Source organism: Methylocystis rosea, assembly GCF_003855495.1.
Taxonomy (GTDB): Bacteria; Pseudomonadota; Alphaproteobacteria; order Rhizobiales; family Beijerinckiaceae; genus Methylocystis; species Methylocystis rosea_A.
Genome location: NZ_CP034086.1, coordinates 57,672 through 288,357, shown reverse-complemented (window position 1 = coordinate 288,357; position 230,686 = coordinate 57,672). Strand labels below are relative to the sequence as shown.

General features: G+C 63.2%; 203 protein-coding genes, 5 tRNA genes and 2 pseudogenes (1 of these 210 running past the window's edge). 102 read left to right on the top strand and 108 right to left on the bottom strand.

Annotated features, from left to right (window positions below; translation table 11 throughout):
- From EHO51_RS01270 to EHO51_RS01210, 14 genes are all read left to right on the top strand, one after another.
- On the top strand, positions 1–159 hold the 3' portion of the coding sequence (locus EHO51_RS01270) for a rcc01693 family protein (protein ID WP_432431918.1). Its footprint begins 81 nt before the window's first position; the window shows 159 of its 240 coding nt (coding positions 82–240); its start codon lies beyond the left edge, outside the window; it ends in the stop codon at positions 157–159.
- Positions 156–749 (top strand): phage tail tape measure protein, encoded by a 594-nt coding sequence (locus EHO51_RS01265; RefSeq protein ID WP_124737366.1) that lies wholly within the window; start codon positions 156–158, stop codon positions 747–749. Before EHO51_RS01270 ends, EHO51_RS01265 begins: the two co-directional genes overlap by 4 nt.
- A gap of 15 nt (positions 750–764) precedes the next feature.
- Complete coding sequence (locus EHO51_RS01260) at positions 765–1,403, top strand: DUF2460 domain-containing protein (protein ID WP_124737365.1); 639 nt, start codon at positions 765–767, stop codon at positions 1,401–1,403.
- A gap of 127 nt (positions 1,404–1,530) precedes the next feature.
- Complete coding sequence (locus EHO51_RS01255; protein WP_124737364.1) at positions 1,531–2,421, top strand: DUF2163 domain-containing protein; 891 nt, start codon at positions 1,531–1,533, stop codon at positions 2,419–2,421.
- The gene (locus tag EHO51_RS01250; RefSeq protein ID WP_124737363.1) at positions 2,418–2,849 is read left to right on the top strand and encodes an NlpC/P60 family protein; all 432 of its coding nucleotides are present in this window, start codon (positions 2,418–2,420) and stop codon (positions 2,847–2,849) included. Before EHO51_RS01255 ends, EHO51_RS01250 begins: the two co-directional genes overlap by 4 nt.
- Positions 2,850–2,983: 134 nt before the next feature.
- Positions 2,984–6,862, top strand: a complete 3,879-nt coding sequence (locus tag EHO51_RS01245) for a baseplate multidomain protein megatron (protein ID WP_124737362.1) — start codon at positions 2,984–2,986, stop codon at positions 6,860–6,862.
- Positions 6,863–6,870: 8 nt separating this feature from the next.
- Positions 6,871–8,466 (top strand): DUF2793 domain-containing protein, encoded by a 1,596-nt coding sequence (locus EHO51_RS01240; protein WP_124737361.1) that lies wholly within the window; start codon positions 6,871–6,873, stop codon positions 8,464–8,466.
- A 169-nt stretch (positions 8,467–8,635) separates the two neighbouring features.
- Entirely contained in the window at positions 8,636–9,247 is a 612-nt protein-coding gene (locus tag EHO51_RS01235) for an N-acetylmuramoyl-L-alanine amidase (RefSeq protein WP_124737360.1), read from the top strand.
- A 45-nt stretch (positions 9,248–9,292) separates the two neighbouring features.
- On the top strand, positions 9,293–9,469 hold the full coding sequence (locus tag EHO51_RS20405; protein ID WP_164479320.1) for a hypothetical protein: 177 nt from the start codon (positions 9,293–9,295) through the stop codon (positions 9,467–9,469).
- A gap of 1 nt (position 9,470) precedes the next feature.
- Positions 9,471–9,692 carry a hypothetical protein gene (locus EHO51_RS01230; RefSeq protein WP_124737359.1) on the top strand — a complete coding sequence of 74 codons (222 nt, stop codon included), beginning with the start codon at positions 9,471–9,473 and terminating at the stop codon, positions 9,690–9,692.
- Positions 9,679–9,873: a hypothetical protein gene (locus EHO51_RS01225; protein WP_124739988.1), complete on the top strand. Its 195-nt coding sequence runs from the start codon at positions 9,679–9,681 to the stop codon at positions 9,871–9,873. The genes EHO51_RS01230 and EHO51_RS01225 overlap by 14 nt, the downstream gene beginning before the upstream one ends.
- 75 nt (positions 9,874–9,948) lie before the next feature.
- Positions 9,949–10,317, top strand: a complete 369-nt coding sequence (locus EHO51_RS01220; protein WP_124737358.1) for a PepSY domain-containing protein — start codon at positions 9,949–9,951, stop codon at positions 10,315–10,317.
- Between the two features lie 22 nt (positions 10,318–10,339).
- Positions 10,340–11,023: a response regulator transcription factor gene (locus tag EHO51_RS01215; protein ID WP_124737357.1), complete on the top strand. Its 684-nt coding sequence runs from the start codon at positions 10,340–10,342 to the stop codon at positions 11,021–11,023.
- Between the two features lie 4 nt (positions 11,024–11,027).
- Positions 11,028–12,404 (top strand): ATP-binding protein, encoded by a 1,377-nt coding sequence (locus EHO51_RS01210; RefSeq protein WP_018407138.1) that lies wholly within the window; start codon positions 11,028–11,030, stop codon positions 12,402–12,404.
- A gap of 76 nt (positions 12,405–12,480) precedes the next feature.
- On the opposite strand, the gene EHO51_RS01205 is transcribed toward EHO51_RS01210, so the two are convergent.
- Positions 12,481–12,876: a DUF3126 family protein gene (locus tag EHO51_RS01205; RefSeq protein ID WP_124737356.1), complete on the bottom strand. Its 396-nt coding sequence runs from the start codon at positions 12,874–12,876 to the stop codon at positions 12,481–12,483.
- Positions 12,877–12,998: 122 nt separating this feature from the next.
- Entirely contained in the window at positions 12,999–13,514 is a 516-nt protein-coding gene (locus EHO51_RS01200) for a hypothetical protein (protein ID WP_124737355.1), read from the bottom strand.
- Positions 13,515–13,750: 236 nt separating this feature from the next.
- Between EHO51_RS01200 and EHO51_RS01195 the strand changes: the two genes are divergently transcribed.
- The 8 genes from EHO51_RS01195 (at position 13,751) to EHO51_RS01160 (ending at position 20,184) form a co-directional block, all read left to right on the top strand.
- Entirely contained in the window at positions 13,751–14,332 is a 582-nt protein-coding gene (locus EHO51_RS01195) for a DNA-3-methyladenine glycosylase I (RefSeq protein ID WP_245434695.1), read from the top strand.
- Positions 14,333–14,336: 4 nt separating this feature from the next.
- Positions 14,337–14,969: an HD domain-containing protein gene (locus EHO51_RS01190; RefSeq protein WP_124737353.1), complete on the top strand. Its 633-nt coding sequence runs from the start codon at positions 14,337–14,339 to the stop codon at positions 14,967–14,969.
- 21 nt (positions 14,970–14,990) lie between these two features.
- Positions 14,991–15,515, top strand: a complete 525-nt coding sequence (locus tag EHO51_RS01185; RefSeq protein WP_124737352.1) for a tyrosine phosphatase family protein — start codon at positions 14,991–14,993, stop codon at positions 15,513–15,515.
- A complete protein-coding gene (locus EHO51_RS01180; protein ID WP_029648146.1) occupies positions 15,475–16,503 on the top strand; it encodes an NUDIX hydrolase in 1,029 nt (342 codons plus the stop codon). Before EHO51_RS01185 ends, EHO51_RS01180 begins: the two co-directional genes overlap by 41 nt.
- A gap of 84 nt (positions 16,504–16,587) precedes the next feature.
- Positions 16,588–17,355, top strand: a complete 768-nt coding sequence (locus tag EHO51_RS01175; RefSeq protein ID WP_164479319.1) for a hypothetical protein — start codon at positions 16,588–16,590, stop codon at positions 17,353–17,355.
- A gap of 128 nt (positions 17,356–17,483) precedes the next feature.
- On the top strand, positions 17,484–17,873 hold the full coding sequence (locus EHO51_RS01170; RefSeq protein WP_164479318.1) for a hypothetical protein: 390 nt from the start codon (positions 17,484–17,486) through the stop codon (positions 17,871–17,873).
- A 223-nt stretch (positions 17,874–18,096) separates the two neighbouring features.
- A complete protein-coding gene (locus tag EHO51_RS01165; RefSeq protein ID WP_164479317.1) occupies positions 18,097–18,420 on the top strand; it encodes a response regulator in 324 nt (107 codons plus the stop codon).
- 339 nt (positions 18,421–18,759) lie between these two features.
- Positions 18,760–20,184: a DUF882 domain-containing protein gene (locus EHO51_RS01160; RefSeq protein ID WP_245434694.1), complete on the top strand. Its 1,425-nt coding sequence runs from the start codon at positions 18,760–18,762 to the stop codon at positions 20,182–20,184.
- A gap of 143 nt (positions 20,185–20,327) precedes the next feature.
- On the opposite strand, the gene EHO51_RS21180 is transcribed toward EHO51_RS01160, so the two are convergent.
- Both EHO51_RS21180 and mdh read right to left on the bottom strand, forming a co-directional pair.
- Positions 20,328–20,453: a hypothetical protein gene (locus tag EHO51_RS21180; RefSeq protein ID WP_281024502.1), complete on the bottom strand. Its 126-nt coding sequence runs from the start codon at positions 20,451–20,453 to the stop codon at positions 20,328–20,330.
- Positions 20,454–20,637: 184 nt separating this feature from the next.
- A complete protein-coding gene (mdh, locus tag EHO51_RS01155) occupies positions 20,638–21,600 on the bottom strand; it encodes a malate dehydrogenase (RefSeq protein ID WP_026222759.1) in 963 nt (320 codons plus the stop codon).
- Positions 21,601–21,841: 241 nt separating this feature from the next.
- On the opposite strand from mdh, the gene EHO51_RS01150 reads away from it, so the two are divergent.
- From EHO51_RS01150 to EHO51_RS01140, 3 genes are all read left to right on the top strand, one after another.
- Entirely contained in the window at positions 21,842–22,393 is a 552-nt protein-coding gene (locus EHO51_RS01150) for a hypothetical protein (protein ID WP_124737348.1), read from the top strand.
- Positions 22,394–22,503: 110 nt separating this feature from the next.
- A tRNA-Lys gene (locus EHO51_RS01145) sits at positions 22,504–22,579 on the top strand.
- Positions 22,580–23,101: 522 nt separating this feature from the next.
- Positions 23,102–24,136, top strand: a complete 1,035-nt coding sequence (locus EHO51_RS01140; protein ID WP_124737347.1) for an AI-2E family transporter — start codon at positions 23,102–23,104, stop codon at positions 24,134–24,136.
- Positions 24,137–24,684: 548 nt separating this feature from the next.
- Here EHO51_RS01140 and EHO51_RS01135 read toward each other — a convergent pair.
- Positions 24,685–25,236 (bottom strand): HD domain-containing protein, encoded by a 552-nt coding sequence (locus EHO51_RS01135; RefSeq protein ID WP_245434693.1) that lies wholly within the window; start codon positions 25,234–25,236, stop codon positions 24,685–24,687.
- A 1,074-nt stretch (positions 25,237–26,310) separates the two neighbouring features.
- On the bottom strand, positions 26,311–27,330 hold the full coding sequence (locus tag EHO51_RS01130; RefSeq protein WP_124737345.1) for a patatin-like phospholipase family protein: 1,020 nt from the start codon (positions 27,328–27,330) through the stop codon (positions 26,311–26,313).
- A gap of 226 nt (positions 27,331–27,556) precedes the next feature.
- Here EHO51_RS01130 and EHO51_RS01125 point away from each other — a divergent pair, with 226 nt between their 5' ends.
- Positions 27,557–29,158, top strand: a complete 1,602-nt coding sequence (locus EHO51_RS01125; RefSeq protein ID WP_245434916.1) for an alpha/beta hydrolase — start codon at positions 27,557–27,559, stop codon at positions 29,156–29,158.
- A gap of 25 nt (positions 29,159–29,183) precedes the next feature.
- Here the strand turns inward: EHO51_RS01125 and EHO51_RS01120 are convergent, their stop codons facing one another.
- Both EHO51_RS01120 and EHO51_RS01115 read right to left on the bottom strand, forming a co-directional pair.
- Positions 29,184–29,513 (bottom strand): hypothetical protein, encoded by a 330-nt coding sequence (locus EHO51_RS01120; RefSeq protein WP_124737343.1) that lies wholly within the window; start codon positions 29,511–29,513, stop codon positions 29,184–29,186.
- A 151-nt stretch (positions 29,514–29,664) separates the two neighbouring features.
- Entirely contained in the window at positions 29,665–30,711 is a 1,047-nt protein-coding gene (locus tag EHO51_RS01115) for an AI-2E family transporter (protein WP_124737342.1), read from the bottom strand.
- A gap of 1,084 nt (positions 30,712–31,795) precedes the next feature.
- Between EHO51_RS01115 and EHO51_RS01110 the strand changes: the two genes are divergently transcribed.
- Positions 31,796–32,821, top strand: a complete 1,026-nt coding sequence (locus tag EHO51_RS01110; protein WP_124737341.1) for an adenylate/guanylate cyclase domain-containing protein — start codon at positions 31,796–31,798, stop codon at positions 32,819–32,821.
- 287 nt (positions 32,822–33,108) lie between these two features.
- Complete coding sequence (locus EHO51_RS01105; RefSeq protein ID WP_245434692.1) at positions 33,109–34,089, top strand: hypothetical protein; 981 nt, start codon at positions 33,109–33,111, stop codon at positions 34,087–34,089.
- An 84-nt stretch (positions 34,090–34,173) separates the two neighbouring features.
- On the opposite strand, the gene EHO51_RS01100 is transcribed toward EHO51_RS01105, so the two are convergent.
- Complete coding sequence (locus EHO51_RS01100; RefSeq protein ID WP_245434691.1) at positions 34,174–37,335, bottom strand: bacteriophage N4 adsorption protein A; 3,162 nt, start codon at positions 37,333–37,335, stop codon at positions 34,174–34,176.
- Positions 37,336–37,838: 503 nt separating this feature from the next.
- Here EHO51_RS01100 and wecB point away from each other — a divergent pair.
- From wecB to EHO51_RS01085, 3 genes are all read left to right on the top strand, one after another.
- On the top strand, positions 37,839–38,915 hold the full coding sequence (wecB, locus tag EHO51_RS01095; protein WP_245434690.1) for a non-hydrolyzing UDP-N-acetylglucosamine 2-epimerase: 1,077 nt from the start codon (positions 37,839–37,841) through the stop codon (positions 38,913–38,915).
- 112 nt (positions 38,916–39,027) lie between these two features.
- Complete coding sequence (locus EHO51_RS01090; protein ID WP_124737339.1) at positions 39,028–40,485, top strand: glycosyl transferase family protein; 1,458 nt, start codon at positions 39,028–39,030, stop codon at positions 40,483–40,485.
- 178 nt (positions 40,486–40,663) lie between these two features.
- Complete coding sequence (locus tag EHO51_RS01085; RefSeq protein WP_164479316.1) at positions 40,664–42,535, top strand: CHASE3 domain-containing protein; 1,872 nt, start codon at positions 40,664–40,666, stop codon at positions 42,533–42,535.
- A gap of 77 nt (positions 42,536–42,612) precedes the next feature.
- Here the strand turns inward: EHO51_RS01085 and EHO51_RS01080 are convergent, their stop codons facing one another.
- The 4 genes from EHO51_RS01080 to EHO51_RS01065 form a co-directional block, all read right to left on the bottom strand.
- Positions 42,613–44,139, bottom strand: a complete 1,527-nt coding sequence (locus EHO51_RS01080) for an amidase (protein ID WP_245434689.1) — start codon at positions 44,137–44,139, stop codon at positions 42,613–42,615.
- Between the two features lie 99 nt (positions 44,140–44,238).
- Complete coding sequence (locus EHO51_RS01075) at positions 44,239–45,669, bottom strand: SagB/ThcOx family dehydrogenase (protein ID WP_124737337.1); 1,431 nt, start codon at positions 45,667–45,669, stop codon at positions 44,239–44,241.
- 1 nt (position 45,670) lies between these two features.
- Positions 45,671–47,938, bottom strand: a complete 2,268-nt coding sequence (locus EHO51_RS01070) for a TOMM precursor leader peptide-binding protein (protein ID WP_124737336.1) — start codon at positions 47,936–47,938, stop codon at positions 45,671–45,673.
- Between the two features lie 212 nt (positions 47,939–48,150).
- The gene (locus tag EHO51_RS01065) at positions 48,151–48,609 is read right to left on the bottom strand and encodes a hypothetical protein (RefSeq protein ID WP_124737335.1); all 459 of its coding nucleotides are present in this window, start codon (positions 48,607–48,609) and stop codon (positions 48,151–48,153) included.
- Between the two features lie 351 nt (positions 48,610–48,960).
- On the opposite strand from EHO51_RS01065, the gene nikR reads away from it, so the two are divergent.
- The 6 genes from nikR to EHO51_RS01025 all read left to right on the top strand — a co-directional run bounded on the left by nikR (position 48,961) and on the right by EHO51_RS01025 (position 57,499).
- On the top strand, positions 48,961–49,428 hold the full coding sequence (gene nikR / locus EHO51_RS01060; RefSeq protein ID WP_124737334.1) for a nickel-responsive transcriptional regulator NikR: 468 nt from the start codon (positions 48,961–48,963) through the stop codon (positions 49,426–49,428).
- A 124-nt stretch (positions 49,429–49,552) separates the two neighbouring features.
- Positions 49,553–51,976: a TonB-dependent receptor gene (locus EHO51_RS01055; protein WP_124737333.1), complete on the top strand. Its 2,424-nt coding sequence runs from the start codon at positions 49,553–49,555 to the stop codon at positions 51,974–51,976.
- A gap of 170 nt (positions 51,977–52,146) precedes the next feature.
- Positions 52,147–54,051 (top strand): DNA primase, encoded by a 1,905-nt coding sequence (gene dnaG, locus EHO51_RS01045; protein WP_124737332.1) that lies wholly within the window; start codon positions 52,147–52,149, stop codon positions 54,049–54,051.
- 225 nt (positions 54,052–54,276) lie between these two features.
- Complete coding sequence (gene rpoD, locus EHO51_RS01040; RefSeq protein WP_124737331.1) at positions 54,277–56,292, top strand: RNA polymerase sigma factor RpoD; 2,016 nt, start codon at positions 54,277–54,279, stop codon at positions 56,290–56,292.
- Positions 56,293–56,318: 26 nt separating this feature from the next.
- Positions 56,319–56,558, top strand: coding sequence for a DUF1902 domain-containing protein (locus EHO51_RS01035; protein WP_124737330.1), 240 nt, complete (start codon positions 56,319–56,321; stop codon positions 56,556–56,558).
- A gap of 323 nt (positions 56,559–56,881) precedes the next feature.
- Positions 56,882–57,499, top strand: coding sequence for a Uma2 family endonuclease (locus tag EHO51_RS01025; RefSeq protein WP_124737329.1), 618 nt, complete (start codon positions 56,882–56,884; stop codon positions 57,497–57,499).
- A 40-nt stretch (positions 57,500–57,539) separates the two neighbouring features.
- Here EHO51_RS01025 and EHO51_RS01020 read toward each other — a convergent pair whose 3' ends face one another.
- From EHO51_RS01020 to EHO51_RS01000, 5 genes are read right to left on the bottom strand one after another with little or no spacing between them, the layout of a single operon-like run.
- Complete coding sequence (locus tag EHO51_RS01020) at positions 57,540–57,746, bottom strand: type II toxin-antitoxin system HicB family antitoxin (protein WP_014891039.1); 207 nt, start codon at positions 57,744–57,746, stop codon at positions 57,540–57,542.
- Entirely contained in the window at positions 57,746–57,940 is a 195-nt protein-coding gene (locus EHO51_RS01015; protein WP_014891040.1) for a type II toxin-antitoxin system HicA family toxin, read from the bottom strand. The genes EHO51_RS01020 and EHO51_RS01015 overlap by 1 nt, the downstream gene beginning before the upstream one ends.
- A gap of 33 nt (positions 57,941–57,973) precedes the next feature.
- Complete coding sequence (locus tag EHO51_RS01010) at positions 57,974–59,284, bottom strand: MFS transporter (protein WP_124737328.1); 1,311 nt, start codon at positions 59,282–59,284, stop codon at positions 57,974–57,976.
- A gap of 7 nt (positions 59,285–59,291) precedes the next feature.
- On the bottom strand, positions 59,292–60,008 hold the full coding sequence (locus tag EHO51_RS01005; RefSeq protein ID WP_124737327.1) for a DUF1345 domain-containing protein: 717 nt from the start codon (positions 60,006–60,008) through the stop codon (positions 59,292–59,294).
- Between the two features lie 12 nt (positions 60,009–60,020).
- A complete protein-coding gene (locus tag EHO51_RS01000; RefSeq protein WP_124737326.1) occupies positions 60,021–60,953 on the bottom strand; it encodes a polyprenyl synthetase family protein in 933 nt (310 codons plus the stop codon).
- 337 nt (positions 60,954–61,290) lie between these two features.
- Here EHO51_RS01000 and EHO51_RS00995 point away from each other — a divergent pair, with 337 nt between their 5' ends.
- Together EHO51_RS00995 and EHO51_RS00990 are read left to right on the top strand one after the other, a co-directional pair.
- A complete protein-coding gene (locus tag EHO51_RS00995) occupies positions 61,291–61,581 on the top strand; it encodes a hypothetical protein (protein ID WP_124737325.1) in 291 nt (96 codons plus the stop codon).
- 497 nt (positions 61,582–62,078) lie between these two features.
- Positions 62,079–62,297 carry a hypothetical protein gene (locus EHO51_RS00990; RefSeq protein ID WP_245434688.1) on the top strand — a complete coding sequence of 73 codons (219 nt, stop codon included), beginning with the start codon at positions 62,079–62,081 and terminating at the stop codon, positions 62,295–62,297.
- Between the two features lie 159 nt (positions 62,298–62,456).
- Here EHO51_RS00990 and EHO51_RS00985 read toward each other — a convergent pair.
- Positions 62,457–62,531 (bottom strand) — tRNA-Thr (locus EHO51_RS00985).
- Positions 62,532–63,020: 489 nt separating this feature from the next.
- Here EHO51_RS00985 and EHO51_RS00980 point away from each other — a divergent pair.
- Positions 63,021–63,398 (top strand): transposase, encoded by a 378-nt coding sequence (locus EHO51_RS00980; RefSeq protein ID WP_164479315.1) that lies wholly within the window; start codon positions 63,021–63,023, stop codon positions 63,396–63,398.
- Between the two features lie 5 nt (positions 63,399–63,403).
- Here EHO51_RS00980 and EHO51_RS00975 read toward each other — a convergent pair whose 3' ends face one another.
- The 3 genes from EHO51_RS00975 to EHO51_RS00965 all read right to left on the bottom strand — a co-directional run bounded on the left by EHO51_RS00975 (position 63,404) and on the right by EHO51_RS00965 (position 66,726).
- Complete coding sequence (locus tag EHO51_RS00975) at positions 63,404–64,240, bottom strand: transglutaminase family protein (protein WP_124737322.1); 837 nt, start codon at positions 64,238–64,240, stop codon at positions 63,404–63,406.
- A 10-nt stretch (positions 64,241–64,250) separates the two neighbouring features.
- The gene (locus tag EHO51_RS00970; protein WP_124737321.1) at positions 64,251–65,198 is read right to left on the bottom strand and encodes an alpha-E domain-containing protein; all 948 of its coding nucleotides are present in this window, start codon (positions 65,196–65,198) and stop codon (positions 64,251–64,253) included.
- A gap of 67 nt (positions 65,199–65,265) precedes the next feature.
- On the bottom strand, positions 65,266–66,726 hold the full coding sequence (locus tag EHO51_RS00965) for a circularly permuted type 2 ATP-grasp protein (RefSeq protein ID WP_124737320.1): 1,461 nt from the start codon (positions 66,724–66,726) through the stop codon (positions 65,266–65,268).
- Between the two features lie 384 nt (positions 66,727–67,110).
- Here EHO51_RS00965 and EHO51_RS00960 point away from each other — a divergent pair, with 384 nt between their 5' ends.
- A complete protein-coding gene (locus EHO51_RS00960) occupies positions 67,111–69,135 on the top strand; it encodes a carbohydrate porin (protein ID WP_245434914.1) in 2,025 nt (674 codons plus the stop codon).
- A 220-nt stretch (positions 69,136–69,355) separates the two neighbouring features.
- On the opposite strand, the gene EHO51_RS00955 is transcribed toward EHO51_RS00960, so the two are convergent.
- Genes EHO51_RS00955 through EHO51_RS00945 form a run of 3 tightly spaced genes read right to left on the bottom strand, consistent with a single transcriptional unit; the run spans position 69,356 to position 71,649 of the window.
- The gene (locus EHO51_RS00955; RefSeq protein WP_124737318.1) at positions 69,356–69,637 is read right to left on the bottom strand and encodes a hypothetical protein; all 282 of its coding nucleotides are present in this window, start codon (positions 69,635–69,637) and stop codon (positions 69,356–69,358) included.
- On the bottom strand, positions 69,634–70,110 hold the full coding sequence (locus tag EHO51_RS00950) for a glutathione peroxidase (RefSeq protein WP_124737317.1): 477 nt from the start codon (positions 70,108–70,110) through the stop codon (positions 69,634–69,636). The genes EHO51_RS00955 and EHO51_RS00950 overlap by 4 nt, the downstream gene beginning before the upstream one ends.
- Before the next feature lie 36 nt (positions 70,111–70,146).
- A complete protein-coding gene (locus EHO51_RS00945) occupies positions 70,147–71,649 on the bottom strand; it encodes a sigma-54-dependent transcriptional regulator (protein WP_124737316.1) in 1,503 nt (500 codons plus the stop codon).
- Between the two features lie 280 nt (positions 71,650–71,929).
- Here EHO51_RS00945 and rdgB point away from each other — a divergent pair, with 280 nt between their 5' ends.
- The 4 genes from rdgB (at position 71,930) to EHO51_RS00925 (ending at position 74,984) form a co-directional block, all read left to right on the top strand.
- The gene (gene rdgB / locus EHO51_RS00940; RefSeq protein ID WP_124737315.1) at positions 71,930–72,559 is read left to right on the top strand and encodes an RdgB/HAM1 family non-canonical purine NTP pyrophosphatase; all 630 of its coding nucleotides are present in this window, start codon (positions 71,930–71,932) and stop codon (positions 72,557–72,559) included.
- Positions 72,560–72,677: 118 nt separating this feature from the next.
- On the top strand, positions 72,678–74,195 hold the full coding sequence (gene adh / locus EHO51_RS00935; protein WP_124737314.1) for an aldehyde dehydrogenase: 1,518 nt from the start codon (positions 72,678–72,680) through the stop codon (positions 74,193–74,195).
- 128 nt (positions 74,196–74,323) lie between these two features.
- Positions 74,324–74,722, top strand: coding sequence for a DUF779 domain-containing protein (locus tag EHO51_RS00930; RefSeq protein WP_124737313.1), 399 nt, complete (start codon positions 74,324–74,326; stop codon positions 74,720–74,722).
- Positions 74,723–74,899: 177 nt separating this feature from the next.
- Positions 74,900–74,984 (top strand) — tRNA-Tyr (locus tag EHO51_RS00925).
- 48 nt (positions 74,985–75,032) lie between these two features.
- Here the strand turns inward: EHO51_RS00925 and clcA are convergent.
- Positions 75,033–76,352, bottom strand: coding sequence for a H(+)/Cl(-) exchange transporter ClcA (gene clcA / locus EHO51_RS00920; RefSeq protein ID WP_124737312.1), 1,320 nt, complete (start codon positions 76,350–76,352; stop codon positions 75,033–75,035).
- Positions 76,353–76,532: 180 nt separating this feature from the next.
- Between clcA and EHO51_RS00915 the strand changes: the two genes are divergently transcribed.
- Entirely contained in the window at positions 76,533–77,630 is a 1,098-nt protein-coding gene (locus EHO51_RS00915; RefSeq protein WP_124737311.1) for a HupE/UreJ family protein, read from the top strand.
- A gap of 2 nt (positions 77,631–77,632) precedes the next feature.
- On the opposite strand, the gene EHO51_RS00910 is transcribed toward EHO51_RS00915, so the two are convergent.
- From EHO51_RS00910 to ald, 3 genes are all read right to left on the bottom strand, one after another.
- On the bottom strand, positions 77,633–78,415 hold the full coding sequence (locus tag EHO51_RS00910) for a hypothetical protein (protein WP_124737310.1): 783 nt from the start codon (positions 78,413–78,415) through the stop codon (positions 77,633–77,635).
- Between the two features lie 68 nt (positions 78,416–78,483).
- Positions 78,484–80,508 carry a class I poly(R)-hydroxyalkanoic acid synthase gene (gene phaC, locus EHO51_RS00905; RefSeq protein WP_124737309.1) on the bottom strand — a complete coding sequence of 675 codons (2,025 nt, stop codon included), beginning with the start codon at positions 80,506–80,508 and terminating at the stop codon, positions 78,484–78,486.
- 244 nt (positions 80,509–80,752) lie between these two features.
- Positions 80,753–81,883: an alanine dehydrogenase gene (ald, locus tag EHO51_RS00900; RefSeq protein WP_124737308.1), complete on the bottom strand. Its 1,131-nt coding sequence runs from the start codon at positions 81,881–81,883 to the stop codon at positions 80,753–80,755.
- A gap of 124 nt (positions 81,884–82,007) precedes the next feature.
- Between ald and EHO51_RS00895 the strand changes: the two genes are divergently transcribed.
- The 3 genes from EHO51_RS00895 to EHO51_RS00885 all read left to right on the top strand — a co-directional run bounded on the left by EHO51_RS00895 (position 82,008) and on the right by EHO51_RS00885 (position 84,402).
- Positions 82,008–82,409, top strand: a complete 402-nt coding sequence (locus EHO51_RS00895) for a DUF3775 domain-containing protein (RefSeq protein ID WP_124737307.1) — start codon at positions 82,008–82,010, stop codon at positions 82,407–82,409.
- A 98-nt stretch (positions 82,410–82,507) separates the two neighbouring features.
- Positions 82,508–82,846, top strand: a complete 339-nt coding sequence (smbP, locus tag EHO51_RS00890) for a small metal-binding protein SmbP (RefSeq protein WP_124737306.1) — start codon at positions 82,508–82,510, stop codon at positions 82,844–82,846.
- Positions 82,847–82,995: 149 nt separating this feature from the next.
- Positions 82,996–84,402, top strand: a complete 1,407-nt coding sequence (locus tag EHO51_RS00885; protein WP_124737305.1) for an amino acid permease — start codon at positions 82,996–82,998, stop codon at positions 84,400–84,402.
- 54 nt (positions 84,403–84,456) lie between these two features.
- Here EHO51_RS00885 and EHO51_RS00880 read toward each other — a convergent pair whose 3' ends face one another.
- The 10 genes from EHO51_RS00880 to dnaK all read right to left on the bottom strand — a co-directional run bounded on the left by EHO51_RS00880 (position 84,457) and on the right by dnaK (position 94,066).
- Positions 84,457–84,762, bottom strand: a complete 306-nt coding sequence (locus tag EHO51_RS00880) for a hypothetical protein (protein ID WP_124737304.1) — start codon at positions 84,760–84,762, stop codon at positions 84,457–84,459.
- A 141-nt stretch (positions 84,763–84,903) separates the two neighbouring features.
- A complete protein-coding gene (gene hpnE / locus EHO51_RS00875; RefSeq protein WP_124737303.1) occupies positions 84,904–86,151 on the bottom strand; it encodes a hydroxysqualene dehydroxylase HpnE in 1,248 nt (415 codons plus the stop codon).
- Entirely contained in the window at positions 86,148–87,023 is an 876-nt protein-coding gene (gene hpnD, locus EHO51_RS00870; protein WP_029649081.1) for a presqualene diphosphate synthase HpnD, read from the bottom strand. Before hpnD ends, hpnE begins: the two co-directional genes overlap by 4 nt.
- The gene (hpnC, locus tag EHO51_RS00865) at positions 87,020–87,922 is read right to left on the bottom strand and encodes a squalene synthase HpnC (protein ID WP_124737302.1); all 903 of its coding nucleotides are present in this window, start codon (positions 87,920–87,922) and stop codon (positions 87,020–87,022) included. Before hpnC ends, hpnD begins: the two co-directional genes overlap by 4 nt.
- A 37-nt stretch (positions 87,923–87,959) precedes the next feature.
- Entirely contained in the window at positions 87,960–89,177 is a 1,218-nt protein-coding gene (locus tag EHO51_RS00860) for a glycosyltransferase (RefSeq protein ID WP_124737301.1), read from the bottom strand.
- Positions 89,178–89,253: 76 nt separating this feature from the next.
- Positions 89,254–89,463 (bottom strand): ChaB family protein, encoded by a 210-nt coding sequence (locus EHO51_RS00855; RefSeq protein WP_124737300.1) that lies wholly within the window; start codon positions 89,461–89,463, stop codon positions 89,254–89,256.
- A gap of 14 nt (positions 89,464–89,477) precedes the next feature.
- Complete coding sequence (gene pyrF / locus EHO51_RS00850) at positions 89,478–90,170, bottom strand: orotidine-5'-phosphate decarboxylase (protein WP_124737299.1); 693 nt, start codon at positions 90,168–90,170, stop codon at positions 89,478–89,480.
- A complete protein-coding gene (locus tag EHO51_RS00845) occupies positions 90,167–90,799 on the bottom strand; it encodes a class I SAM-dependent methyltransferase (RefSeq protein WP_124737298.1) in 633 nt (210 codons plus the stop codon). The genes pyrF and EHO51_RS00845 overlap by 4 nt, the downstream gene beginning before the upstream one ends.
- A 133-nt stretch (positions 90,800–90,932) precedes the next feature.
- The gene (dnaJ, locus tag EHO51_RS00840; RefSeq protein WP_124737297.1) at positions 90,933–92,045 is read right to left on the bottom strand and encodes a molecular chaperone DnaJ; all 1,113 of its coding nucleotides are present in this window, start codon (positions 92,043–92,045) and stop codon (positions 90,933–90,935) included.
- Positions 92,046–92,167: 122 nt separating this feature from the next.
- Positions 92,168–94,066, bottom strand: coding sequence for a molecular chaperone DnaK (gene dnaK / locus EHO51_RS00835; RefSeq protein ID WP_124737296.1), 1,899 nt, complete (start codon positions 94,064–94,066; stop codon positions 92,168–92,170).
- Positions 94,067–94,425: 359 nt separating this feature from the next.
- Between dnaK and EHO51_RS00830 the strand changes: the two genes are divergently transcribed.
- The 7 genes from EHO51_RS00830 (at position 94,426) to EHO51_RS00800 (ending at position 103,655) form a co-directional block, all read left to right on the top strand.
- Positions 94,426–95,523: an efflux RND transporter periplasmic adaptor subunit gene (locus EHO51_RS00830; RefSeq protein ID WP_124737295.1), complete on the top strand. Its 1,098-nt coding sequence runs from the start codon at positions 94,426–94,428 to the stop codon at positions 95,521–95,523.
- Between the two features lie 10 nt (positions 95,524–95,533).
- Positions 95,534–98,662 (top strand): efflux RND transporter permease subunit, encoded by a 3,129-nt coding sequence (locus EHO51_RS00825; protein ID WP_124737294.1) that lies wholly within the window; start codon positions 95,534–95,536, stop codon positions 98,660–98,662.
- On the top strand, positions 98,659–99,297 hold the full coding sequence (locus EHO51_RS00820; RefSeq protein WP_124737293.1) for a TetR/AcrR family transcriptional regulator: 639 nt from the start codon (positions 98,659–98,661) through the stop codon (positions 99,295–99,297). Before EHO51_RS00825 ends, EHO51_RS00820 begins: the two co-directional genes overlap by 4 nt.
- Before the next feature lie 112 nt (positions 99,298–99,409).
- Complete coding sequence (locus tag EHO51_RS00815; RefSeq protein ID WP_124737292.1) at positions 99,410–100,234, top strand: carbon-nitrogen hydrolase family protein; 825 nt, start codon at positions 99,410–99,412, stop codon at positions 100,232–100,234.
- Positions 100,235–100,445: 211 nt separating this feature from the next.
- Positions 100,446–100,778 (top strand): integration host factor subunit alpha, encoded by a 333-nt coding sequence (locus EHO51_RS00810; protein WP_124737291.1) that lies wholly within the window; start codon positions 100,446–100,448, stop codon positions 100,776–100,778.
- Between the two features lie 82 nt (positions 100,779–100,860).
- A complete protein-coding gene (locus tag EHO51_RS00805) occupies positions 100,861–102,960 on the top strand; it encodes an ABC transporter ATP-binding protein/permease (RefSeq protein WP_124737290.1) in 2,100 nt (699 codons plus the stop codon).
- Positions 102,957–103,655, top strand: a complete 699-nt coding sequence (locus EHO51_RS00800) for an RlmE family RNA methyltransferase (RefSeq protein WP_124737289.1) — start codon at positions 102,957–102,959, stop codon at positions 103,653–103,655. Before EHO51_RS00805 ends, EHO51_RS00800 begins: the two co-directional genes overlap by 4 nt.
- Positions 103,656–103,664: 9 nt before the next feature.
- Here EHO51_RS00800 and EHO51_RS00795 read toward each other — a convergent pair whose 3' ends face one another.
- The 4 genes from EHO51_RS00795 to map all read right to left on the bottom strand — a co-directional run bounded on the left by EHO51_RS00795 (position 103,665) and on the right by map (position 107,773).
- The gene (locus tag EHO51_RS00795; protein WP_124737288.1) at positions 103,665–104,687 is read right to left on the bottom strand and encodes an adenosine deaminase; all 1,023 of its coding nucleotides are present in this window, start codon (positions 104,685–104,687) and stop codon (positions 103,665–103,667) included.
- Positions 104,688–104,764: 77 nt separating this feature from the next.
- Complete coding sequence (locus EHO51_RS00790) at positions 104,765–106,153, bottom strand: DHA2 family efflux MFS transporter permease subunit (protein WP_124737287.1); 1,389 nt, start codon at positions 106,151–106,153, stop codon at positions 104,765–104,767.
- A gap of 61 nt (positions 106,154–106,214) precedes the next feature.
- Positions 106,215–106,940 carry a RadC family protein gene (gene radC, locus EHO51_RS00785; RefSeq protein WP_124737286.1) on the bottom strand — a complete coding sequence of 242 codons (726 nt, stop codon included), beginning with the start codon at positions 106,938–106,940 and terminating at the stop codon, positions 106,215–106,217.
- Positions 106,937–107,773, bottom strand: coding sequence for a type I methionyl aminopeptidase (gene map, locus EHO51_RS00780; RefSeq protein ID WP_124737285.1), 837 nt, complete (start codon positions 107,771–107,773; stop codon positions 106,937–106,939). Before map ends, radC begins: the two co-directional genes overlap by 4 nt.
- Positions 107,774–108,024: 251 nt before the next feature.
- On the opposite strand from map, the gene EHO51_RS00775 reads away from it, so the two are divergent.
- The 5 genes from EHO51_RS00775 (at position 108,025) to EHO51_RS00755 (ending at position 111,074) form a co-directional block, all read left to right on the top strand.
- A complete protein-coding gene (locus EHO51_RS00775) occupies positions 108,025–109,113 on the top strand; it encodes an OpgC family protein (RefSeq protein ID WP_124737284.1) in 1,089 nt (362 codons plus the stop codon).
- A gap of 58 nt (positions 109,114–109,171) precedes the next feature.
- Positions 109,172–109,933, top strand: a complete 762-nt coding sequence (locus EHO51_RS00770) for a competence/damage-inducible protein A (protein WP_124737283.1) — start codon at positions 109,172–109,174, stop codon at positions 109,931–109,933.
- Positions 109,934–109,959: 26 nt separating this feature from the next.
- Complete coding sequence (gene gpt, locus EHO51_RS00765; RefSeq protein ID WP_124737282.1) at positions 109,960–110,481, top strand: xanthine phosphoribosyltransferase; 522 nt, start codon at positions 109,960–109,962, stop codon at positions 110,479–110,481.
- Between the two features lie 45 nt (positions 110,482–110,526).
- A tRNA-Leu gene (locus EHO51_RS00760) sits at positions 110,527–110,615 on the top strand.
- Between the two features lie 114 nt (positions 110,616–110,729).
- Complete coding sequence (locus EHO51_RS00755) at positions 110,730–111,074, top strand: Rieske (2Fe-2S) protein (protein ID WP_124737281.1); 345 nt, start codon at positions 110,730–110,732, stop codon at positions 111,072–111,074.
- Between the two features lie 101 nt (positions 111,075–111,175).
- Here EHO51_RS00755 and EHO51_RS00750 read toward each other — a convergent pair whose 3' ends face one another.
- The 3 genes from EHO51_RS00750 to EHO51_RS00740 form a co-directional block, all read right to left on the bottom strand.
- Positions 111,176–111,817 (bottom strand): hypothetical protein, encoded by a 642-nt coding sequence (locus EHO51_RS00750; protein ID WP_124737280.1) that lies wholly within the window; start codon positions 111,815–111,817, stop codon positions 111,176–111,178.
- Positions 111,818–111,938: 121 nt separating this feature from the next.
- The gene (locus tag EHO51_RS00745; RefSeq protein WP_124737279.1) at positions 111,939–112,691 is read right to left on the bottom strand and encodes a hypothetical protein; all 753 of its coding nucleotides are present in this window, start codon (positions 112,689–112,691) and stop codon (positions 111,939–111,941) included.
- A gap of 10 nt (positions 112,692–112,701) precedes the next feature.
- Positions 112,702–113,073: a Rieske (2Fe-2S) protein gene (locus tag EHO51_RS00740; protein WP_018407047.1), complete on the bottom strand. Its 372-nt coding sequence runs from the start codon at positions 113,071–113,073 to the stop codon at positions 112,702–112,704.
- A gap of 163 nt (positions 113,074–113,236) precedes the next feature.
- Between EHO51_RS00740 and EHO51_RS00735 the strand changes: the two genes are divergently transcribed.
- The 3 genes from EHO51_RS00735 to EHO51_RS00725 are packed head-to-tail and all read left to right on the top strand — an operon-like array spanning position 113,237 to position 116,300.
- Complete coding sequence (locus EHO51_RS00735) at positions 113,237–113,527, top strand: helix-turn-helix domain-containing protein (RefSeq protein WP_124737278.1); 291 nt, start codon at positions 113,237–113,239, stop codon at positions 113,525–113,527.
- Between the two features lie 22 nt (positions 113,528–113,549).
- Positions 113,550–115,523 (top strand): squalene--hopene cyclase, encoded by a 1,974-nt coding sequence (shc, locus tag EHO51_RS00730; protein ID WP_124737277.1) that lies wholly within the window; start codon positions 113,550–113,552, stop codon positions 115,521–115,523.
- A gap of 45 nt (positions 115,524–115,568) precedes the next feature.
- Entirely contained in the window at positions 115,569–116,300 is a 732-nt protein-coding gene (locus EHO51_RS00725) for a phosphorylase (protein WP_124737276.1), read from the top strand.
- Here EHO51_RS00725 and hpnH read toward each other — a convergent pair.
- Positions 116,241–117,392 carry an adenosyl-hopene transferase HpnH gene (hpnH, locus tag EHO51_RS00720; protein WP_124737275.1) on the bottom strand — a complete coding sequence of 384 codons (1,152 nt, stop codon included), beginning with the start codon at positions 117,390–117,392 and terminating at the stop codon, positions 116,241–116,243. The two genes, EHO51_RS00725 and hpnH, sit on opposite strands and share 60 nt — an antisense overlap.
- A 322-nt stretch (positions 117,393–117,714) precedes the next feature.
- Here hpnH and EHO51_RS00715 point away from each other — a divergent pair, with 322 nt between their 5' ends.
- The gene (locus tag EHO51_RS00715; RefSeq protein ID WP_124737274.1) at positions 117,715–119,922 is read left to right on the top strand and encodes a hypothetical protein; all 2,208 of its coding nucleotides are present in this window, start codon (positions 117,715–117,717) and stop codon (positions 119,920–119,922) included.
- Between the two features lie 110 nt (positions 119,923–120,032).
- Here the strand turns inward: EHO51_RS00715 and EHO51_RS00710 are convergent, their stop codons facing one another.
- Together EHO51_RS00710 and EHO51_RS00705 are read right to left on the bottom strand one after the other, a co-directional pair.
- The gene (locus EHO51_RS00710) at positions 120,033–120,854 is read right to left on the bottom strand and encodes a hypothetical protein (protein ID WP_124737273.1); all 822 of its coding nucleotides are present in this window, start codon (positions 120,852–120,854) and stop codon (positions 120,033–120,035) included.
- A gap of 189 nt (positions 120,855–121,043) precedes the next feature.
- The gene (locus tag EHO51_RS00705; protein WP_124737272.1) at positions 121,044–122,021 is read right to left on the bottom strand and encodes a hypothetical protein; all 978 of its coding nucleotides are present in this window, start codon (positions 122,019–122,021) and stop codon (positions 121,044–121,046) included.
- A 102-nt stretch (positions 122,022–122,123) separates the two neighbouring features.
- Between EHO51_RS00705 and EHO51_RS00700 the strand changes: the two genes are divergently transcribed.
- The 4 genes from EHO51_RS00700 (at position 122,124) to EHO51_RS00685 (ending at position 126,443) form a co-directional block, all read left to right on the top strand.
- Complete coding sequence (locus tag EHO51_RS00700; protein WP_124737271.1) at positions 122,124–123,053, top strand: 50S ribosomal protein L11 methyltransferase; 930 nt, start codon at positions 122,124–122,126, stop codon at positions 123,051–123,053.
- Between the two features lie 154 nt (positions 123,054–123,207).
- Entirely contained in the window at positions 123,208–125,022 is a 1,815-nt protein-coding gene (locus EHO51_RS00695) for an aminopeptidase P family protein (RefSeq protein ID WP_124737270.1), read from the top strand.
- Positions 125,023–125,089: 67 nt separating this feature from the next.
- On the top strand, positions 125,090–125,608 hold the full coding sequence (locus tag EHO51_RS00690) for a hypothetical protein (RefSeq protein ID WP_124737269.1): 519 nt from the start codon (positions 125,090–125,092) through the stop codon (positions 125,606–125,608).
- Between the two features lie 223 nt (positions 125,609–125,831).
- The gene (locus tag EHO51_RS00685; RefSeq protein ID WP_124737268.1) at positions 125,832–126,443 is read left to right on the top strand and encodes a phosphatase PAP2 family protein; all 612 of its coding nucleotides are present in this window, start codon (positions 125,832–125,834) and stop codon (positions 126,441–126,443) included.
- Between the two features lie 39 nt (positions 126,444–126,482).
- On the opposite strand, the gene EHO51_RS00680 is transcribed toward EHO51_RS00685, so the two are convergent.
- On the bottom strand, positions 126,483–127,100 hold the full coding sequence (locus EHO51_RS00680; RefSeq protein ID WP_124737267.1) for a GNAT family N-acetyltransferase: 618 nt from the start codon (positions 127,098–127,100) through the stop codon (positions 126,483–126,485).
- A 220-nt stretch (positions 127,101–127,320) separates the two neighbouring features.
- Positions 127,321–128,466, bottom strand: a complete 1,146-nt coding sequence (locus EHO51_RS00675; RefSeq protein WP_124737266.1) for a type III PLP-dependent enzyme — start codon at positions 128,464–128,466, stop codon at positions 127,321–127,323.
- Between the two features lie 650 nt (positions 128,467–129,116).
- On the opposite strand from EHO51_RS00675, the gene EHO51_RS00670 reads away from it, so the two are divergent.
- On the top strand, positions 129,117–130,685 hold the full coding sequence (locus tag EHO51_RS00670) for a glucan biosynthesis protein (RefSeq protein WP_124737265.1): 1,569 nt from the start codon (positions 129,117–129,119) through the stop codon (positions 130,683–130,685).
- A gap of 3 nt (positions 130,686–130,688) precedes the next feature.
- Here EHO51_RS00670 and EHO51_RS00665 read toward each other — a convergent pair whose 3' ends face one another.
- Positions 130,689–131,492, bottom strand: a complete 804-nt coding sequence (locus tag EHO51_RS00665) for a creatininase family protein (protein ID WP_245434687.1) — start codon at positions 131,490–131,492, stop codon at positions 130,689–130,691.
- Positions 131,493–131,561: 69 nt separating this feature from the next.
- A complete protein-coding gene (locus tag EHO51_RS00660; RefSeq protein ID WP_124737263.1) occupies positions 131,562–132,746 on the bottom strand; it encodes a hypothetical protein in 1,185 nt (394 codons plus the stop codon).
- 167 nt (positions 132,747–132,913) lie between these two features.
- Here EHO51_RS00660 and EHO51_RS00655 point away from each other — a divergent pair, with 167 nt between their 5' ends.
- Positions 132,914–133,384: a DUF411 domain-containing protein gene (locus EHO51_RS00655; protein ID WP_245434686.1), complete on the top strand. Its 471-nt coding sequence runs from the start codon at positions 132,914–132,916 to the stop codon at positions 133,382–133,384.
- Here the strand turns inward: EHO51_RS00655 and EHO51_RS00650 are convergent.
- Entirely contained in the window at positions 133,312–134,688 is a 1,377-nt protein-coding gene (locus EHO51_RS00650; RefSeq protein ID WP_245434685.1) for a TIGR03862 family flavoprotein, read from the bottom strand. The genes EHO51_RS00655 and EHO51_RS00650 overlap by 73 nt on opposite strands.
- A 76-nt stretch (positions 134,689–134,764) precedes the next feature.
- Here EHO51_RS00650 and EHO51_RS00645 point away from each other — a divergent pair, with 76 nt between their 5' ends.
- Positions 134,765–135,787: an RluA family pseudouridine synthase gene (locus tag EHO51_RS00645; protein ID WP_124737261.1), complete on the top strand. Its 1,023-nt coding sequence runs from the start codon at positions 134,765–134,767 to the stop codon at positions 135,785–135,787.
- 292 nt (positions 135,788–136,079) lie between these two features.
- Positions 136,080–137,093, top strand: a complete 1,014-nt coding sequence (locus EHO51_RS00640; protein WP_124737260.1) for a ribonuclease T2 family protein — start codon at positions 136,080–136,082, stop codon at positions 137,091–137,093.
- A gap of 180 nt (positions 137,094–137,273) precedes the next feature.
- Here the strand turns inward: EHO51_RS00640 and typA are convergent, their stop codons facing one another.
- The 3 genes from typA to epmA all read right to left on the bottom strand — a co-directional run bounded on the left by typA (position 137,274) and on the right by epmA (position 141,920).
- Entirely contained in the window at positions 137,274–139,094 is a 1,821-nt protein-coding gene (gene typA, locus EHO51_RS00635) for a translational GTPase TypA (RefSeq protein WP_124737259.1), read from the bottom strand.
- Positions 139,095–139,268: 174 nt separating this feature from the next.
- A complete protein-coding gene (locus EHO51_RS00630) occupies positions 139,269–140,855 on the bottom strand; it encodes a hypothetical protein (RefSeq protein WP_124737258.1) in 1,587 nt (528 codons plus the stop codon).
- Between the two features lie 21 nt (positions 140,856–140,876).
- Entirely contained in the window at positions 140,877–141,920 is a 1,044-nt protein-coding gene (gene epmA, locus EHO51_RS00625; RefSeq protein ID WP_124737257.1) for an EF-P lysine aminoacylase EpmA, read from the bottom strand.
- 95 nt (positions 141,921–142,015) lie between these two features.
- Between epmA and efp the strand changes: the two genes are divergently transcribed.
- Positions 142,016–142,585, top strand: a complete 570-nt coding sequence (gene efp, locus EHO51_RS00620; RefSeq protein ID WP_029651659.1) for an elongation factor P — start codon at positions 142,016–142,018, stop codon at positions 142,583–142,585.
- 122 nt (positions 142,586–142,707) lie between these two features.
- On the opposite strand, the gene EHO51_RS00615 is transcribed toward efp, so the two are convergent.
- Both EHO51_RS00615 and EHO51_RS00610 read right to left on the bottom strand, forming a co-directional pair.
- Entirely contained in the window at positions 142,708–143,115 is a 408-nt protein-coding gene (locus EHO51_RS00615) for a very short patch repair endonuclease (protein WP_124737256.1), read from the bottom strand.
- Positions 143,116–143,266: 151 nt separating this feature from the next.
- Positions 143,267–144,412: a DNA cytosine methyltransferase gene (locus tag EHO51_RS00610; protein ID WP_124737255.1), complete on the bottom strand. Its 1,146-nt coding sequence runs from the start codon at positions 144,410–144,412 to the stop codon at positions 143,267–143,269.
- Between the two features lie 224 nt (positions 144,413–144,636).
- Here EHO51_RS00610 and EHO51_RS00605 point away from each other — a divergent pair, with 224 nt between their 5' ends.
- Positions 144,637–144,945 (top strand): hypothetical protein, encoded by a 309-nt coding sequence (locus EHO51_RS00605; protein ID WP_109025772.1) that lies wholly within the window; start codon positions 144,637–144,639, stop codon positions 144,943–144,945.
- A gap of 28 nt (positions 144,946–144,973) precedes the next feature.
- Here the strand turns inward: EHO51_RS00605 and EHO51_RS00600 are convergent, their stop codons facing one another.
- From EHO51_RS00600 to EHO51_RS00515, 18 genes are all read right to left on the bottom strand, one after another.
- Positions 144,974–146,644, bottom strand: coding sequence for a ribonuclease J (locus EHO51_RS00600; RefSeq protein ID WP_124737254.1), 1,671 nt, complete (start codon positions 146,642–146,644; stop codon positions 144,974–144,976).
- The gene (locus EHO51_RS00595) at positions 146,641–147,429 is read right to left on the bottom strand and encodes a biotin--[acetyl-CoA-carboxylase] ligase (protein ID WP_245434684.1); all 789 of its coding nucleotides are present in this window, start codon (positions 147,427–147,429) and stop codon (positions 146,641–146,643) included. Before EHO51_RS00595 ends, EHO51_RS00600 begins: the two co-directional genes overlap by 4 nt.
- A gap of 30 nt (positions 147,430–147,459) precedes the next feature.
- Complete coding sequence (nuoN, locus tag EHO51_RS00590; protein ID WP_124737252.1) at positions 147,460–148,893, bottom strand: NADH-quinone oxidoreductase subunit NuoN; 1,434 nt, start codon at positions 148,891–148,893, stop codon at positions 147,460–147,462.
- Positions 148,894–148,906: 13 nt separating this feature from the next.
- Entirely contained in the window at positions 148,907–150,415 is a 1,509-nt protein-coding gene (locus tag EHO51_RS00585; protein WP_124737251.1) for an NADH-quinone oxidoreductase subunit M, read from the bottom strand.
- Entirely contained in the window at positions 150,415–152,457 is a 2,043-nt protein-coding gene (gene nuoL, locus EHO51_RS00580) for an NADH-quinone oxidoreductase subunit L (protein WP_124737250.1), read from the bottom strand. The genes EHO51_RS00585 and nuoL overlap by 1 nt, the downstream gene beginning before the upstream one ends.
- A gap of 8 nt (positions 152,458–152,465) precedes the next feature.
- The gene (gene nuoK / locus EHO51_RS00575; protein ID WP_018407012.1) at positions 152,466–152,777 is read right to left on the bottom strand and encodes an NADH-quinone oxidoreductase subunit NuoK; all 312 of its coding nucleotides are present in this window, start codon (positions 152,775–152,777) and stop codon (positions 152,466–152,468) included.
- A gap of 11 nt (positions 152,778–152,788) precedes the next feature.
- Positions 152,789–153,391: an NADH-quinone oxidoreductase subunit J gene (locus tag EHO51_RS00570; RefSeq protein WP_029648971.1), complete on the bottom strand. Its 603-nt coding sequence runs from the start codon at positions 153,389–153,391 to the stop codon at positions 152,789–152,791.
- Between the two features lie 68 nt (positions 153,392–153,459).
- On the bottom strand, positions 153,460–153,948 hold the full coding sequence (nuoI, locus tag EHO51_RS00565) for an NADH-quinone oxidoreductase subunit NuoI (protein WP_018407010.1): 489 nt from the start codon (positions 153,946–153,948) through the stop codon (positions 153,460–153,462).
- A gap of 7 nt (positions 153,949–153,955) precedes the next feature.
- Positions 153,956–155,005, bottom strand: coding sequence for an NADH-quinone oxidoreductase subunit NuoH (gene nuoH / locus EHO51_RS00560; RefSeq protein WP_370646324.1), 1,050 nt, complete (start codon positions 155,003–155,005; stop codon positions 153,956–153,958).
- Positions 155,006–155,016: 11 nt separating this feature from the next.
- Positions 155,017–157,077, bottom strand: a complete 2,061-nt coding sequence (gene nuoG / locus EHO51_RS00555; protein WP_124737249.1) for an NADH-quinone oxidoreductase subunit NuoG — start codon at positions 157,075–157,077, stop codon at positions 155,017–155,019.
- A gap of 34 nt (positions 157,078–157,111) precedes the next feature.
- Positions 157,112–158,416 carry an NADH-quinone oxidoreductase subunit NuoF gene (gene nuoF, locus EHO51_RS00550; protein ID WP_018407007.1) on the bottom strand — a complete coding sequence of 435 codons (1,305 nt, stop codon included), beginning with the start codon at positions 158,414–158,416 and terminating at the stop codon, positions 157,112–157,114.
- A gap of 20 nt (positions 158,417–158,436) precedes the next feature.
- The gene (gene nuoE, locus EHO51_RS00545) at positions 158,437–159,051 is read right to left on the bottom strand and encodes an NADH-quinone oxidoreductase subunit NuoE (RefSeq protein WP_124737248.1); all 615 of its coding nucleotides are present in this window, start codon (positions 159,049–159,051) and stop codon (positions 158,437–158,439) included.
- Positions 159,051–160,271: an NADH-quinone oxidoreductase subunit D gene (locus EHO51_RS00540; RefSeq protein ID WP_124737247.1), complete on the bottom strand. Its 1,221-nt coding sequence runs from the start codon at positions 160,269–160,271 to the stop codon at positions 159,051–159,053. Before EHO51_RS00540 ends, nuoE begins: the two co-directional genes overlap by 1 nt.
- A gap of 10 nt (positions 160,272–160,281) precedes the next feature.
- The gene (locus EHO51_RS00535) at positions 160,282–160,884 is read right to left on the bottom strand and encodes an NADH-quinone oxidoreductase subunit C (RefSeq protein ID WP_124737246.1); all 603 of its coding nucleotides are present in this window, start codon (positions 160,882–160,884) and stop codon (positions 160,282–160,284) included.
- Positions 160,885–161,044: 160 nt separating this feature from the next.
- Positions 161,045–161,635 (bottom strand): NuoB/complex I 20 kDa subunit family protein, encoded by a 591-nt coding sequence (locus EHO51_RS00530; RefSeq protein WP_018407003.1) that lies wholly within the window; start codon positions 161,633–161,635, stop codon positions 161,045–161,047.
- On the bottom strand, positions 161,626–161,988 hold the full coding sequence (locus EHO51_RS00525) for an NADH-quinone oxidoreductase subunit A (protein ID WP_014891230.1): 363 nt from the start codon (positions 161,986–161,988) through the stop codon (positions 161,626–161,628). The genes EHO51_RS00530 and EHO51_RS00525 overlap by 10 nt, the downstream gene beginning before the upstream one ends.
- 184 nt (positions 161,989–162,172) lie before the next feature.
- On the bottom strand, positions 162,173–162,985 hold the full coding sequence (locus tag EHO51_RS00520) for an ATP12 family chaperone protein (RefSeq protein ID WP_124737245.1): 813 nt from the start codon (positions 162,983–162,985) through the stop codon (positions 162,173–162,175).
- 59 nt (positions 162,986–163,044) lie between these two features.
- Positions 163,045–164,118, bottom strand: coding sequence for an RluA family pseudouridine synthase (locus EHO51_RS00515; RefSeq protein WP_205788984.1), 1,074 nt, complete (start codon positions 164,116–164,118; stop codon positions 163,045–163,047).
- A gap of 173 nt (positions 164,119–164,291) precedes the next feature.
- Here EHO51_RS00515 and EHO51_RS00510 point away from each other — a divergent pair, with 173 nt between their 5' ends.
- From EHO51_RS00510 to EHO51_RS00500, 3 genes are all read left to right on the top strand, one after another.
- The gene (locus tag EHO51_RS00510) at positions 164,292–165,128 is read left to right on the top strand and encodes a hypothetical protein (RefSeq protein WP_124737244.1); all 837 of its coding nucleotides are present in this window, start codon (positions 164,292–164,294) and stop codon (positions 165,126–165,128) included.
- A gap of 47 nt (positions 165,129–165,175) precedes the next feature.
- Positions 165,176–165,778: a MotA/TolQ/ExbB proton channel family protein gene (locus EHO51_RS00505; protein WP_245434683.1), complete on the top strand. Its 603-nt coding sequence runs from the start codon at positions 165,176–165,178 to the stop codon at positions 165,776–165,778.
- Positions 165,779–165,971: 193 nt separating this feature from the next.
- Complete coding sequence (locus EHO51_RS00500; RefSeq protein WP_124737242.1) at positions 165,972–167,750, top strand: sodium:solute symporter; 1,779 nt, start codon at positions 165,972–165,974, stop codon at positions 167,748–167,750.
- On the opposite strand, the gene EHO51_RS00495 is transcribed toward EHO51_RS00500, so the two are convergent.
- The 3 genes from EHO51_RS00495 to EHO51_RS20770 form a co-directional block, all read right to left on the bottom strand.
- Positions 167,747–168,334 carry a hypothetical protein gene (locus tag EHO51_RS00495; protein ID WP_124737241.1) on the bottom strand — a complete coding sequence of 196 codons (588 nt, stop codon included), beginning with the start codon at positions 168,332–168,334 and terminating at the stop codon, positions 167,747–167,749. The genes EHO51_RS00500 and EHO51_RS00495 overlap by 4 nt on opposite strands.
- Before the next feature lie 91 nt (positions 168,335–168,425).
- A complete protein-coding gene (locus EHO51_RS20775; RefSeq protein ID WP_245434682.1) occupies positions 168,426–168,821 on the bottom strand; it encodes a sterol desaturase family protein in 396 nt (131 codons plus the stop codon).
- Positions 168,822–168,866: 45 nt separating this feature from the next.
- Entirely contained in the window at positions 168,867–169,235 is a 369-nt protein-coding gene (locus EHO51_RS20770; RefSeq protein WP_245434681.1) for a sterol desaturase family protein, read from the bottom strand.
- 218 nt (positions 169,236–169,453) lie between these two features.
- Between EHO51_RS20770 and EHO51_RS00485 the strand changes: the two genes are divergently transcribed.
- The 5 genes from EHO51_RS00485 to EHO51_RS00465 all read left to right on the top strand — a co-directional run bounded on the left by EHO51_RS00485 (position 169,454) and on the right by EHO51_RS00465 (position 174,426).
- Positions 169,454–169,981 (top strand): SRPBCC family protein, encoded by a 528-nt coding sequence (locus tag EHO51_RS00485; RefSeq protein WP_124737240.1) that lies wholly within the window; start codon positions 169,454–169,456, stop codon positions 169,979–169,981.
- 12 nt (positions 169,982–169,993) lie between these two features.
- Positions 169,994–170,446 carry a PAS domain-containing protein gene (locus EHO51_RS00480; protein ID WP_124737239.1) on the top strand — a complete coding sequence of 151 codons (453 nt, stop codon included), beginning with the start codon at positions 169,994–169,996 and terminating at the stop codon, positions 170,444–170,446.
- Positions 170,447–170,593: 147 nt separating this feature from the next.
- Positions 170,594–170,863, top strand: coding sequence for a 30S ribosomal protein S15 (gene rpsO, locus EHO51_RS00475; protein WP_029648958.1), 270 nt, complete (start codon positions 170,594–170,596; stop codon positions 170,861–170,863).
- Positions 170,864–171,059: 196 nt separating this feature from the next.
- Positions 171,060–173,210, top strand: coding sequence for a polyribonucleotide nucleotidyltransferase (gene pnp, locus EHO51_RS00470; RefSeq protein WP_124737238.1), 2,151 nt, complete (start codon positions 171,060–171,062; stop codon positions 173,208–173,210).
- Between the two features lie 142 nt (positions 173,211–173,352).
- Positions 173,353–174,426 carry an AI-2E family transporter gene (locus EHO51_RS00465; RefSeq protein ID WP_124737237.1) on the top strand — a complete coding sequence of 358 codons (1,074 nt, stop codon included), beginning with the start codon at positions 173,353–173,355 and terminating at the stop codon, positions 174,424–174,426.
- A gap of 56 nt (positions 174,427–174,482) precedes the next feature.
- Here EHO51_RS00465 and addA read toward each other — a convergent pair whose 3' ends face one another.
- From addA to EHO51_RS00425, 8 genes are all read right to left on the bottom strand, one after another.
- The gene (addA, locus tag EHO51_RS00460) at positions 174,483–177,893 is read right to left on the bottom strand and encodes a double-strand break repair helicase AddA (protein WP_245434680.1); all 3,411 of its coding nucleotides are present in this window, start codon (positions 177,891–177,893) and stop codon (positions 174,483–174,485) included.
- Positions 177,890–180,997 (bottom strand): double-strand break repair protein AddB, encoded by a 3,108-nt coding sequence (addB, locus tag EHO51_RS00455; protein ID WP_124737236.1) that lies wholly within the window; start codon positions 180,995–180,997, stop codon positions 177,890–177,892. The genes addA and addB overlap by 4 nt, the downstream gene beginning before the upstream one ends.
- A gap of 5 nt (positions 180,998–181,002) precedes the next feature.
- Positions 181,003–181,695 carry a nucleotidyltransferase family protein gene (locus EHO51_RS00450; RefSeq protein WP_124737235.1) on the bottom strand — a complete coding sequence of 231 codons (693 nt, stop codon included), beginning with the start codon at positions 181,693–181,695 and terminating at the stop codon, positions 181,003–181,005.
- 34 nt (positions 181,696–181,729) lie between these two features.
- Complete coding sequence (tsaE, locus tag EHO51_RS00445) at positions 181,730–183,280, bottom strand: tRNA (adenosine(37)-N6)-threonylcarbamoyltransferase complex ATPase subunit type 1 TsaE (RefSeq protein WP_124737234.1); 1,551 nt, start codon at positions 183,278–183,280, stop codon at positions 181,730–181,732.
- Entirely contained in the window at positions 183,277–185,781 is a 2,505-nt protein-coding gene (locus tag EHO51_RS00440; RefSeq protein WP_124737233.1) for a PAS domain-containing sensor histidine kinase, read from the bottom strand. Before EHO51_RS00440 ends, tsaE begins: the two co-directional genes overlap by 4 nt.
- A 573-nt stretch (positions 185,782–186,354) precedes the next feature.
- Positions 186,355–187,764 (bottom strand): adenosylhomocysteinase, encoded by a 1,410-nt coding sequence (ahcY, locus tag EHO51_RS00435; RefSeq protein WP_029648949.1) that lies wholly within the window; start codon positions 187,762–187,764, stop codon positions 186,355–186,357.
- A 359-nt stretch (positions 187,765–188,123) separates the two neighbouring features.
- Positions 188,124–188,951, bottom strand: a complete 828-nt coding sequence (locus tag EHO51_RS00430; RefSeq protein WP_124737232.1) for a transglutaminase-like domain-containing protein — start codon at positions 188,949–188,951, stop codon at positions 188,124–188,126.
- A 51-nt stretch (positions 188,952–189,002) separates the two neighbouring features.
- Positions 189,003–189,902: a transglutaminase family protein gene (locus EHO51_RS00425; RefSeq protein WP_164479314.1), complete on the bottom strand. Its 900-nt coding sequence runs from the start codon at positions 189,900–189,902 to the stop codon at positions 189,003–189,005.
- Between the two features lie 121 nt (positions 189,903–190,023).
- Between EHO51_RS00425 and EHO51_RS00420 the strand changes: the two genes are divergently transcribed.
- Entirely contained in the window at positions 190,024–190,821 is a 798-nt protein-coding gene (locus EHO51_RS00420; RefSeq protein ID WP_124737230.1) for an N-formylglutamate amidohydrolase, read from the top strand.
- Between the two features lie 38 nt (positions 190,822–190,859).
- Here EHO51_RS00420 and EHO51_RS00415 read toward each other — a convergent pair whose 3' ends face one another.
- Positions 190,860–191,570 carry a L,D-transpeptidase gene (locus tag EHO51_RS00415; RefSeq protein WP_124737229.1) on the bottom strand — a complete coding sequence of 237 codons (711 nt, stop codon included), beginning with the start codon at positions 191,568–191,570 and terminating at the stop codon, positions 190,860–190,862.
- A gap of 285 nt (positions 191,571–191,855) precedes the next feature.
- Complete coding sequence (locus EHO51_RS00410) at positions 191,856–193,001, bottom strand: histidine kinase dimerization/phosphoacceptor domain -containing protein (RefSeq protein ID WP_245434679.1); 1,146 nt, start codon at positions 192,999–193,001, stop codon at positions 191,856–191,858.
- Between the two features lie 188 nt (positions 193,002–193,189).
- On the opposite strand from EHO51_RS00410, the gene EHO51_RS00405 reads away from it, so the two are divergent.
- Together EHO51_RS00405 and EHO51_RS00400 are read left to right on the top strand one after the other, a co-directional pair.
- Entirely contained in the window at positions 193,190–193,693 is a 504-nt protein-coding gene (locus EHO51_RS00405) for a TerB family tellurite resistance protein (RefSeq protein ID WP_124737228.1), read from the top strand.
- Entirely contained in the window at positions 193,690–194,475 is a 786-nt protein-coding gene (locus EHO51_RS00400) for an SDR family NAD(P)-dependent oxidoreductase (protein ID WP_124737227.1), read from the top strand. Before EHO51_RS00405 ends, EHO51_RS00400 begins: the two co-directional genes overlap by 4 nt.
- Before the next feature lie 65 nt (positions 194,476–194,540).
- Here EHO51_RS00400 and EHO51_RS00395 read toward each other — a convergent pair whose 3' ends face one another.
- The 4 genes from EHO51_RS00395 to mgtE form a co-directional block, all read right to left on the bottom strand.
- The gene (locus tag EHO51_RS00395; protein ID WP_245434678.1) at positions 194,541–195,308 is read right to left on the bottom strand and encodes a DUF4239 domain-containing protein; all 768 of its coding nucleotides are present in this window, start codon (positions 195,306–195,308) and stop codon (positions 194,541–194,543) included.
- A gap of 158 nt (positions 195,309–195,466) precedes the next feature.
- Positions 195,467–195,655 carry a 50S ribosomal protein L32 gene (rpmF, locus tag EHO51_RS00390; RefSeq protein WP_014891260.1) on the bottom strand — a complete coding sequence of 63 codons (189 nt, stop codon included), beginning with the start codon at positions 195,653–195,655 and terminating at the stop codon, positions 195,467–195,469.
- A gap of 139 nt (positions 195,656–195,794) precedes the next feature.
- Positions 195,795–196,802: a glycoside hydrolase family 25 protein gene (locus EHO51_RS00385; RefSeq protein ID WP_109025803.1), complete on the bottom strand. Its 1,008-nt coding sequence runs from the start codon at positions 196,800–196,802 to the stop codon at positions 195,795–195,797.
- A 52-nt stretch (positions 196,803–196,854) separates the two neighbouring features.
- Positions 196,855–198,267: a magnesium transporter gene (mgtE, locus tag EHO51_RS00380; protein ID WP_124737226.1), complete on the bottom strand. Its 1,413-nt coding sequence runs from the start codon at positions 198,265–198,267 to the stop codon at positions 196,855–196,857.
- A gap of 20 nt (positions 198,268–198,287) precedes the next feature.
- Between mgtE and EHO51_RS00375 the strand changes: the two genes are divergently transcribed.
- Positions 198,288–199,304, top strand: a complete 1,017-nt coding sequence (locus tag EHO51_RS00375) for a polysaccharide deacetylase family protein (protein ID WP_124739978.1) — start codon at positions 198,288–198,290, stop codon at positions 199,302–199,304.
- 47 nt (positions 199,305–199,351) lie between these two features.
- Here EHO51_RS00375 and EHO51_RS00370 read toward each other — a convergent pair whose 3' ends face one another.
- From EHO51_RS00370 to EHO51_RS00360, 3 genes are all read right to left on the bottom strand, one after another.
- Positions 199,352–200,305 (bottom strand): hypothetical protein, encoded by a 954-nt coding sequence (locus tag EHO51_RS00370; RefSeq protein WP_245434677.1) that lies wholly within the window; start codon positions 200,303–200,305, stop codon positions 199,352–199,354.
- A gap of 138 nt (positions 200,306–200,443) precedes the next feature.
- Positions 200,444–200,528: transfer RNA gene (locus EHO51_RS00365), tRNA-Leu, on the bottom strand.
- Positions 200,529–200,700: 172 nt separating this feature from the next.
- Complete coding sequence (locus EHO51_RS00360) at positions 200,701–200,913, bottom strand: hypothetical protein (RefSeq protein WP_124737225.1); 213 nt, start codon at positions 200,911–200,913, stop codon at positions 200,701–200,703.
- Positions 200,914–201,162: 249 nt separating this feature from the next.
- On the opposite strand from EHO51_RS00360, the gene lipB reads away from it, so the two are divergent.
- Positions 201,163–201,900, top strand: a complete 738-nt coding sequence (gene lipB, locus EHO51_RS00355) for a lipoyl(octanoyl) transferase LipB (RefSeq protein WP_164479313.1) — start codon at positions 201,163–201,165, stop codon at positions 201,898–201,900.
- Here the strand turns inward: lipB and bioB are convergent.
- Positions 201,897–202,880 carry a biotin synthase BioB gene (bioB, locus tag EHO51_RS00350; protein WP_124737223.1) on the bottom strand — a complete coding sequence of 328 codons (984 nt, stop codon included), beginning with the start codon at positions 202,878–202,880 and terminating at the stop codon, positions 201,897–201,899. The genes lipB and bioB overlap by 4 nt on opposite strands.
- The gene (locus EHO51_RS00345) at positions 202,877–203,413 is read right to left on the bottom strand and encodes a PTS sugar transporter subunit IIA (RefSeq protein ID WP_124737222.1); all 537 of its coding nucleotides are present in this window, start codon (positions 203,411–203,413) and stop codon (positions 202,877–202,879) included. Before EHO51_RS00345 ends, bioB begins: the two co-directional genes overlap by 4 nt.
- 185 nt (positions 203,414–203,598) lie before the next feature.
- On the opposite strand from EHO51_RS00345, the gene EHO51_RS00340 reads away from it, so the two are divergent.
- On the top strand, positions 203,599–203,886 hold the full coding sequence (locus EHO51_RS00340) for a hypothetical protein (protein ID WP_124737221.1): 288 nt from the start codon (positions 203,599–203,601) through the stop codon (positions 203,884–203,886).
- A gap of 119 nt (positions 203,887–204,005) precedes the next feature.
- On the top strand, positions 204,006–206,816 hold the full coding sequence (ppc, locus tag EHO51_RS00335; RefSeq protein ID WP_124737220.1) for a phosphoenolpyruvate carboxylase: 2,811 nt from the start codon (positions 204,006–204,008) through the stop codon (positions 206,814–206,816).
- A 47-nt stretch (positions 206,817–206,863) separates the two neighbouring features.
- Here ppc and EHO51_RS00330 read toward each other — a convergent pair whose 3' ends face one another.
- A complete protein-coding gene (locus tag EHO51_RS00330) occupies positions 206,864–207,832 on the bottom strand; it encodes an alpha/beta fold hydrolase (protein ID WP_124737219.1) in 969 nt (322 codons plus the stop codon).
- A 392-nt stretch (positions 207,833–208,224) separates the two neighbouring features.
- On the opposite strand from EHO51_RS00330, the gene EHO51_RS00325 reads away from it, so the two are divergent.
- Positions 208,225–208,563: a rhodanese-like domain-containing protein gene (locus tag EHO51_RS00325; protein ID WP_124737218.1), complete on the top strand. Its 339-nt coding sequence runs from the start codon at positions 208,225–208,227 to the stop codon at positions 208,561–208,563.
- Positions 208,564–208,590: 27 nt separating this feature from the next.
- Here EHO51_RS00325 and coxB read toward each other — a convergent pair whose 3' ends face one another.
- Both coxB and EHO51_RS00315 read right to left on the bottom strand, forming a co-directional pair.
- Positions 208,591–209,568: a cytochrome c oxidase subunit II gene (gene coxB, locus EHO51_RS00320; protein WP_164479434.1), complete on the bottom strand. Its 978-nt coding sequence runs from the start codon at positions 209,566–209,568 to the stop codon at positions 208,591–208,593.
- Positions 209,569–209,578: 10 nt separating this feature from the next.
- Complete coding sequence (locus EHO51_RS00315) at positions 209,579–210,733, bottom strand: c-type cytochrome (protein ID WP_164479312.1); 1,155 nt, start codon at positions 210,731–210,733, stop codon at positions 209,579–209,581.
- Between the two features lie 374 nt (positions 210,734–211,107).
- Here EHO51_RS00315 and EHO51_RS00310 point away from each other — a divergent pair, with 374 nt between their 5' ends.
- From EHO51_RS00310 to EHO51_RS00295, 4 genes are read left to right on the top strand one after another with little or no spacing between them, the layout of a single operon-like run.
- The gene (locus tag EHO51_RS00310) at positions 211,108–211,887 is read left to right on the top strand and encodes a class I SAM-dependent methyltransferase (protein WP_245434676.1); all 780 of its coding nucleotides are present in this window, start codon (positions 211,108–211,110) and stop codon (positions 211,885–211,887) included.
- Positions 211,888–211,919: 32 nt separating this feature from the next.
- On the top strand, positions 211,920–212,597 hold the full coding sequence (locus tag EHO51_RS00305) for a transaldolase family protein (protein WP_124737216.1): 678 nt from the start codon (positions 211,920–211,922) through the stop codon (positions 212,595–212,597).
- 44 nt (positions 212,598–212,641) lie between these two features.
- Complete coding sequence (locus EHO51_RS00300; RefSeq protein WP_245434675.1) at positions 212,642–213,061, top strand: sorbitol dehydrogenase family protein; 420 nt, start codon at positions 212,642–212,644, stop codon at positions 213,059–213,061.
- Positions 213,062–213,069: 8 nt separating this feature from the next.
- Positions 213,070–214,683, top strand: a complete 1,614-nt coding sequence (locus EHO51_RS00295) for a GMC family oxidoreductase (protein ID WP_124737214.1) — start codon at positions 213,070–213,072, stop codon at positions 214,681–214,683.
- Positions 214,684–214,704: 21 nt separating this feature from the next.
- On the opposite strand, the gene EHO51_RS00290 is transcribed toward EHO51_RS00295, so the two are convergent.
- Complete coding sequence (locus EHO51_RS00290; RefSeq protein ID WP_124737213.1) at positions 214,705–215,814, bottom strand: glycerol dehydrogenase; 1,110 nt, start codon at positions 215,812–215,814, stop codon at positions 214,705–214,707.
- Between the two features lie 432 nt (positions 215,815–216,246).
- On the opposite strand from EHO51_RS00290, the gene EHO51_RS00285 reads away from it, so the two are divergent.
- Complete coding sequence (locus EHO51_RS00285) at positions 216,247–216,897, top strand: FABP family protein (protein ID WP_124739974.1); 651 nt, start codon at positions 216,247–216,249, stop codon at positions 216,895–216,897.
- Between the two features lie 299 nt (positions 216,898–217,196).
- Complete coding sequence (locus EHO51_RS00280; protein ID WP_124737212.1) at positions 217,197–217,568, top strand: hypothetical protein; 372 nt, start codon at positions 217,197–217,199, stop codon at positions 217,566–217,568.
- A 50-nt stretch (positions 217,569–217,618) separates the two neighbouring features.
- Here EHO51_RS00280 and EHO51_RS21300 read toward each other — a convergent pair.
- Positions 217,619–217,873, bottom strand: a pseudogene (locus tag EHO51_RS21300) (OmpA family protein); the annotation flags it as partial.
- Between the two features lie 510 nt (positions 217,874–218,383).
- Positions 218,384–220,924: pseudogene (locus EHO51_RS00275) on the bottom strand (cation-translocating P-type ATPase); the annotation flags it as partial.
- A gap of 617 nt (positions 220,925–221,541) precedes the next feature.
- Here EHO51_RS00275 and EHO51_RS00270 point away from each other — a divergent pair.
- The 4 genes from EHO51_RS00270 to EHO51_RS21365 are packed head-to-tail and all read left to right on the top strand — an operon-like array spanning position 221,542 to position 224,540.
- A complete protein-coding gene (locus tag EHO51_RS00270; RefSeq protein ID WP_124737210.1) occupies positions 221,542–221,856 on the top strand; it encodes a hypothetical protein in 315 nt (104 codons plus the stop codon).
- 1 nt (position 221,857) lies between these two features.
- A complete protein-coding gene (locus EHO51_RS00265) occupies positions 221,858–223,408 on the top strand; it encodes an ATPase domain-containing protein (RefSeq protein WP_205788983.1) in 1,551 nt (516 codons plus the stop codon).
- 32 nt (positions 223,409–223,440) lie between these two features.
- Positions 223,441–224,343 carry a PAS domain-containing sensor histidine kinase gene (locus tag EHO51_RS00260; protein WP_164479311.1) on the top strand — a complete coding sequence of 301 codons (903 nt, stop codon included), beginning with the start codon at positions 223,441–223,443 and terminating at the stop codon, positions 224,341–224,343.
- A complete protein-coding gene (locus EHO51_RS21365; RefSeq protein ID WP_432431917.1) occupies positions 224,298–224,540 on the top strand; it encodes an ATP-binding protein in 243 nt (80 codons plus the stop codon). The genes EHO51_RS00260 and EHO51_RS21365 overlap by 46 nt, the downstream gene beginning before the upstream one ends.
- Before the next feature lie 994 nt (positions 224,541–225,534).
- Here EHO51_RS21365 and EHO51_RS00255 read toward each other — a convergent pair.
- A complete protein-coding gene (locus EHO51_RS00255; protein WP_124737207.1) occupies positions 225,535–226,086 on the bottom strand; it encodes a cytochrome b in 552 nt (183 codons plus the stop codon).
- A 600-nt stretch (positions 226,087–226,686) separates the two neighbouring features.
- On the opposite strand from EHO51_RS00255, the gene EHO51_RS00250 reads away from it, so the two are divergent.
- Positions 226,687–226,953, top strand: coding sequence for a hypothetical protein (locus EHO51_RS00250; RefSeq protein WP_245434674.1), 267 nt, complete (start codon positions 226,687–226,689; stop codon positions 226,951–226,953).
- Positions 226,954–227,134: 181 nt separating this feature from the next.
- On the opposite strand, the gene EHO51_RS00245 is transcribed toward EHO51_RS00250, so the two are convergent.
- Both EHO51_RS00245 and mgtA read right to left on the bottom strand, forming a co-directional pair.
- Positions 227,135–227,647, bottom strand: a complete 513-nt coding sequence (locus tag EHO51_RS00245; protein WP_109025833.1) for a L,D-transpeptidase — start codon at positions 227,645–227,647, stop codon at positions 227,135–227,137.
- A 146-nt stretch (positions 227,648–227,793) separates the two neighbouring features.
- Complete coding sequence (gene mgtA, locus EHO51_RS00240; protein WP_124737206.1) at positions 227,794–230,556, bottom strand: magnesium-translocating P-type ATPase; 2,763 nt, start codon at positions 230,554–230,556, stop codon at positions 227,794–227,796.
- Positions 230,557–230,686 lie beyond the last annotated feature (130 nt).

Sequence of the window (230,686 nt, the reverse complement as noted above, 5' to 3'; positions counted from 1 at the left end):
GGCGTCCTGCGGCTACCGTCGCGCGACTTTTGGTCGATGACGCCGCGCGAACTTTTTTGCGCGGTCGAGGGCGTCTATGGCGCCGCGCCGCGCGCGCCGTCACGCGCCGTGCTTGACGAACTTATGCGCCGCTTTCCCGATTGCGGAGAATCGACATGACGATGAGTTTCGACCCCTTTCCGGACCCGTTCAATGAACCCGGGGCAAGTGAGCGCCTGGCGGCGCCTGATCTGCGCGCGACAAAGCTGTTGCTGGATCAGATCAACGTCTCGGCGGGAAATGTCACGAAGACGCTTCACCTGGGTTTCGGGTCAGCGGCGGCGAGCGGCCGCAGCTTCAACGACGTGCTCTCGACGATCGCACAGTCGCTGACGCGCATGGCCTTGCGCACCGGAACCAAGGCGCTCGCCGAAGGACTGGTGAGCGGATTGAGCGGCATGTTCTCCGGCGCCTTCGGCGGCGCCGGGACCGTCGCGCCTTTCGCGCAGGGCGGGGTCGTCGCTAGTCCAACCTATTTTGCGAGCGGCGGCGCGATGGGGCTGATGGGCGAGCGCGGCGCCGAGGCGATCATGCCGCTGGCGCGCGGCGCGGATGGCCGGCTCGGCGTCGTCGCGCAAGGCGCCGGCGCGCGTCCGGTGTCGGTCACGGTCAACATCGCTGCGCAGGATGTCGAGAGCTTCCGCCGTTCGGAGGCGCAAATCACGGGCGCCCTGGCGCGGGCTGTCGCGCGCGGCCAGCGCAACCTCTAAGCAGGCGCAGCCGGCATGAGCGACTTTCATGAGATCCGCTTTCCACTCGATGTCTCGCTGGGCGGGCGCGGCGGACCTGAGCGGCGCACAGAGATCGTGACGCTCGGCTCCAATCGCGAGGCGCGCAACGCCCGCTGGGCGCATTCGCGGCGCCGCTATGAAGCTGGCTACGGCGTCAAGAGTCTCTCGCAACTTTCGCAGATCATCGAATTCTTCGAAGAGCGGCGCGGCCGGCTTTATGGCTTTCGGTGGCGTGATCGCGCCGATTGCGCCTCCTGCGCGCCTAGCGCGACTCCGAGCCCAACGGATCAAACGCTCGGGACGGGCGACGGCGCGCGCGCTACATTTCAGCTTGTGAAGACTTACGGCGGCGCATTTTCTCCCTATACGCGCGACATCGTAAAGCCCGTCGCCGGAACAGTGCGGGTCGCGGCCGATGGCGTCGAGAAGTTGACGCCGGATGTGAGCGTCGACGCTGCGACAGGGATCGTGACCTTCGCGCCGGGCGCCATTCCCTCGGCGGGAGCGGTCGTCACGGCTGGCTTTCTCTTCGACGTGCCTGTGCGCTTCGATACGGACTTTCTCGAAATCGACATGCACGCCTTCGAGGCCGGCGCGATTCCAAATATTCCGATCGTCGAAATCGTGCCCTAGCCGTCGAACCGCCATTGCGCGCGAGGCGAAGCCGACGAAGCAATCCGCAGATCGCGGACCGTGCTCTGGATTGCTTCGCCTTCGGCTCCAATGACGCTGAAAGATCATACAAGAGTGGAATCCATCCATGCTCTCGCTCTCTCCTTCGATGCAGGCGAAGCTCGATCAGCGCGCCACCACCTTCTGCCATTGTTGGCGCGTCGCGCGCAACGATTCGACAGTATTGGGGTTCACCGATCATGATCGCGATCTGGCTTTTAATGACGTGACCTTTCGCGCAAACACCGGTCTCTCAGCGTCGCAACTCGAATCAAGCGTCGGCTTTGCGCCGGGAACGGGCGAGGCGGCCGGCGTCTTGAGCGACGAGAGCCTCACCGAGAGCGATCTACTGAACGGGCTTTATGACGGCGCATCGGTCGAAACATGGCTCGTCGATTGGACGAACGTTACTGATCGCGCTTTGCTGGATGTCGCGACGATCGGCGAGATACGCCGCGGCGAGACCGCCTTCGCCGCGGAGCTGCGCTCGAGCGCGCACCTTTTCGATCAGCAGCAGGGCCGCGCGTTCCAACGCAGTTGTTCGGCTGATCTCGGCGACGCGCGCTGCGGTCTTGACGTCATGGCGCCTGGTTTTCACGCGACGGGCGTCGTCGCCGCCTTCGTCGGCGGCGCAATCGACATCGATCTTTCGGAAACATTCGACAGCGGCTTTTTCACCGGCGGCGCGCTGACCTTTACGAGCGGCGCGAATGAGAACGCTCGCCTGACTGTTAAATCGCATCGGCAGGAAAATCTGCGCGCGAGCGTGACGCTATGGACGCCGCCGGGCGGCGTGATTGTCGCCGGAGACGCGGTTCTGATGACGGCGGGCTGCGACAAGTCGCCGACGAGCTGCCGCGCCAAGTTCGATAACATCGTCAACTTCCGCGGGTTTCCGCATATGCCGGGCAATGATCGCGTCATCGCCTATCCGAGTTCGCTTGCGCCGGCGATGGACGGCGGGAGTTTTTTTAAATGACCCGCGCCGACATTGTCGCGGCGGCGCGGCGCTGGCGTGGCACGCCTTACGTGCATCAAGCTTCGCTCATCCATGTCGGCTGCGACTGCCTCGGGCTCGTGCGCGGCGTCTGGCGCGACATCATCGGCGACGAGCCGGAGGGGGCGCCCGCATATACGCCCGATTGGGCCGAAGCCTCGGGGGCCGAGACATTGCTTGACGCCGCGCAGCGGCATTTCGGGGCGATCGCTCCAAACGAATTTCGTGAAGGCGACGTTCTGCTGTTTCGCTTTCGCGAACATCTCCCGGCGAAACATCTGGGCATCGCAATATCGTCGACGCATATGATTCATGCCCATGCCGGCGCCTGCGTCGCGGAGGTCGCGATCGGCCCGCATTGGCGCAAGAAGCTTGTCGCCGCCTTCGCCTTTCCGGGCGTGACTGACTGAATTCTTCCAATTTGTCATTTCCGGCAGGCCGAAGGCCTGACCGGGCAAGAGCCGCTCACGCGAGGCTCTGCAATGGTCTGGATTCCCGATCGCGCGCGATGCGCGCGTCGGGAATGACATTCGGCGAGACGCTCATGGCCACTCTTGTTCTGCAGACGGTCGGCTCTGTCGCCGGCGGCGCGATCGGCGGACCTGTTGGATCCTCTATCGGCCGCGTGCTCGGCGGCTTTGGCGGCTCCTTTGTCGACGCCGCGCTGCAACCGCATGCATCGCCGCGCTATTCGATCGGTCCGCGGCTGAAATCGATGGACGGGATCACCTCAACGGAAGGCGCCGGCGTGCCGCGAATCTATGGCCGCGCGCGCATCGGCGGACAGATGATCTGGGCGACGCGCTTTCTCGAACGCGTCAATGTATCTTTTGCGCAGACCCAGCATCAGGGCAAAGGCGGCGGCGGCGGCGGCTTCAACGTTCAGTTCACCTATGCCTATTCGGCGAATTTTGCGATCGGCCTATGCGAAGGGCCTGTCGCCTTCGTGCGACGCATCTGGGCCGACGGCTCAGAACTCGACATGACGACGCTGCCGATCCGTATCTATCCCGGGACTGAAGATCAGGAGCCTGATCAGCTGATCGTCGCCAAAGAAGGGGCGGAGAGCGCGCCCGCTTATCGCGGCCTTGCCTATATTGTTTTCGAGGATCTGGCGCTCGCGCCCTTCGGCAATCGCATTCCGCAATTTACGTTCGAAGTCGTGAAGCCCGTCGAAGGACTCGGCGCGATGATCCGCGCCGTCGACCTCATTCCCGGCGCGACGGAGGCCGGCTATCACCCTGCCCTCAAGCTCAACTTCTACTCGCCCGGCGCCACGGCGGCAGAAAATCGCCATCAGCTGACAGCCGCGACGGACTGGACCGCGTCGCTCGACGCCCTGCAGGCGCTTTGCCCCAATCTCGAAAGCGTCGCGCTCGTCGTCGCCTGGTTCGGCGACGATCTTCGCGCCGAACATTGCACGATCGCGCCGCGCGTCGACGCCACATTCAAGACCATCGGCCAGTTCAACTTCATTCTCGGCGGCTTGTGGCCGCCGGACTGGTCGGTCGCCGGGCTGACGCGCTCCACCGCGCGGCTCGTGTCGCAAATCGAGGGACGCTCGGCCTATGGCGGAACGCCGAGCGACGCTTCGGTCGTCGCCGCTATCGCCGACCTCAAGGCGCGCGGCCTCGCGGTGACCTTCTATCCCTTCGTGATGATGGACGTGCCGCCGGGCAATACGCTGTCCAATCCTTACACGAGCGCCGTCGAACAGCCGGCGTTTCCCTGGCGCGGACGCATCACCTGCGATCCTGCGCCGGGCCGGCCCGGTTCGCCTGATACGACCGCGACTGCAGCGGCGCAAGTCGACGCCTTCTTTACGCGCTATCGCGCGTTCATTCTGCATTACGCCAATCTTTGCGTCGCGGCCGGCGGCGTCCACGCCTTCCTCATCGGCTCCGAGCTGATCGGCCTGACGCGCGTGCGCTCGGCGCCAGGCGCATATCCCGCCGTCGCGGCGCTGATGACTCTTGCGGCTGATGCAAAGGCGATCCTTGGCGCGCAAACGAAAATCTCTTACGCCGCCGACTGGACGGAATATGGCGCGCATGTTCCTGCAAGCGGAGAAGCGCGCTTCCCGCTCGATCCGCTGTGGGCGTCAAGCGCCGTCGATTTCGTCGGCGTCGACGTCTATTGGCCGCTCTCCGACTGGCGCGACGGCGACGCCCATCTCGACGCGCAGGAAGCGGCGAGCATTTATGATCTCGACTATCTCAAGTCTCGCGTCGCCTCGGGCGAGGCTTATGATTGGCATTACGCCGACGCAAATGCGCGCCTCGCGCAAGATCGCACGCCGATCAGCGACGGGCTCGGCAAGCCTTGGATCTTCCGCCAGAAGGATTTTCTGTCGTGGTGGTCGCAACCGCATTACGAGCGCGTCGGCGGCGCTGAGCTGGGGGAGCCGACGGCATGGGTTCCGCAGTCGAAGCCGATCTGGATCGTCGAGACGGGATGTCCGGCGGTCGACCGCGGCGCCAATGCGCCGAATGTTTTTCCCGACCCGCGTTCGAGCGATGGCGGCCTGCCCTATTTCTCGCGCAATGGCCGCGACGATCTCATGCAGGCGCGATTCATCGAGGCGATGATCGCGCATTTCGATCCGGCGACGCCCGGCGGCGCGGCGCGCAACCCGACTTCCGACCTCTACACCGGGCCGATGGTTGATCCGGCGCGCCTGCACATATGGTGCTGGGATGCGCGCCCCTTTCCGGCCTTTCCGACGCAGACCGACGCATGGAGCGACGCCGCCAATTGGGAGACGGGCCATTGGTTGAACGGACGCCTCGAAGGCGCGCCGCTCGACCGCCTCCTGCCGGCGCTCGCCGGCGCCGTCTCCGCGCTTGAAATTGTCACGCAGCGGCCAGACGTCGCCGGCTTTCTTGACGGCTATGTGCTGGAGCGGCCGATGTCGCCGCGCGAGGCGATCGATCCTCTTGCCGCGCTCTTCGGCTTCGACGCCGTGGCGAGCGGCGGCGCCTTGCGCTTCGTCGACCGGCGCGGGAAACCGGTGCGCGAAATTGACGAAGACGATCTCGTCGCCGGCAAAACCGCCTCGCTCGTCACGCTGGCGCGGGCGCAGGAAAGCGAACTGCCGCAGGAGATCGCGCTTTCCTTCTCCGATTCCGAAAACGACTTTCAAATGGCGCGAGTCTTATCCCGCAGACTCGAGGGCCGCTCGGCGCGCCAGAGCGAAGCGCAAGCCGCGGTGATGACGAATCGCGCCAATGCGCAGTCGCTTGCGGAGAGCTGGCTGCAAGACGTGTGGATCGGACGCGAAACCGCCGAATTTTCGCTACGGCCTGGCCTTCTCGCCTTGCAGCCCGGCGATCTGGTGCGGCTCGGCGCAGCCGGCGGCGGCCGGCTGTTTCAAATTCAACGCATCACGGACGGCGCCGCGCGACAGATAAGCGCGCGCGCGGCCGACGCTTCTGTCTATGACGCGGCCGCGCCGCTGCTTGGACGCGCGAATGTCGTTTCGCCTAAGATCGTCGGACCGCCGAGAGTCGAAATTCTCGACCTTGCGCTCTGGCGCGACGAAGAAGCGCTCTCCTATGTCGCGGCCTTCGCCGATCCCTGGCCCGGTCCGCTCGCAATCTGGAGGATGACCTTTCAGGGCGGCTATGAGCAGATCGCCATCATCGACAAGCGCGCAACCATCGGCGAGACGCTCGACGTCCTGCCCTCGGGTCCAGTCGGACGCTTCGACAATGGAAGCAGCGTCACTGTCAGGATCGGCGCCGGACAGCTTTCGTCGGTCGGAGATCTCGCCGCGCTCGCCGGACGTTCGGCGATGGCGATACGCGTCGACGGCGACTGCGAGATTTTCGCTTTCGCGCATGCCGAGCTGATTGGCGAAAAGACATATCGACTGTCGCGGCTCCTTCGCGGCCTCGGCGGCGAAGAACATCTCGCCAAGCGTGATGCGCCGGCCGGCGCGACCGTCGTGCTGCTCAATGACGCCCTCGCGCCGCTCGCGCGCAAGGTCGCCGAAATTGGCGCGCCGATGACCTATCGCATCGGCCCGGCGGATCGCGACTATGCGGAGCCGATCTTTGTTCAGCCAACGGTCGCCGCGACAAACAAGGCGTTGCACCCCTACGCGCCGACGAAAGCGCGCGCGCGGCGCACGCCGGCCGGCGTCCTCATCGAGTTCGTTCGGCGCGGACGCATCGACTCCGACGCCTGGGAGACGCTCGATATTCCGCTCGCCGAAGCGAGCGAATCCTATGAAGCCGATGTCTCGCTGCCGGCGAGCGGAACGCGCACGCTCACCGCCGCCGCAGCGTCGATGCTTTATCCCGCCGCCGACGAACTCGCCGATTTCGGCGCGCCGCAAAGCGAACTGACGCTGTCGCTTTATCAGATGAGCGCGACGGTCGGACGCGGTTTCCCGCTGACGACGATGCTTTCCGTCCAATAGGAAAAACGATGACGCAAACCACGCATCTTGCGTTGCCTTTCATCGAGGCGGCGCAAGCGCAAAAACACGTCACGCATAATGAAGCTCTGGCGCTGATCGACGCGCTGACGCAGCTTGCGGTCTCTGCGCGAAACGTGACGTCGCCGCCCGCGACGCCGGCCGAAGGCGATCGCGTGCTCATCGGCGCCGGCGCGACAGACGCCTTCGCCGGCAAGAGCGATCAGATCGCGACATTCCTCGCGGGCGGCTGGACCTTCCTTTCCGCGCAAGCCGGCTGGCGCGCTTATGTCGAAGCGGAATCGCTTCTGCTGCTCTATGACGGCGCGGGATGGATCGACTGCGGGCTGTCCTTGCGCCAGCTGCAAGATCTTGCGCTGCTCGGGATCGGCGCGACCGCCGACGGCGCCAATCCGCTGCTCGCCAAACTCAATGCGACGCTCTTCACCGCGAAAAGCGTCGGCGAAGGCGGCTCCGGCGATCTGCGCTTTGCGCTCAACAAGGAGAGCGCGGCGAAAACCGTCTCGCAGCTTTATCAATCCAACTATTCGGCGCGCGCCGAAACAGGATTGACCGGGGACGACAATTTCCACGTCAAAGTCTCGCCCGACGGCGCGGCATGGAAAGAGTCGATCGTCGTCGACAGCGCCACGGGCGAAGTCGCCTTTCCGAGCGGGGGGCCGACGAAGGTCCGCGTTTTCGCGTCGAGCGGCTCCTATACGCCGACGCCCGGGCTGCGTTTTGCCGAAGTGCTGCTCTTTGGCGCCGGCGGCGGCGGCGGCTCCGGGGCGCGAACGGCCTCTGGCGCCGCAGCTTCCGGCGGCGCTGGCGGCGGCGGCGGCGGGCTGGCGCGCGCACGATTCACCGCAGCCCAGATCGGCGCCTCGAAAGCGGTCGCGATCGGCGCCGGCGGCACCGGCGGCGCCGCGCAGACGACGAACTCCACGAACGGAAACGCTGGTTCCGCCGGCGGCGTCACCACGTTCGGAACGCTGCTCCACGCAGGCGCCGGGGGCGGCGGCGCGGGCGGACAGATCGGCGGCGCCTCGGGCGGCGGCGGCGCGGGCAGTCAAGCTTCGTCAGGCCTCCCAGGTTCCGGCGGAACTGGCGGCGTTGGCTCCTTTGGCGTGGGCTCGGGCGGCTCGGGGGCGGTCGGCGCCGCCGGGTCGCACGTTTTCGGCGGCGGCGGCGGCGGCGGCTGCAACGCCGCTGGCTCGACGGCGGCCACTGGAGGCTCATGCCTTTACAACGGCCCCTCCGGGGGCGGAGCCGGCGGCGGGATCACCGCAGCCAACGCCGTCGCGAACGGCGGGGCGGGCGGCGCCGTTTATGTCGCCGGATTACCCGTCATCGGCGCGGCGGGGATAGCCGCCGGCGTCGTCAATGGCGGCGTAGGCGGCTCATGGGTCGCGAGCGCCGGGCCTTTTGAACAAGGCGGCGGCGGTGGGGGCGGCGGCGCGTCCAGCCTCACCGGACCTGGCGCGGGCGGCGCCGGCGGTCTTGCTGGCGGAGGCGGCGGAGGCGGCGGCTCGGTTCAGAACGGCGCAAATTCCGGCGCTGGCGGCAGTGGCGGAGACGGCTACGCCCTCATCTTTGAATTTTTCTGATCGAAGCGAACAGCCCGCGCCGCGCTGGCGCGTCTGAACGCTGACGAAGGAAGCCGCATTGGTTCTTCCCGCTCATCTTGAGCGACGAAGCGCTGCACATCGGCCCAAACCTCGCGCGCTTTCTAAAAGCGCTTTTCAGAATCCATTCGACCAATGAAGGAGTCGGCTCATGGCCTTCGCCGTGAAGAATCACGTCCTGCATTGCGACGGCAAGCCCGTCGCTCAAAAGCCGACGCCGAATGTCGGTGGCGTTTTGAAGCCCTCGCTGCTGATCATGCATTACACCGCCGCTCAGTCGGCGAAGGGGGCCATTTCCTGGCTGTGCAATCCGAATGCGAAAGCCTCCGCCCATCTCGTCATCGATCTCGACGGCGCGGTGACGCAGCTCGCGCCGTTCAATCGCGTCGCATGGCACGCGGGCAAAAGCGTTTGGAGGCGGCGCTCGAACTGCAACGGATTTTCGATCGGCATAGAGCTCACGAACGCCGGACCGTTGACGAAGCTCGCCAACGGGAAATTCTCCGACGGATACGGAAAAAATGTGCCGGCGAGCCAGGTGGCGATGCTCGCGCACAAACTCGACAACGGCGGGGAAAAGCCCTGGATGATCTATCCCGCCGTTCAGATCTCCGTCGCCGTCGATATCGCCAAGGCGCTCTGCCAGACCTACGGCATCAATGACATCGCCGGTCATGACGATATTGCGCCGACGCGCAAGCGCGATCCGGGTCCCGCCTTCGCTATGGAATCGTTCATCTCGCGAGTCCTCGGCCGCAAGTGAAACCGCGCCGGCGGCCTCCGGCACTAAAAAAAAAAGGAGTTCCCAATGCAAGGCTATCGCACTTATGTCGCCGCTGGTCTCGTCGCGCTGTTTGGCGCGCTCGCCTCGACCGACTGGATCGCCTTTCTCAACGATCCGAAGGCCGGCGCCATCGCCATTGGTTCGGCGGCGTTGATGGCGATCATGCGCAGCATCACCTCGACGCCGCAGGGAACAGCCTGACATGCCCAAGCTCATCGCGCTGGGTCTCGTCGCGGTCGCCGGCGTCGTCGCCTATGCGGTTGGGCGCGCAATGTTGGCGCGACTTGTCGCCGGCGGCGCCGCTAAGGAGAAAGCTCGGCGCGCCGAATCCGATCTGCGCGCCGCCAAGCGCCAGGCCGAAATCATGGTTGAGCGCAGGAGCGTTGAAGATGTTTCGCAAGATCTCGATCATGGTCGCTTTTAGCCTGGCTCTTTCGGCATGCCAGTCGACGGGCGGCGGCTGTCCGCCGCTCGTCGCCTATTCGCTCGAAGAACAGAAGATTGCGGCGAAGCAGTTGCGCGCCTTGCCCCAAAACGCGCCTCTCGCCGCCATGATCGTCGACTACAAGAAAATGCGGGACGCCTGCCGCGCCTCGGAGAGCTGAGGCGCGCGGCCGCATTTTTTGACTATTCATTGCGCATTCAGGGCATTCGGCCGACTATGCGCCGGGGAGAGGCGCATGCGGGCCGCCGGAGCTTGTTGGAGACGGACGCTCACCGTCGCCGCTCTCGCGGCGACGGCCGATTTCCTTTGGGCCGCCGCCAGCCGCGCCGAAGACGCTCCCGCACGGCTGCAATGCTTCACCATGGCGCAGGCGCGCAGCCAAATGGAAGCGCAGAAGCTCGCCGATCCTTTCCGGTGCATGCGAGATATCGCCCTGCGGCTGCAGGCCGAGCCGCTCGGCGCGCGGCTGTGCCAATTGGGCGAAGGACTTATCTATGAGATCAGCCTGCTGCGCCGGGACGGCCACATCGTCAAGATTCTTGTCGACGCGTTCAGCGGCCGGCCTCATTCTAGCTCTATAGGCGCTGGCTCTATAGACAATTGAGTCTCGCACGCAGGAGGATGCATTGCGTCTGCTCGTCGTTGAAGACGACAAGGATTTGAACCGCCAGATCGTTCGTGCGCTCGAGCAGTCGGGCTATGCGGTGGACCGCGCCTTCGATGGCGAGGAAGGTTGCCACCTCGGCGAAACGGAGCCCTACGACGCCGTCGTCCTCGACATCGGTCTGCCGAAGAAGGACGGCGTGACCATTCTCGAAGAATGGCGCGCGGCGGGACGCGACATGCCGGTGCTGATCCTCACCGCGCGCGACCGTTGGAGCGACAAGGTGCAAGGCTTCGACGCCGGCGCCGATGATTATGTTGCAAAACCATTCCACATGGAGGAGGTGCTGGCGCGCATCCGCGCGCTGCTGCGCCGCGCGACGGGCCACGCGACGAATGAAATCGTCTGCGGCGCGGTGCGGCTCGACACCAAGGCCGGCCGCGTCGTCGTGGACGGCGCGCCCGTGAAGCTCACTTCGCACGAATACCGGCTGCTCGCCTATCTGATGCATCACAGCGGACGAGTCGTCGCCCGCAGCGAAATCATCGAGCATTTATACGATCAGGACTTTGATCGCGACTCGAACACGATCGAAGTCTTCGTCGGCAGGTTGCGCAAAAAGCTTGGCGTCGATCTGATCCAGACCGTGCGCGGTCTGGGCTACATGGCGGCCGCGCCGGCAAAGGACGCCGGCTATAAGCGCTAGGCGCATGCCCCTTTCCTTCGTCTCCATTCGCTCCATCGCCGCGCGTCTGTTTCTGACTGCGGCGGCGATGAGTTCGGTCGTGCTGATCGTCGCCAGCATTCTTCTTACCGCCTACTACCGCAGCGAAGCGGAAGAGGTTTTCGAACGTCGCCTCGACGTTTACCTGCGCGCCATCGTCGCGGACGTGTCCGAGTCGGGACAGGAAGGACGCACCGGCCCTGGTCAGCTCGGCGACCCGCAATTCGAATTGCCGGGCTCGGGGTGGTACTGGCAGATCACGCGTCTCGACGACAAGTCTCATGACATCAAGGCGTCGCGCTCGCTCTTCGCCAACACGTTGCCCAAGCTCTCAGATCTTGGCGTCGCAGCGGAGGTCGGCGGCTTTCGCCGCGGCTACGGGCCGGGCCCGGACGGGCGCAGGCTGCGCATCGTCGAGCGCGTCATCGACGTCGGCGACGTCGGCATCTATCTCGTGCAGGTCGCAGGCAGCGGCGAAGAGATGGAAGAGCAAATCGCCCGCTTTCGATTCGCGCTGATCGTCGCTTTCGCGGCGCTCGCGATTGCGCTCGCCATCGGCGCCGCCTTTCAGGTCCGCTTCGGCTTGCGGCCTTTGAGGCAATTGCAGCGCGAACTCGCATCGATCCGCGGCGGCGAACGGGAGCGCATCATCGACGCCTACCCGAGCGAAGTCGCGCCGCTCGCCGAAGAGCTTAATCTGCTGATCAGCGCCAATCGCGACATTCTCGAACGCGCGCGCACGCAGGTCGGCAATCTCGCCCATGCGCTGAAAACGCCGCTCTCCGTCATCGTCAATGAAGCCGATTCCGCGCCAGGGCAACTCGCCGGGAAAGTTCAAGAACAGGCGCAGATCATGCGCGATCAGATCTCCTTCTATCTCGACCGGGCGCGGGCTGCGGCGCGCGGCGGCGCGCTCGGCGCCGCGACGCAGATTGCGCCGTCGATCGAGGCCTTGCTGCGCGCCTTTAGCAAAATCTATGGCGACAAGGGCGTGATCTTTTCTGGCGGCGCCGATCCGCGTCTGCGCTTTCTTGGCGAGCGCCAGGACCTCGAGGAAATGATCGGCAATCTCCTCGACAACGCCGGCAAATGGGCGAAGAGCAGGGTGACAATCGACGTCTGCGTCGAAGGCGCGTCGCGGCCGACGCTGCGCGTCACCATCGACGACGACGGGCCGGGACTTGCTTCGCATTTGCGCGCGGCGGCGACGCAGCGTGGGCGGCGTCTCGACGAAACCAAGCCTGGATCAGGTCTCGGCCTGTCGATTGTCGTCGATCTCGCCGCCGCCTATGGCGGCTCGCTGCAGCTCAACGACAGCCCCAGCGGCGGTTTGCACGCAGAGCTTCGATTGCCGGGGTTTTGAACTGCGTGGGTCCGCCCCTAAGCAAGGCCCCGGACCGATCAGCGATCGAAGGGGCCGCCCCGATTCGGGCAGCGCGTCACTCTTCTTCGAGATCGAAATCGAGAATCGCGACTTGCAGCGTGAAGCTCGACAGCTTCGGATCGTCAGCGGAGATGACGCCGAGAAATTCGCCGTCGGCGTTGAGTTCGACGGAATCCATTTTGCGCCCGCGCGCCACGATCGACAGGCGATCGTTTTCGAAGAGCTTGCGCAAATAGGACTGCAGCACTTCGCGTCCAACGGGAATTTTCATCTCGAAGGCGAAGGAACGATCGCCGTCTTCGTCGTCGACCGAGATCGAAGCGATCCTTCGCTCGCCAAGATGCACGGCGGCGTCGTCCGGATTCTTCGGATCCGCTGTGACGCGAACGCCCTCATTGCCGAGCGCACGGCGCAGGAACGCCTGCAGTTTTCGCAACTCGGTTTTATCCAAACGCCCGCCCTCGTTCAGCGATCAGCTTCATTCCCTCTGCCACGACGCCTTTCGCCGAGCAAGAGCGCAAGAAAAACGCCCGGCGGAGAGCCGCCGGGCGACGACAAAAAGCGCGAAGAGCGTTATTCGCCTGCGGCTTTCAGCCTCTTGTTGCATTCGCTCCAATATTTTGGCCAGGTGATTTTTGAACCGGCCTTTTTGAGCTCAGCCTTTTTCGCCTTCCATTCCTCGCTGCATTTCTTCTGGCGCTCGCGCGTCGCGGTTTTCGGGTCCGTCGCGGGTTTGGGGCTCGGGGTCACTTCGGTCGCGGCGGGCGGAGGAGTCGGCTCGACAGGCTTGGTTTCGGTCACCGGCGGCGGCGGCGTAGGCTTCGACTCCGCGGCGGCTGGCGGCGGCGTCTCGGGCTTCGCCTCGGCAGGCTTGGTCTGTTCGGCGAGCCGGCCGCGACAGGCTTTCAAAAATTCCTGCCAGCTCTGGCCGCCGAGTTCGTTGGCGGCCTTAGCCGCCTGGTATTGCGACCCGCATTCCTTCAATACATTGGCCTGCGCATACGCGTCCCCTGAGCTCGCGGCGAGGGCGACGGCGACGGCCAGAGCGCCGCCGGCCGCAGCGTAAGAAACAGCGATACGGATCCCCATATAAATTCTCCATTGATGGACGGCGCGAACTGAGCCGCAACAACTGCGACGGCGCAATAGAAGCAGGACGCGCGCCATCTGCGCCCGCCGGGGCCGACGATAGTCCCAACTTGGTTGTGAACGCAATCCGAACGCGCGATAAAGCCCGAACACGCGGCGTTTTTTCGTCCGCTTTCTAAAGGTGAGTCTTGGCAAGCGTTCGGGAACAGCCGGCAAGTTGGCGCGAACTCGCGGTCGTGTCCCATCTCGACGGGCTGAAACGTTGTCCGTGGCCCGGCGTCGATCCGCTTTACCTCGACTATCACGACAACGAGTGGGGGAGGCCCGAGCGGGACGGCCGGGCGCTCTTCGAAAAGCTGACGCTCGACGGCTTTCAGGCTGGCCTCTCGTGGATCACCATTCTGCGCAAACGTGAGGCGTTTCGCGCCGCCTTCGACGGCTTCGATCCAGCAAAGATCGCGAGATTTGATCAGAACCGCGTCGCGGCGCTGATGGGCAATGATGCTATCGTGCGCAACCGCGCAAAAATCGAAGGCGCCGTGCTCTCGGCGCAGGCGTGGCTGGAGATTCAGGCGACGACCGGCTTTTCGGATTATCTGTGGGGTTTCGTGGACGGACGACCAATCGTCAATCACTGGACGCGCATGAGCGACGTGCCGACGCAAACCCCGCTTTCCGAACGCCTCTCCAAAGATCTCAAGGCGCGCGGCTTCAAATTCTGCGGACCGACGATCGTCTACGCTTTCATGCAGGCGGTCGGCATGGTGGACGATCATCTGACGGGCTGCCATCGCCACGCAGGCGGCGAGGGCGGCTGACGCGATGCGCTCCCCTCCAGCAAAAAATCGCGGGCGGCCGACGCCCGGCGAAGCGCCCCGCGCTTGGCAGCGCATGTTGTCCGGACGCCGGCTCGATCTGCTCGACCCTTCGCCGCTCGACGTGGAGATCGAAGATATCGCGCATGGGCTCGCGCGCGTCGCGCGATGGAACGGTCAGACGATCGGCGCGCATATTTTTTCGGTCGCGCAACACAGCATGCTCGTGGAAAAAGTCGCAAGCGCGCTCGACCCCGCGATCGGCCGAACCGAGCGGCTTTACATGTTGCTGCATGACGCCCCGGAATATGTGATCGGCGATATGATCTCCCCCTTCAAGGCGGCGATCGGCGACGCATACAAAAGCGTCGAGCACCGCATATTGGGCGCGATTCTCCTGCGTTTCTCTCTGCCGCCGACGCCCGCTCCCGCACTGCGGCGCCTGTGCAAAGAGGCCGATCGCGCCGCCGCTTTTTTTGAGGCCGTGCAGCTTGCGGGCTTTACACGGGGCGAAGCCGAGCGCATCTTCGGCCGCCCGGCGATCCCGCCGCAGCCCTTCATTGACGAACTCGCCCCGGCTCCCATCGAGGAGACGCAGGCGCGTTTTCTCGCTCGGTTTCGGGCGGTCGACGAAAGTTGAAGAAGAACGTCGGGGAGAGAAATGCCGAATGGGCGCCTGTACGTCTGTTCCCTGACTAAGGTGGTCGACACGGTGCGCGATAGCGGCGCACGCTCGCTTGTCACCATTCTTACCGCCGGGGCGTCGCTTGTTCGGCCTTGCGAAATCTCCCGCGAGCGCCATTTGCGCATCGCTGTCTCCGACATCGACGCGCCGCGGGGGGGACACATCCTCCCGGGCGAGGAACATATCAATCGGCTGCTTGCTTTCCTTGAGGAATGGGACCGCTCCGCGCCGCTCGTCATACACTGTTACGCTGGGGTGAGCCGATCGCCCGCAGCGGCCTTTGTCGCGGCCTGTGCTTTAGCGCCGCGTCGCAGCGAAATGGAGATCGCGCGCGAACTGCGCCGCGTCTCGCCGACCGCGACCCCGAACAGACGGATGGTCGCGCTCGCCGACGAAAGGCTCGGGCGGAACGGGCGAATGTCCGCCGCGATCGCCGCGATCGGACGCGGGACCGACTGCTATGAGGGAGCGCCCTTCGCCCTGGAATTCGCCGACGCCTAGCCGAGCCGCCGAAGAGCTCGCGCCCCTTTCCCCGCCCGTCGAAATCGGCCTGACCGCCGCAATCGTCGCCGTTCGAGACGACGAGCCCTTGATCCTGACGACGCGCGCGGACGGGCCGGCCAGCATCGCCGCCCTTCCCTCCGGACCTTTCGATCCGATCCGCCATCGCACCTTCGAAATCGGCCTGCGCGAATGGGTCGCCGAGCAGACCGGCGCGCCGCTGGGCTATGTCGAGCAGCTCTATACATTCGGCGATCGCGGACGCCACGCCCGCGCCGGCGACCGCGATCCGCACGTCGTCTCGGTCGGCTATTTGGCGTTGACGCGCATCCGCGACGACGCCGATCGGCGCGCAAGCGTCTGGCGGAGCTGGCATGATTTCTTTCCCTGGGAGGATTGGCGCAAAGGTCCGCCCGTGGTGCTCGAGGAAACGATCGCGCCGGGATTGACGGACTGGGTGGCCGAGGCGCCGGACGCCGTCTCCTCCTCGGGCGTCTCGCGCCGGGTGCGGGTCAATCTTCTCTTCGGCGGCAAGGGACGCGCATTCAATGAGGAGAACGTCCTTGAGCGCTACGAGCTTCTTTACGAGGCCGGGCTTCTCGAGGAGGCGCTGCGCGATGGTCGCGAATCGGCGGAAAAACGGGCGCCGCTGACGCCGCTCGGCACTCCGATGCGCCATGACCACCGCCGCATTCTCGCCACAGCCATGGGCAGACTGCGCGCCAAAATGAAATATCGTCCGGTGATCTTCGAGTTGATGGCGTCCGAGTTCACGCTGACCGAGCTGCAGCGGACAGTAGAAGCTATCGCTGGCCGACATCTGCATAAGCAGAACTTCCGCCGTCTGGTGGAATCAACGGCCATTGTCGAGCCGACGGGGGAAATGTCCTTAAAGACAGGCGGGCGCCCGGCGGCTCTATTCCATTTTCGCCGCAATGTTCTGCAAGAAAGGCCCGCGCCAGGGCTTCGCGTCGGCATTCGAGGCTGATGTCGCTCCTTTAAGGCGATGTTCACCGCGACATGGTGAATGTTCGCTGAAGCGAAGCCGCAATGCGTAGAGTAGAGGTGCGTCTTGGGCTATTTGTCGCCGCCCCCCATGCCGGCGCCGGTCGTCGTCTACAAGGACGTCGGCGGCCTGGTCAGCGATTATGAAGCGCTCACCGAACGATATCGCCGCGAGAATCGCGAGGTCAGGCTGCATGAATGCCGCTCGGCCTGCACGCTGGCGCTGAGCCTGCCCAACGTCTGCGTCTATCCGGATGCAAAGGTCAAATTTCATCAGGCCTATAACGCCATCAACCGGGAGGTCGACGTCGGCGTCTCATCCCGGCTGTTTGCCTCCTACCCGACCGCCGTGCAGGCGCGTCTTGGCTATCTGACCCGAGAATATCGCGTATTGACCGGGATGGAGCTGATCGCTCTTGGCATGCGCAATTGCGAGGGCGGCCCGACCATGATCGCAAGCCGCAAGCAGCGCGCGCCTTCGACCAGCGTCGCCAGCGCACGGCCCGATGGGCAGTCCGGCGGGAGCCTCGCCGCCTTTGGCGACATCGCGCAGAAGGTGCAGTCCGCAGTCGCCACCGCCCTTGCGAGCACAGGCGGCCGGACCGATCCGATCCATGTCGCCGTCGCCGACCGTCAACAGTTGACGGGGTTGGCGCGCGGCGGCGAAGAGGCGAATGCGCTACCTGAGCCCGCGCCGCTGCCGCCGCGCCGGCCGGCGTCCGAGGCCTTCGCGGCCGAGGATCGGGCGCCGATGTCTCCCGCCTATCTGCAACTCATCAGCGGAGCGCAGCCCATCCTGGGGCCGCGGCTCGTGCGCACAGTGGCCTCGAACTGAGCGGCGACAACCTAGGCTGAGGCCTAGCGTAGCTGTGTGATCGGCATTCCGGATGTCGTGCTTGGCAAAGGCGGCATGATTTCAGCGGCCGCAAAAAGCGGACGTTCATACGACGCGTTCACCGCGGCATGCAGATCAATCATTGCGATTCGCTGCGGGCTTACGGCGAATTCCTGCAGCGTGACCATCAGGAGTCGGCGCGACTGTTCGCGATCCTCTTGATCAATGTAACGAGTTTCTTCCGTGACGCCGAAGCTTTCGACGCTTTGGAAAAAATCGTTGTTCCGCGTTTTTTTAGCTACGGCGCCGTTAGTCTGAAAGAGGTGGTGCGCCGGCGCTCGCGCCCTATTTCTCCGAGGGCAGCCAGCTGCTTGCCTTTCGAGACCATCGATCACGCTGCCGCCCAAGACTGCAAGCGTTGGCAGACCTTGGATGAACTCCCGACCAATGCCGTCGCTATCGAACAGTCCGGGGCATGTTTCGGTCGATCGGTCTTTGGTGGCGGCGCCGGACGATAGAGCGTCGACGCTGACGCTCAGGTGGCGCGAGGTTGGGCCCCGCGCGGCGGACCAAAGAAAGGGGCTTTGGTCTGACGCTCATTGAACGCGAAGTGAGTTACGGGGCGAGACCGAGTTTTCGGGAACGTTCATAATTCCCTTGAACAGAGGCCGAATAGCGGCGTGGGAGATCATGGCGAGTTCAACGATAACCGGAAAGCGCGTCCTCATTGTCGAGGATGAATTGATCATCTCGATGATGCTCGAATGCGAATTGAACGACAGCGGTTGTGAAGTCATCGGCCCCACGCCCTCCGTTGAAGCCGCATTGCGGCTCATCGACGAGGAGCGTCTGGACTGCGCCCTGCTCGATTACCAACTTGGTGACGAGACCAGCGGAAGAATTGCTTCCGTGCTGGCCGAGCGAAATATCCCGTTTTTGCTGATGACGGGACATTGCGCGGGCGACCTGCCGCTTGAACTGCGAGACAAGACTCTCCTGCGGAAGCCGGTGACGGGCAAAGCTCTACGGGCGGCTCTCGAAGCCATCCTAAATATTGCTGCGTGAACTGTGCGGCGAAGCTCGAGCAATTTTTCGCCACGATGTTGCCCTAGCCTCTAAATTGGTGGGGAATCAGGGCGGTAACGACGCCGAGGGGCAAAGCCGTCTAACTGCGGATTCCGCATCGAATTTTTTCGCCCGCCTCGCGCCATCGGCGCGAAGGCGCTTTCCGGCCGAACGGCCAGAAGGCTTGTTAGTTTCACGGGCACGTCGGTTCAGGCGCGCTTCAAGCGGGACGGGAAGCAGCTATTGACGACGCCTCGCTCCAGCGCGCGCCTGATTTCCGCTCCGCTTTCGACAGTTCTAGGCCTTGTGGTCTTTTGTCTGGCGACGCTCGCGCCAAAGATGACCGAAACCGCGGTCGCCAATGGCGACACAAGAACCATTCATCTCTACCACGCCCATACGCATGAATCGATTTCGGCGACGTATCTCGTCAACGGGCAATATGACGCCCAAGTCCTTCAGCAGTTGAACTGGTTCCTGCGCGACTGGCGTCGCGACGAGCCGACCAATATGGACCCTCGCCTCTTCGACGTCGTGTGGGAGGCCTATCGCCATGCGGGCGCCGGCGATCAGGTCGTGCATGTCGTCTCCGCCTATCGCTCTCCAGAGACAAACGCCATGCTGCGCGCCCGGTCGCGCGCCGTCGCCAAATATTCGCAGCACATGCTGGGCAAGGCGATGGACACCACCATGCCGGGAATGCCGATGTCGCAAATTCGCGAAATCGGCATGCGCATGCAGCGCGGCGGCGTCGGCTATTATCCGACGGCGGGCACGCCTTTCGTCCATCTCGACGTCGGCAATGTGCGGGCCTGGCCGCGCATGAACTACGACGAGCTCGTGCGGCTCTTCCCCGACGGCAAGACTGTGCATTTGCCGACCAACGGCCAGCCGCTCGCGCGCTATGAAGAGGCGCGCGCCGAGATCGAGGCGCGCGGCGACGGCGCTTACGTCGTTGCGCCTCGCCGCACGTTTGGCGGCTTCTTCGCCATGCTGTTTGGCGGCGGCGCTGGGGGTGGCGAAGAAGACGATGCGGAGGTCACCGCGCCGGCGCCCAGCACCCGCAAGCAATGGGCTTCGCTCGCGCCGCGGCAGACGCGCGGGACAAGCGGCGAAATGGAAGAGCAAAGCGCGGCTGCCGCCCCGACCGACGCCTATCGCTACGGCGCGAAAGAGCTTTCGCGGGCGGAGTCCGATTTGCCGCGTGGCGAGACGACCCTATCAGCGCCGGGCGCAGAAGCGCCGGAGCAAGAGCCGCCCGCCGCGAAGCTTCCGACAGTTAGAGCGCCGCTGCCGCCGCAGCGTCCGGCCTCGCTCGCCGCCCGCGCGGATGGGCGGACGGCGCATGACAGGTCAGCCGAACTGCAAAGCGCGGTCGATTTTCAGGACGCCGACGGCGCTGAACGCCGTTCGGGCACAATGCCGGCAGCTGATGCGCCGCCACGCCGTTCAAAGCTCGCGTCTGCGCCCCTGCCCCCCATTCGGCCGGGGATCCCCCATGCGAAGGCGACGAGCGCGATCGCGCGGCTGGTCGACTCGCCCAAGAATGAGACGAGAAAGTCGAGAGCGGCGGCCCGGCACGAGTCGCTCGCCTATGCGCCTGAGCCGCCGCAGGGCGCTGAGCCGTCGGACGCCGCCACAGCGGAAAAAAATGCGAACTCGGTCCCCGATGAAGCAACTGCTCGCGGCGCAACCCCACTCCTCGGCTCATCGACCGGCCTTCGAGCAGCCGCCCGCTCCCGCGGACGCAGTCACTTGAAATAGGATGTCTCAGCCGGCCAGGACGTGGAGACCCGCGCGCGGTGAGACTGACGCATGGGGGAAGTTTTTTCGAAGCTTTTTAGAATTGCGCTGTACGAGCCACGCTGTCGTATCAAACCTATAGATCAAGGCTCGACGTTAAAAACTCAGGGCAAAAGAGCAACGGCGTTTATCGCCGCGACGCCGATAAGGATTGCCGCCCGCGCTGCAAAGTAAAGCGTGCCGGCGATGGCGAGTATTTTAATAAAGCCAAAAGCGTCAGGGTCGAACATGGCTTCGCGTCCACTGGAGCAAGCCTGAACCTCTCAGTGAGAATCAGTCTTCAGACAGTCTAACCCCTAACTTGCAAAGAATGTTCCTACGGTCGCGCCCAAGCGCCAGGGGCCGGGAGTCGCCGTCCCAGCTTGCGCCGCAAGCAAGTTGCCGCCTGGATCGGCGGGCGCGGTCAGAGAAGCGTCAGGCGAAAGCCGGGTCGAGCGCCTTGGCGGCTTCCAGCAGCGTCCGAACCGAGGCGACGGATTTTTCAAACATCGCCCGCTCGGCAGCGTCGAGCTTGATCTCCATCACCCTCTCGACGCCATTCGCGCCGATGACCACGGGAACGCCGACATAGAGTCCGTTCACGCCATACTGGCCGGTGAGATAGGCGGCGCAGGGCATCACCCGCCGCTTATCCTTGAGGTAGCTCTCGGCCATGGCGATCGCCGCGGTCGCCGGCGCATAATAGGCGGAGCCGGTCTTGAGAAGCCCGACGATCTCGCCGCCGCCCTTGCGCGTGCGCTCGACGATCGCGTCGATGCGCGCCTGCGTGGTCCATCCCATGGCCACGAGATCCGGCAAAGGCACGCCGGCCACCGTCGAATAGCGCACGGACGGCACCATGTCGTCGCCATGGCCGCCCAGAACGAAGGCGCTCACGTCTTCGACCGAAACATTGAGCTCCTCGGCCAGGAAATAGCGAAAGCGCGAAGAATCAAGCATGCCCGCCATGCCGACGATGCGCTGCGTCGGCAGGCCGGACGCCTTCTGCAGCGCCCACACCATGACGTCGAGCGGATTGGTGATGCAGATGACAAAGGCGTTCGGCGCATAGCGCTTGATGCCCGCGCCGACCTTGGCGATGACGCCGAGATTGACCGACAGAAGATCGTCGCGGCTCATCCCCGGCTGGCGCGGCACGCCGGCCGTAACGATGACGACGTCCGCCCCCTCGATCGCCGAATAGTCGGAGCCGCCGGTGAGTTTAGCGTCGAACCCCGCGACGGGAGACGACTGGGCGATGTCGAGCGCCTTGCCTTGCGGCACGCCGTCGACGATGTCGAAAAGAACGATGTCGCCTAGTTCCTTGAGGCCGGCGAGATGGGCAAGCGTTCCGCCGATATTGCCGGCGCCGATCAAAGCGATTTTTCTTCGCGACATAATCAAACTCGTTCTTTGCTTCTGGGAAACAGCTACCGCGCTTTTGCGGCGGTGGGAAGACTTCTCGGCGCTTGTCGTAAGCAGAGCCTTACAAGGAGACGCGGAGTCTCCGCGACCCAACAGCGCGCCCCGCGGTTTCCTGGCGCGGGCGAATGTCGCAGGGATTGCGGGCCGTCGCGGCGCTCCTTACCTGCGAAGCTCGAGGGGAGCGCGCGCGAACCGCTTGTTGGAAGGGCGACCTATGAAAAACCAGTTTTTGCTGAAACGCCTGTGCGCGGCCACGCTCGCGGCGAGCGCCTTTTGCTTTGCTCCAGCCGCGGCGCAGGCGGCGGATCCGGACGAATCCGAGCTTCTGGAGCATTTCGAGAAGGTCGACGTCTGGCACGCTCCGGTCGATTATAGCGTCCGCTACAACAACCAGGACGTGATCGTCACCCGCGAGATGGTGGCGCAGCCTGCCCCTCAGGGGGAGCTCTGCTATATCCGCTTCGATCTCATTAAGGGCGAGGGCGATTACGGCTACGGCTTCAAGCCGGGCGCGCCGCGCGACGCGCATTGGGGCTTCAATGTGCTGAAAAGAGGCACGGTTGTCGACCAGTTGGCCTCGCAGCTCAAGATGCACGTCATTTATTTTTACACGCAAGGGCCGAAGACCGAGGCGGCCAAGGCCGTTTGCGCGCGCAAACAGGCCGCGCCTACGCCCGCCGCGGGCAACGCCCACAAGGGCCCGTGGGCTGATCTCGTGACGAAAGCACGTCTGATCCACGGATGGCCGGCGGCGCACGCGCCCTAATCCGGCGCAGAAAATGCGGGCGGGCGCGCGTAACGCTGGACAGCGGCGAGCGGGTTTGATATTCGCACCGCTCGTTCGAAGCAGCGTCGCGCTCGCGGCGCTCGACGGACGGGCGCATAGCTCAGTTGGTAGAGCAGCTGACTCTTAATCAGCGGGTCCAAGGTTCGAGCCCTTGTGCGCCCACCACTTATCACTTGAAACGTATAGTCTATTTGGCATGCCGATCCTGCGCCAGTTATTGGCGTGGGGCTGGAATACACGCGCATAGTGGCAACTCACGCCCTATGATCGAGGCGCTGCTGAAACGCCGCTCAATATTGGTGCGTGAACCGCAGATGATCTTGCCGGAAACCATTAGGCGGCGCCGCGCCAAAAACAGAGCCGCCAAGAACAGAGTCATTAGATTTTCGAGGTGAGCGCCGCGCCATGACGACGATTTCGGTCGCCGCATGCGCTATCCGCTCAAAAAGTTCAGCAAGAGCGGCAAACGCGTTGTTGAGGCGCGAATTCCTCTTCTTCAGCCGCCTCTTCGGGAGCAAGCAACTGTTTGCGCGCACTTAACTGCGTCACCTTCCGATCATCAAAAATTGCTCTAAGGTTTTCAAATTCGCACAACCGGCTCGAGTCGTAGCCCGTGACCAAGAGTGTAACTCTTTGTCTAACGCGCGCGGTCGATTAATATCTTGGTCGTAGCAGAGCGGGTCCCAGATGAAGATCAATTTTCTGACCAAGAGCATCGATCAGAACGACTTCGCCTCTCGAACAGCCGTGGTGGCTATGATCGCGGCGGCGACCGGGGCCGTCGTATTCGTTCTTTGGCAGCTGACGGATCTTCTCCCGGCGGTTTTCGCGACGATTCTCATCGCGCTCGCTTGGCGTGGCGTCGCCGGGCGGGTCTCCAGCCTTCTTGGCCTTTCGCAGGGCGTGTCGCTCGCGTTGGTCGCGCTTGGCACGCTCGCTTCCATCGTTGTGGCGTTGATGCTGTTCGGCGGTCAGCTCGTGCGTCAATATGACGAGGTCGCTCTCGACATTCCCGCTGCGATCGCCATGCTCGAGCGCTTGGTGGAAGAGCACCCGTGGGGACGTTTCGTCGAAAAATTTGTGGTGCACGTCGACTTTTCCAAAATGACGACCCCGGTCGCCCAGCAATTTGGCGCTTTCCTCGGTTCTGTCGGCAATGGCCTTGCCTATGGGATATTCACGATCATTGGCGCCGCATATCTTGCCGCCGATCCAGGGAGGTACGCCGCTGGCGTAATCGCCTTGACGCCTGCGTCGCGGCGCACCGACATGGCGCTGTTTTTGGACCGGTCAGGCGCCGTCTTGCGGCAGTGGCTTTTCATCCAACTCTATGTCGTCGCCATGAACGCGCTCTTCGCAGGGGCGGCTCTCTGGGCCTTTGGCGTCCCAGCGCCGCTGGCGCTCGCGACAATCAGCGGCGCGCTAGCGTTCGTCCCCTATTTCGGCTCGATCATCGCAATGATTATCGGGGTGCTGGTCGCGTTGCCGCACGGACTGGACAACGCCGCCCTTGCGGCGCTTGCGATCGGATCCGCGAGTTTCATCGAAGGCTATCTGATCACGCCCTATCTACAGAGCCGTTCACTTATGGTGCCGCCGGTCGTGCTGCTATTCTGCATGCTTGCCTTCGCCTCGCTGTTCGGGACGATGGGCGTGGTGTTGGCGGTGCCGGCGACGGTCGTTCTGTCCGTCGCCTATGGCGTCTTCGCCGAAAATCGATAGAAGGACGGGCTTTTTTGCTGTCGGCGCCTGCCCAGCAGTGCGCATGCAAAGTCGGCCGACAATGTCGCGCGCGTCGCTCACGACTCGGAGCGACGCGCGTCTTACTCCAATAACTATTTTTTCTCTTCGGGAATCGTTTGCGTGGGACCAGTGCGTCGCACGCGGGCGACGCGCCTATGACGGCGTGACCCTCGCGTTGAACTTCGGGGCCGTGACACACGCGGCTGGTGATGGAAGGTCGTAAATTGCCGCTCGTTTGACTCCAGCGCCTCCGCATCGGAGGACGCGAGCGTCGCTGCGGGGATCACAGCGGCTGCAGAAAATAGCGCTACGATGAATGAGCGGCGCGACAGTTTCCTGTCTTCTGAAATCTCGACATCCATTTCACCCTCCCAATTTTTTGTTTTGACATCCGCAATCCTGATCAGAATCATGATCGTCGTCAAGCTGCGTCACTTTGACATGTCTTTATGATGTCAGCCCCGCCGCGCTCGCTCGCAAACCTGAAAGGCTGTTCCGCAAGAGCAATTGTCAAAGCATGAGTCAGGTCACGGACATTGCGGCGCACCGACGGCGCCCATTGAGGGATTGTTCAGGCAACGCCTTATGTTGGCCAACGCCGCCGCCCGCCACATTTTTATGGTCTCCGGCCGCCGGAATAGCTTGTCCTCATGCGACAGAAGATTCCTGAGAAAGGCCGCCTGCCCCGCATTGAAGACCTCCTTTGGAATCCAGCTGAATTCAAAACGTATGTCTTGAAAGTTTGCAGCGAACTGCTCCCATGGCAGGGCAAGCGGACTGAGGTCCAGATCGACGAACAGGTCCAGATCTCGCGAAAATCCTCGATAACGCTCTTCGCTGGCCTTGGCTTCGAGGTGATTGGTCGTCGCCATAATCATTTCGTGAACAGCCTCGACGTCAGCTGAATTCATAAGCGTATAACTTTGAAACAGCTCAGCGCTATCTTGAACGTTTAAAAAATCCGCCCGTCGCGTTTGGCCTGCGCCGCGTGTTCGATAGACGACGTCGTGCCAGAAAATAGCTGTCGCGATGAGCTCGGGCCGCGCTGCAAGCGCGGCAAGTTCGTCAAACGCTTGCAAGAGGTCGCTGATATGGCGCCAACTATGGTAGGCGCGCGCGAGATCGCCGTAGGCGGCGTCGAGCCTGTCCCAGGCGGCAGCCTTATGACTCGCCTCAAGTGGGACCCAATAGCGACTTCTGATCTGAGATGCATTCATGTTTAGGCTGGGGCGGTTCTGATTGGTTAAAACATGGATGATTATTTCGTAGCCGGAGCAGGAAGGCGACAGGATTTTTCGAGCCGTAACGGCGCTCTGCCGGCTTCCGCATTTTTGTTAACCACGCGACGGCTTGCTTGATTCTCAAAGAGCGCTCGAGAAGATTGCGCGTCTAATCGCCACATGAAGGTCGCGTGCGGCGCCGCGAAGTTCACCGGCTCATCGAGCGTTGCTTGCGCCAATTATCTGAAAAGACATGCGTCCTTCGTCTTGCCGCTCTGTTCGCGCGGGCGGCGCCGAGGATCGAGAGAGTGCGTTTGCATACAGGAAGCTTGACTTCCCCGTTGTATCGACAAGTATCAAAAGTCTTGAAGGCTAAGCAAGTTGCTCAAAAAAAGGGGAGTTTCCACAATGCGCCGGAACCTGAAAACGCATTTGTTTGCGGTTGCTTGTGCTTCGGTTTTATTTGCGTCAAGCCCTTCGGGCTCGGCGGTTTTGTCGACGACGGCGGATCTCAACGTCGATGGCGCGTCGGCCTCCCATTTCGTGCAGAAAGCCACCATGCACGCTCCGGCAAACAAGAGATGCATTAAATGGACCCGGACATGGAATCCGCGGCACGGAATCGCGCGACGCCGATGTGTTCAGTGGCGCTAAAAACGCCGGTTGCTCGCATGGTCTGAATTGTTAGCGACAGACGAATTTCGATTGTCGAGAAATAGGCGATCGAAACGATCGTGGACAGACAAAAGGGGCCCGAATCGGGCCCCTTCCCTGTAAGCGCAACACTCTAAAAGGCGACTCGCATGATGCTGCCTGGCGGCGAAATGATCGCTTGGCTGATTTTGTGCACGCCCCTGCGCACATCTCGCCGTGCGAGATCGCTGCAAAGCGCACACGACAGATCCGCGGTCCGGCGCCGGCAGAGCCCATGGGTCAGACCTCCTCCAATAACTCATCAAGGTCGAGAGTCGAACGTGCGCCGACGTCGCGCTCATGCCGCTCAAGGAAGGCTTGCGCCGAGCGGCGTCCCTCGTCGCGCAGCATGCAAAGAAAATCCCATTCGGCGATAAGCTTCGAAGACGCGCTCAGCTCCGTCATCATCTCGCTCGAGATCCGATGCATGCGCATGCCAGCCCAGCGTGAGCCCTCTCTGTCGCCGGGATTGGCGGCGCGGCGCAGCAAGGCGATCATGCGGAGCTCCTTGAGCAAAACCGAGTTGAACGACACTTCGTTGAGCCGATTTAGTATCTCCGTCGCCGACCGCGGCGTGCCCTTGCGTTCGATAGGATTGATCTGGACAAGGATTGTGTCCATCGATTCACATTCGCGAACCAGCGGCGTGATCGTTGGATTGCCCGAATAGCCGCCGTCCCAATAGGCTTCCCCGTCAATCTCGACGGCCTGAAACATGGTTGGCAGGCACGCCGAGGCCAGAAGCGCGTCCGGCGTCACGTCCGCGTTTGTGAACACGCGGCCGCGGCCGCTCGAGACGCTTGTCGCGGTGACGAAAAGCTTTATCCGCGCACGCGCAAGCCGCTCGAAATCGACGGTTTCGGCGAGAATCTCCCGCAGCGGATTGACGCCCTTCGGATTGAGGTCATAGGGCGAAAATAGGCGCGACATGATATCGGTCGCGACAAAGAAAGGGGAAGCATCCAGCGTCCAGCGCCCCATCAACACGTCGACAAGATTACGCTGCAATGGACTGAGCCGCGCCGCCTGCGAAACGCGCCGCCAGAAAAGTTCGAGCGCCGCGCGCGCGCCGTCCGCCCCGCCCTCAACATGGCCGCTGATGAGCGTCGCCGCATTCATAGCTCCAGCGGACGTGCCCGAAATGCCCTCGATCTGGAGCCAGGGCTCCTCCAGCAGACGGTCGAGAACGCCCCACGTATAGGCGCCATGCGCGCCGCCGCCCTGTAAGGCGAGATCCACGAGAATCACGTCGCGCGTCATATTCGCGGGCCTCCACTTCTGCGTCAGTCAGACCTCGCAAGTCGAGGTCCAATCAGACCGGCTCCGCGCTTCATCGGCAAGCGCTGTCCAGAGAGTCCGATCGATTTATCCGCTGGGTTCCAGTCGAAATAAATTATAGTCTGTGTGGGAAGCCTCGATTGGGCAAGCAGCTTTTGCGCGGAGTCGATTGTATAAGTCGGCGCGATCGTGAAAGCGGGGATGAATGATGCTAGGCATGGCGCTGAAATTGGCCAAATGGTTTTTGGCGTTGCTGAGCCTTTTCGTCGTTACGTTTTTCGCGGTGCGAATTTACAACTCTCAGCGTGGACTGCCGCTTGATGTCTGGCACACTTACGTGCCGCAAGAGTTGAGCAAGACAGAAATCGACGACGCCGATTGGGAGTCCTATCTCGAGGCGGAGGCGAAAATATTCGCTTCCCTGCGCACCAACGTCAGCCAGCAGTTGACGCCAGAGGAGCAAGTTCCCTTCAATCGCTACTTCGAGGGCAGTCCGGTCTACCCGGGACATTTTGCCCGGGATTGGAACCGGTCCTATCTGCTCGAACCCGCAGGACCGCCGATCGGCGCCGTCGTTCTCCTGCATGGATTGACGGACTCGCCATATAGTTTGCGCCATATTGCATCCCGCTACCGTGATCGCGGCTTCGCTGTGGTTGCGATCAGACTGCCTGCGCATGGCACAGTTCCCGCGGCTTTGACCGACGTGGAGTGGCAGACATGGCTGGCCGCGACGCGTCTTGCCGTGAGAGAGGCGCGGCGGCGCGCGCCTGAGCCGGCGCCTCTGCATGTCGTCGGGTTCTCGAACGGCGGATCGCTCGCGGTCAAATATACGCTCGACGCCATCGAGGATAAGCGTCTTGCTCGGGTCGACCGTCTGATCCTGATTTCGCCGATGGTCGGAATTACAAGGTTCGCGCGTTTTGCCGGACTGGCCGGACTGCCGGCGATGTTGCCCGCCTTCGCCAAGGCGGCTTGGCTCAGCGTGCTGCCTGAGTTCAATCCATTTAAATATAATTCCTTTCCGGTGAATGGGGCGCGCCAATCCTATCGCCTGACGGATGCGCTTGGAACGCAGATGTCGCTGGCGCGTCGAGAGGGTCGATTGACCGCGCTGCCGCCAGTCCTGACGTTCCAATCCGTCATGGATTTCACTGTCAGCACCCACGCCGTGCTTTCGGGGCTTTACGATCATCTGCCGGCGAACGGCAGCGAACTCGTCCTGTTCGACCTGAATCGCAACGTCAAATTCGGTCCGCTGCTGCGCGCCTCCGCGGAGTCCGCGCTCTCCCGCATCGTGCCGCCTCGCGTCAGGGATTACCGCCTAACGGTTGTGACGAACGCCGGCGAAGGCACCGAGGATGCGGTCGAACGCGTCGTTGAGGCCGGCGCCACGGCCGAGCGGACCCAAGCGCTGGGGCTACAGTATCCGAAAGGCGTGTATTCGCTCTCGCATGTCGCATTGCCCTTCCCGCTCAGCGACTCCCTCTATGGCCTGACGCCGGATCAAACAGAGGACTTTGGCGTCCACTTGGGTTCGCTGGCGCCGCGCGGCGAGCGCGGGACGCTGATCGTCAGTCTGGACGCGCTGCTGCGCATGTCGTCAAACCCATTCTTTACCTATATGGCGCAGCGCATCGACGAGCATCTTCCGGCCCGGCCAGACGGCGACGCAACCGAGCAAGGCGGAGCGCCCGTCCAATCGCCGCCACAGGCCGCCCCGCCGCCGCGTCGCCTCCCCAGCGCAGCGCCCGACACGCCTGCGCCGGCCAGCAGCGACCGGCCCGCAAAAAAGCGCTCGCATCGTTGAAGCAGCGGGGTCCGCAAGCGTAATCCTAGGACCGCCTCACGCGCCTCAGGAATAGACGCCCCAGCAGTCCGATGAGATAGCCGCCGATCGTGATCGCCAAATAGACGACGATCACGAAGGCCCAGCGGTCGCTCGCAGAGGCCACTCTGCGGAATACATCCGTCAGGTAGTTTAGATCGATGAACCTGTTTGCGAACAGCCCGCAAGCCACGGCGAGAATTGGCGCGATCCACCACGGAGCCCTGAAATAGCCGAGCAATATGGCGAGCAAAAATACGATCAACCCGAAGATATGCAAAAACTCTAGGAAAATCGCTTGGGAAAGCAAGCCCATGAATCGGATCAGCCAAAGCATCTGACGCCTCTTAGCGCGAATTCAGTTTATCTTATCCGAATTCGGCCGCAGCAGCCATCTCGTTTCAGGCGCGCGCGGCCGAAACCTACAGCGCGCGTCAACGCGGCGGGCGAGAGACTTTTCAAGCGAAGCGCCAAAGCGCCCGCGCGGCTCACGCCGTTTGCCGGGTCGAAGCCCCGCGCCGCCCGCCCGACAAAATCTCCGCCACCCATTGGGTCGACGGGAATTGTTCGAAAATCGTCAGAGCTGCGATCGAAAGCGGGACGCCGAGAAACGCTCCAAGCGCGCCCCACAGGAAAGTCCACAGAACAATCGAAAAAAGCACGATCGGAGGGGAGATCGAGAGAGCCGATCCCGAAAACACCGGCTCCAGATAGCTCCCAATGATGAACTGGATGACTGACACGCCCAAAAAAACGAGCAAGGGCGCTTCAAAGGTTCCGAACTGAACGAAGGCGAAAAGCGGCAGAAGCGCCGTGACGATGAAGGAGCCGATGTAGGGCAGGTAGTTTAGCGCAAAGGCCAGCACGCCCCATGCGCCGGCCATTTCCAGATTCATGAATTGAGCAAATCCCCATACCGCGAGACCTGTCGCGATGCTGGCGATCGTCCGAACGAACATATAGGTGCGAAATTTTTCGCCGATCTTCCTGCCGCTTTCAAGCAGGCGCCGGCTTGTCTCCTGATTTTCCAGCGCTGCAATTCGGGACTGAAAGGCATCGGTTTCCGCTAGTCCCAAAATCACATAGACGAGCACGATGACGGCGAAGGCGAGAACTGTGTTCACTCTCACGGCAAGTATGTGAAGGAGTCTGATAAGCGACGCGGTGTTGAAATGTTCCGCAAAGAGCGTGAAGACGAAAATGTCGTGCTCTTCGAGCCACGCCGTCGATGTCGTCGCCGTTTCCTGGATGCGGTCGAGATTCTGTCTGACCCATTCCAGCACCTCATGCCCGCCCCAAGCGATCAGAGAAAAGAGCGCCAGGATCACGGCGGCGGTCATCGCGACCGTCACGCTCAAAGCGATGGCCTTCCCCAATCTCGCCTGTATGGCCTTCTGCAGGGGCCAAGCAATTGCGATAATGAAGACGGCAAAGGCCACGGGCTCAAGGACCGCCTGCCCGAACTTGCAGGCGGCGAGGACGATAAAGAGGATCACGACAACGGAAGTCACGCTCGTGATGCGACTTTTTTCCATAGTGATCCTCTTGCCATCGGACGCGTGGTCGGTCGTCAAAGATAAGACGGCGAGCGTTTGGGCGTGGCTGCTCTGACGGTCAAGTTTATGAGCCGGTCAGTTGGCGTTGCAAGCGGCCATTTGGAATGGCGCGCGACTGATCGCTGCGCGGGGCCATTCGCGGCCGCGCTCGCATATGACTGTTTTGATGATGACCCGAGGCCGGCGCGGGCTCGTCAACCCCGCCACCCAGCGCCGACGTCAAAGCCGGCGCGCAGCGATCGCTAGGGCTCTGCTCGGAAAGAACGAGTAGAGCCCGGAAAAGTAACCTCTCTCGCGATCTTCCTCGCCGTGAATTGGGCTCTACAATTTCAAGGGGCTTAGGGAGGGCAACGCCAAAACGGCAATTTTGGAGATTTGCCATGAGGACGACCTTTCCCCGAACATGTGCGCTCGCGCTTATTTTTTCTGTGACTGTCTCGGCTGCGATTGCGGCGCCGGTTGGCGCCGTTGTCTCTGCGTGCGATCGGATGCACGATGCAGGGCAAACCTGCAATTACGGCATCAAAGGCAATTCTCTCGTCGGATGCACAAACGACGTCGTCTTCGAATGTCCCGCCGACGGAAGCCGCCAATGCACCGGCTCGAAAAACACGAGCGGGAAATGCAACGAAGACGGTACGGCCGCGCGGGTCTCTACGCTGAAGGGCAATGATCTCTTGGACTCGCTTCATGCGAAAGATCTTCACCAATCCAAGTAGGGATTCTGTCGACCAGGGAGTCCCTCGATAAGGGACTCCCTCAATTAGAGAAAAACGCTCCGCGCGTGCATCCGGGCTCGGGGCGTTCTCTCCTCTCCTGAGACTCAAAATTGATAGCGCTCGAGCTCGACCCGAGCGATGCAGCGCAAGCGCAGCGGATGGCGCTCGCCCTAGATCTGCGCCGAAATTTTAAATCGCGTCAGGCGCGCCTTGCGGCAAATGGCCAAGGAACTTCGGCACTTGCGTCGAGTGCGCGTCGAAGATCGGTCCAGAATTGCGCGGACCAATTTGCGCGTGCGATAACGGCGGCGATCGGCGCCCCCAGCTCGGATTGAAAGAAGCTCATGGATCATTCGCGCAATCCCGGATCCCCGCTCCCGCTGAGGCTGGCTAGAGTCTTACTCGGGCTGCTGAACGTCGCCCTGCTCATCGCGCTTGTGCTCGTCCTGCTCCCGCTCGTCACGCCTTATTTCAAGCATGCGGGTTCATACCGCTGGATCGAATATGTCGAAGTCTTCGACGCGCGGATGATCCGGCGGGTCAAGTCGGTAATCCCGACCAACTTCAAGGGCTATGAGCTGGCGCGTTGGTTTATCGTCGGCGGACTGCTCTTCGGGCGCATGTGGGTCGACGCGCTGCGGCGCAAGGTCTCGACCGCGATCTACCGTGCGACGCTGCAGCGTGACTTCGAGGCGCTGCAGTCCTCCGCGCCGGCCGACGCGCGGGTGCTTGCGCCGGTCAAGGAAAAAATGAAGACGATGGACGCGCGCAACCCAAAGAGCCGCGCGGAGTTGCTCAAGGTCATGGGCGACGCCAAACGTCAGTTGGAGTCGATGGGCCGCGACCTTGCCTTTCTTTCCATTGACGTCGTCGACTCGACCAAGATGAAGCTCGGCGAGGACAAGACATTTATCGAGCACGATTTTCGTGAATACAAGGATCTCGTCGACAGCAAGCTCCGCAGCAACGGCTCGCTGAAGGCGGCTTGGACGCCCGACGGCGTCATGGCCTGCTTTCCCTCGATCGACGCAGCGCTGAAAGCCGCCAAGGAAGTGATCAGCGGTCTCGACGCGTTCAACGCCAATGTGAAGATGATCAAGTCGAATTTCACCGTTCGGTGCGGCATCAACGCCGGGCACGTTTATTACGACGAGCACACGCCGATGGAGGAAATGAGCGACCGCGTCATCGATATCGCCGGCCATATGCAAAAATACGCGCTGCCAGGGACGATCGCCTGCGCGAAGCAGATCATCGAGCCGGTGCAGCAGCGCGGAGGCTTCAACGATGCCGGCAAGGTGGTGGACGGTTACGAGGTCTACCAATGGACCCCGGCAAGCCGTCTGCAGGACGAGCGCGCGGCTTCCTGACGCAGCCTCAAAGCGCGCGCGAGGATTTTCACGCGCTAAATGATCGCTTGATGCGACATAACGAGTAGCGAAATCGAGCCGCTTCCATCAGGCACATGCGCTAAAACGCCTATGGCCTGCTCGCTCACCCTTACTTAAGCTTAGCTGTGGAATCCTCATCGCCGATTGGCAAAGTTGAGTAAGTTGCGGTCTCGGAGCGTTGCGTTTGCTAGTGGGTGCCATCCGTGGCTTGGCTTGAAATGAAATGGGCCTTTTTGCTGAGATCTATCGCCTTGGCGTCGATCTCATTGGCCGACGCCGCGGCCGAGGATGCGTCGAAGCGCCCGGAGGCGGCTGGGAACGCTCCCATTGCAGCGCTGTCGGCGAAGCCGACGATGATCAATCCAGGTCAGTCGGCGACCCTTGCGTTTTCCGCAACGAACGCCGACGTTTGCACGAGTTCGAGCCGCCCGCGCGATCCAAATTTTGTCGTTCGCGACCTGTCGGGCAATGTTCTCGTGCGGCCCGCCCGCACGACGATTTATACGATAAAGTGCAAGAAAGGCGCGGCGTCCACGTCGCATCGCGCTGTCGTGACGGTAACGCCGGAACGCATCATCCTGTCGGAGATTTTCGACAGCGCGGTTCCTCACGCGCCTGAAACCCGAATCGAAGATGGCGAGCTTCTCGCTCACAATTGGAAGTCCGTTTATCACGGCTATGGCTCTAATGCTGTCGCCCGCCTGTTCGATGGCCAGGCGCTGGCGATACGCCCGAAGGAGTCAAACTCTGGGAACGAAACGCATGCCGGGCTGATTAGTGGACCGCATCCGTCTTGGCCCGTCGACGTCAAGGGCAATTTGAGCGTCGAGGCCTCGCTGCACACAGAGAAGCAGTTGCGTCGGAACAGTGCGCCAAATCCGTGGGAAGTGGGCTGGCTTTTGTGGGATTACGTCGACAAAACCCATTTCTACTACTTCATCCCGAAGCCGAACGGCTGGGAGCTCGGCAAAGCGGATCCTGCTTATCCCGGCGACCAGCGCTTCTTGGCGTCGGGAAACCGACCGATTTATCCGATCGGAAATCGATATGTCGTCAAGATTGTTCAGGCCGTCACCCCGACGTCGACGACGATTTCGGCATTCGTCGACGGCGTTCTCTTGACCACCTTCACTGACCGAGAGAGGCCCTATTCGAATGGGCTTGTCGGGTTCTATTCCGAGGACGCCGCAGCGTATTTCCATTCGGTCGTCGTGACGATTCCTCGCGCCGTAGCGACCTCGAAATAGTGATGTTGCCGCAAAGTCGAGTTCTGGGCGGGGGCTCCGTCGCGTTGTCCCGGCGTCAGCGGCGCGCCTCGGACATGCATGCTTTCAAAAGGAAATTCCGATTGTCGCGTTGAGACCGCCTTGACGTCGACTCTCCCCGAAGGGGAACAAATAGCCAATTTGTGCAGTCAAGATGCCGTCAAAGGCGCGATAGAAGTCTCCGCCCAGCCATGTGCGCGCGACAAGCGCCGGACCTGCCCCAAAGGCAAATCGGCGGGTGTCCGCGCTATCATATGTCGCCATGCCCATTGCAGCCGCTCCGAGCACGACGCGCGAGTCAGCGTCCCAATAGGAATAGCCAAGCAAACCCACCGCGTTCTGCAGATACCGGCGCTCGCCAGCCCTGTAGGTGCCGTAGGTCGCAAAGCTCGTCAGCGGCTGCCATGTCGTCTCATGGGGATAGCTTAGATCCGTCGGTTCGATCGCGCCGGCCGCTCCCGCGCTTGGGGCGCTCGAATACGCGAATCCGCCGTAGCCATAGCCCCATGACAAGGCCAGCTGATTGAAGGGTGCGTTTCGCGTGAAATAGTGCTGCCACTCAGCGCTCACCGAGAAATTTATGCCGTCGAACGGACGCAAGCGCAAACCGAGCCGCGAATAGCTCTCGGTGAAGCGCGTCTGGTCCTGGGACCAAAAGCCGCCGATCAAACCCTCGAGGCCAAATATGTACGGCAGGTGGCGACCATCGAACCGGATGACCGTTTCGAAGCTCGGCTGAAGCTGATGCCCGCCCCAGCGTCTTGGACGATCGGCGATGCTGTTGAACACCACATTGGTGCGAATGCTCGCATCCGACTCGACAACCTGCGTTCTGATCACATCTCGATCGCGGGGCGGCCGGGCGCTGAGTGAGGGATCGCTCGACCAGCGGTCGAGCGCTTCCCGAAAGAACTGCGACTCTTTTGAGCGATCGACATAGACGCTCGCATAGCCCGCGTTCAGCAACACTTCGCCGCTGCGCTCGACCGCGAGGCTATTCTCAAAGGCCGCGACGGCGGCGGCATATTCCTTTTGACGCGCATAAAACTGGCCAAGCGTCGACCATCCGGCGGCGTAGCCGGGATGCGTATGCGCGAAGTTGACGAGCTCGTCGCGCGCGCGCGTCAGATCTCCCTGTGTTTCATACGCAGACGACCTGGCGATGGCGATTTCGAGTTCGACCGCCACCCTTTGCGCCGGAGGCAAATCACCCCGATCAAGCGCTTTCACAAAGTCCGCAAATGCGCCGGCGCCGTCTCCGAGAGTCTTCCGAAGATACGCCCTTTGCGCATAGGCTTGGCCCGTGGCTTTGCCGCGTGCAATGAGCGCGTTTGACGCCCGTAGCGCCTCGTCCATGTGGCCAAGCCCTGCGAGGGCGGCGATCGTCACGCGAAAAACCGCCTCGTCGGCTCGGGGGAAAGCCTCGGCCGCCCGGCCATAACGTAAGGCGCTCACCCAATCGCGAGCGGCCAGAGCCTTGAAGGCCTTTTCGGCGACGAGCGTGTAGCGCGCCTCATCGAGCGCCCGCGCGACATTGAGCTTCTGATCGGCCGGAAGTTCGTATTTCAAGGCCTGCTCGAAGTCTGCGGCGGCGCCGCTCACATCACCGGCCTGACGACGCATGAACCCGCGCTGCGCGAGAACCCCCGGGCTTTGCGGCACAGACGCTAGGTATCGATTCGCTTCCGCAAGCGCCTCAGCTTTGCGCCCTTGGCGAAGGAGCGCCGTCAAGAGGAGAAGAACAGGCTCCTCCGCTTTGGGATCGAGACTATGCGCCTCTCTTGCCGCGCGCACCGCCTCGTCCGGCCGCCCCACTTTTAGCGCGTCATAGCCGCTGTTGAGCGCTTGCTGCAGGGGCGTCGCCTCCGCGCCGACCGCCGAACCGCCCGGCTCGTTGGCGCGTTCCGCCTCCGCAAGCGCCAGTTTCAGCCTCTTGGATTGCGCGGGCTCGAGAGCCGGCTGAGCGAGCGCAGCCCGGAAGTCCGCAATGGCGCCGGGCAGGTCTCCAGCCGCGCGGCGGCTGTATCCGCGCTGCGCGAGCAATGTCGCACTCGGCGTATTGTCCTTGATGAACGCATCCGCTTCTTTGACCGCTGCTGCAGCCTGCCGGGATTTGCTCAACGCCGACATGAGCGCAAGTAGCGGCGCTTCGTCGTTTGGATATTTGGCGCGAAGGACGCGCGCCGCCTTCACCGCACGAGCGTAGTCGCGTTTCGCGATCGCCGCGTAAACCTGCGCGAGTTCGGCTTGCACAATGCTGTCCTGCTCAGCCTTCGTGGCTTCTGCGAGCGCATTGCGTAATGTTAATGTTTCGCTTGGCTCAATGTCGGGCGCGGCGAGCGCGGCTTCGAAATCCGCCGCTGCGCCTTTCAAGTCTTTCATGGCGCGACGCAAATATCCGCGCTGGGCGAGAAGACGCCCGCTCGCCTGATTTTGCGAGATATAGCGATTCAGCTCGTCGAGAGCCGCTTGAGCCCGCCCCTGCCGGCTATAGGCTTCGGCGATCAGTCGGACGGGAGATTCAGCTTTTTCATCCAATTTGCGCGCCGCTCGCGCATTTTCTATGGCTTCATTCAGCCGAGACCCGTTGAAGTCCTTATATGCGGCGCTCATTGCAAGATCGAAGAGCGCGACATTGACTGCGGCGGCCTCCTCTTGGGTCAACGCGCCGCTGTCTCGTGCGCTGCGCAGATCCGCCTCGGCGCCGGCGACGTCCATGAGTCGTTTGCGCAGATGACCGCGCAGGGCGATCAGCGCCATCGAATGCTTATGGCTGGCGACAAAGGCGTTGATGACGTCGACCGCCTCGCCAATTCGTCCCGATTTATTTAGAATGTCGGCCAGCAGGCGGACGGGCATCTCGTAATCGGGCGCCAGGCTTCGTGCGCGCTGCGCGTATTTGAGGGCGCCGTCGTAATCGCCCTTCGCCAGACGCGCGAACGCCAGGGCAAGCTCTTGGTAGCCGGGCTGGCCTGGCCGCAGCTCCTCGCGGACGGCGTCATTGTCTCCAGCACGAGCAGCGAGGGGCGTCGTGGGCGCGAGCGCCAGCGCCAAAAAAAGGATTGTTGCGTAAGGCCTTCGGAAAACGCGCCGCACGATGCGCTCCATCTGCGTTGGCAAAAGCCGAGATTCCGACATCAGAATCTTCGAACGCGCGTCACGCGAATCAGGAACGAAACATCTTGTTTTTGCTAACCTACAACCGCAAATGAAGCAAAATCCCGTCATCGGGCGCCTCGGATTCTAGAGGCAATCGCTTGCGCATCGTCGCGCATTCATATGTTTTGCATAGCGCGCTAGAAAACTTAAGTCCAATTCTATACTTAGGCTTAAGCGTGGCAAAGAGTTTACATTCAGACGCCCGACATCGCCGAACACACAGGAGCAAAGACGAAATGCAACTTATGGTGTTAATCCTCGTATTGTTTACATTAATATCCCTCGCCGGCTTCGTCGGCTCGCTTTTTTTCGGCGCGACAGGAGCCACCATATTGATGGTGCTAGGTTTAGCCATCTCCTTTGTCGGAATAGCTTTTTTTATAGGCCGCTAAATATGTCGAAATATTCATTCGACAGCCCAAAACTTCTCAATTATACGGGGAAATAATTTAGCGTCGCTGAGAAGAGCTGAGATGAACGAATTGACGAGCATCAAGAAAAGCGAACTTCGGCTAAGTAAATCCAAACTTTGCTGTTTATGCATCGTGGGGACGCGGCCCGAAGCTATCAAGATGGGTCCTGTCATCGCCGAACTCGAACGTTCGGATTGGGCCTATCCCTATGTGGTGACGACCGGCCAGCACGCTGACGTCGTCGAAGGAGCGCTCAAGGATTTTGGAGTGGTTCCTTCCCGCCGGATGGAATTCGAACGTCGAAACGGCTCGCTCAATGAGCTGTTCGGCAAGGTGATCGCCGAGATGGATCGCGTGATCGACGAAGTTCAACCTGACTGCGTCATCGCCCAGGGCGACACGACGTCGGTTGCGGTCGTCTCGCTCGCCGCGTTTCACAAGAACGTGCCCTTCATGCACGTAGAGGCGGGGCTCCGAACTGGAAAACTCAACGATCCCTATCCGGAAGAACTCAACAGACGAATCGCCGGACTGACCGCGGCCATGCATTTCGCGCCGACCTCGACGTCGCTCAACAATCTCTTGCGTGAAGGCGTCGTTCCTGGCGACTGTCTCGCCACGGGCAATACAGGCATTGACGCCCTGCTGCAGACGGCGGCGCACAAATCGCCTGCCCCGAAGGGGTTTCCGAAATTGCCGAGAGTCATTCTCGCGACGGCGCACCGGCGGGAAAGCTTCGGGGCGCCGATTGAAAGCGCGCTACGGGGCATAAGGGCGGCGGTCGACCGGCATGATGACCTCGGGGTGTTTTTCGTCAGCCATCCCAATCCGAACGCTCATGAGCCGGCGCGCCGGATTCTTGGCGGCCATCCGCGCATCGTGGTTACGGATGCGATCGGCTACGCCGATATGGTCGCCGCGCTGAAGAGATGCTGGCTCGTCGTCACCGACAGCGGCGGCCTCCAGGAGGAAGCGCCTGCGCTGGGCAAGCCCGTCCTCGTGCTGAGGAATACCACCGAACGGCCGGAGGCGGTTCGCGCCGGAGCGGTTCGCGTCGTCGGCACAAACTCCGCCGCGGTGTCGAGCGCGATCTCTCAGCTGTGCGACGATCCAGCGCTATACGCACGCATGTCGGTCCCGGTTTTCCCTTATGGCGACGGCCAGGCGGCGAAGCGGATTGTCGCCGCGATGCGCGCACGACTGGTGCGCTCAGTTCCCGCATTGTCGGCGGCCTAGGCCGCTTCAGCGCTTCGCCATGCCGCCCACAACGCGGCATGGCGCACAACAAGAGGTCCGGCGCGCGCTCGACCTGCCGAACACGCGAGGCTGAAGAGCTTAGGGACGACGGATGTTTGACCTGACGGACGCCACGGTCGCCTATGTCGATGCGCTGGTGGGACTGTTCTTTGTTTTTGGCGTCGCAATTATTCTTTATAGCCTCGACGATGTGTTCGTGGACATTGTCTATTGGGTTATGAGAATTTCAGGAACGATCCGCGCCGAACGCTCTCAGCTTTCTGAACAAGCGCTGCGTGAACAGCCGCAACGCCCCCTCGCGGTCATGGTGCCGGCCTGGCGCGAAGAGGCTGTCATTTACGAAATGTTGAAGACCAACGCCGCCCATTCCGCGACGACGGTTTTTTTTGTAGGCGCCTATCCGAATGATGCGGCGACTCAGCGGGAAGTGCTCAGGGCGGCGGCGGAACTCCCAGAGAATATCCGTCTCGTGATCGGTCCGCATAACGGACCGACGACGAAAGCCGATTGCCTCAATGCGATCATCGCGCAAATCGGCGAATTTGAGAAAACCGCAAACATAAAGTTTGAAGGCTATGTGCTCCACGACAGCGAGGATGTCATCCATCCGCTCGAATTTCCGTTGTTCAGCGCGCTGATCGCCACCTTCGATTTCATCCAGATCCCCGTATATTCCTTTCGGCGCTCGCTCCTTCAAATGACGGCTGGCACCTACATGGATGAGTTCGCGGAGTTTCATAATAAGGATCTGTTTGTCCGGCAGCGTCTTACAGGCATAGTTCCGTGCGCCGGCGTCGCCGCCTGCTTCAGCCGGAGAGCGATCGAAGCTCTGAAGTCCTGGCGTCGGGGCGAGGTGTTCGACCCCATCGCTTTGACGGAGGACTACGACGTCGCCTTCGCCATGAAGTCGCTTGGCCTGAAAGCCGCGTTCGCTCTCAATGAGGCCCCCTATACGCTCGATATTCCGCGGGGCGCCGATCAGGTGCAACGGATCGCGGAGCCGCTTGCGATCGCGACGAGAGAAAATTTTCCGAGCGACTACCGAGCCGCCTACCGCCAGCGCGCACGCTGGCTTCTGGGAATCGGGTTCCAGGGAGCCTCAAAGCTCGGCTGGGGAAACACGCTGGCCGAGAGAATCTTTTTTCTACGCGATCGCAAGGGCATCCTGTCCGGCATCATCGCCGTCGTGGCTTATTTCCTGGCTTTCAACGCTATCGCGATCCTTGTCCTTGGAACATTGAGCGAAGAATGGCGCATCGCCGGCTATGCAATGCTCGACCCTACACTGCGGGTGGTGTTCTTCGTCAATATCCTGTTGCTCATCAACCGGCTCGTTCAGCGGATGATCTTTACGAGGTCGATCTATGGGTTCGGTCAAGGGTTGATGGCGGCGCCGAGGGTCGTTTTCTCGAACCTCATTAATTTCTCCGCGGGGTTGCGCGCACTCTATATTTACGTATGGCGCCATAAAGCGCGTGGGGAACCGCTGAGTTGGGACAAGACGAGCCACACCATTCCCGCTCATAATGTTGAAGCGGCTCAAACATGAATTGAAGCGTCTGGAGCGCACGGCTTCGATCGGGGCCGTGATAAGCCAGTCCCCTTTTTTCAAACATAACGATTACGCATAATGCGGAAAGGACGACGCACGGGCCGGGTTGGGCATTTTGACAATGACTGCTCTTGTGTAAGTTAATGGCGTCGCCTGTTTGGCGAGGTCCTGGGAAATGACAGTAACGGTTACGCTTCCGAAAAAGGCCGTGTCATGGGCCATCTTCGGATGCCTTGTCGCGGCGATCGGCGGCGCCGCCATCTCGCTTCAAAAACAGGTGGCGGCGCAAACATGGGTCGAGCACACGCTCTATGTGCGCACGGCGCTTCTGCAAACCCTCTCCACCCTTCAGGACGCGGAAACAGGCCAGCGGGGCTTCTTGCTGACCGGCGACGAAACGTTTTTGGAGCCCTTCCGTAACGCTGAACGAACGATTGGCGAGCGCTGGGCGACGTTGGAGCGGAATGTTTCAGACAATGAAATGCAGAAGCAGCGACTAGATCGCTTGCGTTCGGTCGCGGCAGAAAGACTAGGTTCGTTACGCAAGCGCATTCAGGAACGCCAAGTCGCGCCGGATGCGCCTTTGACCGATGGTCTTAAGATCGGCAAACGGCTCATGAACGAGGCGCGCAGCGTCATTGCCGAAATGCTCGCCGAAGAAGAGCGCCTTTTGACGACGAGAAACGCCGAAATGCGCTGGACGGTGACGTTGACGCAGATTGGCGTTGCAGGCGCTCTCCTGTCAGCGGCTCTCCTGGGTTGGGCGACCCTCAAAGACCGACAGAGGCAGGTCGCCGAACTTCAGACGGCCAATGTCGCGCTTCGAATTGCGCTCAAGCAGGCCGCCGAGGAAAGCGAACAGCGGGAACGCGTGGAAAGCCAACTCAGGCAAGCGCAGAAAATGCAAGCAGTCGGGCAGCTTACGGGCGGCTTGGCGCATGACTTCAACAATATGCTTGCCGTCATCGTCGGATGCCTCAACCTCCTGAAGCGCAAGATGGCGCGCGGCGAGATCGACAAGGATAGCTTGATCGACAAGGCCATGGAATGCGTCGATCGCGCGGCAGCCTTAACTCATCGCCTGCTCGCCTTTTCGCGTCAGCAGCCGCTCGCGCCCCAGACCGTGGACGCCAATAAGTTGGTGGGCGGGATGGCGGAGATGATCCGGCGCACCCTTGGCGAATCCATCAACGTCGAGACGGTTCTCGCGAGCGGGGTCTGGCGGATCCACGTCGACCCCAACCAACTTGAGAGCGCGATATTGAATCTGGCGGTTAACGCCCGCGATGCGATGAACGACGAAGGCAAGGTGACGATCGAGACCTCGAACGCTTACATCGACGACAACTACGCGCGGGAACACGCCGAAGTGAAGGAGGGTCAATACGTATTGGTCGCCGTCAGCGATTCCGGAACCGGCATGCCGCCGGAAATTATCGCCAAAGCCTTTGAGCCATTCTTCACCACCAAAGGCCCTGGCAAAGGAACGGGGCTCGGCCTCAGTCAAGTGTTCGGTTTCGTCAAGCAGTCAGGCGGACACATCAAAATCTATTCGGAGATTGGCCAGGGCACGACGGTCAAGATCTATCTGCCACGCTTCGTTGGCGAGGGAGAAGTCGCCGGTCCAAGGCGTGAGCCGAGCGCTGCCGGGATGGCTTTCCGAGGTTCACCGCAGACGCTCATCCTCGTCGTCGAAGACGAGGATCGGATGCGGAGCGTCGCCGTCGCGATGGTCCAGGATTTGGGGTACAGCGTGCTCGCTGCGGCGAGCGCCGTCGAGGCGCTTGCGCTTATAAACGCCAATCCTGATATCGATCTGCTATTCACCGACATTGTCATGCCGGACATGAACGGTCGCGCGCTCGCGGAAGAGGCGCTGCGCCGTCGCCCCGACCTGAAGATTGTGTTTACAACGGGCTTCTCGCGGAACGCCGTGATTCACAACGGCGTGCTCGATCGCGGCGTAAATTTCCTGCCAAAGCCATTCTCGATCGAGCAGTTGGCGCAGAAGGTCAGCGCTGTTCTTGGCGTTATGGAGACTACCTGAAGCCGCTCGCCGACACCGGCGATGCGCCAGTTGGGAACGAAGCGCGCCGATGACGGCGTTACGGACGCGCTCATCACCTACGCATAGTCCGGCGGAGGCGCGAAACCGCCGAACTCCCGCTCAAGGAGTTCGGCGAAGCCGATCGTGGTGCGATCTTCGAGGTAAGGTCCTATGATCTGCACGCCGATCGGCAAACCGGTCTCGGTTCGATCGATCGGCGCCACGGTCGCCGGGAGGCCGGCGGTCGTGGCAAGCTCCGCCCACACGATTTGCGCATCGAGGTAGGCGTAGGTGCGGCCGTCGATCTCGATGCGTCGCGACTCGATCGACGAATGATCGTGCGGAAAAGCGGGCGTCGGCATCGCCGGGCAGAGCACGACGTCCCACTCACGAAAGAGTTCTCGCCATCGCTCCTGAAGTTCGCTCCGCGCCCCGTCGGCCGCGAGCCAATCCCGATGGCTGATGACCGCGCCGCGCGTACGTTCGGCCGCGAGGCTCCGGTTCCGGGGCGACAGCGCTGCGGCCGCGCCGCGAAGCCTGGCATAGACGCTGGGTCGCAAATCCGCGCCCCAAAATGCGGACAACAGCCGAACATAGAGGCGCGCCGATTCGGCAAGGTCGGGCAGCAAAGGACTGGCGTGCGCGAGTTTCGCCCCCGCACGGACGAGCCGCTCCGACAATCGACCGAGCGCCGCCCGCACCACGTTCGCGGTCCGGCCAAGCGGATGCGTGTCGATGACGAGAACGCGAAAGCCCTTGAGGTTATCGTGCCGCGCGGAGGGCAAAGCCAGTCGGTAGCCGGCGCCGGCGCGCTCCTCGTCCGGTCCGGCGATCACATCGAGCGCAAGCGCGAGATCCGCAGCGCTTCTCGCCATTGGACCGATGACTCCGAGATCGCAAGGGCGCGGCAAAGGCGGGGCGCCCGGCGGGGTCAGTCCGCGATTAGGCACAAGGCCAGAGGTCGGCTTGTGAGCATAGACGCCGCAATAATGCGCTGGCGCGCGCAACGAACCGCCACGGTCCGAGCCGATCGACAGCGGCCCGAAACCGCAAGCAAGCGCCGCCGCCGAGCCGCCCGAGGATCCTCCTGGCGTGAGCCGAAGACTCCAAGGATTATTGGTTGTGCCGTAGATGTCATTGTAGGTCTGCCAATCGCTCAGCATCAGCGGAACATTGGTCTTGCCGAGGATGACAGCGCCCGCATTCTTTAAGCGAGCGACGACCAAGGCGTCTTCTTGCGGCATGAAGCGCTTGAACTGCGGGTCGCCCCAGGTCGTCGGCAGTCCGGCAATATTGAAAGATTCTTTCACCGTCATCGGGACGCCAAGCAATGCGCCCGCTCCCCCGCGAGACAGCGCGACATCGGCCGCCTTGGCCGCCTCGCGCGCGCGTTCGAAGTCTCGGGCAACGACGGCATTGACGCGCCGGTCCGCCGTCTCGATGCGCGCAATCGCGCGATCTGCGAGCTCCAGCGCGGAAATCTTTCGCGCCCGCAAAGCGGCGAAGAGGTCTTTGATCGTGCAGTAGTCCCACTCCGATGCGGGAAGGGGACGGGTGTTCTGAGCCAGCGCCCCGAGCGACCATGGGGCGGTCGCGGCCGCCATGGCGGATGTCCCTGCCCCGATCAAAACATCTCGTCGTGCTGCGCCAGTCATTGGACGATTCCTGACCGCCGATCTGTCAGTCGCGCTGGCGACGCGCCGTCAATCGGCGAGCGGCGTTGAATCGCTCTGAACGCCGCGTCCGATCGCGATCTGGCCGACTGACCCTTCAACGTGAAACGCGAGGCCCGTCATCTTCGCAAAGAGGTCGATATCTCCGACGCCGACGGCGCAGGCGCCGATCTCCATCTCCGTGGCCATCAGATAGAGCGTCTGCATCAGCACGCCGACGTGTTTCAGAACGAGCGCATAGGCGAAGCCGCTGTATTTCCAGGACACGCGGCTGAACCGCGCCGACATTGTCATGAGGACTTGCGGGACCGCCGGCGCGCCCATGGCGAATTGCGCATCCTCCAGCATGGCCGTGAGCCAATGCGCGTTCGTCTCGATCAAAACAAGAGCGTGCTGGTTGGCGTCGTAATGATAGAAGCCGCGCGCCAGACCCTCACATCTGTCGACGGCGAGATAGAGCTCCAATTCGTAGCTCGCGCCACCCGATGGATAGGGGCGAGGGGCGACCTCGGACTCATCCTCGTCTTCGTCAGTCTTTCGCTTTCGCGATATGATTCGTGCGGCGCCGTCGAGGAGCCGCGCCACCTCCGTCAGCGTGATCGGACGCTGCTCATCGAAGACGCGAATCGAGCGTCGGCGCCGCAGCAATGTCGCAAAAGCCGAAGGCGGCGCCGTCTCAAGCGTCTTCAGGTCGATCGCCGGCCCCGGCCAGCTCGGCCGTACCGCGGGCGGCAGCGCTGCGAGATGGGCGTGGGCATAGATCCCGCCGGAAGGATTAGCGTGACGCCCGTTCGTGCTGCGGGCGTGGAACAGCAGATCATGGAAGTCCCACAAGACGAGATCCTCGTCGCCCTCGGCCGCGCGCAGCGCTTTGTCGGCGCCCGGACCGGGCGTGAACAGGATTTCGCCGTCGAGGAGCAGCGCCAGCAGCTCGACACCGGGAAAGTCGGCCGAGTCGCGAAGCTCTCTCACCGTACGCGCCTCCGACAGATGCGCGATCATTGCTGCAACGCTGGGATCGCACAGTCGGAAGAGCGCGCATGCGCGCGGCGATTCGAGCACCATGTCGGCGCCGCGCCGCCGCATATAGGCGAAGCGCGACAACGTCAGAGCGCAATCCTCGTCGATTTCGATCATCCGTGGCGCATAATCGCGCATCTGCGGCTCGACGACGATGAGATCGGGACCGCTCGGCGCGCGCGCCAGGCGATATTCCACCAGTCCGTAAAGCGCGAGTCTTCGGACGAGTTCGCTCATCTCGTCGTCCGGCTCGCCATCGAACGCCACGCCCGTGTCGAAGTCGGCGGCGCGCTCTGTGACATCGGCGCCAAACTTTCCGAACTCCACGCTCCGACCATCGAAAAGGGCCGTGAGCCCACCCGCGGCGTTGCGCTCGAGCGTGACGCCAGGATTGAGTCGCGCGAAGAGCCGCGCCGGCGGTTGGGACGTATCGCTAGGCAAATTAGGTGCGGGGGAACAAAGGGTTGACATCGGCTTCGCGCACCGGCCGCTTGCGCAGACCCAGCGCGATGGGCACGTCGTAGAGACGGCCGGGGCCGAAGCGGCGATAGAAATGCCGCAGTCCCGGAACGATCACCCGAACCACCGGCACATCAATATCCGGACGCGTCTGATCGAGGACGAGGAAATCGTGCCCAGCCCGCGCGGCGAGCTTGACGCAGGCCAGCACCTGGTCGCGGCCGTCGAGTTGGGCGAAATTCTTGAACCGCGACCGCCCGAACGACGCCTTGCCCTGCGGCCGCATATAGGCGTGCTTGCGCAGCGGCAGAGGGTCGCCGCCATAATCGTCGTCGGGCCCGAGCTCGGGGCGGCCGCCGAGGCTGTCGATGGCAAGAAACTGGTTGAGTTCGGTCATGGCCCGCAGCGTCGCGATCCTTGGATCGAAATGCGCGCCCGCCGCGACTTCGATATACTCCCGTCCGTCCTCGGTCCAATGAGCGACGGCGACGACGACTGGAATGCCGAGATCGCTCGTTACGTCCAGCGCCCAGACGTCTCGCCCCATTCTGGCGAACACCGCGCGCAGATCGCGCACATAGCTGTCGCCGAGCTTGTCGAGATCGATCTCCGGACGACGCAAACGGTTGTACCACCAGATCGCATATGCGTCCCGCTCAATCAGTTCGAGGAAACCCTGAATAATGGCTTCCTCGATCGTATTGCCCGCCGCGCAACCGTTCGAATCAGCGCTGATCTGATTCGCGCTGTCGGACTCGTGGAAGAAATAAAGAAGGCCGGTGGGAACGTATTTGAAACATTCGTCGCGCAGCGACCACACGGGCGACCATTCCGTCTCGGCGGCGGGATCGAAGCGCTGTGCGCCCTCGCCGCAGCCGCCGCTTTTCGCGCCCTGCTCATATTGCGCGTCGCTATAGAGCAGGATGTCGTCGGGCAGGATCGCCTCGCCGGCCGGGAAATCCGCGAATCGTCGGACGGTCCTGATCTCGTCGCCCTGGAAAATCCCGCAGTAGCGCTCGATCGCCTCCATCAGCGCGCTGGCTTCGCCCTGTTCGGCGACGCTGCCCTTGCCATAGCTGTCTCCGCTCAGCCCGGCCTGAAGGGCGTCGACGGTTTCGGGGCGCGGCGAAAAATTATGTCTGGCGATGAAGCTCGCGTCGAGCGGCTGTTGGCTCTGGATCCGATCAAGATGCGATACGACGCCGGTCAGCGGGCTCACATGCTTGCGATTGCGGGCAAGTGTGTCGCTCGGCGCGACCGATCTGTAGCCTCCGCTCGTCACGACGCTCGCGCTGCCGGCATGCAGCGGGATGGGCGTGGGCGTTCGCGCGGGATCGCGCAGCTCGGGGTCGCCGCAGCTTGGGCATTGCGGCCGAGCCGGCACATAATGCCGTGCGACGGTCGAGCCCAGCATGTCCAGGCTCACGATGTGCTGGCGCAGATCGGTGCGGAAGCCGCTGGCGATCGCCTTGGCGATCTCCGCGGCGGCGATGCCAGCGCCGCTCAGGCCGAGTGGATTGGCGCCAAGCGGCGAGACAGCGACGCAGCGCGCCTCCTTGCGGCCAAGGAAAGCCTTGACCTGTCGATTCCAGTTCATGCGATCGGCGAGGCATCTCCAACAGGCGCTCTTGCCCGGGCTGAAGATCGGGCCGACCAGCGGGAAAACACCGGAAGGCTGCACCAGCAGCCAGTCCTGCTTCGCCTCGAGCCGCCGGCGGTTGAACTCCGCGAGCTGACCTTCAAGATAATCGCCGACCAAGGCGATGGTCAGATCGCCCCCGCGCTTCACGACCTTAACGCCGAAAACGCCCAGCGCCTTCTCCAGCTCCCGCGCGCCGCTGATCCCGAGCGCTTCGATCTGAACGGAGACCTTTTGCAGATTTTTCTCGGCGACTTCCGGCTGTAAGCCGAGACTCGCCCAATAGCCCGCCGCAACGCCATCGGATGCGCCCGCTGGGACGACGAAGCGGCGATCGAGCAGGCGCTTGAACGCCTCGTCTATTGAATCAACGGGAAACTCTGCGGAGAGCGCCTGGCGTATGGCGTCGGCGTCCTCTCCCGCGCCGATACGCTCGGCCAGCGCGCAATAGAGCGCGCCACGGAGGAAAAACTTTCTGTCCTCCGAATAAAGGCAGACAGCGTCAGGCGGCAGGACATAGACAGAAAAATTTGGCGCGAATCGAAGGGCGTTGACTAACCGCTCTTGTGAAACCGGCTTCGGCGCAAGCGGTTTAGATACGTCAATTGTCATTTGGCTGTCGCGCGCCCCCCGTCTCGTCGCGCCCAGGAGCGACGAGATTTTGTTCGATTCAGGAATCCGAGAGACGAACGTAGACCCACAGACCTGCGCGGAACACTATAAATGTTCCGCACGATCTTACTGCACGCCTCGGCCCACGTCCTCGGGCCGAAGCGCCGACGGCCTATCGGAACCGACTCAGCCGTCAAATGTGCAGTAGTGCGTCACCCGCAACCACGGCAGCCACAGCCGCGACAGCCGCAGCCCCGACATCCGCGGCAGCCACAGCCCCTACAACCGCGGCATCCGCCCCACCACCAAGCGACCTGCTCGGTCTTGACGGCCGGGACTTCTTCGCGATCGAAAAGGCGGAACGAATTCAGCCCCACGTCGAACACTTCCTGTTCGCGCAGATCGATCGTGCGCGTCCGGCCCGTCGTGGGAGCCGTCGAAGCGTCAGCAGGAGAACTGTCGACGCAGGCAGCGCCCGCGAGCGACAAAGATACACCCATCACGCCGAGGGCTTTCTTGCCTCGACGTTTGTTCTGTGGATTGTCCGATGAGCGCGCCATAGAGTCCTCCCAAAAAATCTCAAAAACCGCACGGATGCAGACAATAGCGCCCATCGCGCGCTGGTCAATACTCATCCGATAAAAGGCGAGCCCAAATGTCTCGACGATCATCGATGGGATGAAGCCAGCTACGCATACGCCCGCCAAAGCCTTCCCGCGCATCTACAGATCACATGGTTAACGTCAGGGACCGGCTCGCCGGAATATTTGGCTCAAGCGATCCGCGTAGCGATTCTTCGGGAGCGCGCGACACGGTGGCCAAACGCATGCGAGGCCACGCCCTGGAGAAACATGTTAGCCGCAGAAACCCAACGCGTCGGCGCTTCAGCTAACGGCCGACTTCAAATCGCGACGGCTATTGGCGGCCAATGCGCCTTAGCGTAATGAAATAGTGGTCGCGCTTGCCCGACTTTTTGTTGGGTTGGACCGCATGGCGGAGGCGCGAACAGCCGGAGCCCTCATATGCAGCGCGTAACGATAACGATCGACGAAGAGCTGATGAGCGCGCTCGATCAGTATATGGAGGCAGGCGGCCATCGAAATCGCTCCGAGGCCGTTCGCGATCTCGTCCGCGCCGGGCTGCTGAAAACGCCAGAAGCCGATGACAACGCCCGCCCCTGCATGGCGGCGCTCGTTTACGTCTACGACCATGAGACGCGGCAGCTGTCGAAAAAACTGATGCATGACCATCACTCTCATGCCGACATGTCGATCGCGACGCTGCACGTGCACATCGATGAAGCGACCTGTCTCGAAGTGTCGCTGCTTAAGGGCCAGAAGACGGATGTCGAGCACTTCGCCGGCCATGTGATCGGCGAGCGCGGCGTTCGATACGGGCAGCTCGTCGTCTTGCCGGCGGATCTCGAGCAGGGCGAAACGCCCCACGTCGATCGCCACACGACCGGCCGCCACCCGCACCATTCCAGCTAGAGCGCTTCGTCTGTGATAAATCGGCAACGCTTTCGGCAAATTGCATTGAGCCAATTGACCCAACGCATCGCGTAAGACAATTTTCAAAAAAAATCACAATAACGCGTATGTTGGGTGACGCCGAATGAACCGCAGAAACGCCGCTTCCGTATCCGCTTTCGCCATCGCGATTTCGCTTATTGGCGCTGAGGCGCAGGCGCAATTCACCGCGCTCCCAACGATCAATGTCGGCGGTCAGCGCCCGGCGGCCAGCACCGCTGCGAGGCCATCGCGACCGAGTGGGCAAGCGACGCGCGGCCCAGTTCGTCAAACGCCAGCCATTCAGGATCCCACGGTGTCGGTCGGGCAAAAACCGCCGCCGCTCACGGCGTCGAGCGACAAGTTCTACACCGGCGCGGAAGTGACGGCTTATCCCTATTCGCGTCCAAGCGAGTCGCTTGAAATCGTGCCCGGCTTGATCGTCTCGCAGCACTCAGGCGAGGGCAAAGCCAACCAATATTTCCTGCGCGGCTTCAACCTCGATCACGGAACCGATCTCGCGCTCTATCTCGACGGCATGCCGCTGAACATGCGCACGCACGGCCACGGGCAAGGCTACGCCGACACAAATTTCCTCATGCCCGAGCTGTTGTCGTCGATTCTAGTGCACAAAGGGCCCTACGCGGCCGAAGACGGAGATTTCTCTTCGGCCGGCTCGATCTACATCCAATACATCGATAAAATCGACAAAGGCTATTTCTCCGGAACAGGCGGCAGTTTCGGCTATGGCCGCGGTTTCGCGATCCAGCCCTATAAAGATATCTATGGCGGCGACGCCTACGGCGCCGTTGAAATGAATGTTTACAACGGTCCCTGGGAGCGCGGCGACGAAGTAAAGAAGATCAACGGCGTATTGCGCTGGACGCGCGGCACGCAGAGCGACGGATTGTCTCTGACCGCAATGGCCTACGCCAACCGCTGGTATTCGACCGATCAGATTCCCATGCGCGCCGTGAATTCCGGCCTGCTGTCGCTATGGGGCACGACGGACCCGACCGACGGCGGCGACACGACTCGTTTTTCGCTCTCTGGACGATGGAGCCAGACAGAGGGCAATCACTATTCGCGCGTCGAAGCCTATGCGATCCGCTCGACTCTGGAGCTCTACAACAACTTCACTTACTACCTCGCGCATCCTGACGTCGGAGATCAGTTCCGCCAGTTCGACCGGCGCACGATCGTCGGCGTCAACGCTCAGCATGGGATCGCCTGGAACTCCTTCGGCCTTCCCGTCCAGACCCGCTTCGGGCTTCAGGGTCGCTATGACGACATCCGTCTGGGCCTGCAGGAAAGCTTCCGCCGCAACATCTACGATTCGATCCGAAACGATTATGTCGGAGAGGGCAGCATCGGCTTCTGGACCGATACGACGGTGAGTTGGACGCCATGGCTGCGAACGGTGGCAGGCGCGCGCGTCGACCTTTATTCAGCCGCCACCAACTCGATTCAAACGCTGGCCGACGCTCCCAAAGTCTTGAACAGCGCCGGGCTGCCGGTTTTTCTATGGACCGGTCCCTTTAACAATGGTCAGAAAGACGCGTCTATCTTCAGTCCTAAGGCCTCGATCATTCTCGGTCCCTGGTATGCGACCGAGATGTTCCTGAATTTCGGAGAGGGATTCCATTCCACCGACGCGCGCGGCACCGTGCAGAGCTTCGCGAGCGCGGAAATCGGCGGCATCGAGGGTCTCGACCTCGACAGCTTCTCCGTCGTCGGGCGCATTCCGCTGCTCGTGAAGTCGCGCGGCGCGGAAATCGGCTGGCGCACCAAATTCATCGAGGGACTCGACTCAAGCGTGAGCCTGTTCTGGCTTAATCTCGATTCCGAAAATCAATATGTCGGCGACGCCGGCACGACGGAATTCGGCCGCCCGAGCCGCCGCTACGGCATCGAAATCGCCAATCACTATCATCCGGTGTCCTGGATCAGCTTCGACGGCAATGTGGCCATCGTGAATACGCGCTTCCGCGGCGTCGATCAAAATGCGTGGCTCAGCTATGCCGAACTGACGACGGCGGAGACGCTGCCTTACGGAACCTTCCTTGGCAACGCCCCTGGCAACTATCTCTTCAACGCCCCCGCGATCGTGGCGATGGGCGGGCTCGAAATCGGCGAGGCCACCGGTTGGTTCGCCGGCATGAAATACCGCTATTTCGGCGCGCGGCCGCTAACGCCGGATGGCTATTTCACCTCGCCCGCCACTGGCACCCTCAACGCGCGGCTCGGCTATCGCTGGGCGGACGGCTGGCGCATCCAGCTCGACGCCTTCAACATCTTCAATTCGCGCTCCGACCAGATCACCTACGCCTATGGGTCGCTGCTGCCGAGCGACGCCCTCTATCAGCAATGCGTCAACGGCCTCGCCCCCGGCGCGGTTTGCGGGGTCGGCGTCATGGACCGCCACTTCAAGCCGGTCGAGCCGCCGGCGGTGCGCCTGACATTCGGCGGTCCAATCAGCTTTGAGTCGCTGCCCGACTTCACAGCGCCGCTGCGGGTCGTGTCGGACTAGCAGCGCTCAACCCGCCTTGCGCTGCTTCACATAGCTGCGCAGCACGGCATTGATGCGCCGCTGATAGCCCGGGCCTTGCGCCGTATATTCGGCGAGCGGATCAGCTGTGAATCATGGGCATCGCGGTGAATTTGTTCCCTGCCGAGAAGGAGTAGTGCTAGGGACACCCTATGCGCTTTTCCCCTTCCTTCCTCGATGAGATACGGGCGCGCCTGCCCGTCTCCGAGGTCGTGCGCCAGAGGGTCAAGCTCAGGAAGGAAGGCAGAGAGTGGCGGGGCCTTTCGCCCTTCAACGCCGAAAAGACCCCCTCCTTTTACGTCAACGACCAGAAGATGCGCTGGTTCGACTTCTCTGCGGGGAAGAACGGCAACATCTTCGATTTTGTCATGGAGACGGAGGGGCTCTCCTTCCCCGAGGCGGTGGAGAGACTGGCGGCCCTCGCGGGGCTGCCCCTGCCCGTCGAGACCAAAGAGCAGCAAGAACAGGACCGACGGCGCGCGACGCTGGGCGAGGCGCTGGAGGCGGCGGCGGTTTTTTTCGAAAAGCAGCTCGCCGGCGCCGCAGGGCGCGAGGCGCGCGCCTATCTCGACCGCAGACAGATTTCCTTGGCCGCGCGCGAAAAATTCCGCCTGGGTTTTGCGCCGCCCGAGCGGCATGCGCTGCGCGATCACCTCGCCGCCAAGGGCGCAAGCGTCGAAACGATGATCGAGGCGGGCCTCCTCGTTCACGGCGAGGATATCGCCGTTCCCTACGATCGGTTCCGCAATCGGGTGATGTTTCCGATCTGCGACCGCGCCGGACGGGTCATCGCCTTTGGCGGACGCGCCCTGGAGGCGGACGCCCAGGCGAAATATCTCAACTCCCCCGAGACGCCGCTCTTTCACAAGGGCGCGACGCTCTACAATCTGCACAACGCCCGCAAGACGGCGCATGAGGCCGGCGCGGTGATCGCCGTCGAGGGCTATGTCGACGTTATCGCGCTGGCCGCCGCGGGCTTCCCCAACGCGGTCGCCCCCCTGGGCACTGCGCTGACGCCGGAGCAATGCGCCCTGCTCTGGCGCCTGGCCGAGGAGCCGATCCTCTGCTTCGACGGCGACAAGGCCGGATTGAAAGCGGCCTTTCGGGCGGTGGATACGGCGCTGCCGCTGATTGGCCCCGGGCGCTCGCTGCGATTCGTCCTTCTGCCGGACGGCCAGGACCCTGACGAACTGCTGCGCTCAAGCGGGTCGGAGGCGCTGGCGGAAGCGTTGAACCACCCGCTGCCGCTCGTCGATCTCCTGTGGATGCGCGAGACCGATGCGGCGACGTTGGATACGCCCGAGCGGCGCGCCGCGCTCGAGCGGCGGCTGCGCGAGATCGTTGGTCAGATCGGCGATGACGACCTGCGACGTCACTACCTCCAGGAGCTGGCGCAGCGGCTTGACCGCCTCTTCAGTCGCGACCGACGCGCCCCATTTCGACGCCCGGACGGCGCGCGGCGAGGCGCGAGCGGTCGCCGGCGCGCTTCCGACGAGGGCGCCTTAACCATTGGTCCAGGCCTGGCGAATTCGCCGCTGTTTCGCGGCGTCAAGTCCGCGATTGCGCCGCGCGAGGCGCTTATCCTGCTGATTCTCATTAATCATCCAGATCTCATCGACTCCCGCGCGGAGGATCTGGCCACGCTTGATCTTGAGTCCGCCGACGCGCGCGACTTGCGCGACGCGCTCCTGCGGTTCGCGGAGAGCAACGCGAGCGATAAACTTGAGCTTCACCCGTTTTTGGCGGCGCTCGGACTTGCGCGGACGGTCGCCCGGCTCGAGGCGATGGCCGCCCATTCGACGCTGTGGAGCGTGCGCCCTGAGGCCGCGGCCGCGGACGCCGGCGAGAGCCTGCGACAGGCTTTCGCCTTGCATCGCAGATCATTGGCGTTAAATAGAGAGTTGCGCGCGGTGCAAGCGCTGCTGGCCGACAACCCAAACGAGCGGGATCACGCGCGGCTGAAGGATATTCAGACCCAGTTGTCTGCGCTAGATGGCGCAGAAGCAGCGGTGGAAGGTTACGGATCACTTTCCGGCCGGCCGTCGCGCAACTTATGAATTCGCATGGGTTGGCGCCGTGGCGAGGACTCTTGGCGAAGAGGGGACGGAAAGCGCGCCGCTAGGGGGCGGGGCGATGGTTTTTCCGCGGTCGGTCGGGCTTTTTTGGTCCGCTTGCCGCGCCTTGGCTTAGAGAGGGCCGGCCTCTCTGGCTTATTTTAGAAAACTTGCGCCTTGCCTGGTTCGGGGAAAGCCGATCCGGGGCGAGGCGTTTGGAGCTTGTGGATGGCGAAGAAAGACGAAAATAAGGTCGAGAACGAAACCGTAGCGGCGACGGAGGCTTCCGACGGACCGCTTCTCGATCTCAACGACGCCGCCGTCAAGCGGATGATTAAGCTCGCGAAAAAACGCGGCTTTGTCACCTATGCCGAGCTGAACGCGGTGCTGCCGTCCGAGGAAGTGTCGTCGGATCAGATCGAGGACGTCTACGCGATGCTCTCGGAAATGGGCATCACCGTCTCTGAGGGCGACGACCCGGACGACGTCGAGGCCGAAGAACAAAGCCCCGAGGAAGAAGAACCGGAAGGCGGCGAGCTCGTCGAGACCCCTCGCGCGACCGCCGTGGCGACGCGCACGTCGGAGCCCGCCGATCGCACCGACGACCCCGTGCGCATGTATCTGCGCGAGATGGGCTCGGTCGAACTTCTGTCGCGAGAAGGCGAAATCGCCATCGCCAAGCGCATCGAGGCCGGGCGCGAAGCGATGATCGCCGGGCTCTGCGAGAGCCCGCTGACCTTCCAGGCCATCATCATTTGGCGCGAGGAATTGGAAGCCGGCAAGGTCCTGCTGCGCGACATCATCGATCTTGAGGCGACCTACGCCGGCCCCGAGGGCAAGGCGACGAAGACCGCTGAGCCGGCGTCCGCCGCCGACCTGGCGCCGGCGACCGCGCCGCGGACCCCGCCCGCCGGGCTGCAGGAGGACGTCCCGCCCGCCGAAGAGTCTTTCGAGGAAGAAGACGACATGGAGAACTCCGTGTCGCTCTCGGCGATGGAATTGGAACTGAAGCCGAAGGTTCTCGAAACCTTCGCGCGCATCGCCGACGCCTATAAGAAGCTGCGCCGGCTCCAGGACCAGAACGTCGAGAACAAGCTCAAGAACGAGACCCTGACGCCCGCTCAGGAGCGCAAATATAAGACGCTCAAGAAGGAAATCGTCGCCGACGTCAAATCGCTTTCGCTGAACCAGAACCGCATCGAGGCGCTGGTCGAGCAGCTCTACGACATTAATAAGCGACTCATCGGCTATGAGACGAAGCTCCTGCGGCTCGCCGACAGCCACGGCGTGATGCGCGAAGACTTCATCGACAAGTTCCACGGCTCGGAGCTCGACCCCAAATGGGTCATGCGCGTCGCCAAGCTCGGCTCCAAGGGCTGGAGGGAGTTCGTCGCCGCGGACAAGGATCGCATCAAGGATCTGCGCGGCGACATTCATGCGCTTGCGACCGAGACGGGGCTGGAAATCTCCGAGTTCCGCAAGATCGTGCATATGGTGCAAAAGGGCGAGCGCGAAGCCCGGCAGGCGAAAAAGGAAATGGTCGAGGCGAATCTGCGTCTCGTGATCTCCATCGCCAAGAAATACACCAATCGCGGCCTGCAATTCCTCGACCTCATCCAGGAAGGCAACATCGGCCTGATGAAGGCCGTCGATAAATTCGAGTATCGCCGCGGCTATAAATTCTCGACCTATGCGACATGGTGGATTCGTCAGGCGATCACCCGCTCGATCGCCGACCAGGCGCGCACCATCCGCATTCCGGTGCATATGATCGAGACGATCAACAAGATCGTGCGGACCTCGCGCCAGATGCTGCATGAGATCGGACGCGAGCCGACGCCCGAGGAGCTTTCCGAGAAGCTCGCCATGCCGCTCGAGAAAGTGCGCAAGGTGCTCAAGATCGCCAAGGAGCCGATCAGCCTGGAGACGCCGATCGGCGACGAGGAAGATTCGCATCTTGGGGATTTCATCGAGGACAAAAACGCCGTGCTGCCGATCGAGGCGGCGATCCAGTCGAATCTGCGCGAGACGACGACGCGAGTCTTGTCGTCGCTGACCCCGCGCGAAGAACGCGTGCTGCGCATGCGCTTTGGCATCGGCATGAACACCGACCACACGCTCGAAGAAGTCGGCCAGCAGTTCTCGGTGACGCGCGAGCGCATCCGTCAGATCGAGGCGAAGGCGCTGCGGAAGCTGAAGCACCCGTCAAGGAGCCGGAAGCTGCGGAGCTTCTTGGATAACTGACGCGACGCGCGGCGGAGAAACGAGGAATGAAAAAAAAACCGGTCATTTTCACAATTTCCGCCGCATGGGATGACGCGGCTTCGGTCTGGAGCGGCCATTGCGATGAAATTCCGGCGGCGGCTGACGCTCCAACGCTCGACGAACTCTTCGCGAAGATATCGGCCATGACGCTCGACCTGCTGGCGGACAACCACCTCGGCGTCGACCCGGCATCGGTGTATTTGCAGATTTCCGCGCTGCGCGAGGTCGAACAGGCGGTCGCGTGATGGCGCCGCAGTTCGATCGTCCCTTGCGCGAATTATTGCGCGCCGCAGGTTGCATCATGGTGCGCCAATCCCGTCACTGGACGCAATTTCGCCGTTCCCATCGGAATTCCCAGCCGCCACACCGCTAATGCCATTTTGCGTCAGGCGGGACTGAAAAAAGCGTTTTGAACGATCACGCCGCAGTGTTCATTTCATACGGAAGCGATTGCGCAGACCAAGGCCGAACCTGCCTGCTTCAGGATGCTTAGGGCTCTGGTGGGAAGGCTTGCCTGCCACAATCGTTCGGTTTCACGGAATTCCACGGGAGTGCTATCGTAGCCTCCATGAACTCGCATCTCCGCCCGAGCGATCTCCCACTCTCGACCCAGGCCGCCGAAGGCATGCCTCGGCGCTGCTGGACCGTCGCGGAAATCGAGGAAATGGTCCGAGTCGGCATCATCGACGAAGACGAACACTTCGAACTCATCGGCGGGGAGGTCGTGCCCCTGTCGCCCAAGGGGGCTCGGCATGAGTGGATTAAGATTGAGCTGAATCGATTTTTGCAACGTGTTGCGCCAGCCCATCTGACCATTGCGCCAGAAACGACGCTGCGACTTGACGCCCGCACGTTCGTCGAGCCCGACTTCTGCGTCTTCCCTCGCGATCTCGACCTTAAGGCGCTCGACGGCCCCGCTGTCTTGCTTGCGCTCGAAGTCGCGGATTCGAGTCTCAATTACGACAAGGGCCGCAAGATCGGCATTTATGCGGCATATGGCGTTCGTGAAGTCTGGGTCGTCGACGCCATTCGCGCCACGATCCGGATTCATCGCCGGTTGGGCGCCAGCGGCTACGCCGAGATCGTGGAGCTTCCGTCAAGCGAGCTTGCGACGCCGATGCTCGCGCCCGAACTTGCCGTGCGCCTGTCGGACCTCGGCATAGGACCAGCGGCGGAGCCGGTCTAGAATTCGTTCAAAGGTCATGCGCTCACGAGCAGACCATGGTTTACGCCTCGACATATTCCGCAACGGCGCTAGGCGGTGGCACGGGTAAACCGTCGGATTCCAGTCCCTCAATATGGAATCGGATCGCTTCTCGGAGTTCCTGCTCCACGTCGGAGATGGTCGCTCCTGTCGCGATGCAGCCCGGCAAGTCCGGCACATAGGCCGAATAATTATCGCCCGCCTTTTCGATCACGACTGCGTAACGCATCACTGTTTCTCCTTCAGACCTGCCTGTTTAAGAATGCTGTTCAGCGTTCCCGGAGAAATATCGTCTGAAAGCTTGCCCGCGACGGTTGCGCGACCCGCCTTGGTCGGGTGTTTGAACTGGCGATGGCTACCTCTTGTGGCGGCCAAAAACCAGCCGTCCTCCTCCAGCAAACGGATCACGTCCTTTACTTTCATAAGGCTGAAAGGCCCGTGTATCCGAACATCATATTATATCTCTTCCCGCTCGATCCGCGAATTCCTCTTCGTATCCGGCATCGTCGCGTAGACGATGAGCGAAATGAAGATCGCGGCGCTCGCATAGTAGAAGAACCAGCTCTCATGGCCTTGCGCCTTGAACCAGAGCGCCACATATTCCGCCGAGCCGCCAAAAACGGAAACTGTAGCTGCATAAGGCAAAGCGACGCCGGTGACGCGGATCGCCGCCGGAAAGAGTTCGGCCTTCACCACGGCGTTGATCGAGGTGTAAAGCGCGACGATCAACCAAGCGCAGCAAATCAGAATAAAGGCTGTCCATGGATCGCGCATCGTCTGAATGGCTGACAAGAGCGGCGCGGTGAAGATCGTTCCCAGCACGCCGAAGGCGATGAGCATCGGTCGCCGGCCGACGCGATCCGACAAGGCGCCGTAGATCGGTTGCAGACAGAGCGCGAAGAGAAGCGAGCCGGCCGCAATCCACGTCGTCTGCGCATCGCTCAATCCGACGGACAGCTTCAAGAATTTCTGCATGTAGGTCGTATAGACATAGAAGGCGATCGTGCCGCCGAGCGTCAGTCCAACGACCGTCGCCGTCTCGCGCTTATGCGCGAGCAGCGCGCTGAGCGATCCGCGCCGCCGCTCGGCGCGCGACGCCTTGAAGGCGGGCGTTTCCGCAAGATCCCGGCGCATATAGAGCGCCACGATGGCGAGCAGCGCGCCGAAGGCGAAAGGGATGCGCCAGCCCCAGTCGCGCAGCGCCTGAGCGTCGAGCACGACATTCTGCAAGATGAGCAGCACGCAAAGCGCCAGCAATTGGCCGGCGATCATCGTCACATATTGAAAGCTCGAATAGAAACCGCGCCGCTCGGGATGCGCCATCTCGGCAAGATAGGTCGCGCTCGATCCATATTCGCCGCCAAGACTGACGCCCTGAACGAGGCGCGCGAGGAGCAGCGTCGCCGGCGCGCCGACGCCGATCGTCGCATAGGTCGGCGCGAGCGCGATGAGGAGCGAACCCAGACACATCAGCAGCACCGAGAGCATCAGCGCGGCGCGCCGGCCGCGCCCGTCCCCGATGCGCCCGAACACATAGGCGCCGATCGGCCGCATCAAAAATCCAAGCGCAAAAACGCCGGAAGCCGACATCATCTGCGCGAGGGGGTCTTCGCCAGGAAAGAATGAATCGGCGAAATAAAGAGAAAAGGCCGAATAGACGTAAAAGTCGTACCATTCGACGAGATTGCCGACCGAGCCGATCAAAATCGCGCGCAGTCGCGCGGCTTCAGTCTTGATGGTGTCTATCGCCGCCGCATCTTCCTTCATATGTCCTTCAGACCAACTGGCTGGCGACGTTCACCATGAGCGCGAGAATGGTGGTGTTGTAGAAAAAGGCCACGATGCCATGCGTCGCCACCATCAGTCTCATCTGCGACGAGCAGGTTTCAATGTCGGCCGTCTGAAAGGCGACGCCGATGACATAGGAAAAATACAGGAAGTCGATGTATTGCGGCATCCTGGTGTTGGGAAAATGCAGTCCGCCGCGCGCCGTCGGCGGCTCGTCCGGATCATGCTCCTCCTCGAAATAAAATTCATGCGCATAATGGAAGGCGAATGTCAGGTGCAGGAACAGCCAGGAATTCAGCACCGTGATGATGGTGAGCGCGATGGCTGCGCCCTTCTCCCAGCCTTCCATTGACTTCACCGAACCAAGCTCGACGACGACGGCTCCGAAAGAGGCTGTGGCGATCGCGGTCGTGAGCAACAGCATGACGAAGCGGCCTTCGTCGAGAATCTGGGCGCGCTCGCGAATGGTGTCGTGCGTGGCGCCGACGATGAGCAGGTAGACGAGAACGAAATAGCACAGCGCTACGGCGTTCCATGCGACGAGCGCGCGTGCGACCGGCTGCATCGCCTGCGGCAGAAGCAATCCGACGATGACGCCGAGCGCGAGACTGAGAAAGAGCTGCGGGCGCGCGCGAACAATACGAAATGGCGCCAGGATCGCCGAGGCGCGCCGACGGGTCTTGGACAGTCCTAGTCGGGACATCGGCGCGATTCCTCAGTTGCGCCGCGCGGCGACGAAACGTGCGGCCTCCGTGAGAATGTCGGTTCCCTCGCCCAGTCCTGTCTCGCGCAGCGCCGCCGTCGCTTCGGCGACCAGCGCGTCGCGCCTCACGCGCGCGGCGTCGAGACCGAGAAGACCGACAAGAGTCGCCTTGCCGCGTTCGGCGTCCTTGCCGGCGCGCTTGCCGAGCGCGGCGCTATCGCCCTCTGCGTCGAGAATGTCGTCGGCGATCTGAAAAGCCGCGCCCAGCGCTTCGCCATAGCGCGTCAGCGCGCCCGCCTGCGACACGGAAGCGCCGCCGAGAATGCCTCCGGCGTCGACGGCGAAGCGCAACAGAGCGCCCGTCTTCATCGCCTGCATCCGCAAGGTTTCCTCGAGCGTGAGCGGCGTCGCCGCGGTTTCCGCGGCAAGGTCGAGCGCCTGTCCGCCGACCATGCCGCCAAGCCCCGCCGCGCGCGCCAAGGCGAGCACCAGCGCCGCGCGCACGCCAGCGTCCGGGTGCGTCTTCGGATCGGCGACGACGTCGAACGCGTAGGTCAACAGCCCGTCGCCCGCGAGGATCGCCGTCGCCTCGTCGAAGGCCTTGTGAGTCGTCGGCCGGCCGCGGCGCAGATCGTCATCGTCCATCGCCGGAAGATCGTCATGCGCGAGCGAATAGCAATGAATCATTTCAAGCGCGCAGGCGGTGCGCAGCGCCGCTTCGCCGACGACGCCGAAGAGTCGCGCGGATTCGATGACGAGAAAGGGCCGCAGCCGCTTGCCGCCGCCGAGCGAAGAATAGCGCATCGCCTCGAGAAGGCGCGCGGGGCGGGCGATCTCGCCGGGAAGCGGCGCAGGCGCGAGTAGCGCGTCGAGCGCAGTTTCAGTGGCGTCGGCGGCGGCGTCGAGACGGCGGCGAAATTCCTCCGCGCATGCGGCTGCATCCATGAGAGCGATGTCCTTCAAAGCAAACAACAATGGCTGCTAGCAAATTTACGGTCCAATCCCAAGGGCGCCGTTCGCGCTCCTTTATGGCGAAAACTCGTCGCGTATCGGGCTTTTCCTAAGCGGCGAACGCCTGAAACTCGAGCGATGTTGTATTTTTGCGACAGTCATTGCAGACGGCATTTAATAAACTCCGCCCGACGCCAATGCGGCTGGCGGCTTACCCAAGCGGCCGTCGGCCGCGGCGTCGTACAGACTCTCGCGGCGCGCATACAATCGATTGGTCCGGCGCCGCTCCGCCTGGATGCGGACGATCCAGCGTCACCCTGAGGAGAAACGCATGAAGAAAGTTCTGCTGCTGACGACCGCCCTGGCGGCGGCCGCGCCGCTTACGGCGTGCAATACTCCCGGTGAACGCGCAGCAGGCGGCGCCGTGATCGGCGGACTTGGCGGCGCGGGCATTGGCGCGCTTGCGTCCGGCGGACGCGCCGGGGGCACCCTCGCCGGCGCGGCGATCGGCGCGGCCAGCGGCGCCGTCGTCGGCGCGGCGACCGCTCCGCCGCCACGCTGCGCGCGCTGGGGCTGGGACTATTACGGCAACCGCGTCTGCGTCGCTTTCTATAACTACTAAGCGCACGCAATTTTTTTAAAACCGCAGGCCCCGTCGCCTGCGGTTTTTCTTTTCTTTTCCGCCTACGCGATCGCCGCGCTGTGGGGCAACGCTTCTTGATCTTGGAGGTGAGACCGCTAATTTGAAGCGAGCGGCGCTGCCTGGAGAGAGTTCATGCCGGAAGGTTTAACGAGACTGATGATTCTAGGGGCGATCGGTTTCTTTCTCGGCGCTGCGATCGTCAGCTATTACTCCGGCTGAAACCTTCAGTCGCAGCAAGTCGCGGGTGCAGGACCGGTTTCCGTCGCCCTGGCGACGCGCTTGCTGAATCGACTCTGGCCTGTCTCGAAGCCGCTACCGGGCGCGCTCGCCCGAGCACGAATTGGCGTCTGATGAGCGGCCGAGCGCCGCGCTTTTCCCACGCGTAGGCCGCGCGGACGCAGGACTTGCGCGCTAATAGTTGGTTAACCATGTTGATCTAAATGAGTGCGGACGAGGCGCAATCAGGAGACGTAGCGATGGCGATGAGCAACAGGACCAAGATTGGTGTCGTTCTGGCGGTGGGGGTTCTCGCCGGCCTCTCGTCGGGGTTGCTGTCCCTGCTGCTTTTGGCGGTGGCGGGCTTCCTGATCGCCTGGGGCCAGAACCCCAAAGCCGTTGAGGACTTTTTCGAAACCCTTCCCTTTAGAGACTACAGCTCAAAAGCCTTCTCTCGCTTGAACTCGATCCTCTCTTAGGATCTCCGGCCACGGGAGGCGCCTCGCGTCGCCGTCTATCCGCTCGACAACATCGAAAAAGCCCGCCGGACCCTCTGGCGGGCTTTTTTCTGCGCGCAAGATCGGCCTTTTACGCGCCCGCCCGCATGTCACGTCGAACTGAGAGACAAATTATTGAGCTGGTGCTGCAAGAGAGGATTGAACTCTCGACCTCTCCCTTACCAAGGGAGTGCTCTACCACTGAGCTACTGCAGCGCTTGATCGCCCGAAACGCATGAAATCGCGTCCGACGCGTTCGGCGCCTGTGTGCCACAGGGACGCGCAAGTCGCAAGCGCGCGCGCGTCCAGCCCAGGGCTTCGAACTCGAGATAATTTCGCCTCACTCTCAGCCGTCATGCCCGGCCTTGTGCCGGGCATCCACGCCGGTCAACCGCGAAACGCTTCGCGCGGAGACGGTACTTCCGCCTCATATCCTCACATTTGCCTCGTGTCGTCGCGTGGATGGCCGCGACAAGCGCGGCCATGACGCAGTGAGATGACCCCCTCGTTAACCTGGATTCGGAGCCCTGGCGTCCAGTCTCATGCGGCGGCTGAACGCAAATCTTCGCCGGACGACCCCGCGCCGAAATAGGTTGTGCTGTTTAAAATTACAACCTAGGATAGAAATATCGATCGATCATCCCGGCCCTTCACATCGAAGCGTCCGGCGGGTCGACGTCGCAACGCGCCGCGACGGAGGATCTATTGATTGAGCAGTATCTGTCGGACGAACATTGGCAGGCCGTCGCTCCCGTCCTTCCCGGAAAACAAGGCGACCCAGGCTGTAGGGGCCGCGACAATCGGCTTTTTCTCGAAGCGGTGTTCTGGATCGTTCGCACCGGCGCGCCCTGGCGCAGCCTGCCGCCGCGGTTCGGCAAATGGTACACGGCTTATACGCGCTACCATCGCTGGGACAGGAAGGGCGTCTGGCCGCGCGTCGTGGCCGCGCTCAACGCATGCGATTTCCAATATGACGAAGACGGGCTGCGCTTCACGCCGTGCGATGAAATCGGCTTAGCCGAGCGCGCGCGAAGCGACGCCGACGCGCGCCAGAGCGCGGCCAGTCAATTGATCGGAGTCTGAGACAGCTACTGCGATTGCGACTGCGACTGGCTGAAGGCCGCCGCCCGCGCGACGCGCACTTTGACGTCCAGCGTTTCGCCGCCGCCGCCGGAGTGCGAGCCGCGGATCGGCGCCGCGCCCAGATAGTCGAGCGCTATCGCGACGCGCACATGATTTTCCTGCGGCGAGACGCCATGCGTCGGATCGAAGGCCACCCAGCCGAGATCCTCGACATAGGCCTCGGCCCATGCGTGGCCGGCGACCTGATCCTCGCCATCGCTGCCGAGGAAATAGCCGCTCACATAGCGCGCCGGCGCGCCGATCCCGCGCGCGCAGGCGATGAAGAGATGCGAATAGTCCTGACAGACGCCCTTGCGATGCTCGAAACATTCCGCCGCCGTCGTGCCCGAATGCGTCGCGGCGGCGTCGAATGTGAGTGATTCGTGAATCGCGCCAAGGAGCGCATGGAGCTTCGAGAGCGTTCCGCTTTCCTTCGACGTCGTTTCGCGCGCGAAATCGCAGATCGCCACGTTGGGGGACGTCAGCGGCGTGTCGCGCATGAATAGGACCGGCGGAAAGCGCTCGACCGCGCCCGATACGACTCCGGCGATGTCGAAGGTCGTCACCTCCCCTTCCACCACTGTGGAAATCGACTCAAGCGGCCCGTCCACGGAGAAGCGGTGCAGCGTATTGCCGAACGCGTCTTCCGACTGCACCAGTCGGCAATCGCGATCGACGTCGATGCGCCAGTCGACGACATGCTGCCCGTCGTGACTGCGTGGCGTCAGGCGAAGATGCTGCACGGCCGTTCGCGGCGGCTCCGCATAGCGATAGGTCGTTTCATGCCGTATGCGGATGCGCATCAGATTTCGCTCAAAAGAGATATTGCTCGGAGATGAGCGCGGCCAGTCGGTTGTTTTCAGAGATGAAGGATTGCACGAATTCGTGCAGCCCGCCCTGGAAGACGCTCTCCATATTCAATTTTTCGAGCTTGCCGTAGACGCCGCGGGCGTGACGCTGCGACACGCCCTGGCGCCCGTGGGCGCGGGCAAGATTGTCGAGATTGCGCACGATCGACTCATAGCAGGAAATCAGCGAACGCGGCATCTCCGGACGGAGGATCAACAGATCGGCGACGAGCCAAGGCTTCATGCTCGTGCGATAGACCCAATGATAGGCGGTATGCGCAGACACGGCGCGCAGAATGGCCGACCATTGGAAATAGTCGAGGGAACCGCCGACGATCTCCTTCTCGGGCAGCAGCACATGATATTTGACGTCGAGCAAACGCGCCGTGTTGTCGGCGCGTTCGATGAAAAGCCCGACGCGCGAGAACCAATAGGCGTCGTTGCGCAGCATGGTGCGATAGGCGCCGCCGTCATAGGTCAGCGACGTCTGCTTGATGACCTCGAGAAAGCGCGCCAGCTCCTCGGCGCAAGGGACGACGCCGCGCGACTCTAGCGCGCGCATTTCCAGATAGGCGTCGTTGATCGACTCCCACATTTCGATGGTCAACGCCGTGCGCACGGCGCGGGCGTTGGCGCGCGCCTGCTCCAGGCAGTTGCGGATCGATCCCGGATTTTCCGGCGCGAAGGTGAGAAACTCGATGACGTTGGCTTCATCGACGGGGCGTCCGGAGGCATCGAACGATAGCGACGCGCCCGACGACAGCAGCACGCTTTCCCACTCGGTTTCGTCGCCGCCATAGGCCTTGGGCAGCGCGGCGAGGCGCCGCGACGCCTGGATGGCGCGCGCCAGGAAGTCGGCGCGCTCCATGTAGCGGGCGAGCCAGTACAGATTGTCGGCGGTGCGGGAAAGCATCAGCACGTCCGTTTATGAGTCGCTTTGGAGATCATCGATGTTCATCGCGGCGTTTGCGAGCGTCTTCTCACGCTTGCCCCATCGCCTCTTCGGCGCTCCACGCGTCGTCGATCACCCAGGTGTCCTTGGTGCCGCCGCCCTGGCTCGAATTCACGACGAGCGATTTCTCCGTCATCGCGACCCGGGTCAAACCGCCCGGCACGACGCGGGCGCCATTGGCTCCCTGCAGCACGAAGGGCCGAAGATCGACGTGGCGTGGGGCGACGCCTGACGCCATAGCAATGGGGCATGTCGAGAGCGCCAGCGTCGGCTGAGCGATGAAAATCTCCGGATGCGCCTTAAGCTTTGCGCGAAACTCCTCGATCTGCGCCCTCGTCGCATGCGGTCCCACAAGCATGCCGTAGCCGCCGGAGCCGTTCACTTCCTTGACGACGAGTTCATCGAGATGATCGAGGACGTAGGTCAGCGCTTCCGTTTCGCGGCAGCGGAAGGTCTGAACATTCTGCAGGAGCGGCGCTTCGCCCAGATAAAACTGAATAATGTCAGGCATGTAGGTGTACATCGCCTTGTCGTCGGCGGCGCCGGCGCCGACTGCATTCGCCAGCGTCACATTGCCTGATTGATAGGCGCCCATCAGCCCGGCGACGCCGAGCGCCGAATCCGGCCGGAAGCACAGCGGGTCGAGAAAGTCGTCGTCGATGCGCCGATAAATGACGTCGACGCGGCGCGGGCCCTCGGTCGTGCGCATATAGACGACGTCGTCGCGAACGAAGAGATCGCGGCCCTCGACAAGCTCGACGCCGAGCTTATCGGCGAGAAACGAATGTTCGTAGAAGGCTGAATTGTACTGGCCGGGCGTCATCAAGACGATCGTCGGATCGCCGTTGGCGCGCTGCGGCGCGACCGAGCGCAAAGTCGCAAGCAGCTCGTCGGGATAGTTTTCGATGGGCGCGACGCGATGCAGCGCGAAAAGCTCGGGAAAAAGCCGCATCATCACTTCGCGGTTCTCGAGCATATAAGAAACCCCAGACGGCGTCCGAGCATTGTCCTCTAGAACGAAAAAGCCCTGATCGTCGGTGCGCACGATGTCGACGCCAGCGATATGCACGTAAATATCGAAGGGCACGCGACGGCCCGCCATCTCGGGGCAATAGGCCGGGTTGCGATAGACGATATCCGCAGGAACGATTCCAGCCCTCAAGATCTCGCCGGCGCCGTAGATGTCGGCAAGAAACGCGTTGAGCGCGGTGACGCGCTGGATCAGACCTTTTTCAAGCGTCGTCCATTCGCTGCGCGAGAGTATGCGCGGCAGGATATCGAAGGGAATGAGGCGCTCGGTCGCCTCCTGCGCGCCATAGACCGCGAAGGTGATGCCGATGCGACGAAAAAGCAGCTCCGCCTGTTCGCGCCGCGAGGCCAGGAGCTCGGGCGGGGTTTCGGCGAGCCATTGCGAAAGCTTGCGATAAGGGGCGCGGGTGCGGCCGTCCGCTCCAGCCAGTTCATCGAACTGCGTTATGCGTGAGTCCATTGCAAGAACTCCCTCTTGGCGGCCCGCCTTTGTATGCGCGGCTGGCGGCCGTTTTTTACAGTTCAAAGCAAGGACTGCGCCAATAGTCGCTGCGAAAATCTGTCACAGAGTTTTACTATTTGGCCAAAGGATGATTCGCGCTGCGCTTGGTTCTGGCGCAGCCTTATCGCTATCCAACGGAGACGCCGCCGGCAAGGTTCTTAACAGCGCATGCGCAGGCCTCGATCCAGCCCGAAATCGAGCGTCGCCGCCCCTCGACATGGAGCGCCGACGAGCGCCGCCGCGCGCCTGTCTTTTGTCGTCGCTCTTAGCTTTGCATTTTGCGCGTTGCATGGGAACGCGGCGCGCTGCGAAGACCGGCCGCCGGTGTTCAGCTGGGTCGGCATGTATATGGGTACGAGCCTCGGCGGCGCCGTTCCTCTGCACGCAGGCGAGCGGCTGCAGGCGGCGAGCGGCTTCGGTGCGCCCGCCTTCGATCTTTATCCGAGTGGCGTGACGCGCCCAGGCGTCACCGTCGGCGTGCAGGTCGGATATAATTGGCAGCGCGGCCCCTTCGTCTGGGGTTTCGAAACCGATCTCAGCCTTCTCGACGGCAGGCGCGGGCCGACCGGCGCATATTTGACTTCGCCCGCCTATCCGGCGCCGCCGGTCTTCACGCTCTCATCTAATTCCAGCGCGAATTTCTTCGCGAGCATTCGCGGGCGCGTCGGCTACGCATGGGACCGCTCGCTCTTTTATCTCACGGGCGGCGTCGCGGCGGGCGGCGCGAGAGGTCCGGCGACCTTGACGCTCGGCGCGGGCGGACCCGACGCGATTTTCTACGCGCCCTGGTCGCAATCCTCGCGGATGAAATATGCGATCGGCGCCGGCTTCGAATACGCCTTCGCCGACAATTGGTCGGCGCGCGCCGAATATCTCTTCCTCAATCAGTCGCTGAACACACAGGTCTTCGACAATGGGGCCGGCTATTCCTATGCGTCGCGCATGCGCAATGAGAACCATCTGCTGCGATTCGGTCTGAATTACCATTTCGGCGCGAAGAGCGAGATTTTAGGCGAATTGCACTACGGCCAGCACGCGCATGACGGCCAGAATTCGGGCAATGGCGGGAACGCCAGCGATCCGGACGCCCCTGAACGCTACAGCGTGCATGCGCAGACGACGAATGTCGTCCAGGCCTATCCTCGGTTTCGCGCGCTCTATGACGGCCCCAACAGCTTTCCTTCCGGCGGCAAGGCCAATGTCGGCTCGACCACCAATCTTTTCCTTGGCCTGCGCTTGTGGGACGGCGGCGCCGTCTACCTCAACCCTGAGATAGACGCCGGCTACGGGCTCGCCAATTCGGTCGGCGCGGCGTCTTATGTCAACGCCGCGGTCGCCAAGGTCGGCCGCGCGGCGCCCTATATGCGCTTCCAGCGTTACTTCCTGCGTCAGATCATCGGATTGAACGAAGACGGCGAAAGAGAAAGAGATCCGGACCAAGGCTCACGCAGCGAGGTGCTTGAGTCGACGCAAAACCAGATCTCGGGCAAGGTCGACAAGAATCGCATCGTCGTTACGCTCGGGAAATTCGCCGTTGGCGACGTGTTCGACGACAACGTCTACGCACACGACCCAACGACCGGCTTTCTCAACTTCGCGTTCAACACGATGGGCGCCTTCGACTACGCGGCCGACGCCTGGGGCTACACCTACGGCCTCGCGGCAGAGTGGAAGCAGGACTGGTGGACGGCGCGCGGCGGCGTGTTTCAGCTCTCGACGACGCCGAACAGTTTCGACATTGAGCCGCAACTGTTTCGACAGTTCATGGGCGTCGCGGAATTCGAGGCGCGATATGATCTTTTCGAACAGCCCGGCGCGATCAAATTTCTCGTCTATGGCGACAACGGCTATCTGAGCAAAATCGATGACGTCATCCGATACGCCTATCTCGCTGGCGACTTCCCGCCGCGAGTCGACACCGCGCGAGGGCGCGCCGTGAAAACCGGCGGCGGGATAAACGTCAAGCAGCAGGTCGCGCCGCATCTTGGGTTCTTCCTGCGCGCCAGCATGGCCGACGGGCGCTATGAGACGGTCGATTACACGGATATCGACCGCTCCGTCGCATTCGGCTTCGTCGCCGGCGGCGCGCTCTGGGGATGCGACGACGACGAGATCGGCGTCGCCGGCGCCTTCAGCGGACTACACGGTTCGCGCGTGCGCTACTTCGAACTTGGCGGAACCAGCGTCTATATCGGCGACGGCGCGCTCTCCTACGCCGGCGAGAAGAATATGGAGGCCTATTACAAGATCGGCTTCGGCAAGAATATCGATGCGACCTTCGATTATCAGCTGCTGGTCAATCCCGCGCATAACAGCGCGCGCGGTCCGGTCAATGTCTTTGGGCTGCGTTTGCGCGCGGCGTTTTGAGAATTCGCTTCGCTCGCAATGACGGTCTCAACCCAGCGAACAGTGCTACCGGAACCCCTTCGAACGGCTTGGCTGTCATTCCCGACGCGCGCGTAGCGCGCGATCGGGAATCCAGAGCAAGACCAGTTTCTGGATCGGCTCTGGATTCCCGGTCAGGCCTTCGGCCTGCCGGGAATGACACGGCCCAAGCGAACGGATCAGCCGGAATCCGCATGACGCTTCAAGCAAGATATTCCGGCAGCTTTTGCTCGAACTCCGGGAAATAGCGAGCAATGACGCTCATGTCGAAGCGCGCGAGGATGCTCTCCTTTGCTTCGCGGTCCAGGAGGAATCGGAAGGCGGCGTCTATACATTTTTGCGCCTCGGCGCCGCCGCCGAGGCGCAGCAGATCCTTTCGCGACAGCGTGACGCGATGCTGGGTTTCGCCTCCCTGATCGCGCAGCTTCACCTCGAAGACGAGTGGATCGCCGTCTTCGATCATGCGCGCGTCGATGGCGGTCACAACAGCGCCTCAACGTCCTTGGCGATCTGCTCGGGCGTGTCGGTCGGCGCGTAACGCTTCACGACGTGTCCCTTGCTGTCGACTAGAAATTTCGTGAAGTTCCACTTGATCGCTTCGGAGCCCAGAATTCCCGGCGCCTCGCGCTTGAGGAGGCGATAGAGCGGATGGGCGTTATCGCCATTGACGTCGACCTTGGCGAACAGGGGAAAGGTGACGTCGTAATTCGCCGAACAGAAGGACGCGATCTCCTTCTCGGAGCCCGGCTCCTGCGCGCCAAACTGATTGCAGGGAAAGCCCAAGACGACAAATCCCCGATCGGCGAACTTGCGGTACAGCGCTTCGAGCCCGGCGTATTGCGGCGTGAAGCCGCACCGGCTCGCGACATTGACGACCAGCATGGCCTTGCCGGCGTAATCGGCCAGCTTCTTCGGCTGGCCGTCGATGGTTGTCGCTTCGATGTCGAACAGCGTCATGAAATCCTCGCACTGACGGAAGTTTGCGCGCCGCGACTAAGCGACCAGCGTTCCCGATGGCTCGGAGTCGCTTGCTGACGCTTCCTCCCGGCCGTATTCCTTCATCTTCCGATAGAGCGTCGAGCGGCCGATCCCGAGCCGTCGCGCAATTTCCGACATCTGGCCGCGGTAATGCGTCAAGGCGAAGCGGATCGTCGCGGTCTCGATGTCCTCGAGCGTGCGCATTTCGCCGTTCGATCCAATCAGCGACATCGCATTCGGATCGCGGATCTCGACGCGGACGATCTCGCGTTCGCGCGGCGACGTCCCGGGCGCGCCCGGCGCGGGCGCGGGCGGCACGCGCACTTCATAGCCTTCGACATGGGCGGCGATCTGCGGAAATTCGGCGACCGTCAGTTCGTCGCCGTCGGCGAGCACGACAGCGCGAAAGACGGCGTTCTCCAACTGGCGGACGTTGCCCGGCCAGTCGTAGCTCGTCAGCAGCGACAGCGCTTCCGACGTCACGCCGCGGATGTTGCGGCCTTCCTCGGCGGCGAAACGCGCCGCAAAGCGCCTGGCGAGATCGGCGACATCCTCGCGGCGACCGCGCAGCGGCGGAATGTTGATCGGGAAGACGTTGAGCCGATAGAAAAGGTCCTCGCGAAACAGGCCGCGTTTGACGAGATCGATGAGGTTTTGATTGGTCGCCGAGATCAGTCGAATATCGACCCGGATCGCGCGCTTCGCGCCGACGGGATCGATTTCGCCTTCCTGCAGCGCGCGCAGCAACTTCACCTGAATGTCGAGCGGCAGTTCGCCGATCTCGTCGAGAAACAGCGTCCCGCCGTTCGCTTCAAGGAATTTGCCGCTGTGCTTCTCCGTGGCGCCGGTGAAGGCGCCCTTCTCATGCCCAAAGAGAATTGATTCGACGAGATTGGCCGGCAGCGCGCCGCAGTTGACGGTGACGAAGGGCTTGCCTTTGCGATCCGACGCGCCCTGGATGGCGCGCGCCACGATCTCCTTGCCGACGCCCGACTCGCCTTCGAGAAGCACCGGAATCGAGGAATGCGCCGCGCGCTGGCCGAGCCGGATGACGCGCTCCATGTCGTCGCTGCGCGAGACGAGGTCTTTGAAGGTCAGCGCGCCCTGCGCCCGGCGGCTGATGCGGCGCACTTCGTCGGCGAGCGCATCGGCGGAGAGCGCGTTCTTGATCGAAATTTGCAGGCGTTCCGCGCCGACCGGCTTGACCACGAAGTCATGGGCGCCGGCGCGCATCGCCGAGATGACCGCCTCGATCGACCCATGCGCGGTCTGCACGATCACCGGCGTCGCGAGTTTCATGTCGCGCATGCGGGTGAGCACGCCCATGCCGTCGAGGTCGGGCATGACGAGGTCCAGAATGAGCAGCGCTACGGACTTGGCGCCAGGCTGCGTCAGTCGGGCAATCGCCTGTTCGCCGCTTTCGACAGTCTCGGCCTCGTAACCAAATCGCCGCGTCATAGCTTCCAGCAGACGACGTTGAACGGGATCGTCGTCGGCAATGAGAATGGTCGAGGTCATTTCGTCCCTTGCATTCCGGGATAATCGAGCGGCGAAGTCGCCGCGTCGGCATTGGCGCGTCCCGGAACCGCCTCGGCGGCTCCTCAATCGTTGCCAAGCATAGTAAAGGCGGGGTTAACCGCGCCAAGACGTAACTTTGTAGCGCCTTCCGTCCCGTCGACCAAGACCCCCAGAGGGCGATCGTGGCGATTTGGCGGCGAATCGCTGCAAGTTAAGGAGATATCAGCGCTATGGCGACGCCCGCCGGCGCGCCAGGCGCCGCGCGGCGGGAGGAAATCTGATGGATCCGCGCAAAATCGCCGGCAAGCTCGTCATCGCCACGCATAATCCCGGGAAACTTTGGGAACTCAGGCAATTGCTCGAGCCGCATGGCGTCGAGGCGGTTTCCGCGGGAGAACTCGGCCTCGAGGAGCCCGAGGAGACCGAACAGACCTTCGCCGGCAACGCGCTTTTAAAGGCCCGCGCCGCCGCCGTGGCGTCGGGGTTTCCCGCCTTTGCCGATGACTCAGGTCTTTGCGTCGACGCGCTCGACGGCGCCCCCGGCGTCTATTCGGCGCGCTGGGCGGGAGAGGACCGCGACTTCAAATCCGCCTGCCTCCGCGTCGAGCGCGAACTCGAGGCGCGCGGCGCCGCGCCGCCCTATCGCGCGCATTTCGCCTGCGCGCTCGCTATCGTCTGGCCCGACGGGCATATCGAGCAGTTCGAGGGCCGTGTGGACGGCGTTCTGGTCTTCCCGCCCAAGGGCGAGAAGGGCTTCGGCTATGATCCGATCTTTCGGCCCGACGGGCTCGACAAGACCTTCGGCGAGATGATGTCGGCGGAAAAACATGCCCTGCCCGGCGACGGCTCGCAGGCGCTGTCGCATCGCGCCCGCGCCTTTCAGGCGCTGGCGAAGGCGTGTCTCGACTAAGACAACCGGCTCGGGCGCTTAACGTCAGGCGCTTGGCGTCAGGCCCTTGGCGTAACGCCGCGCTCCAACTACCTTCTCAAAGAAAAAGCCGCCGCTGCGGCAACGCGAGGAACGCCCCATGACCAAGCATGAAACTTTCGCCGCGCTCAAACCGCCGTTCAAGCCGCGCTACGGCAATTTCATCAATGGCGCATGGGCGGACGCCAAGTCCGGCCGCGTCTTCGACAATGTCTCGCCGATCATCGGCCAGAAGATTTGCGAAATCGCGCGCTCCGACAAGGATGACGTCGAGGCCGCGCTCGACGCCGCCCATGCCGCCAAAGACGCCTGGGGCCGGACGAGCGTGGCGGAACGCGCCATCATCCTCAACCGCATCGCCGACGTGATGGAGGCCAATCTCGGTCTCCTCGCCGCCGCCGAAACCTGGGACAATGGCAAGCCGATACGCGAGACGAGCGCCGCCGACATTCCGCTCGCGATCGATCACTTCCGCTATTTCGCCGGCGCCATACGCGCCCAGGAAGGCGGCATCTCGGAAATCGACCACGACACCATCGCCTATCATTTCCATGAGCCGCTCGGCGTCGTCGGCCAGATCATCCCCTGGAACTTCCCGATTCTGATGGCCGTTTGGAAGCTTGCGCCGGCGCTCGCCGCCGGCAATTGCGTCGTCATCAAGCCGGCCGAGCAGACGCCCGCGAGCATTCTCGTCTGGGCGGAGCTTATCGGCGACCTTCTTCCCAAGGGCGTGCTCAACATCGTCAACGGCTTTGGGCTCGAGGCCGGCAAACCACTCGCCTCGTCGAATCGCATCGCCAAGATCGCCTTTACCGGCGAGACGACGACCGGCCGGCTGATCATGCAATACGCCAGTCAAAACCTCATACCGGTGACGCTGGAGCTTGGCGGCAAGTCGCCCAACATCTTCTTCGAGGACGTCGCCCGCGAGGATGACGACTACCTCGACAAGGCGATCGAGGGCTTCGTCATGTTCGCGCTCAATCAGGGCGAGGTCTGCACCTGTCCGAGCCGCGCGCTGGTGCATGAGAAGATCTATGACCGCTTCATGGCGCGCGCCTTAAAACGCGTCGGCGAGATCAAGCAGGGCAATCCGCTCGACCCCGAAACCATGATCGGCGCGCAGGCCTCTTCCGAGCAGCTCGAAAAGATCCTGAGCTATATCGATATCGGCAAGCAGGAGGGCGCGAAGGTGCTCGCCGGCGGCGAACGCAACGCGCTCGCAGGCGAACTCGCCGGCGGCTTCTACGTGAAGCCGACCGTGCTCGAAGGCCATAATCGGATGCGCGTGTTCCAGGAGGAGATTTTTGGGCCCGTCGTGTCGGTGACGACCTTCAAGGACGACGACGAGGCCTTGGCCATCGCCAATGATACGCTCTACGGCCTTGGCGCCGGCGTGTGGAGCCGCGAGGCCAATCGCTGCTACCGCTTCGGCCGCGCCATTCAGGCGGGGCGCGTCTGGGTCAACTGCTACCACGCCTATCCGGCGCACGCCGCTTTCGGCGGCTACAAACAGTCGGGCATCGGCCGCGAGAACCACAGGATGATGCTCGATCACTATCAGCAGACGAAGAACATGCTGGTGAGTTACAGCGAGAAGAAGCTGGGGTTCTTTTAGCCCCCTCCCCAACCCTCCCCCGCTTCGCGGGAGAGGGAGCGAAACTCGCCCTTCGCCGGAGAAACGCGGAACGCCGATCGCTAGCGTCCCCTCTCCCGCTTTAGCGGGGGAGGGACAGGGAGGGGGTAGTGATCACGACAGTCAAACCCGCAAGAGTCATCGCCACACAGGCGGCGCTTGATCTCATCGCCAGGCTGCGCGGCGAACATGGCGCGGTCCTCTTCCACCAGTCGGGCGGCTGCTGCGACGGCTCGGCGCCGATGTGCTATCCGCAAGGCGAATTTCTCGTCGGCGACGGCGACGTTCTGCTCGGTGAGATCGGCGGCGCGCCCTTCTACATCGGCGCGGCGCAATTCGATTACTGGAAACACACGCAGCTCGTCATCGACGTCGTGCCGGGGCAAGGCGGCATGTTCTCGCTCGACAATGGCACGGGGCTGCGGTTCCTGACGCGGTCGCGGCTTTTCTCCGACGCGGAGCTGGCGCAGCTGACCGCCGGCGCGGCGGCCGCCAATTCGCCAGCTTGAGCGCCTGCATTCGCGGCGCATGGCCTCTGCGCAAGTTCTGACGCAAATGCGCGCTCGAGCGGGGCTCAGCGTCGCCCCCAGCCCGCCGGGGAGTTTAAGGTTGACACTGCGCCGCAGGGGCCGCATATGCCGCTGCATCGGCCGCTTCATCGCGGCCGCGTCTCCTTGCGAGACGATGGGGGAATGTCCCGAGCGGCAAAGGGGGCGGACTGTAAATCCGCTGGCTAAGCCTTCGTAGGTTCGAGTCCTACTTCCCCCACCATCTCCAAGCATGGAAATTCTCTTGCAGCTTCGATTCCTGCCGCTTCGATCAGCGCAGGAAGCGCAGGCGCTCGCGCAAGGCGTCGTAAAGAGGCGCGTCGCTCATCAGCGTAGGGATGAGCATGGCCGTAAAACAAGCCGCCAGCATCGGCAGGAGCAGGAGCGCGCTGCCTGTCATTTCCGTCGCGAGCACGAGTCCGGTCAGCGGCGCCCGCACCACGCCCGTAAAGAACGCGGCCATTCCAACCACCGCGAAGGCCTCTGGCTGAATGGGAAGGTCCGGGAACGCCAATCCGCAACCGGCGCCAAAGAGCAGTCCCAATTGCGCGCCCAGCGTCAGCAGCGGCGCGAAAAGACCGCCTGGCGTTCCCGCCGAATAGGACAAGGCGCCGAACCAGAACCTCAGTTGAAAGAGGAACGGCAAGACGAAGAGGCCGGGCGCCCCAAGCAGCGCATTCTGGGTGAGATTATCGCCCCCGCCGACGCATTCCGGTCCGAACCAGGCGAGAACGCCCGCCGCGGCGCCGATCGCGGCGGCGCAGGTCTCCGCCGGCAGGCCGCGCACGAGGTCGACCGCGGCCAGCGTCGCCAGCACCGCCTTATTATAGGCGATGGCTACGGCTCCGCACACGACGCCAAGCATGAAGAACAACGGGCCGATCTCCGGCGCGGGATACGCCAGCGCCGGCAGTTGAAAATCCGGCGCGTCGCCCAGAATAAGATGCGCGACGGCGATTGCGGTCGAGGACGCCGCCAGCGCGGCGATCGCTATCCGATGCTCGAATTTTTGGACGAGCTCTTCCAGGACGAAAACCGCTCCGGCCATCGGCGCGTTGAAGGCGGTCGCGAGGCCTGCGCCCGCGCCTGCCGCCAGCAGAACGCGGCAATCCGGCCAATCTCGGCGGAAGGCGCCGCCGAAGAGATGGCCAAGCACCGCGCCCATCTGCACGCTCGGGCCTTCTCGGCCGAGCGCAAGGCCCGAGCCGATCGCCAGCCATCCGCCGACGAATTTCACCGGCAGGAGGACAAAGGGCGACGGCGCCGCGTCACCGCGCAAGACCGCCTCGACATGCGGAATCCCGCTCCCCGACGCGTGTGGCGAATACCGCCGCACCAGCCAAGCGGCGATGACGGCCGCCGACGCGCAGCCGCCGACGAGCAGAATAAAGCCCGCGATTGAGTGGCTATGCGCCCAATCGATTACGGCTGCGCGAAAAACATCGGCCCGCTGCAGCGCAAGTCGGAAAAGCGCGCAGACGAGACCCGCGACAGCGCCGACCAGCAGCGCCAACGTCGCGAGAACTGCGAGATTGCCCTCTGAAGACGTCAAGGCCGCCGAGCGGGCCTCATAGAGGTCGCGATGAAGCATGTCGCAGCGGCTCGGTCGGTGGGGGCTGGGGGCCAAGGCGAAGCCATAGCACGATTGCGGTCGGAAACACGCTCCCGCAGCGCCGGCGCGCCGTAACCGGCCTATGCTCCCGCTTGCGCTGTCTTGTCCAGCGCAGCGGCGTTTGGCATGTTGCGCCCGCCATGAAATGGGGGAGCGCGTATGACCGGGGTTTTCAGGATAGTCGCCGCCGTAGTCTTGTTTTGCGTCGGCCTCGCGGCTCCGGCGATGGCCCATACGCCCGATATTTCGACAGGCAAAATCCTTCCCAAGGACAATCGAACCTATACCGTCGAGGTCGGCTTTCTCGCCACCGATCTTGAGCGCATGTTTCAGGACACGATGAGCGAACGCAGCAGCGTCGACCTCTCGGCGCCCGGCGCGCTCGAAGCCGAAATCGGCAAATTTGTCCAAAAACGCGTCGCGATGCGCGATGCGACAGGGCGCGCCTGCATCGCCAATGTCGAAAAATCCGGCGAAGACCCCACCAACCAGGACAGCGCGCTGATCGTCGTGCGCTTCGACTGCGGCGCAACGACGGGCGCGCTCTTCTATGACGCGACGAAGCTCCTCGCCGCGCAGGGCGCAAAGGGAAAGCACCTCGTCACGCTCGAGGGGAGCGAAAACGCCGGCCAGACCATGCTCTACCCCGACGATCCCCCGCTCGATCTGTCGAAGCCGATGGAGACCACCGCACAACTGATGTGGAAGTTTCTCAAAGCCGGCGTCGAACATATCGTCACCGGCTACGATCATTTGTGCTTCCTGTTCGCCCTCATTCTCTGGGCCACTCGCGTCTGGCCGGTCGTCAAGATCGTCACCGCCTTCACCATTTCGCATTCGATCACGCTGTCGCTGGCGGCGCTCAATATCTTCACGCTGCCCTCGACCTTGGTCGAAGCGCTGATCGCCGCCTCGATCGTTTTTGTCGCGGTGGAGAATTATTTCTCGCGCGACGTCGACAACCGCTGGCGCAACACTTTCTTGTTCGGCTTCATCCATGGCTTCGGCTTCGCCTCGGCGCTGACCGAGATGGGCGTGCCGCAAGGCGGGGTCGTGCCGGCGCTCGCCGCTTTCAACATCGGCGTCGAACTCGGCCAGATCGCCATCGTCTTCGCGGTCATGCCGATCCTGTTCCTGATCGACAAACAGACAGGCGGCAAGCGCAGCGAAAAGCTCGTCTACGTGGCCTCGGCGCTGATTGCGATTGCGGGCGTCTACTGGTTCTTGGAGCGGATCGGGGTTCTTCCCGGAGTTTGACGTCACGAGCACTCGATGAAGCCGGCGTCGCGCTTTTCGAGTCTGGGACACCAGGAGCCGAGATTGACGACATAAGCGTCGCGCGCAGTCTCGCTCAACGACCGGATCGTCGGCAGCGCCGCGGTGGCCGCCTCTAGCGCGTTGAACTCGATGACGCTGCGATAGCGCCCGCGCTTCAGGCAAATATAAGCGTTGTCGAATCCTTGCGCGGTCGCTCGCTTTACTTCGGCGCGCGCGGCGTCCTCCGTGACATCGGAGCCGAAAATCACGATCCAACGCGAGTCGCCGCGCGCCGTTAGCTCCTTCGCCGAAAAGATCGCGGCCGAGTTCTGCGACAATGCCTTATCGGCCTGTGCTTGAAAATCGGCAGCCCGTTTCAGCGCTTCGCCGTTCTGCGCAAGGATGGCGCGGACGCCCTCGTCCACCAGCGAAGGACTCTCGGCCGCATAAGGTCCCGACCTTCCTCCGAGCCCGCGCGAAAGCTGGCGCTGTCGTAGTTCCTCATTCTGAGCCGCCAGAATTTTGAGCTTTTCGTCAGATGTTTTGAGCTTTTGCGCAAGTTCGCTTTGCACGACTTGCGATTCCTGTAGATCTACGGCGACCTTCGCAAGAGCCGTCTTGCCCTTGAAGCCCCACAGGTCGAATTCAGCGACTCCGATGCCCGTCAACGCGCGATGCACGACCTGCGGAAAGACGAAAAAAGAAACGACGATGAAGACCAGCGCGAGACTCTTGAGCAGCTCGAAGATTGATCGCCAAAGTTCGACAGTGTCTTTTGTGGACATGCCGACGCTCCCTGTTCAAAATCGAATCGCAACCCTACAAAAAATGCATTCGTTCAAAAGAAGCAGGCTTAGCCCCGCACCCGCACATATTCGCCGGGCGCGTCGCAGATGATCTTGAGCTTGCCGCCGCCGGGCTGGCGCGCGGGGACTTTCTTGGGCGCCTGCGCGGTCACCCAGCCCAGCCAGTGCGGCCACCAGGAGCCCTTGGTCTCCTTGGCTTTCTTGATCCATTCCTCGAAAGAGCCCTTCGCGGGACCGCCCGTCCAATATTGATATTTGTCTTTAGAGGGCGGGTTGATGATTCCCGCGATATGGCCCGAGCCGCCGAGCACGAAGGTCACGTCGCCGCCGAAGAATCTCGCGCCGCGGAACACGGATTGCGCCGGCGCGATATGATCCTCCCTCGTCGCGATCTCAAAGACCGGCGCCTTCACCTGACGCAAATTGAGCCGAACGTCGTCGATGACCATCTCGCCGCGGGCGAGACGATTTTCTAGATAGCAGCTGCGCAGGTAGAAGGAGTGATTGGCCCGCGGAATGCGCGTCGAATCGGAATTCCAATACAAGAGATCGAAAGCGGCGGGCTCGACGCCCTTCATGTAATTGTTGACGACATAATTCCAGATGAGTTCGTTCGGCCGCAGCATATTGAAGGCGTTGGCCATCTTGTAGCCTTCGAGATAGCCGGTGCGCGCCATGCTTTCGTCGAGCGCCGCGAGCCGCGCCTCGTCGACGAAGATCTGTAGATCGCCAGCGTCGGAAAAATCGACCTGCGTTGCAAACAGGGTGACGCTGTCGATGCGATCGTCGCCGGTCGCCGCCATATAGGCGAGCGTCAGGGCGAGCAGCGTGCCGCCAACGCAATAGCCCGCCGCCGTGACCTTGCGTTCGCCCGTCGCCTTCTCGATCACGTCGAGCGCGGTCAGCACGCCCTCGTGCATATAGGCCTCGAACCCCTTTTCGGCCTTCGTCTCGTCGGGATTGACCCAGGAGATGATGAAGACCGTGAAGCCCTGCTCGACGGCCCAGCGCACGAAACTTTTCTCGGGGTTGAGATCGAGCACATAAAATTTGTTGATCCAGGGCGGCGTAATGAGCAGCGGCCGCGCATAAACTTCCGCCGTCGTGGGCTCATATTGAATGAGCTCCATCACGTCATTGCGCCAGATCACCTTGCCGGGCGTATTCGCCATATCGACGCCCAGTTCGAATTTCTGGTCCGCGCTCTGACGGATCTTCAGCACGCCGCCGCCCGCGGAAATGTCTTCCGCGAGCATCTTCAAGCCGCGGACAAGATTCTCGCCCTTGGCGTCCATTGTGGCGCGCAACAGTTCCGGATTGGTCGGCACGAAGTTCGATGGCGAGATCGCGCTCGAAATCAGCCGCGTATAAAAGACCGCCCTGGCCTTTGTCTGCGGGTCGAGACCCTCGGCGCTCTCGACCATGTCGCCCGCCCAGCGCGACGCGAGCAGATAGGACTGCCGCAGCCAGTCGAAGAAGGGGTTCTCGTTCCATTCGGGCCCGGAGAAGCGCTTGTCGGAGCGGTCCGAAGGAACGATCGGGGCGACATCCTCGCCGGTGTAGCGGCGAAGCGTCTGCCGCCAGATTTCGCTCAAGCCCTTGTAAAGATCGGCCTGGGCGACGGCAGCGCGCTCGGGCTTCGACAGCCAATATTCGGCGACGGCGCCCAAAGTCTTGGTGGCGTCGGCGACATTGGCGGCGAGTTCGCTGCGCGCTTCATCGGGATTGACGCCGCCAATCGCCGCGGCCAGCGCCTTGCGGCCCTGGTCCACGAGCTGCGCCATATTGTCGGCGATCGCTTCGATGTCGAGCTGGACGAATTTCTCGAGATTGGGATGCGGCGGGGGCGCGCCTGCGCCATTAGGCGGCGCGGGCGCGGGCGCAGGCGCGGCCTTTTGCTTCGGAGCGCTGGGCGCGGAAGGCTTTTTCGCCGGAGTGTTTTTCTTAGCCTTGTTTTTCCCCTTGTGTGAGGGCTTCACCGGCGTTTCGGACTTGCCGAGCGCGGAGACCTTTTCCGCCGTGGCCCCTCGTTTCCGGTTGGCGGCGGGATCCTGGTCCTGGTTCGCGCTCATGCCCTAAACCTGCTGTTTTCGAATGATGGGGCGCGCCGCTCCGCAACGCCGCGTCGCTCTGGTCTAACAATTGCGCGCTGATGAGAAAAGCTCTGCCGGCCTGGCGCGAAACGACGCGCCCGGCGACATAAGCTCGAATTATTACAAAGCAATGCCGAATTGCTCCCCTGAGCAACCGCTCTCCAGGGTCGATTGTGCGAAAAGGTCGCACGGACCCGAATGGCTGACGTCATTCAGCAGGATGCTATGCGGCGCCGGCGCTGTCCAGCGCCATGAGCTGCGGCGACAGCGGCAGGCCATGCGCGGCGGCGACGGGCGGCGACAGTATCCGGCCGGCGGAAATTTCCAGACCCGCGCGAAGATGCGGGTCGTCCTCGATGGCGCGACGCCAGCCCTTGTTGGCGAGCGCCAGCACGAAGGGCAATGTGGCGTTATTGAGCGCGAACGTCGCCGTGCGCGGCGCGACTCCGGGCATGTTGGTGACGCAATAATGCACGACCCCGTCAACGACATAGGTCGGGTCCGAATGGCTCGTCGGCCGTGACGTCTCGCAGCAGCCCCCCTGATCGATCGCGACATCGACGATCACGGCGCCGCGCTTCATCGTCGACAGCATGTCCCGCGTGATCAGGATCGGCGCCCTCGCGCCTGGCGCGAGCGCCGCGCAGATGACGAGATCGGCGCGCTTCACCGATTCGGCGATCGCGGCGCGGGTCGAATAAATGGTGCGCGCCGCGAAACCGAAACGCGTTTCGAGACGCCGCAGCGCGTCGGGGTTGCGGTCGGCGACAAGCACGCTCGCGCCCATGCCGAGCGCAATCGCCGTCGCCTGCGCGCCGACGCTGCCCGCGCCGAGAACCAGGACGTCGGCAGGCGGCACGCCGGGCGCGCCCGCGAGCAAAACGCCGCGGCCGCCCGCCTGCTTTTCCAGAAAATGCGCGCCGATTTGCGGGGCGAGCCGGCCGGCGATTTCGGACATCGGCGCGAGCAGCGGCAATCCGCCGCCCGGCGCCGTGACCGTCTCATAGGCGATGCAATGGGCGCCGCTCGCCATGAGTTCGCGCGTGAGTTCACCGTCCGCGGCGAGATGGAAATAGGTGAAGAGCACATGGTCCGGCCGCAAGTAAGCAATCTCGCGCCGATGCGGCTCCTTCACCTTGACGATCAATTGCGCGGCGGCAAAGAGCGCTTCAGGACCATCGACGAGCTTTGCGCCCGCGGCGGCGTAGTCTGCGTCAGATAGATCCGCGCCCTCCCCCGCGCCGCGCTCGATGAAGACTTCATGTCCCGCATGGGCGAGTTCGGCGACCGAAGACGGCGTCAAGCCCACCCGATATTCGTTGTCTTTGGTTTCTTTGGGCGCGCCGACACGCATTTCCGGCTCCAAAATACGGCGTCGACTCGGGTAAACATCTCGCCTGTGGGGAATATATGCAAAGGGCGACCTTTCAATACAAGGGCGAAGGTCAAGCGAGTTTCAAAACGGCGGAGTGCAACAAATGCCGACCATCAATACGGACAAAGTCTGTTTCGTCGTCGTCAAAGCGCGTGAGCTTGAAAGCGAAGACGAGGGAATCGATGCGGACGCCTCAAACGCCACGGATGACGGTTTCGTCAGCGTGTTGACCGAGGACGCGTTCTCCACCACGCGCGATGAGGTGGCCTCCTTTATCGAAGCCATGGATATCGACGAGCAGGTTGAACTCGTTGCGCTGATGTGGGTGGGCCGCGGCGATTTCGCCGCGAACGAATGGAACGAGGCTGTCGCGCAAGCGCGGGCCCGGCACGAAGGCGCGACATCGGCCTATCTGCTCGGCGTGCCGCTGCTCGCCTCGTTTCTTGAAGGCGGCCTGGCGGAATTCGGCGAGAGTTGCGAGCTTTTTGCCGCCGACCGGCAATGATGGCTCCCGCGACGTCGAGAATGCCGGACAGGACCTCGATACTAGAGCGAATGCGACCATATTAACGGTCATGCGGCGAAGCATTGAGGAGATCCCCCATGAATCGCAGGATTTTTGCTGCGGCCCTGGCTCTGTCCATCGCGGCCTTTTTCGCCCCCCGATTAGCCTACGCCGAAGATCATCTGGGTGAAGCCATCACCCACACCAAACAGGCGATCAGCGAAGGCAAGCAGGGAAAGGCCGAGGCGCTGACGATGCACGCGGAAGAAGCCCTAAAGCACGCCAAGGCGTCCGAGGCCGAGAAGCCGAACGAGCACACCAAACAGGGCGTTTCGCATCTTGATATGGCCATCGACCACGGCAAGCAGAAGCATGCCGACGTCGCGACGAAACACGCCGAAGAGGCGCTGACGCATCTTGAGGCCGCCAAGAAATAGGTCGCCAAGAAATAGGCTGCCTGACAAAACGAGAGAGCGGCCGTTGGCCGCTCTTTTTTTTGCGGCTGCGCATGGCCCGGCCGCAATGACAGCGTCGCCTGGATCGCCTATGGACGTCATGGCGGACACGCCCGCCGACGAGCCATTTGATGAAGCTTTCCTCCTCGCTGCTGCGCGCCAAATCCATCGAATCGCTGCAAGCCGAAGCCGACCGGCCGGGCGGATTCCGTCGCGTGCTCGGGGTCTGGCAGCTCACCGGCATCGGCCTTGGCGGGCTCATCGGCGTCGGCATTTTCGTGCTGACCGGCGTGGTGGCGGCGACTCAGGCCGGCCCCGGCGTCGCCCTCTCCTTTCTAATCGCCGGCGTGGCGAGCGCCGCGGCGGCGTTCTCCTATGCCGAATTCGCGGGCATGATTCCCGTCGCCGGCAGCGCCTACACATATGCCTACGCCGTGCTGGGCGAACTCGCCGCCTGGATCATCGGCTGGGACCTTCTGCTCGAATACGCGCTCGTCGTCGCCGTGGTGGCGATCGGCTGGTCGGCCTATTTGCAGGCGCTGCTCGCGCAATTCGGCCTCGCGCTTCCCGACTGGGCGAGCGGCGCGCCGGGGACCGGGCCCGGCCGCGCCGTCGATCTTTTCGCCGCGCTCGGCGCGCTTGGCGTCGCCTTCCTGTTGACGCTGCGCGTGGAGCTTGGCGCGCGCTTCAACACCGCGATGGTGGTCGTCAAGATCGCCGCGGCGCTGTTGGTGATCGTCGCCGGCCTTCCCTATGTGCGCGTCGAGAACTGGACGCCCTTCATGCCCTTCGGCTTTTCCGGCGTGGCGCAGGGCGCGGCGGTCGTGTTCTTCGCCGTGTTCGGCTATGACACGCTGACGACCGCGGCCGAAGAGGCGCGCGCCCCACAGCGCGACGTGCCGCGCGCCGTTCTCCTGTCGCTCGCCGTGGCGCTGACGCTCTATATCGCCATGTCGCTCGTGCTCACCGGAATCGTGCGCTACGACACGCTCGACAATCCGGCGCCGGTCGCGACCGCCTTCACGTCGCTCGGCCTGCCCTGGATCGCTTTCGTCGTCTCGCTCGCGGCGGTGGCGGGGATCGCCAGCGTCATGCTGGCCTTTCTGCTCGCCTGCGCCCGCATCTGGTTCGCCATGAGCCGCGACGGACTGCTGCCGGCCTGGTTCGCGAAACTGCATCCGCGCTTTCACACGCCCTATCGGCCGACGCTGATCGCCGGCGCGCTGACCGCGCTCGTCGCCGCGCTCTATCCGATCAAGGAAGTGGCGGAGCTGGTGAACATCGGCACGCTCTCCGCCTTCGTCGTCATCTGTTCGGCGATCATCGTGCTGCGGCGCACCCGGCCCGACGTGCCGCGCAGCTTTCGCGCCCCTTTCGTCCCCTTCACGCCGCTCGTCGGCATCGGCTTCTCGATCTGGCTGCTGTCGCGCCTGCCGGCGGTGGCCTGGGAGCGCTTCGCGATCTGGATGGCGATCGGCCTCGCCATCTATTTTCTCTACAGCCGCCGCCACAGCCGGCTGGCGGGGAACGCTGAATGATGATGGCGCCAGCGGTCCCGTTCAGCGGCCTCTTTGTTTTCGGCGCATGGGGCATCAATGGTGCGGATAGAGCCGATGATGCGGTGGATGATAGGGATTGAGATGCCTGCGGTGATAGTACGGGCAAGGGTAGCGCCAATGTCGGATGCCGCGCGTGTGATGCGTCGGCGTGGTGGTTACAAAGCATCCGCCGCGGTGATGCCCGGGAGCCGCGCCGTGCCAACCAGCTTCATGCATCAGCGCGACCTGCCGCGCCACGGCTGGCGACGGCGCCATCATACTGGCGAGCCCGCAAGTGGCGGCGACGATCGCACAAATGACGATGCCCTTGGATTTGTTCTCGGTCTTGGCCTTGGACATTCGACTCTCCGGTCCACGATCAGCGCAGGAGCACACGCGCGCGCCAACTCGCCAGATAGATCGCCAAAGAAACAAAGCTAGAAGCCGTCGGAGCGAAATAGGAGGCAAGCGCGCTTCCTCACCATGCACGAAGGGTCCCGTTCAATCGGCCATCGTCGCCAACGCCGCCGCTCTATCCCCTGATCGTATCGAACCTTCGATCGTCGCCGGCAGGCCCGTATGCGTCCAGTCGCCGGCAAGCCACAGATTGTCCCAGCGCGTCTTCGCATCGGGCCGGCGCTTCTCCTGCGCCGGCGTCGCGGCGAAGGTGGCGCGCTTCTCCTTGACGATCTGCCAGGGCGGCGGCGCCGCCGGCAGGCCCGTCGCGGCGGACACCTCCGCCCAGATTTTTTCCGCAAGCGCGTCGCGCGACTCGTCGATCAGGCGGTCGGCGCCGCTGATCGTCACCGACAGGCGATCGTCGAAGGCGAAGAGCCATTCGGTGAGCGTGCCGATCATGCCGAGAAGCAACGGTTGATCCAGCGGCGGCGCGATCTTGAAATGCGCATTGAGGATCGCGCGAAAATCGTCGGGCGCGACGAGACCGGGGAGAAGCTCCTGCGCGATCCATGGCGGCGTGGCGAGCACCACCGCGTCGCCTTTTTCCAGCGTCACTTCCGCGTCGCCGAAACGCAGCGCGGCGACGCGTGACCCCTCAAAAGCGATGTCGCGCAGGCGCGCGCCGAAGCGCGGCTCGACGCCTTTGGCGCGAAGCGTGCGCAGCGCCGGCTCGATGAAGGCGTCGCCGAGGCCGCCTTTGGCGACCATTGGGCGGCAGGCGTCGCCGCCCGCCGCGAGCGTCTCGCGCAGCACGGCGCCCGCGAGCGTGGCGGACGCCTCTTCAGGCTCGGTGTTCAAAGCGGAAAGCAGAACCGGGCGCCAAAGCTTCTCCCACAGCGGGCCGCAGCAACGCATGGTGTCGCCGATGGTCGCGCCATCCTTCGCGAAGAGAAGCTTGCCGGCGCCAAGATAGTCGAGCGGCCCCGTGCCGGGAACGCGGCGGTCGGCGACAAACACCCACCAGGGAATGCGCGAGGCGTTCGGGCGCAGCGTCCAGCGCTCGGCCGTGCGCGCATCGAGAAAGTCGAAGGCGCATTCGCTGGGACCGATGAGCGCGTCGCTCGCGCCGATGCGCTTCGCATAGTCGCGCGCCGCCGTGTTGCCGGAGAGCAGCAGATGATTGCCGTTGTCGATCGTCAGGCCGAGCGACGCGTCGAAATAGGAGCGGCAGCGGCCGCCCGCCATGCGCGCGGCTTCGTAAAGCGCGACGCGCCGTCCGGCGTCGGCAAGGCGCAGCGCGCAGGCGAGCCCCGCGAGGCCCGCGCCGACGACGTGAACCGTTTCGCTCACGTGAAGGCGTGTCGCAGGAAGGCGCTGACGAGCTTGAGACGCGACGCCCGCACCGGCGCGCGCGGCGCCGAAAAGCCGCGCGCCGCGAGATTGTCGAGGATCGAACGATAGCCGGCGGCCATGAGATAGGGCGCTTTCACCGCGCGCTTGGGCAGGCCCGCCATCACCAGATCGGCCTGGTCATAATGTTCGCGGGCGCGGCTGAGGACCGGCGCGCATACCTCTTCGAGCGAGGGATGCGACAGCACGGCGTGCGGCGCGAAGCTCATGACCCCCGCGGACTCAAGCGCCTGGCGCGGCAAATAGAGCCGTCCCCGCGCGGCGTCCTCGTCAAGGTCGCGCAAAATGTTGGTGAGCTGCAATGCGCGCCCGAGGTGGTAGGCGAGCAGTTTGGGACCCGTCGGCAAATCGCATTCGGCGCCCGGCTCCTCCTCCGCGAGACCGAAAGCGCGCACGGACAGCCGTCCCACGGCGCTCGCGACCCGGTCGCAATAGAGCTCAAGCTTTTCCCAGTCGGGCGCGCAGATATCCTCCTCGACGTCCATGGCCATGCCCTCGATCACCGACTCGAAATCGGCGCGCTCCAGCCGGAAACGTCGGACGGGTTCGGAGAGAAAGCTGACGCGCGCGCGGATGCGGCCGGCGTAAAGCTCATCGAGGTCGGCGCGCCACTGGTCGAGCGCGGCGCGGCGCACGGCGCGGTCGCCCTCGTCGTCGGCTATGTCGTCAACGGCGCGACAGAAGGCGTAAATGGCGAACATCGCGTCGCGCCGCGGCGGCTCGAGGATGCGCATCGCGAGATAGAAGGAGCTTCTGGTCGCGATGGCGCGCGTGCGCAGCGTCGTGGAATCGGCAAGCGCGTCCATAGTCATTGGCGCGCCCCTGGGCGCGTGCTCGGGACGGCCGCGGAATCTGCGCGACGCGGACGCGAAACGCGGCGAAGAAGCGCGCCAAGCGCGCCCGCCGCGCCTTTGAGCGCAAAGCTGAACTTGCCGTCGTGAACCTTGTCGCGAAGCGGGTCGGCGTCCGCGAGGCGCCCAACGAGCTGTTCGGCCAGCGTCTGGATGGCGCCAATCTCCATGGCGAGTCGCGTATCGTCGATCAGATCGGCGAAGGGACGCGACTGCGCGAGCAGACGCCCGGTCTTCTCGTTGAGGTCGCGGATCGTCGCCAGGAGCGGCGGCGGCGCGCTTTCCTGCGCGAGCATCTCGACGGTCGCGCCATGCGCCGCGAGCGCGTCCTGCGGCAGATAGACCCGGTCGAGGTTGCGGTAGTCCTTGCCGCAATCCTGCAGGTGATTGATGATTTGCAGCGCCGCGCAGAGCGCGTCATTGGCCGGCCAGACCCGGCCGGGGTTCTCGCCGTGGAGATCGCAGACGAAGCGTCCGACGGGCATGGCTGAGTAGCGGCAGTAATCGATGAGATCGTCCCAGTCGCGATAACGCGATTGCGTCACGTCGCGCTTGAAGGCGAGGATCAGATCGCGCGCATGCTGCGGATCGAGACGCCGCTCCCGGCAGGTCTCGCGCAGGCGACGCGCCACCTCCGCATCCTCTTTCGCCTCTCCGATCAGGGCGGCGTCAAGCGCGTCCAGCAGATCGAGCTTCTCTTGCGCGGAAAGCGTCGGGTGGTCGGCGATGTCGTCGGCGGCGCGAACGAAATCATAGAAGGCGAGGATCGGCGCGCGATGCCGCGGCGCAATCAGAAAGGAGGCGACAGGGAAATTCTCGTCGCGATGGGTCTTTCCCGAACTCGTCTGCGCAATGTCCATATGACGCCGTCTTGCCGCTCCACGGCGCTGGCGCGCCCTATACCTCGATGTGGCGGTTCGCCTCGATCTCGCCGGGCGTTTCGAAGCGCTGCGCCGACTTTTGCGCGCGCGGCGCCTGGTAGCGGCCTTTCCATTCGCCGCCGCGGCCGCTGAGGTGCCGCCAAGCCGATTCAACCGTAAACCACGTATAGCATGCCGCGACGCCTGGCAAAGCAAAGGCGCGCCACCGCGACAGGCCGTAAAAGCGCAGCGTCGGCATATAGGCCTGCGCCATCAGGAGCCAGGAGACGAGCGCCGTCTCGCGCGCCGGCGATTCGCCAAACAGCGCCAGACAGGGCGGCGCGAGATAGGCGGCGGCCATGCCGATAAGCGCGCCCGCAAGACGCCAGGGGGAATAGCTGAGCTGCGCGTAGGCGGAGCGCACGACCATTCGGGAGATATCGGCAAGGCGCGGATAGGCGCGCAGGCTGTGGACGTCTTCGGTCAGACCCAGCCAGATTGGACCTTGCGCCTTCATCAGCGCGCCGAGCGCGCAATCGTCGATCAGCGCGCCGCGAATGGCCCGCAGGCCGCCGGCGGTCGCGAGCGCCTCCGGACGCAGCAGCATGACTCCTCCCGCGGCGCCCGCCGCCGGGTGATCCGGATCATTGATGTGGCGGAACGGGTAAAGCTTCTGGAAATAGAAAATGAAGGCGGGGACGAACCAGCGCTCCGCGAGGCTTTCGCAGCGAAGCTTGACCATGAGCGAGGTCAGGACGGCGCCGCGGGCCTTCGCGCCCGAGGCGAGGCGGGCGAGCACATGCGGCGAAAATTCGATGTCCGCGTCGCAAAACAGCACGAAGTCCGGGTCGATCGGCAAGCTCCGCACGTGATCGAAGCCGCGTTGCATCGCCGCGAGCTTTCCCGTCCAGCCCGCATCGGGTCCGCGCGAGGAGAGAATCGTCAGGCGGCTCGATGCGCCACGGGCGGCCGCGCAACGGCGAGCCGCCTCGGCGGTGCCGTCGTCGCTCTCGTCATCAACCAGAACAATGTCGAAGCGGCCATGGAACTGTTGCGCGAACAGCGAAGCCAGGCTTTTCTCGATGACGTCGGCTTCGTTTCGAGCCGGAACGATCGCCACGACATGGGTCGCCGGGACGGCGCCGTGACCGCCCAGGTCCCGGTCATGTTCGGTCAGCCGCCAAAACCCGCCGCGAAGCGCGATCAGATAGAGCCAAACGAACAGCCCGAGGGCGGAGATGACAATCGCGAGCATGGGCGAATCGGGGTAAGGATCCGACGAAGACCCGTTTTTATCACTCACGCTCTAGGCAGGCCAGCGCGCCTTCCCCCTATCCTCGCCTCGCCCAGCCCGCCTCGGTCTTGACGTAGCTTCGCTTGACCGCGGCCCAGGCGATGCGGTGCGCCGCCTCCTCCTGCCGCGGGTCGCCGCGATGGGCGTCGAAGGCGTGGTTGAAGGCTTCGCGATAAATGTCCTGCGCGTGCTCCGGAAGGATGTGCTGCAGATTTTCGGGCAGGTCGGCGTTGCTATGGTAGGGCATGCGACCGACCTCGATCAGGCGCCGGGGATCTCGCCCACCACCGCTTGCGCCGCCGCTGCGGGATCCGCTGCGCGGGTGATCGGCCGGCCGACGACGATATAGTCGGCGGAGGCTGCGACCGCCTGCCGCGGCGTCATAACGCGCTTCTGATCGCCGACGTCGGCGCCCTGCGGCCGCACTCCTGGCGTCACCAGCAGCATGCTGGGGCCCACAAGCGGCCTTATGGCGGCAAGCTCCATCGGCGACAGGATGAGGCCGTCGACGCCCTTTTCCTTGGCTTGTCGGGCGCGGCGCGCGACGAGCTCGCCGACGCCGCAGGCATAGCCTGCTTCGTTCAGATCCGCGTCGTCATAGGAGGTCATCACCGTCACGGCGAGGAGCTTGAGCGCGCCGTCCGAGGCGCCCGCGCGGGCCGCCGCCATCGTCTGAGGAAAGGCGTGGATGGTGAGAAAGTCGACGCCGAGCCGGGCGATCTGGCGGGTCGCGCGCTCCACGGTGACGCCGATGTCATGAAGCTTCAAATCAAGAAATACGCGCTTGCCCGCCGCCTTCAATTCACGGGCGAAGCCGAAGCCGCCCGGCGCATAGGCGAGCTCCATCCCGACCTTGAAGAAGGAGACTGTCTCGCCCAGAGCCGCGACCATCGCCCGCGCATCGTCGACGCTTTCGACGTCCAGCGCGACGATCAGCCGGTCTTGCGGCTTCACGCCTTACGCTTTCCGGCGAAGCCGGCGTAACCCGCCTTGCGATAGCGCCAGACGCGCGCGGGCGGAATGTTGAGCACGACCGGCGGCGATCCCTTGCCGACATAGGCGCCGTTGACGCCATTGGCGTGCATGGGCATCGGCGATTTTGTCAGGCCATAAGTGAACTGGATGAAGAGCCCCTCGTCGCCCATCAGTTCGAAGGCCTGGTTCAACAGCTCGACCCGATCGCGCTCCGGCCGCACCAGGAGCGGCAGGCTGGAGACGACGGTGGCGATCTTCCCAGGCACCTTGCCGTCGAGAGTCGCCTTGAGGCCATAGGCGTCGCCTTGCACGATGTTGACGCCAGGAAAGCGTTCCGAGAGCAGACGGCAGAACCGGCTCTCATATTCGACGAGGACGAGGCGCTCGGGCGCGATGCCGCGGGCGAGCAGCGCCTGAGTCACCGGCCCGGTGCCGGGACCGAGTTCGACGATATGGCCCTCTCGATCCAGTTCGACGAAGCCGGCCATCGTCTTGGCGAGCGCGCGTCCGGACGGCGAAACGGCGCCGATGAGGCGCGGATTTTCGATCCATTGACGGATGAAGCGCGCGTTATCGACGAGCCTCGCGCGCCCACTGGCTTTCTGCATTTTGTGCGGCAACGGAGCCCCTCCCGACCGGCGCGATGAAACGCGCAAACGGCCCCCGCGATCGGAGGGCCGTTGGGCCGATGATAGGAGAGGCGCGCGTCAAAAACAACGCGGCGTCATCGAACTCTGCCGCCTAACCGCCGAACAGATCCTTCATCCGCGCGAAAAAGCCGGTCTCCTCGGGATGCGTGTCGTGCGAGGACTCCTCCTCGAATTCGGCGAGGAGCTCCTTTTGCCGCTTGGTCAGCTTTTGCGGCGTCTCGACGCTGATCTGCACATGCAGGTCGCCTTGCTCGCGCCCGCGCAGAACCGGCATGCCCTTGCCTTTGGCTTTGAGCTGGCGTCCGGACTGCGCACCCTCGGGAATTTTGAGCTTCACCTCGGAGCCGTCGAGCGCATGGACCTTGATCTCGCCGCCGAGCGCCGCACGCACCATCGAGATCGGCACGCGGCAATAGAGATCCGCCCCATCGCGCTGGAAGAACGGATGAGGCTTCACCGACAGGAAGATATAGAGGTCGCCGGGCGGACCGCCGCGCAGGCCCGCCTCGCCTTCGCCGGCGAGCCTGATGCGCGTGCCGTCCTCAACGCCCGGCGGCACATTGACGGACAGCGAGCGTTCGATCGTCTTGCGCCCGGCGCCAGCGCAAGCGGGGCAGGGATTATCGATGGTCTCGCCGCGCCCCTGGCAGGTTGGACAGGTGCGCTCGATCGCGAAAAAACCCTGCTGGGCGCGCACGCGTCCCATGCCGCCGCAGGTCGCGCAGGTCTTCGGTTTGGAGCCTTTTTTCGCGCCTGTTCCCGCGCAGGCCTCGCAGGTCGCCGAGGTCGGGATTTGCAGCGAGGCGGCCTTGCCGTGATAGGCCTCGTCGAGGGTGATCTCCATGTTGTAGCGCAGATCCGAGCCCCGCTCGCGGCCGCCCGAGCGGCTGCGCCGCCCCATCACATCGCCGAACAGATCCTCGAAAATGTCCGCCATGGAGGCGCCGAAGCCTTCGCCTCCGCCGAAGCCGCCGCCCTGTTCAAAGGCGGCATGGCCGAAACGGTCATAGGCCGCGCGCTTCTGCTGGTCGCACAGACACTGATAGGCTTCGTTCAATTCCTTGAAACGCGCTTCCGCCTGCTTATCGCCAGGGTGCCGATCGGGATGGCACTGCATCGCCGCCTTGCGGAAGGCGATCTTCAATTCGACTTCCGTGACCGTGCGGCTGACGCCCAGAACTTCATAATAGTCGCGTTTGGACATGCTTGATTTCTGATGGTGCGCGGCGGGCCTGGCCGCGATCACATGAACGCAAGGGAACCCGGCGTATTCGCGCCGGGTTCCCGTTTCGCTACCGCATCGAAGCGGCTATGGCCAGTCCCGGCTTACTTCTTGTCGTCGCCGACGTCCTTGAACTCCGCGTCGATCACGTCGTCCTTGGGCGCCTCCTCGGACGCGCCCGTCCCTGAGGCGTCCGCCTGCTGCGCCTTATACATCGCCTCGCCGAGCTTCATCGAGGCCTGACTCAATTCGTTGGTCCTGGCCTTGATCGCGTCCGCGTCGTCGCCCTCGACGGCGCTCTTTAGCGCGGCGATGGCGGCTTCGATGGCGCTCTTGTCCGCGGCCGAAACCTTGTCGCCAAATTCGGCGACGGATTTCTCGGCAGCGTGAACCGCGGCCTCGCCGTGGTTTTTGGCGTCGACGAGTTCGCGGCGGATTTTGTCCTCCGCGGCGTGCTCCTCGGCGTCCTTGACCATTTTATCGATGTCGGAGTCGCTGAGGCCGCCAGAGGCCTGGATGCGGATCTGCTGTTCCTTGTTCGTCGCCTTGTCTTTCGCCGTGACGTTGACGATGCCGTTCGCGTCGATGTCGAAGGTCACTTCCACTTGCGGCATGCCGCGCGGCGCCGGCGGAATGCCGACGAGGTCGAACTGGCCGAGCAGCTTGTTGTTCGCGGCCATCTCGCGTTCGCCCTGGAAGACCCGGATGGTGACGGCGGTCTGATTGTCTTCGGCCGTCGAGAACACCTGGCTCTTCTTGGTCGGGATCGTCGTGTTTCGGTCGATGAGGCGCGTGAACACGCCGCCGAGCGTCTCGATGCCCAGCGACAGCGGCGTCACGTCGAGCAGCAGCACGTCCTTCACGTCGCCCTGCAGCACGCCCGCCTGCACCGCGGCGCCGATGGCGACGACTTCGTCAGGGTTGACGCCCTTGTGGGGCTCCTTGCCGAAGAACTGCTTCACGACCTCCTGCACTTTGGGCATACGGGTCATGCCGCCCACAAGCACCACTTCGCCGATGTCGGCCGCCGACAGGCCGGCGTCCTTCAACGCCTTCCGGCAGGGCTCCACCGTGCGCTGAATAAGATCGTCGACGAGGGCTTCGAATTTCGCGCGCGTGAGCTTCAGCGTCAGATGCTTGGGGCCCGTAGCGTCGGCGGTGATGTAGGGCAGATTGATTTCGGTCTGCGTCGCCGACGAGAGTTCGATCTTGGCCTTTTCGGCGGCCTCCTTGAGGCGCTGGAGAGCGAGCTTGTCCTTCGTGAGGTCGATGCCCTGCTCTTTCTTGAATTCGCTCGCGAGATATTCGACGAGACGCATGTCGAAGTCTTCGCCGCCAAGGAACGTGTCGCCGTTCGTCGACTTCACCTCGAAGACGCCGTCGCCGATCTCCAGGATCGACACGTCGAAGGTGCCGCCGCCGAGGTCATAAACGGCGATCGTGCCCGACTGCTTCTTGTCGAGGCCATAAGCGAGCGCCGCCGCCGTGGGCTCGTTGATGATGCGCAGCACTTCAAGGCCGGCGATCTTGCCGGCGTCCTTGGTGGCCTGGCGCTGAGCGTCGTTGAAGTAGGCGGGGACGGTGATGACGGCCTGGGTGACCGTCTGGCCGAGAAAGGCCTCGGCCGTCTCCTTCATCTTTTGCAGAATGAAGGCGGAAATCTGCGAGGGCGAATATTGTTTGCCCGAAGCCTCGACCCAGGCGTCGCCATTATTCGCCTTGACGATCTTATAGGGGACGAGACCCATGTCCTTCTTGGTCATCGGGTCATCGTAGGTGCGGCCGATCAGCCGCTTGATGGCGAAGAAGGTCTTGTCGGGATTCGTCACCGCCTGACGTTTGGCGGGTTGGCCGACGAGGCGCTCGCCGTCTTCGGTAAAGGCGACAATCGAAGGCGTCGTCCGAGCGCCTTCGGCGTTTTCAATCACCTTGGGGCTCGACCCTTCCATGACGGCCACGCAGGAATTGGTCGTGCCGAGGTCGATGCCGATAATTTTGCCCATATCGTTTCCTTTCGCTGGTGAACGCCGGACCCCGAAGCGGTCCGGTTCAAAAGGCGAAGGACGGCGGCTCGCCATGAGCCCGCCGCGCGATCCTTCACGCTTAGCTCTCCCAAGATTGTGTTGCGCTCACCCGGCCGCAAGAGCAGGCCGCATATAGAAGAATCATTTCCGTGCGACAAGGCGTCCGGGCTGCGCTGCGGCGCGTCCAGCCATGGACCAGGCCGGTTTAGCCAGCGCCTGGAACAAGATTTCGCTTCAACAAAATTTCTCTTGCCGGTTGACCAATCGCTGACGACTGACGATTATTAAAAATCGTCAGAAGAACCAAACGCGGCTCTGGCGTCAATGGACGGAGTTCAATGTTCAGCTATCGCTCGAGGCTTTATGCGCTCGCCGCAGTTCTCACCACGGCGCTCGCCGGCTGTGACGGCAAGGGCGAACGGTCGGCCGAAGAAAGCGAGCGCTCCGAGCGGCCGGTGCTCGTCGCGCCGGCGCGCTACGCCGCGCAGTCTCAATCGCGCGAATTTGTCGCCACCATTCGTCCCCGGGTCGAGTCCGACCAAGGTTTTCGCATCGGCGGGAAGGTGGTCAAACGCTTTGTCGAAGTTGGCCAGCGGGTCAAGGCTGGCGACCCGATCGCGGCGCTAGACGAGCAGGATCTGCGGCTGCAGAAGGAGCAGTCCGACGCCGAATTCGCCGCGGCGCGGGTGGCGCAAACTCAGGCCGTCGCCGATGAAAAGCGCGCCGCCGAACTGCGCGCCAAGGGCTGGACCGCCCAGGCGGCGCTCGATCGCGCGCGCTCGGGCGGCGAGGAAGCGCGCGGGCGGTTCCGACGGGCCGAACGCGCGGTCGAACTCTCCCGCCACGCGCTGGAATACGCCATGCTGCGCGCCGGCGCGGACGGCGTCGTCACGCAAACGCTCGTCGATGCCGGGCAAGTGGTCGCGGCGGGGCAGCCTGCGGTGCGCATCGCCCATGCTGGCGAACTGGAAGCCGCCGTCTCCTTGCCGGAGGCGTTCGCCGCAGCCGCTGGAAAGGGCGAGGCGACCTTGACGCTCTGGTCGAAGCCCGGCGCGGTCTATCGCGCCAAGCTGCGCGAACTGAGCCCCGCCGCCGATCCGGTCACGCGCACTTTCTCGGCGCGCTTCTCTATCCTCAATCCGGACGCCGCCGTCGCGCTCGGAATGAGCGCGACGCTGCACATTTCCGCTTCGGATGCGCAGCCCGTCGTCAGCGTGCCGCTCTCGGCGATCTACAATCAGGGCTCCGGACCCTCGCTCTGGAAAGTGGACGGCGAGGGGAACTTGCAGCTCATTCCCGTCACCTTGGTGCGCCTCGAAGCCGACGCCGCGCTTGTCGCTGGCGGCGTCAAGGACGGCGACAACATCGTCGTTCTCGGCGTCCACAAGCTCGATCCCAATACAAAAGTCCGCGTGATCTCGCGGCAATCGCTTTGAGGGTCTGGCCATGGCTGGCGTAAACCTTTCGCGCTGGGCCGTCCAACGGCCGACGCTGATGCTGTTTCTGATGATCGCGATCAGTCTGACCGGCGTCTATTCTTACATGCGGCTGGGACGCGCCGAGGATCCGTCATTCACCATCAAGGTCGCCGTGGTGACGGCCTCATGGCCAGGCGCGACGGCTACCGAGATACGCGATCAGGTCGCGGATCTGATGGAGAAGAAGCTTCAGGAGCTGCCGTTCCTCGACAAGATCGAGAGCTACACCAAGCCCGGCTTTCTGGCGATGCAGGTGACCTTCAAGGACACGACTCCGCCAAAGGACGTGCCGCAGCTCTTCTATCAGTTACGCAAAAAGCTCGACGACATCGCGCCGACGCTGCCCGCCGGCGTGCGCGGCCCGCAAGTGAACGACGAATATGGCGACGTCGACACGGTGATGTATGCGGTGACCGGCGACGGCGCCGACTATCATGTCCTCGACAAGGTGGTCCAGACGCTGCGCCAACGACTGCTCGCCGTGCAGGACGCGATCAAAGTCGACGTCTATGGCGATCAGGGACGCCGCATCTTTGTCGAATTCAGCGAGGCGAAGCTCGCGAGCCTGGCGATCCAGCCTCAGGCCGTCTTCGATTCGCTCTCCAAGCAGAACGCCATCAATGGCGCCGGCGTGTTCGAGACCTCGTCGAACCGCGTGCGGGTTCAGGTGACGAGCGATCTCAAGGGCGCCGACGCGATCGCCGCGATTCCGATCGAAGCGAATGGCAAGGTGATCCGCCTCGGCGACATCGCCAATGTCTACGCCGGCTTCGAAGACCCGCCGAGTTTTCTCGCGCGCTTCAAGGGCCAGCCGGCGATCGTCGTCGGCGTCGTTATGGGAAAGGGCGCCAACGTACTCAAATTTGGCGAGAACGTTGGCGCAGCGGTCCAGGAGATACGCGACAAAACGCCGGTCGGGGTCGATATCGATCAGATCGCCGATCAGCCGAAGGTCGTCGAGGAGGCGATCGGCGAATTCACGCGTTCGTTCCTCGAGGCTCTGGTGATCGTGCTCGGCGTGAGCTTTCTCTCGCTCGGCTTCCGCACCGGCATCGTCGTCGCGCTCTCCGTGCCTTTGGTGCTCGCCATCGTTTTTATCTTCATGGGGCCGCTCGGCATCGATCTCCAGCGCATCTCGCTTGGCGCGCTGATCATTGCGCTCGGCCTTCTTGTCGATGACGCGATCATCGCGGTCGAGATGATGATGGTGAAGATGGAGCAGGGCTTCAATCGGATCAAAGCTGCGACCTTCGCCTGGGAGTCGACGGCCTTTCCGATGCTCACGGGGACGCTCGTGACCGCCGCGGGCTTCCTGCCGGTCGGCTTCGCCAATTCCGGAGTCGGCGAATATACGGGTTCGATGTTCTGGGTGTTGCTCCTCGCGCTGATCGCGTCATGGTTTGTCGCGGTGATGTTTACGCCCTATCTCGGCGTGAAGCTGCTTCCCGATTTCGCCAAGCTGCATCCGCATCGCGATCCGGACGAGATCTATCGGACGCCCTTTTATCGCTGGCTGCGCGCCGTCGTCACTTGGGCGGTCGACTATCGCGGCGTGGTGATCGCCGGCGTGGTCGGCGTTTTCGCGCTCGCCGTCTTCGGCTTCTTCGTCGTGCCGAAGCAGTTCTTCCCCTATGCAGAGCGCCTGGAGCTCTTCCTCCAGTTGCGACTTCCCGAAGGCTCGTCCATCGGCGCTTCGCTCGAGGCCGCGAAACAGGCTGAGGCGCTCCTCAAGGACGATCCGGATGCCGCCCTCTACACGAGCTATGTCGGACAGGGGCCGCCTCGGTTCTGGCTCGGCCTCAATCCGCAGCTCCCGAATGAAGCCTATTCCGAGATCGTCATCGTCGCCAAGGACATCGCGGCGCGCGAGCGATTGAAGAAGAAGCTGGAGACCGCCATCGCCAACGGCGCTTTGCCGCAGGCGCGCGCGCGCGTCGATCGCTTCTATTACGGGCCGCCGGTGGGATTTCCCGTGCAGTTTCGCGTGGTCGGCTCCGATCCGGCGACCGTCCGCGCCATCGCCTATCAAGTGCGCGACGTGATGCGCGGCGACGAGGGCGTCGACGATCCGCATCTCAACTGGAACGAGCAGACGCCGCGCGTGCGGCTGGTCATCGACCAGGATCGCGCGCGGCTCCTCGGGCTGACGCCGCAGGATGTGTCGAACAGGCTGCGTCTGGCGATTTCCGGCGTGACGATCACGACATTGCGCGACGGGATCGATCAGGTCGAAGTGGTCGCGCGCGCCATTCCTCAGGAGCGCGGCGATCTCTCGAGGATCGGCGACATGGTGATCTATGCGCGCGACGGCAAGGCGGTGACGGTCTCGCAGGTCGCGAAGATCGTCTACGACCACGAAGAGCCGATATTTTGGCGGCGCAATCGCGACATGAGCATCACGGTGCGCTCCGGCGTCAAGGACGGCGTGCAGGCGCCGGATGCGACGATGCGCATCTGGCCGCAGCTTGCTCAGATTCGCGAGCATCTTCCCCCGGGCTATCGCATCGAGATCGGCGGCGCGATCGAGGAATCGAAAAAGGGCAACGCGTCGATCTTTGCGGTTTTTCCGCTCGTCGGCCTTGTCATGCTGACCATCGTGATGTTCCAGCTGCAGAACTTCACGCGCGTCGCGCTCGTGATGGTGAGCGCGCCGCTCGGCGTCATCGGCGCCTCGCTCGCGCTCAATGTCGCTCACGCGCCGTTCGGCTTCGTCGCGCTGCTCGGCCTCATCGCGCTCTCGGGCATGGACATGCGCAATTCGATCATTCTCGTCGATCAGGTGCGACAAGATCTCGAACGCGGGGAAAAATATCGAGAGGCAATCATCGGCGCGACGATTCGGCGCGTGCGTCCCGTCGCGCTGACGGCGCTCGCTGCGATTCTCGCCATGATTCCATTGTCGGGCTCCGCCTTCTGGGGGCCGATGGCGCTGACCATCATGGGCGGGCTTTTTGTCGCCACGTTTCTCACCGTTCTGTTCCTGCCGGCGCTTTACGCGACATGGTTCCGCCGTCATCTTGGCGAGGGATTGGCCGAAGCCAAGGGCGCGCGGGCCCAGACTCTAGCCGACGGGCTTGCGAGGGGAGCGGCCGAATGAGCGTGATGGGGGCTAGCGCGCAGAACGCGCGCGAGACCGAGCAGCGCGCGAGAATCATCGCCACCGCAGAGCGGCTCTTCCGCGAGATCGGCTTCCAAAAGACCACGGTCGCCGATATCGCCCGCGAATTGCGGATGTCGCCGGCGAACGTCTATCGCTTCTTTGGCGCCAAATCGGAAATCAACGCCGCTGTCGCGCGCCATCTGATGAACGAAGTCGAGCAGTCGGCGCAGAGCATCGCGCATGGGCCAGGCTCGGCGGAGCAGCGGCTGCGCGCGCTCGTCCTGTCCAATGAGGCGATGAACGCCGAGCGCTACGTCGCCGACCGCAAACTGCACGACATGGTGGAAGCGGCGCTCGATGAGAATTGGCCGATCATCTCGGATCACATCGACCGTATCGACGCCGCGCTCGAGGACGTCATTCGCTCCGGCATGGAGAGCGGAGATTTTGCTAAGGGCGATGCGCAGCTCGCGGCGCGGCTGGTGCATGCCGCCTGTATTCGCTACTGCCACCCGCGGCTGATGGTGGAATGCGCCGATCGCCCAACGCCGACCAGCGCGCAAATGGTCGAATTTTGCATTGCAGCGTTGCGCGCCGGCTTTTGCCCCAACCGATCGACGACGTTGCGCTAAGCGCGATTCGACCTATACCTTCGGCGCCAGCGACGTATAATGAATGAGCGGCGCTATTCGTTAGGATGCGACTTTGGGTCGCGGGAGCAACAGCGAAACAATCGGGCGGTCGATGAAGGTTACTCTGGTTCAGATGAATTCCGTTGGCGATAAGGCCTTGAACCTCGCCAACGCCCGCGCTTTGATCGAGCGCGCCGTGGTTCAGGAGCGTCCCGACTGGATTTGTCTGCCTGAGGTCTTCGATTTCATCGGCGGCTCGCGCGCCGAGAAGATGGCGGCCGCCGAGGAGCTTCCGGGCGGCCCCGCTTATGAAATGTGCCAGACGCTCGCGCGCGAGCACAAGGTCTTCATCCACGCCGGGTCCATTCTTGAAAAAGCGCCTGGCGAGGAGCGGTTGCACAACACCAGCGTCGCCTTCAACCGCGAGGGCGAGGAGGTGGCGCGCTACCGCAAGATCCACATGTTCGACATCACGGCGCCGGACGGCGCCAAATATCACGAGAGCGCCGCGTTTAAGCCGGGCGACTCCGTCGTCACCTATGATTGCGAGGGCGTCACCGTCGGCTGCGCGATCTGCTACGACCTTCGCTTTTCATATCTCTTCCAGGCGCTCGCGGATAAGGGCGCGGATATCGTCGCGCTGCCGGCGGCGTTCACGCTGGTCACCGGCAAGGACCACTGGGAAGTGCTGTGCCGCGCGCGCGCGATCGAAATGCAGGCCTATCTCTGCGCGCCGGCGCAGACGGGCGCGCATAAGGCCGGGCATGAGACGCGCTTTACGTACGGCAATTCTCTGATCGCCGACCCGTGGGGCCAAGTCGTCGCGAAGGCTTCCGAGGGGCCGGGCCTCGTATCGTCCTATGTGGACGTCGACCGCATTCGTAAAATACGCGCCATGATCCCGGTGGCGCAGCACAAGGTGAAATTGGCCGTTTGAGGGTTCCGCGATCGCCTGCCCGCAGGTCAGAGTTCGATCGTTTGGTCGGGACGTAGAACACGTGATCGCCCTTGCATATCGGTCGTTTATGCGTACTATGCGGCCACGGGCGCAGCGCCCATTTATTGCCATGTTGCCATTGCCAGAAGCTTCGAGGGGGAGTTGTGTTCAGCCCAGTCCCGACAGAACGATCATTGGGCGCTCTTTTCGCATGGTAAGGAGAACCGCTCCAGGCAGCACCTTAACGCGGGCGGCGCTGCGAGAGGCCGTGTATGGCTGCTGTCCATCGTTGTCCCGCGCCGAAGCTCGCAAGATCTTGGACGCGACTTTTGACGAGATCAGCGAAGCTTTGCTGCGCGGCGAATCCGTAAAATTGCGTTCTTTCGGGACGTTTAACGTTCGCGCCAAGCGTGAGCGCATCGGGCGCAATCCCAAAACCGGCGTCGAGGCCACGATAACATCGCGCCGTGTGTTGACCTTTAAGGCCTCGCCCGTGCTTGTCGCGCATGTCAATGGCGACGCGGTCATTCCTGAAGAGGACTGACTCCTCTATCATGGGGCTAGACGGCAATCGCCGGCGACACGGTCGCGGCGAGCCGAGCGGCTTCTCATATCCAAGGTGAAAGATGCAGAAATTGAGCGTGGCGGTCGCGATCTTCGCGGCGCTTACTGCGCTGGTCGGCGCCCATAAGGGCGACTCCAGCCTATTCGTTCTCGTCGCCGCGACGGCGCTCTGCGCCTATACGACATGGCGCGCCGCCGACATGTCGAGCTTCCTGAAAATCTTCGCGTACATCTTCTCAACCGAGACGATCGTGTTCGGGCTCATCGGCCTGGCGCAGGCGGAAGGCCTGTGGCCCGAGTCTTTGAAAGACTATGCGCCGCCCGAAACCATGCCGCTCACCGTGGCGGTGTTCTCGATCCTCGTTTACGCGATCTCGCACATTCCAGTCGTGCAGGAGATGACGCGCATCGCCGATCTCTACTTCAGTTCGCGCGACCGTGGCGAAGGGCGCGTCTGGCCATTCCAACCCTTTGCGGCGCGAGAGAGCGCGATCGCCATCGCCATGGTGGTCGTCTTGGTGCTGCTCAATCAGGGCCAGGTCGGCATCACCGTGCGCCTGTCCTTCTTCAATCGCGACTGGTTCAACGCCATTCAGGAGAAAAACGCCGGGGAATTCTGGCGGCAGCTTCTTTACGTGTTCACGCCATGGGCGTTCGTTTACGTCGCCTCGGTGATCATCGAATTCGTTCTGCAGTCGATGCTGATCATCCGCTGGCGTCGCTGGCTGACGGAGCACTATATCGAGCGCTGGCTCGGCGCGCATACGCATTACGGCATGGCGCTCGCCGGGAGCGGCGCTGACAATCCGGACCAGCGCATCGCCGAGGACGTCAATCGCTTCATCAGCGGCGGGGAGGAAGGCTATGGCGTCTACTCCTATTCAATTCTGCTGATCGCCACCTTGAGCTCGCTTGTCTCCTTCGCCTATGTGCTGTGGGATTTGTCGGGCAATTATCCGCTGCCCGGAACTGACATTTATATTCCCGGTTTCCTGTTCTGGGTTGTGCTGCTCTATGCGTTGGTGGGAACGCTGGTGACGCATCTTATCGGCCGCTCTCTTACCGGGCTCTACTTCGATCGGCAGAGACGCGAGGCGGATTTCCGCTTTTCCCTGGCGCGAATGCGCGAATACAGCGAGCAGATCGCCCTGCTTGGCGGCGAGCCCGCCGAGCGCGGTTCGCTGCTGCGGCGGTTCGCCGGCATTATCGTCAACTATCTGGCGATCGTACAGAAGCGCAAGCAGCTGATGGCGTTCACCTCCACCTACGGACAGTTGTCGCCGATCATTCCTTACGTGATCACGGCGCCATTCTATTTCGCCGGGCGCATTACGCTCGGCGTCATGACGCAGACGGCGAGCGCCTTCGGGCGGGTGGAGAGCGCGCTGACCTTCTTCATCAACTATTACACCTCTCTCGCCAATTTTAAGTCCGTGCTCGACCGGCTGACGTCCTTTGACCACGCGATCGATACGGCCCCCCGGCAGACGTCTGCGACGCAAATTATCTCTCCGACGGACGGCGCCGATATTCGCCTGCGCGGGCTGACGCTTGCCTTGCCCGATGGACGCCAAATCGTAACGGTCGACGATCTGACGCTCGCCGCCGGCCAACCGGCGCTGCTCACCGGCCCGTCGGGTTCCGGCAAGTCGACGCTGTTTCGCGCCATCGCCGGCATCTGGCCTTACGCTTCGGGCGAGGTGCTGACTCCGCGCGGCGCGAAGGTCATGCTCGCGCCGCAGCGGCCCTACATCCCCATGGGCGCGCTGGCCGAAGCGATCGTCTATCCGGGCCACGTCGACGACTACTCGCGCGCTGAAGTGCAGGAGGCGCTGCGCGCGGCGCGGCTTGCGCCTTTCGTCGAGCGCCTCGACGAGGAAAACAACTGGGGTCAGCGGCTTTCAGGCGGCGAGCAGCAGCGCGTCGCGATCGCGCGCGCGCTGCTCGCCAAGCCGGATTGGCTTTTCCTCGACGAAGCCACGTCGGCGCTCGACGAGCGGCTCGAAGAAGACATCTACGCCATGCTGCGCGAGCGGCTGCCCGGTACGACGATCGTCTCAATCGGCCATCGGTCGACTCTGCACGCCTTCCACGATCGAGACATCGTCATGGAGCCGGCGCCCGGCGGCGTCTTCAGCCCGCGCGACAAGGTGCACGCGTGACGAAAGAGTCGGGACGCGAAGGCGGGCGATCGCTCAAGACGCGGGTCAAGACCGCGCGCAAGCGGTCGCTCTCCTCGACGCTCTGGCTGGAGCGCCAGCTCAATGATCCTTACGTCGCGCGCGCCAAGCGCGAGGGCTATCGCTCACGCGCCGCCTATAAGCTCATCGAGATGGATGATCGCTATCATCTCTTTAAGCCGGGCGGCCGCATCGTCGATCTCGGCGCCGCTCCAGGCGGCTGGTCGCAGGTCGCCGCCGCGCATGTGAAGGCGAAAGAGGGGAAGGGCAAAGTCGTCGCGGTCGATCTGCTCGACATGGAGCCGGTCGACGGCGTCGAATTCGCGGTGAAGGATTTCAACGATCCCGATGCGCCGGAATTCATCAAGAACATGCTCGGCGGCGACGCCGACGGCGTGATGTCAGATATGGCCGCCAACGCCACTGGGCATCGGGCGACCGATCATCTGCGCATCGTGGCTCTTGCCGAGCTTGCCGCTGATTTCGCGTGCGACGTGTTGGCGGAGGGCGGCTTCTTCATCGCCAAAGTGCTGCAGGGCGGAACCGAAGGCCAGCTGCTCACGCGCCTCAAGCGCGATTTCGCGACGGTGCGGCACGTCAAGCCGGCGGCGAGCCGCGCCGGTTCGGCCGAACTCTACGTGCTGGCGACAGGCTTTCGCGGGCGACGCGGCGACTAGGCGATGCGCTTAAGCGCCATGCGCTTGCGCATAGGCGTCGACCTCGGCGATCCTCTCTTGCTTTTCATCGTCAGAAAGAAATGACGCGGAGAAACTGTTTTTCGCGAGCTGCGTCAGCTCGGCTGTTCCTAATGTGAAAGCCTGCTGAATCGCGCGGTAGTTCTCGTTCACATAGCCGCCAAAATAGGCCGGATCGTCCGAATTGACGGTCACGACGACGCCGGCCTCGAAGAGCCGCTGAATCGGATGCGCGCGCATATCGGGATAGACGCAGAGGCGTATATTCGACAGCGGACAGACGGTCAGCGGAACCCGCTCCCGCGCGAGCCGCTGAACCAAAGCCGCGTCATCGATCGCGTGAACGCCGTGATCGATGCGCTCGACCTTCAAGCGATCCAGAGCTTCGGCGACATAGGCGGCGGGGCCCTCTTCGCCCGCATGGGCCACGGCGCGCAGACCGAGCGAACGGGCGCGCTCATAGACCTCAGTAAACTTGCCCGGCGGATTTCCGGCTTCCGCGGAATCCAGTCCGACCCCGGTGATGCGATCGAGCCAGGGACGCGCCGCTTCGAGCGTGGCCATGGCGTCAGCCTCGTCGAGATCGCGCAGGAAGCACATGAGGAGGCGCGACGTCGGCCCGCCCTCGCGCGCGGCGTCGTTCAGAGCTGCGCTCAATCCCTCCACGACCGGGCCGAAGGGAACGCTGCGACGCATATGCGCCTGCGGATCGAAAAAGATTTCGACGTGGCGGACGTTCTCATCGCGGGCGCGGGCAAGATAGGCGCGCGCCAGATCGTAGAAGTCTCGCTCGGTCAAGAGCGCCTGCGTCGCCTGATAATAAAGATCGAGAAAATCCTCGAGGTTTTGAAAATCGTATAAGCGGCGCATCGCCTCGACCGAAGCGTACGGGAGCTTGACGCCATTGCGCTCGGCGAGCGCGAAGGCCGTTTCGGGTTCGAGCGTCCCCTCGATATGAAGGTGAAGCTCCGCCTTCGGGAGCCCGGCGATGAAGTCTTGGGCTGCGCTCGACATAAGGTCCTCGTTTCAGTCGATCTGGCGCTCGCGATCCTCATCGACAAGAGCTCTTCGTCCGCCGATCAGCCGTGAGATTACACGCGTTTTCGGCGCCCGGTCAGGTCGTCGCCCGCATTGCGCGCGAGCGGCAGGAAGCTCATCACCGAAAGCGTCGAGATCAGCGCCACGACAATGAAGGCCGGCGTGAAATCCGCCGCCTGCAGCGCGCCGCCGCCGCGCAACGCGCGCGTCGCCTCCAGCGCCGCAGCGCCAATCGCGACGCCGGTCGACAGCGATAATTGCTGCGCGACGGAGGCGAAACTCGTGGCGCGGCTCATGGCGTCCTGATCGACGTCGGCGTAGGCGATGGCGTTGAGCGCCGTAAACTCCAGCGAGCGGAAGAAGCCGCCAACGAGCAGCACGCCCATGATGACCAAGTGCGGCGTCGCCGCCGAAAAACTGGCGTTGAAGGCGAGAAAGCCGGCGGAGATAAGCGCATTGACGATCAGCACCCGCCGAAAGCCGAAAATCCGCAGGATCGGCTGCGCGGTCGTTTTCATCGCCATCGCGCCGGCCGCTGAAACGAAGGTCAGAAGTCCCGCTTCATAGGCGGAGAGTCCGAAGCCCGCTTGCAGCAGCAGGGGCAGCAGGAAAGGCGTGGCGCCAAGTCCGATGCGAAACAGAAAGCCGCCGAAGACCGCCGCGCGAAATGTCGGGATCTGCAAGAGATCGAGGTCGACGATTGGATAGGGCGTGCGTTTGGCGTGGCGCGTATAAGCGAAGAGCGCCCCTGCCCCGAGCGCGACGATGAAAACCACGACCGGCGCCGGCGCGAATCCGCGCCCCGCGATTGTAAAGCCGAAGACGAGGCAGGAGAGGCCGACGCCTGAAAGGATCGCGCCGGCGATGTCGAGCGGCGGCGTCCATTCTTCGCGCATGTCTGGAATAAAGCGCGTGACCAGCATGACGCCGAGCGCGCCGATCGGGATATTGATCCAGAAGATGTAGCGCCAGTGAAAATAGGTCGCGATGAAGCCGCCGATCGGCGGGCCGATCATCGGGCCGATGAGCGCCGGAATGGTGAGATAGGCCATGGCGCGCACAAGTTCGTGGCGCGGCGCGGTGCGCAGCAGCACGAGTCGTCCGACCGGCGTCATCATCGCGCCGCCGAGGCCTTGCACGATCCGAAACGTCACGATCGCGCCGAGCGAATTGGACAGGCCGCAGAGAATGGAGCCGAAGGTGAAGACGATGATCGCCGCGCGAAAGACGCGCCGCGCGCCAAAGCGATCCGCCGCCCAGCCCGAAAGCGGAATAAAGACCGCGAGCGATAGAAGATAGGACGTCAGCGCGAGTTTCAGCGCCACGGGATCTTCGTGCAGATCGGCGGCCATCGCCGGCAACGCCGTGGCGAGCACGGTGCCGTCGAGCTGCTCCATGAAGAGCGCGGTGGCGATGATCAGCGGCGTGACGAAATAGGACAATAGGCTCAGCCCGCTTGTGAAAGTGTCGCGTCAATCCTGACGTCTGTGCACGGACTTCGCGTCAAATGAGCTTCAGCCCTCTGAAGCTCGCATGGCCATGACGGCCAACAATGAGGTGATCGTGGACCGTGATGCCGAACGGCTGCGCGATGGCGGCGATGTCCTTCGTCATGCGTATGTCCGCGGCCGACGGCGTCGGATCTCCGGATGGATGATTATGGGCCAGGATGAGCGCGCTCGAGCCAAGCTCCAGCGCACGTCTGACGATTTCGCGCGGATAGACGGGCGTATGGTCGATGGTGCCGACGCCCTGCACCTCGTCGGCGATCAGCGCGTTGCGCTTGTCGAGGAACAGGATGCGAAACTCCTCCCGCTCGGCGAAAGCCATCGCCGTCCGGCAATAGTCGAGCACCTCCATGAATGAGGAAAGCACAGGACGCTTCTGCAAGGCGCCGCGCGCCAGGCGTTTCGCCGCAGCCTCGACAAGCTTGATTTCGACGATCGCCGCTTCGCTGAGGCCGCCGACTTCGCGAAGCCTCTCGGGCCGCGCCGCGACGGTCTCGGCGAAGGAGCCAAAGCGCGTGATCAAGGCCTTTGCGAGCGGCTTCACGTCGCGGCGCGCGATGGCGCGAAACAACAGCAGCTCAAGCATTTCGTAATCGGCGAGCGCTGCTTCGCCTGCATCCATGAAGCGATCGCGCAGACGCTGTCGGTGACCGTGGAAATGAGGCGCAGAATCGCGCAGGCCTGAGCCGTCGCTTGTCGCGGCGTCAGCCGCCTTCTTCATGCGTCGGCGCGCGCGGCAGAGGGATTGTCGAGCCCCGCCGGCGATTTGGTGAAGACTTCCACGCCCGTTTCGGTGACGCCGACCGAATGTTCGAACTGCGCGGAAAGCGAGCGGTCGCGGGTGACGGCCGTCCAGCCGTCCGACAATATTTTCACCTGCGAACGGCCGAGATTGATCATCGGCTCAATGGTGAAGAACATGCCCGGCCGCAACTCGACGCCTTCGCCCTTCACGCCATAGTGCAGAATATTCGGCTCGTCATGGAATACGCGCCCGAGCCCATGGCCGCAAAAATCGCGCACCACCGAACAGCGCTCGCTTTCGGCATAATGCTGAATCGCCGCGCCGATGTCGCCGGTCGTCGCGCCAGGCTTGACGGCGGCGACGCCCCGCTCAAGCGCCTCATAGGTCACGTCGATCAGCCGCTGCGCCCGCCTTGGGATTTCGCCGACGGCGAACATGCGGCTGGCGTCGCCATGCCAGCCGTCGAGGATGAACGTCACGTCGACATTGACGATGTCGCCTTCGCGCAAAGGCTTGCTGTCCGGCACGCCATGGCAGACGACATGGTTGATCGAGGTGCAGATGGATTTGCGGTAGCCGCGATAGTCGAGCGGCGCGGGATAGGCGCCATGCGCCATGGCGAAGTCAAAAACCAGATCGTCGAGCGCCTGCGTCGTCACGCCCGGCTGGACGTGTTCGACCAGCATGTCCAACGCCTCCGCCGTCAGCTTGCCCGCGGCGCGCATGCCCTCGAAATCATTAGGACCATGCAGCTTGATCTGTCCGCTTTTGCGCGCGGCGGGCGCGAGATGGGATTCGATAAAGGTCATGTAACGTGGCGGCTCGGGCTTCCTGGGCGAAGGGTATGCTCGACAAGGTAATGGTTTGAGGCGGCAACGCAAGGCTGCCGCAGGAGCCCGCCCGCGATTCCGTTGGAAAGCGTGGAGCGCGGTCTTGGCGGGACTTGCGGGACTTGCGGGACTTGGCGGGACTTGGCGGGACAGCGGCGATTCAATATCAGTGGAGGCATGCGGCTTGCTGCCGCGCCACGGGCGCAGGGAAAAAAGGGCGTGGGAAGCGGGTGCAGGGAAAGCGAGTCGAGGGAATAGATTTCTGGCGGGGCGCCGCCCTCGCCATCATCCTGGTGAATCACATCCCGGGCAATGTGCTCGGCGCGATCACGCCGCGCAATTTCGGCTTCTCTGATGCAGCCGAAGGCTTAGTTTTTCTTTCGAGCGTTTCGCTCGCCCTGGCCTATGGCGAGAAATTCAAGCGCAATGTCTTAGACGCCGCGGCCTCGCTCTACGGCCGCGCCCTGCGCCTTTACGGCGCCCATCTTGGTCTGACCGCGGCGGCGTTGGCGCTTTATGGCGTTGCGAGCTATTTCACGCCCTGGGATTTCCTCGGCTCCGAGAACAGCCGCGCCGCGCCTTTCGCCGACCCGGCGCGCGGCGTCGTCGGCATTCTCGCGCTCAGTCACCAAGTCGCTTACTTCAACATCTTGCCCCTCTATGTCGTGCTGATCGCGCTTGCGCCGGCGCTCTTCGCATGCGCTTCGCGCGGGGGTTTACGCATGCTTGCGGCCTCGGCAGCGGTTTATGCCGCCGCGCGCCTGCTGGGGTGCAATGTTCCCACATGGCCCGAGCCCGGATACTGGTATTTCAATCCATTCGCCTGGCAGTTCATGTTCGCCTTGGGGATCTACTGCGGCGGCGCGCTTAAAACGCGCGGCGTGCCTTTTCACGCCGTCGCCTATCGACTTGCTTTGGCTTTCACCATCGTTTCGACGCTCATCGTCTCCAACGCGTTTGGCTTGGCGCCCGGGCTTGTCGACGCCGCAGGCCGTTATCTCGACTGGGACAAGACGGATCTTGGCGTCGTACGCATCGTCGATTTCGTCGCCCTGGCTTATGTGCTTCATTTCTCGAAGATCACCGAGGCGCTGAGCCAAACGCGGCTTTTTGCATTCTTCACGCTGCTCGGCCGCAACGGCCTCTCGACCTATTCAAGCGTCAGCCTGCTGAGCGCGCTCGGGCAGATTCTGCAGGAAGCAAGCCTCGCTTCGCCCGCCCTTGACGTCATCTTCGTTGCGGCCTGTCTGGGCCTGCTGCACCGCATCGCCGCCGCCGTCGAGCAGTTTTCCCTGGCAGCGCCAGCCGCTACGGAATGAGCGCCAGGGCTGGCGTTCACGGCCGCCATGGTCATAATCGGCGACAGGGAGGCCGGTAATGGCGCAAGAAACGGCGGGCGACAGGCCGGCAAGCGCGGCGATTCTCGTGATCGGCGATGAAATATTGTCCGGCCGCACGCAGGATGTGAACACGCGCTATATCGCGAATTATCTGGCGCAGATCGGCGTCGATCTTCGCGAGGCGCGAATCGTGCCCGACGAGACGGAGGCGATCGTCGAGGCGCTTAATGCGCTGCGCGCCCGCTACACCTATGTCTTCACGACCGGCGGCATTGGTCCCACCCACGACGACATCACCGCCGATGCGGTCGCCCGCGCCTTCGGCGTGGAGATTGGCGAGGATCCGCGCGCCATAGCGCTCCTTCGGGAACGCTTTTCGGAAGCCGAGCTGAATCCGGCGCGCCGGCGGATGGCGCGCATTCCAAAAGGCGCGGAGCTGATTTTCAACGCCATTTCCAAGGCGCCGGGATTCTGGATCGGCAATGTCATCGTTATGGCCGGCGTGCCGACAATCATGCAGAATATGATGGACGTGGTCGGCCCGCGGCTCGCGGCCGGCCCGCCGGTGCTCGTCGAGACGGTCGACGCTTACGGCGTTCCGGAAGGCGCCTACGCCGCAGGATTGGAAGCCATCGCCCGCGACCATGACGGTGTGAGCGTTGGCTCCTATCCGTCCTTTACGAGCGCCGGATTCAGGAATCAGATTGTGCTGCGCAGTCGCGATGCCGCGCTCTTGGCCCGCGCGACGGCCGCGGCGCGCGCGATGATTGCGTCGCTATCGACGGAAAAGGCGCGCTGACGGCGTGATCGGGAGGCTTGAAGCTGATGTACGGGTCCGACAAGATCTTTCCGGTCTCCTGGGACATTTTTCACCGCGACGCGCGCGCGCTCGCCTGGCGTCTCGCTTCTATCGGCGGATTCTCGGCGATTGTGGCGGTGACGCGCGGCGGTCTGGTGCCCGCGGCGATCGTGGCGCGCGAACTCGGCATAAGGGTTATCGAAACCATCTGCGTCGCGAGCTATCACGAGGAAACGGAGCGTGGCGAGATCCAGGTGCTCAAGCCTCTGACCGACACGATTCTCGCGCGGCCAAGCTCCGAAGTTCTCATTATTGACGATCTCGTCGACACCGGCGCCACGGCGAAAGCCGTGCGGGACACTCTGGCGAACGCGCATTTCGCCACTGTTTACGCCAAACCGCAGGGCCTGCCGATGGTCGACACCTTCGTCACCGAAGTCTCGCAGGACACCTGGATCTTTTTTCCCTGGGACACGGGCCTGTCGTTTCAGGCGCCGATCGGCACACCCAACGCCAAGCCCGAGGGCCAGCGACGACGGCGCATATAATCCGCTTGGCGGCGTCGGGTTCGCGCCCCTATAAACGAGCGCTCCGCGGGCGTGGCGAAACTGGTAGACGCAACGGACTTAAAATCCGTAGGGCCGCAAGGCCTGTGCCGGTTCGATTCCGGCCGCCCGCACCACAAAATGCATATGAGACCGTCATCTTTTCGCCTCGCGCGTCCCCGCAGCGCAAGGCCGTCGCTGGTCCGTAACTTGCTATCGCCTGTCAATGTTGATTCTTGAAGGCGATCACGATGGCGTTCACCGCGATCTGTAACACCGGCGCCGTGAGCGAAGGCGGCATGGGCCTCTTTCACGCCGGCAAAAAGAGCGTGCTTCTGGTCTGGCCGAGCGGCGGCGAACTCAAGGCGTATCGCGGGCGCTGTCCGCATGCGGACATGCCGTTGAGCGAGGCGACCTTCAACGGCCAGACCGTCACCTGTCCGCACCACCAATGGGGGTTCGACAGCACAAGCGGCAAATGCGTGACGCATCTCGTCCGCAACACGCTCCACCCCTATGCGCTTCGCGTCGAGGGCGACGAGATTCAGGTCGACGTCGGGCCGGTCAAGCCCGCGCGCACGCCCGCGCCGGCGTGATGGCGAACTGCAGTCGCGCGCCCAGACTTGCGCCCAGGTAGACGCAACGTCGCGCGCGGCCAGCGAGCGGGCGCAGCTTTGCGCCCTGCCCCGCGTCGGATTTACGCTGCCTTCTTCTGCAGCTCGGAAATATAGGCCGTCGCTTTTTCGACGAGCGCGGCGATCCGCTTCTGCACGACCGGCAGATAGTCCTTGGCCTTGAGAAGGACCGGCCGCAACTCGCTCAGCGCCTTTGTCGTCAGCGGATGCGTCTTCAGCTTCGTCCACTCGGCGCGCAAATCGAGATTCGCCAGCCAGGCGAGCGTCTTCTCGGTCAGGGGATGCGCCTTCACCGCCTCGACCTTGGCCCGAAGATCAATTGTCGAGAGATAGGCCAGCGCCGCCTTCGACCCTTCCTCGGCATGCTTGCGCGCGACGGGGAGAAGTTCGACGAATTTCACGGCGCCGCGCTTCACCTCGCGCAGGGCGATCTCCGTCAGAACATTGGCCTTCAGCAGGGCGTAGAGTCTGGCGTTCAGCTTGCGCAGCTCTCCTTCGAGCCGCAGGATCGTAAACTCCTGCTGCCTGAGCTGGTTGACGGCGCCCTCATGCAGCGAATTGACGCGCTGCAGCTCTGTCCTGGCGCGCTGCAGCTCCGCCTCAAGTTGATTCACATGATCCCTGATGGAGTCGACCATCGGGAAAGAAAACTTACCGGCCTCGAGGTCGGCCAGTGCGCGTTCGCCTTCCGTGTTCGTAGCCATGCTCACTCCTCTCGCTCCGTTCAAATGACCATCGGCGGCCGATGGTTAAAACTTCGTTTCGACCATGCGAAAACATCGGCAGTTTTTACAATGGCGCATCGTCGCGGCGCTACGGCGCGGCCTACACTCGCCGCGACAGCGAGCGCAGGAATCCCTGCATCTCGTCGGTGAGATCCGTCTCGATCGCCGGCGCCATCTTCAGCAGCATATTGGCGATGAAGGCCTGGTCGTTGCGCGTTTCGGCGAGGCATTCCTGCAACACCGGCACGCTGTCCTCGATATGCGCCATGAAGGCGACGCCCTTCTCCAACGTCTCGGTCCATTTCGCCCGCGTCCACAACGCCAGCGGATAGACGATCTCATGCACGAAATTCGATTTGCGCGCCTTCTCGAAGAAGCGCAGGCCGGCGTTCCAGTTCTCGCGCGCGCGCATCGGCGGCGGCGGGATGTCGCCCGCGAGCATTTTCTGCGCGGCCTGCCCGACATGATCTTCGAGACTCATCGGCGAAGCGATGGGCGAACGAAAACTCCACAGCGCCGTCGACCCTGGATACTCCTGGCCGAGCTGCTCGGTGAGCGCCGCGTCGACCTTTTCAACCGCGGCCTTGTCGCCTTTCAGCGCCGCCGCCATGCAAAAGGCGAAGAGCGCGTCTCCCCCGTAATTCACCGCAGCCGCGCCTTTTATCTGCTGCGGCGCCAGCTTCGGCGTCACGCCGTCGGCGGGGACCTCGACGTCGCCCGCGCGCAGCGCCGTGATGAAACTCGTGATCTCGAGCCACGGCAGGTAATTCGCGATGAAAGCGTCGGGATCGACGTGCACGATCGCGAGATTGAGCGGTTGCTTTCGTTTTTGCAGTTCCGCCATATCGGTCATAGAGCGCCTTTCATTCTTCGGCGAGCAGCACGCCGGTGAGGCAGACGTCGCCCTCGTCGACGACGAGTTTGATCGGCGTCAGCCGTTGGCCCTGACAGGGGCCGATGAAGCAGTGGCCGGTGTCGATGTCGAACTGCGCATGATGCCTGCCGCATTCGAGGAAATTGCCTTCCTCGTCCATGAACTGGCCGGGATTGACGTCGAGCCGCTCGCCTTCATGCGGGCAGGCGTTCTCGAAGCCATAGAAATTGTTGCCCTTGCGCGTGATCAGGATCGGATAAGGGGCGGCGTCGCCGCTCGCCTCGGCGCGCATCAGGACGAATCCCGTCGCCTCGGAGTCCTCGATCTCGTCTGTCCGACAAATCACATAGAGTTCGTCCATCGGCTCACCTTTCGGACAAAGTCGCGCGCCACGCCGGCGCCAGGGCGCCCTCATCTTCCCCTGTAGCAATCGATGAGCCAGACGCGACTTGACGATATAGCAAATTCACTATAGCTCACGCAGATCGGCGCGAACTGAGCGCCAATTCATCCCCCAAGCCGAGATGACCGAAGACTCACTCGCGCCCAAGGCGCCACTCGAAGACCACCTCCTCAAGGCGCAGCTCGTTCGCAAGATCGAAGCGCTGCTCAAGGAGCGCGGGTTGAAGCAGGTGCAAGCCGCGAAACTCTTCGGCGTGAAGCAGCCGGACGTGTCGAAGCTGCTGCACGGCGATTTCCGGCAGTTTTCGCTGGAACGGCTCATGCGATTTCTCGTCGCCCTGGGGCAGGACGTCGAGATCGTCGTGAAGCCGCATCATGAGTCGGCGAAGTCCGCGACGCTCAGCATCGCGTGACCGCACATACAAAGGAATTGCAATGAACGCCGCCGCGCGTATTGACGCTAATTTCACACCCATTTCCAGCGAAGCGCTGGAGACGAGCATTCAGAACGCCAAGCGCGCGCTTCTGTCGCTCGGCAAAGGCGATGGACATTTCTGCTTCGAGCTCGAAGCCGACACCAGCCTCTCGGCTGAATATGTGCTGATGCGCCATTTCCGCGCCGAGCCCATTGACGCGGAACTCGAGCGCAAGATCGCCGTTTATCTGCGCCGCTGTCAGGGCGATCACGGCGGTTGGCCGCTTTATCAAGACGGGCCGTTCCACATCAGCACCAGCGTCAAGGCGTATTTCGCGCTCAAGATGATCGGCGACGATGTCGACGCGCCGCATATGGCGCGCGCGCGCGCGGCGATCCTCGCCTATGGCGGCGCGGCCAAGAGCAATGTTTTTACGCGCGCGCTGCTGGCGCTTTACGGCGAAATTCCGTGGCGCGGCGTGCCGGTGATGCCGGTCGAAATCATGCTGCTGCCGAAGTGGTTTCCCTTCCACCTCGACAAGATTTCCTATTGGGGCCGCACCGTTCTCGTGCCGATGCTGGTGCTGATGACGAAAAAGCCGCGCGCGAAGAACCCGAGGAACATACACATCGCCGAACTCTTCACGACGCCGCCGGAAGAGGTGAAGGTGTGGCCCAAGGGCGAACACCAGACCTGGCCCTGGGCGAATATTTTCGGAAAGATCGACAAGCTTCTGCGTTTGATTGAGCCGCACATGCCCAACGGCCCGCGCGAACGCTCGATCGAACTTGCCATGACATGGACGACCGAGCGTCTCAATGGCGTCGACGGACTGGGCGGCATCTTTCCGTCCATGGTCAACAGCCTGCTGATGTATGACGTGCTCGGCGTGCCGGACGCCGACGAGCGTAAGAAGCAGGCGCGTGAGGCGATCGAACGGCTGCTCGTCGTGCATGATGCGGAAATCTATTGCCAGCCCTGCGTTTCGCCGGTGTGGGACACCTGTCTGACGGCGCACACGCTGCTTGAGACGGGCGACGAAGACGCGCGCGAACAGGCGCGCCAGGCCTGCGAATGGCTCGCGCCCTTGCAGGTGCTCGACGTCAAGGGCGACTGGGCGGCGCAGCGGCCGCACGTTCGGCCCGGCGGCTGGGCGTTTCAATACGCCAACGCCTATTACCCGGACGTCGACGACACGGCCGTCGTCGTGACGGCGATGGATCGCCTCACGGCGAATGACTCTTCCCGTCCCTATGACGAGCGCATCGCCCGCGCCAAGGAATGGATCGTCGGCATGCAGTCGAAGAACGGCGGCTGGGGCGCCTTCGACGCCGACAACACATGCCATTATCTGAATCACATCCCCTTCGCCGATCACGGCGCGCTGCTCGATCCGCCGACGGCGGACGTTTCCGCACGCTGCGTGTCCATGCTGGCGCAGCTCGGCGATACGATCGACTCGAGCGAATGCCTCAAGCGCGGCGTCGACTATCTGCTCAAAGAACAGGAAAAGGACGGCAGCTGGTTCGGCCGCTGGGGCGCGAATTACATTTATGGGACTTGGTCGACGCTGTGCGCGCTCAACGCCGTCGGCCTGCCGCATGACCATGACGCTTACCGTCGCGCCGTCGCCTGGCTCGTGGCGATCCAGAACGAAGATGGCGGCTGGGGCGAAGACCTCTCAAGCTACAAGCTCGACTACAAGGGCTATGAAAAATCCCCTTCGACGGCCTCGCAAACCGCCTGGGCGCTGCTCGCGCTGATGGCCTCGGGCGACGTCGACCATCCGGCGGCGGCAAAGGGGATCGCCTATCTGCAATCGACGCAAAACGGAGCCGGCCTATGGAATGAGGCGCGTTTTACCGCGACGGGTTTTCCACGCGTCTTCTATCTGCGCTATCATGGCTATGGAAAATTCTTCCCGCTCTGGGCGCTCGCGCGCTATCGCAATATGAGGCGCGCCAACAGCAAGCGCGTGCAGGTCGGGCTCTAGAATCGCTTTTTTCGATGGAGCTATGCGGCCTCGGCCGGAGGAGCAATGGCGCGCGCGACAGGCCGTAGAAAAACCGCCGAACTGAGCGCGCTTGCGCCGATTCTCGTCATCGTCGGCATGAAGCGCGAGGCCGCCTGCGCCGCCGGCGAAGGCGTCACGACGCTGTGCAGCGGCGCGAACGTCCGGCGCCTGCGGCAAGCGCTCGATGCGCTCGGCGGAACCGATTTTTCCGCCGTCGTCAGCTTCGGACTCGCGGGCGGACTGGATTACGCGCTGCGGCCCGGCCATGTCGTCGTGGCGGACGCCATTGTCGGGGGCGACGCGCGGCGTGACACCCATTCGCGTCTCTCGTCAGTGCTGATGAAAGGCGCCGCGGCCGCCGGCTGCAAGGTTACGCCGGGGGCGATCATCGGCGTCGACGAGCCGGCGATGAACCCGGGCGCCAAGGCGGCGCTGCGCGAAGGCGCGCAAGCGGTGGCGGTCGATATGGAATCGCATCTTGCCGAAGAATTCGCCCGCCGGCGCGACATTCCTTTCGTCGCGCTGCGCGCGATCAGCGATCCTGCGGCGCGCGCGCTGCCGCCGCTCGTCGCCAAAGCGCTGACGCCTGAAGGCGACATTCACGCGCTCGGCGTCGCCCGCGAGCTGATCCGCGGGCCGCATCAACTTGGCGGCATGATTCGGGCGGGCCTCGATTCCCGCGCCGCCTTCGTCTCGCTAAGCCGCTGTGGACCGTTGCTCGGCCCGTTGCTGCGCCTCGTGCTCGCGGATCTCTGAAAGCCTGGCGATATTTTCGTCATAGACATATTCGGCCGGGCGCTGATTCTCCAGCGAGACGTCAGGCGCCATCGGCCCCTCGGTGCGCACGCCAAAGAGCGCGACGGCGGCCGCCCGCCAGGGCCGGCGAACCGAATCGGCGACGGCGGTCGCCTCAAAGCCGGAGTGCACCATGCAGTCGGCGCATTTCTCGTAATTGCCGACGCCGTAGGCGTCCCAGTCGGTCTCCTCCATCAGCTGCTTGAACGTCGGCACATAGCCCTCGCCAAGCAGATAGCAGGGACGCTGCCAGCCAAACACCGTGCGCAGCGGCATCCCCCAGGGGGTGCAGCGATAGCTCACATTGCCGGCCAGGAAATTCATGAACAGCGTCGACTGGGTGAGTCCCCAGGCTTTCCCGCCCCGGCCGCGACGCAGAATGGCGCGGAACAATTCCTTGGTGCGGGTGCGATTAAGGAAGTGAGTCTGATCCGGCGCCCGCTCATAAGCGTAACCCGGCGAAAGCGTCATCCCGTCGACGCCGAGCGCCGTGGTCGCGTCGAGGAATTTCGCGACGCGCTCGGGATCGGCGTCGGAAAAGAAGGTGCTGTTGGTGGTGACGCGAAAGCCCTTCGACTTGGCGAGTTTGAGCGCCTCGACGGCGCGCTCATAGACCCCGTCCTGGCAGACCGCGCGGTCGTGCATCTCCTTGTCGCCATCGAGATGGATCGACCAGGTGAAATAGGGGCTCGGCTTGAAGTAGTCGATCTTCTTGGCGAGCAGCAGAGCATTGGTGCAGACGATCGCGAATTTGCGCCGCGCGACGATGCCCTCGACGATCTGCGGCAAATCCTTGTGCAAAAGCGGCTCGCCGCCGGCGACCACCACCACAGGGGCGCCACATTCGTCCACCGAGCGCAGCGCGTCCTCGACCGAAAGCCGCTTGTTGAGGATATGATCGGGGTAATCGATCTTGCCGCAGCCGGCGCAGGCCAGATTGCAGCGGAACAGCGGCTCCATCATGAGCACGAGCGGATAACGCCGCACGCCCAAGAGGTGCTGCTTGACGAGATACGCGCCGATTTTTGCGATATAGCGGAACGGAATGGCCACGGCTGACCCCTTGATGACTTGACGGGTTCAAGGCCCGTCAGCGCGAGTCGCGGCCGAACGGCCCAGCCGCAGACAATAATCTCGCCGTCTAGCACGAATCGTTCGGGAAGGGGAAGCGGGGCGCCGCGCCGCACCAAGATCCGATAAGCGGCGCGCATCCGCCGGGAGCGCCGCCGACGCGCTGCGCCGCAGCGGAGTCCGCCCTTGCGCCGAGGCGCAAATCCGTCTCAATTCGCCGGCAACGTCACCAACCCGACATTGCTTTTTCTAAGGGAGCGGACATGCGCAGCCGGCTGGTTCCAGCGTCGAGAGCGTCCGCGCGATGACCGTCTCTGCGCAGCAGGCGCGCGTCGCCGACGCCTCGGCCCCGCAGCGGCGCTTCGGTCTTTTCGACGCTCTTATTTCGCCGCTGTCGCGCCTGTGGAGCGGCGATCTCAACCTCGGCCGTGTCGGGATGGCCGCCGCCCTGCCCGTTCTAGGCTGGGTCTTCTACACAACCTCGTCCGGCATGATCGACATCATGCAGCGGGAGCCCGGAGACGTGATCGGGATCGCGGGCACGCTGATCGCGACGACCGCCGTCCTCACCATGCTCGCCTCAACATCCTGGTCGCTGGGCGTCGACCTTGCGGCGCTGATCGCGCGGCGGCGCATGGCTCGCGAACGCATGATCATCAAGACCGGCGTGACCGCGCTGGTCTTCGCCTTCGTCTTCTCGATCTCCGCCTTTTTTTCGTTCACCTACTATTACAACAACATCTTCAAGCTCTCCTCGCGCAAGATCGTCGCCGAGCTTCAGCCGATGGAGCTGGCGACGGAAGTCCTGCTGCCGGCGACGAAGGACATCGCCGCCGCTTATGAAGCGGCGTCGGCGCGCATCGCCGCGACGCCGAGCTACAAGGCCTATCTCGATTCGATCGACGGCCTCATCGACACCGCGCGCCAGGCCGGGCCGGCGCTGCGCGACGCCATTCGCAAGCGACAGGAGGCGCAGCAGGCGGTCATCGCGCAGGCCGCGAGCCAGGCCGCGCAGGAAATGGAAAGCGCGCAGGCGGCGATGCGTCAGCTCGAGGATGCGCGACGCGAAATCCAGGCGCTTGAGCGCAGCATCGCCGAGCTCGACGTCATCATTAAAGCGAAGCAGGACGAGATGACGTCGATGGCCGCCGCCGCGCGTCAGGAAGAACAGCTCGCCGTCGACGCCGCGCACGGCTTAGATGGGCTGGGCGCGACCTGCGGCCCCAATTGCCGCGCGCATCAGGAGAAGGCGGCCGAAGCGATGCGGCGCGTGTCGGCGCTCAGGCAGACGCTCGCCGGCCCCGCGAACGAACGCGCCAACGCGGTGAAGCGGCGCGACGCGCTCAACGCCCAGACGATCACGCTTAAACAGAAGGCCGAGACCGCGAGCGCCGCTTCCGGCCGGCCGATGCCGAAGGGCGAAGCCGCGCTCGATCTCGACGCGACGTTGCGCGACCTCGCCGCGCTGCGCGACCAGCTGCGCCTCGAGCCCACATGGCGCGCCGTGCGCGATGCGAAGCCTCTCTGCGAACCGATTCTGGCGGCGGCGCGGCAATCAAATGCGTTGCCGGGAAGCGTGCCGCGCGACTTTACCTGCGAACCGCAGGGGGAGGCGCGCGATCTGCTCTCGGCGCGCGACGAAACGATCGCCGCCCGCGCGGCCTTCGATAAAAAATGCGGGCTGGAAGCCGGACTGCGCGACGAACTCTCCGCGATTGTCGCCAAGATCCGCTCGGCGCCGGCGTCTGACAGGGGCGCCGCGGCAAACGGCTTCAACGACGCCAAAACCCTCGTCGACGCCTGCGTCGTCTCCGGCAAGGCGGCTGGGCTGTCAGACGACGAGGTGCGCGAGCTTTTGAAAAAAAGCGACGCCTATCTGCGCACGCACAGTTCCGAGCGCAATAAATTCGAACTGGCGCGCGAAGCCTTCTGGAGCTTCACCCCCGATTCGACGATGGCGATCGGCGTCGCGATGGCGCAGGACGCTTTTCTGTTCATCATGAAATTTCTGTCGGAGATTTTCAAACGTGGCTATGAGGCGCGCGAGCGGCGTCAGTTCGCCGCGCCGATCGATCTTTCCGACGACGAGGAGCAGCCCGTCGACATCCGCGCGATGAAAGCAGTGCTGCGCGCGGCGCGGCCGGTTCACGGCGACATGAGCGAGATCGACCCCGACGCGGAAGCAATGTCTGCGCTGCCGCCCAATGTGCGCGACAATATCATGGCGATCCTCAATCGGCTCGTGCGCGACGAAATCGCTCACGTCGACCGCAAAGGCGCCTATCTCGTCGACAATATCACCGTCGGGCAGATTGAGGCGCGGCTGTTCGCGGCGCTGAAGCCGCGCTCCGCCCGCGCCTTGCATTACGCCGCCGACGGCGTCGTCGCGAGCGGCCCGCGCGCCTATTACGCGGACGCCGGCGCCGCGAACCTGCCACGGCGGCGCTCCGGCGCGCTCGAGCGCTATCTGATCGCTGAACCGAGTCCGATGGACAGGCGTGCGCCCGGTTAGAGCAGGTTCCGAAAAAGTTGAGAGACTTTTTCGACGAGAACCTGCTCCAACATTCTGCTTTTGAACGATTCCTGTCGATCACATGGGTGGCGATCTAAGCGCTCTGGAGTTCAGGCGGCGACGGGTGTTGCGCGCGCGGCCGCGCGTAGCGACGGAAGGTAGCGCAGGCAAAGACCCTGCGGCGCGTGAAGCAGACCGGAAACGACGCTGATCTCGCGCCAGCGGGGATAGCTCGACGGCAAAAACTGCAGCGCGAGGCCGACAGCGCCGAGAAACTCGGTTTCGCTCGCAAAATCGTCGGCGCCAAAGGTCAGCGTCGCGTCTTTGCCCGTTTCGGCGCCCCGCGCCAGAAATTCGAGCGTCGGCGTCGCCCAATGGGTCGCTTTCAGCGCATCCTCGAGCGCGCTCCAGACATCCCGCGGATCGATGAAGCGAACGAGGTAACGCGCCGGCGCGGCGTTGTAGCGCGTCGCCTCGTCTTCCGTCACCAAATCCGGTTGCGCGTCGAGCTCGGAGTCCGCCATGGCGAGCAGCGCCGCGGGATGTTGGCGCCAGTCCGCCGCGCTCACGCTCCAAACAGCGCTCTGCTGATAGAGGCGTCCATGGCCGCTTTCGCCGTCTTCAGGCCGAAAGCGCGCGCGCAGAAAAATCGCGCGACGAGAATTGGGCTCCGGGGCGACCCGCGCGATGAAGGAGCCGCGTCGTCGAGAAGCAGGATCGACAAGGTCGGGCTCGAAGCGGCGAAGCGCCATCAGACGCGGCGGCGAAAGCAGCCGGTCGTCGGCGGGCTGCAAATTGCAGCTGCGCAAGGTCACGCCATAGCCCGCGGTCGCCGGCACGCGCAGCGTCGCGCCAAAAGCGAGCTTCCCATAATGCAGCCGTTCGAGAGAGATCTCGGCCGTTTCGTCGCCATTCGGCGCAGCTATGCGCATCGCGCGTCCTTTCGCGCGGGAAATCCGCGCGATCACCCTATGCGCAGAGCCTTAAGCAAGAATTGACGAAATTCGCTTTAGAGCAGGTCCCGAAAAAGTTGAGAGACTTTTTCGATGAGGACCTGCTCCGATATTTTGATGTTGAGCGATTCCTATCGACCACAGGATTCCATGTGACCGGGAAGCGCTTCAGCCGATCTCCTCGATGCGCGCGTCGAGCTGCGCATAGGAAAAGGTGAAGGCGCTGTCGAGGCCAAGCGCGGCGTATAGAAACGGCTCGGCGGTGAGAAACGGCCGCCAATATTCATTATAGGCGCGGGCGCCTTCGAGGCCCGCGCGACGAAATCGGCGCTCGCCAGGCTGATGCGGATCGATGTTGGGATTTTGAAAGCGCTTGACGAAGCCATAGGCCGAGCAGACCGTGAAGCGCACCGATGCGCCGCCGTTCGGCGCCTCCAGAGCCCGCAACCGATCCAGCCATTGCGCCGCGCGCAGCGATTTGCGCAAGGCGTGCAGCGCCACCGCCGGATCGCAGGCATAGGTGAGGGCGCTCGGCCCGAGGCGCGCGAACAAGCGCTCATATTGCGAGAAAACGACGACGAGCCGCTTGAGCTTTTTCTCAGGCGCCAGCGCCAACCGGTCGATGAGGCGCGCGAGATTGCCGGACCAGCCGGAATCCTCGAGCCGCACCAGCGGCAGCACGATCACGATCGCGTCCGCCTCCAGCATCTGCCGGGCGAGCTTGGCTTTGACATCATTGAGAATGGCGACTTCGGCGCCGTCCGGCGGCACGGCGATTTCTCCCGCCGAGTCAATGATCTCCAGAAGCCAGGGACCCCGGAGCACCGCCGCCGGCGGGGCTTCGCCGTTGACCGTCAGACGGAAGCGATATTCGTAGGTGTCGAGGGTGTCGGTGGCGAGGCCGCCCTCGGCGAATTCGCGCCGCAGCCGCTCATAGTCGCCCTGTTCGACCGACAGAAGATTGGCTTTCTTCGGCTCAGCGCTCTCGGCGAAATATTCCGCCTCGGTGATGGGCTGTAGCGCGGGGCGCAGGCGCGGCGAATAGCCAAAGGCGCTTTGCGCGACGCAGTCGACGAGCGAGGCGAGCAGCGACGACTTGCCTCCCTTCTTCGGGCCGATCAGACAAATCGAAAGTCTTTCGGTCATTCACGCCTTCAACTCGTTGGAACCAGCCTCTAACGCGACAATACAGGCCGCTGGCGCCTGGCGAAAGGTGACGCGCGCGCCCCGGCCGTGGTAAGCGCGCTCATGCTTGAAGGCCTTCCCCCTAATAACGCCAGCCACATGCTGCGCCTCGATTGCGACGAAAAGCGCGCCCGCGCCGTCGCCGACCTCATCGTCGAAACCTTCGAGCCGACAGAGACCGCCGCCGCCGCCTTCGAGCTGGACGACGGCCCCCGATGGTCCGTCGAGGTCTATTTCGCGGGCGCGCCCGACGAAGCGCAGATCCTCGCCCTGATCGAGGCCGCCGCCGACGCGGAAACGGCGCGGGCGGCGCGCTTTTCGACTGTCGCCGAGCAGGACTGGGTGGAGAACGCTCTTGCGGGATTGGCCCCGGTCCGCGCCGGCCGCGTGCTGGTGCATGGCGCGCATGATCGGGGCCGGCGGCGCGCAAACGACATTGGCGTCGAGATCGAGGCGGCGCTCGCTTTCGGCACCGGCCATCACGGCACGACGCTGGGTTGCCTTAGAGCGCTCGAGAGAACCGCCAAGCGCCGGCGCCCACGCCGCATTCTTGATGTCGGAACCGGCACCGGCGTTCTGGCGATCGCCGCCGCGCGGCTCTTTCACCAGCGCGTCGCCTGCGGCGATATCGATCCCGTCGCCGTGGCGACAGCCTCGGCCAACGCCCGCGCCAATGGCGCCGGCGCCGATGTTCGCCCGGTCGTCGCGACCGGGCTCCGCCACGCGTCGCTGCAAGGCCAATATGATCTGATCTTCGCCAACATCCTGGCGAAGCCTCTGCGCCTGCTTGCGCCGGAAATTGTCCGCGCCGCGACGGCTGACGCGGAGCTGGTGCTTTCGGGACTGCTGGCGCGCGACGTGCGCGGCGTGCTCGACGCCTATCGCGCCCAGGGGTTCTTCCTGGCCGAGCGGGGCGACATCGACGGGTGGGCGACTCTGGTTCTTAGACGCGGCGGAGCGTCCTACGTCCCCTCCCTGCCCCTTCCCCTTTAAAGCGGGAGAGGGGACGCTAACGACGCAGGTTTTGCGGTTCTTCGCCGAAACCCGAACCGGACTCCCTCTCCCGCGAAGCGGGGGAGGGTTGGGGAGGGGGAAAGCGGATGCGCGAAGCATTGCCATGCGGGAAGCTCGCGACTAGCTTTGCTCCATGTTCGAAGCAAAATTCCAAACATTCGTCGACGACGCCATGCGCGGCGACAGCGCGGCGCGCCTCAGGGCGCTGCGCACTGAGCTGAAACGGCAAGGACTCGACGGCTTTCTCGTTCCGCGCGCCGACGTCCATCAAAACGAATATGTGCCCAAATGCGCGGAGCGCCTCGCCTGGCTGACAGGCTTCACCGGGTCGGCCGGCTTCGCCGTCGTGCTGGAGAAAGAGGCCGCGCTTTTCGTCGATGGCCGCTATGTCATTCAGGTGCGCGGCGAGATCGACGCGAAGCTCTTCAAGCCGCTCGACATCGCCGAAACGACTCCCGCCGCCTGGCTCAGCGGACATGCGCGCGAAGGCGCGCGCATCGGCTATGACCCTTGGGTGCACACCAGCGCGCAGATCGAACGCTTCGGGAAAATTCTCGCGGAAAAAAAGATCGAACTCGTTCCGCTCGACGCCAATCCGATCGATGCGCTTTGGATTGACCGGCCGGCCGAGCCGACAGGCGCGGTGGCGATTCATCCCGCGCGTTACGCGGGCGAGAGCGCCGGCGCCAAAATCAAGAAGCTGCGCGCCGCGCTAAAGGATGCGGACGCAGCGTTGATGTCCGATCCGCATGCGATCTGCTGGGCGTTCAACATTCGCGGCGCCGATGTGGCGCATACGCCGATCCCGCTGTGCTTCGCCCTGTTGCCCAAGGGAGGCGCGCCTGCGCTCTATGTCGACGAGGCGAAGCTCGCGCCGAAGGTGCGCGCCGCGCTTGAAAAATTTCTGACGCTGAAGACGCCCGAAGCGCTCATCGACGATCTCGTTGACGCCGGCAAGCGCGGCGCGACCCTTCTCTTCGATTCGGCGACGGCGCCGGCGAAACTCGTCGAAACCTTGCGCGCGGCGGGCGGCAAGCCGCGTCTCGCCGACGATCCGGCGACGCTACCGAAAGCGATCAAGAATGAAAGGGAGCTCGCAGGCGCGCGCGAAGCTCATATCCGCGACGGCGCGGCGCTGACGCGCTTCCTCGCCTGGTTTTCCGAAGCCGCGCCGAAGGGCGGATTGACGGAAATCTCGGCGGCGGAAGCGCTCGAAACCTTCCGCCGCGAAAATGGCGACCTGCGCGACATCTCCTTCCCGACGATCTCCGCCTTTGGCGAACATGCGGCGATCCCGCATTATCGGGTGACGGAAACGAGCAATCTCAAGATCGGTCGCGGCGTCTATCTCGTCGATTCCGGCGCGCAATATCTCGACGGCACGACCGACGTGACGCGCACCGTCGTCGTCGGCCCGGCGTCGAAACAATTGCGCGAACATTTCACCCGCGTGCTCAAAGGCCATATCGCCATTGCTCGCGCCGTTTTTCCCAAGGGCGTATCGGGCGCGCAGTTGGACGCGTTCGCGCGCCGCGCGCTGTGGGAGGCGGGGCTCGACTTCGACCACGGCACCGGACATGGCGTGGGCTCCTACCTTTCCGTGCACGAAGGGCCGCAGCGCATCTCGAAACTCGGGACGACGCCCCTGCAGCCGGGAATGATCCTCTCGAACGAGCCCGGCTATTACCGCGCCGGCGAATATGGAATCAGGCTCGAAAATCTCGTCATCGTCGAGAAGCGCGAGATCAAAGGCGCGGAACGCGAGATGTATGGTTTCGAGACCATCACGCTTGCGCCTTTCGATTTGAATTGCGTCGAACCGAAATTGCTGTCGCCGGAAGAAATCGGCTGGCTGAACGCGTATCACGCCCGGGTGCGCAAGATCCTATCGCCGCTTGTGGACGCGAAGACACGCAAATGGCTGCGAGAGGCGACGACGTCGATATGATGAATCTCGAAACGGATGACGTTGATCTGTTGATCCTCAGAACTCCGCTCGCTCGGAGGAAATTGTCATGAGCATTGGCGCAGAATCGACACGGAACGAACCCATCGCGGCATTGGCCGGCGAGGCCTTCGCGAAGGCCGTCACGACGCTGGCGCGCGGACGCATGCTGACGCCCTTCGGCGTGGCGCGGTCCGACGACGGCGTCGACCAGCCGCAACAATTCGTCGTGAGCGAGGCCGGCAAGATCGATGTCGCCGAAAGCGTCGAGGCCGCGCTGCAATGGCTGGAGGATGAAGCGCCAAACGCCGACGTCTGCATGATTATTCTCGACGGCTATCTCAGCAGTGATGACGGCCGCATCGACGCGGTGGTCGGCCGCGCGCTGTCGCTGAAGCGACAGTTGATGGTCGAGATCGCGCTGCCTTACGAGAGCGCCGAAGACGAGGAAGGTCTCGAGTTTTCAGACCCGCAATATCGCTTTTCCGGCGTCGCCGAAGACGGCGTGGAGATCGAAACGGTCGACGTTGACGCCGACGCTTTCGACGCCGTCTTTCGCAGCGCCTTCGCCAAACACGCGCCCGCCTAGAGCAGGTTCCGAAAAAAATTGACAGACTTTTTCGAGAGAGAACCTGCTCGGACGTTTTGATTTTGAGCGATTCCCTATCGATCACATGATTCCATGTGATCGGGACGCGCTCTAGCGGCGTCACCAAATCATCACATAAGCGTCACGCAACCTCTATCCCAACGTCACCGAAACGCAGCCTCCGCGTCGCGAAACCGCAGCGTCCGTCGCGTAGCGTTGCGTCATGGCGTTCACATCGGACCAGCTGGCGAAGCTGACGCGAGACGCGTCATCGGAGCCGCAAGCAAACATCGGCGTCGCCGCCACATGGGGCCAACGTCTCTTCGACCTTGACCTCGCGGCGGTTCATCTTTTCTCTCGAACGGCGCGCTCCGCGATCGGCAGATTCCTCGCCGTCGCGATCAGCAAGCTCGGCAATGGCTGGATCTATCTGATCCTCGCGCCCATCGTCCTCATCGGCCTCGGCTGGCAAGGGCTGCATGTCGCGGCGCTCGCGGGATTGAACGCCGCGCTGCTGCATATGCTCTATCCGATCATCAAGCGCCGCTTCGGCCGCAGGCGTCCGTTCCATGTCGACGCGCGGCTGCCGTCGCTGTTGAAGACGCTCGACGATCATTCATTCCCAAGCGGCCATGCCATGACGCTCACCGGCGTGCTCGCGCCCATCGTCATCGCCTGGCCGGCGACGACGCTATCGGCCGCACTTCTTCTGCTGTCGATGGCTTGGTCGCGAATCGCGACGGCGCACCACTATCCGAGCGACGTCGCGGCCGGCGTCGCGCTTGGCGCCGGCCTCTCCTACCCGCTCGCGAGCGGCATTCTCGCCTATTGGTGAGCGTCGAGCAGGTTCCGAAAAAGTTGACCGTGAAGCGCTCTAAGCCGCCTGCGGCAAGTCGAGCGCAGGCATGGTCGCGGGAATGACGCGGCCCTGCGCGGCCGATAGCGCGCCGTCGACAAGCTCCAAGCCCAGAAAGCGCGCGCGCTCGACCGGTCCCGGCATGATCAGCCGCTCGGTGAATCGCCGCTCGAAACCGAAGCGCGCATAATAAGGGGCGTCGCCGACGAGCAGCACGGCGCGGTGGCCGAAGTCGGCGGCGCGCGCGAGCGACTCGCGAATCAGCGCGCCGCCGACGCCGAGCGAACGCGCCTGCGCCGCGACGGCGAGCGGACCCAGCAGCAGCGCCGCACGCCCGCCGGCAAGAACCGGCCAAAGCCGCAGCGTGCCGATGAGCGCGCCGACGCTGTCGGTCGCGACCAGCGCGAGGCCCGGCGCCGGCGCCGATCCGTCGCGCAGCCGCTGGCACGTCTTCAAGAAGCGCGCGGGACCCATGGCGTCATCGAGCAAAGCTTCGCGCGCCGCGACATCGGCGAGCGTTTCTTCGGCGAGCGTAAATGGACCGCGCGCCTCCAGGCGCGCATGGGACATTGCGGAGCAGGCGCGCCAGGAGGCGCGCGGTCCAGCGTCAAAGTCGTGGTGAGCAAGAAAGGCCATCTTTTCCTCCCTTAAGAAGGACAAGCGACCCTCGCGCCTGGCGCATGACGCGCCCGCCGAACGGGACTGGGTTGGGATTGTTCCCGCCCTCGCCCTTCGAGACGCGAGCGTCGCTCGCTCCTCAGGATGAGGGCGGATAGGGTGCCGCCATCACGTTTCCCTCATCCTGAGGAGGCCTCGAAGAGGCCGTCTCGAAGGACGAGGGAAACGATCGACTCGCTCAGATCACATGCGTCTCAAGCGGCGGGAAGCCGTTGAAGCCCACGGCCGAATAGGTCGTCGTATAGGCCCCGGTTCCTTCGATCAGCACTTTCGCGCCGATCTCGAGCGAGATCGGCAGCTGATAGGGCTGCTTCTCATAGAGCACGTCGACGCTGTCGCAGCTCGGGCCCGCGACGACGCATGGACTCGTCGGCGCGCCGTCCGCCGGCGTGCGGATCGGATAACGGATCATCTCGTCGGTCGTCTCGGCGAGGCCGTTGAACTTGCCGATGTCGAGATAGACCCAGCGAATTTCGCTGTCCTCCTCCGACTTCTTCGAGATCAGCACGACTTCCGCTTCGATCAGCCCGGCGTTGCCCACCATGCCGCGGCCCGGCTCGATGATCGTCTCCGGAATGCGGTTGCCGAAATGCTTCGACAGCGCGCGGAAGATCGCCGCGCCATATTGCTTCACCGCCGGCACGTTCTTGAGATATTTCGTCGGGAAGCCCCCGCCGAGATTGACCATCTGCAAATTGATTCCGCGCTCCGCGAGCTCGCGGAAGATCTCCGACGCCGACTTCAGCGCCGCGTCCCACATGCGCGGATTCGTCTGCTGCGAGCCGACATGGAAGGAAACGCCATAGGCGTTGAGGCCGAGGCGATGCGCATGTTCGAGCACGCCCGTCGCCATCTCGGGGACGCAGCCGAATTTGCGCGACAAGGGCCATTCGGCGCCGGAGCCGTCGCAGAGAATGCGGCAGAACACCCTGGAGCCAGGCGCGACGCGCGCGATCTTTTCAACTTCCGCCTCGCAGTCGACCGCGAAGAGCCGCACGCCGAGCGCATAGGCGCGCGCGACGTCACGCTCCTTCTTGATCGTATTGCCGAAGCTGATGCGATCGGGCGTCGCGCCGGCGGCGAGGACCTGCTCGATTTCGACGACGGACGCCGTGTCGAAGCACGAGCCGAGCGAAGCGAGCAGCGAGAGCACTTCCGGCGCCGGATTGGCCTTCACCGCATAGAAGACGCGCGTATCCGGCAACGCCTTGGCGAAGCCGACATAGTTTTCGCGCACGACGTCGAGATCGACGACGAGGCAAGGTCCGTTGTCGCGCCCGTTGCGTCGGCGCTCGGCGAGGAAATCGAGAATGCGGTCAGTCATTGTGGCCCCCTTGCGCGGCGAACCGCGCCCAGATCGTTGAGCGTCAACGGACACGCCGCTCCGTTCGCCCGCGCGCGATGGAGACGCGACGAACGTTGGGTTTAGCTGTCCAAGGCCGCGCGAGCGCAAGCGCTCACACGGCTGGTTGATGCGCCGTTGACTGGACCGATGCGAAATGATGCGCGCCTGAGCGCGCACGCTTCCGCGGGTACAGCCATCGATTGGAAGGGGAGAATCCCGATCCGCACGCCCGGCAAGAAAGACAAGCCTCTTCGGTACGCCGACCTTTGGAGGGTCGACAGAGACGAAAAAGCCCGGTCCGTCGTTGCTTTAAGTCGCGATCCTCCGCAGAGACGGAGTTCGCCGGTTCGCCTCCGGCTGCCGGTTTTACGCTGGCGGTTGACCGGCCTCTTGTCCGGATCCCCGCCTACCGACACACGACCACAGGCACGTGCGATTTGGGCAAGGACTTAGATACGCGCTTTTGCCGCTGAGACAAGCGGTTTTTGCCCCATGCGATTATTTTTTCAGCGGGTGATGCATGTCGGTCGCAAGAACCCGCGTGAGCCGCCGGCTTCTTGCGCAAGCGAGACGATGGGGCTAGAGCAGCAGTCAAATAGTGAAGGCAAGACCTTGGTTCGGACGCGGGAATGACGCGAATAACGCGGCGCCAATTCGCCGGGACGCTCTCTGCAATAGGCGCGCAATTTGCGCTCAAAGGCCCAGCGCTAGCGGCCTCAGACGCTCCCAAGCCGCGGTTCGGCTTTGAGAACGTCGTGCAGCGGGCGCACGACCTGGCGCTGGCGCCCTTCGACGCTGCGGTTCCGCCGCGTCTGCCTGATCCCTTCGACGCTTTGGACTTCGACACATGGCGAGGGATTCGCTTCAAGCGCGAGCATGATATTTTTGCGGGCGCGGACGGCGGCTTCCGGCTAGAGACGTTCCATCTCGGCTTTCTCTATCGTCGCCCGATGACGGTAAATATGATCCGCGACGGCATCGCGACGCCGATTCCCTATTCGCCGGCGCTCTTCGACTATGGCCGCCTCAAGGTTGAAAAGGCTCCCCCCGTCAACACCGGCTTCGCCGGCTTTCGCCTGCATTTCCCGGTCAACGAGCCTCATGTTCACGATGAGGTGATCTCCTTCCTCGGCGCGAGCTATTTCCGCTTTCTCGGCCGCGATCAGAAATATGGGCTTTCCGCGCGAGCGCTTTGCGTCGAGGCCGGCTCCGAGCACGAGAGCTTTCCGTTCTTCCGCGAATTCTGGGTCGAAACGCCGGAGAAGGGCGCCAATCACGCGACGCTCTATGCGCTGCTCGACGGCGAGGCTGCGACAGGAGCCTTCAGATTCGATCTCTTCGCTGGACAGGAGAGCGCGCTCGAAATCCAGGCAACGCTTTTCCCGCGGCGCGCGGGGATGAAGCTCGGCCTCGCGCCGCTCACGTCGATGTATCTGACCGGCGAAAACGACCGGGATGTGCGCGACGGCTTTCGCACCGAATTGCACGATTCCGACGGGCTCTTGATCCGCACCGGCGCCGGCGAATGGCTGTGGCGCCCGCTCACCAATCCACCGCGAACGCGGATCTCGTCCTTTCTCGACAACAACAATCGCGGCTTTGGGCTGCTGCAGCGCGACAGAACGTTCGAATCCTATCAGGATCTTGATCTCGCCTATGAAAACCGCCCGAGCTATTTCGTCGAACCTATGGGCGACTGGGGCGAGGGGCGCGTCGAACTGATCGAACTGCCGACGCGTGACGAAACCAACGACAATATCGTCGCGAGCTGGACGCCGGCAAAGTCGCCTGAGCCCGGCGCGCCTTTCGTCTACGCCTATCGTATCACCGCCGGGCTCGACATGCCGCAGCTCGCGCCCAACGGCGTGGTCGTCAACACCTTCGAGGCGCCGGCGCGGGCGCTTGGCTCGGCCGAGCCCTACGACCCCGACGCACATCGTTTCATTGTCGATTTCGCCGGCGGCGATCTCGCCTATTACGTGGCCGATCCGGGTCAGGTCGAAGCGGTGGCGACGACGAACGCCGGGCGGGTGCTGCGCGCCAGCGTCGTGGCCAACGCGCATATCGGCGGACTGCGGGCGCTCTTCGACGTTTCGGTGCAGCCGGGCCAGACCGCCGATCTTCGGCTGTTTTTACGCGCGCACGGGCGGACGCTGACCGAGACCTGGACCTATCCGTGGACTGCGCCGGCAGCGTGATCCTCAATCGTCCATGCTCTTGAGCCGCGTCAGGTCGAACGCTTCGACGTCGCGCAACAATTCAACGAAAGCCGTCGCCCAGTAATCCGCGACCGCTTCGCCCTTCTCGGCGCTGGCTTTCGACGCATCGCCCATAGCGCCCGCGGGCGAGAGATCCTGCGCCATCCAGCCGAAGCCCGCCGGGCGGTCGGCGCGCAGCCAGGCGAAATCGCGCTCGAAGTCGAGCGTCGCCGGCGGGAAGTTTTTGGCGCGCGCCATGTCGACGAGTTCCGGCCTGAAGGCGAGCATGAGCGACGTTTCGATTTCGCCGCCATGAATCCCGTGGCGGAGCTCCGCCGCAGAGAACAGTCCATCGGGATAGCCGAAACGCGCCCAGGAGACGATGACCGCCAGCGCGCCGAAACGGGCGCGCAGATCCAGCGCCGCCTGCGAAATGAGCGCGGAATTGCCGCCATGCGAATTGAGAATCACCAGCTTTCTCACGCCGGTGCGCAGGACGCCCTCTGCGATCTCGAGAAGGACGCGCGACGCGGTCTCATTCGTCAGCGTCAGCGTGCCGGGAAAGTCGCGATGCTCGGTCGAGACGCCGACGCTCTGGATCGGCAGAAAGACCGCTTCGAGGTCCTCGGGCAGGCGCACCGCGACGCGTTCGACGCATCCTTCCATGATCATCGCGTCGACGCCGAGCGGCAGATGCGGTCCGTGCTGCTCCACCGCAGCGATCGGCAGAACGGCGATGACGCGCGACATGTCATGCGCGCGCATGTCGCGCATCGAGAGCTCGGACCAGAAGGGCGACGGGAGCATGGCGCGCAGCATAGGCGTCTTGGGCCCCGAGGGGAATGCGGCGCGCCCAACGGAACGCCTTAATGTTCGTCAGAGTCCCGTCAGTTTCATGAAGAGCTTTTGAGCCATCTCGGCGACAGGATATTTGAACAAGAAGAGTGGCGGCATCGGCAGCAGCGCCGCGGCGAGAATGATCGCCAGCAGGCGAATGCTGACAGGCGCCAGGCGCATATTTCGCACAACGCCGACGCTATTGCCGAGATCGGCAAGCGATTGCAGGTCCGGCGTCCCCAGCAAAGGCTCTCGGTCAGGAGACGCTTCGCCAAACCATTTGCGCTCGAAATCCTCGACGTATCGCGCCGCAAGCACCGTGTAGTCGCGCAGTCCCCGTTCTCTGCATTCCACCAGCTTGAAGGCGAAGAAACAGGGAGGACCGAGAAACAGCACGACGTCGATGATCACAATGATGGCCGTCGCCAGATAGATCGGGTCAAACGAGGCGCCCGTCGACATTTCCTCGGCGAAACCGGCGGCGACGAGCAGTGAGATGGCGAAGGCCAGAGGCGCCAGATGAGTCTGGACGACTTCGAGATATCCGAGACCCCCGGCGCCGTCGGGATGCGTCGGCGTCAAGTGAAGCTCCATTCGAGCCAGGCGCCACAGGAATCGCCACCAGAGCGCGAGCCGCAAAACCCAACGAAACGCCAGAAAGCGAAAGAGCGGCAGGCAAACCATCCAGTACCACAAGCCGGCAAGCGGCATGAGGGCCAAGGCTCGGCCCGATTCGGGCGACGCGGTCTTTCCAGACAGATGAAGCTGCGCCGCGAAAAGAAACATCAGCACTGTCGCCGCGAGCGAGGTCGCATCCGGAATCCAGGAATTGCTCCAGCGGGCGAGGCTTCGAACTTCAGCCTGCAAGGCGGGAAGAGCCGCTCTCGACGCTACGCCGGAACGAAGAAGGGTCGAAAGAAACTCCCTCGCTTGCCGATCAAACGTGGTTTCGCAAAAGAACAGCAGCGGAATGACCGCCAGCAACCGAATGTGCCCGCCGATGACGGAGAGCGTAAAGAACTTTCCGCGATCGCCTTCAAGCGCCGCCAAGGCGACGAGGACGATCCAGGGGACCAGCCCGAGGGCGATCCCCAAGGGGAGCGTATTCGGCCCCGGACGGACGAGGCCGAGCCGCCTTCCCAGCCTCTGAAGGGGGCCGCCAAGAAGCGAGAATTCGCTGAGCAGGTCGTCGGCGTTTTGCGGGCTGGCGGCGGATTGGCTCATGCACCCCTTCCGATGGTAAGCGCTGGGTCCGTTCGAGCGACGTCTTGCCGCTTTTGTCGGCGACACCGACATACTACCGCAAGCGACTTCGCGCGAATGCCGTTCCGACGATGCGCCCGCCTTCCGAATGGACGCGCATGGAGCGCGCGAGACAAGGACCGACGCTCATGGCGAATAACCTCTTCACCCGACGCGAGACGCTGCGGCTTGCCGCCGTCGCGGCGCTTATCCCCGGATGGGCGCGCGCCGAAGGCGCGACGAAGGTCGTGATGCATAAGAGCCCGACATGCGGCTGCTGCGGCGCGTGGAGCGCGCGCATGCGCGAGGCCGGCTTCATCGTCGAGGAGATCGTCGAAGTCGATATGCCATCGGTGAAGAAGCGCCTCGGCGTGCCTGAGCCGCTGTCCTCCTGCCACACGGCCGAGATCGACGGCTACATCGTCGAGGGCCATGTTCCCCCGCAGGCGGTCGCGCGGCTCTTGAAGGAGCGGCCGAAAGCCGTCGGCCTCGCCGCGCCGGGCATGCCGGCCGGATCGCCCGGCATGGAGGGCGGCGCAGCGGAAGTCTACAGGCTGTATTTGTTCGACGCTTCCGGATCGCGCCCATTTGGCGACTGGCGGGGCGACAAGCCCGTCTGATCGGGCTCGGGCGACGTGTTCTGCTGATCGAGAGAAAGGCCGAGATAGCGGGCGGCCCCGCGGCCTGCCGCCAGTCCGGTGGCGAAGGCCGCCTGCAGCAGATAGCCGCCGGTCGGCGCGTCATAGTCGAGCATCTCGCCCGCGACGAAAACGCCCGGCAGCTTCTTGAGCATCAGATGGTCGTCGAGTTCGTCGAAGGAGACGCCGCCGGCGGTCGAGATGGCGCGCTCAAGACCGCCGACGCCTGTGACGGTGAGCGGCGCATTCTTGATGAGGCCGGCGAGCGTTTCCGCATCGCGCGGCAGGCCCTCCCCGCGCCCCTCGCGCAGGAGCCCGATCTCGACTTTCGAGAACCCGGCCTTGCGCAGAAAATTCGCATGCGACTGTTTCTGTGGACGACGCGACAGCTTGCGGGTCAGGCATTCGAGACTGGTGTCGGGCCGCAGATCAATCGACAGCGTCGTCGGGCCGTGTTTTTGCGTGACGTCGCGCAGCTGCGAGGAGAGCGCGTAAACCGGCCCGCCTTCCAGCCCGCCCCGCGTGACGACGACATCGCCGCGCGCCGTAGATGCGCCATGGCGCAGCAACGCCGTCTTGATCGGCTGGCCTTCGAAATCGTCGCGAAAGATCGCGCTCCACTCGATCAGCGCGCCGCTGTTGGCGGCGGCGAGCGGCGTAATGCGCACGCCCTGCGCGCCAAGCCGCGCCGCCCAGGCGCCGTCGGAGCCGAGCCGCGGCCAGGAGGCGCCGCCGAGCGCCAGCACCAGGGCGTCGACCTTGCGGGTGAATTCGCCATCCGGGCCGATCAGGCGCAGCGCCCCCGATTCGGCGAAACCCGCGAAGTCATGGCGGGTCACGATCGTGACGCCGAGCCGCGACAGCCGCGCGAGCCAGGCGCGCAGCAGCGGCGAGGCCTTGAAGCTTGCCGGAAAAACCCGGCCGCTGGAGCCGACGAAGGTCGTCTCGCCAAGCTCGGCGCAGAAATCGCGCAGCGCCTGCGGCGGCCAGGCGCGGATGAACGGCGCGATTCTCGCGGCCGCCGCGCCATAGCGGGAGATGAAGCGCTCCAGGCCTTCGCTATGGGTGATGTTGAGCCCGCCCCGCCCCGCCATCAGGAATTTGCGCGCGGGGCTCGCTTTGTGCTCATAGATAACGACGCGCGCGCCGGCGCGCGCGAGCGCATCGGCGGCGAAAAGGCCGGCGGGGCCCGCGCCGATGACGGCGCAGAACGGAGCCTCGGCGTCGCTAATGGAAGAGCCTCCCTTGGGCGGCGTTTTTCGATGCGCATAATGGCGAAGGTTCACGCCTCCGCTCGCGCCACGCCCGCGTTTCGGTGGCTCTCATATCATGTGCGCGTCGGCGCGCGGAAAAAAAGCTGAAATGACAGTCAAGGCTCTGCCTCAAATTGACGCATCCGCCGAGCGCTTCGAATTTCTCGTTGCGCCGCAGCACGCCGGCGCCCGGCTCGACCGCTTTCTCGCCGAACAGCCGGAGATCGTCGCCGCGCATCTGTCGCGCAGCCGCATCAAAGGGCTGATCGAGGACAATCGCGCGACCCTTGCCGGCGAGACGGCGCGCGATCCGGCCAAGAAGCTCGGCGCCGGAGATCACGTCACGCTCGACGTGCCGCCGGCGACTCCGGCCGAGCCGCAGGGCGAAGATATCGCGCTCGCCATTGTCTATGAGGACGAACATCTCCTCGTCATCGACAAGCCGGCCGGCCTCGTCGTGCATCCGGCGAGCGCGCATGAGAGCGGCACGCTGGTCAATGCGCTGATCGCGCATTGCGGCGACAGCCTTTCCGGCGTCGGCGGGGTGAGGAAGCCCGGCATCGTGCATCGCATCGACAAGAATACGAGCGGCCTGTTGGTCGTCGCCAAGACCGACGCCGCGCATCATGGCCTCTCGCGCCTCTTCGCCGATCACGGCCGCAAACTGTCGCTGACGCGCGAATATTTCGCCTTCGTCTGGGGCGTTCCCGACCGCGCGCATGGAACGGTCGACGCGCCGCTCGGCCGCCATTCGACGCAGCGCGAGAAAATGGCGGTGGTGTCGGAAGCGCGCGGCCGCGAGGCGATCACGCATTGGGAGAAGGTCGAGGATTACGGCGTCGCCGCGCTCATGCGCTGCCAGCTGGAGACCGGCCGAACGCATCAGATCCGCGTGCATATGGCCCATATCGGCCATCCGCTGATCGGCGACAAAACTTATGGCGCGGGATTTAAAACCAAGGTCGCGAAACTGACGCCCGCCGCGCGCGAAATCGTCGAGCGTTTGGACCGCCAGGCGCTGCACGCCGCGACGCTGGGGTTCGAGCATCCGGTGACGAAAGAGGAGATGATGTTTGAAAGCGAACTGCCGGAGGATTTGGCGGGATTGAGAGAGGCGCTCGCGGGCGTTTGAAAGCCGGCGCCAAAAACCTGGCGCTGCTACTTGGCGAACTTACCGGCGCAATAAGCGACGCGCATCTGTGCACGTCATGCCCGGCCTTGCGCCGGGCATCCACGCGGCGCCGCTCCGCAAATTTCGCAGCGCCGCGCCGCCTCTCGACGTGGATGGCAGGGACAAGCCCGGCCATGACGGGCTGAGTTCCCAAACGACGCGTTCACCGAAATCGAAGCGGGCCGATGCTTGCTCGCTTTCCCCGCCCGGATTACCCTTCCGCGCGTTGCTGATGTTTTTTGGAGTTGGCGTCATGCGCGCACGCGCTGTTCGAATGCTGTTTTGCTCGTCCTTATCGCTCGTCGCCTCAGGCGCGACGGCGGATACGCCTGCATCGGGAACTTTTCTAGCCCGTCAGTCCTGTCCCGCGCTTCAATCGATCCGAACCGGCGCCAATCCCGGCAACATCAGCGTCGAGCCGAATGGGCATTATTCCATTTTCGCCAAGAACAAGCCGAACGCGACGCATTATCTCATCGATGTCCCCGACGCTCAGCCGGGGCGCCGGTGGGTCGCTGTCGGATGCGGCGAGGCGACGCTCGCGGAGGGCGGCGGCCAGCCGGGGAGCGGCGGCGAACAAGCCTCGGGCGGGCAAGAGCCTGACGGCGGTCCCGCGCAAAAGCCGGATTACATCCTCGCCGTGAGCTGGCAGCCGGCCTTTTGCGAAGGCAAGCCCGACAAGACGGAATGCGAAACGCAAAGACCCGACCGGTTCGACGCGACGCATTTCACGCTGCATGGGCTCTGGCCCAAAAAACAATATTGCAACGTCGATCGCCACATCGTCGCCGCCGATAAGGACAACCGGTGGAACGGCCTGCCCGAGCCCGAACTCTCCGACGCGACAAGGCACGCCCTGTCGGAAGTCATGCCGGGAACGATGTCGCTGCTCGAAAGGCACGAGTGGATCAAACATGGCACGTGCTTTCCGGGAAGCGTGGCGGAAGCCTATTTTTCACGGATGCTCGCGCTGGTGTCTCAGCTGAATAGCTCCAAGGTTCAGGGGCTTTTCGCGGCGCATATCGGCGAGGAGATCACGCGCGACCAACTCAAGGCGGCGTTCAACGAGACCTTCGGCGACGGCGCCGCGGATCGCGTGCGCGTCGCCTGCAAGAGAGACGGCGGCCGCAATCTCATTGTCGAGATGACCATCGGATTGGTGGGCGACGTCAAACCCGACAGCAAACTCGCCGATCTTATGGCTGCCGCGCCGGCGACCGACCCCGGCTGCCCAAGCGGAGTGGTCGATGCAGTGGGGTTGCAGTAGGCGGCGCGCCAATCCCCTCGCCCCTCATCGCACTTCTCCCCGCAAGCGGGGAGAAGAGGCGTCAGGCGATTCGCGAAAAAATCATGCGCGCGCGACGTGCAGAAGGCGCTGCGCCGCTATCCCCTCTCCCCGCTTGCGGGGAGAGGTAAGGTGAGGGGCTTCGGCGATTGGCGCGCGCCCTCACTCCACCAGCGCGGCCTTGCCCTTCGCCTTCTTGCGGTCGTTGGGGTCGAGAAACACCTTGCGCAGGCGGATCGATTTCGGCGTCACTTCCACGCGCTCGTCGTCCTCGATATAGGCCAGCGCCTTTTCCAGCGTCATCTGGATCGGCGGCGTCAGGCGCACCGCCTCGTCCTTCGACTGCGTGCGGATGTTGGTGAGCTGCTTGCCCTTCAGCACATTGATCTCGAGATCATTGTCGCGCGTATGTTCGCCGACGATCATGCCCTTATAGACCTTCCAGCCCGGCTCGATCATCATCGGGCCGCGATCTTCCAGCTTCCACATCGCGTAAGCGACGGCCTCGCCGGAATCATTGCTGATCAGCACGCCGTTGCGGCGTCCCTGAATCTCGCCCTTATAGGGCGCATATTCATGGAACAGGCGGTTCATGATCGCCGTGCCGCGCGTGTCGGTGAGAAGTTCGCCCTGATAGCCGATGAGGCCGCGCGTCGGCGCATGGAAGACGAGCCGCAGGCGATTGCCGCCCGACGGACGCATCTCGATCATCTCGGCCTTGCGCTCATTCATCTTCTGCACGACGACGCCAGAATGCTCCTCGTCGACGTCGATGACGACTTCTTCGATCGGCTCCAGAATGTCGCCGCTCTCGTCCTTCTTGAAGACGACCTTGGGGCGCGAGACGCCGAGTTCGAAGCCCTCGCGGCGCATGGTCTCGATCAGAATGCCGAGCTGCAATTCGCCGCGGCCCGAGACGATATAGGCGTCGCCCGCCGGCGCGTCCTCGACGCGCAGCGCGACATTGCCTTCGGCTTCCTTGAAGAGGCGCGCGCGGATCATGCGGCTCGTGACCTTGTCGCCTTCCGTGCCCGCGAGCGGGCTGTCATTGACGAGGAAGGTCATGGAGAGCGTCGGCGGATCGATCGGCTGCGCCTGCAGCGGCTCGTTGACTTCCAGCGCGCAGAGCGTGTCGGCGACGTTGAATTTTTCGAGGCCGGCGATGGCGACGATGTCGCCGGCTTCCGCCTCGTCGATCGGCTGGCGCTCAATGCCGCGGAAGGCGAGAATTTTCGACACGCGGCCCTGTTCGACGATCTTGCCGGTGCGGTCGAGCACCTTCACCGCCTGATTGGGCTTCACGCTGCCGGCGAAGACGCGGCCGGTGATGATGCGGCCAAGATAGGGGTTCGCTTCGAGCAGCGTGCCGAGCATGCGGAAGCCGCCGTCCTCGACGGTGGGCGCCGGCACATGCTTGACGACGAGATCGAAGAGCGGCGCCATGCCGTCCTGCGGGCCGGTCGGCTCCTCGGCCATCCAGCCTTGCTTGGCGGAGCCGTAGATGATCGGAAAGTCGAGCTGCTCGTCGGTGGCGTCGAGCGCGGCGAAGAGATCGAACACCTCATTGACGACTTCCGAGACGCGGGCGTCGGGCTTGTCGACCTTGTTGACGCAGACGATCGGCTTCAGGCCGATCTTGAGCGCCTTGCCGACGACGAATTTCGTCTGCGGCATCGGGCCTTCGGCGGCGTCGACGAGCACGATGGCGCCGTCGACCATCGACAGGATGCGCTCAACCTCGCCGCCGAAATCGGCGTGGCCGGGCGTGTCGACGATGTTGATGCGCACATCCTTCCAGGTGATGGAGGTGGCCTTCGCCATAATGGTGATGCCGCGCTCTTTTTCGAGATCGTTCGAATCCATCACGCGTTCGGCGACGCGCTGGTTTTCGCGAAAGGCGCCCGACTGCTGGAGCAGGCGGTCGACGAGCGTGGTCTTGCCATGGTCGACGTGGGCGATGATGGCGATGTTGCGCAGCTGCATGTTCAAAGGCCGGCCAGGTAAAACAGCCGCCTCTGCGGCCGCTCGAGAGCGGCCGGGAACTGGAGACGCTGGCTGTTGTTGCGATGCAGCGTCTCATACCTCAAGGCGGGGGAATTTGGAAGCGGAGCCGGCCTGGGCGGTCCTCCCAAGGCCAGACCCCGCCCGAACCGCGGCTCAGCGCGCCGGGCACTGCTCCCGGCAGCGCCGCCAGGCGGGGATGCATTGCGACCCCAGGCCGCCATCGGCGAGACAGGCGTCCCGCTCGGCGTTGCATTCCCGCAGGCACTGCTCCCGCGGCGTCGGCTCCGGCGGCGGGGGCGGCGGAGGCCGTGGCGCGGTGAAGGTGGTGAGATCTCCGAGCTCCTGCTCGATCATGCTCATCGGGCTGAAGACGAAGGAGCTCCCGTCGTCCGGTCCGCCCCACAAAATGCCGTGCAGGCTCGCCTGACTGCCGGTCGGCAGGATGGAGAAGACGGGGGAGCCGCTGTCGCCATTGTCCGTCAGCTTGTTCGTCCCGCTGACCCGCCCGACGCGGCTCTGGCACAGCAGCCTGACGTCGGTGTCCGCGACATTAACGTCGATGCAGGTCGCGCGCACGTCGCCGAAGGCCCAGCCGGTCGTGCGGCCGATTTTGTTGAGCCTCATGCCCACCACGGAGTCCGGCGTCTCGCTGACGATCAGAAATGTGCTCGGAGAGCCGTTGATCGTCAGCGAGCCGGTATTGTTCGTCGTTCGCGCGATTTCGAAACGCCCGCGGTCGATGCGATAATCGGCGTAGGCGCTGTCGCTGAAGCGGCATTTCTTCCCCGATGGGCACACGCCGCCGGTGAAGTATGGCGGGTCTCTGTCCTCGTCGCCGATCTTATTGCCGGAAAGCAGCGGATCGTTCGGCTGATGGAAATCGTCGTCGTTGCTGACGCCGCGATTCTTGGTGCAGTGAGAATTGGTGATAAAGCCGTCGCGGCCATTGCGCACGACATTGAATCCGAGCGTGCAGAGCTTGAAGGCGAAAACGCCGGTGTCGATTTCGATCTGAACGCCGGCGGGCACCGGCCGACGTTTATCGCGCAACGAGGCGTGAAAACGGATCGGCTGCGTTTCTTCGATGATCAGCGCTTCGAACGGAACGCCGAGCGATTTCGCCAGAGCTTCGAATCTTTGGCGCGACGGATCGCCGACGACGCCGATGGTCACGCGATTGCGGCGTTCGTCGAGATCGACGAAGACGATCTCCTGGCCGTCGAGCGCCGGGCTGAAGCTTTTCTTCCATTTGGCGAGCTCGACGACGTCGTAGTCGCCTTTGATGATGTTCGGTTCTTGAGCGCGGCCTTTGGCGGCGGCGTTTTGCGTCAGGAACTCCGCGCCGAGCACGCTGGCGATGGCCGACGTGACCTGCGACCGCGCGGCTTTCATCGCATCCGCGCTGCGTAGTTCGGGGGCGTTTTTCATATAGACCTGCAGCGCGCCCTTCTCGTCGAAATACATCCCGCCGAAACCTGGCGCCTGCTCGCCAATTTTCACGAGCTTGTCGTCGAAGGTGGAGACGGGCGTGGCCGGCGCTGCGGGCGCTTCGCTCTGCTGCGCCATGGCGGCTGTCGCGATCGTCATGGCGAGGGCCACAACAGATTTCAGCAATAATTTAAGGCCCATCGCGCCCTCCATCAAATCATGCGCGGCGCGCGAGCGCGTATCGCTCGCGTTCGCCGCCAAATGGCGCCAAATATGGACGTCATTGCCAGCGTAGGACTTACGTGCCGGCATCGCGTCGTTTATTTGAATGAACTAGAGCGCCGTGCCGCGCTCGGCCACTGGCGTCCACAGCACCTGCTCGATGTGCGCAGCTCCCGTCGCGAGCATCACCAGCCGGTCAAAGCCCAGCGCAACGCCGCAGGCCGGCGGCATCTCGGCCAGAGCGGCGAGAAAATCCTCGTCGATCGGATAGGTCTCGCCGTAGATGCGGCGCTTCTCCTGCATCTGCGCCTCGAAGCGCCGGCGTTGCTCCGCCGCGTCGGTCAGTTCGGCAAAGCCATTAGCGAGCTCGACCCCGCAGACATAGAGTTCGAAGCGATCGGCGAAGCGCGGATCGTCGGCGTTGGCGCGGGCGAGCGCCGCCTCGCTCACCGGATAATCCGTCAGAATCGTCGGCCGCTCGCGACCGAGCATGGGCTCGATTTTTTCGGACATGATCTTGCTAAAGAGATCCGACCAGCCGTCGTCGTCGACCACCCGTATGCCGTCCCGCGCGGCGGCGCGCGCCAGTCCGTCGCGGTCGTCGAGCAGCGATTCCAAATCAATGCTCGCGTGGGTCGCAAAGGCCTCGCAGACGCTGATGATTTGCGGTTCCTCGAAGGGATCGCAAACGCGTTCCATCCAGGCGAAATCCGTCGCGCCGGCCGCCCGCGCCGCGCTCGCCAGCAATCCGGCGCAATCCTCCATCAGCCGCAGCGTCGGCGCCTCCGCGCGGTACCACTCCAGCATGGTGAATTCCGGATGGTGCAGGGCGGAGCGCTCGCGATTGCGGAAGACATGCGCAAGGGTGAAAATCCGCTCCTCGCCTGCCGCGAGCAGCTTCTTGCAGGAAAACTCCGGCGAGGTATGGAGAAAAAGTCGGCTCCGCTCGCCGGCCGAGCCGATCAACTCGGTCGCGAAGGCCGAAAGATGCGTTTCATTGCCGCCGGATAGCTGAAGCGCCGCCGTTTCGACCTCGGCGAAGCCTTCCGCGGCGAAGAAGCGTCGGACGGCGGCGGCGATCGCCGCCCTGCCCTTGAGAAAGGGCTTGCGGTCGGCATAAACATCCCGAGCCCACCAAGGCGACGCGCGCGTCATAAGGTCTCCCGCGAGGCGGGGCCCGGATTGCCGGCGCGCCCGAAATATGGTCTGACCGCCGTTCATAAACTAGGCCGGCAATAAGGGATACGGACGTGAAAGTCATCGCCAGTTCGATTCGCAAAGGCAATATCATCGAGAGAGATGACGGGCAGCTTTACGTCGTCCTGACCGCCGAAAGTTTTTTCCCCGGCAAGGGCACCCCGACGACGCAGATCGACATGCGCCGACTCTCGGACGGCGTCAAAACTTCGGACCGCTACAAGACGACCGAACAGGTCGAGCGCGCCTTCGTCGAGGATCAGGATTTCAGCTATCTCTACAATGACGGCGACGGCTATCACTTCATGAATCAGGCGAGCTACGAGCAGATCATCGTGCCCACCGATGTGATCGGCGATCAGGCGCAGTGGCTGCAGGAGGGCATGGTCTGCATCCTGTCGATGTTCAACGGCGTGGCCGTTGGCATTCAGTTGCCGCCGCGCGTGACGCTGGAGATCATCGAGACAGAGCCGGCGATGAAGGGCCAGACCGCATCCTCGTCCTATAAGCCGGCGAAGCTCGCCAATGGCGCGCGCGTGATGGTCCCGCCGCATATTCAGCCCGGCACGCGCGTCGTCATCCAGACCGAAGACGGCGCCTATGTCGAGCGCGCCAAGGATTGAGGGGGCGTATCCCTCCCCTCGACGGGGAGGGTGGTTCGCGTAGCGAACCGGGTGGGGTGAAAAGCCCCCCACCCGCGCCGCTTTGCGGCGCGACCTCCCCGCAAGGGGGAGGTATGCGCCCCCTACCCCAGAAATTCGCGCAGCTTCTTTTCCACGCCGGCTTTATCCTTCAGCTCGCATTCCCAGACCGTGAGCGCGCGCCAGCCCATCGCCGCGAGCGCCGCCTGATGCGCCGCGTCGCGCGCGATGTTCCTGGCGATCTTGGCGCGCCAATAGTCGGCGTTGGCCTTGGGGCTGCGCGCGCCGCGCGGGCAATCATGCCCGTGCCAGAAGCAGCCATGGACGAAGATCGCGCGCTTGCGGCCGATGAAAGCGATGTCGGGATTGCCGGGAACGTCCTTGCGATGCAGCCGATAACCCGGCGCGAAACGCCTCAACATCGTCCGCACGGCGATTTCGGGAGCGGTGTCGCGCCCCTTCACCGCACGCATGATGGCGGAGCGACGTTCGCGCGTTTCTTTCACGCTCACGCGTAAGACCCCCTCCCCAGCCCTCCCCCGCTGCGCTTCGCTTGCGGGAGAGGGAGCAGAGACCGCCCGTCATAAAGGTTTCGGCTAGCCCGGCAGCGCTGATCGCGACGATTCCCTCTCCCGCGAAGCGGGGGAGGGTTAGGGAGGGGGCTCAAGCCGCCTCCTGCACGGCACATGTATTCAGCAACGGCTCCAACAGGCTCGCTGCAATGTGGCGCACGACCGGAACGACGACGCCGTCACCAGTCAAATGATAGGCGTCGCTATAGGTCGCGGGGAGCAGATAATCTTCCGGCAGTCCCATCAGCCGCGCGGTCTCACGCGCCGACATCAGCCGCGAACGCACCTTGCCCTTATTGAACACCAGCACATATTGCCGGCTCGAGCCGCCGGCCGGCGTGCGCAGACAACCGGCGATCTCGTCAAAACGCGCCTCGGCGCGCTGAATCTTGACGCCATTCTGATAGCGGGTACGGCGATAAAGCGTGCCCACCATCTTGCGCCCGGCGCGCTTCACATCGGCGATCTTTGCGAGATTAACGTCGCTCATCATGGCGATGAGCGCATTTGTCTCGCTTACGCTATGCCACGCCACATCTGTCGGAGCGTCTTCGATCACATCGCAAAGAGTTGTGTTGCGCAGCGGCGGCGCCGGCAAATTCCACCAGAGCCAGTTGTCGCGTAGCCGCTTCGGCAGACGCTCATGCGCCGCGACAAGTGCGCGGGTGTGAAACGGCGCGTCTGCGCTCTTCCTCGTTAACGCAGAAGAAGCCGACACATCCTCGCGCGCGGCGATGATGAACAGCCGCGGGCGCGATTGCGGAACGAACAGCGCGGCATCGATGACCAGCGCGCCGAACCTGTAACGCTCCTTCGCCAGCGCCTCGCAGATTTTAGTAAAATCCTTGCCGCCATGCGAAGTGAGCGCGCCGCAGACGTTTTCGAGCACGATGACCGACGGCGCACGGCCCTCCTCGCGGAGCGCCTTCATCAAATCCCAGAACGGCCAAAACGTCCCGGATCTTTCGCCCTTCAATCCGGCGCCGGCGCCGGCGAGCGACAGGTCCTGACAGGGGAAGGACGCCCAGACGAGATCGGCGCGGCCTGGCAATTGCGCTGTGGATAACTCGCGCACGTCGCCGACGTGCAGCGCCTCCCCGCCCCAATTGGCGCGGTAGCTTTCGGCTTTCTTGCGATCGAAGTCATTGGCGAAAAGGCAGCGCCAGCCGTCGCCGAGACCGGCGCGAGCCATGCCGCCGCCGGCGAAGAATTCATAATAGGCAGGCCTATCGTCCATCCGCGATTCGCTCCAAGCGCAGCGTATCCGCCCGGCGCCGGCTCCGCGACCCGAAAAGAAGCGTGATGGCTTTGCGAACGCGAAGCCGAGAACACTGTCACATAGGTTTTATGCTTCTGTGATTGGGAAATCTCCCGACCTGCTGGCTGGGTCACCCGGGGCGACAGCTTCGCGCAGGCGCTGCCTGACGCACCTGCGCCTGCTCAGCGATGATGGAGTAAATAATGAAAAAGTTCCTGCCTCTCTTAGCGCTGATTTTGTCGCCAGCCTTTGCTCACGCGGAGGAGGCCTTCGACTGCAATAAAAAGTTCGACGGCGAGGTCGAATGCAAGGTCAAGAAGGACAAGGTCGCGGTTAAGGCCGTGGCCATCGACGGCGGCGAATGCGCCGCGCCGACCTCTTCGAAGGTCTACGGAAAGGCCATGAAGAAGGGCGACAAGTTCAAGCTGCCCGGCGCGCAGGAGTGCTTTTACGTCAGCGGATTCACCATCACGACGACGGACGGCAAGACCCAAAAGTTTTACGCCTTCTAAAAGGCGATCCGCCTGAGCGCGTCGCCGCTCAGGTGGCCACGACCATCACATGCACCGTGGGCTTCTTGCCCCAGACGGACGATACGGCGCCGCGAACGGCGCGCTCGATCGCCTTTGAAACGGCGTCGGCGTCGCGGCGCCGCGGACGCGACAGTCCCTCGAAAGCTGCAAAGAGCGCCTCGTCAATGACTTCGCCCATCTCCTCGCCGAATTTGCCGCGTTTCGGCACCCCAGCGAAGACGACGTCCGGATCGCCGACAAGCTCGCCCTTGCGGTCGACCGCCAGCGCGATGGAAATGACGCCGGTGGCAGAGAGGCGCAAGCGGTCACGCACGGCGCCGTCGTCTTCGGTCAGGACGACGTCGCCATCCTTCATCAGACGGCCGTGCGGGGCCTTCCCGATGATGCCCGGCGCGCCCGGCGCCAGTCTTACGATGTCGCCATTGCGCGCCGAGACGACCTGCGAAACGCCATGCGACTTGGCGAAGGCCGCATGCGCAGTGAGATGATGCGCCTCGCCATGGGCCGGCACGGCGATCTGCGGCCGGATCCATTCGTACATTTGCCTGACTTCGCCGCGGCGCGGATGGCCGGAGCAATGCACGAGGTGGTCGTGGTCGGTGATGACCTCGACGCCGATGTCGCAAAGAGCGTTGATGACGCGAAAGACGTCGCGCGCATTTCCCGGAATGACGCGCGAGGAGAAGATCACCCGATCGCCCGCGACAAGCTTGATCGCCGGATGTTCGTTCACCGCCGCCCGGGCCATGGCGGCGCGGTACTCGCCCTGGCTTCCGGTCGCGATGACGACGGTCTTGTCGCGCGGCAAGGTCGGCAGCAATTCTGGCGCGTGAAATCCGGGGAGCCCGTCGAGATAGCCGCAATCTCGCGCGACCTGGATGGCGCGATCCATCGCCCTCCCGGCGACGACGACGGTGCGCCCGCAGGCCTGCGCCGCTTCGCCGATGCCGCGCAGCCGCGCAATATTGGACGCGAAGGTCGTGACCAGCACCCGGCCCGGGGCTTCGGCGATCAGCGTGCGCAACGTGCGCGCAACGTCGGCTTCCGAAAAACTGTCGCCCTCGCGCAGGATGTTGGTCGAGTCGCAGATGAGCGCCGTGACGCCCTCGTCGCCGAGCGCGCGGAGCCGCGCCTCGTCGATGCGCGTCCCGACGCCGGGCTGCGGATCGATCTTCCAGTCGCCGGTGTGGAGCAGCAGGCCGAGCGGCGTTCGGATCGCGAGCGCATTCGCTTCCGGAATCGAATGCGCGACCGCGACATATTCGACCTGGAACGGATCGAGATCGAGCTTTGCGCCGGCATGCGTCAGGGAAATGTCGATCTTCGGCGCGCCGGGTTCGTTCAACCGCCGCACTTCAAGGAGGCCCGCCGCAAAGGGGGTGGCGAACACCCTGCATTTGAGCCGCGGCCATAAGGTCGCGAGCCCGCCGATATGATCCTCATGCGCATGGGTGATGCAAATGCCGACGAGATCGCGCGCGATCTTCTCGACGAAGGCGATGTCGGCGAAGACGAGGTCGACGCCGGGCGCCTCGGGTCCCGGAAATCCGAGGCCGCAGTCGACCATCAGCCATTTGCGCGCTTTCGGCGGCCCGTAGCCGTAGAGCGCCATGTTCATGCCGATTTCGCCCAAGCCGCCGAGCGGCACGAAGACGAGGTCCGCGTCCGGCGTCGTCATGCGACGCCTCCCGCCGTGGTCTGCCGCGGGCCGAGCGACACGTCGCCCGCCTCGATGATGCGCTCGCCGTCACGCGTCGCCAGCACGAGACGGCCGATCGCGTCGATGGTCGCGAGGCGCCCCTCGACGGTCTCGCGCGGCAGCTCAACGCGGATTTGGGCGCCGATATAGGCGGCGTCCTTGAGCCAAGCGTCTCGGATGCGGGCGAAGCCCTCGCCGCCCCGCCAAAGATCAAGCGTTTCGACGAGCGCGTCCGACAGATGCGTAAAGAGCGTCGCAGCGTCTGGCGCGTTCGGCCCGATCGACGCCAGCGCGCGCGCTTCGAAGGGCAGATCGCGCGGCGCCTCGGCGCAGTTGACGCCGAGGCCAATGATCGCGACGGAGGTGCGGGGCGCGCGCGCGTCGCCTGTCGGCACGCCGACATTCTCGAGCAAAATCCCGCCGAGCTTGGCGCCCTCGAGCAGAAGATCATTGGGCCATTTCAGCGCGAAGCGGCCGGCGCCGCCTGTCGCGGCGCGCAACCCGCGCATGGCCGCGACGCCCGCCACGAAGCCGAGCTGCGGCGCCACGGCGGCTTCGCCGAAATCGCCAAGAACAAGGCTCGCATGAAGATTGCCCGGCGGCGAAATCCAGTCGCGTCCGAGACGGCCATGGCCGCGCGTCTGCCGCGCGGCGACCACCCATAACGGTCCGCGCTCGCCCGCCTCGATCAAACGTCGGGCTTCGTCATTGGTCGAATCGACGCTCTCCAGCGCGAGGAGGCGCACGCCGCGGGCGCGCGCCAATGATCCCAACTCCACGCGCGAATTACCTCCCTAGAAAAGCGACTTCGCCGCCGCCGCCGCCGCATCCATGACTGGGGAGGGATAGACCCAAAAGCCAAGCAGCGCCAGCGTGGAGGCGCCAAGCACCGCGCGCAGCGCCATCGGCGCGCGGTCGAAGGCCGGCGCCGGTTCATCAAAATACATGACCTTGACGACCCGCAGATAGTAGTAGGCCGCAACCGCGCTCGCCAGGACGCCGATGACCGCGAGGCCGAAGAGGCCAGCGTCGACCGCGGCGAGGAGCACGTAATATTTGGCGAAAAAGCCCGCGAGCGGCGGAACGCCGGCAAGCGAGAACATCAGCATCGCCAGGAAGAAGGCCATCCAACTATTGGTGCGCGACAGGCCGGCGAGGTCGGAGACGTTCTCGACATATCTGCCTTCGACGCGCATCGCGAGAATGGCGGCGAAAGTCCCGAGCGTCATGATCAGATAGATCGTGAGGTAGATCGCGACGCCGCGCACGCCCGCCTCGTCGCCGGCAGCCAGTCCGATCAGCGCAAACCCCATATGGCCGATCGAGGAATAGGCCATCAGCCGCTTGATATTCTCCTGCCCGATCGCCGCGAAAGAGCCGAGCAGCATCGAAGCGATGGCGATGAAGATGATGATCTGGCGCCATTGGTCTTTCACGCCGGGAAAGGCGGTAATGACAATGCGCACGGTGATCGCCACCGCCGCCATTTTGGCGGCCGATGCGAAGAAGGCGGTGACCGGCGTCGGCGCGCCCTGATAGACGTCGGGCGTCCACATATGGAACGGCGCCGCCGACATTTTGAAGGCGAGCGCGGCGAGGACGAAGACAAGCCCGAAGATCACGCCGATTGGCGCCGAGGTCGAGACGACCGACGCGATCCCGGCGAAGGACACTGTCCCCGCGAAGCCGTAGAGCAGCGACGCGCCGTAAAGCATCATGCCGGAAGAGAGAGCGCCGAGGACGAAATATTTCAGCCCGGCCTCCGACGATCGCCCGTCGTCGCGCGCGAAGGCGGCCATGACATAGAGCGCCAGCGACATCAGCTCGAGGCCGAGATAGAGCGCGATGAGATTATCGGCTGAAATCAGCAGCAACATGCCGAGCGTCGAGAGAATGATGAGCACCGGATATTCGAATTTCTCGAGCCCGTTGCGTTGCAGCCAGTCGACGGACAGCAGAATCGACACGATCGCGCCGATGAGCGTCAGCGCCTTCATGAAGCGCGAGAACCCGTCGTCGATATAGGCGCCGTCGAAGATGCTCGTGTCCGGCGTGCTCGACAGCGCGATCGCGACCAAGGCGAGGCCCAGAATGCCGACGGCCATTTCGTCAACGAGGCCGAAACCGCGCTCGCCGCGGAAGGCGCCGATGAGGATGAGGGCCATCACGCCAACGGCGAGAATGGTCTCAGGAAGAAAATGGTGCGCGAGTTGAACGAAGAAGGGCATCGTCAGCGATCCGTCATTGGCCAGCCGCCGCGAGCTTAATCGCGTCGATGAGCGCCGTATGAGTCTGGATGAGATTGTCGACCGACGCCTGCGTCGCGCTCAGAATGGCCTGCGGCTGCACGCCGTAGTAAATCGTGAGCAGGACAAGCGGCGTGAAGATCGCAATCTCGCGCGGCGTCAGATCGGCGATGTTCTTGAGGCTGGCCTTGTCCAAAACCCCGAAGATCACGCGGCGGTAGAGATAGAGGGCGTACGCCGCAGACAGAACGACGCCGCTCGTCGCGATCAGCGCGACCCAGCTATTCGCCTGGAACGCGCCGGTCAGCGACAGGAACTCGCCGATGAAGCCCGTCGTTCCTGGCAGGCCGACATTCGCCATGGTGAACAGCATGAACACGAAGGCGTAGATCGGCATGCGGTTGACGAGCCCGCCATAGGCGGAGATCTCGCGCGTATGCATGCGGTCGTAGATCACGCCGACGCAAAGGAACAGCGCGCCGGAGACGAGGCCGTGCGAGATCATCTGGAAGATCGCGCCCTGCATGCCTTGCGCATTGAGCGTGAAGAGGCCCATCGTGACGAAGCCCATATGCGCGACGGACGAATAGGCGATGAGCTTCTTGATGTCTTCCTGAACGAGCGCGACGAGCGAGGTGTAGACGATCGCGATCACCGACAGCGCGTAGATGAGCGGCGCGAAATTGGTCGAAGCGTCGGGAAACATCGGCAGCGAGAAGCGGATGAAGCCGTAGCCGCCCATCTTCAGGAGAATCGCCGCAAGGATCACGGAGCCGGCCGTCGGCGCCTCGACATGCGCGTCGGGCAGCCAGGTGTGCACCGGCCACATCGGCATCTTCACCGCGAAGGAGGCGAAGAAGGCGAGCCACAGCCAGGTCTGCATCTCCTTGGGGAAGTCGGTATGCAGCAGCACGGTGATGTCGGTCGTGCCGGCCTTGCCATACATGGCGAGGATCGCGACCAGCATGAGGAGCGAACCGACGAGCGTGTAGAGAAAGAATTTGAAGCTCGCGTAAACGCGCCGCTTGCCGCCCCAGATTCCGATGATGAGAAACATCGGAATGAGGCCGCCCTCGAAGAAGAGATAGAACAGCACGATGTCGAGCGCGCAGAAGACGCCGACCATCAGCGTCTCGAGCACCAGGAAGGCGATCATATATTCTTTCACGCGCTTCTGGATCGAGTCCCAGGAGGCGAGAATGGCGAAGGGCATCAGGAAGGTCGTCAGCAGGACGAAGGGCATCGAAAAGCCGTCGACGCCCATCTTGTAGACGAGGCCCGAGCCGAGCCAGTTTTTCTCCTCGACGAACTGAAACGCCGCGCTCGTCGTGTCGAAGCCGGACCAGATGACTAGCGACAACGCGAAGGTCGCGAGCGTCGTCGCCAGCGTCGCCCATCGGATATTGCGCAGGCTCGCTTCATCATCGCCCTTCTGCGTCAGCAGGAAGGCGACGCCGACCAGCGGCAGAAAGGTGACGCCGGAGAGAATGCCGAAACCAAACATCAGCGCAGCCCCCCGGCGATGAAGTAAGTGACGACCGCCGCGACGCCGATGAGCATGGCGAAGGCGTAGTGATAGACGTAGCCGGTCTGCAAGCGCACCGCGAGCCTGGCGCCATCGGCGACTCGCGCGGCCACCCCGTCAGGCCCGAGGCCATCGATGATCGCGCCGTCGCCGCCCTTCCAGAACATTCTGCCGAGCGCAAAGGCCGGCCGAACGAACAGGAAGTCGTAGAGCTCGTCAAAATACCATTTGTTGAGCAGGAACCGGTAAAGCCGCGGGAAGGCCCTGGCCAGCGCCTGCGCGGTTCCCGGCTTCAGCACATAGAAATAGAGCGCAACGGCGAAGCCCAAAGCCATCACCACGGTCGGCGCAAGACCGACGCCGAGCGCCACGTCATGGAACTTATGGATGATGTGATTGTCGCGGCCGGTGAAGAGAGCGCCTTTCCAGAATTCATCGTAATCATGGCCGATGAAGTATTTGCCAAAGACGATGCCCGCGCCGAGAGCGCCGAGGCCGAGCACCGCCAGCGGCGCCAGCATGACAATCGGCGACTCGTGTGGGGTGTGATGGCCGTGGCCATGGCCATGGTCGTGCGAATGATCCTGATGCGTTTGATCGCCATCCGCATGGGCTGAATCCGCCGCCGTCGGCTCCTCATCCGCATGGTCCGTTTGAACGGCATGGTCCTTACGGGCGCCAAAGAAGGTCATGAACACCAGCCGCCAGGAATAGAATGACGTCAGGCCGGCGGCGACCACGGTCGCGACAAAGGCGAACATCGCGACGTGATGATGTTCGCCCGCGGCGTAGGCTGCTTCGATGATCGCGTCCTTGGAATAGAAACCGGCGGTGAACGGGAAGCCCGTGAGCGCGAGCGTGCCGATGATCATCATCGCGAAGGTGAAGGGAATGTCCTTACGCAACCCGCCCATGTTGCGCATGTCCTGCTCGTGATGCATGGCATGGATCACGGAGCCCGCGCCGAGAAACAGCAGCGCCTTGAAAAAGGCGTGGGTGAAAAGATGATAGACGCCGATGCTATAGGCGCCGACCCCTTCCGCAACGAACATATAGCCGAGCTGCGAGCAGGTCGAATAGGCGATGACGCGCTTGATGTCGTTTTGCACGAGGCCGACCGTCGCGGCGAAAATGGCCGTGACCGCCCCCACCAAGGTCACGAATTCGAGAGTCGCGGGCGCATATTCGAAAATCGGCGAAAGGCGCGCCACCATGAAGACGCCGGCCGTCACCATCGTCGCAGCGTGAATGAGCGCCGAGACGGGCGTCGGGCCTTCCATCGCATCCGGCAGCCAGGTGTGCAGCAGGAATTGCGCCGACTTGCCCATCGCGCCGATGAAGAGCAGGAAGGTTGCGAGCGTCAGCGCGTCGACATCCATGCCGAAGACATGGATGGTCTTGCCGGCAAGCCCCGGGACGGCGGCGAAGACCTCCTCAAAGCCAAGCGACTTCGTCAGCTGGAAGACGAGGAAAATCCCGAGCGCGAAGCCAAAATCGCCGACGCGGTTGACGACGAAGGCCTTGATCGCGGCGGCGTTAGCCGAGGGCTTTTGATACCAGAAGCCGATAAGCAGATAGGACGCGAGACCGACGCCCTCCCAGCCAAAAAACATCTGCACGAGATTGTCGGCCGTCACCAGCATCAGCATGGCGAAAGTGAACAGCGACAAATAAGCGAAGAAGCGCGGGCGATCCGGATCCTCGTGCATGTAGCCGATGGAATAGAGATGCACGAGGCTCGACACCGTGTTGACGACGACGAGCATCACCGCCGTCAGCGTATCGACCCGTAGCGCCCAGTCGACCTTTAGGTCGCCCACGGTCATCCAATTGCCGATGATCGGCGCATAGCCGTGATCGTGGCCGAGCGCGACGTCGAAGAAGACGATCCAAGACAGCACGGCGCAGATCATCAAGAAGCCCGTGGTGACCAGCTCCGAGGCGCGCACCCCGATCCAAGGTCCGAGCGCGCCTGCGATCAGAAAGCCGACAAGCGGAAGAAAGACGATGGCGTAAATCATCGCTGGGGTCAGCCCTTCAAGGAATTGATGTCTTCGACGGCGATCGTGCCGCGGTTGCGATAGAAGGTGACGAGTATGGCGAGGCCGATCGCCGCCTCCGCCGCCGCGACGGTCAGAACGAAGAGCGCGAACACCTGACCCGTCAAATCGGCGAGCGACTGCGAGAAGGCGACAAAGTTCAGATTAACCGCAAGCAGGATCAGCTCAACCGACATGAGAATGACGATGATGTTCTTGCGGTTGAGGATGATGCCGGCGACGCCGAGCGTGAACAGGACCGCTGCGACGACGAGGTAATGCGTGAGGCCGATGGTCAGCATGGATGTCCTCGTTAGACGCCGGTCCGGAACGGAACTTTTTTGATCTCGATCACATTTTCGCGCGTGCGCGCGTTCTGCTCCTCGATCTTCTGCCGCTTGATGTTGGGCTTGTGATGCAGCGTCAGCACGATGGCGCCAATCATGGCGGTGAGCAGCACAAGCGCAGACGCCTGAAAGAAGATCACATATTTCGTATAGAGGATTTGGCCGAGCGCCGCGGTGTTGCTCATTTGCGGAATGATCGGATTGGCGGCGGCGTCGGCGGCCGAAGGCGCCGAACTCCAACCGAGCGCAACGAAACCTAATTCCGCGAGGACGACGACGCCGACCCCGACGCCGACCGGAAGATATTTGGCGAAGCCCTGCTTCAACTCGGCGAAATCGACGTCGAGCATCATGACGACGAACAGGAACAGCACCGCGACCGCGCCGACATAGACGACGATCAGGATCATCGCCAGGAACTCCGCGCCGGCGAGCAGAAACAGCCCCGCGCCATTGCAGAAGGCGAGGATGAGAAAGAGCACCGAGTGCACCGGATTGCGCGCGAAGATCACGACGCCGGCCGAGGCGATCATGATCGTGGCGAATAGGTAGAAAAATACGGCCTGCACGTTCTTCGTCCTCTCGAGCGCTGCGCTTTCGCGCCGCTCACATGCGAGCTTGGAGGCTCGCGGTCCAATTACCTGTACTGCGCGTCCATCGCGATGTTGCGCGCGATCTCGCGCTCCCAGCGGTCGCCGTTATCGAGCAGACGCTCCTTGTTGTAGTACAGCTCCTCGCGCGTCTCGACCGAGAATTCCGAATTGGGCCCCTCGACGATGGCGTCGACCGGGCAGGCTTCCTGGCAGTAGCCGCAATAGATGCATTTGACCATGTCGATGTCGTAGCGCGTCGTGCGGCGGGTGCCGTCGTTGCGGCGCGGTCCGGCTTCGATGGTGATCGCCTGCGCAGGACAGATCGCCTCGCACAGCTTGCAGGCGATGCAGCGCTCCTCGCCATTGGGATAGCGGCGCAACGCATGCTCGCCGCGGTAGCGCGGCGACTGCGGATTCTTTTCGTGCGGATAGTTGATCGTCGCCTTCGGCTTAAAGAAGTAGCGCATCGACAGCAGAAATGCGCCGACGAACTCGGTGAGGAAGAGCGACTTGGCGGCTTGATCGAGTTTCATGACGGCCTCAACTGCCTGCCGGTCCCGCCGGCCAGAACTGCAGCACGGCGGCGACGATGACGACCATGGCGAGGGAGATCGGCAGGAAGACTTTCCAGCCCAAACGCATCAGCTGATCGTAGCGATAGCGCGGCACGAAAGCCTTCACCATGGCGAAGAAGAAGAAGAAGAAGCTCACCTTCAGCGTGAACCAGATCACGCCCGGGACGTAGGTGAACGGCGCGATCTTGATCGGCGGCAGCCAGCCGCCAAAGAACAGGATCGTCAGCAGCGCGCACATGGTGACGATCGCCACATATTCGGCGAGCATGAACAGAACGTAGGGCGTCGCGGAATATTCGATCATGAAGCCGGCGACGAGCTCCGACTCCGCCTCCACGAGATCGAACGGCGGACGATTGGTCTCGGCGAGCGCCGAGACGAAGAAGACGACGAACATCGGGAACAGGCGCAGCCAATACCAGCCGGCCATGCCGTAGGACGTATCCTGCGCATTGACGATGTCGGTCAGATTGAGCGAGCCGGCGCAGAGCAGCACCGTGATGATGACGAAGCCGATCGAGACTTCATAGGAGACCATCTGCGCCGCCGAGCGGAGCGCCGACAGGAACGGATATTTCGAGTTCGACGCCCAACCGCCCATGATGACGCCATAGACGCCCAGCGACGACAGCGCGAAAATATAAAGGATCCCGACATTGATGTCGCCGACCGCCCAGCCGTCGGCGACCGGAATGACGGCCCAGGCGGCGATCGAGAGCGTCGCCATGATGAAGGGCGCGAACAGGAAAACGCCCTTGTTGGCGACGTCCGGGATCACCGGCTCCTTGAGCGCGAACTTGAGAAAGTCCGCGAAGCTCTGCAGCAACCCCCAGGGTCCGACGACATTCGGTCCGCGGCGCAACTGCACCGCCGCCCAGATCTTGCGGTCGGCGAGGATCACATAGGCCACATAGATGAGCAACGCGACCGCCAGCAAAACGCTCTTCACGAGCGCGAGAACAAGCGGATACGCGATGAAGAAATCCGAAATGGCGCTCGCCCAACCGTCGCTCACGTCCAAAGCTCCTATTCCGCCGCCTGCGCAAGCCGGCCCTGCGCCAGCGCCGAACATTCCGCCATGACCGCCGAGGCGCGGGCGATCGGATTTGTGAAGTAGAAGTTTTGGATCGCCGGCGCGAAGAAATCCTTCATCGCCACGGCCGGATGATTGGCGAGCGCCACGACCTGCGTGGATTCGCTCGGCGCAATCTCGTCCAATTCCGCGAAGTGCGGGTGGGACTCGACGAGCAGCCGGCGCAACGCCGCAAGCGAATCGAAGGGCAGCGGAGCGCCGAGCGCGCCCGAAAGCGCACGCAGCACCGCCCAATCCTCTCGCGCTTCTCCGGGCGGGAAGACGACGCGGAAGGCGCGCTGCACGCGGCCCTCCGTATTGACGTAAAGCCCGGACTTTTCCGTATAGGCGGCGCCGGGCAGGATCACGTCGGCGCGATGCGCGCCGCGATCGCCATGCGTGCCGATGTAAACCACGAAGGCGCCCGGTTCGATGGCGATTTCGTCAGCGCCGAGGTTGAAGATGAGATCGAGCGCGCCGGCCTTCGCCATCGCCCGCGCATCCAACCCGCCGGCGCCTGGCGTGAAGCCGAGATCGAGCGCGCCGACGCGCGCGGCCGCCGTATGCAGGACGGAGAAGCCGTTCCAGCCATCGCCGAGACCGCCGAGCCTTTGCGCGGCCTGAGCGGCGAGCGTGAGCGCCGCCTCCCCGTCGTCACGCGACAGAGCGCCCTGCCCGACGATGACGAGCAGCTTTTCAGCCGGCTTTGCGACGCGGATGAACTGCAGAAGCGATTCCGGTCCGGCTCCGAGATAGTCGTAGTCGTAGGTGAGATCGGCGCGCTCGCCGACAAGCGAGATCTTGAAGTCGCCTCTGAGCCAGCGCTTGCGGAGTCGCGCGTTGAGAACAGGCGCTTCCTTGCGCGGATTGGCGCCGATGATGAGCGCGGCGCCCGCCTGCTCGATCCCCGCGACCGTCGCGTTGAAGAGATAAGAGGCCCGGCCGAATTTCGGATCGAGTTTGGCGCCGTCCTGGCGGCAATCGAGATTGGGCGTTCCCAGCTGCTCGGCGAGGAGCTTCAGCGCGAAGGTCTCTTCGACCGCGGCGAGATCGCCGACCAGCGCGCCAATGCGCGACGCGGGCGTCGCCTTGGTTTTGGCGGCGACGGCGGCGAGCGCCTCCTGCCAGGAAGCCGGACGCAGCCGGCCGTTCTCGCGGATATAGGGGCGATCAAGGCGCTGCGTCTTCAGACCGTCGACAATCTGGCGCGTCTTGTCGGAAATCCACTCCTCGTTCACGAGGTCGTTGATGCGCGGCAGAATGCGCATGACTTCACGGCCGCGCGAGTCGACGCGGATCGCCGAGCCAAGCGCGTCCATGACGTCGATCGTCTCGGTCTTCTGATACTCCCAGGGACGGCCACGGAAGCTTTGCGGCTTGGGCAGCAGCGCGCCGACCGGACAGAGATCCGCGACATTGCCCTGCAGCTCGGAGGTCATCGCGCTTTCGAGATAGGTGGTGATCTCCATATCTTCGCCGCGGCCGATCGCGCCCATGTCGCCCGTGCCGGCGACCTCCGCCGTGAAGCGGACGCAACGCGTGCAATGGATGCAGCGGTTCATCTCGGTCTTGACCAGGACGCCGATATATTTGTCCTCGACCGCGCGCTTGTTTTCATGAAAACGCGAGCTGTCGACGCCAAAGACCAGCGCCTGATCCTGCAGATCGCATTCGCCGCCCTGATCACAGATCGGGCAATCGAGCGGATGGTTGATCAGCAGAAACTCCATCACCCCCTCGCGCGCCTTCTTCACCATCGGCGACTTGGTGAGCACTTCCGGCGGCGCGCCGTTCGGACCGGGGCGCAAATCCTTCACCGACATGGCGCAGGAGGCCTGCGGCTTCGGCGGTCCGCCCTTCACCTCGACGAGGCACATGCGGCAGTTGCCGGCGATCGACAGGCGCTCGTGATAACAAAAGCGTGGAATCTCGGCGCCGGCCTGCTCGCACGCCTGCAGCAGGGTGAAATCCCCGGGCACGTCCACTTCGACGCCATCGACGAGAATCTTGGTCACTTCGCTCTCTCCGAAGTCTCGATGGGTTCGATCATCACTCGGCCGCCACGCGGATCGGATCGGGATGCGGATTGGCCGCATATTGATCGATGCGATGTTCGATCACGTCGCGGAAATGCGTGATGAGCCCCTGGATCGGCCAGGCCGCGGCGTCGCCGAGCGCGCAGATCGTGTGGCCTTCGATCTGCTTTGACACATCGAACAGCATGTCGATTTCTTTTTTATGGGCGCGGCCTTCGACCATGCGCTGCACGACGCGCCACATCCAGCCGGTGCCCTCCCGGCACGGCGTGCACTGGCCGCAGCTCTCGTGCTTGTAGAAATAGGCGAGGCGCGCGATGGCGCGGATGATGTCGGTCGATTTGTCCATGACGATCACCGCCGCCGTGCCGAGGCCGGACTTCAGCGCCACGAGGCTGTCGAAATCCATCGGGCAGTCGACGATCTCATGCGACGGCACGCAGCGGACCGACGAGCCGCCGGGAATGACCGCGAGCAAATTGTCCCAGCCGCCGCGCACGCCCCCGCAATGAGTCTCGATGAGTTCGCGGAACGAGATCGACATCGCCTCTTCGACATTGCACGGACGATTGACGTGGCCGGAAATCGAAAAGAGCTTGGTGCCCGTATTGTTGGGCCTGCCGATGCCGGAGAACCAGGCTGCGCCACGGCGCAGGATGGTCGGCGCGACAGCGATCGACTCCACGTTATTGACCGTCGTCGGGCAGCCATAGAGACCGACATTCGCCGGGAACGGCGGCTTTAAGCGCGGCATGCCCTTCTTGCCTTCGAGGCTTTCGAGCAGCGCAGTCTCTTCGCCACAAATATAAGCGCCCGCGCCGTGATGGACGTAAAGGTCGAACGGATAGCCGTGGACGTTGTCCTTGCCGATCAGCCGCGCATCATAGGCTTCGTCGACGGCTTTCTGGAGCGCGATGCGCTCGGCGATGAACTCGCCGCGAATGTAAATGTAACAGGCATGCGCGCCCATGGCGAAGCTCGCGATGAGCGCGCCTTCGACCAGCGTATGCGGATCGTTGCGCATGATCTCGCGATCTTTGCACGTGCCGGGCTCCGACTCGTCGGCGTTGATGACGAGATAATGCGGACGCTTGGGGTCGATTTCCTTGGGCATAAAGGACCATTTCAGGCCCGTCGAAAACCCGGCGCCCCCACGCCCGCGCAATCCCGACGCCTTGATCTCATTGATGATCGAGTCGCGGCCCTTGTCGAGCAGCGCCTTGGTGTTGTCCCACTGGCCACGCTTTCGCGCGCCGGCAAGCGATCTGTCGCCCAGGCCATAAAGATTGGTGAAGATACGATCTGCGTCGGAAAGCATGGTTTTTCCTCTTCCCTCCGCTACTTCGCGCCGTCGCCGTAAAGCGAGGTCAGGCTCGTCAGCTTACCCGCCGGCTCGGAAGAGACGCGGCCGATTTGCGAGCCGATCTTCACCGGGCGACATGCGGCGAGATTGTCGAGAAGCTTCTCGAAGTTCTCGGCGGTCAGGTCCTCGTAATAGTCGTCGTTGATCTGCACCATCGGCGCGTTGCAGCATGCGCCGAGGCATTCGACCTCGAGCCACGAGAACAGCCCGTCGTCGGTCACCCGTCGCTGAGGGCCGACGCGGCGATGCAGCACCGCGATGAGGTCGTCCGAGCCAGCAAGCAGGCACGGCGTCGTGCCGCAAAGCTGGATAAAATATTTGCCGACCGGCTCGAGGTTGAACATCGAATAGAAGGTCGCGATTTCAAGCACGCGGATCTTCGCCATGCCGAGCGCGTCCGCGACTTTTTCGATCGCCGCCTGCGACAACCAATTGTCATGCTGCTTTTGCGCCTGCCACAGCGCCGGCACGACCATCGAGGCCTGGCGGCCATCGGGGTATTTGGCGATCTGCTTCTCGAGCCACGCCTTGTTTTCGGGCGTGAACTCAAAGCTCTCTGTCTGTTTTTCGGCGAGACGACGGACGGACATTAGCGATCGACCTCCCCGAACACGATGTCGAGCGAACCCAGGATCGCCGAGACGTCGGCGAGCATGTGGTTCTTGCAGAGAAAATCCATGGCGGACAAATGCGCAAAGCCCGGCGCGCGAATCTTGCAGCGATAGGGCTTGTCGCCGCCGTCAGACACGAGATAGACGCCGAATTCGCCCTTGGGCGCTTCGACCGCGGCGTAGACCTCGCCCTGCGGCACGTGGAAGCCTTCGGTGAAGAGCTTGAAGTGATGGATCAAGGCCTCCATCGAGCGCTTCATCTCGCCGCGCGAGGGCGGCGTGATCTTGTGATTGGGCGCCATCACCGGGCCGCGGTTTTCCGCGCGCATGAGCTTTTCGACGCATTGTTTCATGATCGAGGTCGACTGCCGCATCTCCTCCATGCGGATCACGGCGCGGTCGTAGCAATCGCCATGCTTGCCGACCGGAATGTCGAACTCCATCTCCTCGTAGCATTCGTAAGGCTGCGCCTTGCGCAGATCCCAGGCGGCGCCCGAGCCGCGCACCATCACCCCCGAGAAGCCCCATTTCCAGGCGTCTTCCAGAGAGATGACGCCGATGTCGACGTTGCGCTGCTTGAAGATGCGGTTGCCGATGAAGAGTTCATCGAGATCTTCGACGACCTTGAGGAACGGATCGCAAAAGGCGCCGATATCCTCGACGAGCTGGTCGGGCAGGTCGCGCGCGACGCCGCCGGGCCGGAAATAATTGGCGTGCATGCGCGCGCCCGAGGCGCGCTCGTAGAACACCATCAGCTTCTCGCGCTCTTCATAGCCCCAGAGCGGCGGGGTGAGCGCCCCGACGTCCATCGCCTGCGAAGTGACGTTGAGCAGATGCGACAAGAGGCGGCCGATTTCGGCGTAAAGCACGCGAATGAGCTGGCCGCGGCGCGGAACTTCGACGCCGAGCAGACGCTCGATGGCGAGGCAGAAGGCATGCTCCTGATTCATCGGCGCGCAATAGTCGAGCCGATCGAAATAGGGGACGTTCTGCAGATAGGTCCGCGACTCCATCAGCTTTTCGGTGCCGCGATGCAGGAAGCCCACATGTGGGTCGACGCGCTCGACGACCTCGCCATCCAACTCCAAGATCAGGCGCAGCACGCCATGCGCCGCCGGATGCTGCGGGCCGAAGTTGATGTTGAAGTTACGTAGGCCCTGCGATTCGGGCTTCGCTGGCGCGGGGGTTTGATCGTTCATCTCGACGCGCTCACTTGCTCGCCTTCTCGTCGCCGGGAAGGTCGTAGTGCACGCCCTCCCACGGCGAGAGGAATTCGAAGTTGCGGTATTCCTGGCTGAGCCGCACCGGCTCATAAACGACGCGCTTCTGCTCGTCGTCGTAGCGCACCTCGACGAAGCCCGTCATCGGGAAATCCTTGCGCAGCGGATGACCGTCGAAGCCGTAGTCGGTCATGATGCGGCGCAGATCGGGATGGCCGGAAAAGATCACGCCGAAGAGATCGTAAGTCTCGCGCTCGAACCAGTCGGCGCCGGCATAGAGCGTGACGAGCGAGGCGACAGGCGTTTCTTCCGACGCCGGCGTCTTGATGCGGATACGGCGGTTGTATTTGGGCGAGAGCAGATGCGCGACGACTTCGAAACGCTCGGTCCGCTGCGGGTAATCCGCCGCCGTCACGTCGATGAAACACACGAACAGGCAGTCGGGGCTGTCGCGCAGATGGGCGGCGACCTCAAGCCAGCGGTCCCGCACGACGGTCAGCGTAAGTTCGCCATAGGCGACCTTCACATCCGTCACCGCGCCGAGCAAGGCGCCGCTGATTTTAGCGCCGAGAGCTTCCAACTCAGCCGACATTCTAAATTCCTTGGCCTGCCGCTATTCCCTCTTCCTTCGAGACGGCGGCTGCGCCGCCTCCTCAGGATGAGCGAATTGCTTGACCCGACCTCATCCTGAGGAGCCCACGCGAGCGGGCGTCTCAAAGGACGAGGGCGGACAACTCCTCAGTTTCGCGTCGTTAGCGCTCGATCGTGCCCGTGCGCCGGATTTTCTTCTGCAACAGCAGCATGCCATAGACGAGCGCCTCCGCCGAAGGCGGGCATCCCGGCACATAGATGTCGACCGGAATGATGCGATCGCAGCCGCGCACCACTGAATAGGAATAGTGATAGTAGCCGCCGCCGTTGGCGCAGGAGCCCATCGAGATCACGTAGCGCGGCTCCGGCATCTGGTCGTAGACCTTGCGCATCGCCGGCGCCATTTTGTTCGTCAGGGTGCCGGCGATAATGATGCAGTCGGACTGGCGCGGGCTTGCGCGCGGCGCAAAACCGAAGCGCTCCAGATCGTAGCGCGGCATCGCCGCCTGGATCATCTCGACGGCGCAGCAGGCGAGACCGAAAGTCATCCACATCAGCGAGCCGGTGCGGGCCCAATTGATGACGTCGTCCGTGGCGGTGACGAAAAACCCCTTGTCGGCGAGTTCGTCGTTGAGATGCAGAAAGAACGGGTCGTCCGAGCCGACAGGCTTGCCGGTGCGCGGATCGATCAGTCCCTTGGGCTGCGGCGCGATCAGAGTCTGGCGCACGCCTTCCTTCTCGATCAGTCCCATTCCAGAGCTCCCTTGCGCCACTCGTAGACGAAGCCGACGGTGAGCACGCCAAGGAAGGCCATCATCGACCAGAAGCCGAAGGCGCCCGCTTCCTTGAAGGCCACCGCCCAGGGAAAGAGAAAGGCCACTTCAAGATCGAAGACGATGAAAAGCAGAGAGACGAGATAGAAGCGCACGTCGAACTTCATGCGCGCGTCATTGAAGGGATTGAAGCCGCATTCATAGGCGGAGAGCTTTTCGGGGTCCGGCGCCTTGAACGCAAGCAGGAAGGGCGCGACGAGCAATGCGCCGGCAATCACAGCCGATAGGGCGATGAAGATCACCAGCGGCAGATATTGTTCGAGCAGCGGCATGAGTCTGGTCCGACTTCGGCGGGGCGAGGGCCGGTCGCGGGAGCGTTTCCTTGGCGTTTTTCCTTAGAACGACTCCAGGCCGCGCGTTCCGTAACAAAGGCCATTGTGCAAAGCAAGAGAGGAAGCGCGCCGTCGGCAAATTGGCCGCAGCCTTTTGACGAGGCGCCTCGACATTGCGCGTCAGTCAGTCAGGAGTGGAATGGCGCGACACGGTCGCCGCGGCCTCAAACTCCTGAAAGCGCGCGGACCGTCTGGCCATCGCTTCGGCGTCTTCGCCCCAGGCGCGCATCTGCCAGTCTTCGTCGACGTTGGCCGCCTCCCAGGCCTTGCCGGCATCTATTTCGTGTCGGGCGGCTGCAAGCGCAAGGACCGCGGAGCCTGATAGGGTCGTCATGACGTGCAGCGCCGCGAGCCTGAGCGGGGCGCCGGCGCCCTCCCCCACATAATGGCGCACGGCGCGCGCAAACGCGTCGAGCGCCTCCTGCGGCTGTTCGATGAACATGACGCCCTCCGCAAGCGCGAACTTGGCGCCAAGCTTCTCGCGCGCGAAGGCGACGAGCGGGTCCCAGGCCGAGGATTGCGCCGCCGCCAGGCTCTCCGGCTCTCCGGCGCGGTAGCAGATGAGGTCGGAGGCGGCATATTTGACGATCTCGGCTTCGACCTCGGCCATTTGCGCCGCCACGCCGTCGAGCGCGGTGTTCATCAGCTTGGTGAGCGGCATCGTCGCCGGATCGATCGTCTCGCCCTGCTTCGCCCATTCGGCGGCGATCGCTTCCGCCAGCGGCCGTGAGGGCGCGACCAGCCTACGCTTTGCAGGCGTGTTAACTGGCCGACCGTCGAGGAAAATCCCGTAGCCGCCCTCTGCAGGCGCCGCGACCGCCTCCTCGTAGAAGCGCTTCGGCAAGGGGCGCGCCGGTTCGCGCGCGGCCTTTACCGGATCGCGCTTCTCCGGGGAGACGAAAAAATCGGCGTCGAGGCCGGTCGGCTCCTTTGACATTTGTCATCCTTGCCAAGAGGCGCTCAAGGAAACGCGCCCGCCGAGTTTTTCCGGGCCCCTTAAGCGTCCGGCGCGTCCTCGATCGGATCATGACGCTTCACATCGAAGCCGAAAAGGTCCCAGCTCTGCTGCATATGATCGGGCAGCGGCGCGGTGACGTCCAGCGTTCCGCCCCTTGGATGCGGCAACACGAGCCGGCGGGCGAGGAGGTGAAGCTTGCGCTCGAGCCCCTCCGGCACAGCGCGCAGAGGGTCGCGGCGGCGGACCTCGTCCTCGGCGCGATGGCCATATTTGGGGTCGCCGAAGATCGGGTGGCCGATCGCCTCCGCATGCGCGCGCAACTGATGCGTGCGTCCGGTGAGCGGCTTCATCGACAGCCAGGCACAACGCGGCGCAACCTTGTCGACGATCGCGTAATAGGTCAGCGAATGCTGCGCGTCGGCCTCGCCATGTTTGGCGACGCGCATTTTCTCGAGGTCTCTTGCGCCGCCTCTGGATTTTTCCATGCCGGCGCCTTTCGCCAGATAGAGCGAGATCCGGCCCTGCGACGGCTTCGGCACGCCTTCGACAAGCGCCCAATAGACCTTCTTGGCCTGCCGGGAGCGGAAAATCTCGCCGAGGTCGGCGGCCATCCGCCGGTTCTTGGCGACGAGCAGCACGCCAGAGGTGTCGCGGTCGAGGCGATGCACGAGCACGGGCCGCGTATCGCCCTTGGCGAGCGATTCCAGCATCCCGTCAATATGCCGCGTCTGACCTGAGCCGCCCTGCGTCGCCAGCCCATAGGGCTTGTTGAGGACGAGCAAATCCTTGTCCTCAAAGAGCGTCATGTCGGCCAGCGCCAGCGCGTCTTTTGGGTCGGCGCGCTTCACCGCCGGCGCCGCGGGCGCCTCGATCTTCAAAGGCGGCACCCGAACCTTTTGCCCTTCTTCCAGCCGCGTCGAGGTTTCGACGCGCTTGCCGTCGACCCGCACCTCGCCCTTGCGGCAGATCTTGGCGAGATGGGACAAAGCGAGTCCGGGATAACGTCGCTTGAACCAGCGGTCGAGGCGCATCCCCGCCTCGTCCTCGGTGACGACGGCGGTGGAGACGCCGCCCACGGCGGCGGGCGTTGATGATTCTGGACGAGCGGCCATGCCGGCTTATCGGCCATCGGCAGCCGCGTGTCGATTCGCATGACAGCAATCTTCCCCGCGGAAGCGAGGTGTTACACAAAGCCGCATCGCCTCGCGACCCGGTCGAGCGCTAAGCTTGAACAGGCGTATGGCGGAAAATTATTCAAGGCGCGTCGGCGGCGGAGCGCTTCACCGTGAACAAGATTACGACGAGTTCGATCACCGGCGCGCGGACGGAAGACCGCCCGCCGCTCAGGCCCCGTTGGCTGCATCCTGCCTCGACCGCTGCGGTCGTCGGGATATTCTTGGCGTTCTTCGCCTCAGGCGTTTACTGGCCCCAGTCTCTGGTCGTCGACCTCGGCGGCATCGGCGCGGACCTCATCCCCGAAGGCGTTTCACTCGAGGCGGGAGACCCCGCGCCTGAAGGAGATTCGCTGGACGACCCGCCGCCGCTCGAAGAAGCCGCCCTCACCGACGAGGGGATGGACGAGCTGATCGCCGATGAGCCGCCGCCCCCGCTGATCATGGAGCCCGACGAGATTCAGGCGCCGGAAAGAAAAGTGAAGACGGAGAAAAAGCCAAAGGTCGAGAAGCCCAAGAACGAGAAGTCCAAGCAAGCCGAACCAAAACGGGCGCGACAAGTGGCGGCTGTTAACGACGGCCGCCGCGCCGACGCGACCGGTCGGCGCTATGGGCTCCCGGGCGGAACAGGCCAAGGCGTGGGCAGAGCGCGCGTCGCCGGCCGTTTTGGATTGCCGGGAGGTAGCGGCGACGCTTCGGGCGCCTCGCAGGCGACCTGCCTTGCTCAAATCTACGCTTCAATTCGCGGACATACGCCCGCCGTGACGAGCCTTGGCCCCGGAACGGTCAATGTCACCTTCTATGTGAATTCCGGCGGCGGCATCTCGGGTATTTCCGCGTCTGGCGGAAGCCCCGCGCATGCGGCGCTTGCGCGCCGAATCGTCGCCTCTTCGCGCGGGCCAAGCAGCTGCGGAGCCGTGTTCGCGCGGCAGGGAATCACGTTTCAATAAGCTTAACGCCGCGAGCTCAGGAGAGCGCTGCAATGGATTTTGCGCCCATGTCACTTGCGCCGATGTCTCCCCTCGGCATGTTCATCTATGCCGGACCCGTCAGTAAACTGGTCATGGCGCTGCTTCTCGCCGCGGCGGTCTGGACCTGGGTGCTCATCATCGATGGCGTCTTTGTTCTGCGGCGTCTTTCCAAGGCGCTGGATCGCGTGCGCGCCGGCGGCGACATTGGCGTCCTTTGGCCGATCGCCGAGGCCGCGCGCCAAGCGTCGCAAGCTGAATTGCCCAACGAATCCATTCACCAAAAGCGCGAACGAATCCTGCAGCAGATGAACCGCGCCGCGCGCGAATTCATGCTCGACGCCGAAGGCGGTCTCCCGGTTCTGGCCATCGTCGCCTCGGCGGGCCCCTTTGTCGGCCTGTTCGGCACGGTATGGGGCATTATGTCGAGCTTCTCGGGCATCGCGCAGACTCAAGACACGAGTCTTGCGGTCGTCGCCCCGGGCATCGCCGATGCGCTCGCCGCGACGGCCTATGGGCTCGCCGCCGCGATTCCGGCCGCGATCGGCTATAACCGCATGGGCATGGCGTTCGGCAGTCTCAAAGAGAGAATGAGCCGCTACATCATGACCTATGCGACGTCGATCGCTTAAAGCAGGTTCCGAAAAAAGTTGACCGACTTTTCGATGAGAACCTGCTCCAACATTTCGGTTTTGAGCGATTCCCTATCGATCACGTGATTCCATGTGATCGATAAACGCATTAGAGGCGAAGACGCCGCGCCATCTTGGCCGGCGAGACGTCCTCATCTAAAGTCGCATCGTTTCTGACTTAACGAGGGCATGGATGAGCGATCGGTCGACCGAGCAGGCGGCGCTCGAAAGAGCCAATCTTGACGCCCGAATCGCCTTCGTGGCCGCGAGCTTTCTGCTGGCTTACGCCTTTGCGGCGCTTCTCGACCGCGTCGGCGCGCCGGAGCGCTTTGTCGGCGCGGCGCCGCCCTATTTCACCATCCTCGGCCTCGGCACGCTCGGCTTCCTTCTGCATTCGATGCGGGCGTCGGTCTATTACACCGCCGGCCGCGGACTGCCGGCCGCCTATGCCGGCTTCGCCAACGCCGCCATCGTGATCGCCCTGATGCTGCCTTTCGGCTCACGGCTTGCGGGAGGCAGCTGGGCTGTAGGCGCCGTCGCCGGCGTCTTCATCGGTCTCGCCGCGGCGGGTCTTTATGTCGGTCCGCTGCTGCGCAAAACCGGCGTTTTTTCGATTTCCGAGCTTCTTTGCGCACGTTTTACAAGCGCCGCCACGCGCGTCGGCTTCATCGGCGCGGTGGCGCTGTCTTCGACGCTGCTTGCCGCCGCCGGCGGCCTGATTGCGGTGAATGCGCTTGTCGAGCACACCGGCGCCAACCGGGGCTTCGCGGCATTTTTGATCGCCGCGGCCAGCCTGATCATTGCCGGTCCTGGCGGACTTTCAGGCGTCATGTGGGCGGCGGCCGCCGCCGCTGGTGTGGCGACGCTGGGCTTTGGCTGGCCGATCGCCGCGCTCGGTCTCCATGACGCGCTGCCGAGCGGTCTGATCTTTGGCGGCGGCGCCTCCGCGGAGGCCGCGAAACTGCTGGAGAGCTGGGGGGTGACGCCTACGCCCATGGGCCTGCCGGTGGAATTCGTCACGACGATCGCCGTGGCGCTCGGGATCGCGACGCTCGCGCCCGTGCTCGCGGCCTCGGTGGCGACCGCCGACGGGCGCAGCGCGCGGCGCGCCGGAGTCTCCGCCCTCTTCTGGAGCGTCGTCATCGCGCTGCTGGCGGCCGCGGCGATCGCCGCTTCGGCGCTGTCGCTCGCCCGGGCCACGGCGGGACAGCCGCCGGAGCGTTTGCCGCAAGCAATCTATCAGGCGAGCGAACGCGGGCTTCTCAGCGTTTGCGGCTATTACGTGCGCGGGCCATCGGAGGCTCAGCGGGCCTGCGCGGCAAAGGGATATGCGCCCGGCGCGCCGCTCGCCGCGGCGGAGATTCGACCGATCGACGGCGACTTTCTGCTAAGCGCGCTGCCGCAGGCGGCGGAGCTCGGCGCGGCGTCTTCGGGACTTATCGCCTCGGCGCTTGTCGCCCTCGGGCTGGCGCTCGCCACGGCCGGCCTGCAGGCCTGCGCGACAGCCTTTGGCCATGACGCGCTCTATCGGCTGCGGGGCGAGATCGACCTGACGAGCCGGCGTCTCGCCGTCAACCGCGTCACGCTCGTGGTCGTGTCGACTCTTGCTTACGTGACGGCCGTCACCGGCGTCTTCACGCCAGGCGCGCTCGTGGCCGCGGCGCTCGCAGTATCGGCCGCCTGCCTCGCGCCGCCGCTCGCGCTGGCCTTTTGGGCGCGGGCGGGCGATCGAGAAGCGCTCGTCGCGCTCTGCGGCGGCGCGGTGGGCCTGTTCAGCGCCTTGGCCTTAGCGGGATCGCCCAATCGCATCGAAATCTATGCGCTCTGCGCGCTTGCGGGCATCACGCTTGGCGGCGCGCTTGGACTGTTGTCAGGACTGACCTCGAGAAGCGACAAGCCCGCGGCGCGCGCCTTCATCACCCGCATGTTGCGCGGCGACGCCCAAATGCTCCAGCCCGACAAAGGCGCCTAGGGCTTGGTGCTGAAGAAATCCTCGCCTGGCGTGATCTTGCCGAGAACGATCGGCGCGTCCTTGCCGCAGACGAAATCGCGGGCGTGTCTGTCGGCGATCTCGCGCGCCAGTTCATTGGCGTTGGGGTTGGCGAGCGCATCGACGTAGCCGAGGTGGCAGACGCCGCCCGGCGGCAGGCGCGTGACGACCAAGGCGCGGCCTCGGACCTCACGGTTCTCCATGTCGGCGGCGCGTTTCACGTTCCATCGCATGATTGTGGCGAAGGGCTTGCCATTGGCGAGCCGCCATTCGACGACGCCCTTATAAAAGTCGTTGAAGGGCGCAAGCGTCTGTCCCGCCGCCGGTTCGGCCTTGGCCTTGGATCCGAAGCTGACATACATGCGCTGATCGCCCGCCCCGAGCCACACGGGCGTGCCCGCATAGCCCTTGCAGCGCCAGTCGCCATAGTCCTCCACCGCCTTTCCAGGCCGGTGCGCGCAGTCGCGGCGCACGTCCAGCTTTGTGTAAGCGGAGGAGATGTCCTGCGCGGGCGCGACGCCGCTCGTAACGACAAGCGGCAAACAATAGCGGGCGATGCGTTTCATCAAGGCTCTCGTCAGCGGGCGCGGATGCGACCCCTGCGTCTATCGGCGTAAGCCCTGCGAGTCGCGCGCGCTTTGCGCCAGCGCACACGGCCTAAGGAAGCGGCTTTCGGGGAACAAGATGCATGACGCGCGCAAGCCGCCGCTCGGTGAGAAAGGCCAAACTGAACAGCTGCAGGAAGTTTTCCGCCTCGATCAGCTCGAGGCCGATGGATTTCGGCGTCAGAACCTTTCGCGTGCGAAAGAGAATGTCCCAGATCGAAAGGACGATTCCATAATTGCCGTCGTGCTCGCTGCGCAGCGTCGAGTGATGGGCGCGGTGCAAAGACGGCGTGATGATGAAATAGGACAGAATCTTCTCTCCGGGAATCGCGATGTTGGCGTGGTGGAACAGCACAAAGAACATGCGCACAACCTCGCATGCCACCACGACATGCGCCGGCGCGCCGATGATAATGGCGCAGACGCATTTCACGACGACTTCCAGCAACTGATCGAAGACATGGAAACGCAGCCCAGTCGTGACGTGAAAGCTCTAATCGCTGTGATGGATCTTGTGAAACAGCCAGAGCGCTTCGGACCTGTGCCCGAGATAGTGCCACGCATATACAGCCAGATCGAACAACACGAAGCTTGCAATCCATTTCAGCGGCGCGTCGGGCAGGCTCGATAGCAGGCCATAGTTCGAATAGTTCGAAGCGACGACGAGCAGGCTGGAAACCGACAAGACATTCATGATGACGTTGTTGATCAGGAAAGCAGAAGTGTTGGTGGAGAATGACGCCTTCAGACCCGCGCCCGCGAATTTCTTGTAAGGACGGAATTTTTCGACGACGAGCAGGACCGCAAAAAGACAGAATGCGGCGATAAGCAACAGGTTCTCGAGATGTGGCGGAGCGCTCATCGCCGACCTCGCTGGTTTGGGATGGACCGATTCAGGCGCGCGGCGAGCGCCGCCCAACTCATAATGGGCGCCCGAGCCCCCCCGAAGACCGCCAATGTTCGCCAATTTGCCGCCGTTTTTAGACGGCGCGGAGGAAGTCGGCTGGATCGCCCTTGTCAGTCGCCCGAAAACGCCTAGCTCGTCTGAGGAAGCCCATCATCTTTCAGCAAGGGCGTCGCATGTTGGGACTTAACGTAAATCTCAAAGGATTGAGCCCGCCCCGTCCGCCAGCCGTCGGCGGCGTCGCAAGAACCGTGATTTCACGGCCGCGCGATTTTGCTTTCGACTTTGTCGCACGCGATTTTTTCGAAAATTATCAGCGATGGTGTCCGCAAGTGGTGGAGTTGGAGCCGAATGGAAGCGCGCCCGTGCGCGTCGGGACGACGGCGCGTCAAGTTACGATGGAGCGGGGCATACGCAGCGAGAGCACATTCGAGATCGTCAACCTCGAACGCCCGCGCCTTCTCGCGATAGAAGGAATTTCCGAACCCTTCTCGTCCTCCTACGAATTCGAGTGCGAGGCGCAAGGAACCACGCTGATTTTCACCTTCGAACTGCGCGAGATCGAGTTTTCGATGCGACCCTTCGTCAAATTGATTCGCGCCGCATTGCAGGACGGCGCGGAGCAGATCGTCGAGAACCTTCGGGCGCTTATCGAAACCGGCGCGACTTCAGCCCAACCCGCCGGCGCATCACGATCAAACTGAGGTCAGCGAAAAATGTTCGTCGTTCAGAAAGATGATGGGATCATCCCGAAGATTTTGACGCAGATTCTCGATTCATGCGTCAACGGCGTCACGCTGGCGGACCCGGATCAACCCGACGCGCCGATCATCTATGCGAACAAGGCGTTCGAAAGCATGACCGGCTATGGCCAGGACGATATCATCGGCCGCAACTGCCGTTTTCTGCAAGGCGACGACCGGGATCAGGAGGGGCTCGCGCCGCTGCGGGAGGCCATGCGCAAGCATGAACACATTGAAGTGACGCTGCGCAACTATCGGAAAAATGGCGAGTTGTTCTTCAATAAACTCAATATCACGCCGCTGCTCGATAGTCGCGGCGCGGTGATCTACTACCTCGGCGTCCAATATGACGTGACCGAGCTTGTCCGCGCCGAACTGGAAATCAACAGGCTGGGCCAGCGCCTGAAGGCGCTGGAGAAGGCGTAAGACCTCTATCCATCTCCTGCATTTCTGCTATAACGCCTCCGCACGCCCCGGTCCGCCGGGGCGGCTCCGTTTTCGCGCGACCCTGCTGGACGACATCCCGGCCTTGGCCGCGGAGCGCGGATCACCTCCAAAGACAAGGACAATCCGATGTCGATCTCGGCGGAGCGCAAGCAGTCGCTCATCAAGGAATATTCCACCAAGGCGAACGACACGGGCTCGCCCGAGGTGCAGGTGGCGATTCTCACCGAGAGAATCACCAATCTGACCGAACACTTCAAGACCCATGCGAAAGACAATCACTCGCGTCGCGGGCTCCTGAAGCTCGTTTCCCAGCGCCGCCAGCTGCTTGACTATGTGAAGGTGCGGGACGAACCGCGTTACAAGAGCCTGATCGAGCGGCTCGGCATCCGCCGCTAACCAGCTGAGCGAAAGCGGCGCGACGATGCGCCGCTTTCCCCAAGATAAGCGTCCAGAGGGACGCTCGCCACGACCAACGCGTTAAAGTCATGGCAGGATCGCCGGACGCTGCGTCGACGCTTTAAGAAACATCGCTGCCGCAGCTTCTCGCCGTCTTGCTCATGACGAACCGCAGGTTCATCAGAGAAAGACCAGCATGTTCCATATTCACCGCGAAGAACTCGATTGGGCCGGGCGCACGCTCGTGCTCGAGACCGGCAAGGTCGCCCGCCAGGCAGACGGCGCCGTGATGGCGAGTTGGGGCGAGACGACAGTGCTCGCGACCGTCGTTTCGGCCAAGGCGCCAAAACCCAGCCAGGACTTTTTCCCGCTCACCGTCAATTATCAGGAAAAAGCCTTCGCCGCCGGCCGCATCCCGGGCGGCTATTTCAAGCGCGAGGGCCGTCCCTCGGAGCGCGAGACGCTGATCTCCCGCCTCATCGACCGCCCGATCCGCCCGCTCTTCCCCGACGGATACCGCAACGACACCCAGTTGATCTTGACCGTGCTGTCGCATGACCTCGAAAACGATCCAGACATTCTCGCCTTGGTGGCGGCGTCAGCGGCGCTGACGCTTTCCGGAATCCCTTTCATGGGACCCGTCGGCGGCGCGCGCGTCGGCTGCATCAATGGTCAGCTCAAACTCAATCCGACGATCGAGGAGATGAAGCTCTCCGAGCTCGATCTCATCGTCGCCGGCACGCAGGACGCCGTGCTGATGGTCGAGTCGGAAGCCAAGGAGCTCTCCGAGGAGACCATGCTGCAGGCGGTCATGCTGGGGCATCGCGGCTTCCAGCCGGTGATCGACGCCATCATCCGCCTTGCCGAACGCGCCGCCAAGGACCCGCGCGACCTCGTCATCGCCGACACGACGGACGTCGCGAACGCCGTCGCCCAGATCGCCGAAGCCGAACTGCGTGAAGCCTACAAGAACACCGTCAAGCAGGAGCGTTACGCCGCCGTCGACGCCGTGAAGGCGAAGGTGACCGCCGCGCTCTTCCCGGAAGGCGGCGAGGCCAAGTTCACCAAGGAAGAAGTCGGCGCGGCCTTCAAGGAGCTTCAGGCCAAGGTCGTCCGCTGGAACATTCTCGACACGGGCATCCGCATCGACGGCCGCGACGTCAAGACCGTGCGCCCGATCGTCGCCGAGGTTGGCGTCCTGCCGCGCACGCATGGCTCGGCGCTCTTCACCCGCGGCGAGACGCAGGCGCTTGTCGTCGCGACTCTCGGAACGGGCGAAGACGAGCAATATGTCGATTCGCTCGAGGGCACCTACAAGGAGCGCTTCCTGCTCCATTACAACTTCCCCCCCTACAGCGTCGGCGAGACCGGCCGCATGGGTTCGCCCGGCCGTCGCGAAATCGGCCATGGCAAGCTCGCTTGGCGCGCGCTCAGGCCCATGCTGCCGGCGGTGGCTGAGTTCCCCTATACGCTGCGCGTCGTCTCCGAGATCACCGAGTCGAATGGCTCGTCCTCGATGGCGACGGTCTGCGGCACATCTTTGGCGCTCATGGACGCCGGCGTGCCGATTAAGGCGCCGACGGCCGGCATCGCCATGGGCCTCATCCTCGAAGGCGAACGCTTCGCCGTGCTCTCGGATATTCTGGGCGACGAAGATCATCTCGGCGACATGGACTTCAAAGTCGCGGGCACGTCCAATGGCGTGACCTCGCTGCAGATGGACATCAAGATCGCCGGCATCACCGAGGAAATCATGAAGGTCGCGCTCGCTCAGGCGAGGGACGGCCGTCTGCACATCCTCGGCGAGATGGCGAAGGCGATCACGAGTTCGCGCGCCGAACTCGGCGAATTCGCGCCGCGCATCGAGACGATGAAGATCCCCACCGACAAGATCCGCGACGTGATCGGCTCCGGCGGCAAGGTCATCCGCGAGATCGTCGAGAAGACCGGCGCCAAGATCAACATCGAGGACGACGGCACGGTGAAGGTCGCCTCCTCGGACGGCAATTCCATCAAGGCGGCGATCAACTGGATCAAGTCCATCGCCTCTGATCCCGAGGTCGGCTTGATCTACGAGGGCACGGTGGTGAAAACCGCGGACTTTGGCGCCTTCGTCAACTTCTTCGGCGCCAAGGACGGGCTCGTTCACATCTCGCAGCTGTCCAAGCAGCGCGTGAACAAGACGACCGACGTCGTGAAGGAAGGCGACCGCGTGAAAGTCAAACTCCTCGGCTTTGACGACCGCGGCAAGGTCCGCCTTTCGATGCGCGTCGTCGATCAGGAGACCGGCGAGGATCTCGAGGCCAAGGAAAAGGCCGAAGCCGTCGCGGCGAACGGCGGAGAATAGGACATTCAACGGGCGGCTTCTCGAAGCCGCCCGTTTTCTTGGCGCTATTTGCGGCCGCCTTGGACCGCGCAGATGTCGGGCCTCCTTGCCAAGCCCGCGGCGCGCCCTGTCTATAGGGTTGAACGCAGCGACAGGGGCGGACATGAACGAGGAGCTTGAAGCGGCGGCGCTCGTCGAACAGGATCAGAACCTTTCAATCGACATTTTTGTTCTCGCCAGACTCGCCGTCACGCTTGCGTTTCTCTCCGCCGCGATTCTGATTTCTGCGCCATTTCTGCCGGCGCTCACCTGGGCGCTCGTGCTCGCGGTTGTGTTCATTGCCCCCCATCGCGTGCTGGAGCGCTTCTTGCCGCCCTCCGTTGCGGCCGGCGTCTCCATGCTGATCGTCGGCCTCGTCATCGTTGGACCGCTGCTGCTTATGATCGAACGGCTCGTCAGCGAGGCCGCCGCAGGCGTCGATTACGTTCAGAAAACGGTGCAGCAAGGCGACTGGCAAACAATGCTCGACGCCCATCCTTGGCTCGGCGGCTTCCAAAGCTGGATCGCACGCAGATTCGATCTGCAAGCGACGTTCTCGCAACTTGGCGCCTTCGTCACCAATGTCGCCACGAACTTTCTGCGCGCGTCTACCGGTCAGGTCATCACCACTGTTCTGGCCTTCTACCTCCTGTTCTTTTTCCTGCGCGACCGCGCGGTGGCGCTGCAGACGCTCGCGCGACTGTCGCCCTTCTCGAACATCGAAACAGGCAAGATCATCGTGCGCGTGCGCGATACGATCCATGCAATCCTCTTTGGCACGCTGGCGGTGTCGGCGCTGCAAGGCCTGCTTGGCGGACTCATGTTCTGGGTGCTGGATTTCAATTCGCCGGTGCTGTGGGGGTTGATCATGGGGCTTGTCTCGATCGTGCCGGTGCTCGGCTCTTTCGTCATTTGGATTCCGGCGACGATTTACCTTTTGATCGAGGACCGTTGGGTTGAAGCCATCATTCTCGGGCTGTGGGGCGGCGTGGTGATCTCCAGCATCGACAATCTGGTTCGGCCGCTGCTCATCGGCGACAGCATGCGGCTGCACACTGTTCCCGCTTTCATCGCGATGCTCGGCGGCCTGCAATTGTTCGGCGCTTCGGGCATCGTCCTTGGCCCGATCGTTATGGCGCTCAGCCCGTTGCTGCTGGAATTCTGGAGACGTCGCGTCGGACCCGATCAGCCGGGCTAGCCTCAGCCTGCGGGAACTACGTCAGCGCGCATGCGAGCGCATCGGCCAGCGCCGATTCATCCGGCTTCGAGCACGCTGGCGTTCTGCGTATAGATCAGAAAGCAGCGCAGCCGCTTGCCGGGAAAGAGCGGCGCGATCGCGGCGCGATAGAGCGCAAGCTGGCGCAAATGCGCGTCTTCGAGCTTGGCGCGCGGCCGTCCCGTCTTGAACTCGGCGATGAGCGCCTCGGTCGCCGTTTCGGCGAGCCGGTCGATGCGGCCCGCGACGACGGCGCCGTTTTCGAGCGTCGCGACGACGTCAACCTCAGGAGTCGAGTCTGGGCCAAAGAGCGGCGCGAGACGCGGATCGGCGAGAACCGCGAGCGCCGACTGCGCCAGCGCCTCTCGCCTGTCTTCGTCCAGAAAGCCGCCACGCGCCGCAAGGAAGCGCCGCGCCGCGCTTTGACGATGGTCTGGCGCGCAGGCCGGCAGATGCTGCAGCAGCGCATGGACGAGACGACCGTGCAGCAGACGTTCCGCTTCGCCTCGGCGCGCAGCCACGCCATCCGCGCCAATGGCGATGAGGTCTGCGCCGGCGAGCGCGCTCGACGGACGCAGCGGCGGCGCCGGCGCAACTTCGGGCCGCGCCTTGGCCCTGGCGAAGGCCGGAATGTCCACGGCGTCGGTCCGCAGCGCTCTTCTCGCAAGATCGAAGCGCTGCGGAACCGCGCCGCGGCGCAGAATCGTCGATGTCGCATCGAGGGGGTCGGGCACAATCTCGCAGTTCGGTTCGAGCGCATCACGAATGGCGTCGTACCAGCAGCCGTCAGCGCGCCCGCTCACGCCATGAGCGCCGCAAATGTAAAGCCGCTCCTCCGCGCGCGTCAGCGCGACATAGAGCAGGCGCTGGCTTTCCTCGCGCTCGCCGCGCCGATGCGCCTCGCGCGCCTGCTGGAGGGCGATCGGGTCGCTGTCTTTGCCGATCGACCAGAGAAGAGCCGCATCGTCAGCCTCGCCGAGCGCATAGAGCTTCGGATCATGCTTGCCGGCGGACGCCCCGCAGGTGTCCGGCAAAAACACGATCTTCGCCTCCAGACCTTTCGCCGCATGAGCGGTCATCACCCGCACGGCGCCGCCGGCCGATTCCATATCGCGCTTGATCGAAAGATCGAGCGACTCGGCCATCGCCAGAAAGGCCGTGAGCGATGGCGGCTGTTCGCGTTCGAAACTCGCCGCAAGTTTTAAGAATTCGTCGATGGCGTCCTCGGCTTCGCCGCCCAGTCTCGCCATGAGCTGCGCGCGGCCGCCGTCCGTTCCAAGAGCGCTGCTGTAAAAATCGAACGGCGCCATGGCCTCAGCATCGCGTCGCAAGCGTCGAAGCCGCGCCGCGGCCTCCCGGCAACGCGCGTCTTCGGACTGCTCAAGCGCTTCGATCAGTGAAGCGCGACGTCCTGGCGCAAGCGCGATGAGATCGTCGTCGTCGAAGCCGAAGAACGGCGACTTCAGGACGCCCGCCAGCGTCAGATCGTCTTGCGGCAATAGCGCGGCGCGTCCAAGCGCAACGAGATCGTGGACGGCGATGTGGTCGGCGAGATCGAGCCGGTCGGCGCCAGCCACGGGAACATGTTCGTTTTTCAGAGCGCGAATGATCGCCTCGAAGAGCGGACCCCGCTTGCGCACCAGAACCAATATGTCGCCGGGTTCGACGGGACGCAGCGCGCCGCCGTCCTCGACGCATTCGCCGCTCTGCGGCGAAAGCAGCGCCCTGACCTTGCGCGCCAGTTTTTCCGCGAGACGCTCGCTGGGGTCGCTCGCGTCGACGTAGTCGAGCGGCAGGCGCCAATCGCTCGGCTCCTGCGCCTTTTCCGCGCCGATCGACTCCCAGATTTCGATGAGCGCCGCGACATCGGATTTCCAAGCCTCATGCCTTGGCGCCGGCTCCTGGGGATCGCAGCACAGGCCGAGGCGATTCTGTTCGATCGCGAAAATGTCGTCGACGGCTTGCAGCACGCCGGGCGAAGAGCGGAAGGATTGGGTGAGCGTCACCGCTTCGAAGCGGCGTTCGACGCATTCGAATCTTCGGCGAAACTCGCGCCGCATCGCATCGAATCGTTCAGGCTCCGCGCCTTGAAAGGAAAAGATCGATTGCTTCTCGTCGCCGACTGCAAAAAAACTGCGCGGCGGACCGCCTCTCGCTTCGCGCGCGCTGGCGCCTGCACAAAATTCGTCGGCGATCGCCGCCAATATGTCCCACTGCGCCGGACTCGTATCCTGCGCCTCATCCAGCAGGATGTGGTCAATCTGCGCGTCGAGCTTATAGAGCACCCAGGACGGACTCGAACGATGAAGCAGGCGGCGCGCGCCCTCGATCAAATCGTCGTAGTCGAGTAATCCCCGACGTCTTTTGGCGTGCTCATATTCGCCAAGAATGGCGTCGCCGAGAACATGCAGCGCCAGCGAGCGTTCGGCTGCGGCCGCGGCTTTGCGCTTTTCGATGAGCGTGACGAGTCTGTCACGCTCAGCCTCCATGCGCGCAAGAAGCTGTGGCTCGCATTTGGCGAGCGGGCCGGTGATGATTTTTGTTTTTCCCAGGCCGCGCGGTTCGCCGTCTTTCTTGAAGAAGGCTGCGAGATAGCTCTCGATACAGTCCGGATGCGGGGCAAGCACAAAAGCGGAATCGAGCGAGTCGGCGAGCTTGCCGTCGTTGGTCGAACCGCCGCGCAGCATCTTGGCGAGCGCCGGCCACGCGGACGGCGGCTCGCCGTCCTCGATGATCGCCGCGTCGATCCGCGCCAGCGTTTCATCCGTCGTCAAGCCAAGCGCGGCAAAGACATGCGCCTCATAGTCATCCTGCTCGCGCATGCGCGCGATCTTTTGACGATGATGCAGCAATTCTTCGCAGAGCGCGTCGAATCCCGCCGCCGAAGTCTCGTGGGCGACAAGCTCCAGCGCTTTTCGCAGCGACCCACTGTCTCGCGTGGCGGCGTCGAGCGCGCGTCGGCGCGCCGCGTCCATCAGTTCGGCGCGCTCCAGATCGTCGACGACGCGGAAGGACGCCGGAACATTGGCTTCGAAAGGAAAGATATGCAGCAGCTTTTCGCAGAAGGCGTGGATCGTCTGAATCTTAAGCCCGCCCGGCGTTTCGACGGCGCGCGCGAAAAGCCGCCGGGCGAAGTCAAGATCGATGCGCGATTCGACCGTCGCGCCCATCTGAGCGATTTCATTGGCCAGCGCCGCATCGTCGAGCGTCGCCCAACGCGCGAGCGCGTCAAAGACCCGCGCGCCCATATTGGCCGCTGCCGCCTTCGTATAGGTGAGGCAGAGAATCTGCGACGGCCGCGCGCCGGCAAGCAGCAACCGCAAAACCCGCTGCGCGAGCACATGGGTTTTCCCGGAGCCGGCATGCGCCGAAACCCAGGCGGAGGTGAAGGGATCTGACGCCGTTTGCTGGCGCCGGATCGTCAGGGCGCCAACCGGACGCTCGCTCATGCCGTCTCTCCGCCGCCGCGCATCCATTCCTTGACGCGCGCCAGATGGTCGTAATCGCCGATATCGCTCATGAAAGCCGGATGCGGCCGCGACGCATAAGGCGTCGATTCATTTGAAAACTGCGACAGCAGCTCTTCGAGCTGCACGCGATGCGCCGTAACGACGTCGGCGAAATGCGCGTCTTTCCATTCGAGCCAGTGAGTCTCGCCGCCCTTTCGCAAGCCGATATAGGCGGCGCCGGAAACTGGCCGCAGGCCGATTTTTTCGAAAGCACCGGCCTCGATCATCGCCGCCTCCAAGGTCAGTTGCGGCGACCAGCCGGCCCTGACCTGCTTCTTGGACGGCGGCGCGCCCGTCTTGTAGTCGAAGACATATGCCTGGCCCTCTCGATCCACCTCTATGCGGTCGGCGATCGCGGTCAGGCGAAAAATCGTTCCGTCGGCGAGCGCAAGCGCGATCTCGCCGCGCGTTTCGACATGGACGTCGCAGTCCAAAGCGCGCCGCTCCTGTTCGAAGCTGAACGCATGATCGAGCCCCGCTTCGATGCGCGGCCATTGAAAACTCACGAAGGCCGGATCGGCCATGAAGCCATCGAGTTTCTCGCGTGCGAGATCGCGGAGAACGTCGCGGGCGCCAAAGGGCAGCGCGCCGCGCGGATGGCGCGCGACGAAGGCCGCAAGCGCCTCATGTATTGCGACGCCAATTTCGCGCGCGCCGGCCTCCGCGCCGATTGGCGGCAGCGGCGTGAGTTTGAGAATATATTCGGCGAAGATCGCGTAAGGGTCGCGCCGCAGGCGCTCGACGCGAGTGACGCTCAAGCGTTGCGGGCGCAGCGCCGCCGGCGGTCGCGGCTGTGGCCGTTCGATCGCAATCGTCGCTTTTGGACGATCGAGCGCTGCGGCGATCGCGAGCATCGCGTCGCCGCGTTTCCTGCAATCGTCGAATGCGTCGCCGGCAAGCGCCGAGAGGCGCGCGATGAAGCGGGAAGGAACAGTCGGCGCGCCATTACGCTTGATCGCGCGGCTCAGCACGACGCGCTCCGCGCCCATAGCCATGATGAAGTCATGCGCGCTTTGGCCGATGCGCCGCTCCGGCGCCATCAAGCCGAGTTGCGCGCGCATCGAGCGGTTGAGAAAGGCGCCGGTGTCCGTCTGCGGCGGCCATACGCCTTCGTCCAGTCCGGCGAGCAGAACGAGGTTGGCCTCGATGAGCCGCGCTTCTAAAGGGCCGAGGATCTTCAAGCGCGGATGGGCGCGTCGCGGGCCGCGCAGCATGGTCTCGGCGGCGACGCGGTCGAACAAAGCTGCATAGTTTTGCGCGTCAAAGCCTGCCGGCGCCTCAGCCTGCGCGAGCCGGTCGAGAAGTTCGAACAGCGTCGACGCGCCTTCTTCATCAGCGTCGTCGGCACCGGCGATCACCGCTTCAAGCGCGCCGCTGTGCGCGCGCGCGCGGTCCGACAGCGACGCCGTTGGCGTCAGCGCGGCGAAGGGCGCGAAAGCGGCGTCAATACGCGTGAGCGCGTCTTCGATCGCGCGCCACTCCTCATCGCTGATGCGGCGCGCCGCGGGATGCGCATGCGGCGCGCGCGCCAATTCGCGCGCCGGCGGCACACGCGCCGCCCAGCCGCCGTCAGGCTGCGCGAATGTCCGCAGCACGCCAATCTCGATTGGCGACGCGAGCGATGCGACATGCGCGCGCGAAAGTCCGAGCGAGCTCAGCGGATGCGCCAGCAGCGCGGCGACGTTCACGGCGCCGGCGCGATCCGATCCGATCGTCGCGACGAGCCGCGCCAGTGCGCCGATGGAAGTTCTTGCGAGCGGCATGCCGCCAGAATCGTCGATCTCAATGTCGAAGCGTCGCAACTCGGCGGCGACGCGCCGCGCGACGAGCCGGTCCGGCGTAACGAGCGCCGCCGTTCGGCCGGGCGTCTCCAGCGCTTCGCGCATGAAGAGCGCAAGCGCCAAAGCTTCGAGGCGCTCGTCCGGCGCTTCCAGCGCAATGACGCCGTCGAGCGCCGCTGCGAAGCCGCCGCTCTGCGCAGCCTGATAGTCGCGCCACGCTGACGTCGCGTCAGCAGGCGCCATCGCTTGCGAGACAAACGCGCGGCGCGCCGCCAGCGCCGGAGTCACGCGCGCGAGTTCCCGCGGCTCGTCTCGCGCCGCGCCCATGGCCGCGAGCAAGCGTTTCAGCATCATCTGTGGATGAGTGAAGGCCGGTTCTCCGCCTCTCTCGGTCTGACCCACGCTCGCCCAGGCGTCCGCGCTCATGATCTGATCAAGGCCCGGCAGGACCACGGCGCCATTTTCGATCCCCGCGATGGCGGCGAGCAGCCGCGTGGTCGTCGGCTGCGCGCCGGTGGAGCCGAGCGCGATCACCGGCGCGGTCGGCGGCGTGCGGACGAGTGCCGCGATCTGCGCCTCAACGAGGCGTTTCTGATAGGCGCTGGCGTCGATGCGTCCCCGGTCCGCAAGAATTCGCGGCCATTCGCGCAAGGCGATCTGCAGAAATTTCGTCGTGATCGCCCAGAAATCGCTGTAGGCGTCATCGCTCAAAGTATCGAAGGCGTCGACCGAAACATCTTCGATGTGCAATTCGTCGATGAGGGCGCCGAGCTCGGCGGCCAGCGCATAGGCGGCCGACGGCGTCGATGCGACGAGCAGCGGCTCGCTCTCATGCAGATTGGGCGCGCCGCTTGTGTCGACCGAGATGAGCGCGCGCCCGATCGCTTCCGCCCACTGCAGAATAAGCTGCGATAGCAGCAGGCGTCGTTCCAGCTCTTCGATCGGCGCGGCGAGGGACGCATCAGCCTCGACGTCAAAATCTCCGGCGAATAGAGCGGCGTTCTCGCGCTCCTCGAGCCCGCCGAGCGGCAGAATGCGCGGCAGCAGCGTCGCGCGCCGATCCAGCGCCTGTGCGAATTCTACCGCGAGCGCCCGTGCGGCGCGCTGGGTCGGCACATAGATCGTGGCGCGCGCCATCGTCAGCGGCGGCGTGTCGCGCGAGAGGCCGGAAACGATCTCGCCGTCGAGCAGGGCCGAAACAAACGTCTTCAGAAACGGCGCGCCAGGCGCGATGGTGAACAGATTGCGGCGACGCGCGAGCATCGCGCTCAGCCCCGGCGCATGGCGATCGCACGCTCGGCGTCTGCAATAGCTGCGACCGTGCCGACGTGAAGCCAAAGACCGCTGGAGACGACGCCATAGAGCCGCCCCTTGCGCGCGGCCTCGAAGAAGAAGGGCGCGAGCTTGAAAACGTCATCCGCGACGCCGGCGAAGAGCTGCGGCTTCATGAGGCCCACGCCTGTATACACATAGGGTTTCCGGCCATCGCGGCGAATAATGCGCCCTTCCGCGTCCAGATCGAAATCGCCGCCCCAGTCGACTCCGACGCTTCCCGACGTCGGCGCGAGCAGGAGCGCCGCGTCCATCATGTCGGGGTCAAAGGCTTCCGCAAGCGCCAGAACATTTGAGCGCGCCGCGTCGATCCAGAACGCATCGGTGTTGCAAACAAAAAATGGATCGTCTCCGATCAGCGGAAGCGCTTTCTTGATCCCGCCGCCTTGATCCAGCAGCAGCGCGCGTTCGTCGGAAATGACGACTCGCGGACGAACGCGGCTCGCGAGATGCGTTTCAATCTGATCGGCGAGATGATGGACATTGACGATCGCGGTCTCGACGCCAGCGCTTTCGAATTCATCGAGCGCCCGATCAATCAGCGTGCGTCCGGCGACAGAAACGAGCGGCTTTGGCGTCTTCTCGGTGATCGGCCGCATGCGCGCGCCAAGCCCGGCGGCGAACACCATGGCGACGCTCGGCGCAGGCGCGCGCGCGCGCTTCTCAGGCGTCGCGAAACAAGCCGGGGATGTTGGCCTCATACCACGCCCTGATGTCGGCCAGCGCCGGATGGCGGAGGCTCTTTTTGAGATAGGATTCAACGCGCGGAAGATGCGCGAGATATTGCGGCTTGCCGTCGCGCTGATCCAGCCGCGCGAAAATCCCCAGGATCTTTGTCGCGCGCTGCGCCGCCAGGATCGCATAAGCCCTGGCGAAAGCGGCCATGTCGAATGCAGAGTCGGCGTCGCGGCGCAGTTTGGCGTAATGGGCGAGGAGCTTCAACTCCAAATCGTCGGGCACGTCGACGCGGGCGTCCTGCCCTAGCGAAGCAACGTCATAGGCGGGATGGCCGAGCACACAGTCCTGGAAATCGAGGATGCCGATCCGCGCCAGCCCATTCCGCTGCGCCAGCCACAAAAGATTGGGAGAGTGATAGTCTCTCAGAGTCCATGTCGGCGTCCAAGTCGGCCCGGCGCCCGCGACATCAACAAGCGCCTGGCGCCAAAGGTTGAGAAAGATGGCCTTGGCGCCGGACGAGACCGACGCCTTCTGGCGCGTGAGATACCAGTCGGCAAGCAATTCCACTTCGATCAGCAATGCGTCGATGTCATAGGGCGGGATGTGGTAATCGCCGTCGCCTTCGACCGCGATCACATCCGGCAGGCGCTGCGCGTGAAGATAGGCGAGCGCGCCCGCCGCCTCGAGATAGCGCTCGACGATCGGGCCGCTCCCGTCGACGACGCCCTCGCCGCCGAGATCCTCAATGATGAGCAGGCCGGCATCGACATCTTTGGCGTAGACTTCGGGCGCGGAAAGGCCCACTCCGCGCAGCCCTTGAGACATGGCGACGAAAGGAACGACATTTTCGGCGAGGCGCGCGATCGCGCTATAGGATTTGCCGAAGCGTATCGGCGGTCCGTCCGGACGCGCCGGCGAGATCATCAGAATCGCGCGCTGTCCATTTTCCTTTTCAAGCCGCTCATAGGCGCGCGTCGAGGCGTCGCCCTGCAGGAAATGGCGCTTGGCGTGGGCCCAGCCCGCCTTTCGCAGAAGTTCGCGCAGCGCCTTGAAGGACGCCAGGCGCGACACGAAGCCGCCATAGCCGGAAATGGTGAACCGACGCGCCTCGCGATTGTCGCCATCGACGAAACTCAGTCGCACTTCGAGACGATCGGGCGAGAGCGCTTCACGCGCACGTTCGGCCCATTCGACGAGCACGATCGCGTCGTCAGTCGCCTCCTCCCAGCCTAATCCCTCAAGCTCGCCAGTGTTCTCCAGCCGATAGAAGTCGGCGTGGACGACGCGATTGCCTGCGCCCTCGTAGACCTGCATCAGCGTGAAGGTCGGGCTTGGCGCCTCAAGCCGCGGATCTTCGACCAAAGCGCGGATCATCGCGCGCGCAAACGTGGTCTTGCCAGCGCCGAGATCGCCCGAAAGCATGACGGCGTCGCCGTTGCGAACGAGCGTCGAAAGTTCTTGCGCGAGTTCGATCGTCTCGGCTTCGCTGGCGACGTCGAGGCGCCAGACCGCTTTCGGCGCCGCCTCCTCGCTCATTCCGCGCCTCCAGCGCTCGCCGCGAGGAGACGCGCCTCTTCATGCGCGGCATGCGCCGGAAAGATGCAGGTTACGGTCGTGCCTTCGCCAGGGGCGGAATCAATCAAGACCCTGCCGCCATGCAGCTCCATCAAGGCGCGCACGATCGAAAGGCCGAGCCCAACGCCGCGGTGGCGGGAACCGGCGGTGTGCGACTCAAAGCGATCGAAGATGCGTTCGAGGATTTCCGGCGAAATGCCGCGGCCGCGATCCGTGACTTTGAAGACGATTTCGGTCTCGCGCCGCAACACCGCAAGCGTCACCGTCTGCCCCGGACGCGAGAAGCCGATGGCGTTCGAAAGAAGATTGAACAGGATCTGGCGCACGCGTTTGGCGTCGCCGCGGAACGTTCCGACATCGTCCATGGCGACGATCTGCACGTCGATCGAATTTTCGGCGAGCCGATCCTGCACGCCTTCGATCGCGGCGCGCATCGTCGCCTCGACGTCGACCTCGGAAACTTCAAGCTCCAGCGCATCCTCGTCAATTGTCGCCAGATCGAGAATATCGTCGACGATGGCGAGCAGCGCCGCGGAGGATTTGTTGACATAGCCAAGATATTCACGCTGGCGCGGATTGAGCGGGCCTGTCGAATCCTCTCCAAGGAGATGCACGAAGCCGTTGATGTTGTTGAGCGGCGAGCGCAGCTCATAACTGACGTGATGGATGAAGTCATTGCGCAGCTTTTCGGCGGCGAGCAGCGCCTTGTTGCGATCCGTCAAGGCGCGCTCGACATTCACGTCAGCGGAAACGTCGACGAAGGTGAGGAGCGCCGCGCCGTCGAGCAACGACTGCGCCGTGCAGTCCAAGACAACGCCATCGCTGCGTTCGATGCGCCGGGTGAAGCCTTCGCGCAGCTCATTGAGACCGGTGACGAAGCCTTGCAACTCCGCCCATGTCTCCTCCGTGGCGTGCAGCGCGCGACATCTCGCGGCGAGCGCGTCGAAGCGCGGGCGTTTCGTGAGCTCCTCGGGATCGAGCCGCCACAGATGGGCGAAGGCGGGATTGCTGAACTTCAAACGCCCGTCGGAACCGAAAACCGCCACGCCCTCGTGCAGCGTCTCCAGCGTTTCGCTCTGCATGCGGGCAAGCGCGTTGAACCGCGTCTGGAGATCGTAAGCCTTAGTGGTGTCGTCATAAAGATAGGTGACGCCGCCTTTGGGGTTCGGATGCGCGACGACGTCGATGATGCGGCCATCCGGCAGATGCCATGTGTGGCGTATGGGCTCTGGCGAGCGATAGGCCTCGAACAGCCGCTCCTTCCACGCCCTGTAATCCGATTCGACGGGCACGCGCTGTTCGGCGCGCAGACGGTCGAGAATCTGTCCGTCGGTCGGCCGTTGTTCGAGAAACCTCGGGTCGAGCTGCCACAGCTTGGCGTAAGCGTCGTTGCTGTAAATGAGGCGCCGCGCGCGATCGAAGCTCGCGACCGCCGTCGGCAGCTGATCGAGCGTGCGCACATGCGATTGCATCTGCTGTTCAAGATCGGCGCGCACCGTTTCGACCTCATGACGATCAATCGCGATGGCGGCGGCGGCGCCCGCGGCGGAGGCCTGCGTGACGTCGAGCCGATGACGCTCCCCCGCCACGACGGCGTTGACGCGCTCGCGCCAGACGCTGTTCTTGGCGCGCGCCGCCTCGGCGGCGATGCGGGCCGACTCGTCGAGCAACTCCAGTTTGCGGGCGAGGGCGTCCTCGGGATTCTTCGCTTCGACCGCCTGCGCATAGGCGTCGTTGACGAAGACGAGCTCGCCCGCGTCGTCGCGTATCCAGAATGGCGCAGGCAGCGCCTGGAGCATCGCGCGCAGACCGGAGAGTTCGGATTGCGCCGACGCGTAGCGCTCGCGAAGGCCAATGAGCTCCAACCGGTCGCCGGAGACTTCACGGACGCGCAACACGACGCTGCCGCCAACCGCTCGGCCGTCGGCGTCGAAATGCCGACCGGCGACGCCAGCAAGCGCCAGACGGAAGCTCTCGCCGCTCTTGCGCAGACGGTCGACGGCGCTTTCGAGCGCCTGAGCGTCCTTGGGCGCAAGCCAGGCGCCAAAGCTCAATATGCGGCGCGGCGCGGCGACAGCCCCGGTCATGATCAGCGACGAAGAATGAATATCGGGCTCGGCGTCGGGCGTCGTCCAGGCGACGAAGATCTGCGGCTCGGAGGCGAGAAAGGTTTTCGCCCGGCCGAGCTGGGCGCGGGCGTCGTCGAGCTCGACGCTCAAGGCGGCTTCGCGGCGACGCCAAGCGGCGCGCTCGCGCACATGCGTCGCAACGATGGCCGCGGCGAAAATCGCCAGCCCGCCGCTAAAAGCGAAGCTGACGATTTGCGGATCAATCGCGAGATCCTCGAAGAAACCAGCCGCGCGCGCGGGAGTCGCCTCGAGCCACAGAAGCAAAGACCCGAAGGAAGCGCCGGCAAAGGGAGGAGCGCCAAAGTGGTTGATCGCGCGCCGCCGTCTCGTCATTGCGAGGACGACTCCGCTTGCAAGCGATCGAATTGGCGCGTCATGAGAAACCGGTCTCCACGATCAATTGCGGGTGCTCATCACAACAACGCCGTAAACGGTTCTTGCAGAACGCGGACGCAGCCTGCCGGGCGCAGGATGCGGATAGGCTCCGACGACAGGAAGACGGAGGGCTCCGTCGGTGGCCCGCCGCGCCGCACACGAATCAACCCCAATCTAAAGCGCAATTGCTCAAAACGGAATCTTTGAAAAGCGAATGTGCCGGGGCGTTCGGAAAGCTCGATCCCTCGCGTTAAGCGCGAACTACCTCCCCCTTGCGGGGAGGTCGGCGGACGCAGGCAAGTTTACGCAGCCTGCGTAAACTTGCCTGCGTCCGCCGGGTGGAGGTCTCATCGCGCCACTAGAGCAAATTTTTCCCCACCCGACCCCGCTTCGCGGGGCCACCCTCCCCGTAAAGGGGAGGGATGCGCAAACGCCCAACCTTTAGCCGACCCACTCGACGGGGCATCTCAAAAGACGGCCTCGCTCCAGGCAAGGAGCGAGGCCGTCAATGGCGAAAACCAAGACCCGGGTTCAATACCGGTAATGTTCCGGCTTGAACGGGCCGTTCTTCGGCAGGTTCAGATATTTGGCCTGCTCGTCGGTCATCTGAGTCAGCTTCACGCCGATCTTGTCGAGATGCAGCGAGGCGACCTTCTCGTCGAGGTGCTTGGGCAGCGTGTAGACGCCGACCGGATACTGGCCCTGCTTGGTCCACAGCTCGATCTGCGCCAGCGTCTGATTGGTGAAGGACGCCGACATCACGAAGGAGGGATGACCCGTCGCGCAGCCCAGATTCACCAGGCGGCCTTCGGCGAGCAGCAGGATGCGCTTGCCGTCCGCGAACTCGATCTCGTCGACCTGCGGCTTCACATTGTGCCACTTCAGGTTCTTCAGGCCGGCGACCTGAATCTCCGAGTCGAAATGGCCGATGTTGCAGACGATGGCGCGGTCCTTCATGGCCCGCATATGGTCGACGGTGATGACGTCGACATTGCCCGTCGCCGTGCAGAAGATGTCGCCACGTGGCGCGGCGTCTTCCATGGTCGTGACTTCATAGCCTTCCATCGCCGCCTGCAGGGCGCAGATCGGGTCGATTTCGGTGACCAGCACGCGGCAACCGGCGTTGCGCAGCGACGCGGCCGAGCCTTTGCCCACGTCGCCATAGCCGGCGATAACGGCGACCTTGCCAGCCATCATCACGTCGGTGGCGCGGCGCACGCCATCGACGAGCGACTCGCGGCAGCCATAGAGATTATCGAATTTCGACTTCGTGACCGAGTCATTGACGTTGATCGCCGGCCAGAGGAGCTTGCCCTCCTTGTGCATGACATAGAGGCGATGCACGCCCGTCGTCGTCTCTTCGGTGACGCCTTTGATCGCCTCGGCGTTGCGCTTGTAGAAGCCCGGATTGGCCTTCAGGCGCTTTTTGATCGAGGCGTAGAGAACTTCTTCTTCTTCATTCGAAGCGGTTTCGAGGAAGGCGACGTCGCCCTGCTCGGCGCGCAGCCCGAGATGAATGAGCAGCGTGGCGTCGCCGCCGTCGTCGAGGATCATGTTCGGGCAGCCGCCGTCGCCCCATTCGAAGATCTTGTGGGTGTAATCCCAATAGTCTTCGAGGCTCTCGCCCTTCTTGGCGAAGACCGGCGTGCCAGTCGCGGCGATGGCGGCGGCGGCGTGATCCTGCGTCGAATAGATGTTGCAGGAGGCCCAGCGCACGTCGGCGCCGAGCGCCTTCAAGGTCTCGATCAGCACCGCCGTTTGGATGGTCATATGCAGCGAACCCGCGACGCGCGCGCCTTTCAGCGGCTGCGACGGGCCATATTCGCTGCGGGTCGCCATCAGGCCGGGCATTTCCGTCTCGGCGATGGCGATTTCCTTGCGGCCCCATTCGGCCAGCGAAAGGTCGGTGACGGCGAAATCGTTAAAGTGATGTGCGGTCATGCGAAATCCTTCTGTTTCTCGTGCGGCTTGGTCTCGGATGTCATTCCCGACGCTTCGCATCGCGAAGCGATTGGGTATCCGAGCAAAGCCTTCCTTGGCGACCCCCGGATGTCCCTGGTCTCAGTCGAACCCCTCGAATGTCATTCCCGACGCTTCGCGAGCGAAGCGATCGGGAATCCAGAGCAACGCCAGCATTTCCGGTCGGCTCTGGATTCCCGGTCAGGCCTGCGGCCTGCCAGGGACGACACAACATGGAACGGTTCAGCCAAATGCAGCCCGCCGGTCAGCCCAGCGACCCCGTGCGAGTCTATAGCAAGGGTGGAAGAGGAAGGCAATAAAGATATAAAGATGCGTTTATGTCAATTCCGGTACGCCGGCGCCGGCGCGACCTCCTCGGTGATAACCTTGAAGCTCGCGAGCGTGCAGGGGCCAAATGAGGTCACCATCGCGACGTCGGTCGCATCGCGTCCGCGCGCAATCAGGATGCGCCCGATTCGCGGGGTGTTGTGGCGCGCGTCGAACGTGTGCCAGCGGCCGCCGAGATAGACTTCGAACCAGGCGCTGAAATCCATCGCGGCGTCGTCCGGCGGCACGCCGATGTCTCCAAGATAGCCGGTGCAGTAACGCGCTGGAATATTCATGCAGCGGCACAAGGCGACGGCGAGATGGGCAAAGTCGCGGCACACGCCGCGTTGCTCTGTATTCGCGTCCCACGCTGTTCTTGTTGAACTCGCATGCTGGTAATCGAACGCGAGGCGATCGTGGACATAGTCACAGATCGCCTGCGCCAGCGGCCAACCCTTCGGAACCTGACCGAAAAGCGACCATGCCAAATCCGATAGGCGATCGGTCTCGCAGTAGCGGCTGCCGAGCAGATAAATCAAAACCTCCACCGGCAGGTCTTCGAGCGCATGCTGCTCGGCCTCGAGGGCGATTGAATCGGGCTTCCCGTCGTCCTGAACAAGAAAGTCCGAGGACATTGTGAGCCGGCCTGCAGGCGCGCGGATCACATGGCAGAAATTGCCGAAACTGTCGTGATAGGTGTTGGCGGGGATGGGCGGATCGAGGCGCATACGATCCGCGGTCAGCACATCAGCGAGGCGTGACGGATGGACGCTCAGCGTCAGAATCATCGGCGTCGGCTGCGGGCAGTCATAGGTGATTTCGTAGCCGGCGCGAATCTTCATCGGGAAAGCCTCCTCTGCTCGAACAAGCGGAGCCGTCGCAACGGTCGGGCATTATCCTCCCGCGCTCATGAGAGCACCGCATTCGGCGTCCGCAGCAGCGGCGACCTTGACGGCGACCTTCATGGCGAGATGGTCGGACGCCGTCCCGATCCATGTTCCTTGCAGCGGAATCGCTTTCCTTGGCTCATCCACGACCGCGATGCGCACCAAGTTCCGATTCCCGAACATGCCGCTCGATGGATCGAAGTCAACCCAGCCAGGGCCGGCGATATAGGCCTGGACCCAGGCATGGGTGTTGCCCCCGATGTCGTCATCGTCGTCATCGTCAAGATGCAGATATCCGGAGACGAATCGCGCGGCGATTCCAAGCGCGCGCAGCGCCGCGATCATCAGCGTCGCAAGGTCGCGACAACTTCCACTCGCCAGCTCCAAAGTCTGGACCGGATCCTGCACGCCCTTCTCATGTCGCGCCACATGCTTGAAGGTCCGATTAATGGTCTGCGTCATATCGACGAGAAGCTTGTGAGTGTCGGCCGAGCCGTCCTCACGCAGGAACGCGGCGGCCCAGCGATGGAGCCGGGGATGCTGCGACTGTGGCGTGAGGAAGCGCTCGAGATCGCGCCTCTCTCCTTCGCCGTAAGCAAACGGATGGCTCCGCGCAAAGTCCTCAATATCGGCTTCGTTGAAGTCGGTCGGCGCGTGGCGGAGACGCATGGTGCTTTCGAACCGAAGCTCGCAGGCGCGTTCCGCGAAACGGGCCGTCGCGACATGATTGCCGAAAATATCCCGCGTCCAGGAGATTTGGCTCGGCGCGGGCGTAATTTCGAGTTCGGACTCGAGCACGATTTGGTCGTCGTCGTCGCGCGGACGCAGCATCATCCGGTGCTCGCCGAACGCCACAGGCTGCGCATAATGGTAAGTCGTGACGTGTCGGACGGTGAGAATCGGCATTTCGGTCCCGCGCTGATCCAAGTTGCGGATAATACAAGCTCGGATAGCACGCAATTTCCACGCCAGGAACAGGACGCGTTTATCGCATCGCGCCGTCGCCGCTCCAACGAAGAGAACGCCCATGACTGGAACGCCATACAGGCTGTTGGCGGCCGATGACCCGGCGCCGATCACGGTGCATAATGAAAACGGCCTCTCGCCATTGCTGATCGTGGTCGATCACGCGGGCAATTCCCTCCCGCGCGCGCTCGGGCGGCTCGGCGTTCCGGAAAGCGAATTGGCGCGCCACATCGCCTGGGACATTGGCGTCGCCAAGGTGTCCCGCTTCGTCGCGGACGCGCTCGACGCCACTTTGGTGCAGCAGAACTATTCCCGCCTGGTCATCGACTGCAACCGCGCGCCGGGGTCGGAGACGTCAATCCCCGAAATCAGCGAGTTTACCCCGATCCCTGGAAACGTCGGTTTGAGCGAAGGCCAGAAGGACGCGCGGCTGCGCGAGATTTTCCAGCCCTATCATGATCGGATCAAAGCCGAGCTTGATCGGCGATGGCGGGAGGGCCGGCCGGCGGCGTTAATCGCGATGCATAGTTTTACGCCGGTCTACATGGGCGCGGCGCGGCCCTGGCATGCCGGCGTGCTGTACAATCGCGACGCGCGTTTCGCCGATCTGCTGATCGCTTCGCTCAGACGCGAAGACGGACTCATCGTCGGCGACAATGAGCCCTATAGCGTGACCGATGAGTCGGATTACACCATTCCGGTGCATGGCGAGCGACGCGGCCTACTCCACGTCGAGGTCGAGATCCGCCAGGACCTGATCGCCGGCGACAGCGGACAGCGCGCGTGGGGGGCGCTGCTCGCGCGTTTGCTGCCGCAGGCGTATCAAGAGCTGACGACGGCGTCGTCGCTCAGGTCCTAGGATTGGCGTTGCCTAGAAAAGGAGCCTGACGCCGTTGGCTATGCCGGCAGCATGACCACCTTCGTCTTGACCGGCGTTCGCGCATAGAGGTCAAGCATGTCCTGACTGAGAAGACCCGTACAGCCGCTCGTGATGCCCTGCCCGAGCGTATCGGGGTCGCTGGTGCTGTAGATCGTGTAAACCGTGTAGACGCCGTTTTTATAAAGATACAGCACACGGGCGCCGAGCGGATTCTCCAGACCTCCCGGCATGCCGCCGGCATATTTGCGCGCCTCTGGCTGGCGGGCGATCATCTCCTTGGGCGGCGTCCAGGTGGGCCACTCGGCCTTGCGCCCGACATAGACTTCACCACTCCACAGGAACCCGGGGCGGCTGACATTGGCGCCATAGCGGGTGGCCATTCCGTCGCCTTCGATGCGGTAAAGATGGAATTTGCCAGGATCGACGATGATCGTGCCGGGCGCTTCCTTGCTGTCGTAGCGCACTTTCTGGCGAAAATATTTCGGATCGACCCTGCTGATATCGACCGCCGGGATCGCGAATTTGTCGTTGGGAACCGGCCCGTAAAGCTTCGCCGCTTCGGCGCGCATCATGTCGTCGGACGACACGCAACCTGCGAGCCCCGCCGCGCCGAGACCGGCGGCGGAGCCGACCAGAAACGACCGGCGGTTGAGACGCCCCGACCGAAGCCCAAGCAGAGCTTCCTCGTTTCTATCGCCGGCATCGGCAATCCCATCGTCCATGATCATAGTTTTGGAGTTCCCATGTCCTGTTGCCGACCAGAGAATGCTCCGGCCTATAGCCGCCGAACGTCTTTGCTGAGCCGAGACCTTGCCATCACTTGCTTTTCGGAATGTAAAGAATGTCGCCTTTGACCGGTAATTTCGGTCATTCTGTGGCGGCGTTCGCCAATGGCGATGGGCAGTCGTGTGAGCGCTCAGCAATACAGCTGGATTGTCACTGAGTTAGTCTGCTCGGGATGAATCGGGCGACGACGCGGGACATTCCCCTTGGCGAAGGAAGAAAGAACCGCGTCAGGCAGGGTTTGGGCTAAATGAAGCATGTGTGATTGACACAGTCAGTCCTTTCGGACTGCTCACTGTTTCGATCTGCGCTTTGATCTGTTGTGTCAACGCTTTTACCAGCGTGCTGCCTAGGCCCTCGTGGGGCGCCGCGCCATTCTCTTTTTGCTTGCCGACGCCGTTATCCGACACGGTCAGCCGCCAGTTGGCGCCGGAGGTCTCGTATCTGACGAGAATTTCCGCGTCGGGACGCTTCTCAGGAAAGGCATATTTCACAGCGTTGATAACCGTCTCCGTCACGATCAAGCCGATGCTTACCGCTTCCGTCGGAGGAATAAGGGCGCTGTCGAAGGCATAATTGAGGGTTATCCTTTTCTCTTCGCCAATCACCGAGGCCGCAAGGCCATCGCATAGGGTCGTCAGATAGGGAACAACTTCGACCAGATCCGATCGCCCTGCAGTATCAATATGCCTCTGCAACGACGCGACCGACATCACGCGTGAATAGGCGTCCTCGAGATGGCGCCGCGCCTCTTCGGACGTCGTAATGCGGGTCTTCATCATGAGAATGTTCGCAATGATCTGCAAACTGTTGAAAATGCGGTGCTGCATTTCGAGCAGCAGCACTTCTTTCTCGCGAAGCAGCCTCCGGGTTTCGTTGTAGAGGGACTCTTTTTCCTTCTCAATTAAGCGCCGATGGGTCTCGTCTACGAAAGAGAGCAAAATAGCTTTGTGAGTGTTGCCAACAAAGAAGACTTCTCGCGCGTTCACAATCAGGGCGCGCCGCCCGACGCGCGGAAAGACAGCGTCGATTTCAAAGTCTTCCGCGGCGACGTGCTCGGGCAAGACCTTATTTAAAAGCGAAACGAGGCGCGGGATCTTGAAACAGCCGTGTAAGATCTCATAAACGGAATGTCCGATGACGTCTTCGGGGCGCGCTTCAAAAACATGGAAAAAAGATCGGCTCGCCGCGGTTACGCTGAAATGGCAGTCAAGCACCAGCAAAGGGTCGCGCACCGTGTCAACGATTGCCTGCGCGAGCACTGCGTTATACTGGGGATCTAAGGGTTTGCTCGTAATCTCGGAAAAGCCTTGTTTAATTCCGCCAGCCGATTGCCCTCGGTTCTTCACTCTGTCTGACAGTGAACGAAACAGCAAGCCGGGCTTGGTGATGGGAGCAATCCGTCGGGCGGTGAAATTCTGTCCGCTAGTAGTCGGGCGCCCTTGTTCGTGTGGCGGTCAAGCTTCTGCGCGATAGGAGCGCGCGTCGACCCACCTACCCCTCCCCTCTCTCCTGCTCTCTACGGATTTGCAACGCAGCTCCCGTCCCGCTAGCTTCGCCGCCCATGTTCTCAGCGCTCAAAAACTTCATCAACGAACTCACCGGCGAGGCCGAGCGTCCGAAGGCCTTTGAGGCCGCGGACTATCAGCTCGCCGCCGCCGCGCTTCTCGTCCATATCGCCTCGGTCGACGGGCAATTCGACGACAAGGAGAAGGCCCGCATCCGGCAGCTCGTCGAGGCGCGCTTCAATCTCCAGGGGGACGACGCGGCCGAATTGATCGACGCCGCGCAGGCGAGCGAGCGCGACGCCGTCGACCTCTATCGCTTTACCAGCGTTCTGAAGCGCCGGCTCGATGAGGACGGGCGCCGCCAGATCATCGGCATGCTTTGGGACATGGCGCATGCCGATGGCGCGGTGCATGAATTCGAGGAGAACGTCGTCTGGCGCGTCGCCGAATTGCTTGGCGTCTCGACCCGCGAACGCGTCGAGCTGCGCCGCGAGTTCCGCGAGGCCGCCGTCCCTGCGCCGACCGGCCCCTGGTCGCCAAGCAAGGGTGACGGCCGGTGACGCGCCCCGTCGCGGTCATCACCGGCGCGTCCGACGGCATTGGCGCGGCGCTTGCCCGCATCTTCGCCGCCAACGGCCATGAAGTTGCGCTCGTCGCCCGTCGCGGCGACCGGCTGGAAGCTCTGGCCGACGAAATCGCCGCCAATGGCGCCGTTCGCCCGCTCCCCATCGAGCTCGATCTTACCGAGCAAGGCGCCGCAGACGTTCTGTCGGAGCGTCTCGCGGAGGCCGGCGCCGCCCCGCGCTTCCTGGTCAACAACGCCGGATTTGGCCTCATGGGCCGCGCCATCGAGCTCGACGCCGCCGAGCAGCTCGCGATCGTCGATCTCAACATGCGCGCGCTCACCGCGCTGACCTTGCGCTTTCTGCCGGCGATCGTCGCGGTGAAGGGCGGCGTGCTCAACGTCGCCTCGGTCGCGGCCTTCATGCCGGGACCGGGCTTCGCGGTCTATTACGCCACCAAGGCCTATGTGCGCTCCTTCAGCGAAGCGCTGTCGCAGGAATTGAAGCCGCTGGGGGTGAAGGTCGCGTGCCTGTGTCCCGGTCCGGTGCAGACCGGCTTCCAGGCGCGCGCCGGGATGGATCTCTCCGGCTTTATGACGGCGATCAAGCCGGCGATGCTGCCGGCGGCGGAAGTCGCGCGCCAGGGCTATGAAGGGCTGATGGCCGGCAAGCGCGTCATCGTGCCGGGCCTCGTCAACCGGATGTTCGTTTGGGGTGCGGCGGCGACGCCGCGCGCGCTGCTGCTGCCGCTGCTCGCGTCCGCTCAACAGCGGCGCTGATCAACGCTGGCGAAATCTGTCCGGCCACGGCAAAGGCGCGGCTCTGCTGGCCGCCCTCTGTTGACCTAGCCAGTCTTGATAATATCGACCGCAGATTTCAGAGGGTCGGTTGGAACAGTGAAAAATCCCTGGAATGGCCGATCGAGCTCCACCAGCAGAAAGATTGCCCCGGACACGCATAAGGAGGCCGTAACAAGCCCAAGCGCTGCTGTCCAATGATGGTGCGAAATGACGCCGAAATTAAAGAAAACCGTCACGAGCAGAGCGATCAGGAATATGACCACCTCCAGCGGTATGTTGGCGTTCAAGTCGTTATAGATTTTCCATCTTATGCCGGAAATTTCTTGGGTTAAATTAAGCGCAGCCGTCTTCGCCCATGATTTTTTCTCATCTTTCGCATCTAAATTGAGCACTGCTTCGCGAAATGAATCGATCTTGGCTTTTTTAAAAGCCTCCTTTTGATCGATGTTATTGCCGCTCGCGACCTGCAATAGATCAATCTGACCCTGCACAGTGCGCATGATTTTTGTTCTCGCTTCGTTGGCTTCGTCGCCAAACAAATCCAACACGCGATGCAACAAAACGACCTTGGACGCTTGCGTTCTGACCTCGTCAACCTTCTTATCAAAATTGTTTTTAGCCGTTACCAATAAAAAGCCGAGACACACCGCAAGCAGTGAAGCAATCATGTTTCTTACTGCTTTAAACTGATCCCTTGATACTCCATCAAGCCAGCTCTCTTTGAGCCGTAGTGTAACAGAAAATCCAAATATACCTGCAAGCAATGTCGCAAAAAAAGTGACTATAGATATATCAACGCTATTCACGAGCATTTCCTCCGCAGGATCCTACCCGGCAAGGACGGCCTTGCAAACCTTCGCGTAGCCTGAGCGATCCCCGACCGCCTGGAATGAATAAGGCCCGCATGAGCGTTCGAAAACAAAAAAGCGAGCCTCGCGGCCCGCTTTCATTTCCTCACTCGTCGGAGGGATTATTCCTCGACGGATTTCGGCTTCAGCACCTGACGGCCACGATACATGCCGGACTTGAGGTCGACGTGATGCGGCCGGCGGAGCTCGCCGGAATCCTTGTCTTCGATATAGGTCGGCGCCTTGAGGGCGTCGGCGGAGCGACGGAATCCCCGCTTCATGGGCGAGGTTTTTCTCTTCGGAACGGCCATTTATTCTCTCTCTAAATGGAAGGGCCGCGGACGGGAGCGCCGCGCGGCGGAAACTGGCGTTGCGCCTATACGCGAAATCTCGCCCGATGGCTACCCCGGCGAGGGCTTTCACCAAGGCGATCGGGCGCTGCGGCTTTCCCTATTGGACGGCTGCCGGCGGGACGGGGCCGCTCGCCGCCTTGTCATAGGCGTTCTTTTCGCCGCCCGACAGCATCGCCGGATCTTCCTCGATGAGCTGCTTCCCGCCGCGATCGTCGGCGGGCCGCGCCGCGACCGGCGCCGCCGCCAGGCCGGTCTGATGCGCGAGCCAGCTTCGCCAGTGATCGGCTGAGCCATTGAACGTGTTCTGGTCCACCGCGCCGGTGATGCCCGGCACGCGCCCGTCCGAGCGATACTGCCAAAAAGTCCACTTGCGGTCGCCGTAACGCACCTGTGGGTGATATTTCGTCGAACGCACCCAGATCGGATATTCGGACAGCGCGTCGGAGTGCAGGATCGCCTGATAGAAGTCGACCGAGGAATAGATGATCGGCTTCTTGCCGTAATGGCGCTCCATCTGCGTGAGCATGTCCTTCATGTCGCGCAGCACTTCCTCGCGATAAAGCGTGCGTTTGCAGGTTCCCGACGTCGGCGTCGCCTCGACATCGAGCACCGGCGGCAGCGCGTCGGGCTCATTCGGCACGACGCTGGCGAAATTGCCAATCTCTTCATGCGGCCGGCGGCACCAGTAAACGAAGTGATAGGCGCCGCGCGGCACGCCGGCGGCCTTCGCCGCGGCCCAATTATAGGCGAATTTCGAGTCGACCCGGTCGCCGCCTTCCGTGGCCTTGATGAAGGCGAAGGAGACGCCAGAGTCCTTGACCTGCTCCCAGTCGATATTCCCCTGATATTTCGAGACGTCGATGCCGTGGACGGCGAATTCGGCGCTGCGCGTCGCCGGGAATTTATGGAGATCGTTCTCCGGCACGGCGTAGGCGAGAAAGCTTGGGTCGCGCTTGGGATTGATCAGCGGCGCGCTGGTCTGGAACCGCGGCCGGCGCGAAAAGCTCGGATCATAGGAGCTGCCGCAGCCGGCGAGGGTCGCCGCGGCCGATACGGCGCACACGAGGGCGGAGGAAAGCAGGGGAAAATATTTGAACGGGCGCATTTCGCCAAATTATCTCCGCAGGCGGTAACGGAGCGTAAACGCCCCAAACGCCTCAACCCAAATGGAACCACATACTGGCGATTGTAAGGAACGCCCCGTAGCCGACCACGTCGGTGATGGTCGTCACGAAAGGCCCCGAAGCGACGGCAGGATCGAACTTCAGCTTGTCGAACGCAAGCGGCACGACGATGCCGCCAAGTGCGCCAGCGACCAGATTCGTGAACATCGCCATGGCGATAACAGGCCCAAGCCCAACATTATTGAACCAGTTGGCGGCGACGATGCCGGTCACGAGGCCAAAGGCCGCGCCATTGACCGCGCCGATGGCCAGCTCCCGGAAAATAATCCGCACGGCGTTGGCGCGGGTCAGCTCGCGGGTGGCGAGCGCCCGAACGGCGACGGTCATGGTCTGGGTCGCGGAATTGCCGCCCTGTCCCGCGACGATCGGTCCCAGCACCGCCAGCGCCACCATTTGCTCCAGCTGCAACTGAAAGTGCTTGAGCACGCTGGAGGTGATGAAGGCGGTCAGCATATTGACCGAGAGCCAAGTAAAGCGGCTCCGCGCGATCCACCAGAAATTGTCGGTCAGCTCTTCTTCGGGGTTCACGCCGCCGAGCGCCAGGATCTCGTCCGACGCCTGCTCCTGAATGACGTCAACGATGTCGTCGATGGTGAGAACGCCGACGAGCCGTTCAGATTCATCGACAACCGGAACGGAAACGAGATTGTAGCGCTCGAAGAGCCGCGCCGCCTCGGCGCCGTCCTCGGTCGCCATCACCCGCCGCCGATCCTCCTGCATGATGTCATCGAGCCGCACGCTTGGCTTGGCCCGCACCAGAGCGTCGAGGAAAACGGTCCCGAGCAAACGGTAGCCGGGATCGACGACGAAGACTTCGAAAAAGCTCTCCGGCAGATTCTCTTCACCACATTCTCGAAAGAAATCGAGCACGCGCCCCGCGGTCCAGAAAGGGGGCGCCGCGACAAACGTCGTCTGCATCAGGCGCCCGGCGGAATCCTCCGGATAGTCCAGCGAGCGACGCAGGACGATCCGCTCTTGCGCCGGGAGCGCGTCGAGGACCTCCGCCTGTTCTTTTGGCTCCAGACCTTCGAGAATGGCGACGGCGTCGTCGCTTTCGAGGTCGCGCACGCCTTCGACGAGGGTCTCGACCGGGAGTTCGTCGAGGATTTCCTCGCGGGTCGCTTCGCCGACCTCCATCAGGGCCGTAAAGTCGAAGTCCGCGCCCATCAGTTCGACAAGTCGCGGTCGCGCTTCGTGGCTTAAGCGCTCAAGCAGAGCGCCAAGGTCCGCCTCATGGAGGTCGCCGACGAGTTCGTGAACGCGCTCCGAGTCGCCCAGCGCAATCGCGCCTTCGACGTCGAGAACGAATTCCCGGCTGAGAGACGCCTCTCCGCCGTCGCGGAAGTCCTCGGCGGCGGTCGCCGTATCTTCATGATCGAGCGGCATTGGCGGCCCCGCGCTATATTATGGTCGCGCTCTTAACCCGAGGGCGCGAGAAATCAAACCGGCAAGCCGTCATGACCGCCATTTTTCCATTGCTGAAAAGAGCCAAAGCGACAGTCGACGCTCCCCTCCAGCGGTTCGCGCTCGTGCTGCTGGGGGTTTTAACCGCCGCCAGCGTTTCTAACGCCCCGCGCGACGCCGCCGCCGCGGAACGGACCTGCGGACCCGACGCGCTTGGCGTGTCGCGCATCATCGAAATCGACCGCGCCAAGGGAACGGCGGTCGGCCTGCAAAGTTATCCGCGCACGCTGGATTTGCGCGACCATGAGGTTGTGCTGACATTCGATGACGGACCGGCGTCGCCCACGCCGCAAGTGCTCGACGCGCTCGCTAAGGAATGCGCGCGCGTGACCTTCTTTCTGATTGGCCGGAATGCGGAAAGCCTGCCCGCTCTGGTGAAGCGCGCCGCCGCGGACGGCCACACCATCGCTCACCATTCCTACAGCCATCCCGACAAGACCCTGAGGCTGATGAGCGAGGACGCCGCCAAGGCCGACATCGACAAGGGGATCGCCGCCGTGAACAAGGCGCTCGGCGCGACGGCCGCGCCCTTCTTCCGCTTTCCCGGCTTCGCCGATACGCCCGCGCTCGTCGCCGACCTTACGGCGCGCGGCTACACAATCTTCGGCTCGGATTTGTGGGCCTCGGACTGGTCGCATATGACGCCCAAGGCCGAACTCGATCTCGTGCTGTCGCGGCTCGAAAAGAACCGCAAAGGCATCGTGCTCTTCCACGATTCGCAGGGGATCACCGCGCAGATGCTGCCGGAATTTCTGCGCGAACTGAAAAAGCGCGGCTATTCGCTCGTCCACATCACGCCCGGAGACGCGCCGACCCCGATCGTCGCCGCCGGTCCGGATTGGACCTCGACGACAGAACCTATCATCGCCAAAACGCTTGGACCAAAGGCCAGGCAGGCGCCGCAGGCGCATGAGCATGAACGTGGCGTGCAAGAGCCGCCGAAATCCGGCGAGCCTTAGCGCAATGTGATCCGGAAGCGCTGCTTGTCTTATGACTTCCGCGCCGCTTAGCCGCGGTCGCAGATATAGGTGCTCTTTGAACCCCAGCAGGAGCCGCTCTTGTAAACGTTTCCGAGATTTTTGCCGCCGAGCGCCGCAGACCAGGCTTTTCCCCTGGCCGGAGAAAGCGTCAGCGTCTGACCGGAATATTGGAAGACTACCGCGCCGCCTTTTCGCGAGATCTGACAGACGCCGCTGTTGACCACGCGCCCCGAAATTCTGACGTAGCATTTGCCGGTTCGCGCTTCGGACGCGGGCGGCTCCTGTTCACCCGCGACGTTCGCCGCCGCTGACGCCTCATCTTCCGCCATGCGGCGCGCCGCTCTGCGCTTTCCCGCGATGCCGTCGCTGAGAAATTCCGGCTCGAGTTCGAGGTTCGCGATGGATGACGCGAGCGGGTTCGACGTTTGGGCGCCCGGCGCCGATTCCGCGCCGTCCTGCGTGGGCGCCGCGCGTTCTGGCGACGCTGTCGGCCCCACCGGTCCGGCGATGATCGAAGGCGGCTGTTCATGCGATCGCAAATTGGCGGCCGGCGCTCCCGGATGCGCCAGGCTTTGCGCGCCGCGCGGCGCGGAAGGCGCTATTTTTTGAGGCGTCATCGAATCTGCGGGATCGCCATTTTGCGGAAGCTCGCCCCAGAAGGCGGAGCCGACGACAATGGCGGTGCCGACGACGACAAGCGCCGCAGCGCCAATGTAGAAGAAGCGCTCGACCCTTTCGAAGTTGCGATCGGACGCCGTTGCGTAGGACTGGCGCGAACCCGCCGGCCGCGGCGACGCCATGCGCCTGTCGCCTTCGATATCATGCCAGGCATAGCGGGCGCGCGTCTCGATAGTGTCGGCCTTTGGCGGCGGCCTGCGGTCTCTTAACGACACAGCCATGCTTCCCTCTCCGGGCGCCGTCGAACCAAAGAGCGGCGTCGAACGCCTCGCGTCTGCGAAAAAGGCGCGCGGCGCGCTCATTTGCGAAGATCGAGCAGGCGGCTTGCACTGACCAAGCGCCAGCGCAACGATATTGCAATGGGGAATGTGGCTGATGTTTGCCCGCTGCGGCGCCGCAATCGGCCGCGCGAACTCTGGGCGCTTTTATGGCGCTAACCTTGGTGCGGCCGAGAGGACTCGAACCTCCACTGGTTGCCCAACTAGCACCTCAAGCTAGCGCGTCTACCAATTCCGCCACGGCCGCAAGGACGCTCCGCTTAACGCGAAGCGCCGGCGCGCTGCGTCTAACAAATCGGCTCCCAGATGACAAGCGGCGAACGCGTAATCCGCCCGGCTCGCTCTTTGCTCGTAGGGACGCGCCTTACATTTGCGGCGCGCCGATCGCCTTGGCGGGACGAACTTCTCTTTTGTGACTTTCAGGCGTTCGCAAGCACTTCACGAAGCGTATGCCCGACTTGATCCTTAATGACGCAGATGGTGGCCTTTTGATTGTCATAGAAGACATCGCGCATCATTGTCTGCCCATAGGCGTCCGCGAGAGCCGCCGTCTTTACACGACGTTTCGTCGCATTTAGAGAAAGGCGTTGGCCGGCGGCATCGATTGCGAAAAACTCGAACAAGTAAACCATTGCGTTCTCCTGCTTTGCGCTAATCATTGCACGCAGTTGCGACCGGCGCGTGAATGAACAAGGGGATAGAATTGAAGCTGAGCCGCGACCAGGCATCCAATTCAACGCGCTTGTTACGGTCGCTATTCGAAAAATGCTTGCCCTTATACAGAGGCTGCTCGCGAAACGCTCTAGGCGTGAAGCAATCGCCGAGATTCAGTTTCGCCGGAATGCGCGTCTCGGCGCGCTTGATGGGCTTAGTTCGGCCGAATGACTGAAACGCCTTGTCCGCCTTCTCATCACTCCCGAGACGCCGTCATGCGTCTGCGCCCTAACGCGCCGCCGGTCGAATGGCGCGTCAGCGACGATCTTGTCCCCTATGAGGAGGCGGTGGCCTTCATGGAGGCGCGCGCCGCGGCGATCGCTTCGGGCGAGGCGCGCGAATGCGTCTGGCTGCTGGAACATCCGCCGATCTACACCGGCGGCTCCTCGGCGAAGGAGCAGGATCTGCTTGAGGCGCGCTTTCCCGTACATCGCACCGGACGCGGCGGGCAATTCACCTATCACGGGCCAGGACAGCGCGTCGCTTACGTCATGCTCGATCTTTCGCGGCGCCAGCGCGACGTGCGCGCCTTCGTCTGCGCGCTTGAATCATGGATCATCGCGACGCTCGCCGATTTCGGCGTCACGGGCGAGCGGCGCGCCGGGCGCGTCGGCGTCTGGGTCGAGCGGCCGGAGAAGACCAAGGGACGGGGCGGCGAAATGGCGGAAGACAAGATCGCCGCCATCGGCGTGCGCCTGCGGCAATGGGTGAGCTTTCACGGCGTCGCGCTCAATGTCGCGCCGGATCTGACGCATTTTTCCGGCATCGCGCCCTGCGGCGTGCGCGACGCCCATCTTGGCGTCACGAGCCTTTCGGACCTCGGCGTGGCGGCGGACATGCCTACCGTCGACGCCGCGCTGCGCAGGAATTTCGAGGCGATCTTCGGCCCAGCCGAGGACTCTTAAGGCGCGGCGGGCGCCCGCCCCTCGCGCGCCGCAAGCGCGGCGAACAGCGCATCGTCTTCATTGACGCCGGCGTTGCCCGTCGTCAGCAGCTTCTCGCCATAGAAGATCGAATTGGCGCCAGCGACGAGGCAGAGAATTTGCGCTTCACGCGACAGCGACGAGCGGCCGGCCGAGAGCCGCACCCGCGCCTTCGGCATGACGATGCGCGTCGTCGCGATCATGCGCACGAGATCGAGCGGGTCGATCTGCGCGCGCCCGGCGAGCGGCGTGCCCTCAACGGCGACCAGCGCGTTGATCGGCACGCTTTCCGGATGCGGATCGAAAGACGCCAGCGTCTGCAACATGCCGGCGCGATCTTTCACGCTTTCGCCCATGCCGATAATGCCGCCGCAGCACATCTCGAGCCCCGCGCCGCGCACGGCCTTGAGCGTGTCGAGACGGTCCTGATAGGTGCGGGTGGTGATGATCTCGTTGTAGAATTCAGGCCCGGTGTCGAGATTATGGTTGTAGGCGGTGAGTCCGGCGTCGACGAGGCGCTTCGCTTGCGACTCGTTGATCATGCCGAGCGTGACGCAGGCCTCCATGCCGAGCGCGCGCACGCCGCGCACCATGTCGAGCACGGCGTCGAAGCGCTTGCCCTCGGGCGCCGAGCGCCAAGCGGCGCCCATGCAGAAGCGATCGGCGCCGGCCTCTCTGGCGGTCTTTGCGGCGCCGAGGACCTCCGCCGTCTCCAAGAGATCGACGCGGTCGAGCTTCACCTCGCGGTGATGCGCCGATTGCGGGCAATAGGAGCAGTCTTCCGGACAGCCGCCGGTCTTGATCGACAGCAGCGCCGCCTTCTGCACGTCATTGACGTCGTGAAAGCGGCGATGAACGGCGTTCGCCTGCGCGACGAGATCGAGCAGCGGCTGATCATGAATGGCGACGATCTCTTCGACGCCCCAGTCATAGCGTAAGGAGAAGTCCGCGGACGCGTTCACGCTGGACCTCCGGCGTCGCGGCTTTGCGAACGATGCTGGGCGCGCGCGGCGAGTCTGCGCTGCGGCGCCTCCTTCTTAGACGTGTCCTCGGCGCGCGTCACGCTCTTGCGCCCGCCACGCAGAGCGGCATAAGCGACGAAAAGCGCCATCGCGACGTCGAACGCCGCATTGGCGACGACGAAGGGCGCAGGGGCGAATTGCGCGGCGGCGCCGATATAGTGAAAGTAAATCGCATAGAGCGGATGCAGCGCGAAGCCCGCGACGACCCACCAGGGCGAGCCGATGATCGACATGCCGGCGAGCGTGCCGAAAACGGCGACGCCGGTCATTTCGACGCCAACCCAGGGGCCGGACTCTTCAGCGCGAAAGGCGAAGCCGACGTAGAGAAAGCATAGCGCAATCAGCGCATAGGCGGCGATCCGCTGGACGGCCGCGCCCGACCATTTGCAGAATGCAAGAAGGCCCAAGGCAAAGACCAGGCCGACCCCGGCAAAGATAAGAATTTCGGTTGTATCGAGCATGGCTTTGACCATTAGCGCCGCAAATTGCGGAGATTAGGCGTATCGCATCGTCGCCGACGTCTATAAGCGGCAGAGCCGCCTCGAACAAGTGCCGCAGTCTCGGACGCTACGGCAAGCGCATCCGCTCTTGTCAAACTGTCCCGCTTGACGCAGTTTCGGCGTTGGAAGTTGCGGTCACTGCTGGCGGCGAGGCTCCCGTGCAAAAAACCATATTAGTTGCGCTGCTATGCGCGCTGAGCGGCGCTACGCCTGCGCTCGCCGTGAACACCTGGGCAGGCAACACGGCCGACGATATGGCGGTCGAGCAGGACGCCTGCGCCCCCGACGCTTACCGCTTCTGCGGCGGCAACACCGTCTTCATTTTCGAGATGGAAAATTGTCTCAAGCGGTATATGCCGTATCTGTCTCGATCGTGCCGAAAGCAGCTCTCTCCCACCGATTTTCGCAAGTATCACGGCGAAGAGCCGGATTTCTTCGGCTTTTAGAGCCGCGCGCGCCGGTCGAAAAACGCGCCGGACGCCAGACGCGTCGAAAAGGCGTCCGAAGCCTGCTATAGCTGCCCTGGACGCGCCCCGAGGCGCGGAAGTTCAAAGGTCGCGATAGTATGCAGCTTGAAGCGCAGGCGCAGGAAAAGCTCGTTACGACCGCTCCGGCGGCGGGCGCCGATCCCGAAGCCTTGAAGGGCGACGAATCCCTCATTGACGACATTCGCCTTCTCGGGCGCTTGCTCGGCGACGCCGTTCGCGAACATGAGGGCCCCACGGCGTTCGAGCGCATCGAGACGATCCGGCGGCTCTCCGTCGCCGCCAGCCGCAACGGGGACGCCGAAGCCGACAGGAATCTCGACGCGTTGCTGCGCGCGCTGACGGCGGAAGAGGCGCGCACCGTGATCCGCGCCTTCAGCTATTTCTCGCATCTTGCCAATATCGCCGAAGACCTGCATCCGCTGCAGCAGCGCGCTCGCGCCCAGGCGAGCGGCGCCTTCACCGGCGCGCCGAGCCTCGCCACTACCTTCGCGCGTCTGCGCAAGGCCGCCGTCGGCGCCGGCAAGATCGCCCAGGCGCTGGCGCGCGGCTGGATTTCGCCGGTGCTGACCGCGCATCCCACGGAAGTGCGCCGCAAGAGCCTGCTCGACGCCGAACACGCAATCTTCAAACTGCTCGCCGCGCGCGAACATATGCGCGGCAAGGCCGAGCGCGCGCAAAACGAGATGCAGCTTCGCGCCCGCGTCTCGCAGCTCTGGCAGACCGAACTGTTGCGTCATTCGCGCTTGACCGTGCGCGACGAAATCGAGAATACGCTGAGCTATTATCGCAGCACCTTCTTGCGCGAGATCCCGCGCCTTTACGCCGACATCGAACAGCGTCTCGAAGGACTGCGGGTGCCGCCCTTCCTGCGCATGGGCGCCTGGGTCGGCGGCGACCGCGACGGCAATCCGAACGTCACGGCGGACTCGCTCTCCACAGCCATGCGCATGCAATGCGAAACGGCGCTGCGCTTCTATCTCGTCGAAGTGCATGAGCTTGGCGCCGAGCTTTCAATCTCGCGGCGTTACGCCGGCTGCAGCAAGGCGCTCGAAGCGCTGGCGGCGCGCTCGGGCGACGACAATCCGCATCGTGACGACGAGCCCTATCGCCGCGCCCTCATCGGCGTCTATTCGCGCCTCGCCGGCACACTGGAGAAGCTGACCGGCGGCCAGGCGGCGCGCCACGCCGTGGCGCCGGGCGAGCCCTACGCCAATTCATGGGCGCTGCTCGCCGATCTCGTTACCATCGATGAATCGCTGCGCGTGCATCACAGCGAGGTCATCGCCACGCAGCGGCTCGAGCCGCTGATCCGCGCCGTCGAAGTCTTCGGCTTTCACCTTGCGACGCTCGATTTGCGGCAAAGCTCCGACCGGCACGAAGAGACCATCGCCGAGCTTCTCGGCGTCGCCCGCGTCGTCGACGATTACGCCGCGCTCCCGGAAGCCGAAAAGCGGCTGCTGCTGCTGAAGCTGCTCAGCGATCCGCGGCCGGTGCGCCTGCCGGGCGCGACATACAGCGACCGCGCCACGAGCGAATTGACCATCATGGAGCGTGCGCGGGAGATGCGCCGGCTCTACGGCGACGAGGCGATCCGCCATTACATCATCAGCCACACCGAAACAGTCAGCGACCTCCTAGAAGTTCTGCTGCTGCAAAAAGAATGCGGCCTGATGCGGGGCACGCTCGATCCGCGCGACACACAGGCCGTCGTCGCCGATCTCATCATCGTGCCGCTCTTTGAAACCATCGAGGATCTGCGCAACGCCGCGCCGATCATGCAGGAGTTTTACGCTCTGCCCGGCATCCTCAAGCTCGTCGTCAATTCCGGCGGGCAGCAGGACGTCATGCTCGGCTACTCTGACTCCAACAAGGACGGCGGCATCCTAACGAGCATCTGGGAGCTCTACCGCGCCTCGACCGCGCTTGCGGAGTTTTTCGGCTCGCTGCCCAACGTCGCCCTGCGGCTTTTCCACGGACGCGGCGGCACCGTCGGGCGCGGCGGCGGACCGAGCTATGACGCCATTCTCGCGCAGCCGCCCGGCACGGTGAACGGGCAGATCCGTCTGACCGAGCAGGGCGAAGTCATTGCGGCGAAATACGCCAATCCGCAGATCGGCCACGTCAATCTGGAACTGCTCGTCGCGGCGACGCTGGAAGCGACGCTGCTCTCCGCGCACAAGACTCCGGCGCCGGAGTTCCTGGAAGCGGCCGAAAAACTATCGCAGGCCGGCATGGCAGCCTATCGGGGTCTGGTCTACGGGACCGAAGGCTTCGTCGATTTCTTCTTTTCGTCGACGCCGATTTCGGAAATCGCCTCGCTCAACATCGGCTCGCGTCCGGCCTCGCGCAAACCGTCGCGCCGCATCGAGGATCTGCGCGCGATTCCGTGGAGCTTCTCCTGGGCGCAGGCGCGCGTCGCGCTGCCGGGCTGGTACGGCTTTGGTTCGGCGATCGCGCATTTCATCGAAGAGGACGAGAAGGCGCGGCTCGCGCTGCTGCGCCGGATGAGCGAAGAATGGCCGTTCTTTCGCGCGCTGCTGTCAAACATCGACATGATCCTGTCCAAGACCGACATGTCGATCGCGCATCATTACGCCGGACTTGTCGAGGACAAGGCGCTTGCCGCGCGCATTTTCGGCATGATCGAGGCGGAGCATGCGCGCGCGAATGACGCGCTCGAAAAACTTCTCGGCTCCAAGGAGCGGCTCGCTGACAATCCAACGCTCGCACGCTCGCTGAGGCACCGCTTCCCCTATATCGCGCCGCTGAACTATCTGCAGGTCGAATTGATCCGCCGCCATCGCGCAGGCGAGCGCGGCGACGACATTCGCGAAGGGATCTTGATGTCGATCAACGGCATTGCGGCGGGCTTGCGGAACACGGGTTAAACCTGTCGAGAGGAGCGCGTCTGCGCGTTCGGAATATCCCGCAGGCCTCAGGCGGACAGGAATCCCTCGACTTGCGCGCAAAAGAGTTCGGGCGCTTCGTCGGCGACGAAGTGGCCGCTGTCGTCCACGATCACAGACCTCAAATTCATCGCCTGGGGTCGGAGCGCGTCCGCGAGTCTTTCGCCCACGCCGTGTCGCCCTGCGATCGCCAACACTGGCATGTCGAGCTTGCGGCCCTTCGAGGATGCGGCGGCGGCAGCGTCATCTTTGAGCGCCCGGTAATAGTTGAATCCCGCCGTCATGCCGCCCTCTGAGGCGTAATGTTTGGCGAACTCCGCGATCCCGGCGTCTGGGACCGCGTCCTTCTTGTGGGACCAGGCGCGGATCTGCGCCGCGATATAATCGCGCTCGCGGCCCTTGGTCAGCATTTCCGGAAACTCGGGCGCCATGTGAAATCCGTAGTGCCAAGCGCCGCCGCGCAACGAGTCCATGTTCTCGGTGCCCGGAACTAGGCAATCCACCAGAACGAGCTTTTCGACATGCTCAGGGTGAAGATGGGCGAGCATGAAGGCGGCTTTGCCGCCCATATCGTGGCCAATGACATGGGCGCGCCCTCCGGCCGCCTCGTCGATGAGGGCGCGAACGTCGCCCGCGATGGTTTGCTTGTCATATCCCGCGGCGGTGCGTTCGGACAGGCCGAGGCCGCGCAGATCGGGAGCGATCAGCGTAAACCGCGAGCAGAGGCGCTCCATCGTGTTGCGCCAAGCGAACCAAGTCTGCGGCCAACCGTGAAGCAAGACCACGTTAGGGCCGACGCCGACGCGCACATAATGCAGCTTGACGCCATTGACGCGTGCAAAGCGGCTCTCACCGCCCTCAGGCAGCAGCAGTGAGCCGCCGCCGTCGTCCGCCGCGACTGGCGAACTCGTTTCGCCTGGCGTCGGCGAAGCGGACGCCGTTGCTCCTGCCGCGAGAGTCGACGCTCCGAGAAGAAAGGCGCGGCGTTCCATGCTCATTGATCTGTGTATCCCGTGCATAGCGGCAATGGAGAGGATTCGGTTCCGGCAATCTCAAGAGCGCCCGGCATATGCAACGTTCCAAAGGCGACGCCCGTCGCGTGCGGCGGCGCTCGGTCGAGCTTTTGACGTCGCCCTTTTTTTCGTTCTTGGCGGTCAGATGCTACGGTTTTTCGGTGTTCCAGTCGGCAGCGAGAATTTCTAGAATGGGGCCGCCCGCCCGTAAAGCGGCTCGAGTCTGCAATAAAGGTGGCGACGGAACGCCTGGAGCGCGCCGCGAACCGTGGTATAGGCCCGATAGCGCATCGTCAGACGCAAGCATCGCGTCAGCCGCAGGACTTCTAAGCGCGAGGCGCCGAGAATGTCATGCTGGCATAGGAGGATTGAGCATCATGAGCACAGGTAGTCCATTCAATGACATCAGCCTCGAAGAGCTGAAAGCGGGCCTTGCAGCAGGGCGGGTCTTGCTTGTCGACGTGCGAGAGGCTGACGAATATGCGGCGGGCCACATCGCCGGCGCACTGTTCAATCCCCTGTCAAAGTTCGATCCGAGCCAACTGCCGGTCGCCGGCGAGGGCCAGCAAGTGATCATCTACTGCCGCTCCGGCAAGCGCTCGGTGTCGGCGATGGAGCAGGCGCGGCTCCTGGGACGTCGCGACGCCAACACGCATTTTGGCGGCGGCATCCTCGCCTGGCTCAGCGCCGGCGAGCCTGTCGTCCAGGGCATGTAAACAGCGCGCCCACACGACAACGCAGCTTCAACGCAGGCTCGCGAGATAGCGCGACAGGGCGAGCAGCTCGCTTTCGCTGAAGATGTCAAAGGCCGGCATCAGATTGCCGGGCTTGATGTCTTGATTGTGCTTGATCCATCGCGCGATGGAGGCTTCGTCCGTCGTGAGGATCGCGGCGCCGATCGAGATCCTGCCGCCCACATGCGTAAGATCGGGTCCGAGCCGGCCGGCCGCAGGCGTCCCCCGGATTGCGTGGCACGCGCCGCAGCCGTGCGAAAGAAACAGCGCCTTGCCCTCTCGCGTCACCTGCGTTGCGGGCTCCTGCGCAGGCTGAAACTCCCGTAAGCGCCATTCGTCATATTCATTCTGCGGCATCGCCACGACGTTGAACGCCATCAGCGCATGCGCCCCGCCGCAATATTCCGCGCATTGGCCCCTGCTCACGCCAGCTTGCTCGGCGCTTAGCGTCAGCGCGGTCTTGCGGCCGGGAATCATATCGAGCTTTCCGGCCAATTTCGGCGCCCAGAAACTATGGATGACATTGTCGCTCGTGAGTTCGATCTTGACCGCGCGGCCGAGCGGAATTCGCAGCTCGTTGGCGCTCTCGACCGTGGAACCGGCGTCGTCGCGATAGACGACGCGCCACCACCAGCGCTCGCCCGCCACCTCTATTCTAACCGGACTCGCCGCCAACTTTCCCGGCCCCGCGCCGAGCATAACCAGTCCATAGACGAGGAGCGCGGAGAGCGTGGCGACGGGGAAGATCAGTCCGCCAGCAAGCACGACAGTGTCGCGGGCGAGGAACGCCCGGCGGCGCGCTGGCGCAAATAGCGCGATCGCCGTCACGAGAATGACCACCAGCATGATCGCGCCGCTTCCCGCGACCATGACCCAGAAGAGCTGCGCAATATGTTGCGCCTGCGGTCCGGTCGGCGCGAGCGTCGATTGAACGCCCTCGCATCCCGCAAGCAGCAGGCAGGCTGGAGCGGCGCGCGCGATGCGCAAGGATCGCTGTCTATCTCGCACGGCGGCCTCCACGACGAGGCGGTGGGATGGGCCGTTCGGGCCTTTCGGCGGGCGTCTCAATGCTGGCGAAAAAGGCGGCGACGTCTAGCGCCTGCGCGTCGGTCAGACGCGAAGCGATCGTCCCCATGATCGCTCCATATCCCGACTTACTGCGCAGTCCGCGTTTCCAGATTTCGATCTGACCGACGATATAGGGCGCGTATTGGCCGTCGAGCTTTGGAAAGGACGGCGCCCTGTTGCCGCCGTGGCAAACCAGACAGGGCGGGACGCCCGATTCCGCGACTCCCTTTGTCGCGATTTCTTTGCCGCGCGCAATCTGATCGGCGTTCGACGCTATCGGCGGCGCGCTTGGAGCGAGGTTCGGCGCGCCGGTGTAGTATGCGCTCAGCGCCGTGATCGCGGCGCCGTCCAGCGCCACGGCGATCGGCTCCATGATTCCGCTCTGCCTCGAACCGCTGGCGAATTCGCGCAGCGCGCGTTCAACATAGGCCTGTGACTGTCCGGCAAGACGGGGCACGAGCGCGCTTCTGGGCTGCCCATCGCCGCGATGACAACGCACGCATCGGGTCAGCGCCTCCATCGTCATGCCATTCCGGGCGATCTCAGCGCCGTCATTCGGCCGCGGCTCCGGGTTGCCGATGGCGAACAGCCGATATTGGCTCGCGCTCATCTGCGGAAGGGCGCGTAGGAACGCGACCACAGACCACACTTCATCGTCGCGTTGCTGCGCGACCCACGCCGGCATTCCAGTGAATTTCAGACCATGCTTGACGATCCAGAAGAGCTGCTCTGTCGACCAGTTGGATGCGGCGCGGCCGAGTTCCGGCGGCTCTGGGAGCATGCGATCAACGATCGGGTCGCTGCGCCCCCCCGGGGCGCCGTGGCAAGGCGCGCAGCCGCCGTCGAAATGGCCGGCGCCGAGGATCACCAGATTTTTATCATCGAGCGTCGGCGGCGTGATGGAGGCGCTGTGCGTGGCGACGGAACGCCGCAAACCAAATTCCAGGAACCAGCGTGTGAGCGCCCAATGCGGCTGGCTGGCCCCGACGTTGTAGAGACCAGACCAAGCGAAGAACAGGACGGCCAAAGCTAGAACGAGGGCGACCCCGAAGCCGGCGAGTAGAGTTTTTCCGGCGACCGCCACCTGGCGTCACCGCCGCGCTGCGGCGGCGCATCGCAGGCCAGTTGCGTTTGACTGTTCGGTTCTCTCCATACCGATCTCCCCACTTGGCGCGAGCCTGGCAGCGTCGCCGACGCAGTAGCGTCCTAAGAGATAGGGTTGGAACACGAGGCGATCAGCTCGAAAGCGCAGGCCGCGCCAAATTGCCTTAAGAGGCCGTCGCGGAAGAAAACGCTCCTCGTTGACTAACCCATGGCCACTGTCGAGCTGAAGGAATAAGTTCCAATTTTAAAGCCTAGAGCGCGGCTCGCGAAAAAGTGGGAACCGGTTTGTCGCGTAGAACGCGCTCTAAACTTTGCGAGTCGATCACGTGATCTGCATTAGGCGATTCCGCCCAAATGCAGCGTGATCTAGCAGCAAATTTCCGGGACATGCGCATGATCGACCAGTATCGAACAATCAGCACGCAATATTCTGCAGCGCGGAAGGATGACCATACGAATTTCCTTGAAACGCCAACCGTGCAATCGGTTCTCGGCGATCTTTCAGGCGCGAGCGCCATCGACTACGCATGCGGGACCGGCCATTATTCCCGGCTTCTCAAAAGACTTGGGGCCAAGAATGTGCTCGGCGTGGATCTGTCGCCCGCGATGATTGAAGCCGCGCGGCATGAAGAAAGCCAAAACGCGCTGGGGATCGTTTACGAAGTCGGCGACGCCGCGACGATGGCCGTTTTTGGTTCATTCGACGTCGCGACCGCAGCCTTTCTGTTCAACTACGCCGAGGACGAGCAGACGCTTGCGCAAATGTTCAGGTCTGTAGCGGCGAATGTGATTCCCGACGGCAGATTGGTCGCCGTCGTGCCCAATCCGGACTTCGTCAACGGCCGCGAGGATACGCTTCCTTATGGGTTTTTTCTCGAGGAGATCGGGGAAGGCCCCATGCGCCTGCGCGTGCGGATGACCTTTGTCGGCGAAGAAAAATTCTGGATCGAATTCACCCAGTGGAGCCGTCGCGCTTACGAGGACGCGCTGGCGCAGGCGGGGTTTGTTGACGCCGAATGGACGCGGTTCGCCGTGTCCAAGGAAGGAATTGAGCGTTACGGACAAAAATTCTGGGACGCAATTCTCGCCAATCCGAAAAGCGTCGTGTTGAGCGCAAGGAAAAAGCCTGCGTGAACACGTCCCCGGCCAGAACAAAGTGAGATGCGATGCTGCTCGTTGATACGGCGGATCAAAACGCTATCCTGAATGCGCTGAAATTTCCGGGCGTGCAGGGGTTCACGACCAATCCGGCGCTGATGGCCCGCGCCGCCGGCGCGGAAGCTTTGTCGTTGGATGAATACGTCGCCGCCGCCCGCAAGCTCTGCGCAATGTCCGCCGACATTGGCGCGATTCGGCAGCTGATGATTCAGGCGGTTGGAAGCGCAGACGACGCGCTGAGGCAAGCGGCATGCTATGTCGACGACCTGAAAGCCGCGCGCGAGAAAAAGCTCTGGATCAAACTTGCGCCGACGGCGCCGAGCCTCGCGTGCTGCCGGGCGCTGAAAGACATAGGCTGCGCCTCTCTGGCGACGGCGGTGTTCACGGCGGCGCAGGCCTATGTCGCGATGGAGGCGGGCGCGGATGGCGTCGCGGTATATCTCGGTAGGCTCATGCGGCATGAAAAAGATTGGGAGAAGCAGATCGAAAGCGTCGCCGCGATCGTCAAGAGCGTCGAGCGGACCTTGCTGCTAGCAAGTTTTCCCGATCGACAGACCATTGAAATTGGACTTCGATATAGTCGCGATATCACGGCGCCGCCGTCTGTTCTCGACGACTTGCTGACGTCTTCACTGTCGCAGAATGCAATCAAGGCGTTCGACGAGAAAGTCGCATCGGAGCGCTAAAGAGCGGGCCAGGCCCCGAAAAATTTTAGGAAGCAGGAATGCAAATGCGCGCAAAAGATCGTGACGTCTCGCGCCGGACGCTTCTGACCGGCTGCGCGCTCGGCGCGCTCACGCCCTGCATTGCAGTTGCGGAGACTTCCGATCTCGAAAACTTTCTACGCCTCAGCGCCGAGCTCACTGGACGCACGCGTCTTCCAGTCGATTCGGCTCGGATTTATCTGCAGAGTCTTGGACTCGATCGCGGCGCATTGCGCAGCATGGACCCTCTACAAGATAAAGACTCGGACGGCCTTGCGCGAAGAATTGTGGCGGACTGGTATTCCGGTCAAACCGTCGACTCTGGACGCATGATTTGCGTCGATTACACGGGCGCGCTCATGTGGGACGCCATGGGCTTTGCCGGGCCAAGAGGCATTCCCTGGGATGACGGCGCGGGCTGGGCGCTCACGCCAATAGGGAAGTGACGTCTCACATGGTTTTTCACGCCGACGTAGTGGTCATAGGCTCTGGCGTCGCCGGGGCGTTGGTCGCCTCTCGCGTCGCGCGCAAAGGCGCGACAGTCATCATGATGGAGGCCGGGCCTCGCGTCGACCGCGCCGCCGCGGTGAGACGATTCCAGAGCGCTTTTCCCAAGACCCCCGAGTCGGCCTATGAGCAGGTCGCGTTCGCGCCGCACCCGGAGTCAGACAAGCCCTATGCGTTCTATGCGCAGAAAGGGCCTCATCCTTTCAGTTCGACCTATTTGCGACAGGTGGGCGGCACGACGTGGCACTGGCTGGGAACCGCCGTTCGGCTGGTTCCCGCCGATTTCGAGTTGAAATCGCGCTTCGGCCTCGCCGTTGACTGGCCGATCTCCTATGCCGATCTCGAGCCATGGTACTGCGAGGCGGAACAGGAGCTCGAAGTCGCCGGAGACAATGACGACGATCTCGGCTCGCCACGCTCAGCGCCCTACCCGTTTCCGCCGATCGCGCAGAGTTTTCTTGATCGCGCATGGCGCGACGCATTGCAGGAGTCCGACTATAAGGTCCGCCCTACTCCACAGGCGCGCCTCTCGAAAGCGTCCGGCGACCGACCGGCCTGTCACGGCAGCGCCAGCTGCATTCCCATCTGTCCGATCCAAGCGAAATATGACGCGACCATTCACGTCGCGCGCGCCCAATCTCTCGGCGCGAGGCTGCTGACGGAGACCTGCGCCAATTTCATCGAATGCCGCCCGGACGGGCGCGTCGAAGCGGTCAGGTTCATACGATCGGATGGCTCGACCGGACGCGTTTTCGCGCGCGTCGTCTGCGTCGCCGCCAACGGCGTCGAGACACCGCGACTCCTGCTGGCCTCGGCCTCCGAATCCTTTCCTGGCGGCGTCGCCAATCGCTCGGACCAGCTCGGCCGAAATCTGATGGATCATCCGATCCAGCTGAGCTGGGCCCTCACGCGCCAACCCGTCTGGCCCTATCGCGGTCCTGGGGCGACATCGGGGATCGAGAATTTTCGAGATCTGAAAGACCGTAGCGCAAATTCGGCTTTGCGGTTCGAATTTGGCAATGAAGGGTGGAATTGGCCGACCGGAGCGCCTGAATCGACCGCGCGCGAACTGGCGCTCAGCGGCCTGCGTGGAAAGGCGCTCGACACGGCGCTCAGGGAGCAGACGTCGCGGCACATTCGCGTGGCCGCATTGACGGAGCAACTCCCTCTGGCGAGCAACAGGGTGACGTTGGATCGGACGCAAATCGAAAAGACTGGCCTGCCGCGCCCAGCGATCTGCTTTCAACTCGACCGCTACACCGTCCGCGCGCTAGCCAACGCCAAACATCTGCATGAAGACATGTTTGCGAAGATCGGCGTGGAAGCCTTTTGGCACAAGGACGACGCCCAAGGCGCCGGCCATATCATGGGCACGGCGCGCATGGGCGAAGACGCGGCGACGTCGGTCGTCGACAAGGACCTGCGCGCCCACGCGCACCGCAATCTTTTTCTGGTTGGCGCCGCCGTGTTCCCGACCGGCGGAACCGCCAACCCGACGCTCACCATCGCCGCGCTCGCCCTGCGCGCCGCCGACGCCGTTCTTTCTTCCTTGACGGAATAGTCGCGCGGTGGGGCCTGCCTGCTATGAAGCGCGCGCCTTGAAGGCGACGCCCATGGAGTCGGCGGCATAAATCGCGTCCATGAGAGTCGCGGCGGTCACCTCGAAAGGTTCATTATGCGCGCTCTCGCCGACGGCGACGGCGCGCTCGGCGATCGCCCGCGCCATGTCGCGCGACAGATTTACAAGCCCGAGTTCGGCAAGCGTCACAGGCAAACCGACCGAGAGGCAAAATCCCATCGCTTCATCGACCGTCGAACGCGGCCGTCCTTCCAGAGCGAGCTGCACCAGCGTGCCGAAAGCGACCTTTTCGCCATGCAGCCGATCATGCGTTTCCGGCGCGGCGGTCAGCCCATTGTGGACCGAATGCGCCACCGCAAGGCCGCCCGACTCGAACCCGAGGCCGGAGAGAAGCGTGTTGGCTTCGATGATGCGTTCCAGCGCCGGCGTGATCGCCCCTGCCCGCGCCGCAGCGACGGCGGCTATCCCGTCATTGAGGAGCGTTTTGTAACAGAGCTCGGCGATGGCGGCCGCGGCGATCGTGCTCAGACCCCCGGCGACGTTGTTGCGATGCGCGCGGATCGTGGCGTCCGCTTCGAAAAAAGTGGCGAGCGCGTCGCCCATGCCCGAGATCAGCAGGCGCACCGGCGCGCGCGCGATGACCGTGCTGTCGACGAGCACGAGATCGGGGTTGCGCCGGTAGAAGAGGCATTTCTCAAATACCCCGTCTTCGGTGTAGACGACCGAAAGCGCGCTGCAGGGCGCGTCGCTCGACGCCGTCGTTGGACAGCAGGCGACGGGAAGCTCAAGTTCCGCGGCGACGGCGCGGGCGGCGTCCAACGTCTTGCCGCCGCCGGCGCCGACGATCGACGAGGCCGAGACCCGGCGCGCCTCTTCGCTCCCGCGGGAAATCTCCGCAAAGGAGCATTCGCCGCCGAAATCGAGAATCGCATAGTCGAGTCCGGCGGCCTGGAACGTCTCGCTCCAAACCGGCTCCAGCGCCTTGCGCGCGGTCGGACTCGCGATGATCAGCGCCTTTCCGGCAATGCCGAGCCGCGCCAGCTCGGAGGCGAGCGCCATCGTCGCGTCGCGGCCCTGAACATATCTCGCGGGAGCGCAGAAAACCTTCAACATACGGGAGATCCGATCTGATGCGTGAGGGTTGCGATTTGAGAGCAAATACGACCGCAACGCAACGCATCGGCTTGAGTGATTACAGCAGCTTACCCAGGCGCTGCACTCAAAAAGGCCGAGCAGGCGGCGCAAAAAAGGGCCGGCCCCACCGGCCGGCCCCGATCACTTCGAAATGCTAAGCGTTTTTTGCAACGTTCGGATCATTGCGCGTTTCGTTGAAACGCGCAGTGCGCCGGCGCACTTGACGCGTGCGGATCGGGTCATGTCCGAAGGCCCGCCAAGCCGGCGTCTATGCGCACTCGATGATCTCTGTCTCAGTCAAAGCCCCTGCGACAAATGTCGGCAGCAGATTGGGTAAATTTGCCGCTTGAAATCGGGCCGCACACGTTCCTCAATTACAAGCGCTCAGATGAGCAAGAAGGGACACAAAAAGTGTGCAGCATTCCGGAAGATATTTTTACCGAGCCTGAGTTCTCCCCTGATACGCTGGCTAATCTCGGTCCGCTACGCCGCTTGGCGGGCGTGTGGCAGTCCGATCGAGGCGTGGACGTCAATCCCAAGGCCGAAGGTCCAGAAACCCGCGCGTACCGGGAACATATCCGGATGGATCCGATCGATCCGCAGACGAACGGGCCGCAACTCCTCTATGGATTGCGCTATCACATCCATATCAACACCCCGGAGGAGGCGATCACCTTTCACGACCAGGTTGGGTACTGGCTCTGGGAGCCGGCCACGGGCCTGATTATGCAGTCCATCGCGATTCCGCGAGGACAAGTCGTGCTGGCGGGTGGAACGGCGAAACCCGATGACGCGCGCATTTCCGTCGAGGCGCGGCGCGGCGATAGTCGCTTCGGCATTTGCTCGACGACCTTCCTGGAAGAAGCGTTTCGCACCGACTATTACCGAATCGACATCGCCTTCAACGACGATGGCAGCTGGACCTATGTGACGCGAACGGATCTCGCCCTGCGCGGCGTCACGCCAGCATTCAACCACCACGACACAAATACACTGCGGCGGATCGCGCCCTCGGCGCCAAATCCGCTCGTCGGCCTGCTGAAGGACAGCAAAGTGAGTTAGCGCTGGCAGAGGACGCGAACCCGTCTCGCCTCACTCCCCTCCCTGACTACGGGAAAAATCAGAGGCCTCCGATGCGCCGAAGCTGCGACACTATTCGTGGCGCTCGTGAACGGGACGCCGCCAAAGCGGCTCCAACTGAGCGATGCCGACTTTATAACGCGGCTTATGTATTTTCAGAACATGCCGAAGCGCACACTCTTTAAATCAACCCGCGCAGATCGCTCCCAGAAAATTGAGTGGGTCGTCGATTGGACTTGACTTAGCCCGGCTTTCTCACAGAGCTTGGGCTTATAGGGTTCATGAACGTCATCGTCATGGCTTCCTTCCGCCGCTCGACCAAGGAGTCCGAGCGTGCGCTCGGATGCGCAGAGAGGACAAATGATCAACTCCGTCATCGCATGTGCGCTCATGATGAAGCTGTCTATGACGACGAAGCTGGAAATGGCCCGGCTCTTCCCAGAAGTGGCCAACTACTGCATGACACATCCTTCCGGGAAGGTTCGCGTCTTCTACCGGTTCGAGGGTTCGGCAAGATCATCACGGTCCAGCGGCCGCCGTTGAGCCACAAGAAGCTTCCAGTGACGGCAAAACCGCGCAAAAAATTCTGGAACAAATCATTGCGGCTTGTCCCCGTCGAACGCCCAAGCGCGGTTTTGCGACCGTTCGTTTGAATTTGCACCATAGCCCGCAAACTTGCTGGGTTCATTTTCCTTTGCATGCACTACTTTCGAGTTACGCCTAGCGAGATTCGTCGATTTTTTGTCCGTCCCTGCTCAGTGTCATTGGTTGCGACCGGATGGCTTTCGCCATAACCTTTCGTGTTGAGGCGTGAAGCGTCCACGCCCAAATTCGTCAACTCGCGCATCACCGAGTCTGCGCGCGCTTTTGACAGTCTCCTGTTTGCCCTCCGGGCGCCGACGCTGTCCGTATAGCCGCCAATCGTGGCTATGACGTTCGGATAGGCCGCCAGAATCTCGGCGATGTTTCTCAACTGCTCCTGAAAGGCGGCTCGCGGTTTTGCTTTGCCCGTCTCGAATTGGAGGCGGTCGAAGTCGAACCAGGTCACTCCTTCTATCTTCGCTTCACGCTCGAGAAACGCGAGCAGATTTGCCTCCATGCCGGAGCTGGGAACATTCAATATGAGACCGCTGGGCAGCTTCCTGCTTAAAAGTTTAGGAGGCCCGCCAGCCGCCGTTCTCGTGCTGGTCTCCTGTTCCCGGCCGCTTGGCTGGGCTTCCTCCACGGCGGATTTCGTTTCCTTGGACGGAGTGGGAGCGCCTTGTTGCGCGGGCGAGGCTTCAATCCTCTCTACTCGAGACGACCCAGTCTCTCGCGGCGTGATGAGCTTTGGCGCATAAGCGATAAGGAGCCAGCCAAGTGAAATCGCCATCGCCGCGGCTGCCGTCCAGCCGACAGAGGCCCTCGCATTCACGCGACCTTGTACGAATATCCGACGGAGCCAACGAACTCCGTTAAGTCCTGCGCCGCGCCAAACGTATTTGAGCGCTTCAAGCAGCACCAACACGATCACGCCGGCGCCGAGCGTGACTGACAGGTCGTCCAGATGTAGGGGCCCGAAGCGGAAGAGTTCGCTAATGGGGGGCGAAAGGAGCGTCAGACTCAGCATCGCCACGACGGCAAGGAGCACCCACGCAAGCGCCGTGTTTGGTCGACGCAGGGCTGTCAGCAGCGATGCGCTGAAGGTGCGGTTGACAAAGATTAGGCCGACGATCGCGAGGACCAATGAGAAGAAAGTTAACGCGCGCACTTCCGTCTCTGGCATGCCCCGCTTCAGCGCAATGAGGAAAATGCCGGCGACAAGCGCGAATGCGAACGCTCCTTGTATAAGGCCCCACGCGATCACGGGACCGGAGAATAGAGGCTCGTCAGTGGGACGTGGCGGGCGGCGCATCACATCGTCTTCCTCGATCTCGGCTTCGAAGACGAGCGAACAGACCGGGTCGATCACCATTTCCAGAAATGCGATGTGCATCGGCCCAAATAGGATCGGTAGGCCCAACAACAGAGGCAATATCGCCAACCCCGCAATGGGCACATGCACCGCGAAGATGAAACCCGTCGCCTTGCGCAGATTGTCGTAGATTCTGCGGCCAAGCCGGATCGCCTTGACGATCGAGCCGAAATCGTCATCAAGAAGCACGATTGAGGATGCCTCCCGCGCCACGTCCGTTCCGCGTCCGCCCATGGCAATGCCAATGTGCGCGGCCTTGAGCGAGGGCGCATCATTCACGCCGTCTCCCGTCATGGCGACGATCTCACCGTTTGCTTTGAGCGCATTCACGATTCGAAGCTTCTGATCCGGCATGATTCGCGCAAATATGCTCGCTGTCCGCATGCGCCGCGCGAGCTGCGCCTCGCTTTCGCTTTCGAGTGTCTGTCCTGTCACGACGTCGTCGGTATTTAGACCCGCCTGGCGCGCGATTGCCTTCGCCGTCGCTGGGTAGTCGCCCGTGATCATGACCACTCTGATGCCTGCCGACCGACACTCGCTCACGGCGGCCGGAACGGCTGAGCGTAACGGGTCGGCGAGTCCGACGAGCCCCAAGAATTCGAACGTGAAGTCTCGCTGCGAGTCCGGCAATGCTTTCTGCGCGAAGGATGCGTTGGCCACTCCCAGAACGCGCTGACCCTCGGCAGCCATGCCCTCAACGGACCGCTTCACTGCAGCAAACTCCGTCTCGTTCAATCGGCAGAGGGTAGCGATGGCTTCCGGCGCGCCTTTGGCCGCGACAACGAATTCCGGCGTGGCGTCGCTTTGCCAGACCTGTGACATCGCAAGGAGATCGGAACGAAGACCGTATGTCTGCAAAAGTTTCCAATCTGGACCAAGCAGAGTTCCGGTCTTGGGCAAATGGTTCCGGCCGAAATCGTGAAACGCTTTTTCCATCGGATCGAATGGATCAGGCGCGCTGGCAAGAATTCCGAACTGGACCAGATGATCGAAGCTCGCAGGCATTGAGCGGGATATCTGGCCGGCGCGTAATGCCTCGCCGTTCTTGAGGCGTAGTTCGGCAATCGACATCTGGTTCTCGGTCAGGGTGCCGGTCTTATCCGTGCACAAGACCGTCGCCGAACCCAGAGATTCGATGGCCGCGGCGCGACGGGTCAATACGCGCGCCCGCGAAATCCGCCATGCTCCCATCGCCATGAATACGGTGAGCACGACGGGAAACTCTTCGGGCAGCATCGACATGCCGAGCGCGATGCCCGCGAGCACCGCATCGAGCCATCCTCCGCGCAACAGGCCGTAGAGCAACACCGCCAACACGCTCACGGCGCCTCCCGCGAGAGCAAACACCCCCACAAGACGCCGTGTCTGCGCCAACAGACGCGGCGGCTCCGTTTCGAGCGTGCTGAGCGATTGGCCAATTTTGCCGATTTCGCTAAGTGCGCCGGTCGCGATCACCTCGCCGATTCCGGCTCCGCGCACCACCAGCGAGCCAGAAAACACATATGGCAGGTCGTCGCCCCCCGGCCGGCGGCTTCCGAGAGGCGCATCGGCGCGAGAGATCTTGCGAACGGGCGCTGACTCTCCCGTCAACAGCGATTCGTCGATCTGGAGGTCCTGGCATTCGCTGAGCGCCGCGTCGGCGGGAACCCGGTCGCCTTCGCTGAGCACGACGACATCGCCGCGCACGACTTCGCGCCCAGCGATTCTCTTACGTACGCCGTCACGAATAACCAGCGCGCGCGGACTCGTAAGATCGCGTAGCGCTTCCAGGACGCGCTCGGTGCGGGTCTCTTGCACCGCCGTGATCACGACCGACATTGTTGCGAAGACGAGAAGAATTAATGCTTCCTTCAAATCCCCTAGCAACAAGTAGATCACGCCGCCGCCGATGAGCAGCGCGAGCATCGGCTCGCGCAGGACCTCGAGAACGATTCGCAGCGGCGTGCGCCGTTGCGGCCGCGGCAGCTCGTTGTACCCCTCGCTCTTCAGCCTGGCCTGCGCATCTGCTTCACTGAGGCCGGGAGTGGAGTGGAGGGCTAAGGAAGCATCTGGCACTAAAACCCTCCGAGCGTTCGCTAACCGCATATTTCAAACTCGGCATGCGTTAGCCGACTTGTGACGGGACGATGATCGCAATGCCGACCAGGCGTCACAAGCCGGAGAATCGTCGCCAAGTTGCGACCAGCGGATGTGTAGCAGTCACAAGGGCAAGTCGCGGACGCTGTTCTTGCGATCGATGGGCCCGTGGCATGCCGGGGCCGCCAAGAACGGCGGGCTCACGGCTGATCAAGTGATTGCGCTAAGAGACGTCGCGCCCTGCCGCCACCCGACAGATATCGACGTTGAAATCCGTCCTGAAGCGCAGTCAGCCTGGCCAGCACCCTTCCGTGCGCCAAATATGATTCACATCTCGGAATCCCCGCCGAGTTCGCTAATTGGCTCATGGATGTGGTAACACCCCGCTCCAATTAATTCCGCGGGTCAAGCTGCGGGGAATAGCTACTGAGCGCGGCAAGCGTGATTTTGAAGGGGTGCGATTGAACCGAGCCTCTTTGCAAATGCGGAGTATCGCTAGGCAGTTGGTTGCTTGCGAGAAGCCGGGGAACACGTCTGCCGAGCTAGACAGTCCCACGGCGTTTCGAGCCACCGACAAGCTGCGTCCGCACTTTTCGATGCTGATGGGTCGGGGCGGCTTTCAAGCGCTGCTTGCGCGCGCGCTGATGCTGGCCACCGCCGAGGTCTCCTGGCTAGCCACGGTGCGGGTGGTCGCGGATGGAGAGCTGGAAGGCCTGACTGTCGCCACGACGACAGTCGACCCGGCGGACTTCGTCGAAGGCGAGGCCGTCCTGCTGGCTCAATTATTCGGTCTGCTCGTGGCCTTCATCGGCCCGGCTCTGACCTTACGCCTGATTAATCAGCTATGGCCGCAGCTAGAGTTTGACGACGCGGATTTCAGCGTTACGGCAAATAATGAGGACGTCGAGTAAGATGGCCAAATCAGCCCAGCCGAAGGCGCGCCTGCGCAGGCCACCTAAGGTCAAGATTAACAAGCTTCCGACCGGCGTACGCGGACTCGACGATATCCTGGGGGGCGGCATCCCGGAGTTCTCGTTCAATCTGATTAGCGGCTCCCCGGGGTGCGGCAAGACCACGCTGGTTCACCAACTGGCGTTCGCGAACGCAACCGCGGACCGGCCGGCGCTCTATTTCACAGTGCTCGGCGAGCCGAGCATCAAGATGTTGCGCTACCAGCAGCAATTCTCTTTCTACGACGAATCCAAGGTGGGCGACGCCCTCCGGTTCATCAACCTGTCCGAAGCCGCCCTGCAGAACGATCTGGCCGTTGTGTTGCGGGAGATCGTGACTCAGGTCACCGCGGCCAACCCGCGCGTCGTGGTGATCGATTCATTCCGCAGCCTCGCGCGAAGGGCGACCGGCGAAGCGGGAGCGATGGAGGTGCAGGCGTTCATCCACAACTTGTCCCAGTTCCTGGTGAACTCGGAGGTGACGACCTTTCTGGTGGGGGAATACATCCAGGACGAGATCCGTGAAAACCCGCTGTTCACCATGGTCGACAGCATTCTGTGGCTTTCACAGGTGACGGAGCGGAATTCCACAGTGCGGAAGCTGCAGGTCCTGAAGTTGCGTGGTCAGGCCTCGGTGCCTGGCTTGCACACCATCCGGATCACCGACGAAGGGCTCCAAGCCTTTTCGCGCACGCTCGGACTGGAAACCGCCCGGGCGAGACCCAAGCGGCGCAGTCGGCTGTCCGTGGGAATTCCCGAGCTCGACAAAATGCTTGGCGGCGGCGTTTTGGCGGGCGACAGCGTCCTTGTGGCGGGGCCGTCGGGAACGGGTAAGTCGGCGCTGGCGACCCAGTTCATCGGAGAGGGCCTCCGCTGCGGGGAGCCGGGCGTGATGGCGATCTTCGAGGAGCGGCCCGACGGCTACGTCCATCGGGCGGACGCGTTCGGCCTCAAGCTGAAGGCAGCGCAGGAAGCCGGAACCCTCGAGATCCTGTATCTTCGTCCCCTCGACCTCTCGGTCGACGAGACGATGCTGGCGATCCTGGACGCCATCAAAAGGGTGGGCGCACAGCGCGTGGTCATCGATTCCCTGGTAGGCTTCGAGATGGCGTTGGCGCCCAGCTTCCGAGCCGACTTCCGGGAGTCGCTGTACCGCATGATTTGCGCCCTTACCGGCGCGGGGATCACGATCCTCAGCACGGTCGAGGTGGAGGACAACTTCACCTCCCTTCAGTTCAGCCACTATGCGGTGTCGTTCCTCACCGACGATATCATCCGGCTGCGCTATGTTGAAATCGACGGCCAGCTGCGAAAGACGATCGTCGTCATCAAGATGCGCGGGGGAAACCACAGCAAGGACATCCGGGAATATATTATTAGCGACGAGGGGGTGGCTGTCATCAATCCGCGCAATACAGACTACAGCCGGTTAAGCACCGGGCTCCCGGAACGTACAGGGCCGCGCAGACCGCAAAAAGACGAAAGCCCACCAGAGCCGAAGGCTTCCGAGTGATGTCGGCATCGAAGGTCACAGACCCGGCTTCGTTGCTCGGCAGCCTTTCGAGTTCGTTCGACCATTCGCCCTGGGCGGTGACTGAGCTTTCCGGAGAGGCGCATATCGTCCGCTACGCCAACTCAGCCTTTTGCCGATTGTTCGACAAGGCCCGGGACGAGGTAATTGGAAGACCGTTCGACAGATTGTCGCCGGCGGACGAGTGTTTGGCGCTTCTGGATCGAGTCTTTCGCACCGGCGCGGCGGCAAGCTACACGGCAGAAGAACTGGCGGCGCCTTGCCCTCTCTTATTCTCTTATAGTTTGTGGCCGCTTATGGCCGACGGCCGGACGGCGGGCGTCATGATCCTGGTGAACGAAACAGGGCCGCTTCACGAGACAAGGCATGCGATCAGCCAGGCCCTGCTCTTAGGGGCGCTTCGCCAGGATGAGTTGATCGAGGCGACAGAATTGGCGAACGTCCAGTTGCGGACCGAGATCTGCGCACACAAGCAACGCGAAATCGACGCAAAGCTGCTGGCGAACGAGGTTGCGCACCGGGTCAAGAACAACCTGCAGGTCATCGCCTCCTTGATCACCACCGAGATCAGACGGACGCCGGCGCCTTGGGTGCGCGGCTTCGAGGCCATGCAGGACCGCGTCATCGCCATCGCTCAGCTCTACGACCTCATATCCCAATCTAGTGGTGGCCGCACCGTCGCCCTGGGGACCTATCTTAAGGAAATTGCCGCGACCCTATCCGCGAGCGTGCTGGGAGACACGGGCGGCATTCGAATAACCGTCGAGGCAGAAGCCCTTCAGATCGATTCCGAGCGCGCCGTGCCCTTCGGTCTGCTGGTCAACGAGCTGGGCACGAATGCGTCAAACACGCTTTCCCAGGCGGCGTCGGAATGGTCACGCTTGCCGTCCGACGGATCGGGAACGATGTCGAGCTGACGGTAGCCGACGACGGGATCGGCATGCCGGCACAGGGCCAAGGAAACACGCCTGGGCAGCATGGCTCGAACTACGTAACGATCTTCGTGCGTCAGCTTTCAGGCACCCTCGTTAGGTCGGGAGCGCCAGGCGTTGGGACAACTTTCAGGATAGTTTTTCCTATGTCGCCTGATCCGGAAACATCCCCGCGTCAGTGACGGGGGAAGGCCAGACGCCATCCTGCGCCGATGCCGGGACCTCGAACTGCGCCGAAGCGATTGCGGCGAAACCTACCGTTGCGGACGTCCCGCTCGTATTGGCCAAGATGACCGAACTCAGCTGTGCCTGAGCTTCCGCGACGTGGAAGATCTGTTGCTGAACGGGGCGTCGCGGTTGCCTAGGAGACCGTGCGACGATGGGATGTGTCCAATCCACGTCAGTGGGAGGAGGTGTCGCATCCGCGATCTATTCGTGCGAACTGACAAAGTGGCCCGCCAAGGATTGGATGAGGGACCATGTCTCCGATGCATCACGCCTCGTTATAATCAGCGGCGCTTTTCGCAAGGCGATCCGCGCGTTGAACGCAATTAAATGACCAGCGCCACTCGCGCCGGACCGATCAAGCGCTTGGCATATCCGTTCTGCAAGTCGAACGGAACGAAATGGTGAGCGCGTCCGATCTTTCGAGTTGAGCCCTTTTGCCGAGGCGCATCGGCGTCTCACGAATTCCTGTTGCCAAAACTCAACCCAAATGCGAAATTTTGAAACAGCTTTGTGGTAAGCTCTTCATTAGGCGAGAGCCGAGGGCTGACCCTAGCGCGCGTCACCAAAAATCGACGAAAGCGCAATGAGTTTTGGACATTGCCGTAAATTTACCGGGAGACTGCGGTGCTAACGCTCATAATTGGAATCCTTATTATCGTCGTCCTTGGGGCGATCTTGTTTTGGGTGATCGATAAATTCTGTCCCGATGCGCGGCTAGCACAGCTACTCAAGCTGCTCGTGGTGCTCGTCTGTTTGGGCGCGATCATAGCCCGGGTGCTTCCGCTACTCGGGTCTCCTTCATTTCTCTAGCAGCATCAGTTAAACGAAAATCCCGAAGGGCTAAGCCACTTCCTGGATGGAATTCCCTTTGAAACGCCCTGTTCAGCGGGTGGATCGCCCGCAGTGCATTCGCGCTCAGGTCGCAGACAGGCCGCCACGAAGCCGAAGTTACCAGGCCGCTGGCAGCATACGTCTCAGAGTGCGATCGCGAAAAACGAAGTGGTGGACGAACGCCGCTCCAGCATGGAGCGTGGCGAGGATGATAAGTCCGTTCGCTAGAGTTTCATGGATTTCCTTCATGTCATGCGCAAACATTTTGTTCTTCGTCCACGGCGATGCGATATCGAAAACGCCAAGCACGGAAAGCGCGTCGCCATCGGCAAATTGCGTCGCGACGCCAACGGCGACAACCGCCGCAAGCAGCGCGTAGAGCGCAAGGTGGACGGTTTTGGCGGCCAAATCGCCCAATCTCCCCAGCGGCGTCGGTTCTGGAGACGGCGGCGCGTTGATTAGACGCCAGCCGACGCGAACGATCAAAAGAATGGCGATCAGCTCTCCCGCGGAAACATGGATTAGTTCTCCGAGATTACGAGCTCTTCCATTTGGCAGGTCTTCGCCCACGGTCCCGAGCACCCATGCGACGCCAACAAGAAGCACGGAAAACCAATGAACGATTTGGACGGCTGCACCGTAGGCTCGTGGAGAATTGCGCCATTGCATTGAGGGCCTCACTGGTTTTCCGCAGACATTTGTCAAAACGACATAATTGCTCACTTCGGCGAATTTCCGTCGAACGCGGAGAAGCGATGCGGCAAATTGTATCGGCGGCACGTCATGAATTCACATTGGGCGCTTTCCGCACTGCGGTCGGCGCGCGCAATGAGGCAGCGGCCCTACTAGGCACAACAAGACCACGACCATCAACATGACGGCCATATAGTCGAAATCAATTTGCGACAAAATCCACGGCTGTAATGCCGCGTAGGGTCACATGCTCAAGGCGCTGATTTTACTGTCGCGAAAGTTTTCGAAAGGGGCCACAATTGAAATCTGATTTCACCGAGGCGCTCCAAGCGCCGCGAAGTTGGTCGTGATCGAGGAACCTCCTCGACAACTTCACATTCAGGCCTAGTTGATGCTCTTGCGACGCAGAAGCAGCTCGCGGCGCGCCCGCGTTGGGGCGGACTCGACTCTGTGTTTCTCAAAATCTGTGTTTCTGAAAGGGAGGTCGAAATGTGTAAGAGTGTGAAATCTGTCCTGGCCGCGTTATGCGGGATGACCGCGCTGGCGGCTCTACCGGCGGAAGTTTTGGCTGGCCCCATGAGCGCCGCGAGTCCAGCGAGCGTTGGACTAACGACGTCGTTCGAACAAGCTTACTATCGGGGTTATCGACGCGGTTATTATCGCCGAGGCTACGGCATTCCGGGCGCCGCGGTTGGCGCAGCGGCTGGCGTCGCGGGCGCCGCGGCCGGCATTTTGGGCGCGGGAATCGCGGGCGCATCAGGCTACGGCTATCCCGGCTACGGGTATGGCGGCAGTTCGTGCTGGCAGTGGGACCCCATCGCTGGTTGGGTGTGGGCCTGCTAATAAGCGCCTTGTCCTGCGCCGCAATTGGACGCGAGGCCACAACAGCTATCGGCCTCGCGGTAAACCGAGTGGGGGCGACTTCGTTGGGATAAGGACGCTGGGCGCGCCCCGCTCCTAAGACTTCTCGCGCGTTCACAATCACGACGCGCTGTCCGATGCCCGACTGCGGAGGTCGTGACCATCATGGCCTCATGATTACTGGCGTGCCGACGCTCACGCGATCGAACAGATCAATCACGTCCTCGTTCAACATGCGGATGCAGCCGTAGGAGGCGGCGGAGCCGATCGATGCGCGCATCCTTTTGGTCGTCCCGTGAATCGCCACCTGGAAGCGGCTGAGGGTAAGAGCGCGAGCGCCCATGGGATTGTTCGGCGCACCGCCGCGAATAAGGGCCGGCAATTCCGGATGGTCGCGTTTTACAATCCATGGCGGAGCCCAGTCGGGATTGACGTATTTACCGATAATCGTGGCGGAGCCAGACCATTCCTCGCTGCTCTTTGGCACGGCGATCGGATAGCGAATTGCGACGCCTTCATCCTCAACGAAAAAAAGTTTGCGTTGGCGCGCGTCGATGACAATCGTGCCCGGCTCGACGGACGACGAGAAGGCCACCCTATCCCGGGCGGCGCTGATTGACGGCAAGGCGGTCGCGCCAACGACGAGCGCCACGCCGACAAGGAGAATGCGCAACAAGCGAGCGAGACGTTCCGTAAGAGCCGGAGCCCGTATTTGAGACGATAAGCTACTCATGGAGTCTTTTTCTGAAGGTTAAAGGCAGCCGGGCGATTGCGCCGCCGCAAGTATGGCGATGGCGGATGGCGCTCTCCGGTCGGCATACGTTATTTGTCAGGCCAAAAGACCGGCTTTAACGCTTCATGCGGCTGAAGGCCCAGTTGGACAAGCGTTCCGATCAAGATGAGCGTCCCCGTTAAGACGAGAGCGACCCCCACGACCAACGCCGTAGCGACAAGCGCGCTCACGAAAGGCCCAACGGGATGCGGTCTGGGCTCAGACGCCTTGGTCTTTCGAGCTCTGATCGGCTTCGAAAGACCTGCGGCATTGATGGACCAGAAGAACCATATCTTGCCCACTTCCGTCGCCGCAATGTAGCCGAGGACGATAGCGACAACGGCGCTTATCTCAATCGCCGAGAGCGGCACGAAGCCGAACACCGAGCTCGTCGCCCCAAGGAAGGGGATGGCGAAGGTCACGGCCGCTACCGCAAGCGTTGACCACAACAGCAACTGACTCGGGCTGCTTCGAAAGGCCGGCTTGTGGGTTCGCAGGACGAGGACGACCGCGAGTTCGGTCAGCAGCGAAATCATGAACCATGCGGTCTGGAACGTCGCCTCGCCGGCGTGGAAAACCAGGAGCAGCATCGCGAAGGTCAACATATCGAAGGCCGAACTGATCAGGCCGAAAACAATCATGAACTTCTGGATCTCGCTGATGCTCCATCGCTGCGGATGGGAGACCCGGTCTGCGTCGACATTGTCGCTGGATATTGCGATCGACGGCACGTCGGAGAGGAAGTTATTCAGCAGAATCTGCTTGGCGGCGAGCGGGAGGAACGGCAGCAGCGGCGCCGCCAGCGCCATGCTGACCATGTTCCCGAAATTCGCGCTCGTGGTGATCGAGATGTATTTTAGCGTGTTGGCGAAGGTCCGCCGACCATCCTCCACACCAGAGCGCAACACGTCCAGGTCGCGGTCGAGCAGGATGATGTCGGCGCTTTCGCGGGCGACGTCCACCGCCGTCTCGACCGAGATGCCAACATCGGCCGCATGCAGGGCCGGCGCATCATTGACGCCGTCGCCGAGATATCCGACCGAATGACCTGTCCGCTGCAGGGCGCGGACGATCCGCTCCTTCTGCTGAGGATCGATCTCCACAAAGAGGTCTGTCCGTGGCGCGAGATGCCACAAAGCCTCGTCCTTGAGTTTTACAAGCTTTTCGCCCGTGAGCATCGACGTTGCATCGAGTCCCACAGCCTTCGCCAGATGCGCCGTCACATAGCGATTGTCGCCGCTGATCACCTTGATGCGGATGCCTAGCCGATTGAGATCGTCGATCGTGCGCCGCGCGTCCGCCTTGGGCGGGTCGTAGAAGACAAGAAAGCCACGAAAGGTCATCTCCCGTTCGTCGTCGCGGTCGTAGTCCGCCTTCACTGGAACCTTGCGAGTTGCAACGGCCAGAACGCGGAAGCCTTCAGCGCTCTTGGCCTTGAAGACATTCTCGAGTTCCGCGCGCCGCTCGGCGTTCGCCGGAACCTCGACGCCATCGCGGTCCAAGGATGTGCATATGTCGAGCACGTTCGAAAACGCCCCCTTGGTGATGAACAGGCGCTGTGACGGCGCTCCATCCTCCGCCACGACGATGGTGAGTCGGCGACGCATGAAGTCGTAGGGGATTTCGTCGATCTTGGCGGCGCCGCGGGTCGATAGCCCAATGTCCTTGCCCGCAGTCACGATCGCTTCATCGAGCGGGTTTTCGATGCCGGTCTCGAAGGCGGCGTTGAGAAAGGCGAGCCGTCGTACCTCATCCGAAGGCTGGCTTCCGGCGTCGAGGACGTCGCGCAGAACAATGGCGCCTTCAGTCAATGTGCCGGTCTTGTCGGTGCATAGGATATCCATGCTGCCGAGGTTCTCGATGGCGTCAAGCCGGCGGACGATGACGCCGCGCTTGCTCATGGCCCGCGCGCCGGCCGAAAGGGTTACGCTGATGATCGCCGGCAAGAGCTCAGGCGACAGGCCGACCGCGAGCGCCACGGCGAACAGCAGGGACTCGATCACAGGACGGTGGAGCGACACGTTCACAGTCAGCACGAACAGAACGATGACAATCATCACGCGAACGAGGAGATAACCGAACTGCCGCACGCCGCGGGCGAAGTCAGTCTCGGGTTGGCGCGCCCCCAGCCGCGCCGCAATAGCGCCGAACTCGGTCCGGCGGCCGGTGCTCACGGCAAGGACCTTCGCCGTGCCGCTGCGCACCGAAGCGCCAAGAAAGACGGCATTGGTCCGTTCAGTGATTGGCGCGTCGGGGCGAACTATCCCGGCCCGCTTCTCGACCGGAAACGACTCGCCGGTCATGCTCGCTTCGCTGACGAGGAAATCCTGCGCCTCGATCACGAGCCCATCAGCCGGGATTAGATTGCCCGCCGAGAGGAGGATCTGGTCGCCGGGCACGATCGCGCTGACCGGCGCCGTTTGCTCCACCCCATCCCGCACCACACGGCATGTCAGCGCTAGGCGCTTCTTCAATTCTTCGACTGCCGTGGACGCCCGGTATTCCTGAAAAAAGCTGAGAAGCGAACTGCCCAGCACGATCGCCAGGATGATGGCGGCGTCCACCCATTGCTGAAGCGCCAGCGAGATTGCGGCGGCGAACGCCAGGATGAGGACGAGCGGGCTCTGGAATTGGCGCAGAAGGAGGCGAAGCGCGCTCAAGCGCGGCGCATCCTCGACGCTGTTGGGACCGACGCTTAAAAGCCGCGCAGCGGCGCGATCGGACGATAGTCCGTTGGGACCCGACTCCAAAGCTGCGGCCAGCTCGGAAGCATCCTGGCTCCAGTAGGAAGTTTCGTTCGCGTCCCAGGTCACTCCGGTCCTATCTGCGATCGTGTGTCGGTGAACGTCGCTAGTCTGCTCCTCGGCCTCACTGCACGCCAAACCAGACGGCGTCCATCAAAATGACATGAGAAAAACGATCACATAAGAGTTCGCAGCCTGA

Coding starts and splice junctions, on each gene's coding strand:
- EHO51_RS01130 (WP_124737345.1), bottom strand. CDS start 27,330: ATGACGCGCGACGTGATTCTCGTGGATCTCGCCTTACAGGGCGGCGGC.
- EHO51_RS01185 (WP_124737352.1), top strand. CDS start 14,991: ATGCCGAATGGGCGCCTGTACGTCTGTTCCCTGACTAAGGTGGTCGAC.
- nuoK (WP_018407012.1), bottom strand. CDS start 152,777: ATGCTGACCATCGGCCTCACGCATTACCTCGTCGTCGCAGCGGTCCTG.
- EHO51_RS00860 (WP_124737301.1), bottom strand. CDS start 89,177: ATGCTCGCGATTGTCATCTCCGCCCTCGGGCTGTTCGTTTGGCTCTAT.
- EHO51_RS00825 (WP_124737294.1), top strand. CDS start 95,534: ATGGCTGGCGTAAACCTTTCGCGCTGGGCCGTCCAACGGCCGACGCTG.
- ahcY (WP_029648949.1), bottom strand. CDS start 187,764: ATGACCGCACATCACTTTAACGATTTCGCCGTCACCGACCTTTCGCTG.
- EHO51_RS00820 (WP_124737293.1), top strand. CDS start 98,659: ATGAGCGTGATGGGGGCTAGCGCGCAGAACGCGCGCGAGACCGAGCAG.
- EHO51_RS01025 (WP_124737329.1), top strand. CDS start 56,882: ATGAACTCGCATCTCCGCCCGAGCGATCTCCCACTCTCGACCCAGGCC.
- dnaJ (WP_124737297.1), bottom strand. CDS start 92,045: ATGTCCAAACGCGACTATTATGAAGTTCTGGGCGTCAGCCGCACGGTC.
- EHO51_RS01055 (WP_124737333.1), top strand. CDS start 49,553: ATGAACCGCAGAAACGCCGCTTCCGTATCCGCTTTCGCCATCGCGATT.
- mgtE (WP_124737226.1), bottom strand. CDS start 198,267: ATGCCGCTCGATCATGAAGATACGGCGACCGCCGCCGAGGACTTCCGC.
- EHO51_RS01210 (WP_018407138.1), top strand. CDS start 11,028: ATGCCCCTTTCCTTCGTCTCCATTCGCTCCATCGCCGCGCGTCTGTTT.
- EHO51_RS00375 (WP_124739978.1), top strand. CDS start 198,288: ATGGTCGCGCTCTTAACCCGAGGGCGCGAGAAATCAAACCGGCAAGCC.
- EHO51_RS00480 (WP_124737239.1), top strand. CDS start 169,994: ATGTTCGTCGTTCAGAAAGATGATGGGATCATCCCGAAGATTTTGACG.
- EHO51_RS00660 (WP_124737263.1), bottom strand. CDS start 132,746: ATGAGCCAATCCGCCGCCAGCCCGCAAAACGCCGACGACCTGCTCAGC.
- EHO51_RS01260 (WP_124737365.1), top strand. CDS start 765: ATGAGCGACTTTCATGAGATCCGCTTTCCACTCGATGTCTCGCTGGGC.
- radC (WP_124737286.1), bottom strand. CDS start 106,940: ATGAAGAAGGCGGCTGACGCCGCGACAAGCGACGGCTCAGGCCTGCGC.
- EHO51_RS00535 (WP_124737246.1), bottom strand. CDS start 160,884: ATGTCGGCTGAGTTGGAAGCTCTCGGCGCTAAAATCAGCGGCGCCTTG.
- EHO51_RS01200 (WP_124737355.1), bottom strand. CDS start 13,514: ATGGGGATCCGTATCGCTGTTTCTTACGCTGCGGCCGGCGGCGCTCTG.
- mdh (WP_026222759.1), bottom strand. CDS start 21,600: ATGTCGCGAAGAAAAATCGCTTTGATCGGCGCCGGCAATATCGGCGGA.
- EHO51_RS00725 (WP_124737276.1), top strand. CDS start 115,569: ATGGCGCGCGCGACAGGCCGTAGAAAAACCGCCGAACTGAGCGCGCTT.
- EHO51_RS00750 (WP_124737280.1), bottom strand. CDS start 111,817: ATGGCTACGAACACGGAAGGCGAACGCGCACTGGCCGACCTCGAGGCC.
- EHO51_RS00405 (WP_124737228.1), top strand. CDS start 193,190: ATGTTCTCAGCGCTCAAAAACTTCATCAACGAACTCACCGGCGAGGCC.
- EHO51_RS00645 (WP_124737261.1), top strand. CDS start 134,765: ATGACAGTCAAGGCTCTGCCTCAAATTGACGCATCCGCCGAGCGCTTC.
- nikR (WP_124737334.1), top strand. CDS start 48,961: ATGCAGCGCGTAACGATAACGATCGACGAAGAGCTGATGAGCGCGCTC.
- EHO51_RS00495 (WP_124737241.1), bottom strand. CDS start 168,334: ATGAAACGCATCGCCCGCTATTGTTTGCCGCTTGTCGTTACGAGCGGC.
- nuoN (WP_124737252.1), bottom strand. CDS start 148,893: ATGCCCTTCTTCGTTCAACTCGCGCACCATTTTCTTCCTGAGACCATT.
- dnaK (WP_124737296.1), bottom strand. CDS start 94,066: ATGGGCAAAATTATCGGCATCGACCTCGGCACGACCAATTCCTGCGTG.
- EHO51_RS00910 (WP_124737310.1), bottom strand. CDS start 78,415: ATGTCCACAAAAGACACTGTCGAACTTTGGCGATCAATCTTCGAGCTG.
- nuoE (WP_124737248.1), bottom strand. CDS start 159,051: ATGTCCGTCCGTCGTCTCGCCGAAAAACAGACAGAGAGCTTTGAGTTC.
- nuoF (WP_018407007.1), bottom strand. CDS start 158,416: ATGCTTTCCGACGCAGATCGTATCTTCACCAATCTTTATGGCCTGGGC.
- EHO51_RS00450 (WP_124737235.1), bottom strand. CDS start 181,695: ATGGTGTTCGCCGCCGGGCTTGGCGCGCGCATGCGGCCGATCACCGAG.
- EHO51_RS00670 (WP_124737265.1), top strand. CDS start 129,117: ATGACGCGAATAACGCGGCGCCAATTCGCCGGGACGCTCTCTGCAATA.
- EHO51_RS00300 (WP_245434675.1), top strand. CDS start 212,642: ATGCGCGCAAAAGATCGTGACGTCTCGCGCCGGACGCTTCTGACCGGC.
- EHO51_RS01110 (WP_124737341.1), top strand. CDS start 31,796: ATGGATCATTCGCGCAATCCCGGATCCCCGCTCCCGCTGAGGCTGGCT.
- smbP (WP_124737306.1), top strand. CDS start 82,508: ATGAATCGCAGGATTTTTGCTGCGGCCCTGGCTCTGTCCATCGCGGCC.
- rpsO (WP_029648958.1), top strand. CDS start 170,594: ATGTCGATCTCGGCGGAGCGCAAGCAGTCGCTCATCAAGGAATATTCC.
- rpmF (WP_014891260.1), bottom strand. CDS start 195,655: ATGGCCGTTCCGAAGAGAAAAACCTCGCCCATGAAGCGGGGATTCCGT.
- EHO51_RS00600 (WP_124737254.1), bottom strand. CDS start 146,644: ATGACGACGCCGGACGCGGACCTCGTCTTCGTGCCGCTCGGCGGCTTG.
- EHO51_RS00745 (WP_124737279.1), bottom strand. CDS start 112,691: ATGACCGATATGGCGGAACTGCAAAAACGAAAGCAACCGCTCAATCTC.
- EHO51_RS00700 (WP_124737271.1), top strand. CDS start 122,124: ATGCTTGAAGGCCTTCCCCCTAATAACGCCAGCCACATGCTGCGCCTC.
- lipB (WP_164479313.1), top strand. CDS start 201,163: ATGACTGAAACGCCTTGTCCGCCTTCTCATCACTCCCGAGACGCCGTC.
- EHO51_RS21180 (WP_281024502.1), bottom strand. CDS start 20,453: ATGTTCGACCCTGACGCTTTTGGCTTTATTAAAATACTCGCCATCGCC.
- EHO51_RS20405 (WP_164479320.1), top strand. CDS start 9,293: ATGCAAGGCTATCGCACTTATGTCGCCGCTGGTCTCGTCGCGCTGTTT.
- EHO51_RS01170 (WP_164479318.1), top strand. CDS start 17,484: ATGCAGATCAATCATTGCGATTCGCTGCGGGCTTACGGCGAATTCCTG.
- EHO51_RS01265 (WP_124737366.1), top strand. CDS start 156: ATGACGATGAGTTTCGACCCCTTTCCGGACCCGTTCAATGAACCCGGG.
- EHO51_RS20770 (WP_245434681.1), bottom strand. CDS start 169,235: ATGAGCGCTCCGCCACATCTCGAGAACCTGTTGCTTATCGCCGCATTC.
- EHO51_RS00330 (WP_124737219.1), bottom strand. CDS start 207,832: ATGAGCATGGAACGCCGCGCCTTTCTTCTCGGAGCGTCGACTCTCGCG.
- EHO51_RS01160 (WP_245434694.1), top strand. CDS start 18,760: ATGACCGAAACCGCGGTCGCCAATGGCGACACAAGAACCATTCATCTC.
- EHO51_RS00530 (WP_018407003.1), bottom strand. CDS start 161,635: ATGGGACTGATCGAGAAGGAAGGCGTGCGCCAGACTCTGATCGCGCCG.
- addB (WP_124737236.1), bottom strand. CDS start 180,997: ATGCTCGCGCGTCGCCGCAATCTGTTCACCATCGCGCCTGGCGCGCCG.
- EHO51_RS00830 (WP_124737295.1), top strand. CDS start 94,426: ATGTTCAGCTATCGCTCGAGGCTTTATGCGCTCGCCGCAGTTCTCACC.
- ald (WP_124737308.1), bottom strand. CDS start 81,883: ATGCGTGTCGGCGCGCCCAAAGAAACCAAAGACAACGAATATCGGGTG.
- EHO51_RS00425 (WP_164479314.1), bottom strand. CDS start 189,902: ATGCCGATTCTCACCGTCCGACACGTCACGACTTACCATTATGCGCAG.
- EHO51_RS00685 (WP_124737268.1), top strand. CDS start 125,832: ATGGCGTTCACATCGGACCAGCTGGCGAAGCTGACGCGAGACGCGTCA.
- EHO51_RS00485 (WP_124737240.1), top strand. CDS start 169,454: ATGTTGGGACTTAACGTAAATCTCAAAGGATTGAGCCCGCCCCGTCCG.
- adh (WP_124737314.1), top strand. CDS start 72,678: ATGACCAAGCATGAAACTTTCGCCGCGCTCAAACCGCCGTTCAAGCCG.
- EHO51_RS00605 (WP_109025772.1), top strand. CDS start 144,637: ATGAAAAAGTTCCTGCCTCTCTTAGCGCTGATTTTGTCGCCAGCCTTT.
- EHO51_RS00880 (WP_124737304.1), bottom strand. CDS start 84,762: ATGTCCAAGGCCAAGACCGAGAACAAATCCAAGGGCATCGTCATTTGT.
- hpnD (WP_029649081.1), bottom strand. CDS start 87,023: ATGACTATGGACGCGCTTGCCGATTCCACGACGCTGCGCACGCGCGCC.
- EHO51_RS00325 (WP_124737218.1), top strand. CDS start 208,225: ATGAGCACAGGTAGTCCATTCAATGACATCAGCCTCGAAGAGCTGAAA.
- EHO51_RS01250 (WP_124737363.1), top strand. CDS start 2,418: ATGACCCGCGCCGACATTGTCGCGGCGGCGCGGCGCTGGCGTGGCACG.
- EHO51_RS01240 (WP_124737361.1), top strand. CDS start 6,871: ATGACGCAAACCACGCATCTTGCGTTGCCTTTCATCGAGGCGGCGCAA.
- EHO51_RS01150 (WP_124737348.1), top strand. CDS start 21,842: ATGAAAAACCAGTTTTTGCTGAAACGCCTGTGCGCGGCCACGCTCGCG.
- EHO51_RS01020 (WP_014891039.1), bottom strand. CDS start 57,746: ATGCGTTACGCAGTCGTGATCGAAAAGGCGGGCGATAATTATTCGGCC.
- EHO51_RS00655 (WP_245434686.1), top strand. CDS start 132,914: ATGGCGAATAACCTCTTCACCCGACGCGAGACGCTGCGGCTTGCCGCC.
- EHO51_RS01245 (WP_124737362.1), top strand. CDS start 2,984: ATGGCCACTCTTGTTCTGCAGACGGTCGGCTCTGTCGCCGGCGGCGCG.
- EHO51_RS00690 (WP_124737269.1), top strand. CDS start 125,090: ATGAGCATTGGCGCAGAATCGACACGGAACGAACCCATCGCGGCATTG.
- EHO51_RS00855 (WP_124737300.1), bottom strand. CDS start 89,463: ATGCCCTACCATAGCAACGCCGACCTGCCCGAAAATCTGCAGCACATC.
- typA (WP_124737259.1), bottom strand. CDS start 139,094: ATGCAGCTGCGCAACATCGCCATCATCGCCCACGTCGACCATGGCAAG.
- EHO51_RS00845 (WP_124737298.1), bottom strand. CDS start 90,799: ATGCAGAAAGCCAGTGGGCGCGCGAGGCTCGTCGATAACGCGCGCTTC.
- rdgB (WP_124737315.1), top strand. CDS start 71,930: ATGGATCCGCGCAAAATCGCCGGCAAGCTCGTCATCGCCACGCATAAT.
- EHO51_RS00515 (WP_205788984.1), bottom strand. CDS start 164,118: ATGGCCGCTCGTCCAGAATCATCAACGCCCGCCGCCGTGGGCGGCGTC.
- EHO51_RS00805 (WP_124737290.1), top strand. CDS start 100,861: ATGCAGAAATTGAGCGTGGCGGTCGCGATCTTCGCGGCGCTTACTGCG.
- shc (WP_124737277.1), top strand. CDS start 113,550: ATGAACGCCGCCGCGCGTATTGACGCTAATTTCACACCCATTTCCAGC.
- EHO51_RS00250 (WP_245434674.1), top strand. CDS start 226,687: ATGAGCGCCGCGAGTCCAGCGAGCGTTGGACTAACGACGTCGTTCGAA.
- pnp (WP_124737238.1), top strand. CDS start 171,060: ATGTTCCATATTCACCGCGAAGAACTCGATTGGGCCGGGCGCACGCTC.
- EHO51_RS01125 (WP_245434916.1), top strand. CDS start 27,557: ATGCTAGGCATGGCGCTGAAATTGGCCAAATGGTTTTTGGCGTTGCTG.
- EHO51_RS00465 (WP_124737237.1), top strand. CDS start 173,353: ATGAACGAGGAGCTTGAAGCGGCGGCGCTCGTCGAACAGGATCAGAAC.
- EHO51_RS01005 (WP_124737327.1), bottom strand. CDS start 60,008: ATGTCCCGACTAGGACTGTCCAAGACCCGTCGGCGCGCCTCGGCGATC.
- EHO51_RS01120 (WP_124737343.1), bottom strand. CDS start 29,513: ATGCTTTGGCTGATCCGATTCATGGGCTTGCTTTCCCAAGCGATTTTC.
- EHO51_RS00710 (WP_124737273.1), bottom strand. CDS start 120,854: ATGCGCATAGCTGCGCCGAATGGCGACGAAACGGCCGAGATCTCTCTC.
- ppc (WP_124737220.1), top strand. CDS start 204,006: ATGCAGCTTGAAGCGCAGGCGCAGGAAAAGCTCGTTACGACCGCTCCG.
- EHO51_RS01190 (WP_124737353.1), top strand. CDS start 14,337: ATGCGCTCCCCTCCAGCAAAAAATCGCGGGCGGCCGACGCCCGGCGAA.
- EHO51_RS00950 (WP_124737317.1), bottom strand. CDS start 70,110: ATGACGCTGTTCGACATCGAAGCGACAACCATCGACGGCCAGCCGAAG.
- EHO51_RS00715 (WP_124737274.1), top strand. CDS start 117,715: ATGACCGTCTCTGCGCAGCAGGCGCGCGTCGCCGACGCCTCGGCCCCG.
- EHO51_RS00395 (WP_245434678.1), bottom strand. CDS start 195,308: ATGCTCGTGAATAGCGTTGATATATCTATAGTCACTTTTTTTGCGACA.
- EHO51_RS00705 (WP_124737272.1), bottom strand. CDS start 122,021: ATGACCGAAAGACTTTCGATTTGTCTGATCGGCCCGAAGAAGGGAGGC.
- EHO51_RS00995 (WP_124737325.1), top strand. CDS start 61,291: ATGAAGAAAGTTCTGCTGCTGACGACCGCCCTGGCGGCGGCCGCGCCG.
- EHO51_RS00810 (WP_124737291.1), top strand. CDS start 100,446: ATGGTAAGGAGAACCGCTCCAGGCAGCACCTTAACGCGGGCGGCGCTG.
- EHO51_RS00525 (WP_014891230.1), bottom strand. CDS start 161,988: ATGCCGCTGCTCGAACAATATCTGCCGCTGGTGATCTTCATCGCCCTA.
- EHO51_RS00630 (WP_124737258.1), bottom strand. CDS start 140,855: ATGCCGGCACGTAAGTCCTACGCTGGCAATGACGTCCATATTTGGCGC.
- EHO51_RS01035 (WP_124737330.1), top strand. CDS start 56,319: ATGAAAAAAAAACCGGTCATTTTCACAATTTCCGCCGCATGGGATGAC.
- EHO51_RS00360 (WP_124737225.1), bottom strand. CDS start 200,913: ATGGTTTACTTGTTCGAGTTTTTCGCAATCGATGCCGCCGGCCAACGC.
- EHO51_RS00540 (WP_124737247.1), bottom strand. CDS start 160,271: ATGAACGATCAAACCCCCGCGCCAGCGAAGCCCGAATCGCAGGGCCTA.
- EHO51_RS01090 (WP_124737339.1), top strand. CDS start 39,028: ATGTTTGACCTGACGGACGCCACGGTCGCCTATGTCGATGCGCTGGTG.
- EHO51_RS01140 (WP_124737347.1), top strand. CDS start 23,102: ATGAAGATCAATTTTCTGACCAAGAGCATCGATCAGAACGACTTCGCC.
- map (WP_124737285.1), bottom strand. CDS start 107,773: ATGACCTTTATCGAATCCCATCTCGCGCCCGCCGCGCGCAAAAGCGGA.
- EHO51_RS01225 (WP_124739988.1), top strand. CDS start 9,679: ATGGTCGCTTTTAGCCTGGCTCTTTCGGCATGCCAGTCGACGGGCGGC.
- EHO51_RS00675 (WP_124737266.1), bottom strand. CDS start 128,466: ATGACTGACCGCATTCTCGATTTCCTCGCCGAGCGCCGACGCAACGGG.
- EHO51_RS00755 (WP_124737281.1), top strand. CDS start 110,730: ATGGCGTTCACCGCGATCTGTAACACCGGCGCCGTGAGCGAAGGCGGC.
- EHO51_RS00295 (WP_124737214.1), top strand. CDS start 213,070: ATGGTTTTTCACGCCGACGTAGTGGTCATAGGCTCTGGCGTCGCCGGG.
- EHO51_RS01100 (WP_245434691.1), bottom strand. CDS start 37,335: ATGACGGGATTTTGCTTCATTTGCGGTTGTAGGTTAGCAAAAACAAGA.
- EHO51_RS01255 (WP_124737364.1), top strand. CDS start 1,531: ATGCTCTCGCTCTCTCCTTCGATGCAGGCGAAGCTCGATCAGCGCGCC.
- tsaE (WP_124737234.1), bottom strand. CDS start 183,280: ATGAGCGAGGAGGCGGCGCCGAAAGCGGTCTGGCGCCTCGACGTCGCC.
- EHO51_RS00280 (WP_124737212.1), top strand. CDS start 217,197: ATGAACGTCATCGTCATGGCTTCCTTCCGCCGCTCGACCAAGGAGTCC.
- EHO51_RS00885 (WP_124737305.1), top strand. CDS start 82,996: ATGAAGCTTTCCTCCTCGCTGCTGCGCGCCAAATCCATCGAATCGCTG.
- gpt (WP_124737282.1), top strand. CDS start 109,960: ATGTACGGGTCCGACAAGATCTTTCCGGTCTCCTGGGACATTTTTCAC.
- EHO51_RS00960 (WP_245434914.1), top strand. CDS start 67,111: ATGTATATGGGTACGAGCCTCGGCGGCGCCGTTCCTCTGCACGCAGGC.
- EHO51_RS01230 (WP_124737359.1), top strand. CDS start 9,471: ATGCCCAAGCTCATCGCGCTGGGTCTCGTCGCGGTCGCCGGCGTCGTC.
- EHO51_RS00665 (WP_245434687.1), bottom strand. CDS start 131,492: ATGCTCCCGTCGCCCTTCTGGTCCGAGCTCTCGATGCGCGACATGCGC.
- EHO51_RS00640 (WP_124737260.1), top strand. CDS start 136,080: ATGCGCGCACGCGCTGTTCGAATGCTGTTTTGCTCGTCCTTATCGCTC.
- EHO51_RS00345 (WP_124737222.1), bottom strand. CDS start 203,413: ATGGTCAAAGCCATGCTCGATACAACCGAAATTCTTATCTTTGCCGGG.
- clcA (WP_124737312.1), bottom strand. CDS start 76,352: ATGCTTCATCGCGACCTCTATGAGGCCCGCTCGGCGGCCTTGACGTCT.
- EHO51_RS00265 (WP_205788983.1), top strand. CDS start 221,858: ATGGCCAAATCAGCCCAGCCGAAGGCGCGCCTGCGCAGGCCACCTAAG.
- EHO51_RS00585 (WP_124737251.1), bottom strand. CDS start 150,415: ATGTTTGGTTTCGGCATTCTCTCCGGCGTCACCTTTCTGCCGCTGGTC.
- EHO51_RS21365 (WP_432431917.1), top strand. CDS start 224,298: ATGGTCACGCTTGCCGTCCGACGGATCGGGAACGATGTCGAGCTGACG.
- EHO51_RS00310 (WP_245434676.1), top strand. CDS start 211,108: ATGCAGCGTGATCTAGCAGCAAATTTCCGGGACATGCGCATGATCGAC.
- wecB (WP_245434690.1), top strand. CDS start 37,839: ATGGGTCCTGTCATCGCCGAACTCGAACGTTCGGATTGGGCCTATCCC.
- EHO51_RS00415 (WP_124737229.1), bottom strand. CDS start 191,570: ATGATCATGGACGATGGGATTGCCGATGCCGGCGATAGAAACGAGGAA.
- EHO51_RS01080 (WP_245434689.1), bottom strand. CDS start 44,139: ATGGCGGCCGCGACCGCCCCATGGTCGCTCGGGGCGCTGGCTCAGAAC.
- addA (WP_245434680.1), bottom strand. CDS start 177,893: ATGAGCGAGCGTCCGGTTGGCGCCCTGACGATCCGGCGCCAGCAAACG.
- EHO51_RS01220 (WP_124737358.1), top strand. CDS start 9,949: ATGCGGGCCGCCGGAGCTTGTTGGAGACGGACGCTCACCGTCGCCGCT.
- EHO51_RS00740 (WP_018407047.1), bottom strand. CDS start 113,073: ATGGACGAACTCTATGTGATTTGTCGGACAGACGAGATCGAGGACTCC.
- EHO51_RS00795 (WP_124737288.1), bottom strand. CDS start 104,687: ATGTCGAGCGCAGCCCAAGACTTCATCGCCGGGCTCCCGAAGGCGGAG.
- EHO51_RS00290 (WP_124737213.1), bottom strand. CDS start 215,814: ATGTTGAAGGTTTTCTGCGCTCCCGCGAGATATGTTCAGGGCCGCGAC.
- EHO51_RS00735 (WP_124737278.1), top strand. CDS start 113,237: ATGACCGAAGACTCACTCGCGCCCAAGGCGCCACTCGAAGACCACCTC.
- EHO51_RS00970 (WP_124737321.1), bottom strand. CDS start 65,198: ATGCTTTCCCGCACCGCCGACAATCTGTACTGGCTCGCCCGCTACATG.
- EHO51_RS00945 (WP_124737316.1), bottom strand. CDS start 71,649: ATGACCTCGACCATTCTCATTGCCGACGACGATCCCGTTCAACGTCGT.
- EHO51_RS00370 (WP_245434677.1), bottom strand. CDS start 200,305: ATGAGCGCGCCGCGCGCCTTTTTCGCAGACGCGAGGCGTTCGACGCCG.
- nuoL (WP_124737250.1), bottom strand. CDS start 152,457: ATGATTTACGCCATCGTCTTTCTTCCGCTTGTCGGCTTTCTGATCGCA.
- nuoI (WP_018407010.1), bottom strand. CDS start 153,948: ATGAAACTCGATCAAGCCGCCAAGTCGCTCTTCCTCACCGAGTTCGTC.
- hpnC (WP_124737302.1), bottom strand. CDS start 87,922: ATGGACATTGCGCAGACGAGTTCGGGAAAGACCCATCGCGACGAGAAT.
- phaC (WP_124737309.1), bottom strand. CDS start 80,508: ATGAGCGCGAACCAGGACCAGGATCCCGCCGCCAACCGGAAACGAGGG.
- EHO51_RS00430 (WP_124737232.1), bottom strand. CDS start 188,951: ATGAAGATTCGCGCCGGCTACGAAATCACCTATGACTGCCCGCAGCCG.
- EHO51_RS00520 (WP_124737245.1), bottom strand. CDS start 162,985: ATGTCAAAGGAGCCGACCGGCCTCGACGCCGATTTTTTCGTCTCCCCG.
- EHO51_RS01235 (WP_124737360.1), top strand. CDS start 8,636: ATGGCCTTCGCCGTGAAGAATCACGTCCTGCATTGCGACGGCAAGCCC.
- EHO51_RS00770 (WP_124737283.1), top strand. CDS start 109,172: ATGGCGCAAGAAACGGCGGGCGACAGGCCGGCAAGCGCGGCGATTCTC.
- EHO51_RS01085 (WP_164479316.1), top strand. CDS start 40,664: ATGACAGTAACGGTTACGCTTCCGAAAAAGGCCGTGTCATGGGCCATC.
- rpoD (WP_124737331.1), top strand. CDS start 54,277: ATGGCGAAGAAAGACGAAAATAAGGTCGAGAACGAAACCGTAGCGGCG.
- EHO51_RS00965 (WP_124737320.1), bottom strand. CDS start 66,726: ATGGACTCACGCATAACGCAGTTCGATGAACTGGCTGGAGCGGACGGC.
- EHO51_RS00385 (WP_109025803.1), bottom strand. CDS start 196,802: ATGCGCCCGTTCAAATATTTTCCCCTGCTTTCCTCCGCCCTCGTGTGC.
- EHO51_RS01180 (WP_029648146.1), top strand. CDS start 15,475: ATGAGGGAGCGCCCTTCGCCCTGGAATTCGCCGACGCCTAGCCGAGCC.
- EHO51_RS00420 (WP_124737230.1), top strand. CDS start 190,024: ATGACTGGAACGCCATACAGGCTGTTGGCGGCCGATGACCCGGCGCCG.
- EHO51_RS00975 (WP_124737322.1), bottom strand. CDS start 64,240: ATGCGCATCCGCATACGGCATGAAACGACCTATCGCTATGCGGAGCCG.
- EHO51_RS00815 (WP_124737292.1), top strand. CDS start 99,410: ATGAAGGTTACTCTGGTTCAGATGAATTCCGTTGGCGATAAGGCCTTG.
- EHO51_RS00915 (WP_124737311.1), top strand. CDS start 76,533: ATGACCGGGGTTTTCAGGATAGTCGCCGCCGTAGTCTTGTTTTGCGTC.
- EHO51_RS00500 (WP_124737242.1), top strand. CDS start 165,972: ATGAGCGATCGGTCGACCGAGCAGGCGGCGCTCGAAAGAGCCAATCTT.
- EHO51_RS01010 (WP_124737328.1), bottom strand. CDS start 59,284: ATGAAGGAAGATGCGGCGGCGATAGACACCATCAAGACTGAAGCCGCG.
- epmA (WP_124737257.1), bottom strand. CDS start 141,920: ATGACGCGCGCGTCGCCTTGGTGGGCTCGGGATGTTTATGCCGACCGC.
- EHO51_RS00695 (WP_124737270.1), top strand. CDS start 123,208: ATGTTCGAAGCAAAATTCCAAACATTCGTCGACGACGCCATGCGCGGC.
- EHO51_RS01000 (WP_124737326.1), bottom strand. CDS start 60,953: ATGGATGCAGCCGCATGCGCGGAGGAATTTCGCCGCCGTCTCGACGCC.
- EHO51_RS00990 (WP_245434688.1), top strand. CDS start 62,079: ATGGCGATGAGCAACAGGACCAAGATTGGTGTCGTTCTGGCGGTGGGG.
- EHO51_RS01065 (WP_124737335.1), bottom strand. CDS start 48,609: ATGATCGTCGAGACATTTGGGCTCGCCTTTTATCGGATGAGTATTGAC.
- EHO51_RS00270 (WP_124737210.1), top strand. CDS start 221,542: ATGCTGATGGGTCGGGGCGGCTTTCAAGCGCTGCTTGCGCGCGCGCTG.
- EHO51_RS00505 (WP_245434683.1), top strand. CDS start 165,176: ATGTCACTTGCGCCGATGTCTCCCCTCGGCATGTTCATCTATGCCGGA.
- EHO51_RS00255 (WP_124737207.1), bottom strand. CDS start 226,086: ATGCAATGGCGCAATTCTCCACGAGCCTACGGTGCAGCCGTCCAAATC.
- EHO51_RS01015 (WP_014891040.1), bottom strand. CDS start 57,940: ATGAAAGTAAAGGACGTGATCCGTTTGCTGGAGGAGGACGGCTGGTTT.
- dnaG (WP_124737332.1), top strand. CDS start 52,147: ATGCGCTTTTCCCCTTCCTTCCTCGATGAGATACGGGCGCGCCTGCCC.
- EHO51_RS00680 (WP_124737267.1), bottom strand. CDS start 127,100: ATGGCCTTTCTTGCTCACCACGACTTTGACGCTGGACCGCGCGCCTCC.
- EHO51_RS01115 (WP_124737342.1), bottom strand. CDS start 30,711: ATGGAAAAAAGTCGCATCACGAGCGTGACTTCCGTTGTCGTGATCCTC.
- EHO51_RS00305 (WP_124737216.1), top strand. CDS start 211,920: ATGCTGCTCGTTGATACGGCGGATCAAAACGCTATCCTGAATGCGCTG.
- EHO51_RS00895 (WP_124737307.1), top strand. CDS start 82,008: ATGCCGACCATCAATACGGACAAAGTCTGTTTCGTCGTCGTCAAAGCG.
- EHO51_RS01070 (WP_124737336.1), bottom strand. CDS start 47,938: ATGACAATTGACGTATCTAAACCGCTTGCGCCGAAGCCGGTTTCACAA.
- EHO51_RS00610 (WP_124737255.1), bottom strand. CDS start 144,412: ATGGACGATAGGCCTGCCTATTATGAATTCTTCGCCGGCGGCGGCATG.
- EHO51_RS00440 (WP_124737233.1), bottom strand. CDS start 185,781: ATGACGAGACGGCGGCGCGCGATCAACCACTTTGGCGCTCCTCCCTTT.